Source organism: Bradyrhizobium barranii subsp. apii (genome assembly GCF_011516635.5).
In the GTDB taxonomy this organism is placed as follows: Bacteria; Pseudomonadota; Alphaproteobacteria; order Rhizobiales; family Xanthobacteraceae; genus Bradyrhizobium; species Bradyrhizobium barranii.
Window position 1 is genome coordinate 3,784,266 of the sequence record NZ_CP096255.1, and the last position, 229,175, is coordinate 4,013,440.

193 protein-coding genes, 18 pseudogenes and 1 riboswitch (2 of these 212 cut by a window edge) are annotated in these 229,175 nt (G+C 64.4%); of the genes and pseudogenes, 101 read left to right on the forward strand and 110 right to left on the reverse strand.

The window, feature by feature from the left end; translation table 11 throughout:
- The 3 genes from HAP41_RS17935 to HAP41_RS17945 all read left to right on the forward strand — a co-directional run.
- Positions 1-1,127, forward strand: the 3' portion of a protein-coding gene (locus HAP41_RS17935; protein ID WP_166098823.1) for a B12-binding domain-containing radical SAM protein. It extends 460 nt beyond the left edge of the window; only the last 1,127 of its 1,587 coding nucleotides appear in the window; the start codon falls outside the window, past its left edge; the stop codon is at positions 1,125-1,127.
- A 6-nt stretch (positions 1,128-1,133) separates the two neighbouring features.
- On the forward strand, positions 1,134-1,916 hold the full coding sequence (eutC, locus tag HAP41_RS17940) for an ethanolamine ammonia-lyase subunit EutC (RefSeq protein WP_166098818.1): 783 nt from the start codon (positions 1,134-1,136) through the stop codon (positions 1,914-1,916).
- 207 nt (positions 1,917-2,123) lie between these two features.
- Positions 2,124-4,490, forward strand: a complete 2,367-nt coding sequence (locus HAP41_RS17945; RefSeq protein ID WP_166098812.1) for an efflux RND transporter permease subunit — start codon at positions 2,124-2,126, stop codon at positions 4,488-4,490.
- 28 nt (positions 4,491-4,518) lie between these two features.
- Here HAP41_RS17945 and HAP41_RS17950 read toward each other — a convergent pair whose 3' ends face one another.
- Complete coding sequence (locus HAP41_RS17950; protein WP_166098806.1) at positions 4,519-5,352, reverse strand: hypothetical protein; 834 nt, start codon at positions 5,350-5,352, stop codon at positions 4,519-4,521.
- A gap of 75 nt (positions 5,353-5,427) precedes the next feature.
- On the reverse strand, positions 5,428-5,925 hold the full coding sequence (locus HAP41_RS17955; RefSeq protein WP_028146949.1) for a hypothetical protein: 498 nt from the start codon (positions 5,923-5,925) through the stop codon (positions 5,428-5,430).
- A 452-nt stretch (positions 5,926-6,377) separates the two neighbouring features.
- On the opposite strand from HAP41_RS17955, the gene HAP41_RS17960 reads away from it, so the two are divergent.
- The 6 genes from HAP41_RS17960 to HAP41_RS17985 all read left to right on the forward strand — a co-directional run bounded on the left by HAP41_RS17960 (position 6,378) and on the right by HAP41_RS17985 (position 12,567).
- Positions 6,378-6,611, forward strand: a complete 234-nt coding sequence (locus HAP41_RS17960; protein WP_028143219.1) for a hypothetical protein — start codon at positions 6,378-6,380, stop codon at positions 6,609-6,611.
- Positions 6,612-6,803: 192 nt separating this feature from the next.
- Complete coding sequence (gene hpnC / locus HAP41_RS17965) at positions 6,804-7,688, forward strand: squalene synthase HpnC (protein WP_166098796.1); 885 nt, start codon at positions 6,804-6,806, stop codon at positions 7,686-7,688.
- The gene (gene hpnD, locus HAP41_RS17970; protein ID WP_071915699.1) at positions 7,678-8,517 is read left to right on the forward strand and encodes a presqualene diphosphate synthase HpnD; all 840 of its coding nucleotides are present in this window, start codon (positions 7,678-7,680) and stop codon (positions 8,515-8,517) included. The genes hpnC and hpnD overlap by 11 nt, the downstream gene beginning before the upstream one ends.
- Positions 8,517-9,773, forward strand: coding sequence for a hydroxysqualene dehydroxylase HpnE (hpnE, locus tag HAP41_RS17975; protein WP_166098791.1), 1,257 nt, complete (start codon positions 8,517-8,519; stop codon positions 9,771-9,773). Before hpnD ends, hpnE begins: the two co-directional genes overlap by 1 nt.
- A gap of 50 nt (positions 9,774-9,823) precedes the next feature.
- The gene (gene shc / locus HAP41_RS17980) at positions 9,824-11,821 is read left to right on the forward strand and encodes a squalene--hopene cyclase (protein WP_166098783.1); all 1,998 of its coding nucleotides are present in this window, start codon (positions 9,824-9,826) and stop codon (positions 11,819-11,821) included.
- Positions 11,818-12,567 (forward strand): phosphorylase, encoded by a 750-nt coding sequence (locus tag HAP41_RS17985; RefSeq protein WP_166098779.1) that lies wholly within the window; start codon positions 11,818-11,820, stop codon positions 12,565-12,567. Before shc ends, HAP41_RS17985 begins: the two co-directional genes overlap by 4 nt.
- 166 nt (positions 12,568-12,733) lie before the next feature.
- Here the strand turns inward: HAP41_RS17985 and hpnH are convergent, their stop codons facing one another.
- Positions 12,734-13,894: an adenosyl-hopene transferase HpnH gene (hpnH, locus tag HAP41_RS17990; protein WP_063984632.1), complete on the reverse strand. Its 1,161-nt coding sequence runs from the start codon at positions 13,892-13,894 to the stop codon at positions 12,734-12,736.
- Between the two features lie 35 nt (positions 13,895-13,929).
- The gene (ispH, locus tag HAP41_RS17995) at positions 13,930-14,856 is read right to left on the reverse strand and encodes a 4-hydroxy-3-methylbut-2-enyl diphosphate reductase (protein WP_166098775.1); all 927 of its coding nucleotides are present in this window, start codon (positions 14,854-14,856) and stop codon (positions 13,930-13,932) included.
- A 462-nt stretch (positions 14,857-15,318) separates the two neighbouring features.
- On the opposite strand from ispH, the gene hpnN reads away from it, so the two are divergent.
- Positions 15,319-17,907, forward strand: coding sequence for a hopanoid transporter HpnN (gene hpnN, locus HAP41_RS18000; RefSeq protein WP_166098769.1), 2,589 nt, complete (start codon positions 15,319-15,321; stop codon positions 17,905-17,907).
- On the opposite strand, the gene HAP41_RS18005 is transcribed toward hpnN, so the two are convergent.
- Complete coding sequence (locus HAP41_RS18005) at positions 17,875-18,552, reverse strand: DUF2147 domain-containing protein (protein ID WP_166098766.1); 678 nt, start codon at positions 18,550-18,552, stop codon at positions 17,875-17,877. The two genes, hpnN and HAP41_RS18005, sit on opposite strands and share 33 nt — an antisense overlap.
- 141 nt (positions 18,553-18,693) lie before the next feature.
- On the opposite strand from HAP41_RS18005, the gene hpnO reads away from it, so the two are divergent.
- The gene (hpnO, locus tag HAP41_RS18010) at positions 18,694-20,085 is read left to right on the forward strand and encodes an aminobacteriohopanetriol synthase HpnO (protein ID WP_166098762.1); all 1,392 of its coding nucleotides are present in this window, start codon (positions 18,694-18,696) and stop codon (positions 20,083-20,085) included.
- A gap of 95 nt (positions 20,086-20,180) precedes the next feature.
- On the opposite strand, the gene HAP41_RS18015 is transcribed toward hpnO, so the two are convergent.
- The 6 genes from HAP41_RS18015 to HAP41_RS18040 form a co-directional block, all read right to left on the reverse strand.
- Positions 20,181-20,948, reverse strand: coding sequence for an anti-sigma factor family protein (locus tag HAP41_RS18015; protein WP_166098758.1), 768 nt, complete (start codon positions 20,946-20,948; stop codon positions 20,181-20,183).
- On the reverse strand, positions 20,945-21,493 hold the full coding sequence (locus HAP41_RS18020; protein ID WP_166098755.1) for a sigma-70 family RNA polymerase sigma factor: 549 nt from the start codon (positions 21,491-21,493) through the stop codon (positions 20,945-20,947). The genes HAP41_RS18015 and HAP41_RS18020 overlap by 4 nt, the downstream gene beginning before the upstream one ends.
- A 142-nt stretch (positions 21,494-21,635) precedes the next feature.
- Positions 21,636-21,959, reverse strand: coding sequence for a cupredoxin domain-containing protein (locus HAP41_RS18025; protein WP_028146964.1), 324 nt, complete (start codon positions 21,957-21,959; stop codon positions 21,636-21,638).
- A 39-nt stretch (positions 21,960-21,998) separates the two neighbouring features.
- Positions 21,999-22,940: a metallophosphoesterase family protein gene (locus HAP41_RS18030; protein ID WP_166098750.1), complete on the reverse strand. Its 942-nt coding sequence runs from the start codon at positions 22,938-22,940 to the stop codon at positions 21,999-22,001.
- Positions 22,941-23,202: 262 nt separating this feature from the next.
- Positions 23,203-24,084: an alpha/beta fold hydrolase gene (locus HAP41_RS18035; RefSeq protein ID WP_166098744.1), complete on the reverse strand. Its 882-nt coding sequence runs from the start codon at positions 24,082-24,084 to the stop codon at positions 23,203-23,205.
- Between the two features lie 12 nt (positions 24,085-24,096).
- Entirely contained in the window at positions 24,097-25,716 is a 1,620-nt protein-coding gene (locus tag HAP41_RS18040; protein WP_166098738.1) for a GMC family oxidoreductase, read from the reverse strand.
- Between the two features lie 211 nt (positions 25,717-25,927).
- On the opposite strand from HAP41_RS18040, the gene HAP41_RS18045 reads away from it, so the two are divergent.
- Positions 25,928-27,100 carry a M20 aminoacylase family protein gene (locus HAP41_RS18045; RefSeq protein ID WP_085403878.1) on the forward strand — a complete coding sequence of 391 codons (1,173 nt, stop codon included), beginning with the start codon at positions 25,928-25,930 and terminating at the stop codon, positions 27,098-27,100.
- Positions 27,101-27,171: 71 nt separating this feature from the next.
- Here the strand turns inward: HAP41_RS18045 and HAP41_RS18050 are convergent, their stop codons facing one another.
- From HAP41_RS18050 to HAP41_RS18060, 3 genes are all read right to left on the reverse strand, one after another.
- A complete protein-coding gene (locus tag HAP41_RS18050) occupies positions 27,172-28,806 on the reverse strand; it encodes an inorganic phosphate transporter (RefSeq protein ID WP_166098733.1) in 1,635 nt (544 codons plus the stop codon).
- Between the two features lie 107 nt (positions 28,807-28,913).
- Positions 28,914-30,356: a UdgX family uracil-DNA binding protein gene (locus HAP41_RS18055; RefSeq protein ID WP_166098728.1), complete on the reverse strand. Its 1,443-nt coding sequence runs from the start codon at positions 30,354-30,356 to the stop codon at positions 28,914-28,916.
- Complete coding sequence (locus HAP41_RS18060) at positions 30,356-31,591, reverse strand: putative DNA modification/repair radical SAM protein (protein WP_166098724.1); 1,236 nt, start codon at positions 31,589-31,591, stop codon at positions 30,356-30,358. The genes HAP41_RS18055 and HAP41_RS18060 overlap by 1 nt, the downstream gene beginning before the upstream one ends.
- 163 nt (positions 31,592-31,754) lie before the next feature.
- Here HAP41_RS18060 and HAP41_RS18065 point away from each other — a divergent pair, with 163 nt between their 5' ends.
- Genes HAP41_RS18065 through HAP41_RS18075 form a run of 3 tightly spaced genes read left to right on the forward strand, consistent with a single transcriptional unit; the run spans position 31,755 to position 37,397 of the window.
- The gene (locus tag HAP41_RS18065; protein WP_166098719.1) at positions 31,755-32,537 is read left to right on the forward strand and encodes an ImuA family protein; all 783 of its coding nucleotides are present in this window, start codon (positions 31,755-31,757) and stop codon (positions 32,535-32,537) included.
- Positions 32,440-34,026, forward strand: a complete 1,587-nt coding sequence (locus HAP41_RS18070) for a Y-family DNA polymerase (protein WP_166098710.1) — start codon at positions 32,440-32,442, stop codon at positions 34,024-34,026. The genes HAP41_RS18065 and HAP41_RS18070 overlap by 98 nt, the downstream gene beginning before the upstream one ends.
- A complete protein-coding gene (locus HAP41_RS18075) occupies positions 34,023-37,397 on the forward strand; it encodes an error-prone DNA polymerase (protein ID WP_166098704.1) in 3,375 nt (1,124 codons plus the stop codon). Before HAP41_RS18070 ends, HAP41_RS18075 begins: the two co-directional genes overlap by 4 nt.
- A gap of 320 nt (positions 37,398-37,717) precedes the next feature.
- Here the strand turns inward: HAP41_RS18075 and HAP41_RS18080 are convergent, their stop codons facing one another.
- Together HAP41_RS18080 and HAP41_RS18085 are read right to left on the reverse strand one after the other, a co-directional pair.
- A complete protein-coding gene (locus tag HAP41_RS18080) occupies positions 37,718-38,488 on the reverse strand; it encodes an SDR family NAD(P)-dependent oxidoreductase (RefSeq protein WP_166098701.1) in 771 nt (256 codons plus the stop codon).
- Between the two features lie 262 nt (positions 38,489-38,750).
- A complete protein-coding gene (locus HAP41_RS18085; protein WP_085403970.1) occupies positions 38,751-39,038 on the reverse strand; it encodes a hypothetical protein in 288 nt (95 codons plus the stop codon).
- Positions 39,039-39,151: 113 nt separating this feature from the next.
- Between HAP41_RS18085 and HAP41_RS18090 the strand changes: the two genes are divergently transcribed.
- From HAP41_RS18090 to HAP41_RS18100, 3 genes are all read left to right on the forward strand, one after another.
- Positions 39,152-40,558, forward strand: a complete 1,407-nt coding sequence (locus tag HAP41_RS18090) for a CoA transferase (RefSeq protein WP_166098696.1) — start codon at positions 39,152-39,154, stop codon at positions 40,556-40,558.
- 151 nt (positions 40,559-40,709) lie between these two features.
- The gene (locus tag HAP41_RS18095; RefSeq protein WP_166098692.1) at positions 40,710-41,954 is read left to right on the forward strand and encodes an efflux RND transporter periplasmic adaptor subunit; all 1,245 of its coding nucleotides are present in this window, start codon (positions 40,710-40,712) and stop codon (positions 41,952-41,954) included.
- A gap of 29 nt (positions 41,955-41,983) precedes the next feature.
- Positions 41,984-45,100 carry an efflux RND transporter permease subunit gene (locus tag HAP41_RS18100; protein ID WP_166098683.1) on the forward strand — a complete coding sequence of 1,039 codons (3,117 nt, stop codon included), beginning with the start codon at positions 41,984-41,986 and terminating at the stop codon, positions 45,098-45,100.
- A 20-nt stretch (positions 45,101-45,120) separates the two neighbouring features.
- Here HAP41_RS18100 and HAP41_RS18105 read toward each other — a convergent pair whose 3' ends face one another.
- From HAP41_RS18105 to HAP41_RS18130, 5 genes and pseudogenes are all read right to left on the reverse strand, one after another.
- Positions 45,121-46,083 (reverse strand): amidohydrolase family protein, encoded by a 963-nt coding sequence (locus HAP41_RS18105; protein ID WP_166098678.1) that lies wholly within the window; start codon positions 46,081-46,083, stop codon positions 45,121-45,123.
- 46 nt (positions 46,084-46,129) lie between these two features.
- Positions 46,130-46,691, reverse strand: a pseudogene (locus HAP41_RS50365) (P-loop NTPase family protein).
- Positions 46,692-46,716: 25 nt separating this feature from the next.
- Positions 46,717-48,147: a TolC family outer membrane protein gene (locus HAP41_RS18120; protein WP_175618107.1), complete on the reverse strand. Its 1,431-nt coding sequence runs from the start codon at positions 48,145-48,147 to the stop codon at positions 46,717-46,719.
- 188 nt (positions 48,148-48,335) lie between these two features.
- Complete coding sequence (locus HAP41_RS18125) at positions 48,336-49,115, reverse strand: enoyl-CoA hydratase (RefSeq protein WP_085403867.1); 780 nt, start codon at positions 49,113-49,115, stop codon at positions 48,336-48,338.
- A 162-nt stretch (positions 49,116-49,277) separates the two neighbouring features.
- Entirely contained in the window at positions 49,278-49,913 is a 636-nt protein-coding gene (locus tag HAP41_RS18130; RefSeq protein WP_166098669.1) for a hypothetical protein, read from the reverse strand.
- 289 nt (positions 49,914-50,202) lie between these two features.
- Between HAP41_RS18130 and HAP41_RS18135 the strand changes: the two genes are divergently transcribed.
- Together HAP41_RS18135 and HAP41_RS18140 are read left to right on the forward strand one after the other, a co-directional pair.
- The gene (locus HAP41_RS18135) at positions 50,203-50,748 is read left to right on the forward strand and encodes a sigma-70 family RNA polymerase sigma factor (RefSeq protein ID WP_028146986.1); all 546 of its coding nucleotides are present in this window, start codon (positions 50,203-50,205) and stop codon (positions 50,746-50,748) included.
- Between the two features lie 2 nt (positions 50,749-50,750).
- Complete coding sequence (locus tag HAP41_RS18140; RefSeq protein ID WP_014496784.1) at positions 50,751-51,389, forward strand: NrsF family protein; 639 nt, start codon at positions 50,751-50,753, stop codon at positions 51,387-51,389.
- A gap of 11 nt (positions 51,390-51,400) precedes the next feature.
- Here HAP41_RS18140 and HAP41_RS18145 read toward each other — a convergent pair whose 3' ends face one another.
- A complete protein-coding gene (locus tag HAP41_RS18145; RefSeq protein ID WP_166098664.1) occupies positions 51,401-52,504 on the reverse strand; it encodes a DUF2336 domain-containing protein in 1,104 nt (367 codons plus the stop codon).
- Positions 52,505-52,568: 64 nt separating this feature from the next.
- The gene (locus HAP41_RS18150; RefSeq protein WP_166098660.1) at positions 52,569-53,726 is read right to left on the reverse strand and encodes a GGDEF domain-containing protein; all 1,158 of its coding nucleotides are present in this window, start codon (positions 53,724-53,726) and stop codon (positions 52,569-52,571) included.
- A gap of 433 nt (positions 53,727-54,159) precedes the next feature.
- Between HAP41_RS18150 and HAP41_RS18155 the strand changes: the two genes are divergently transcribed.
- From HAP41_RS18155 to HAP41_RS18170, 4 genes are all read left to right on the forward strand, one after another.
- The gene (locus HAP41_RS18155; protein ID WP_008140099.1) at positions 54,160-54,729 is read left to right on the forward strand and encodes a sigma-70 family RNA polymerase sigma factor; all 570 of its coding nucleotides are present in this window, start codon (positions 54,160-54,162) and stop codon (positions 54,727-54,729) included.
- Entirely contained in the window at positions 54,726-55,415 is a 690-nt protein-coding gene (locus HAP41_RS18160; RefSeq protein ID WP_063984606.1) for a hypothetical protein, read from the forward strand. Before HAP41_RS18155 ends, HAP41_RS18160 begins: the two co-directional genes overlap by 4 nt.
- Before the next feature lie 15 nt (positions 55,416-55,430).
- Positions 55,431-57,146 (forward strand): S8 family serine peptidase, encoded by a 1,716-nt coding sequence (locus HAP41_RS18165; protein WP_166098657.1) that lies wholly within the window; start codon positions 55,431-55,433, stop codon positions 57,144-57,146.
- A gap of 481 nt (positions 57,147-57,627) precedes the next feature.
- Positions 57,628-58,353, forward strand: a complete 726-nt coding sequence (locus tag HAP41_RS18170) for a TIGR03809 family protein (protein ID WP_175618106.1) — start codon at positions 57,628-57,630, stop codon at positions 58,351-58,353.
- Between the two features lie 122 nt (positions 58,354-58,475).
- On the opposite strand, the gene HAP41_RS18175 is transcribed toward HAP41_RS18170, so the two are convergent.
- The 16 genes and pseudogenes from HAP41_RS18175 to HAP41_RS18250 form a co-directional block, all read right to left on the reverse strand.
- Positions 58,476-59,846: a TIGR03808 family TAT-translocated repetitive protein gene (locus HAP41_RS18175; RefSeq protein WP_166098649.1), complete on the reverse strand. Its 1,371-nt coding sequence runs from the start codon at positions 59,844-59,846 to the stop codon at positions 58,476-58,478.
- A gap of 199 nt (positions 59,847-60,045) precedes the next feature.
- Positions 60,046-60,702 (reverse strand): pyroglutamyl-peptidase I, encoded by a 657-nt coding sequence (locus tag HAP41_RS18180; protein ID WP_166098646.1) that lies wholly within the window; start codon positions 60,700-60,702, stop codon positions 60,046-60,048.
- Positions 60,699-61,688: a methylmalonyl Co-A mutase-associated GTPase MeaB gene (meaB, locus tag HAP41_RS18185; protein ID WP_166098641.1), complete on the reverse strand. Its 990-nt coding sequence runs from the start codon at positions 61,686-61,688 to the stop codon at positions 60,699-60,701. The genes HAP41_RS18180 and meaB overlap by 4 nt, the downstream gene beginning before the upstream one ends.
- 51 nt (positions 61,689-61,739) lie before the next feature.
- Positions 61,740-63,251: a tripartite tricarboxylate transporter permease gene (locus HAP41_RS18190; protein WP_166098638.1), complete on the reverse strand. Its 1,512-nt coding sequence runs from the start codon at positions 63,249-63,251 to the stop codon at positions 61,740-61,742.
- 4 nt (positions 63,252-63,255) lie between these two features.
- The gene (locus tag HAP41_RS18195; protein WP_041955719.1) at positions 63,256-63,750 is read right to left on the reverse strand and encodes a tripartite tricarboxylate transporter TctB family protein; all 495 of its coding nucleotides are present in this window, start codon (positions 63,748-63,750) and stop codon (positions 63,256-63,258) included.
- 191 nt (positions 63,751-63,941) lie between these two features.
- Complete coding sequence (locus HAP41_RS18200) at positions 63,942-64,934, reverse strand: tripartite tricarboxylate transporter substrate binding protein (protein ID WP_166098633.1); 993 nt, start codon at positions 64,932-64,934, stop codon at positions 63,942-63,944.
- Positions 64,935-65,065: 131 nt separating this feature from the next.
- Entirely contained in the window at positions 65,066-65,839 is a 774-nt protein-coding gene (locus tag HAP41_RS18205; protein ID WP_166105937.1) for an RsiV family protein, read from the reverse strand.
- Positions 65,840-65,871: 32 nt separating this feature from the next.
- Positions 65,872-66,168 carry a nucleotidyltransferase family protein gene (locus HAP41_RS18210; protein WP_085402698.1) on the reverse strand — a complete coding sequence of 99 codons (297 nt, stop codon included), beginning with the start codon at positions 66,166-66,168 and terminating at the stop codon, positions 65,872-65,874.
- Between the two features lie 37 nt (positions 66,169-66,205).
- Positions 66,206-68,362 carry a methylmalonyl-CoA mutase gene (gene scpA, locus HAP41_RS18215; RefSeq protein ID WP_166098629.1) on the reverse strand — a complete coding sequence of 719 codons (2,157 nt, stop codon included), beginning with the start codon at positions 68,360-68,362 and terminating at the stop codon, positions 66,206-66,208.
- 24 nt (positions 68,363-68,386) lie between these two features.
- Entirely contained in the window at positions 68,387-68,851 is a 465-nt protein-coding gene (locus HAP41_RS18220) for a GFA family protein (protein WP_063984598.1), read from the reverse strand.
- Positions 68,848-70,718, reverse strand: a pseudogene (locus tag HAP41_RS18225) (methylmalonyl-CoA mutase family protein). The gene HAP41_RS18220 and the pseudogene HAP41_RS18225 overlap by 4 nt, the downstream one beginning before the upstream one ends.
- Before the next feature lie 81 nt (positions 70,719-70,799).
- Positions 70,800-71,291: a 2-amino-4-hydroxy-6-hydroxymethyldihydropteridine diphosphokinase gene (gene folK / locus HAP41_RS18230; protein ID WP_166098617.1), complete on the reverse strand. Its 492-nt coding sequence runs from the start codon at positions 71,289-71,291 to the stop codon at positions 70,800-70,802.
- 1 nt (position 71,292) lies between these two features.
- The gene (folB, locus tag HAP41_RS18235) at positions 71,293-71,661 is read right to left on the reverse strand and encodes a dihydroneopterin aldolase (protein ID WP_166098614.1); all 369 of its coding nucleotides are present in this window, start codon (positions 71,659-71,661) and stop codon (positions 71,293-71,295) included.
- Positions 71,658-72,518 (reverse strand): dihydropteroate synthase, encoded by an 861-nt coding sequence (gene folP, locus HAP41_RS18240; protein WP_166098611.1) that lies wholly within the window; start codon positions 72,516-72,518, stop codon positions 71,658-71,660. Before folP ends, folB begins: the two co-directional genes overlap by 4 nt.
- Positions 72,519-72,747: 229 nt before the next feature.
- Positions 72,748-73,155, reverse strand: a complete 408-nt coding sequence (locus HAP41_RS18245; protein WP_071915663.1) for a DUF4332 domain-containing protein — start codon at positions 73,153-73,155, stop codon at positions 72,748-72,750.
- 24 nt (positions 73,156-73,179) lie between these two features.
- Entirely contained in the window at positions 73,180-73,545 is a 366-nt protein-coding gene (locus HAP41_RS18250) for a hypothetical protein (protein WP_063984593.1), read from the reverse strand.
- Positions 73,546-73,893: 348 nt separating this feature from the next.
- Between HAP41_RS18250 and HAP41_RS18255 the strand changes: the two genes are divergently transcribed.
- A complete protein-coding gene (locus HAP41_RS18255) occupies positions 73,894-75,516 on the forward strand; it encodes a helicase HerA-like domain-containing protein (protein WP_166098607.1) in 1,623 nt (540 codons plus the stop codon).
- Positions 75,517-75,609: 93 nt separating this feature from the next.
- On the opposite strand, the pseudogene HAP41_RS18260 reads toward HAP41_RS18255, so the two are convergent.
- Positions 75,610-76,445 (reverse strand): annotated as a pseudogene (locus HAP41_RS18260) (IS5 family transposase).
- Between the two features lie 298 nt (positions 76,446-76,743).
- Here HAP41_RS18260 and HAP41_RS18265 point away from each other — a divergent pair.
- Positions 76,744-78,087, forward strand: coding sequence for an IS1380 family transposase (locus tag HAP41_RS18265; protein ID WP_166091063.1), 1,344 nt, complete (start codon positions 76,744-76,746; stop codon positions 78,085-78,087).
- 1,418 nt (positions 78,088-79,505) lie between these two features.
- On the opposite strand, the gene HAP41_RS18270 is transcribed toward HAP41_RS18265, so the two are convergent.
- A complete protein-coding gene (locus HAP41_RS18270; protein WP_166098604.1) occupies positions 79,506-79,670 on the reverse strand; it encodes a hypothetical protein in 165 nt (54 codons plus the stop codon).
- Positions 79,671-79,729: 59 nt separating this feature from the next.
- On the opposite strand from HAP41_RS18270, the gene HAP41_RS18275 reads away from it, so the two are divergent.
- From HAP41_RS18275 to HAP41_RS18285, 3 genes are all read left to right on the forward strand, one after another.
- Entirely contained in the window at positions 79,730-79,936 is a 207-nt protein-coding gene (locus tag HAP41_RS18275) for a hypothetical protein (protein ID WP_166098600.1), read from the forward strand.
- A 210-nt stretch (positions 79,937-80,146) separates the two neighbouring features.
- Positions 80,147-81,232 carry an HlyD family secretion protein gene (locus HAP41_RS18280; RefSeq protein ID WP_166105935.1) on the forward strand — a complete coding sequence of 362 codons (1,086 nt, stop codon included), beginning with the start codon at positions 80,147-80,149 and terminating at the stop codon, positions 81,230-81,232.
- A gap of 30 nt (positions 81,233-81,262) precedes the next feature.
- A complete protein-coding gene (locus tag HAP41_RS18285; protein ID WP_166098597.1) occupies positions 81,263-83,419 on the forward strand; it encodes a peptidase domain-containing ABC transporter in 2,157 nt (718 codons plus the stop codon).
- Positions 83,420-84,093: 674 nt separating this feature from the next.
- Here HAP41_RS18285 and HAP41_RS18290 read toward each other — a convergent pair.
- Positions 84,094-84,617 (reverse strand): annotated as a pseudogene (locus HAP41_RS18290) (ATPase, T2SS/T4P/T4SS family); the annotation flags it as partial.
- Between the two features lie 36 nt (positions 84,618-84,653).
- On the opposite strand from HAP41_RS18290, the gene HAP41_RS18295 reads away from it, so the two are divergent.
- From HAP41_RS18295 to HAP41_RS18310, 4 genes and pseudogenes are all read left to right on the forward strand, one after another.
- A complete protein-coding gene (locus HAP41_RS18295) occupies positions 84,654-84,932 on the forward strand; it encodes a hypothetical protein (RefSeq protein ID WP_224580805.1) in 279 nt (92 codons plus the stop codon).
- 203 nt (positions 84,933-85,135) lie between these two features.
- A pseudogene (locus HAP41_RS18300) lies at positions 85,136-86,451 on the forward strand (IS701 family transposase).
- A 223-nt stretch (positions 86,452-86,674) separates the two neighbouring features.
- A pseudogene (locus HAP41_RS18305) lies at positions 86,675-88,003 on the forward strand (glycosyltransferase family 87 protein).
- A gap of 24 nt (positions 88,004-88,027) precedes the next feature.
- Positions 88,028-89,422 (forward strand): M20/M25/M40 family metallo-hydrolase, encoded by a 1,395-nt coding sequence (locus HAP41_RS18310; RefSeq protein ID WP_166098586.1) that lies wholly within the window; start codon positions 88,028-88,030, stop codon positions 89,420-89,422.
- Positions 89,423-89,752: 330 nt separating this feature from the next.
- Here HAP41_RS18310 and HAP41_RS18315 read toward each other — a convergent pair whose 3' ends face one another.
- The 3 genes and pseudogenes from HAP41_RS18315 to HAP41_RS18325 form a co-directional block, all read right to left on the reverse strand.
- Complete coding sequence (locus HAP41_RS18315; RefSeq protein ID WP_028153549.1) at positions 89,753-90,532, reverse strand: class II aldolase/adducin family protein; 780 nt, start codon at positions 90,530-90,532, stop codon at positions 89,753-89,755.
- A gap of 187 nt (positions 90,533-90,719) precedes the next feature.
- Positions 90,720-92,369 (reverse strand): glycosyltransferase family 39 protein, encoded by a 1,650-nt coding sequence (locus HAP41_RS18320; protein WP_085402706.1) that lies wholly within the window; start codon positions 92,367-92,369, stop codon positions 90,720-90,722.
- Between the two features lie 172 nt (positions 92,370-92,541).
- A pseudogene (locus HAP41_RS18325) lies at positions 92,542-93,377 on the reverse strand (IS5 family transposase).
- 242 nt (positions 93,378-93,619) lie between these two features.
- On the opposite strand from HAP41_RS18325, the gene HAP41_RS18330 reads away from it, so the two are divergent.
- Positions 93,620-94,483, forward strand: a complete 864-nt coding sequence (locus tag HAP41_RS18330; protein WP_166098581.1) for a DUF308 domain-containing protein — start codon at positions 93,620-93,622, stop codon at positions 94,481-94,483.
- Between the two features lie 128 nt (positions 94,484-94,611).
- Here HAP41_RS18330 and HAP41_RS18335 read toward each other — a convergent pair.
- Positions 94,612-95,447 (reverse strand): annotated as a pseudogene (locus HAP41_RS18335) (IS5 family transposase).
- A gap of 133 nt (positions 95,448-95,580) precedes the next feature.
- Between HAP41_RS18335 and HAP41_RS18340 the strand changes: the two are divergent.
- A complete protein-coding gene (locus HAP41_RS18340) occupies positions 95,581-95,997 on the forward strand; it encodes a Ros/MucR family transcriptional regulator (RefSeq protein ID WP_063984587.1) in 417 nt (138 codons plus the stop codon).
- Positions 95,998-96,148: 151 nt separating this feature from the next.
- Here HAP41_RS18340 and HAP41_RS18345 read toward each other — a convergent pair whose 3' ends face one another.
- Both HAP41_RS18345 and HAP41_RS18350 read right to left on the reverse strand, forming a co-directional pair.
- Positions 96,149-96,577: a SufE family protein gene (locus tag HAP41_RS18345; RefSeq protein ID WP_166098574.1), complete on the reverse strand. Its 429-nt coding sequence runs from the start codon at positions 96,575-96,577 to the stop codon at positions 96,149-96,151.
- Positions 96,578-96,645: 68 nt separating this feature from the next.
- Positions 96,646-97,071: a DUF5330 domain-containing protein gene (locus HAP41_RS18350; protein WP_166098569.1), complete on the reverse strand. Its 426-nt coding sequence runs from the start codon at positions 97,069-97,071 to the stop codon at positions 96,646-96,648.
- Between the two features lie 409 nt (positions 97,072-97,480).
- On the opposite strand from HAP41_RS18350, the gene HAP41_RS18355 reads away from it, so the two are divergent.
- Genes HAP41_RS18355 through HAP41_RS18365 form a run of 3 tightly spaced genes read left to right on the forward strand, consistent with a single transcriptional unit; the run spans position 97,481 to position 100,463 of the window.
- A complete protein-coding gene (locus HAP41_RS18355; RefSeq protein ID WP_166098565.1) occupies positions 97,481-99,352 on the forward strand; it encodes a PAS domain-containing sensor histidine kinase in 1,872 nt (623 codons plus the stop codon).
- Entirely contained in the window at positions 99,345-100,061 is a 717-nt protein-coding gene (locus HAP41_RS18360; RefSeq protein WP_166098558.1) for a peptidoglycan-binding domain-containing protein, read from the forward strand. The genes HAP41_RS18355 and HAP41_RS18360 overlap by 8 nt, the downstream gene beginning before the upstream one ends.
- Positions 100,062-100,118: 57 nt before the next feature.
- A complete protein-coding gene (locus tag HAP41_RS18365; RefSeq protein ID WP_166098553.1) occupies positions 100,119-100,463 on the forward strand; it encodes a DUF1491 family protein in 345 nt (114 codons plus the stop codon).
- Here HAP41_RS18365 and HAP41_RS18370 read toward each other — a convergent pair.
- On the reverse strand, positions 100,460-101,434 hold the full coding sequence (locus HAP41_RS18370; RefSeq protein WP_166098548.1) for a DUF2336 domain-containing protein: 975 nt from the start codon (positions 101,432-101,434) through the stop codon (positions 100,460-100,462). The genes HAP41_RS18365 and HAP41_RS18370 overlap by 4 nt on opposite strands.
- Before the next feature lie 256 nt (positions 101,435-101,690).
- Between HAP41_RS18370 and HAP41_RS18375 the strand changes: the two genes are divergently transcribed.
- Both HAP41_RS18375 and HAP41_RS18380 read left to right on the forward strand, forming a co-directional pair.
- Positions 101,691-101,879, forward strand: coding sequence for a hypothetical protein (locus tag HAP41_RS18375; protein ID WP_014496746.1), 189 nt, complete (start codon positions 101,691-101,693; stop codon positions 101,877-101,879).
- Positions 101,880-101,894: 15 nt separating this feature from the next.
- On the forward strand, positions 101,895-102,656 hold the full coding sequence (locus HAP41_RS18380) for a hypothetical protein (RefSeq protein ID WP_166098544.1): 762 nt from the start codon (positions 101,895-101,897) through the stop codon (positions 102,654-102,656).
- Here HAP41_RS18380 and HAP41_RS18385 read toward each other — a convergent pair.
- The gene (locus tag HAP41_RS18385) at positions 102,653-103,516 is read right to left on the reverse strand and encodes a LysR family transcriptional regulator (protein WP_166098541.1); all 864 of its coding nucleotides are present in this window, start codon (positions 103,514-103,516) and stop codon (positions 102,653-102,655) included. The two genes, HAP41_RS18380 and HAP41_RS18385, sit on opposite strands and share 4 nt — an antisense overlap.
- A 93-nt stretch (positions 103,517-103,609) precedes the next feature.
- Between HAP41_RS18385 and HAP41_RS18390 the strand changes: the two genes are divergently transcribed.
- The gene (locus HAP41_RS18390) at positions 103,610-104,437 is read left to right on the forward strand and encodes an MBL fold metallo-hydrolase (RefSeq protein ID WP_166098538.1); all 828 of its coding nucleotides are present in this window, start codon (positions 103,610-103,612) and stop codon (positions 104,435-104,437) included.
- Here the strand turns inward: HAP41_RS18390 and HAP41_RS18395 are convergent.
- Positions 104,434-105,330 carry a LysR substrate-binding domain-containing protein gene (locus HAP41_RS18395; RefSeq protein WP_071917605.1) on the reverse strand — a complete coding sequence of 299 codons (897 nt, stop codon included), beginning with the start codon at positions 105,328-105,330 and terminating at the stop codon, positions 104,434-104,436. The two genes, HAP41_RS18390 and HAP41_RS18395, sit on opposite strands and share 4 nt — an antisense overlap.
- Positions 105,331-105,466: 136 nt before the next feature.
- Between HAP41_RS18395 and HAP41_RS18400 the strand changes: the two genes are divergently transcribed.
- From HAP41_RS18400 to HAP41_RS18420, 5 genes are all read left to right on the forward strand, one after another.
- The gene (locus HAP41_RS18400; RefSeq protein ID WP_166098535.1) at positions 105,467-106,228 is read left to right on the forward strand and encodes an SDR family NAD(P)-dependent oxidoreductase; all 762 of its coding nucleotides are present in this window, start codon (positions 105,467-105,469) and stop codon (positions 106,226-106,228) included.
- Between the two features lie 22 nt (positions 106,229-106,250).
- Entirely contained in the window at positions 106,251-107,096 is an 846-nt protein-coding gene (locus tag HAP41_RS18405; RefSeq protein WP_166098527.1) for a transketolase, read from the forward strand.
- Entirely contained in the window at positions 107,093-108,103 is a 1,011-nt protein-coding gene (locus tag HAP41_RS18410; protein ID WP_166098524.1) for a transketolase family protein, read from the forward strand. Before HAP41_RS18405 ends, HAP41_RS18410 begins: the two co-directional genes overlap by 4 nt.
- A 169-nt stretch (positions 108,104-108,272) precedes the next feature.
- Positions 108,273-109,298, forward strand: coding sequence for a TRAP transporter substrate-binding protein (locus HAP41_RS18415; protein ID WP_166098520.1), 1,026 nt, complete (start codon positions 108,273-108,275; stop codon positions 109,296-109,298).
- Between the two features lie 41 nt (positions 109,299-109,339).
- Positions 109,340-111,187, forward strand: coding sequence for a TRAP transporter large permease (locus HAP41_RS18420; RefSeq protein WP_224581024.1), 1,848 nt, complete (start codon positions 109,340-109,342; stop codon positions 111,185-111,187).
- A gap of 139 nt (positions 111,188-111,326) precedes the next feature.
- Here HAP41_RS18420 and HAP41_RS18425 read toward each other — a convergent pair whose 3' ends face one another.
- The 3 genes from HAP41_RS18425 to HAP41_RS18435 form a co-directional block, all read right to left on the reverse strand.
- A complete protein-coding gene (locus HAP41_RS18425) occupies positions 111,327-112,406 on the reverse strand; it encodes a Cj0069 family protein (RefSeq protein ID WP_166098508.1) in 1,080 nt (359 codons plus the stop codon).
- A gap of 160 nt (positions 112,407-112,566) precedes the next feature.
- On the reverse strand, positions 112,567-112,974 hold the full coding sequence (locus HAP41_RS18430; RefSeq protein ID WP_166098503.1) for a GFA family protein: 408 nt from the start codon (positions 112,972-112,974) through the stop codon (positions 112,567-112,569).
- Positions 112,975-113,112: 138 nt separating this feature from the next.
- The gene (locus HAP41_RS18435; RefSeq protein ID WP_166098497.1) at positions 113,113-115,536 is read right to left on the reverse strand and encodes a TonB-dependent receptor; all 2,424 of its coding nucleotides are present in this window, start codon (positions 115,534-115,536) and stop codon (positions 113,113-113,115) included.
- Between the two features lie 125 nt (positions 115,537-115,661).
- A riboswitch (cobalamin riboswitch) is annotated at positions 115,662-115,869 on the reverse strand.
- Positions 115,870-116,100: 231 nt separating this feature from the next.
- Here HAP41_RS18435 and HAP41_RS18440 point away from each other — a divergent pair.
- The 4 genes and pseudogenes from HAP41_RS18440 (at position 116,101) to HAP41_RS18455 (ending at position 121,645) form a co-directional block, all read left to right on the forward strand.
- A complete protein-coding gene (locus HAP41_RS18440; RefSeq protein ID WP_166098490.1) occupies positions 116,101-116,466 on the forward strand; it encodes a hypothetical protein in 366 nt (121 codons plus the stop codon).
- 102 nt (positions 116,467-116,568) lie between these two features.
- Complete coding sequence (locus HAP41_RS18445) at positions 116,569-116,961, forward strand: FixH family protein (protein ID WP_166098485.1); 393 nt, start codon at positions 116,569-116,571, stop codon at positions 116,959-116,961.
- Between the two features lie 84 nt (positions 116,962-117,045).
- Complete coding sequence (locus HAP41_RS18450) at positions 117,046-118,479, forward strand: efflux RND transporter periplasmic adaptor subunit (RefSeq protein WP_166098482.1); 1,434 nt, start codon at positions 117,046-117,048, stop codon at positions 118,477-118,479.
- Positions 118,476-121,645: pseudogene (locus tag HAP41_RS18455) on the forward strand (efflux RND transporter permease subunit). The gene HAP41_RS18450 and the pseudogene HAP41_RS18455 overlap by 4 nt, the downstream one beginning before the upstream one ends.
- 76 nt (positions 121,646-121,721) lie before the next feature.
- On the opposite strand, the gene arsC reads toward HAP41_RS18455, so the two are convergent.
- The 7 genes and pseudogenes from arsC to HAP41_RS18490 all read right to left on the reverse strand — a co-directional run bounded on the left by arsC (position 121,722) and on the right by HAP41_RS18490 (position 125,617).
- Positions 121,722-122,141, reverse strand: coding sequence for an arsenate reductase (glutaredoxin) (arsC, locus tag HAP41_RS18460; protein ID WP_166098479.1), 420 nt, complete (start codon positions 122,139-122,141; stop codon positions 121,722-121,724).
- Positions 122,138-122,839, reverse strand: coding sequence for an aquaporin (locus HAP41_RS18465; RefSeq protein WP_166098476.1), 702 nt, complete (start codon positions 122,837-122,839; stop codon positions 122,138-122,140). Before HAP41_RS18465 ends, arsC begins: the two co-directional genes overlap by 4 nt.
- Before the next feature lie 20 nt (positions 122,840-122,859).
- Positions 122,860-122,997: pseudogene (locus tag HAP41_RS18470) on the reverse strand (arsenate reductase/protein-tyrosine-phosphatase family protein); the annotation flags it as partial.
- Complete coding sequence (locus tag HAP41_RS18475; RefSeq protein WP_063984569.1) at positions 122,990-123,352, reverse strand: ArsR/SmtB family transcription factor; 363 nt, start codon at positions 123,350-123,352, stop codon at positions 122,990-122,992. The gene HAP41_RS18475 and the pseudogene HAP41_RS18470, both read right to left, overlap by 8 nt.
- Positions 123,353-123,473: 121 nt before the next feature.
- A complete protein-coding gene (locus HAP41_RS18480; RefSeq protein ID WP_166098467.1) occupies positions 123,474-123,911 on the reverse strand; it encodes a hypothetical protein in 438 nt (145 codons plus the stop codon).
- A 100-nt stretch (positions 123,912-124,011) separates the two neighbouring features.
- Positions 124,012-125,280 carry an MFS transporter gene (locus HAP41_RS18485; protein WP_224581023.1) on the reverse strand — a complete coding sequence of 423 codons (1,269 nt, stop codon included), beginning with the start codon at positions 125,278-125,280 and terminating at the stop codon, positions 124,012-124,014.
- Between the two features lie 10 nt (positions 125,281-125,290).
- On the reverse strand, positions 125,291-125,617 hold the full coding sequence (locus tag HAP41_RS18490; RefSeq protein ID WP_166098457.1) for an ArsR/SmtB family transcription factor: 327 nt from the start codon (positions 125,615-125,617) through the stop codon (positions 125,291-125,293).
- A gap of 143 nt (positions 125,618-125,760) precedes the next feature.
- On the opposite strand from HAP41_RS18490, the gene HAP41_RS18495 reads away from it, so the two are divergent.
- The 3 genes and pseudogenes from HAP41_RS18495 to HAP41_RS18505 all read left to right on the forward strand — a co-directional run.
- Positions 125,761-125,961: a GDCCVxC domain-containing (seleno)protein gene (locus HAP41_RS18495; RefSeq protein ID WP_224580804.1), complete on the forward strand. Its 201-nt coding sequence runs from the start codon at positions 125,761-125,763 to the stop codon at positions 125,959-125,961.
- 89 nt (positions 125,962-126,050) lie between these two features.
- A complete protein-coding gene (locus tag HAP41_RS18500) occupies positions 126,051-126,368 on the forward strand; it encodes an ArsR/SmtB family transcription factor (protein WP_166105933.1) in 318 nt (105 codons plus the stop codon).
- A gap of 49 nt (positions 126,369-126,417) precedes the next feature.
- A pseudogene (locus tag HAP41_RS18505) lies at positions 126,418-127,017 on the forward strand (NAD(P)-binding domain-containing protein); the annotation flags it as partial.
- Here HAP41_RS18505 and HAP41_RS18510 read toward each other — a convergent pair.
- Positions 127,008-127,954, reverse strand: a protein-coding gene (locus HAP41_RS18510) for an IS630 family transposase (protein ID WP_166091987.1) whose coding sequence is annotated in 2 segments (ribosomal slippage) — positions 127,008-127,615 and positions 127,615-127,954 — 948 coding nt in all. Because the reading frame shifts where the segments join, the coding sequence is not laid out codon by codon here. The pseudogene HAP41_RS18505 and the gene HAP41_RS18510 sit on opposite strands and share 10 nt — an antisense overlap.
- 90 nt (positions 127,955-128,044) lie before the next feature.
- On the opposite strand from HAP41_RS18510, the pseudogene HAP41_RS18515 reads away from it, so the two are divergent.
- The 3 genes and pseudogenes from HAP41_RS18515 to HAP41_RS18525 form a co-directional block, all read left to right on the forward strand.
- Positions 128,045-128,842, forward strand: a pseudogene (locus tag HAP41_RS18515) (Rossmann-fold NAD(P)-binding domain-containing protein); the annotation flags it as partial.
- Positions 128,839-130,059: an MFS transporter gene (locus tag HAP41_RS18520; RefSeq protein WP_166105931.1), complete on the forward strand. Its 1,221-nt coding sequence runs from the start codon at positions 128,839-128,841 to the stop codon at positions 130,057-130,059. The pseudogene HAP41_RS18515 and the gene HAP41_RS18520, both read left to right, overlap by 4 nt.
- Positions 130,060-130,087: 28 nt before the next feature.
- A pseudogene (locus HAP41_RS18525) lies at positions 130,088-131,261 on the forward strand (MFS transporter).
- Between the two features lie 7 nt (positions 131,262-131,268).
- Here the strand turns inward: HAP41_RS18525 and HAP41_RS18530 are convergent.
- The 3 genes and pseudogenes from HAP41_RS18530 to HAP41_RS18540 form a co-directional block, all read right to left on the reverse strand.
- Positions 131,269-131,631 (reverse strand): annotated as a pseudogene (locus HAP41_RS18530) (TSUP family transporter); the annotation flags it as partial.
- Between the two features lie 278 nt (positions 131,632-131,909).
- On the reverse strand, positions 131,910-132,953 hold the full coding sequence (locus HAP41_RS18535) for an IS110 family RNA-guided transposase (RefSeq protein WP_166073103.1): 1,044 nt from the start codon (positions 132,951-132,953) through the stop codon (positions 131,910-131,912).
- A gap of 95 nt (positions 132,954-133,048) precedes the next feature.
- Positions 133,049-133,456, reverse strand: a pseudogene (locus HAP41_RS18540) (TSUP family transporter); the annotation flags it as partial.
- A 712-nt stretch (positions 133,457-134,168) separates the two neighbouring features.
- Between HAP41_RS18540 and HAP41_RS18545 the strand changes: the two are divergent.
- The 4 genes and pseudogenes from HAP41_RS18545 (at position 134,169) to HAP41_RS18555 (ending at position 136,532) form a co-directional block, all read left to right on the forward strand.
- Positions 134,169-135,065, forward strand: coding sequence for a DUF1259 domain-containing protein (locus tag HAP41_RS18545; RefSeq protein ID WP_166098444.1), 897 nt, complete (start codon positions 134,169-134,171; stop codon positions 135,063-135,065).
- Positions 135,066-135,093: 28 nt separating this feature from the next.
- Positions 135,094-135,690 carry a superoxide dismutase gene (locus HAP41_RS18550; protein ID WP_166098440.1) on the forward strand — a complete coding sequence of 199 codons (597 nt, stop codon included), beginning with the start codon at positions 135,094-135,096 and terminating at the stop codon, positions 135,688-135,690.
- Positions 135,691-135,910: 220 nt separating this feature from the next.
- Positions 135,911-136,057: pseudogene (locus HAP41_RS50550) on the forward strand (sulfite exporter TauE/SafE family protein); the annotation flags it as partial.
- A 91-nt stretch (positions 136,058-136,148) separates the two neighbouring features.
- Entirely contained in the window at positions 136,149-136,532 is a 384-nt protein-coding gene (locus HAP41_RS18555; protein WP_224580802.1) for a TSUP family transporter, read from the forward strand.
- Between the two features lie 72 nt (positions 136,533-136,604).
- Here the strand turns inward: HAP41_RS18555 and HAP41_RS18560 are convergent, their stop codons facing one another.
- Positions 136,605-137,543 carry a transcriptional regulator GcvA gene (locus HAP41_RS18560; RefSeq protein ID WP_028149917.1) on the reverse strand — a complete coding sequence of 313 codons (939 nt, stop codon included), beginning with the start codon at positions 137,541-137,543 and terminating at the stop codon, positions 136,605-136,607.
- A gap of 128 nt (positions 137,544-137,671) precedes the next feature.
- Between HAP41_RS18560 and HAP41_RS18565 the strand changes: the two genes are divergently transcribed.
- Complete coding sequence (locus HAP41_RS18565) at positions 137,672-137,908, forward strand: DUF1127 domain-containing protein (RefSeq protein ID WP_166050647.1); 237 nt, start codon at positions 137,672-137,674, stop codon at positions 137,906-137,908.
- Between the two features lie 40 nt (positions 137,909-137,948).
- Positions 137,949-138,641: a glutathione S-transferase family protein gene (locus HAP41_RS18570; protein ID WP_166098436.1), complete on the forward strand. Its 693-nt coding sequence runs from the start codon at positions 137,949-137,951 to the stop codon at positions 138,639-138,641.
- Between the two features lie 342 nt (positions 138,642-138,983).
- Here HAP41_RS18570 and HAP41_RS18575 read toward each other — a convergent pair whose 3' ends face one another.
- The 3 genes from HAP41_RS18575 to HAP41_RS18585 are packed head-to-tail and all read right to left on the reverse strand — an operon-like array spanning position 138,984 to position 142,438.
- Complete coding sequence (locus tag HAP41_RS18575) at positions 138,984-139,568, reverse strand: DUF1254 domain-containing protein (protein WP_063984559.1); 585 nt, start codon at positions 139,566-139,568, stop codon at positions 138,984-138,986.
- A complete protein-coding gene (locus HAP41_RS18580; protein ID WP_028149914.1) occupies positions 139,565-140,143 on the reverse strand; it encodes a DUF1214 domain-containing protein in 579 nt (192 codons plus the stop codon). The genes HAP41_RS18575 and HAP41_RS18580 overlap by 4 nt, the downstream gene beginning before the upstream one ends.
- 9 nt (positions 140,144-140,152) lie before the next feature.
- A complete protein-coding gene (locus tag HAP41_RS18585) occupies positions 140,153-142,438 on the reverse strand; it encodes a transglycosylase domain-containing protein (RefSeq protein ID WP_166098429.1) in 2,286 nt (761 codons plus the stop codon).
- Positions 142,439-142,731: 293 nt separating this feature from the next.
- Here HAP41_RS18585 and HAP41_RS18590 point away from each other — a divergent pair, with 293 nt between their 5' ends.
- Entirely contained in the window at positions 142,732-143,247 is a 516-nt protein-coding gene (locus HAP41_RS18590) for a YcgN family cysteine cluster protein (protein ID WP_014496718.1), read from the forward strand.
- Between the two features lie 155 nt (positions 143,248-143,402).
- On the forward strand, positions 143,403-144,989 hold the full coding sequence (locus HAP41_RS18595; protein WP_166098424.1) for an MDR family MFS transporter: 1,587 nt from the start codon (positions 143,403-143,405) through the stop codon (positions 144,987-144,989).
- 3 nt (positions 144,990-144,992) lie between these two features.
- Here HAP41_RS18595 and HAP41_RS18600 read toward each other — a convergent pair whose 3' ends face one another.
- The 8 genes from HAP41_RS18600 to ku form a co-directional block, all read right to left on the reverse strand.
- Positions 144,993-146,693 (reverse strand): alpha/beta hydrolase, encoded by a 1,701-nt coding sequence (locus HAP41_RS18600; RefSeq protein WP_166098421.1) that lies wholly within the window; start codon positions 146,691-146,693, stop codon positions 144,993-144,995.
- A 21-nt stretch (positions 146,694-146,714) separates the two neighbouring features.
- Positions 146,715-149,231 carry a GAF domain-containing protein gene (locus HAP41_RS18605; RefSeq protein WP_166098418.1) on the reverse strand — a complete coding sequence of 839 codons (2,517 nt, stop codon included), beginning with the start codon at positions 149,229-149,231 and terminating at the stop codon, positions 146,715-146,717.
- A 95-nt stretch (positions 149,232-149,326) separates the two neighbouring features.
- Positions 149,327-150,961, reverse strand: coding sequence for a thiamine pyrophosphate-requiring protein (locus HAP41_RS18610; RefSeq protein ID WP_166098409.1), 1,635 nt, complete (start codon positions 150,959-150,961; stop codon positions 149,327-149,329).
- Between the two features lie 200 nt (positions 150,962-151,161).
- Positions 151,162-151,596 carry a hypothetical protein gene (locus HAP41_RS18615; RefSeq protein ID WP_166098408.1) on the reverse strand — a complete coding sequence of 145 codons (435 nt, stop codon included), beginning with the start codon at positions 151,594-151,596 and terminating at the stop codon, positions 151,162-151,164.
- Positions 151,597-151,947: 351 nt separating this feature from the next.
- Positions 151,948-152,112: a Flp family type IVb pilin gene (locus tag HAP41_RS18620; RefSeq protein WP_014496710.1), complete on the reverse strand. Its 165-nt coding sequence runs from the start codon at positions 152,110-152,112 to the stop codon at positions 151,948-151,950.
- A gap of 217 nt (positions 152,113-152,329) precedes the next feature.
- Entirely contained in the window at positions 152,330-152,521 is a 192-nt protein-coding gene (locus HAP41_RS18625) for a hypothetical protein (RefSeq protein WP_175618105.1), read from the reverse strand.
- A 173-nt stretch (positions 152,522-152,694) separates the two neighbouring features.
- The gene (locus HAP41_RS18630) at positions 152,695-152,931 is read right to left on the reverse strand and encodes a hypothetical protein (RefSeq protein ID WP_166098405.1); all 237 of its coding nucleotides are present in this window, start codon (positions 152,929-152,931) and stop codon (positions 152,695-152,697) included.
- A 60-nt stretch (positions 152,932-152,991) separates the two neighbouring features.
- Positions 152,992-154,020: a non-homologous end joining protein Ku gene (gene ku / locus HAP41_RS18635; protein ID WP_176400486.1), complete on the reverse strand. Its 1,029-nt coding sequence runs from the start codon at positions 154,018-154,020 to the stop codon at positions 152,992-152,994.
- Between the two features lie 197 nt (positions 154,021-154,217).
- Here ku and HAP41_RS18640 point away from each other — a divergent pair, with 197 nt between their 5' ends.
- From HAP41_RS18640 to HAP41_RS18705, 14 genes are all read left to right on the forward strand, one after another.
- Positions 154,218-154,373: a hypothetical protein gene (locus tag HAP41_RS18640; protein WP_166098398.1), complete on the forward strand. Its 156-nt coding sequence runs from the start codon at positions 154,218-154,220 to the stop codon at positions 154,371-154,373.
- A gap of 233 nt (positions 154,374-154,606) precedes the next feature.
- Positions 154,607-155,281, forward strand: coding sequence for a response regulator transcription factor (locus tag HAP41_RS18645; protein ID WP_014496705.1), 675 nt, complete (start codon positions 154,607-154,609; stop codon positions 155,279-155,281).
- Between the two features lie 92 nt (positions 155,282-155,373).
- A complete protein-coding gene (locus HAP41_RS18650; RefSeq protein WP_063984549.1) occupies positions 155,374-156,750 on the forward strand; it encodes a sensor histidine kinase in 1,377 nt (458 codons plus the stop codon).
- A gap of 160 nt (positions 156,751-156,910) precedes the next feature.
- Positions 156,911-158,314 carry a hypothetical protein gene (locus tag HAP41_RS18655; RefSeq protein WP_166098394.1) on the forward strand — a complete coding sequence of 468 codons (1,404 nt, stop codon included), beginning with the start codon at positions 156,911-156,913 and terminating at the stop codon, positions 158,312-158,314.
- Between the two features lie 99 nt (positions 158,315-158,413).
- On the forward strand, positions 158,414-158,683 hold the full coding sequence (locus tag HAP41_RS18660) for a hypothetical protein (protein ID WP_166105927.1): 270 nt from the start codon (positions 158,414-158,416) through the stop codon (positions 158,681-158,683).
- 131 nt (positions 158,684-158,814) lie between these two features.
- Positions 158,815-159,924 (forward strand): c-type cytochrome biogenesis protein CcmI, encoded by a 1,110-nt coding sequence (gene ccmI / locus HAP41_RS18665; RefSeq protein WP_166098391.1) that lies wholly within the window; start codon positions 158,815-158,817, stop codon positions 159,922-159,924.
- A 37-nt stretch (positions 159,925-159,961) separates the two neighbouring features.
- Positions 159,962-160,471 (forward strand): cytochrome c maturation protein CcmE, encoded by a 510-nt coding sequence (gene ccmE, locus HAP41_RS18670; RefSeq protein WP_063984547.1) that lies wholly within the window; start codon positions 159,962-159,964, stop codon positions 160,469-160,471.
- A complete protein-coding gene (locus HAP41_RS18675; RefSeq protein ID WP_063984546.1) occupies positions 160,468-162,447 on the forward strand; it encodes a heme lyase CcmF/NrfE family subunit in 1,980 nt (659 codons plus the stop codon). Before ccmE ends, HAP41_RS18675 begins: the two co-directional genes overlap by 4 nt.
- Positions 162,448-162,451: 4 nt before the next feature.
- Complete coding sequence (locus HAP41_RS18680; protein ID WP_135214846.1) at positions 162,452-162,934, forward strand: cytochrome c-type biogenesis protein; 483 nt, start codon at positions 162,452-162,454, stop codon at positions 162,932-162,934.
- Between the two features lie 108 nt (positions 162,935-163,042).
- On the forward strand, positions 163,043-164,386 hold the full coding sequence (locus HAP41_RS18685; protein ID WP_085402744.1) for a methyl-accepting chemotaxis protein: 1,344 nt from the start codon (positions 163,043-163,045) through the stop codon (positions 164,384-164,386).
- A gap of 219 nt (positions 164,387-164,605) precedes the next feature.
- Positions 164,606-166,183 (forward strand): Do family serine endopeptidase, encoded by a 1,578-nt coding sequence (locus tag HAP41_RS18690; protein WP_028149896.1) that lies wholly within the window; start codon positions 164,606-164,608, stop codon positions 166,181-166,183.
- A gap of 274 nt (positions 166,184-166,457) precedes the next feature.
- Positions 166,458-167,138, forward strand: coding sequence for a response regulator transcription factor (locus HAP41_RS18695; RefSeq protein ID WP_166098382.1), 681 nt, complete (start codon positions 166,458-166,460; stop codon positions 167,136-167,138).
- Positions 167,122-168,576 (forward strand): sensor histidine kinase, encoded by a 1,455-nt coding sequence (locus tag HAP41_RS18700; RefSeq protein WP_166098379.1) that lies wholly within the window; start codon positions 167,122-167,124, stop codon positions 168,574-168,576. Before HAP41_RS18695 ends, HAP41_RS18700 begins: the two co-directional genes overlap by 17 nt.
- Positions 168,573-171,560 carry a bifunctional [glutamine synthetase] adenylyltransferase/[glutamine synthetase]-adenylyl-L-tyrosine phosphorylase gene (locus HAP41_RS18705; protein WP_166098374.1) on the forward strand — a complete coding sequence of 996 codons (2,988 nt, stop codon included), beginning with the start codon at positions 168,573-168,575 and terminating at the stop codon, positions 171,558-171,560. The genes HAP41_RS18700 and HAP41_RS18705 overlap by 4 nt, the downstream gene beginning before the upstream one ends.
- Here HAP41_RS18705 and HAP41_RS18710 read toward each other — a convergent pair.
- The 5 genes from HAP41_RS18710 to HAP41_RS18730 are packed head-to-tail and all read right to left on the reverse strand — an operon-like array spanning position 171,517 to position 177,500.
- Entirely contained in the window at positions 171,517-171,753 is a 237-nt protein-coding gene (locus tag HAP41_RS18710; protein WP_028151503.1) for a formate dehydrogenase subunit delta, read from the reverse strand. The genes HAP41_RS18705 and HAP41_RS18710 overlap by 44 nt on opposite strands.
- Positions 171,740-172,570, reverse strand: coding sequence for a formate dehydrogenase accessory sulfurtransferase FdhD (gene fdhD, locus HAP41_RS18715; RefSeq protein ID WP_071915565.1), 831 nt, complete (start codon positions 172,568-172,570; stop codon positions 171,740-171,742). Before fdhD ends, HAP41_RS18710 begins: the two co-directional genes overlap by 14 nt.
- Positions 172,571-172,574: 4 nt before the next feature.
- A complete protein-coding gene (gene fdhF, locus HAP41_RS18720; RefSeq protein ID WP_166098369.1) occupies positions 172,575-175,460 on the reverse strand; it encodes a formate dehydrogenase subunit alpha in 2,886 nt (961 codons plus the stop codon).
- Between the two features lie 10 nt (positions 175,461-175,470).
- Positions 175,471-177,027, reverse strand: a complete 1,557-nt coding sequence (locus tag HAP41_RS18725) for a formate dehydrogenase beta subunit (RefSeq protein WP_166098364.1) — start codon at positions 177,025-177,027, stop codon at positions 175,471-175,473.
- Positions 177,024-177,500: a formate dehydrogenase subunit gamma gene (locus tag HAP41_RS18730; protein WP_135215011.1), complete on the reverse strand. Its 477-nt coding sequence runs from the start codon at positions 177,498-177,500 to the stop codon at positions 177,024-177,026. The genes HAP41_RS18725 and HAP41_RS18730 overlap by 4 nt, the downstream gene beginning before the upstream one ends.
- 255 nt (positions 177,501-177,755) lie before the next feature.
- Here HAP41_RS18730 and HAP41_RS18735 point away from each other — a divergent pair, with 255 nt between their 5' ends.
- Positions 177,756-178,649, forward strand: a complete 894-nt coding sequence (locus HAP41_RS18735; protein ID WP_014496684.1) for a LysR family transcriptional regulator — start codon at positions 177,756-177,758, stop codon at positions 178,647-178,649.
- 106 nt (positions 178,650-178,755) lie between these two features.
- Here the strand turns inward: HAP41_RS18735 and HAP41_RS18740 are convergent, their stop codons facing one another.
- From HAP41_RS18740 to oxlT (HAP41_RS18795), 12 genes are all read right to left on the reverse strand, one after another.
- Positions 178,756-181,086, reverse strand: coding sequence for a PAS domain-containing sensor histidine kinase (locus HAP41_RS18740; protein WP_166098351.1), 2,331 nt, complete (start codon positions 181,084-181,086; stop codon positions 178,756-178,758).
- Between the two features lie 228 nt (positions 181,087-181,314).
- Positions 181,315-182,688: a cation-efflux pump gene (locus tag HAP41_RS18745; protein WP_166098345.1), complete on the reverse strand. Its 1,374-nt coding sequence runs from the start codon at positions 182,686-182,688 to the stop codon at positions 181,315-181,317.
- Positions 182,689-182,944: 256 nt separating this feature from the next.
- A complete protein-coding gene (locus HAP41_RS18750) occupies positions 182,945-183,913 on the reverse strand; it encodes a quinone oxidoreductase family protein (RefSeq protein WP_166098338.1) in 969 nt (322 codons plus the stop codon).
- A 25-nt stretch (positions 183,914-183,938) separates the two neighbouring features.
- Positions 183,939-184,934 carry an NAD(P)H-dependent flavin oxidoreductase gene (locus HAP41_RS18755; protein WP_166098333.1) on the reverse strand — a complete coding sequence of 332 codons (996 nt, stop codon included), beginning with the start codon at positions 184,932-184,934 and terminating at the stop codon, positions 183,939-183,941.
- A gap of 271 nt (positions 184,935-185,205) precedes the next feature.
- Entirely contained in the window at positions 185,206-185,766 is a 561-nt protein-coding gene (locus HAP41_RS18760) for a hypothetical protein (RefSeq protein WP_166098330.1), read from the reverse strand.
- Positions 185,767-185,950: 184 nt separating this feature from the next.
- Complete coding sequence (locus HAP41_RS18765; RefSeq protein WP_166098325.1) at positions 185,951-186,601, reverse strand: hypothetical protein; 651 nt, start codon at positions 186,599-186,601, stop codon at positions 185,951-185,953.
- Positions 186,602-186,661: 60 nt separating this feature from the next.
- Complete coding sequence (locus tag HAP41_RS18770) at positions 186,662-186,865, reverse strand: hypothetical protein (RefSeq protein ID WP_063984531.1); 204 nt, start codon at positions 186,863-186,865, stop codon at positions 186,662-186,664.
- A 257-nt stretch (positions 186,866-187,122) separates the two neighbouring features.
- Positions 187,123-188,529, reverse strand: coding sequence for a hypothetical protein (locus HAP41_RS18775; protein WP_166098316.1), 1,407 nt, complete (start codon positions 188,527-188,529; stop codon positions 187,123-187,125).
- A 616-nt stretch (positions 188,530-189,145) separates the two neighbouring features.
- Positions 189,146-189,919, reverse strand: a complete 774-nt coding sequence (locus tag HAP41_RS18780; protein ID WP_166098312.1) for a fumarylacetoacetate hydrolase family protein — start codon at positions 189,917-189,919, stop codon at positions 189,146-189,148.
- A gap of 11 nt (positions 189,920-189,930) precedes the next feature.
- Entirely contained in the window at positions 189,931-190,950 is a 1,020-nt protein-coding gene (locus tag HAP41_RS18785; RefSeq protein WP_166098309.1) for a 2-dehydropantoate 2-reductase, read from the reverse strand.
- A gap of 98 nt (positions 190,951-191,048) precedes the next feature.
- Positions 191,049-191,477: a CBS domain-containing protein gene (locus tag HAP41_RS18790; protein WP_063984529.1), complete on the reverse strand. Its 429-nt coding sequence runs from the start codon at positions 191,475-191,477 to the stop codon at positions 191,049-191,051.
- A 178-nt stretch (positions 191,478-191,655) separates the two neighbouring features.
- Positions 191,656-192,993 (reverse strand): oxalate/formate MFS antiporter, encoded by a 1,338-nt coding sequence (oxlT, locus tag HAP41_RS18795; RefSeq protein ID WP_166098305.1) that lies wholly within the window; start codon positions 192,991-192,993, stop codon positions 191,656-191,658.
- Between oxlT (HAP41_RS18795) and HAP41_RS18800 the strand changes: the two genes are divergently transcribed.
- Positions 192,980-193,177, forward strand: coding sequence for a hypothetical protein (locus tag HAP41_RS18800; RefSeq protein WP_176400457.1), 198 nt, complete (start codon positions 192,980-192,982; stop codon positions 193,175-193,177). The two genes, oxlT (HAP41_RS18795) and HAP41_RS18800, sit on opposite strands and share 14 nt — an antisense overlap.
- A 79-nt stretch (positions 193,178-193,256) precedes the next feature.
- On the opposite strand, the gene oxlT (HAP41_RS18805) is transcribed toward HAP41_RS18800, so the two are convergent.
- A complete protein-coding gene (gene oxlT, locus HAP41_RS18805; protein ID WP_071915554.1) occupies positions 193,257-194,549 on the reverse strand; it encodes an oxalate/formate MFS antiporter in 1,293 nt (430 codons plus the stop codon).
- Between the two features lie 245 nt (positions 194,550-194,794).
- Positions 194,795-194,932 carry a hypothetical protein gene (locus HAP41_RS18810; RefSeq protein WP_166098301.1) on the reverse strand — a complete coding sequence of 46 codons (138 nt, stop codon included), beginning with the start codon at positions 194,930-194,932 and terminating at the stop codon, positions 194,795-194,797.
- 347 nt (positions 194,933-195,279) lie between these two features.
- Between HAP41_RS18810 and HAP41_RS18815 the strand changes: the two genes are divergently transcribed.
- A complete protein-coding gene (locus HAP41_RS18815) occupies positions 195,280-196,611 on the forward strand; it encodes an Hsp70 family protein (protein WP_166098296.1) in 1,332 nt (443 codons plus the stop codon).
- Between the two features lie 169 nt (positions 196,612-196,780).
- Here HAP41_RS18815 and HAP41_RS18820 read toward each other — a convergent pair whose 3' ends face one another.
- Positions 196,781-197,224, reverse strand: a complete 444-nt coding sequence (locus HAP41_RS18820) for an SRPBCC family protein (protein WP_071915552.1) — start codon at positions 197,222-197,224, stop codon at positions 196,781-196,783.
- Positions 197,225-197,406: 182 nt separating this feature from the next.
- On the reverse strand, positions 197,407-197,844 hold the full coding sequence (locus tag HAP41_RS18825; RefSeq protein ID WP_166098292.1) for a DUF2147 domain-containing protein: 438 nt from the start codon (positions 197,842-197,844) through the stop codon (positions 197,407-197,409).
- A 138-nt stretch (positions 197,845-197,982) separates the two neighbouring features.
- On the opposite strand from HAP41_RS18825, the gene HAP41_RS18830 reads away from it, so the two are divergent.
- Positions 197,983-198,549 (forward strand): DUF2975 domain-containing protein, encoded by a 567-nt coding sequence (locus HAP41_RS18830; protein ID WP_166098288.1) that lies wholly within the window; start codon positions 197,983-197,985, stop codon positions 198,547-198,549.
- A gap of 11 nt (positions 198,550-198,560) precedes the next feature.
- Positions 198,561-198,803 carry a helix-turn-helix domain-containing protein gene (locus HAP41_RS18835; protein WP_071917595.1) on the forward strand — a complete coding sequence of 81 codons (243 nt, stop codon included), beginning with the start codon at positions 198,561-198,563 and terminating at the stop codon, positions 198,801-198,803.
- Positions 198,804-198,955: 152 nt separating this feature from the next.
- Here HAP41_RS18835 and HAP41_RS18840 read toward each other — a convergent pair whose 3' ends face one another.
- Positions 198,956-199,474, reverse strand: a complete 519-nt coding sequence (locus tag HAP41_RS18840) for a hypothetical protein (protein ID WP_248577212.1) — start codon at positions 199,472-199,474, stop codon at positions 198,956-198,958.
- Positions 199,475-200,198: 724 nt separating this feature from the next.
- Here HAP41_RS18840 and HAP41_RS18845 point away from each other — a divergent pair.
- Both HAP41_RS18845 and HAP41_RS18850 read left to right on the forward strand, forming a co-directional pair.
- Positions 200,199-200,408, forward strand: a complete 210-nt coding sequence (locus HAP41_RS18845; RefSeq protein ID WP_028151479.1) for a cold-shock protein — start codon at positions 200,199-200,201, stop codon at positions 200,406-200,408.
- Positions 200,409-200,498: 90 nt separating this feature from the next.
- Entirely contained in the window at positions 200,499-200,747 is a 249-nt protein-coding gene (locus HAP41_RS18850) for a transcriptional regulator (protein ID WP_248577213.1), read from the forward strand.
- 73 nt (positions 200,748-200,820) lie between these two features.
- On the opposite strand, the gene HAP41_RS18855 is transcribed toward HAP41_RS18850, so the two are convergent.
- Positions 200,821-202,257, reverse strand: coding sequence for an IS701 family transposase (locus HAP41_RS18855; protein WP_166105276.1), 1,437 nt, complete (start codon positions 202,255-202,257; stop codon positions 200,821-200,823).
- An 88-nt stretch (positions 202,258-202,345) separates the two neighbouring features.
- On the opposite strand from HAP41_RS18855, the gene HAP41_RS18860 reads away from it, so the two are divergent.
- Positions 202,346-202,552 (forward strand): hypothetical protein, encoded by a 207-nt coding sequence (locus tag HAP41_RS18860; protein WP_166105925.1) that lies wholly within the window; start codon positions 202,346-202,348, stop codon positions 202,550-202,552.
- A 206-nt stretch (positions 202,553-202,758) separates the two neighbouring features.
- On the opposite strand, the gene HAP41_RS18865 is transcribed toward HAP41_RS18860, so the two are convergent.
- Positions 202,759-202,941 (reverse strand): hypothetical protein, encoded by a 183-nt coding sequence (locus tag HAP41_RS18865; RefSeq protein ID WP_063984522.1) that lies wholly within the window; start codon positions 202,939-202,941, stop codon positions 202,759-202,761.
- A gap of 305 nt (positions 202,942-203,246) precedes the next feature.
- Here HAP41_RS18865 and bioB point away from each other — a divergent pair, with 305 nt between their 5' ends.
- Positions 203,247-204,233, forward strand: a complete 987-nt coding sequence (bioB, locus tag HAP41_RS18870; RefSeq protein ID WP_166105922.1) for a biotin synthase BioB — start codon at positions 203,247-203,249, stop codon at positions 204,231-204,233.
- A gap of 314 nt (positions 204,234-204,547) precedes the next feature.
- On the opposite strand, the gene frc is transcribed toward bioB, so the two are convergent.
- The 3 genes from frc to HAP41_RS18885 form a co-directional block, all read right to left on the reverse strand.
- Positions 204,548-205,825, reverse strand: coding sequence for a formyl-CoA transferase (gene frc, locus HAP41_RS18875; protein ID WP_063984521.1), 1,278 nt, complete (start codon positions 205,823-205,825; stop codon positions 204,548-204,550).
- Positions 205,826-205,891: 66 nt separating this feature from the next.
- The gene (gene oxc, locus HAP41_RS18880; protein WP_166098283.1) at positions 205,892-207,625 is read right to left on the reverse strand and encodes an oxalyl-CoA decarboxylase; all 1,734 of its coding nucleotides are present in this window, start codon (positions 207,623-207,625) and stop codon (positions 205,892-205,894) included.
- 74 nt (positions 207,626-207,699) lie between these two features.
- Positions 207,700-208,395, reverse strand: a complete 696-nt coding sequence (locus HAP41_RS18885) for a GntR family transcriptional regulator (RefSeq protein ID WP_166105920.1) — start codon at positions 208,393-208,395, stop codon at positions 207,700-207,702.
- A 346-nt stretch (positions 208,396-208,741) separates the two neighbouring features.
- Here HAP41_RS18885 and HAP41_RS18890 point away from each other — a divergent pair, with 346 nt between their 5' ends.
- The 11 genes and pseudogenes from HAP41_RS18890 (at position 208,742) to HAP41_RS18940 (ending at position 221,868) form a co-directional block, all read left to right on the forward strand.
- Positions 208,742-210,871, forward strand: a complete 2,130-nt coding sequence (locus tag HAP41_RS18890; protein ID WP_071915547.1) for an acetate--CoA ligase family protein — start codon at positions 208,742-208,744, stop codon at positions 210,869-210,871.
- A 216-nt stretch (positions 210,872-211,087) separates the two neighbouring features.
- Complete coding sequence (locus tag HAP41_RS18895) at positions 211,088-211,930, forward strand: IclR family transcriptional regulator (RefSeq protein WP_166098276.1); 843 nt, start codon at positions 211,088-211,090, stop codon at positions 211,928-211,930.
- 112 nt (positions 211,931-212,042) lie between these two features.
- Complete coding sequence (locus tag HAP41_RS18900) at positions 212,043-213,011, forward strand: Bug family tripartite tricarboxylate transporter substrate binding protein (protein WP_166098270.1); 969 nt, start codon at positions 212,043-212,045, stop codon at positions 213,009-213,011.
- Positions 213,008-213,490: a tripartite tricarboxylate transporter TctB family protein gene (locus HAP41_RS18905; protein ID WP_166098267.1), complete on the forward strand. Its 483-nt coding sequence runs from the start codon at positions 213,008-213,010 to the stop codon at positions 213,488-213,490. The genes HAP41_RS18900 and HAP41_RS18905 overlap by 4 nt, the downstream gene beginning before the upstream one ends.
- Positions 213,490-214,989, forward strand: a complete 1,500-nt coding sequence (locus HAP41_RS18910) for a tripartite tricarboxylate transporter permease (protein WP_028150271.1) — start codon at positions 213,490-213,492, stop codon at positions 214,987-214,989. The genes HAP41_RS18905 and HAP41_RS18910 overlap by 1 nt, the downstream gene beginning before the upstream one ends.
- A gap of 54 nt (positions 214,990-215,043) precedes the next feature.
- Entirely contained in the window at positions 215,044-215,844 is an 801-nt protein-coding gene (locus tag HAP41_RS18915) for an NYN domain-containing protein (protein ID WP_166098262.1), read from the forward strand.
- Between the two features lie 85 nt (positions 215,845-215,929).
- Positions 215,930-217,732 (forward strand): annotated as a pseudogene (locus tag HAP41_RS18920) (adenine deaminase C-terminal domain-containing protein).
- Positions 217,733-217,884: 152 nt separating this feature from the next.
- Complete coding sequence (gene gcl, locus HAP41_RS18925; protein WP_166098259.1) at positions 217,885-219,675, forward strand: glyoxylate carboligase; 1,791 nt, start codon at positions 217,885-217,887, stop codon at positions 219,673-219,675.
- Between the two features lie 11 nt (positions 219,676-219,686).
- Positions 219,687-220,472, forward strand: a complete 786-nt coding sequence (gene hyi, locus HAP41_RS18930; protein WP_085400639.1) for a hydroxypyruvate isomerase — start codon at positions 219,687-219,689, stop codon at positions 220,470-220,472.
- 12 nt (positions 220,473-220,484) lie between these two features.
- Positions 220,485-221,372 (forward strand): 2-hydroxy-3-oxopropionate reductase, encoded by an 888-nt coding sequence (locus tag HAP41_RS18935; protein WP_166098256.1) that lies wholly within the window; start codon positions 220,485-220,487, stop codon positions 221,370-221,372.
- A 112-nt stretch (positions 221,373-221,484) separates the two neighbouring features.
- Positions 221,485-221,868, forward strand: a complete 384-nt coding sequence (locus HAP41_RS18940; RefSeq protein WP_014496647.1) for a DUF1236 domain-containing protein — start codon at positions 221,485-221,487, stop codon at positions 221,866-221,868.
- A 60-nt stretch (positions 221,869-221,928) separates the two neighbouring features.
- Here HAP41_RS18940 and HAP41_RS18945 read toward each other — a convergent pair whose 3' ends face one another.
- The 3 genes from HAP41_RS18945 to HAP41_RS18955 all read right to left on the reverse strand — a co-directional run bounded on the left by HAP41_RS18945 (position 221,929) and on the right by HAP41_RS18955 (position 223,555).
- Entirely contained in the window at positions 221,929-222,291 is a 363-nt protein-coding gene (locus tag HAP41_RS18945; RefSeq protein ID WP_166098252.1) for a VanZ family protein, read from the reverse strand.
- 77 nt (positions 222,292-222,368) lie between these two features.
- Positions 222,369-222,977 (reverse strand): thiamine pyrophosphate-dependent enzyme, encoded by a 609-nt coding sequence (locus HAP41_RS18950; protein ID WP_166098247.1) that lies wholly within the window; start codon positions 222,975-222,977, stop codon positions 222,369-222,371.
- 11 nt (positions 222,978-222,988) lie between these two features.
- Complete coding sequence (locus tag HAP41_RS18955; protein ID WP_014496644.1) at positions 222,989-223,555, reverse strand: thiamine pyrophosphate-binding protein; 567 nt, start codon at positions 223,553-223,555, stop codon at positions 222,989-222,991.
- Positions 223,556-223,799: 244 nt separating this feature from the next.
- Here HAP41_RS18955 and HAP41_RS18960 point away from each other — a divergent pair, with 244 nt between their 5' ends.
- The 3 genes from HAP41_RS18960 to HAP41_RS18970 all read left to right on the forward strand — a co-directional run bounded on the left by HAP41_RS18960 (position 223,800) and on the right by HAP41_RS18970 (position 225,768).
- Positions 223,800-224,849: a hydroxyacid dehydrogenase gene (locus HAP41_RS18960; protein ID WP_166098243.1), complete on the forward strand. Its 1,050-nt coding sequence runs from the start codon at positions 223,800-223,802 to the stop codon at positions 224,847-224,849.
- 116 nt (positions 224,850-224,965) lie between these two features.
- Positions 224,966-225,415 carry a flagellar basal body rod protein FlgC gene (locus HAP41_RS18965; RefSeq protein WP_166105918.1) on the forward strand — a complete coding sequence of 150 codons (450 nt, stop codon included), beginning with the start codon at positions 224,966-224,968 and terminating at the stop codon, positions 225,413-225,415.
- A 140-nt stretch (positions 225,416-225,555) separates the two neighbouring features.
- Positions 225,556-225,768: a hypothetical protein gene (locus HAP41_RS18970; protein ID WP_028150282.1), complete on the forward strand. Its 213-nt coding sequence runs from the start codon at positions 225,556-225,558 to the stop codon at positions 225,766-225,768.
- A gap of 3 nt (positions 225,769-225,771) precedes the next feature.
- Here the strand turns inward: HAP41_RS18970 and HAP41_RS18975 are convergent, their stop codons facing one another.
- From HAP41_RS18975 to HAP41_RS18985, 3 genes and pseudogenes are all read right to left on the reverse strand, one after another.
- Positions 225,772-226,350 carry a GNAT family N-acetyltransferase gene (locus HAP41_RS18975; protein ID WP_166098240.1) on the reverse strand — a complete coding sequence of 193 codons (579 nt, stop codon included), beginning with the start codon at positions 226,348-226,350 and terminating at the stop codon, positions 225,772-225,774.
- A gap of 6 nt (positions 226,351-226,356) precedes the next feature.
- Positions 226,357-228,714, reverse strand: a complete 2,358-nt coding sequence (locus HAP41_RS18980; protein ID WP_166098235.1) for an Orn/Lys/Arg family decarboxylase — start codon at positions 228,712-228,714, stop codon at positions 226,357-226,359.
- Positions 228,715-228,811: 97 nt separating this feature from the next.
- A pseudogene (locus tag HAP41_RS18985) lies at positions 228,812-229,175 on the reverse strand (xanthine dehydrogenase family protein molybdopterin-binding subunit); it runs 1,842 nt beyond the window's last position.

Sequence of the window (229,175 nt, forward strand, 5' to 3'; positions counted from 1 at the left end):
TCACCACCAAGGACCGCGTGCCGATGACGGAGTTTCCGATCCCGGCCTACGAACTCGCCGACGTGAAGAAATACTTCCTCGGCAGCATCCAGTATTCCAGCGGCTGCCCCTATCAGTGCGAGTTCTGCGACATCCCCGGCCTCTACGGCCGCAATCCGCGCCTCAAATCGCCCGAGCAGATCATCGCCGAGCTCGACCGCCTGCGCGAATGCGGGATGACCGACACGGTCTATTTCGTCGACGACAATTTCATCGGCAACCGCAAGGCGGCAATGGACCTGCTGCCGCATCTGATCGAATGGCAGAAGCGGACCGGCTATGTGGTGCGGCTCGCCTGCGAGGCGACGCTCAACATCGCCAAGCGGCCCGAGATCCTCGAGAAGATGCGCGAGGCCTATTTCATCACCATCTTCTGCGGCATCGAGACGCCCGATCCCGACGCGCTGAAGGCGATGCACAAGGACCACAACATGATGGTCCCGATCCTCGAGGGCGTGCAAACGATCAACTCCTACGGCATGGAGGTCGTGTCCGGCATCATCATGGGGCTCGACACCGACAAGCCGAACACTTCGGAGGCGCTGCTGGCCTTCGTCGAGGAGTCCCGGATTCCGCTGCTCACCATCAACCTGCTCCAGGCGCTGCCGAAGACGCCGCTGTGGGACCGTCTGGAGCGCGAGGGACGCCTGATCGAGGATGACGGCCGCGATTCCAACGTCGACTTCCTGTTGCCCTATGACGAGGTCGTCGCATCTTGGAAGCACGCCATGGGCGTCGCCTACGAGCCCGAGAAGGTCTACGCGCGCTTCCAGTATCAATGCGACAACGTCTATGTGCACCGCCTGAAGATACCGACGCCGGACGAGATGAAGACCTGGCCCAACATCCGGCGCGGTCTCGTGATGCTGCGCAACATCTTCTGGAAGGTCGGTGTGCTCGGCGACTACAGGCGCGTGTTCTGGAAGTTTGCGCTCGGGCGCATCAAGTGCGGCGACCTCGAAGGGCTGATCGGCTGCACCTTGATCGCGCACCATCTGATTACGTTTGCGCGCGCGGCGTCCAGCGGCAGGCAAAACGCCTCGAACTATTCGATCCGCCTGCGCGAGGCCTCCGTTCCCGCCGAATGACGCGACATGTCTGATCCGGCCGTCCCGCGCCGCCCGACCCTCGATCTGCGGTCGCTGACGCCCGCGCGCGTCGCGCTCGGGCGCAGCGGTGCGAGCGTGCCGACGAGGGCCTTGCTGGATTTCACGCTGGACCATGCCCGCGCCCGCGATGCCGTGCATGCAGTGTTCGACGCGCCGCGTCTGGTCGCAGATCTCCGCGCGCTTGGCCTTATCGTCACCGAGGCGCGGAGCCAAGCGGTCGACCGCAGGGATTATTTGCGGCGGCCGGATCTGGGACGACAGCTCGATGCCGGCTCGGTCGAATTGTTGGCACGACATGCCTCGGAGCCGTGCCAGCTCGCGGTCGTGATCGGCGACGGCCTGTCGGCCGCGGCGGTCCACGCCCATGCGGTGGCGCTGGTGTCTCACCTGCTGCCGCTGCTTGCGGAAGGGAACGACGTCGCGATTGGACATGTCGTTGTCGCCTCAGGCGCGCGCGTCGCGCTCGGCGATGAGATCGGCGCCATTCTCGGTGCGCGCATGGTGGTGACGCTGATCGGCGAGCGGCCGGGCCTGTCCGCGCCCGACAGCCTCGGCGCCTATCTGACCTTCGCACCGAAGCCGGGCCGCACCGATGCCGAGCGCAATTGCGTCTCGAACGTCCACAAGGCCGGGTTGAGCCATGACGAGGCCGCCTTCAAAATCGCCTGGCTTGTTCGCGAGGGGCTGGCGCGGGAGGCCACCGGCGTGGCGCTGAAAGATGAGAGCGGCGATCCTCCCGCTCGAATCGGGACGATCCGGCCGGAATGACCGGTATCAAGGGTCGAAATCGCCGCATGTTGATCCAATTTGTGCGCTTGCGCGCGCTTGCGAGAGGGCGTTTGGACCTGCTAAACCCCTCGCGGCGATTTTCCGCGCATTTTCAAAGGGCAAGCCTCCCATCTGTATGGCATTTTCAAGCCGTTCGCGGGACGCAATAAGCTCACAGACCCGAGCCGATTAGGAACTGGACAAGGCATGCTCGAAAAGCACCGCGAGAATGAGGTTCATGTCGACAAGGTCGAGCAGGGACCGACGTCCTCGATCGCCTTCGGGCTCGAGCGCATCGGGCTGATCGCCGTCCGGGCGCCGATCGTCTCCTGCATCGTTCTGCTCGCCCTGATCGTCGGTGCCGTGTTCGGCATTCACCGGATCAAGATCGACGATTCGCTGTCGCAGCTGTTCCGGTCCAACACGCCGGAATTCCGCCAGTATGAAGCGGTGACAAAGAAGTTCCCGGCTGAGGAATTCGACGTCCTCGTCGTGGTCGAGGGCAAGACCCTCCTGGCACGGAATAACCTCGAGAAGCTGCGCGACTTCGTCACCGACATGCAGCTGGTCGAAGGCACGCGTGGCCTGGTCTCGCTGTTCTCGGCGCGCCAGGCGCCGGCGCCGGGCAGGCTGCCGGCGGCGCTGTTCCCGCCCGAACTGCCCGAGGGCGCGGCCTATGACAAGTTCATCGAGACCGTCAAGAACAACGAGATCATCCGCGGCAAGCTGTTGTCGGACGACGGCACGCTGGCGCTGATCGTGCTGTCGCTCGATCCGGAGGTGGTCGCCTCCAGCAAGCTGACCAAGACCGTCGGCGACATCCGGGCGCTGATGAAGGAAGACCTCGGCAATACCGGCCTCAACGTGCAGCTCTCCGGCGTGCCGGTGATGCAGCTCGAGATCCGCAACGCGGTCGAGCGTGACGGGCTGACCTACAACATCCTCGGCATCCTCGCCGGCTGCGTTATCGCCATCATCTTCTTCCGCAAGATCTCGTTCATGGTCGCGGCGGCGTTCCCGCCGATGATTGCGATCCTGCTGGCGCTCGGTGCGCTCGGCTGGGCCAATTTCAATCTCAACATGTTCCTAAACGTGATGACGCCGCTCATCATGGTGATCAGCTTCTCGGACTCGATGCAGTTGACGTTCGCTGCGCGCGACCGGCTGATCGCAGGCCAGGACAAGTTCACCGCGTTCAAGAACGCCGTGCTGGTGGTGGGCCCGGCCTGCGTGCTGACGCACGGCACCGCCGGCATTTCCTTCATCGCACTCCAGTTCTCCGACTCCGACCTGATCCGCAAGTTCGGCGAGGCGGGCTTGGCCGCCACCATAATCGCGCTGGTCGCGGTGCTGTCGCTGGTGCCGGTGTTCGGCGTGCTGTTGGTGCGCAACGAGAAAGTCTTTGCTTCCAAGTTCCAGAGCGCGGATGCCGGCGTCCAGGCGCTGCGCAATTTCTGCTACTGGATCGCGGTCCGCATGGTGGGTCGTCCCGGCCTGTTCAGCCTGATTGCAGTGTTGTTCGTCGCGGGCCTCGGCGTCATCTACGCCAATCTGGAGCCGCGCTACCGGCTCGCCGATCAGGTGCCGGACAAGCGCCAGGCCGTCGCCGCCAGCGACCGGCTCGATGCCAAGCTCACCGGTGCCAATCCGGTCAACGTGCTGGTCCAGTTCCCCAAGGGTGAGACGCTCTACTCGCCGGAGACGCTCCAGACCATCGCGGACGTGCATGCGACCGTCGAGAAAGCCGCCGGTGTCGGCAACGTCTGGTCGCTCGAGACCCTGCGCCGCTGGCTCGCGGACAAGGCCGGCAGCGCCGACGTCGCGACGCTGAAGGAATATGTCAACGTCATCCCCGAGCATCTGGTCCGACGCTTCATCGACGCCGAGCAGGATGCCGTCGTAATCGCAGGCCGCGTGCCGGACAAGGATTCCAGTCAGCTGCTACCGATCGTCGATAAGCTCGATTCCGAACTTGACGCCGTCCGCAAGAAGCATCCCGGCTACGAGATCGCGGTAACGGGTCTTGCCGCGATTGCCGCGCGCAACTCGGCCGGCATGATCGAGAAGCTCAACCGCGGGCTCACTGTCGAATTCGCGCTCGTCGCGATCTTCATCGGCCTTGCCTTCCGCTCCTGGGTCGTGATGTTCGCCTGTATCCTGCCGGGCATCTTCCCGGTGGTGATGTCGGGAACGGTGCTGTGGGCGATGGGCGAGGGGCTGCAATTCGCCAGTGTCGTGGCGCTGACCGTTTCGTTCGGCCTGGGCTTGAGCGCGACCATCCACTTCCTCAATCGCCTCAGGCTGGAGAGCAAGCCGGGCGTCGGTTCGGCGCTCGCGGTGGAGCGCGCGACGGTGCTGGTCGGCCCGGCGTTGATCCTGACCACGCTGGTGCTGGCCTGCGGTCTCGTCGTCACCGTGTTCTCCGATCTGCCGTCGCTGCGGCTGTTCGGCTGGCTCAGCGCCTTCTCAATGGTGATGGCGCTCGTCGCCGACCTCTTCATCCTGCGGCCGACGGCGATGTGGCTGATCAACCTGCACGCCAAGCTTCAGGGCCCCGACAAGCCGGCGATCTGAGCGGGCGGCGGCATACGCCGCCCCTTGCTCACGCCTCGGCGCGGACGATCCCGTACGGATTGAACTTGAAATCGTCCTCGGCGTAGTCCTGCTCCCGCGAGAGCGTAAGCTTGCGGTCGCGTAGCGTCGCTTCGATGCCACGCTCGGCCATGGCGTTGGCGATCTCCTCCATCAGCATCACCGCAGACCATTCGTTGCCGCGCGATTTCGCGACATAGATCTCCGGCAAGCCGACGAGGTGATAGCCGACGGTCTCGTAATAGCGATCGCCGCCGAGCGGACGCTTGGCGAAAGCAAGACGACACGCCTTGGCGACGGCGAGGGTCATGCCAAGGCCCTGACTGGTCTTTGCGCCCTTGCGTGCCTGATCGCCGAGACTGCGCCACCGCTCGAGGCCGTGGGCAACGCCGGCGCTTTCGCCCTTCGCGGCGGTGGCACCGGCTTCGATCATCTCCTCGACGATGCGCAAGGCCGCGGCCGAAAAGGCGACTGCCTTCTGCTGCTCCAGCGGCGGGCTCAGCAAATAGAGCACCGCTTTGTGGCTGGCCACGGCCGCTTCGTCCGCGGCAGACCAGGCTTTCGGGAAGACGCGGTCCCAGCATACGCCGAACGACCGCTCCATGTGCGGATCGGGCTTGGCTTGCGAATAGGTGCGGTCGATCTCGAAGTTGAAATCCGCGATCGTCTTGGCCACCGCCTTCGGCGGGTGCAGCAGGCTCTCGTCCTTGCCGAGGAAGCAGAGCACGTGATGTGGTTTCACCGACGAAGGCTGCATGCTCGTACCCTGCTGGTCATTGGCGAAGGCGCGACTGGCGACGAAGAGCCCGGCGGCCTTGAGCAGATGTCTGCGAATTGGGTCCATGTCCGCAACAATGTCAGCAAAAAGCCCCCGGCTCGCGAGAACCGGGGGCGTGTTCCTTATCCGCTGGGAAGGGCTTCAGCCCTTCGTCATCGTGATATTGACGCCGCGGATCTCGCCCTTCGAACTGATCTGCACCGTCTGCTTGGTGCCGTTGGTGCGCAGCGACAGGTTGGCGGCGAAGCCGTTGGCCTCGACGAACACCTCGATCTGGCCGCCGCCGGCGGTGCCCTGGAGATTGCCGAAGATGTTGCGGTTGGTCTCGCTCCAGTTGCCGGAGATTCGCTCGCCCTGGCTCGTCACGTCGCTGGTGAGGTCGAACTTGTAGCTGTCGGACGCGCAGTGAAGGGCCTGCTTGAGGCTGAGACCGGTGCCGGCGACCTTGTAGTCGGCCTTGCAGCGGATGCGCTCGGTGCTGCCATCGGACAGCGACACCGTGCCGGTGCCGCTCCACGCACCGTCGAAACCTGCAAACGGTCCGGACGACTGAGCATGGCTTGCCGAGACTGAGAAGAGCAGCGCAGCCCCGATGCCGGCCGCCTTGATTGCCTGTCCAGATCGCCCAAAGAATTGCATTTTGAATATCCCGTTTTCGAGCGACGTTCGCTTAGGATGAACGTCTCGCCACATCGAAAGTTTAGTGTTCCGAGCCTGTGTCTGGTTCAAAGCCTGACAGCCAGGGACGGCGGTTCACGACGCCGTCGCGCCAGGTCAGGCTGCGTGATTCTCTCTGTTTCGGTGTGTTTCTGGCGGCAAAAACAGGGCGGAGAGATGCAGCTCTGCAACAGGTACGCATCAAAACGCGGTGTGCCAAAATTATGACGTAGTATCAAACTCTTACATCTGCCAATGAAGAGTGAGGGAAGACCTGATTTGGTGGCTGTGGCGCCAATTTGGCCGCATTTGCCAGTGCTTGTGCCTTCTCCGAGGCCGCACGTTCCGCGGCGACTTGCCATCAGAACAATCCGTTCCGGTCGTTCGCCCTGTCCGGGATCGGTGCGGTTCTGCCGTCAGAATGAAGGAATACAATGCGTAAGCTTCTCGTCGCTCTCACCCTGCTGTCGGCATCCCTTTCGACGGCGGCATTCGCCCAGGCAGGACGCGGCACGGACGCCGAACAGAAGGCCTGCACGCGCGATGTGCAGAAGTTCTGCCGCCCAGTCATCGACCAGGGCGATTTCACCATCCTGGCCTGCCTCAAGGAGAACCGGGCCAAGATCTCGCAGGCCTGCGACCAGGTCCTGAAGACCCACAACCAGTAAGCTCGGCCACTGGCCCACCAAGGGCGGCCCCGGGGCCGCCTTTTCGGGCCGGATCCGGAAGGGCAGCCATCGAGAGACAGGATTGGTTTTGCGGCCGTATTCCCCTATATGGGGGCCGCGGCGGCATCGTCGGCATGAGCCCGCGCGAGCGAAAAAGCCCTTCCTGTCCAAACGATTGTAAACCAGCCCTCGATGACCTCTGCGAGCGAATTGCGATCCGGCAAGGGTGACCGCGACGAGAATTTTCCCGTCGCGTCCTGGATCATTCAGCCGCGCCATCGTGCGCTGATCCTGGCGTACTACAATTTCGTCCGCACCGCCGACGACATCGCGGATCACGCGACGCTGCCGCCCGACCAGAAACTCGCTTATCTCGACCTGCTCGAGGCGGAACTGCTCGGCGAGGGCGAGACCCAGGCCGAAGCTGTCATTCTGCGGCGGGCGTTGGCCGAGCGAGGCATGGCGCCGCGCCACGCGCTCGACGTGCTCATCGCGTTCCGCATGGACGTCACCAAGCTGCGCTACGAGAACTGGGACGAGGTCATCCACTATTGCCGCTACTCGGCGATGCCGGTCGGCCGTTTCATGCTCGACGTCCACGGCGAGAGCACGTCGACCTGGGCGGCCTCGGACGCGCTCTGTGCGGCGCTCCAGATCAACAACCACCTCCAGGATTGCGGCAAGGATTTTCGCGAGCTCAATCGCGTCTATCTGCCGCGCGACGCGCTGGCCGCGAGTGGCGCCTCGGTCGAGCAGTTGGGGCTGACGCAGTCGCCGCCGGCGATGCTGGCCTGCCTTCAGGCGCTCGCCGTGCGCAACGCAGCCCTGCTCGACGAGGGCAGGTCGCTGAGCGCGGAGATCCGCGATTTCCGCCTCGGCGTCGACGTCGCGGTGATCCAGGCCTATGCCGATCGCATCGTGCGCCTGTTGAAGGTGCGCGATCCCCTGCGCGAGCGCGTGCATCTGAACAAGTTCGAGCTTCTCACTTTCAGCCTCGCCGGCATGATCGGCGAAGTCGGCCGCCGCGCGATCGGGCGCAAGGCCATTTCCAGACCGGGGACTGCACATGACGCTTGAGGCGACCTCGCCCAGCGCCAATTACGGCTCGACCGCATCGAACAGCTCCTTCTACGCTGCGATGCGCATCCTGCCGCATGACCAGCGCGAAGCGATGTTCCAGATCTACAGCTTCTGCCGCCAGGTCGACGACATCGCCGATTCCGACGGCCCGCGCGACGAGCGGCTCGCCGCGCTTCAGGAGTGGCGCAACGACATCGACGCGCTCTATCAGGGCCATCCGCCGCCGCGGCTGAAGGACTACGTCGCCTCGGTGAAGACCTTCGGCCTCAAGCGCGAGGATTTCCTTGCGATCGTCGACGGCATGGAGATGGATGTGCCGCAGGACATCCGCGCGCCCGACATGACGACGCTAGATCTCTACTGCGATCGCGTCGCCAGCGCCGTGGGGCGGCTGTCGGTACGAGTGTTCGGCCTGCCCGAGGAAGACGGCATCCAGCTCGCCTACCATCTCGGCCGCGCGCTCCAGCTCACCAACATCCTGCGCGACATCGACGAGGACGCTGGCCTCGGCCGGCTCTATCTGCCGCGCGAGGCGCTGCTGCATGCCGGCATCACCTCCAACGACCCGAACCGCGTGATCACCGAGCGCGCGCTGCCGAAGGTCTGCCAGCCGCTGACGCAGCGTGCGAAGGCGCATTTCGAGAAGTCGGACGAGATCATGAACCGTAACAAGCGCCGCGCCGTGCGCGCGCCGCGGATCATGTCGAAATACTACCATTCCATCCTGGACCTCCTGATCGCGCGCGGCTTCAACGCGCCGCGCGAGCCGGTGCGTGTGTCGAAGGTCGCACGCATCCTGATCCTGCTCCGTTACGCTTTCATCTGATGCAAAAGACAGCTCACATCATCGGTGCTGGAATTTCCGGCCTCTCCGCCGCCGTGCGGCTCGCCAATGCCGGCTTCAAGGTCGCCGTGCACGAGGCGACGCACCAGGCCGGCGGCCGCTGCCGTTCCTATTTCGACGCCGCCACCAATCTCACCATCGACAACGGCAATCATCTGCTGCTGTCGGGCAACAGCCATGCGCGCGCCTATGCCCGCTCGATCGGCACCGAGGCGGGCCTCGTCGGCCCCGAGCGCGCGCAGTTTCCGTTCGTCGACATCAAGACCGGGCAGCGCTGGCAGATCGATCTCGGCGATGGCCGGCTGCCGACCTGGGTGCTCGACGAGAGCCGCCGCGTTCCCGACACCGGGCTCAGCGATTATCTCAAGCTGGCGCCGCTGATCTGGGCGTCGGAGGAGACGCTGGTCGGCAAGTCCATTCCCTGCGAAGGCATCCTGTATCAGCGGCTGGTGCAGCCGCTGCTGCTTGCGGCACTCAACGTCGATCCGCCCGAGGGCTCGGCCGGGCTTGCCGGCGCGATCGTGCGCGAGACGCTGCTTGCCGGCGGACAGGCGTGCCGGCCGCTGATCGCGCGCGACGGCTTGAGCGCCGTGCTGATCGAGCCTGCCGTGAAGTTCTTGCAGGAGCGCGGCCACATCGTTCAGCTCGGCCATGAGCTGCGTTCGTTTACGACCGGTGACGGCAAGGCCAGCGCGCTGAATTTCGGCGGCGAGGATGTGATCCAGCTCGGTGAGGGCGATGTCGTCGTGATGGCAGTGCCGCCGCGCGCCGCCGCGAGCCTGCTGCCCGGGCTGAAGACGCCGACCGAATTCCGCGCCATCGTGAACGCGCATTTCCGCTTTGAACCGCCGCCCGGTTCGGCGCCGATCCTCGGCGTGATCGGCGGCGTCGTGGAATGGCTGTTCGCGTTCCCGAACCGGCTGTCCGTGACCATCAGCAATGGCGACCGCCTGGTCGACATGCCGCGCGAGGAACTCGCGCAGGCGATCTGGAACGACGTCTGCAAGGCGGGCGGGGTGTCCGGCGAGCTGCCCCCCTGGCAGATCGTGCGCGAGCGCCGTGCCACATTTGCGGCGACGCCGGCCCAGAATGCCCTGCGTCCGGGGCCGGCCACTGCGCTGAAAAACCTGTTTCTTGCCGGCGACTGGACTGCTACGGGATTGCCTGCAACCATCGAGGGATCGGTGCGGTCCGGTGATCGCGCCGCCGATCTGGTTTTGGCCGCAAAGCGGCCCTGACGGGCAAAGTCCCGGTCAATTTCAATCGACTATCGGAGCAATCGAGCGACATGGATTCCGTGAACGCGACCAGCCGCGAAGCCCAAGAATCCAGGGCCTTGGAATCGAGGATCTTGGAATCGGGCGTCCTGGAATCGAGCATTGCGTCGGCGACGCAAGGCGTTCTCGGCTTCCAGCAATCCGACGGCCATTGGGTGTTCGAGCTCGAGGCCGACTGCACGATTCCGGCTGAATACGTCCTGCTGCGCCATTATCTCGCAGAGCCCGTGGACGCCGTGCTCGAGGCCAAGATCGGCAATTATCTCCGCCGCGTTCAGGGCGCCCATGGTGGCTGGCCGCTGGTGCATGACGGCGAGTTCGACATGAGCGCGAGCGTGAAGTCCTACTTCGCGCTCAAGATGATCGGCGATTCCGTCGACGCCCCGCACATGGTGCGTGCGCGCGAGGCGATCCATGCCCGCGGCGGCGCGATCAACAGCAACGTCTTCACGCGCTTCTTGCTTGCGATGTTCGGCGTGGTGACCTGGCGCGCGGTGCCGGTGCTGCCGATCGAGATCGTGCTGCTGCCGTTCTGGTCGCCGTTCCACATCAACAAGATTTCCTACTGGGCCCGCACCACCATGGTGCCGCTGATGGTTCTTGCCGCGCTGAAGCCGCTGGCGAAGAATCCCAAGGGCGTCGGGATCGACGAGCTGTTTCTCCAGGATCCGCGCTCGATCGGCATGACCGCGAAGGCGCCGCACCAGAGCATGGCCTGGTTCGTGCTGTTTCGTGCACTCGACGGCATTCTGCGCGTGATCGAACCGATGTTTCCGAAGAGCCTGCGCCAGCGCGCGATCGATGCAGCGCTCGCCTTCACCGAGGAGCGCCTCAACGGCGAGGACGGCATGGGCGCGATCTATCCGCCCATGGCCAACATCGTCATGATGTATGACGCGCTCGGCAAGGACGAGAATTATCCGCCGCGCGCGGTCACGCGCCGGGGCATCGACAAGCTGCTCGTGATCAAGGGCGACGAGGCCTATTGCCAGCCCTGCGTCTCCCCGGTGTGGGACACGACGCTGACCGCCCACGCGCTGCTGGAAGCCGGCGGTGACATAGCCGAGCCTGCGGCCAAGCAGGGCCTCGACTGGCTGATCCCGAAGCAGGAGCTCGAGGTGAAGGGCGACTGGGCGGTGAAGCGGCCCGACGTGCGCCCGGGCGGCTGGGCCTTCCAGTACAACAATGCCTATTATCCCGATCTCGACGACACCGCGGTGGTGGTGATGTCGATGGACCGCATGCGACGCGAGCACGGTGCGACCGGCTATGACGCCGCGATCGATCGCGGCCGGGAGTGGATCGAGGGCATGCAGAGCGACGACGGCGGCTGGGCCGCCTTCGACGTTAACAACCTCGAATACTATCTGAACAACATCCCGTTCTCGGATCATGGCGCGCTGCTCGATCCGCCGACCGAGGACGTCACCGCGCGCTGCATCTCCATGCTGGCCCAGCTCGGCGAGACCGAGAAGTCCAGCAAGCATGTGGCCGACGGGGTCGCCTACCTCAGGAAGACCCAGCACCCGGAGGGGTCCTGGTACGGCCGCTGGGGCATGAACTTCATCTACGGAACCTGGTCGGTGCTCTGTGCCCTCAACATGGCCGGCGTCCGCCATGACGACCCGATGATTCGGAAGGCCGCCGACTGGCTGGCCTCGATCCAGAACAAGGACGGCGGCTGGGGCGAGGACGCCGTCAGCTACCGTCTCGACTACAAGGGCTGGGAGGCCGCTCCCTCGACCGCCTCGCAAACGGCATGGGCCTTGCTTGCCCTGATGGCTGCTGGCGAGGTTGATCACCCGGCCGTCGCCCGCGGGGTGGAGTACCTGATTGCAACACAGAACAAAAAAGGACTGTGGGACGAGCAGCGGTACACCGCCACAGGCTTTCCTCGTGTATTCTATCTGCGTTATCACGGTTACCCGAAGTTCTTCCCGCTGTGGGCGTTGGCGCGGTATCGGAACTTGCGGAACACCAACAGCAGGGTGGTAGGGGTCGGGATGTGACTTTGGGGACGGGGGACTATCTGACCGTGGGTAATGCCATCGACCCGCGGCCGATATTGATCGTGACTGGACTGGTTCAGGAGGCCCGGATCGCGGCTGGGCCCGGAATGGCGGTGATTTGCTCGTCGAGCAGCCCGACCCAGTTGCGGGCGCTGCTGACGGTGGTGGATCCCGAGACGATTCGCGGCGTGATCTCGTTCGGCGTGGCCGGCGGGCTCGACCCGACGCTGCGCTCCGGCGACGTCGTGCTGGCGACCGAGGTGCTCTCCGGCGATACCCGCTGGGCCGCGGGCCTGTCGCTCGGCGACGACCTGATCGACCGCCTGACGTCGGGCCGCCGCCGCGTGGTGCGCGGCAGCCTTGCCGGCGCCGAGGAGGTGGTCACGAAGCGGTCCTGCAAGGCGGCGCTGCATTCGGAAACCGGCGCCTCTGCCGTCGACATGGAAAGCCACATCGCGGCCGCCTACGCCGCCGAGGCGGGGCTGCCCTTTGCCGCGGTCCGCGTCATCAGCGATCCCGCCCATCGCGCGCTGCCGGCGCTCGCCCGCGCCGCCATCAAGCCGAACGGCCAGATCGATCTCGCCGCCGTTCTGCGCGGCATCGTGCGCAATCCGACCACGCTGCATGCGCTGGTCTCGACCGGCATCGACTTCAACCGCGCGCTGCGTAGCTTGCGCGGCTGCCGCGACTATTTGATCGGCACCGAGCTCGTCGACAGCGAGGTCCTGGTCTCCAAGGCGGCCTGAGCGACTTCCTCGATTCAGTAAAAGACAAAGGCCCGGTCGCGCGACCGGGCCTTTTGTTTTTGTGTCCGTAGCCCGGATGGAGCGGAGCGCAATCCGGGGTTTTGCAATACGGAGGACCGTCCCGGATTTCGCTTCGCTCCATCCGGGCTACAGGACTGCGTTGTGACTACGCGGCAGTCGAAGCCTTCCGAGCGGCCTTCTCCTGCGCGGCGGCCGCCTCGTCCTTGCGGATCTCCGACAGGCGCTTCTGCACTTCCGCCGAGAAGATGTACTGCGCCGGACGCTGCTTGGTCATGTCGATCTCGGGCGCCATCGGGCCCGTGGTCCTGATGCCGCGCAGCGACACCCACATCGCCTTCAGCGGGTGGCTGATGGCAGCGGTCGCAGCCGTCGGCTCGTAGCCGCAATGGGCCATACAGTCGGCGCACTTCTCGTACTTGCCGGTGCCGTAGGTTTCCCAATCGGTGGTGTCCATCAGCTCCTTGAAGGTCTTGGCATAGCCTTCACCGAGCAGATAGCAGGGCTTCTGCCAGCCGAAGATGTTGCGCGCGGGCATGCCCCACGGCGTGCACTCGTATTCCTGGTTGCCGGCGAGGAAGTCCAGGAACAGGCCGGAATGCATGAAGTTCCACTTCTTGCCCTTGCCCATCGCGAAGACGTCGCGGAACAGCTTCTTGGTCTTGGTGCGGTTGAGGAAGTGCTCCTGGTCCGGCGCACGCTCATACGCATAGCCCGGCGACATCGAGACGCCGACACCGAGCTCGACGGTGAGGTCGAGGAATTTCGCGATCTCCTCGGCCGGATGGCCGTCGAAGATGGTGGCGTTGACGTTGACGGTGAAGCCGCGCGCCTTGGCCGCCTTGATCGCGGAGACGGCGCGGTCGAACACGCCCTTCTGCGACACGGCCTTGTCGTGATGGTCCTTCAGGCCGTCGAGATGCACGGAGAAGAACAGGTACGGGGAGGGCGTGAACAGGTCGAGCTTCTTCTCGAGCAGCAGCGCGTTGGTGCAGAGCGAGACGAACTTCTTGCGTTCGACCAGGCCGCGCACGATCTCGCCGATCTCCTTGTGGATCAGCGGCTCGCCGCCGGGAATGGCGACCATCGGCGCGCCGCACTCGTCGGCCGCGTCCCAGCACTCCTGGGCGGTCATGCGGCGGTTGAGGATCGCATCCGGATAATCGATCTTGCCGCAGCCGACGCAGGCGAGGTTGCAGCGGAACAGCGGCTCCAGCATCAGCACGAGCGGATAGCGCTTGCGGCCAAGCAGTTTCTGCTTGAGCAAATAGCCGCCGATACGCATTTCCTTGAAGAAGGGGATAGCCATTACAAGTTTCTTTCTGGGCTAGGAATTCGGGTGGGTCAGCTCGCAGCCAGTTCGGCCGGAAGCCGGAATTCGATGTTTTCCTCGCGGCCCGGCAGCACCGAGACCTTGACTGGTCCGATCCGCCGCATCGCTTCGATCACGTCATCCACGAGTACCTCAGGCGCCGAAGCGCCGGCCGTGACGCCGACGGTCTTGGCATCTTTCAACCACTCCGGATTGAGCGCGCTGCCGTCGGCAATCAAATAACTCGCGACGCCGGCCTCAGTGCCGATTTCGCGGAGGCGGTTCGAGTTCGAGCTATTGGCAGCGCCCACCACCAAGATCACGTCGACCAGCTTGCTCAAGTCCCTTACCGCAGATTGGCGGTTCTGTGTCGCATAGCAGATATCCCGGATATCCGGGCCTTGAATATCTGTAAAGCGGGCCTGGAGGGCCGCAATAATGTCCTTGGTGTCGTCGACCGACAGGGTGGTCTGGGTGATGTAGGCCACTGGCGTATCCGCCTGCAGCGTCAAGGCCTTAACCTCTTCAACGCTTTGGACAAGCAGCACCGGGGCGGGAACCTGGCCCATCGTGCCCTCGACCTCGGGGTGGCCGGCATGGCCGATCAGGATCAGGGTGCGGTCCCTGGAGATGTAGCGTTTCCCCTGATTGTGAACTTTCGTGACCAGGGGGCAGGTGGCATTGAGCATCGGAAGGTCGCGCGCGGCAGCCTCTTCCTCGACGCTGCGGGCGACGCCATGGGCACTGAAAACGGTCACGGCCTTCGGCGGAACCTCGGACAGTTCCTCGACGAAGATCGCGCCCTTGTTCTTCAGGCTCTCGACCACGTACTTGTTGTGCACGATCTCGTGGCGCACGTAGACGGGCGGGCCGTACTTCTCCAGCGCCCGTTCCACGATCTCGATCGCACGCACCACGCCCGCGCAAAAGCCGCGCGGCTGCGCTAGATAAACTTCCATCGGACGCCCATCACGCAATTTGCACCAATCCGCTTCTCAAGTCCCCGGCGGCACTTCGATACTGTCCAATGAGTTGCAATAACCGCACCATTGGTTTCGCGCACGCGGTAACCGCCCACCCTACCTGGGCCCCGGCGCATGGAGGCACAGCACTTTGTGTCAAAAAATCGGCAAAAAGGAAAGACCGGATGAAACCCTGGTTCCGTTACCGTGCGCATCCGCGGTATTATAATAGGGCATGCGCTCTGAGCAAGATGGCGACATTTGTGCTCACCGCTTCGCCACTTTCCCGCCTCAAGTCACCGGCTATACCGACCGCCCCGCATGATTTTGCCTAGGTCTGTCGCCGTTTACCTCGAACCTTCGTGCGGCGAGAACCACTCAAAACAGCAATAGGTTTCGCCGGGGAACTCCGATAAACAGCGGGCGTTTCCGGCAAGCTGTTAACCGCAGAAAGAAAAGATGCTGCAAAGCGTAGTCGTTGCCATCGTCAGGGCCTGCACCCGGTTTGCCTCCCTCGTCGTCGTTCTCGGGCTCCTGCTTTCGGTCGGGGCGGGCTATTACACGTCTAAGCATTTCGCCATCAACACCGACATCAATTCGCTGATTGCCCAGAATTTGGACTGGCGCCAGCGCGACCAGCAATTCGACCGTGCCTTCGACCGCGACGCGACGATTCTCGCGGTCGTCGAGGCCAGGACGCCGGAGATGGCGACCGCGGCAGCGGATGCGCTCTTCGCCAAGCTGAAGGACAACAAGACCGACTTCCAGTCGATGCAGCAGCTCGGCACCGGCGAGTTCTTTGAGAAGAACGGCTTGCTGTTCCTGCCGACCGAAGAGGTCGGCAAGATCACCAGCCAGTTCGAATCCGCAGCGCCCCTGGTCGAGATCATGGCCGGTGATCCCTCGATCCGCGGCCTGACCGGCGCGCTGGAGACGGGACTTGCCGGCGTCAAGCGCGGCCAGGTCAAGCTCGACAATACCGCGCGGCCCTTCAATCAGATCGCGCAAACGGTCGAGACCGTGCTCAACAAGGGCAAAGCGAGCTTCTCCTGGCGTGAGCTCGTCAGCGACGAGCCGCTGACGGATTCCGATAAGCGCGCCTTCATCGAGTTCAAGCCGATCCTGGATTACAACGCGCTGGAGCCCGGCAAGGGCGCCACCGACGCGATCCGCAAGGCGGCAGTTGATCTGGATTTTGCGAACAAGTACCAGGCACGAGTGCGACTGACCGGTCCGGTCCCGATCGCCAACGAGGAATACGCCACCGTCCAGGAAGGCGCCGTCGTCAACGGCGTCGGGACTGTGCTGGTCGTGCTGCTCATCCTGTGGATGGCGCTGCACTCGTCGAAGATCATTTTCGCGGTGTTCGTCAATCTCTTCGTCGGCCTTGCGCTGACGACCGCTGCCGGCCTGATGATGGTCGGCTCGTTCAATTTGCTGTCGATCGCGTTCGCCGTGCTGTTCGTGGGACTGGGCGTCGATTTTGGTATCCAGTACAGCGTCCGCTACCGCTCGGAGCGCTACAAGCACAACGATCTCTCCGGCGCGCTGGTGCTTGCCGCCAAGCGCTCCGCGGTGCCGCTGTCGCTGGCGGCAATGGCGACCGCCGCCGGCTTCCTCTGTTTCCTGCCCACCGATTACAAGGGTATCTCCGAGCTCGGCCAGATCGCCGGCGTCGGCATGCTGGTGGCGTTCCTCTCCAGCATCACCGTACTGCCCGCAATGCTGAAGCTGTTGAACCCGCCCGGTGAGCAGGAGCCCGTCGGTTATGCCTTCCTGGCGCCGCTCGATTACTTTCTGGAGAAGCACCGTGTGCTGGTCGTGGGCGGCACGTTGCTGCTGGCGCTCGCCGGCCTGCCGCTGCTCTACTTCCTGAAGTTCGACTTCAACCCGATGAACCTGCGCAACCCGAAGGCCGAGTCGATCGCGACCTTCCTCGATTTGCGCAAGGATCCGAACACCGGCGCCAATGCCATCAACGTGATGACCACGTCCGAGGAGCAGGCGAGGCAGGTCGAGGCGAAGCTGGAGAAGGTGCCGGAGGTGCTGCGCGTGATGTCGCTCGACAGCTTCCTGCCGACCGACCAGGCGCCAAAGCTGAAGCTGCTCGCTCAGGGCGCCAAGGTGCTCAACCCCGCGCTCAATCCTGACCAGGTCGACGCTGCGCCAACGGACAAGGAAAACGTCGAGGCGTTGAAATCCTCGGTCGACAATCTGCGCCGGACCGCCGGTGACACGAAGGGCCCGGGCGCCGTCGCCTCGCGCCGGCTGGCGGACGCGCTCGAAAAGCTCGCCAATGGCGACGAGGCCACGCGGAACAAGGCGCAGGACGTGTTCGTCACGCCGCTGAAGATCGCGTTCGGCCAGCTCAGGAACGCGATGCAGGCCGGGCCGGTCACCCTGGCCTCACTGCCCCCCGAGCTCGTCAGCGCCTGGAAGAGCAAGGACGGGATCATCCGCGTCGAGGCGCAGCCGAAGGGCGATCCCAACGACAACGACACGCTGCGCAAGTTTGCAGCCGCCGTGCTCGCTGCCGAGCCGACCGCGATCGGCGGGCCGGTCTCGATCCTGAAATCCGGTGACACCGTGGTGAAGGCGTTCATCCACGCCGGCATCTACGCGCTGCTGGTGATCGGCCTGTTGCTTTGGATCACGCTGCGGCGGTTCGTCGACGTGCTGATGACGCTCGTGCCGCTGCTGGTCGCCGGCGCGGTCACGCTCGAAATCTGCGTGTTGATCGGCCTGCCGCTCAACTTCGCCAACATCGTCGCGTTCCCGCTGCTGCTCGGCGTCGGCGTCGCCTTCAAGATCTATTATGTCGTGGCCTGGCGCTCGGGCAGGACAAACCTGCTCCAGACCAGCCTGACGCGCGCGATCTTTTTCAGTGCGCTGACGACGGCGACCGCGTTCGGCAGCCTGTGGCTGTCGAGCCACCCCGGAACGTCCAGCATGGGCAAGCTGCTCGCACTCTCGCTGGTGACGACGCTTGCCGCAGTGCTGCTGTTCCAGCCGGCCCTAATGGGCAAACCCCGCAATCTCAGGGAGTAGGCAGATGTCGCCGACCGGGTCGGCGGCGTTCTTCTGACCGGGCTTGGCGGTGGTAGCGGTCTTCTGGGCTGCGGGGGCAGGGGCCGGCGCTGGGGCGCTGGCGCCGGTCGTGCCGCCTGTTGTCGGGCCGCCCGTGGTGCCGCCGTTGTTGCCTTGGGCTTTCGGCGCCGCGCCGGTGGGCTTCGGCGCGCCCTTGGCCATGGCGTTGGCGGTGCTCAAAGGAATCGGCGGGGCGACGCGGGTCCAGGTCTCGCCGCCGCAGAGGAAGCCCATCACGCAGCCCTTGATTTCGAGCTGGTCGGTGCCGACGGTCGTGATGGTTGCGCTGTAGAGCTGGCCGTCCTTGGCGTTGTAGACCTGCCCTTCCCACTGATCGACGCCGGGCTTCTTCTTCATGTCGATCAGGGTCGCCATGCCCAGCGTCGGCCTGGTCTTTTTCGACGCATCCGGATTGTATTCATCGCGGCCGCCGGGCTGTTTTTCCCAGGAAACCGCGCCCCACATGCTGCCATTGCATTGGGCGACACGAATGTTGGCGACGGCGTCGGCGACCCGCCAGTCGCCGGTGGGATCGGCGGCGAGCGCGGGTGTCAGGCAGGTGTAACCACCAGCCAGTATTAGTCCGGTGTAAAGGGCTAAACGCATGATAGTTCCTTGGCAGTGCAACATGGTTTAAAGCTGTGCTTGCGAAGATGGTCCGAAAAAGGGCAAAAGGCCGCACAGACCGTTTTCGGTAACGGTCCCTTTTCAGTTGACGAGCCGACCCTCAAGCGAAGTATGTAGCGGATGCACAGCCCAAATCCAGACATGTCTCAGCTATTCGCGGACCGTCAGGCCCAGCGCAGCACCCTGCATAATCGGTATCTGAACGAGCAGTTCGTTCGGGTTCTCAAGACCATCGGCTACGATGTCGGCTTCCAGAGGGGGCAGGGGCAGTACCTCTACGATCGCGAGGGAGCGCGCTATCTCGACCTGCTGTCCGGCTTTGGCGTGTTCGCGATCGGGCGCAATCACCCTGTCATGCGCGAGGCGCTCAAGAGCGTGCTCGATGCCGACCTGCCCAATCTGGTCCAGTTCGACGTCTCGGTGCTTGCCGGCGTGCTCGCCGAGCGGCTGCTGAAATACGTCCCCTATCTCGACAAGGCGTTCTTCGCCAATTCCGGCGCCGAATGCGTCGAAGCCGCGATCAAATTCGCGCGCGGCGCCACCGGCCGTCCCGGCATCGTCTACTGCGCCCACGGCTATCATGGCCTGACCTACGGCGCGCTGTCGCTGACGGGTGATTCGAACTTCCGCACCGGCTTCGAGCCGCTGCTGCCCGGCTGCACCTCGATTCCGTTCAATGACCTTGCCGCGCTCGAAAAGGCGCTGGCCTCGCGCGAGGTCGCGGCCTTCGTCGTCGAGCCGATCCAGGGCAAGGGCGTCAACATGCCCACCGACGAGTTCCTGCCGGGCGCTGCCGCGCTCTGCAAGAAATACGGCACGCTGTTCGTCGCCGACGAGATCCAGACCGGTATGGGCCGCACCGGCCGCTTCCTGGCGGTCGAGCACTGGAACGTCGAGCCCGACATGGTGCTGCTGTCGAAGTCGCTGTCCGGCGGCCATGTGCCGGTCGGCGCCGTGCTGACGCGCAAGAGCATCTTCGACAAGATCTTCAACCAGATGGACCGCGCGGTGGTGCACGGCTCCACCTTCTCCAAGAACGATCTGGCGATGGCCGCGGGCATCGCGACGCTCGACGTCATGGAGTCCGAGAAGCTGATCGAGTCCGCCGCCAAGCGCGGCGCCGAGCTGCGCCTCGCGCTCACGCGCATGGTGCCCGGCTACGAGCTGATGAAGGAAGTGCGCGGCAAGGGCCTGATGATCGGCGTCGAGTTCGGCCCGCCGAAGTCGCTGCGGCTGCGGGCGTCCTGGAACGTGCTGGAAGCCGCCAACAAGGGCCTGTTCTGCCAGCTCATCACCGTGCCGCTGTTCAAGGACCACAAGATCCTCACCCAAGTCGCCGGTCACGGCAGCCACACCATCAAGCTGCTGCCGCCGCTCACCATCACCGAGGAAGATTGCGGCTGGATCGAGCGCGCCTTCGACGACGTCATCGCCGGCAGCCACAAGGTCCCCGGCGCGATCTGGTCGCTCGGCAAGACGCTGGTGGACAACGCGGTGCGGCGGTCGGCGTAAATTCGCCGATCTATCTCAGCGGTCGTCATTGCGAGCGAAGCGAAGCAATCCAGTATCCCTCTGCGGATGCGGGCTGGATTGCTTCGCTCCGACAGCTACCACTCCACATTCGCCTTCATCGCCGCCTCGAACTTGTCGACGAACTCGGCGAGCTCGTCGGCGCCGATATCGCTGACGGCCCAGAAGTTCAGGCCGCGATTGCCCCAGCGGCGGCAGTTGAAGCCCTGCATGGTCTCGGTCTTCGGCGCGCGATATTCCGCGTTCGATGTCTGCGATACGAACAGATTGATCACGTGCTGCCGGCGCTTGTAGACGACGGCGCCGATGGCGCGGGCGTCGATATAGTCGAGCCGGCCGCCGACCAGCGTGAAGCCTTGCGCGGTGAGATCGATCACGGGCGGGGCGACGTCGAGCTTGCCGTTGAACCACGGCTTCACGGTGTGCTGGTCGGTGGAGACCACGTCGATGAGATGGCCGGCCTGAAGCGAGCGCAGATGCGCGGAGACGACCTCCGACAGGATGCGCTGCTGGTCGTCCTGGCGCAGCACCACGGCGACGACGCCGGAGGCGGCGAGCGCGGAGACGGCCGAGCCCATCGCAAAGCCGCGCAGCACCGAGCGGCGGGTCGGTTGCCGGCGCTGCGGCTGTGGCAGCGACGCTTCGATCCGGGCGCGCAGGCTAGCCGGCGCGGCATAGCGCAAATCGGTGTCGGCGAGCACGCGCTGCATCTCGCGTTGTGCGGCAAACTCCGCGGCGCAGTCCGGGCAGCTGGCAATGTGGGCTTCGACCTCGCGCGCGTGGCCAGGATCGAGCTCGTTGTCGAGCAGCGCGTGAAGCAGGATTCTTGCTTCGTCGCAGGTCATCTCGAGTGCTCCTCTTCCGTCGTCCAGGCCGCGCGCAGCATGGCGCGGGCGCGGGCGAGGCGGGACATCACGGTGCCGACGGGGGCGCCGACGGCCTCGGCGATTTCACGATAGGACAGGTTGTTGATCTCCCGCAGCACGAATGTTTCCTTGAGCGGTTCGGCGAGCGTGTCGATCAGCTTGCGGATGGCGCCGGCATCGCGGCTGCGCAGCACTTCGGTCTCGGGGCTCGCCTCGCTCTCCTGCCAGATCGGCGTCTGCTCGGCGGCGCCGGGCGTGTCCTCGATCGCGCTGGGCCTGTGCGCGCGCCGAGCATACTCTGCGTTGCAGACGTTGCGCAGGATCGCGAACAGCCAGGGCTTCATCGCCGGCCCGCGATAGCTGTCAAAGTGCTTCAGCGCGCGCAGATAGCACTCCTGCACCGCGTCCTCGGCATCGGAGGCATCGCGTAGCAGATAGCGCGCGAGCGTATAGACGTCGTCGAGATAGGGCAGCGCGGCTTCGCGGAAGCGCTGCGCCTTCTGCAAATCGTCGTTGGCGGGCATCGCTCCTCGCTTTGCCTCTTGTTCTGCGCGTCGCGTTGTTTCGTCCCTGTTTGTTTCGTCCCCGTGTGTGACGGAAGGCACACGAGCCCGGCCGGCGTGGGACCACCGGCCGGGCAAGACGTTGATGCCTTGGTTTGAGACGTTACTCAACCTTGATCATCCCCGTCATGTGCGGGTGCAACGAACAAAAATATTTGTAGTCGCCCGCATTGGTGAAGGTGAACGAGAACTTGTCGTCGGTGTCCAGGGCCTTGGACCTGAACTTGCCGGCCGACACCACGGTGTGGGGGATGTCGTCCCGGTTGGTCCAGGTCACGGTGGTGCCGAGCTTGATCTTCAACTCGGCCGGCTGGAAAACGAAATTGTCGATATGCACTTCCATGTCGTCGGCACGGGCCGTCGTTGCGGGCAACAGGATGGCCGCGACCACGGCGACACCGAAGTCGCGGCGATTGAGTGTTTTCATTGTCAGCTTCCGTTCAGCCTTTTTCCGTTCAATCTTGGATCAACCCTGCAGTGGCGTGTCGATGATCGCGAGCCGCTGCTCGTTCTGCTTGAAGTTGATGCTGGTGACGCCGAGCATGCCGCGCAGCTTTGCGTCCTCGACCTTCATCGGTCCGGGCGAGGGCGCGGACCCCGGCGCCGGCTGCGGGAACGCAGTCGAGCGCGCGGTGTGGAAGGTGACGTTACCCTCGACCTTCTGCATCACCTGATGGATATGGCCGTTCAGCACGGTGACGGAGCCGAAGCCTTTCACGTGTTCCAGCGCGCGGCCGCCGTCCTCGGTGCCCCAGCCCCATTCGGGATAGACCGTCCAGAGCGGGATATGCGCGAACAGCACAATCGGTGTCGATTTCGACTTGCCGCGCAGATCGTCCTCGAGCCAGGCGAGTTGCTCGGCGCCGAGATTGCCGAGACCGCCGCCCTTGAGGTCGACAACGTTGACGAGGCCGATGAAGTGTACGCCGCCGGCGTCGAACGAATACCAGCCTGCACCCTTGGTGCCGCGGCCGTAACGCTCGCGATAGAATTTCACCTCCTCGTCGAGAAAGTCATGCTCGCCAGGCACGTAGTGCACGTCGAGCTTGCTCTGCGAGATGATGCGGTCGGCATTGTCGAACTCGGCGGCTTTCGACAGGTGCGTGATGTCGCCGGTGTGGATCATGAAGGAGGGTTTTGCCGGCATTGCGTTGATCTTGTTGATGGCCTCCTCCAGCGTGCCGAGCGCGTTGGGGTTCGCCGGCTTGTCGAAGCCGACATGGCTGTCGCTGATCTGGAGGAAGGTCATGCCGGGCGCGGCTGCCGTGGCGGCCTGCGCGGAATCGATGATGCCGAGCGAGCGCGGCACGCCGCCCGTGATGGTCCAGAGCACCCCGGTGCCGGCCCAGGTCATGCATTCCAGCACCTTGCGGCGGCTGACGCCGTCCCCGTGATCGTGTCCGCTCATCGCACGTCTCCACTTCGCCCGGAATTGGGCTTCGGGGAGGTGATTGGGGGAGGGGGAGACTTATTCCCGGATGCGATGACGTTTTCGTGAGGTGGCGGATCTCGTGTCCCGGACGCAGTGCAGCGCCCAAAAGCGCGTTCACGCGCGTCTTCGACGCGTTATGGCGGTGCGCCGCAGAGCCGGGACCCACGCGGCTCGGGTTGTCTGGGCCCCGGCTCTGCGCAGCAGCGTTGCACGCTGCAGCGCGTCCGGGGCGCGAGACTTACTTTGAAAAATCGCGCACGGCGGCTACCACGCGTTCCGGCACTTCCTGCGCCACGCAGTGCCCGGCGTCCTCAAAGACCATCGTGCTGACACGCGGAATCAGCGACACGGCGCGTCGCGCCATCTCCTTGTAGATCGGTCCCGACTTCTCGGAAGTGGTGACGCGCACCGGGCAGTCGATCTCGGTGAGCGAGACAAACGGATTGCCGCGGGCATCGCCGACATAGACCTGCTCCATCGCCTCGTAGATCGGACGCAGGATTGCGAATTCGATCTCGGGCGTGCAGCAAAGCCGAACCCGGCCATTCTCCAGCGGTACGAAGCCGTGTTGGACATAGGCCCGGAGCGAGGTCTCGGTCCAATCGGCAAACGCCGGCGCAGCGCGGTAGCGCTCGAACACGGTGTCGGCACTGTCGAACTCGGCCCGCCGGCGCAGCGTGCCCTGGACGCGGGCGAGGGACTCTTCGTTCAATCCCCCGGGCCGCGCCGCGCGCGGGTCCATCACGGTCGGCTCCATCACGAACAGGCGTGTGAAGCGTCCGGGCCGAAGTTTCGTCGCGAGCAGAAGATCGGTCGCGCCGGCGCTGTGGCCGATGCCATAGACGTCGCGCAGATCGAGCGCATCGATCAACCGGCAGACATCCTCGGCATAATCAAGGAAATGATAGGCATCGGGCTTGTGGCTCGCGCCGTGGCCGCGGCGGTCGAGCGCATAGACGGTGTAGCTCGATGCAAGCTCGCGCGCGACCTCGTCCCAGACGTCGGCGACGAAACCGGTGCCGTGCACGAGCAGCGCGGGCGGCCTCCCGCTCTCGCCCCATTGCAGCATCGCGATCTGCGCGTCAGTGGGGCCGATGGAGAAGCGATGTGGATTGATCATGGGGACAGGATGCTACTTCGCATCCTCCAAAATCATCGTCGCGCCCTTCTCGGCGATCATCGCGGTCGGCGTGTTGGTATTGCCTGACGTTATCGTCGGCATGATCGACGCGTCGATGATGCGCAGGCCGCTCAGGCCGTAGAAGCGCAAGCGCTCGTCCACCACCGCCATCGGATCATTCGCCGCGCCCATCTTCGCGGCGCCGACGGGATGGAAGATGGTGGTGCCGATGTCGCCGGCGGCCTTGGCGAGCGAGGCATCGTCGTCGCCGACGGTGGGACCGGGCAGATATTCGCTCGGGCGATATTTGGCCAGCGCCTTCTGCTGCATCAGGCGGCGCGTGGTGCGGATGGCGTCGGCGCCGACCTGGCGATCGTCGTCGGTCGACAGATAGTTCGGCGCGATGATCGGCTTCTCGTCCGGGCTCGCCGAGCGCAGCCGCACCGTGCCGCGCGAGGTCGGCTGCAGATTGCAGGCGCTCACCGTGATTGCGGGGAAGCGGTGCAGGGGATCGCCGAACTTGTCGAGCGACAGCGGCTGCACGTGGAACTGGATGTTGGCGCGGGCGCGCGTCGCGTCGGAGCGCGTGAAGATGCCGAGCTGCGACGGCGCCATGGTCAGCGGCCCGCGGCGGCGGAAGGCGTAGTCGAGCCCCATCAGGCCACGGCGGAACAGATTGTAGTAGGTCTCGTTCAGCGTGCGCACGCCCTCGACCTTGTAGATCGCGCGCTGCTGGAGATGGTCCTGGAGGTTGCGGCCGACGCCGGGCTTGTCCATCACGATGTCGATGCCGAGCGGCGACAGCCAGTCGGCGGGGCCAATGCCGGAACGATGCAGCACCTGCACCGAGCCGATGGAGCCTGCCGAGAGGATCACTTCGCGCTTGGCACGCGCCTCGATAACCTCGCCATTCTGGATGAAGCGCACGCCGACGGCGCGGCCCTGCTCGATGATGAGACGGTCGACCAGCACGTTCTTCTCGAGCCGCAGGTTGGGACGGTTCAGCGCCGGCTTGAGGAAGCCCCGTGCGGACGACCAGCGCCGACCACGCTTCTGGTTGACGTGGAAATAGCTGGTGCCTTCGTTGTCGCCGGTGTTGAAATCCGGAATGCGCTTGATGCCCATCTCCTCGGCGGCGTCGCCGACGGCGTCGAGAACGGCCCATGACAGCCGTGGCGCCTCGATGCGCCAGCCGCCGCCGGTGCCATGATGCTCGCTCGCGCCGAGGAAATGATCCTCGAGCCGCTTAAACAGCGGCAGCACGTCGTCATAGCCCCAGCCGGTCATGCCGAGCTGGCGCCAGTGGTCGTAATCGGCGGCCTGTCCGCGCATCGAGATCATGGCGTTGATCGCCGAAGAGCCGCCGATCACCTTGCCGCGGGGATAGGCCAGCGAGCGGCCGTTCAGGCCCGGCTCCGCCTCGGTCTTGAACATCCAGTCCGAGCGCGGATTGCCGATCGCGAAGAGATAGCCGACCGGAATGTGGAACCAGATCCAGTTGTCGTCGCCGCCGGCTTCGAGAATGAGGACGCGATTCCCCGATACGGCCGAGAGGCGGTTGGCGATGATACAGCCGGCGGTGCCGGCTCCGACGACAATGTAGTCAAACTCACCTTCGAGGCGCCTCGGCATTCTGCTTCCACCCAAACAGGCGTCATGCCCGGGCTTGTCCGGGGCATCCACGCGCTTTCCGTCCTAATAGTCAGACGTGGATGGCCAAGACAAGCTGGTGGCAAGCCCGGCCATGACGAGAGCACAGGGGACCCTCGATCCGCGGGAGTTAGGTGGACTGGTGCTTGCATGGTAGACAGTCCTGTATTCCCAACAAGGCTTGAGACCCTCCATGCCCATCGTGAACCGCGTCGCCGACCTCCAACCCGATATTCAGGCCTGGCGCCGGGACATCCACCAGCATCCGGAGCTGCTGTACGACGTCCACCGCACCGCAGCATTCGTTGCGGACCGGCTGCGCGAGTTCGGCTGCGACGAGGTCGTGACCGGCCTCGGGCAGACCGGCGTGGTTGGCGTGATCAAGGGCAGCAAGCCGGCCGGCGATGGGCTCAAGGTGATCGGCATGCGCGCCGACATGGACGCGCTGCCCGTCGACGAGCAGACCAACCTGCCTTACGCCTCCAAGACTCCGGGCAAGATGCACGCCTGTGGCCATGACGGCCACACCGCGATGCTGCTCGGTGCGGCGCGCTACCTCGCCGAGACCCGTAACTTCGCCGGCGATGCTGTGGTGATCTTTCAGCCTGCCGAGGAGGGCGGCGCCGGCGGCGCGGCCATGGTCAAGGACGGCCTGATGGAGCGGTTCGGCATCGAGCAGGTCTACGGTATGCACAACGGCCCGGGCATTCCGATCGGCTCGTTCGCGATCCGGCCGGGCCCGATCATGGCGGCGACCGACGAGGTCGACATCATGATCGAGGGCCTCGGCGGCCACGCCGCGCGTCCGCACAAATGCGTCGATTCCGTGCTGGTCGGCGCGCAGGTGATCACCGCGCTGCAGTCGATCGTCGCCCGCAGCGTCGATCCCCTGGAATCGGCCGTGATCTCGATCTGCGAATTTCACGCCGGCAACGCCCGCAACGTCATTCCGCAGACCGCAACGCTGAGGGGCACCATCCGCACGTTGTCGCCGGAGGTGCGCAAGCTGGTCGAGAAGCGCGTGCACGAGGTGGTGGCGGGCGTGGCGCAGATCACCGGCGCCAAGATCGACCTGCACTACAAGCGCAATTATCCCGTTGTGAACAACCACGCCGCGGAGACCGAGGTGGCGCGGCGTATCGCCAGGAACGTTGCCGGCGAGGCCAATGTGCACGAGATGCCGCCGCTGATGGGTGGCGAGGATTTCGCCTACATGCTGGAAGCGCGGCCCGGCGCCTTCATCTTCTGCGGCAACGGCGACAGCGCCGGCCTGCATCACCCCGCCTACAATTTCAACGACGAGGCGATCGTGTTCGGCACGTCCTATTGGGTCAAGCTGGTCGAGGAGTCGCTCGCGGCGTCTTAACGCCGAACCGAAGCACAAACGAAGAGGGCCCGTGCATCGCACGGGCCCTTTGTCTTTGCGGAATGATCGGCTCAGAAAATCCGCGAGAAGATCACATACAGCGTGGCCGACAGCGCGATCGCGCAGGGCAGCGTCAGCACCCAGGCCATCAGCAGGTTGCGGATGGTCGCCATCTGCAGGCCCGAGCCGTTCGCGGCCATGGTGCCGGCGACGCCGGACGACAGCACGTGGGTGGTCGAGACCGGCAGGCCGAACACGTCGGCGGCGCCGATCGTGGCGGCGGCGACCAGCTCGGCGGAGGCGCCCTGTGCGTAGGTGAGATGGGTCTTGCCGATCTTCTCACCGACGGTGACGACGATGCGCTTCCAGCCGACCATGGTGCCGAGGCCGAGCGCGATGGCGACGGCGACGGCGACCTTCACCCAGGTCGGGATGAACTTCGTGGCGCTATCGAGGCCGCCCTTGTAGGCGTTCAAGGTCGCGACCTCTTCCTTGTTGAGGTCGTTTTCCTTGTCCTTCATCAGGAAGCGGATCGCTTCCGAGGTCAGGTACATGTCGTTACGGGTGTTGCCGACCACTTCCGCCGGCACCTTGTTGAGCGAGCCGTACTTCGCGACCTGGTCGCCGACATCCTTCACCAACACCGACAGCGAGGGGTAGGTGCCTTCGCTGATGTGGTGCGAGGTGATGTACTGCGTCACCGCAGGACGGGGATCGCCGATGATCAAGTGACCGGCGCCCTTGGCCGCGATCACCTTGGAGGCTGCGTCCGAGACCTTCTGGAACTGGGCGACCTGGCTCTCCGGCAGCGCGCGGTTGAGCGCGTAAGCCGTCGGCACGGTGCCGATCAGGATCAGCATGATCAGGCCCATGCCCTTCTGGCCGTCGTTCGAGCCGTGGGCGAAGCTGACGCCGGTGCAGGTCGCGATCAGCAGGCCGCGGATCCACAGCGGCGGCGCCTTGTTGCCTTCGGGCGCGGCATAGAGCGCCGGGTTGCGCACGATGAACTTGAGCAACAGCAGCAGCACGGCGGCGCAGATGAAGCCGAACAGCGGCGACAGCAGGAGCGCGTAGCCGATCTCGGTGGCCTTGCTCCAGTCGACGCCCGAGGTGCCGTCGCGGCCGCGCATGACGGCATTGGCGATGCCGACGCCGATGATCGAGCCGATCAGCGTGTGGGAGGAGGAGGCGGGCAGGCCGAAATACCAGGTACCGAGGTTCCAGATGATCGCGGCGATCAAGAGTGCGAACACCATGGCGAAGCCGGCGCTGGAGCCGACCTGGAGGATCAGCTCGACCGGCAGCAGCGAGACGATGCCGAACGCGACCGCGCCGGAGGACAGCAGCACGCCGAGGAAGTTGAAGAAGCCCGACCACATCACCGCGAATTCAGCCGGCAGCGAATGGGTGTAGATCACGGTCGCCACCGCGTTGGCGGTGTCGTGGAAGCCGTTGACGAATTCGAAGCCGAGCGCGATCAGCAGCGCGACGAACAGGAGGATGTAGGGCAGGAAGGTCGTCACCTTCGTGCCGGTCGCGTTGACGTCGACATAGATGCTGTAGGCAACGAAGAGCAGGCCTGCGGCAAGGATGCCGAAGAACAGGATCATCGTGAGCGGGTTAAAACCCTTGTCGAGATTGGGCCTGGAAGCCGGCTGGACAGGCGTCGGATCGCCTACCGCACGGTCGAATGCAACATCTGTCATTTTTGGACGCCCCTTAACTAATTTGAAGGGCTATTGTCCGCGATGGATTTGAAGGCTGGATGACAACTGCGTCGTAAAGTCGCTTTCCCTCCAGTATTTGCCAGTATTTAGGCGGCGCGCGGGGCTTTCTTCTGCAAGCCGGCGGCAATCTTCAGGTCTTCGACAAAGCGCTGATATTCCAGCACTTTGGCTTCCGGATCGGGCAGTCGCAGCAGATAGGACGGGTGCACCGTCACGAGCGCCTTGCGGCCGTCGGGCAGGTCTATGAGCCGCCCACGGGTCTTGCCGATCGGGATGATCTTGCCGAACACGCTTTGCGCGGCGGTGGCGCCCATCGCCACGATGAGCTCGGGCTGGATTGCCGAAACTTCCCGCTCGTACCATTGCCGGCACGCCCGGATCTCCGGCGTCGCCGGCTTCTGGTGCAGACGGATCTTTCCGCGCGGCACGAATTTGAAGTGCTTGACCGCGTTGGTGACGTAGACCTTGTTGCGGTCGACGCCGGCTTCCTGAAGCGCACGGTCGAGCATCTGGCCGGCCGGGCCGACGAAGGGGTGGCCGGCGAGGTCTTCCTTGTCGCCGGGCTGCTCGCCGACCAGCATGATGGTCGCGTCTTTCGGGCCCTCGCCGAACACGGTCTGCGTCGCGTCCTTGTAGAGCGGGCAGGCGCGGCAATGGGCGGCCTCCTCGCGGAGCGCTTCGAGATCGTCGGCAGCCAGCTTGCGTGGCATCGGAGCCTCCGGCCGCCTCTGGGGCTTGTGCGGATCGGTTGCAGCATTGGCGATCATGGCGCCGGTCATGCGCTCGGCATCCTCGATCAAGGGCTTAATGATCGACGCCTCGGGCAGGTTCCTCCAATATTTCTTCGGCATCTCCGTCTGCATTGCCTTCACCTTCAGCCGCGCCGGATTGAAGATGCTGGCGTAGTAGCGCCGCCAGGTTTCCTCGAGCCGGTCTTCGCCGGGTGCTTCGTTCTTGCTCACGCCCGACGTGAACGAGAGCGCGTGGCCATCCCAATGCGCACACAGATCGGGTGTCAGGATCGACCAGGGCATGTCGGCGAAGCGCTTGGCGAAGAACGGTGCGGCGAGCTCGACGATGTAATGCTCCGGCTCGAACCAGGCGACGTAATGCGCCGCGCGTTCGCGGCCGATCTCGCGGAAGCGCACGAAGGCATGCATCTTGTGCTCGTCGCGATGAACCGCTCGTGCCATCGCCGTGACTTGCGCGACATCGGGATCGGTCGCGACCTCGATGAGATCGTGATTGTCTTTCAAGCGCCAGAGCAGGCGATAGAGGATCGCAAAGCGCTCGGGATCACGATGCAGGATCGCGGCCTTCGCGAGCTCGACGAATTTTGCCGAGACGTTGAAGGTGCCGTCGTTCACCTCAAATATCGGAGACGGCGAGGGCGGTGCAAACAACTCGGCTTCGCCGCCTTGTACGGTCCAGGTGACATCGGTTGGCTGCACATGATGCAGCACGAGCGACCGCGCGGCTTTGCGCCAGCCGTCGAAATCGGTTTCGGTGTCGAGGGTGATGTACTGCATCAGAAGCCAAACCCCAATTGTGTTGCCTTCGGCTTGAACCGCTCGATCAGCCGCGCCTCGTCGAGGCGATGCGGCGCGGGGCGGTGATCGCTGAGGACGATGAAAGGCAGCGCCTTGTTGCGGGGCACATGCAGCCGCGCGAGATCGGAGAGGCGGATCGTGGTGGTGCGCCGCGTCGCGATGATGCGTTCGACCGCCTTGGTGCCGAAGCCGGGCACGCGCAACAGCTCCTCGCGGCTGGCGCGGTTGACGTCGAGCGGGAAGCGGTCGCGATGGCGCAGCGCCCAGGCGAGCTTCGGATCGATGTCGAGCGGCAGCATCGCGCTGTCGTCGACGATCTCCGCAACGTCGAAACCGTAGCACCGCATCAGCCAGTCGGCCTGGTAAAGCCGGTGCTCGCGCAGCAGCGGCGGCTGTACCAGAGGCAAAGCGCGGCTGGCATCGGGGATCGGGCTGAAGGCGGAGTAATAGACGCGCCGCAGCCGGTATGAGCCGTAGAGATTGGCGCTGGTGTGGAGAATGGTGTGATCAGAGGCCGTGTCGGCGCCGACGATCATCTGCGTGCTCTGTCCGGCGGGCGCGAAGCGCTGCGGCCTCGCCTTCGTCTTTGTGCTGCGGTTTTCCTCGGCCTCGTCGAGCTTCAGCCGCAGCCGGCCCATGGTGCGGCGGATCGCGCGGACGTCCTTCTCCGGCGCGTATTGCTGCAGGCTCGTCTCCTCAGGCATCTCGATGTTGATGGAGAGACGGTCGGCATATTTGCCGGCTTCCGCGATCAGCGCGTCGTCGGCCTCGGGAATGGTCTTGAGATGGATGTAGCCGCGGAAGTGATGCTCCTCGCGCAGTTTGCGCGCGACGCTGACCACCTGCTCCATGGTGTAGTCGGGGCTGCGGATGATGCCGGAGGAGAGAAACAAGCCCTCGATGTAATTGCGCCGGTAGAAGTCGAGCGTGAGCTTGACCACTTCGTCGATGGTGAAGCGGGCACGCGGCACGTTGGAAGAGGCGCGGTTGACGCAATAAAGGCAGTCGTAATTGCAGGCGTTGGTCAGGAGCACTTTGAGCAGCGAGATGCAGCGTCCGTCCGGCGCGTAGGAATGGCAGATGCCCATGCCCGGTGCGGTCGAGCCCACGCCCTTGCCATCGCTGGAATCCCGCTTCTCAGTGCCGCTGAAGGCGCACGACGCGTCGTATTTGGCGGCATCAGCCAGAATCTCCAGCTTGCGTTGTACGTCCATCGTCGAATCCCTTTGATTCAGCTTACGAATCCGGATGAGCACCAATTCGATTGACTCCCCGGCCGCTGTTAGCTTTATATTAGAACATATCATGAACAAATGAGCCAGCCGCAGGTTCTTATTTTTGAGAACCTCGGCAATCACCTCTGAAGGAGCGGCGTATATGAGCGGCGCACGGATGAACGCGCTTGCGACCTTGCGCGGCCAGATCGAGCGCATCGAGACGGCGGAGGTCGTGCATCAGCACGATCGCGTCGCGCTCGGCCACGGCGAGGTCGACAGCGCGCTGAAGGGCGGGCTCGCGCGCGCGGTGATCCACGAGGTGTTTTGCGAGGGCCGGCAGGGAACCGCCGCGACGGGTTTTGTCATGGGGCTTGCGGGGCGTGTCTCGCGGCGCCGGCCGCTGCTGTGGGTGCGGCAGGATTTTTCGGAACTCGAGACCGGCGCGCTGTCGATGAGCGGGCTTACCGAGATCGGTCTCGATCCGCGCCGCGTGGTGATGGTGCGCGCCGCCGATGTCGAGAGCGCGCTGCGGACCTCGGCCGATGCGCTCGCCTGCGACGCACTCGGCGCCGTCGTGCTCGAGCTCTGGGGTGAGACGCGGCAGTTCGATCTCGTGGCGAGCCGCAAGCTGACGCTGGCCGCGCAATCGTCCGGTGTCACCGGCCTGATGTTGCGGATGGCCGCGCAGCCGCTGCCCTCGACCGCGGAGACGCGATGGATGCTGCGCGCGGCGCATTCGCTGCCGGGCCCGGCATGGAGTGCCTGGGGCTCGCCGCGCTTCGATGCCGAGCTGTTGCGCAATCGTCATGGCCCCTGCGGCCGGTGGATCATGGAATGGAAATGTGATGAGTGCCAGTTCAGTGAACCGTCGGCGTATCCTCAGCCTGTGGCTGCCACGCCTGCCCATCGATCGGATTCAGCGGTTCTTCGGCGCGCTGGGTAAGGCCAATGATCCGAGCATCGTTGTCATCAAGGACAACAATGCGCTGGTGATCCATGCGCTCAATGAAGCCGCCGAGCGCCTCGGCTTGCACATCGGCCAGCCCCTGGCCAATGCACGGGCGATGTGTCCGGACTTGAAAGTGTTCGACGCCGATGTCGTGGCCGATGCGAAGACGCTCAGCGACGTCGCCGACTGGTGCGACCGCTTCACGCCGCTGGTGGCGCTCGATCCGCCGCACGGGCTGTTTCTGGACATCACCGGCTGCGCGCATCTGTTCGGCGGCGAGGCTGCGTTGTTGCAGACCTTCGTCCGCGCGCTCGCCCGTCAGGGTTTTGCCGTCAGCGCGGCGATCGCCGGCACCTCAGTCTGCGCGCGCACGCTGACGCGGCAGGCCTCCGGCACCATCGTCGCCGATGGCGGGGAGGCGGCGGCGATCAGCCGGCTGCCGGTGTCCGCGCTCGGTGCGGGCGAGGCCATCACCACTGGTCTGCGCCGCGCCGGCCTGAAAACCATCGACGATGTCGCCTCGCGCGAGCCGCATGAGATCACGGCGCGGTTCGGCGCGCGGTTCTCCACGCTGCTCGCGCATGCGCAGGGGCATGGCGATGCCCCGATCAATCCGCGCAAACCGCTGCCGGATTACATCGTGGAGAAGCGCTTTGCCGAACCGATCGCCACCGACACCATGATCGCGATGACGCTGTCGCGGCTCGCCGATACGCTGATCGCGTCGATGGACAAACAGGGCAAAGGTGCGCGCCGGCTGGAAGCTGCGTTTTTCCGCACCGACGGCGTGGTGCGCGCGATCATGGTCGAGACCGGCCGGCCGGTGACGCAAAGCAAAGTCATCGACCGGCTGTTTCGCGAACGTCTCGATGCGCTCGCCGATCCGCTGGATCCCGGCTTCGGTTTCGACATGGTGCGGCTGTCGGCGAGCCGCACCGAGATCGTGGTGCAGGAGCAGCGCGATCTCGACGCCCATGTCCACGACAATGACGAGCTCGCCGCGCTGATCGACCGCATCGCCGCGCGCATCGGCGGAAAGCGCGTCGTCGTGCATTTGCCTGAGGATACCCATATCCCCGAATGTGCGGTGCTGGCCGCGCCTGCCCAGCACCATCTCGCCGTGGCCATGCAGGCCGAATGGCCGGCGCGCGCCGAGAGCGAGCCGCCGCTGCGCCCCCTGCGGCTGTTCGACAGACCGGAGCCGATCAAGGTGCCGTTCGCGACCGTGCCCGACGGCCCGCCGCATCAGTTCACCTGGCGCCGCGCGCTGCATGCGGTGGTGCGGGTGGAAGGGCCCGAGCGTATCGCGATGGAATGGTGGCGGCAGGACGGCAAGCAATTGACGCGGGATTATTTCCGCATCGAGGATGCCGAAGGCCTGCGCTTCTGGATATTTCGCGACGGTCTTTACGAAGGAGAGGTGTTCGACGACGAAGGCAAACCCATTCCCCCCAACTGGTATGTGCACGGTCTCTTCGCATGACCACGCCCGCTTATGCCGAGATCGGCATCACCACCAACTTCTCCTTCCTGCGCGGCGGCTCGGATCCGCGCGCCTATGTGCATCAGGCGAGCATCCTCGGCATTCCCGTGATCGGCATTGCCGACCACAACACGCTCGCCGGCGTGGTGCGCGCCTACAAGGAGCTCGACAATGACAAGGTGCTGCACAAGCCGAAATTGCTGATCGGCGCGCGCATCGTCTTCATCGACGGCACGCCCGACATTTTGGTCTATCCGCGTGACCGCGCCGCCTATGGCCGGCTGTGCCAGCTCCTCACCAGGGGCAAGCGCGGCGACGACATCACGCGGATCGAGAAGGGCGAATGCCATCTCACTTTTGCCGACCTTCTCGAGTTTTCCGAGGGCCAGCTCCTGGTCCTGACGCTGCCGCATCGCTTCGAGCCCGCGCAGGCGCTGGATGTTCTCGCCAAGCTTAAGGACAGCCGCGCCGAGGGCGTGTGGCTGGCGGCGAGCCTGGTCTATCGCGGCGACGACCGCCGCCGCCTGGCGCGGCTCGATGATCTCGCCGCCAAAGCAAACGTGCCGCTGCTCGCGACCAACGAGGTGCTCTATCACGATCCCGGCCGCCGTCCGCTTCAGGACGTGCTCACCTGCATCCGGGAAAAGACCACGATCGAGGCGGTCGGACGGAAGCTCGAAGCCAATGCCGAGCGCTTCCTGAAGACGCCACGCGAAATGTCGCGGCTGTTCCGAGATTTTCCCGAGGCGATCGCGGAGACCATGCGCTTTGCGGGCAAGATCGATTTCACGCTCGACCAGCTCAAATACCAGTATCCGGACGAGCCGGTGCCGCGAGGCAAGACCGCGCAAGGGCATCTGGAGGATCTGACCTGGGCCGGCGTCGACAAATATTTCGGCGGCAAGATCGATGACAAGCTGCGCGCGACCCTGAAGAAAGAGCTCGCGCTGATCGCCGAGCTGAAATACGCGCACTACTTCCTCACCGTGCACGACATCGTGCACTACGCGCGCAGCCAGAACATCCTGTGCCAAGGGCGGGGATCGGCGGCGAACTCAGCGGTCTGCTACGTGCTCGGCATCACCTCGGTCGATCCGACCAAGGTCGATCTGCTGTTCGAGCGCTTCATCTCCAAGGAGCGGCTGGAGCCGCCTGACATCGACGTCGATTTCGAGCATTCGCGGCGCGAGGAGGTGATGCAATATGTCTATCGCCGCTACGGCCGCCACCGCGCCGCGATCATCGCCACCATCATCCATTACCGCCCGCGCAGCGCCATTCGCGACGTCGGCAAGGCGCTGGGACTGACCGAGGACGTCACCGCCGCGCTCGCCGACACCGTCTGGGGAAGCTGGGGCAAGGGCCTCAACGACATGCAGGTCAGGCAGGCCGGGCTCGATCCCAACAATCCCATGATCAACCTCGCGGTCGAGCTTGCGACCGAGCTGATCGAATTCCCGCGCCATCTCTCCCAGCATGTCGGGGGCTATGTGCTGACGCAGGACCGGCTCGACACCTATGTGCCGATCGGCAACGCCGCGATGGACGACCGCACCTTCATCGAATGGGACAAGGACGACGTCGACGCGCTCAACATGATGAAGGTCGACGTGCTCGCGCTGGGCATGCTGACCTGCATCAGGAAGTGTTTTGATTTGATCGACCACCACAAGGGCAAGCGCTGGGTGCTGGCGAGTGTCCCTCAGGACGATCCCAAGGTTTACGACATGCTGTGTGCTGGGGAATCCCTCGGCGTGTTCCAGGTCGAGAGCCGCGCCCAGATGAACATGTTGCCGCGGTTGAAGCCGCGGACCTTCTACGACCTTGTCATCGAAGTCGCGATCGTGCGGCCCGGACCGATCCAGGGCGACATGGTGCATCCGTATCTGCGACGGCGGAACGGCCAGGAAAAGGTGAGTTATCCCTCGCCATCACCCGAACACGGTCCCGCGGACGAACTCTACAAGGTGCTGCACAAGACGAAAGGCGTGCCCTTGTTCCAGGAGCAAGCCATGCGCATCGCGATCGAGGCGGCAAAATTCACCTCCGAGGAGGCTAACGGCCTGCGTCGCTCGATGGCGACCTTCCGCAATGTCGGCACCATCGGCCAGTACGAGGAGAAGCTGATCGGCAACATGGTCGCGCGCGGCTACGATCCCAACTTCGCCAGAAGCTGCTTTGACCAGATCAAGGGCTTTGGCTCCTACGGTTTTCCAGAGAGCCATGCCGCGAGCTTTGCTCAGCTCGTCTACATCTCGTCATGGCTAAAATATCATCACCCCGATGCGTTCTGTTGCGGCCTGTTGAACTCGCAGCCCATGGGCTTTTACGCGCCGGCGCAGATCGTCGGCGACGCCCGCAAGAACGGCGTCGAGGTGCGCGACATCGACGTATCCCACAGCTTTGCGCAAAACACGCTGGAGAACACCGACGGCAAATACTGCGCCGTGCGCCTGGGCTTCCGTCAGATCGACGGCTTTCACTGGCTCGATCCCGATGAGGAGTTGCTCAAAGAGGCGCAGGCGAAACGGCAAGGCAAGGTATATGTCACTCAGAAAGACTGGGCCGACCTGATCATCGACGCCCGCAATAGCGGTCCCTTCACCTCGCTCGAAGACTTCGCCCGCGACACCGGTCTGCCCAAGCGTGCGCTGATCCTGCTCGCGGATGCCGACGCCTTCCGCTCGCTCGGCCTCGACCGCCGCGAGGCGCTGTGGCAGGTGCGGCGGCTGCCCGACGACGTGCCGCTGCCGCTGTTCGAGGCCGCGACCGCGCGCGAGCAGCCGGACGAGCACGCAAAACCATTGCCGGAGATGCCGCGGGCCGAGCAGGTGGTCGCGGACTACCAGACCATCCGGCTATCGCTGAAGGGCCATCCGATGGAATTTTTGCGCGAGATGTTCTCGCGCGAGCGTGTGGTGGCCTGCAGGGACATCAGCCATGAGAACGAGCGGCGCCGCGTCCGCTGCGCCGGCGTGGTGCTGGTGAGGCAGCGGCCGGGCAGCGCCAGCGGCGTCGTGTTCATGACGCTGGAGGACGAGACCGGCATCGCCAATGTCGTGGTGTGGCCCAAGATCATGGAGCAGTACCGCAAGGAGGTGATGGGCGCGCGCCTCATCCTGGTCGAGGGCTATATCCAGAGCAGCCCCGAAAAGGTGACGCATCTCATCGCCCAGCGCATGGTCGACCGCTCGCACGATCTGGTCGGCCTCGCCAACGACGCGCTGAGCCGCAAGCATCCGGTGCCGGCAGGCGCCGACCTGATCGAGCCCCTCAACGACGATCCCCGCGCCCACGCGGATATGCCGGCGCAAAAAATCCGCCACCCCCGCAACGTCCGCATCCTGCCGCCATCGCGGGATTTTCATTGAAGATGTGACGCAGAATGCCGCCACACCGTCATTGCGAGCGCAGCGAAGCAATCCAGACTGCCGCCCGTGGAAAGACTCTGGATTGCTTCGCTGCGCTCGCAATGACGAACTTGTTGAGCCGGGCCGTGTCACACTCTCGGTGTCATATCCCGCGACCCGGCTACGCCAAGGCTTCGCCGGGGCTGAGGTCCAGGGCCGCCGAAGCTTTAGCGTAGGCGGCAAGCGGGGTATCCAGTACGCTGCGGCTTCTCGGTTCTAGCCGCGCTGTCTCTGGAATACTGGATCGCCCGGTCAAGTCGGGCGATGACAGAGTGCCCGCTCTAAAAATTCACCCGGTTCGAGATCGCGCCGTCCACGACGAGATTGGAGCCCGTGGTGAACCCCGACACCGGGCTTGCCAGAAACACCGCCGCGCTTGCAATCTCCTGCGGCGTTGCCATGCGGCCCGTCGGGTTGCGCTTCATCGCGTCATTGTAGCGCTCCGGCATCTTCTGCTCGATCATGTTCCAGACGCCGCCCTTGAAATAGACCGTGCCGGGCGACACCACGTTGACGCGGATCTTCTTCTTTGCGTATTGCCGCGCCAATCCCTTGGCCATGTGGATCAGCGCCGCCTTGATCGGGCCGTAGGAGCTGGCGAGATCGGCCTGCGCCGCCGAGATCGAGGAGATGATGACGAAGGCGGCATCGCCGCTCTTTTCGCCGCTGGCCTCGAGGAACGGCCGCGCGGCGTCGAACGCATGCACGGCGCCGAGCACGTCGAGCCGGAAGTTCTGCTCCCAGGATGCTGCATCATGGCCCTGCGCCATCGCGCCGGCATTGGCGAACAGCAAGTCGACGCCGCCAAGCTCCTTTGCAGCGGTCTCGATCCAGGATTTCAGCGCCGCGCCGTCAGTGACGTCGACCGGTCCGCCGCTGGCGCGGATACCGCTTGCCCTGAGTTCAGTGACGGTCGCCGCAACCTGATCGGCGTTGCGCGCGCACACCGCGACATTGGCGCCTTCACCGGCCAGCGTCGCCGCGATCGCCCGCCCGATGCCGCGCGTGCCGCCGAGGACGATGGCGTTCTTGCCTTTGAGACCGAGATCCATTGTTTGGTTTTCCTTTTTGTTGATCGCAGGGAGTGTAACCGTTTCAGGAGATACGCAGAAGCCTCAACATCGTCATTGCGAGCGTAGCGAAGCAATCCAGAAATGAATCCGCGGAAACAGTCTGGATTGCTTCGTCGCAAAGGCTCCTCGCAATGACGAGGTCGTAGGATGGGCAAAGGCGCATAAGCGCCGTGCCCACCATTCCTCAGTTTGCACGCAAGCGGTGGGCACGCTTCGCTTTGCCCACCCTACGAATTCTGCTTCACTCCGGTGCCGCCCCCACCGGCGGGCCGCCGGGCGGGCGGTGCAGGAAGGTCAGCGACACGTAGGCGCCGGCCCAGGAGCCGATCGCCGCGAAAGCGACATAGAACGGGTTTTCGGTGTAGCTGATCACGGCGTAGGAGGAGAGCAGGTACCAGACCGCGCTCCAGTTCGCCGCCGGCACGCGCTTGCGCGCGATCACGGCCGAGGTGAACATGACATAGACTGCGTCGGTGGCCGCCGTTGCGATAAACACGGCGCCTGCGGTGAGGGGATCTACGGCGGCCATTGCATTCCTTTCTGCGATCATGACATGGTCGCGAAAACTACAGCATGATCCGGAAAATGCGCAGCGGATTTCCGAAAAGATCATGCTTAAATCTGAAAGGGAGAGAAGCGGTCATGCAAAGCCCCGCCGATATTCTTAGGGATCTCTGGACCTCCATCGGCGGCGACAAGGCCGCGCTCGAACGCGTGCGGCTGACCGGCGAGGAGCCGCAAATTCCGTCCTCGTTTCGCGTCGCCGTCGCCGGGCAGACGACGATTGCCGCCGCCGGTCTTGCCGCCGCCGAAATCTGGAGACTGCGCAACGGTGAGACGCAGGACGTCTCCGTCGACATGCGCCACGCCGTCGCCGAATGCCGTTCGGAGCGTTATTTGCGCCTCGACGACAAGCCGCCGCCGCCAGCCTGGGACGCCATCGCCGGCGTCTACAAAACTGGAGACAACCGCTTCGTCCGCTGCCACACCAATTTCCCGCATCACCGCGACGCCGTCTGCAACGTGCTCGGTTGCGAGCCCGAGCGCGACAAGGTTCAGGCCGCGTTGATGCAATGGAAGGGCGAGGATTTTGAAACTGCGGCCTATGCCGCGGGCGGCGTCGTCGCCCTGATGCGTTCCTACGACGAATGGTCCGCGCTGCCGGAGGCGCGCGCGCTCGCCGAACTGCCGCTGGTTTCGATCGAGAAGATCGGCGAGGCCCCGCCAAAGCCGTGGCCGCAGGGATTGTCGAACGGTGATCGTCCGCTTTCCGGGCTGCGCGTGCTCGATCTCTCGCGCGTCATCGCGGGCCCCGTTGCCGGTCGCACGCTCGCCGCGCACGGCGCGGATGTGCTGCTCGTCTCGGGGCCGGAGCTGCCGGCCATTCCCTGGCTCACCATCGATACCGGCCGCGGCAAGCTCACCACGTTGGTCGAGCTGAAGAGCGAGGCGGGCAGGGCGCAGCTGCGCGAGCTGTTGAAGGGCGCCGACATCTTCTCGCAAGGCTATCGTCCGCGCGCGCTTGCAGCCCTCGGGTTCGCGCCGGAGGATGCAGCGAACATCAATCCCGGCATCGTCTACGTCACGCTGTCGGCCTATGGCCATGCCGGCCCCTGGGCGGAGCGGCGCGGTTTCGATTCACTGGTGCAGACCACAACGGGCTTCAACCACGCCGAAGGGCAGGCCGCCGGCATCGACGGTCCCAAGGAATTGCCGGCGCAGATGCTCGACCATGCCACCGGCTATCTGATGGCGTTCGGCGCGATGATGGCCAAGGCACGCCAGGCCCGCGAGGGCGGGAGCTGGCAGGTGCGCGTGTCGCTGGCGCAGACCGGACGCTGGCTGTGGAATCTCGGCCGGCTCGATGGCGGCCTGGATACCCCGGATCTTACGGGCGAGGCCGTACATGCTGCATTCATCGAGTCCGTGCCATCTGGCTTCGGCACGTTGAAGGCGGTGCGCCATTCCGCGCTGCTGTCGACCACGCCGGCGCGATGGAGCCGCCCGGCGATGCCGCTCGGCAGTCATCCGTCACAATGGCCGGCTTGAAACTGACGTGAAGCTGACGCGATGCAATATTTTAACGCAAACGGAAAGGTGGCTGGCGTTTTTTAGGTTGTTTGAAATCCCAATTCAGCACTATTAGCGCGACCGATAAGGCAGGCGTCTGCCGAGATCGTCGCAGACTTGACCGGGCCCCATGGTAGTTGAAAATACCAAGCGATTGCAGGTGTTTACAAAACAACGGGTGATCACATCCGTAGTTTTACTGGCACTCGCCTGCGCCGGTGCCTATGGCTTCCTGCGTGCGGGGGCCAAGGAAAAGAGCCACTCCGAGGTCTCCAGCCAGTCGCGCAGGAATGCGCAGAATTTCACGCCGACGCCGTCCGAGTGGGCGACGCTGACGATCGAGCCGGTCAAGGCCAAGACCTTCCGGGCCGAATATGTCACCGAGGGCAAGGTCGCGGTCGATGAGGATCGCTCGACGCCGGTGTTCTCGCCCTATGCGGGCCGGGTGACCAAGCTGCTCGCCAAGCCGGGCGAGATGCTGAAGCAAGGTCAACCGCTGTTCACGATCGAGGCCGCCGACACCGTGCAGGCCCAGAACGATTTCATCGCTGCGATGACCTCGCAGAACAAGGCGAAGTCTGCGATCGATCTTGCCGACATCCAGTTCAGGCGCGCCAAGGACCTCTATGAGGGCCGCGCCATTCCGCTGAAGGACTATCAGCAGGCCGAAACGACCCAGGTCCAGGCGCAGAACGACGTGCGCTCCTCGGGGACGGCGCTGGAAGCCGCGCGCAACAAGCTGCGCATCCTCGGCTTCACCGACGAGACCATCAAGGCATTCCAGGACAAGGGCGTCATCGATCGGGAGATCACGATCTATTCGCCGATCTCCGGCACCGTCGTGCAGCGCAAGATCGGTCCGGGCCAATACGTCAATTCCGGCGCTAGCGATCCGGTCTTCGTGATCGGCGACCTCTCCACGGTCTGGCTCACCGCCTTCGTGCGCGAGAGCGATGCGGCCGCGGTGTGCATCGGCCAGGACATCAGCGTCAACGTGATGGCGCTGCCGGGCCACCCCCTGACCGCCAAGATCAACTACGTCGCCGCCGCCATCGATCCCAACACCCGCCGCCTGCTGGTTCGCGCGACCATCGACAACAAGGACGGCCTGCTCAAGCCGGAAATGTTCGCCAACGTCACGATCTATTCGGCCGGCGACCGTGCCGCGCCGGCGGTGCCGAAGCAGGCGCTGATCTATGAGGCCGACAAGGTCCGCATCTGGGTCGCGCGCGAGGACAAGTCGGTCGAGCTGCGCCAGATCAAGACCGGCCTCATCAATGGCAATTTCGTCGAGGTCACCAGCAATCTGAAGCCAGGCGAGCAGGTCGTCACGAAGGGCAGCCTGTTCATCGACCGCGCGGCGTCCGGTAGCTGATCGACGACCCAAGAAAATTGAAGACCTGAATGGATCGTCTCGTCGCCCTTGCCGTCAACCGGCGCTTCCTGATGGTCGGGATGTTCGTCGCCGTGCTGATCGGCGGCGTGATCGCGTTCAACCAGCTCAACATCGAGGCCTATCCCGACCCGACGCCGCCGATGGTCGACATCGTGACGCAGAGTCCGGGCCTGTCGGCGGAGGAGATCGAGCGCTACATCACGATTCCGATCGAGACCCAGGTCGCGGGTCTGAAGAACCTCACGACGATCCGTACCATCTCGCTCTACGGCCTCTCCGACATCAAACTGCAGTTCTCCTTCGCCTATACGTATGACGAGGCGCAGCAGCAGGTCTTGAACCGCCTGGCGCAGCTCGCGCCGCTGCCGGGCAATGTGCAGCCGCAGATCTCGCCGCTCAGCCCGATCGGCGAAATCTTCCGCTACCGCCTCGTCGGTCCGCCGAACTACAGCGTGCTCGACCTCAAGACCATCCAGGACTGGATCCTGCAGCGCCGCTTCCGCGCCGTGCCCGGCGTCATCGACGTCACCGGCTGGGGCGGCAAGAGCAAGACCTACGAGCTCCAGGTCGACTTCAACAAGCTCGTCGCCAACGGCCTGACGCTGCCGCAATTGCTCCAGGCGGTCAGCAATTCCAACGTCAATGTCGGCGGCAACACCGTCAATATCGGCCAGCAATCGGCCGTGGTACGCGGCGTCGGCCTGATCCGTTCCATCGACGACCTCGCCAACACCATGGTCTCGCAGACCAACGGCAATCCGGTGCTGGTCAAGGACGTCGCCACCGTCACCGTCGGTCAAAAACCCCGTCTCGGCATTGCCGGCCTCGACGATTCCGACGACATCGTGCAGGGCATCGTCCTGATGCGCCGCGGTGAGCAGAGCTCGCCAACCATCAAGCGCGTCCACCAGCTCGTTCAAACCATCAACGACTCCAGCATCCTGCCGCCCGGCGTGCGCATCGAGCGCATCTACGATCGCGGGGACCTGATCGACCTCACCACCCACACCGTGCTGCACAACATGGTGGTCGGCATCCTGCTCATCGTGCTGTTGCAGTGGATCTTCCTCGGCGATCTCCGCAGCGCGCTGATCGTCGGCGCCACCATTCCGTTCGCGCTGTTCTTCGCCGTGATCATCCTGGTGCTGCGCGGGGAATCCGCGAATTTGCTGTCGGTCGGCGCCATCGATTTCGGCCTCATCGTGGACGCCACCGTCATCATGGTGGAAGCGATCTTCCGCCGCCTGACGCAGACCACGCCGGTGTCGGAATCCGAGCAGATGTCGCCCGAGACGCTGTTCGGCATGAAGAGCCACGCCATCCTCAGCGCCGCCGCCGACGTGTCGCGCTCGATCTTCTTTGCCGCCGCCATCATCATCGCGGCGTTCCTGCCGTTGTTCACGCTGTCCGGCGTCGAGGGCAACATCTTCGGGCCGATGGCGCGCACCTATGCCTATGCGCTCGCCGGCGGGCTGCTCGCGACCTTTACGGTGACCCCGGCGCTGTCCGCGATCATTCTGCCTGCGCATCTCGAGGAGACCGAGACGAGGGTCATGCGGATCCTGCACCGGATCTACATGCCGGTGCTGAATTGGGCCGTCGCCAACCGCGGCATCATGCTCGGCGGCGCGGTCGGTCTCGTGCTGATGACGGTGGCGCTCAGCCGCCTGCTCGGCCTCGAATTCCTGCCCAAGCTGGAAGAGGGCAATCTCTGGATCCGCGCCACGCTGCCGCCGACCATCTCGCTCCAGGAAGGCAACACCTACGTCAACGAGATGCGCAAGCTGATCCGTGCCCGGCCCGAGGTGGAATCCGTGGTGTCGCAGCATGGCCGCCCCGATGACGGCACCGACGCTGCCGGCTTCTTCAACGCCGAGTTCTTCGCCCCCCTCAAGCCCGCAAGCCAATGGCCGGGAACGCACGACAAGGAAGAGTTGACCGCGCAGCTGTTGAAGCAGCTCGACGATCGCTTCCCCGGCGTCGAATTCAACTTCTCGCAATATCTCCAGGACAACGTCTCCGAAGCCGTCTCGGGCGTGAAAGGCGAGAACTCGATCAAGCTGTTCGGCAGCGATCTCCAGGCGCTCACCGACACCGCCAACAAGATCAAGTCGGTGCTGGCGACCGTGCAAGGCGTCACCGACCTTGCGGTGTTCACCTCACTCGGGCAGCCGACCATTCAGATTGACATCGACCGTGCCAAGGCCGCGCGCTATGGGCTCGCGCCCGGCGACATCAACGCCACCATCAAGGTCGCGATCGGCGGCGATACCGCGGGCGATCTCTACGAGCCAGGCTCCGATCGTCACTTCCCGATCATCGTCCGTCTCGCGCCGGAATATCGCAGGAGCGCCGAGGCGATCCAGAATTTGCGCATCGGCGCGCCAGGGCCGAACGGCACCGTCACGCAGATTCCCTTGAGCGAGGTCGCCACCATCAGCCTCGTCTCCGGTGCCGCCTACATCTATCGCGAGCAGCAGGAACGCTATCTGCCGATCAAGTTCTCGGTGCGCGAGCGCGACCTCGGCAGCGCGATCCGCGAGGCGCAACAGAAGGTCGCCGAGCAGGTGCAGCTGCCGCCCGGCTCGCACATGGACTGGGTCGGCGAGTTCGGCAATCTCCAGGACGCCATCCGCCGGCTGTCGATCGTGGTGCCGATCTCGCTGACGTTGATCGGCGTGCTGCTCTGGTTCAATTTCGGCTCGATGACCGACACGCTGCTTGCCATGAGCGTGATCCCGATGGCGATCTTCGGCGGCGTGCTCGGGCTGTTGATCACCGGCACTGCGTTCAGCGTCTCCGCCGCGATCGGATTCATCGCGCTGTTCGGCATCGCGGTCATGGACGGCATCATCATCCTGTCGCAGTTCAACCAGCTCATCGAAGAGGGCATGGACCGCGTGAGCGCGGTGATACGCACCGGCGAGTTGCAGCTCCGGCCGGTGCTGATGACCTGCGTCGTTGCCGGCGTCGGCCTGCTGCCGGCGGCGCTGTCGGAAGGCATCGGCTCGCAGGTGCAGAAGCCGCTCGCCGTCGTCGTCGTCACCGGCATGATGCTCGCGCCGGTCGTGATCCTGGTGACCTTGCCGGTCCTGATCTCCTTCTTCTCCCGCGGCGCGCGCTGATCGCGCGCCGTCGCCGCGCCTCAGAATCCGTAGAGACGCGCGGGATTGTCGACCAGGATCTTCTTGCGCACCTCCGCATCCGGCGCCCACACAGGAAGCTGGTTGAGGAGCCGGCCGTCTTCGATCTGATAGAAGGGCGCGATGTCGGTGGGCTTGCGTCCCTCGACGGGGCTGGAATCCGGATGCGGCCAGTCGGTGCCCCAGACGATGCGGTCCGGGTTCGCCGCGATCAGCGCCCGGGCATAGGGCACCATGTCCTGATAGTCGGGCGCGAGGTTCGACGAGCGATAGGCTCCCGAGATCTTCACATAGGCCTTGCCGGATTTGACGAGCGCGATCAGGTCGGAGAATCCCGGCTGCTCCAGTCCGAGCGACGCCTCGAGGCCGCCGAAATGGTCGAACACGGCCGGCACGGGCGAAGCCAGCACGAGCTCCTTGATCGCCGAGATCATCGGCAGCGTGGTGTAGAGCTGCACGTGCCAGCCGCGCGCCTTCATGCGCTCGACGGCGGCGGTGAAGCGCGCGCGGCCGACATTCGGATCGCTGACGCCGCCGGTGGCGAGATTGATGCGGCTGCCGCGAAAACCGTCCGCCTGCATCGCGTCGAGCTGTGCTTCGGTCGTCTTGTCGTCGATCACGGCCACTCCGCGCGCTGTCGCGCCGCGCGCCTTCATGCCGAACAAGGTGGAGGAATTGTCGGTGCCGTAGACGCTCGGCGTCACGATCACCACGCGCTCGATATGCAGCGCCTTGTGCAGCGCCGCCATTTCCTCGGGGCTTGCCGGTTCCGGCGTATAGACGCGCCCCGCGAAGAACGGAAACTTTTCGACATCACCATGGATGTGCGTGTGGCAGTCGCAGGCAAGGGCCGGAACGTCGAAATCGACCGGCGTCGCGGGCTGCGCCGCACGGGCGTGAGCTTTGTTGGTCATGACTACTCCGGCGGCAAGGGAGGCAAGCAGGACGCTGCGTCGGTTGAGCATGGTTCTCTCCCTGCTTCGTTATTTTTGAGGTGGGACCGGAACAATATCACATCAGCCCGGTAACCCGCTCCGCTTCGCTGCATAGCTGCTCGACAAGATCCGCAAGCGGGCGTGAGCCGTCGATGCGCACGACCGGGCAGGGCAGGCCCGCGAGCCAGGCCTCATCTTTTGTGAGACTGCGGCCCTCGCGATCGCCGGCTTCGTAGCGCGAGGCCCATTCGACGAACGACTCCGTCTCCTCATGACGCCAGCCGCCCTGTGCGACGGCATCAGCTCCGAAATGCGTAGCCTCGCGGCCACGCAGGCGCTGCAAGCGAAGCTCGCGCGGTCGTCACAAAGACGACAAGATCGAAGAACGGGACGAGCTCGTCGCCCCAGCCGGTGACGGTTCCGCTCAGCACCCAGTCGCGGCGCGGCAGAAACATCTCGCGCATCAGGCGCAGGCGCTCCGCGGCAGGGCGCGTCGTCTGGTAGGGTGGCACGGTCGGCAGCCAGAAATAGTCGTCGCTGTCGTGATGCGGCAGCGCAAGCCTGTCGGCGAGCGCGCGACCGAGCGTCGTCACGCCGGAGCCCGAAGCTCCCATCAGATGGATGCGGCGGCTCTTCATCGGCATCAGGCCAGACGATTTGAAACTACTGCCCCGACGGCGTGCGCAGGCCGTGCCAGGCGTCGCGGACCTGCTGGTAATGCACCTCGGGCAGATAGTCCGGCGTGTTGAGGCTGAGCGTCTTGACGTCGAGATGGCCGACGGCGCTGAGCAGCGTGTAGGAAGCGATGACGCGGTCGCGCAGTGCGCCGATCAGGCGGGCCTTGGCCTGGATCAAATCGGCCTGCGAGTTCAGCACGTCCACCGTTGTGCGCTGCCCGCCGGCGGCCTCGCGCTGCACGCCCTGGAGCGCGACGGTCGCCGCCTTCACCTCTGATTCGGAAGCGGAGACCGTGATCTTGGCGCCCTCATTGGCGACCCAGGCGCTGGTCGCCGCCGTGCGCGCCTGGTTGCGGACCTGGTCGAGCACGAGCCGGCTCTGCGCCGTGATCTCCTTGGCCTGTCGGGTCTGTGCGGCGGCCTGGCCGCCGTCGTAGATCGGCGCGGTGACGTTGGCGACGATCGAGGCCTGGTCTTCGGCGATGGTGCTCAGCGTCGGGTCGTTGCTGCGGCTGCGGCTGGCGCTGCCCTGAAGACTGGCGCTCGGCAGCAGCGCGCCCTCGGCGACGCGGATGTTGGTCGAGGCGACATCGACGTCGAAGCCTGCCGCCATCACCGCTGGATGCTGGCGGATCGCCGTCGTCAGAGCATCCTCGCGGCTCTTCGGCAGATAGCGGTCGACGACTTCGGCGGGCCGAAGCTGCGATGGCGCATTGCCGATCACCTGCGCGTAGACCGCCTGGCTCACCGCCAGCGCGACTTCCGCGGCGTTGAGATCGGCGAGCCCCCGGCTGAGCCGCGCCTCGGCCTGGGCGCTGTCGGTCGGCGTGACGTCGCCGGCGTTGAGGCGGCGCTGAGTGACGGCGAGCGTCTCGCGCAGGAACGCGACGTTGGAGCGTTGCGCCTCGACCAGTGACTGGTTGGCCAGCACGTTGGTGTAGGCGGTGACCGCGTCGAGCAGCACGCCTTGGCCGACATTGCGCAGAGCCTCGCGGCCGGACTGCACCTGAAGTTCCGCAGCGCGGACGCTGTTGGCGGTGCGGAACCCGTTGAACAGGGTCTGCGTCACGGTGACGCCGATGAGCCACGGCTTCAGATTGGCGGTCTGGATCGTGTTGTCGGGGAGCAAATTGCGCACCGATTGCAGGCCGGCGCTGAGGCTTGCCACGATCTGCGGCCGGTAGCCGGCGAGCGCCTGCGGCACGTTTTCATCTGTGGCGCGTTGCCGCGCGCGCTCGGCATTGAGCTGCGGGTTGGTCTGGTAGGCCTTGGCGAGCGCCTCAGGCAGGGCTTCCGCCCATGCGGCGGAGGGCAGGGCGCAACAGAGCGCCAGCGTGGTCCATGTCGCAAGCACAGGACCCACGCCCGATCGATGCCGCGTCATCACGCGACCAACTCTGGCGGCACGCCCAATCATGTAATCCTGCTAAACCCCGGCTGTCCGCCCCCGCCGACGGTGGCCTCTTAACTGTTTAACCAGCCGGGGTCCCGCAGGCAAACTGCCGCGGGGAAAACCCCCATCTATTCCGTGCTTGTTGCAGGTGCGTCACAGGGCTTCTGCACCAGGGCGGCGAAGCCTTACACCGGCCTGACCGCTCGCGGGCATTACCGGTTCTTGTTGACAGGCTTGCGCTTCTCGATGAACGCCGCCATGCCCTCGGAGCGGTCCTCTAGCGCGAAGGTCGCGTGAAACAGGTTGCGCTCGACGCTCATGCCTTCGGCGAGCGTGGTCTCGAAGGCGCGGTTGACCGCTTCCTTGGCCATGGCGACGGCGGGCCGCGACATCGATGCGATCTTCTCGGCGGCTTCCATGACCTCGTCCATGAGCTTGTCAGCGGGCACGATGCGGCTGACGAGGCCTGAGCGCTCCGCTTCCGCCGCATCCATCATGCGGCCGGTGAGGCAGAGGTCCATCGCCTTCGACTTGCCGATCGCGCGGGTCAGGCGCTGGGTGCCGCCGATGCCGGGAATGGTGCCGAGCGTGATTTCGGGTTGGCCGAACCTGGCGGTGTCGGCGGCGATGATGAAGTCGCACATCATGGCGAGCTCGCAGCCGCCGCCGAGCGCATAGCCCGCGACCGCGGCGATGGTCGGCTTGCGGCAGCGCGCGACGCGGTCGCCGCCGATCGCGGCGAAATCCTCGGAGAACATGTCGATGAAGCCTTTCGGCTGCATCTCCTTGATGTCGGCGCCGGCGGCAAAGGCCTTCTCGCTGCCGGTCACGACGATGCAGCCGATGGCGTCATCGGCCTCGAGATCGTCGACGGCCGCGGCGATCTCGCGGAACACGCCGAAGGAGAGCGCATTGAGCATCTTCGGCCGGTTCAGCTTGATGATGCCGACCGCGCCTTTGCTCTCGACGATGATGTGTTCGAACGTGCTCATGCTCCACCCACGCGTTTGATTGGGCGGGCAATGTGCCCGCTGGCGCGGTGGGCTTCAAGGGCCGAAAAGCTGTCGGAACGAGGCCGTCCGGAACGCGCGGCGAGACACGCGTTCCGGACGAGGTCCCTCACCCCAAAATCAGGCCAAAAATCAGGCCAAGCATCAAGCGAAGAACATGCGTGCGGCAGACGCCAGCGTCAGCAGCGTGCCGACGCCGATGAAGATCTTGCCGATCAGCGAGCTCTGGTCCCAGGCCGAGCTGTGGCTGCTCGCCATCACCGGCGCCGGCCGCGCGTCGGTTGCGGCGATCACCGCCTTCTGTGCCGGCGGGTCCTGTTGGAGGGCGCGGTCGATGTCGTTGAGCTGATCGGGCGCCACCACCTGAGCCTCGTCATTCGGCGCGGTGGTATTATCGGCTGCAGCCTGAACGTTGTCGTTGGCGCGGCCGGTCAACGCGGAGGCCGCGGCAGCCGTGGGCGTATCGGCTGCGGCGATCTGCGCGTTGGCGTTGGCGACTGCCGGCGGCATCTGGCTCAAGGCCGGCACGTCGTTTTCGGCCTTCGCCGCGCCGTCCTTCTTGTCGGCCTTGTCGTCGGATTTCTGCGCCGTCTTGCCGCTGTCGCGGTGGCGCGATGCATGGCGCCGCTGCGTGCTCGGCTTGACTGCGTCGGCCTGGTTGCCCGCGCTGTCCGATTTGCTGCTTGCGGCTGAACTCGGTGCCGCCTGTGCAGCGGCTCCGACCAGCACGAAAAGGCCGGCAAGAAGAATCAGTGCGGCGCGCCCGCTGGCTTTCATCATGTTGACGATCTCCCCAATTCCGCCTGTCCCGGGGACGAACAGAGACCCTGGGGCGTGACCACAGCGGGGCAAAAAATGGGAATCTTCGGGCTATCCCGGGCAAAAGCGGGGCAAGCCGCCGCCTCGCAACCGGTCGCCGGATGCGGACGGGACCGATCGGTGTTATGAGCCGTCGCGGGTTTCGACGGCCGCATCGCGTGGCGAGGCATGGCACAGATCACGAAGTCGTGATTGTTCTGGTGCCGGCGTAACAAACTGAAAGAGCTGCCGAATTGCATGGTGAGGGCGCGTGCGCGGACGTGAGGACGAGTGGACCGGCCTGATGCGGTCGGCCATGGCAGGCGATGATGCGGCGTATCATCGCCTGTTGAAGGCGGTCACGCCTGTGCTGCGCGCTGCCGCGAGGCGGGGTCTGGCGCGCGCCGGGCAGCCTCCCGACCAGGCCGAGGATATCGTGCAGGAGATTTTGTTGGCGGTGCATCTGAAGCGGCACACCTGGGACAGCGAAGCCCCCTTCGCCCCGTGGCTGTTTGCGATCGGGCGCAACAAGCTGATCGATGCGCTCCGGCGGCGGGGCCGGCGGGTCTTCGTCAACATCGACGATTTCGCCGAGACGCTGCCGGGCGAGGCACCGCAGGAGACGGCCTCGGCGGCCGAGGTCGCGACGCAGCTCGACACGCTGCCGCAGCGCCAGCGCGACGTGCTGCAGTCGATTGCCGTCGACAGCGCTTCGATCAAGGACACGGCGTCAAAGTTTTCGATGAGCGAAGGTGCGGTGCGGGTCGCGCTGCATCGCGGACTTGCGGCGCTGACTGCCAAACTGCGGGACCACTAGTCATGGATACCGATCAACTCATTCGCTCGCTCGCGGCCGACAACGCCCATCGCGCGCCGCGCGTCGGCGCCGTGCTGACGATGGCGCTGCTGGTGGCGGCACCGTTCTCGATCCTGATCTTCGCCAGCTTCCTTGGCGTGCGGCCCGACGTGATGACCGCGATGCATAATCCGTTCTTCGATACGAAGTTCGCGGTCACGCTGTCGCTTGCGATCCCCGCGATCATCGTCAGCCTGCATCTGTCGCGGCCCGAAGCCTTGATGCGCGGCTGGGGCTGGCTGCTGCTGCTTCCCGTCGGCCTGCTTGCGGTTGCGATCGGCAGCGAGACCATGATGGCCCCGGCGATGCCGATGACGATGCGGCTGGTGGGCAAGAACTCCCGGGTGTGCATGCTCGCGATCCCCGCGATGTCGCTGCCGCTGCTTGCGGGCGCGCTGTTCGGCCTGCGCCACGGCGCGCCGTCGCATCCTGCACTCGCCGGCGCGCTCGCCGGCCTGCTGTCGGCCGGCCTTGCCGCAACGCTCTACGCCTCGCACTGCACCGACGACTCGCCGCTGTTCGTTGCGACCTGGTACACGATCGCGACGGCACTCGTGACCGCGATCGGCGCCTACGCGGGTTCGAAGGTTTTGCGCTACTAGCGGTGGCGGCCTCACGCCACCGGCGTCGTGCCCTGCTGCATGCGGTGGAAGCGCAGCACCTGCTGCGCGGTCGATGAGCGCAGGGCCTCGTAGGCATCGCGCAGCGTCAGCATGTCGGTCTTCGAGCCGCCCGAGAGCTTTTCGCGCATGGCGATGATCGCGCGGACGCTTGACCATTGCATGCCTGCGACCTTGGCGAGGACCATCACGCCCTCGTTGCGGCTCTCGATCATCATGTTCTCGGCGGTCTCGACCGCGACGCCCGCGAGCGCCGCGAGCCCCGCATTGGTCTCGTCGAACTTGCCCTGCTCGGCGAAGCTGGTGACCTGGAACTCGTTGAGACGACCATCCTCGTGCAGCGATCTCACCAGCGCGCGCGCCATTTCGGTCTGCCTGGTCATGGCGGCGGCGCGGACCCGCTGGGTCGCTTCCTGGACCACGCTGGACACTTCGTCCGCGAGCTCCGGATGCGCGGTCTCGAGCTTCCTGCGCACGCTCAGGGACGCCTTGGCGATCAGCTTCAGGTAGTGATGGCGCGGCAGGTCGGGCCGCAGGCCGATGCAGGTGGCGAGGTCATCGTCGCGTTCGGCGCGCGTGACGAGGTCGGTGAAACTTCCCTCGGAGAGCTGCGCGCCCGGATTGCTGACGGTCGATTGCACGACGTCTTCGTTGCCGCGCGCCACCAGCACGTCGGTCAGTGCTTCCGACAGCACCCGCCGCAGCGAGATCGCCTTGAGATGCGCCTGGCTCCTGGTGCGCGCGATCTCGATCAGGGTCGCCTCGTCCAGCCGTTCCGATTTCGAGAGCACGGGTCCGGAGACCTCGATCACCTCGTCGAGCGCGAGGGTGCGGATGATCTTGGGCGGCGCAGCCGCGATCGGCGCGAGACGGTTGGCGAGCAGCGTTCTCGCCGAGGCCTCGATCTGCTCGATCAGGCACTGGAACACGTCGTCGAACACCCTGATGTGCTCGCCGGAATAATCCACCGCATTGTTAATGAAGAGATCAGTGACGCGGCGCAGGGCCTCGACCCGGCGCGCGACGGTGCCGTGCGAGCGCGCGGTCTGCAATTCCTCAAGCAGGTTCTCGGATGGTTTTTCGGATTTCGATCTCATGGCCCTGTCCTGGAGCGTTCGGTCCGGCTGCGGCTTCTGTGCAGCCAGGAAAAAAATGGATTAGTCAGCTCGTTGCAATACGGTTGCGCCCTTGCGCCTTGGCGGAATAAAGCGCGCTGTCGGCGCGTGCGAGAAACGTGTCGGCAGTATCGTTGTCGCGCAGCGTCACGACGCCCGCGGAAATCGTCACCCGCATGCCGGGGGAAAATGCGCTCCAGTCGAGATCGGCGACGATGCCGCGCAGCCGCTCGAGCATGCGCCCCGCCGCGCCGCCGTCGGTGCCCGGCAGCAGCAGCAGAAATTCCTCGCCGCCATAGCGGCCGAAAAAGTCGGCCGGGCGGATATTTGCAAAAATGGTGATGGCGAAGGTGCGCAGCACCTCGTCGCCGACGGGGTGGCCGTGGGCGTCGTTGATGCGCTTGAACCAGTCGAGGTCGATCAGCGCGATGGCGCAAGGTGCGGACGCCTGCTGCGACTTTTCGACCTCTGCATCGAGCAGCCGCATGATGCAGCGGCGGTTGTAGGAGCCGGTGAGCTCGTCGAGCTCGGCGAGCTCCTCGATGCGCTGATAGGCGGCCTTCAGCTCGATGCTGCGCCGGTACAGGACCTTTCGCAGTGTGGCGCCGAACAGGCCGAGGAAGGCGCACTGGCCGATCACCAGGACGAAGCACAGCATCGAGGCGGCCCGCTGGAGCTTCGTGGCGACTGGCATGCCGATCGGCAGGTCGGAGGCGAGGAAGACGGCCGCGAGGCAGGTCGTCGCGATCGCCCAGGTGAACATCGCCTGCGCCGAGGTCATGCGCAGCGTGCCGAAGGCGAAGATCAGGAACAGCACGCTGATGAAGGCGATGCCGAGGGTCGGCACCGACACCAGGAAGATGAACTGCAGCGCCATGTGCGCCGAGATCTGGAAGACGGTGAGATAATGGTCGCTGTGTCTGTCGCCGACGCCGGCTTCCGACATCACGACGAAGATGCCGATGATCATCAGGCCGCCGACCCAGAACAGCGACGGAACGTTCATCGGGACGACGCCGTCATGGGCATAGATCAGCAGCACGAAGGCGCCGAGCGAGTAGCTTGCGACCTGGCCGACATACATCTGCCGGCGTTGCCGGACCCGGCGTGCTCGTACCTCGGGCGCAGCCGCGTCGGGCATGAGAACGAGATCCGCGACCTCAGCGGCATTCCTCTCCGATAAGGTCGTCGCGGCCGTGCTCATTGTCCCGCCAAGGGTGAATGTCGCCCAAAAATCTACGCGGCAAGCCTTTAGGTTTGGTATCCTTCGAAATCGAATCCAAACGGTGCAGCGCGCAACAGGGTGACAGCGGCCGGCGGGGAAATTTGCCGGCGATTAGGTATCGTTGGCGACGGGGTCGAGCCAAAGCAGGGCTTGGTGAGACATACGTCGTGCAGGGCTGCTATGGTTCCATCATGTCGGGCCGTCCGCGCCGGACGGCATTGCGCAGGGAATGCTTCATTACTATGTTACCGTTATCGAGTGAGCCGGCCAACCGCCGCGGGTGGCAAAAGGAAAATTCGCGTATGTGGGGTAGATCACACAGACCCCCGTGTGACTGCGGTAGGCTGAAGAATTTCGTCCCGCCCGTCGAACCGTCCGCCGCGCCGACCCGACCAACTTTGCGAGACGGGCATTGAGCGTGACACAGGCGGCTTCGGACGAGGTCCTCATCGCCAGGATCGCTCAAGGTGACCGGCTCGCCATGCAGGTGCTGTACGGGCGGCACCATGTCAGGGTCTACAGGTTCGGGCTAAGGCTCGTGCGGGACGAGCAGGCGGCGGAAGACCTCATCAGCGAGGTGTTTCTCGACGTCTGGCGTCAAGCCGGCAAGTTCGAGGGTCGATCCGCCGTTTCCACCTGGCTGCTGGCAATCACCCGATTCAAGGCCCTGTCTGCGCTCCGGCGCAGGAAGGACGTTGGGTTGGACGACGAAGCTGCCAACGCGATCGAGGATTCGTCTGACGATCCGGAAATCGCGGTGCAGAAAAAGGATACCAGTGAAGCGTTGCGGGAGTGTCTGACGGGCCTCTCGCCGGACCACCGGGAAATCGTCGATCTCGTCTACTACCACGAGAAATCCGTGGAAGAAGTGGCCGAAATCGTCGGTATTCCGGAGAACACTGTGAAGACGCGCTTGTTCTATGCGCGCAAGAAACTGGCCGAACTGCTGAAGGCAGCCGGCGTTGAGCGAGGCTGGCCATGATGGCATTGAGCAAAAAGATGCTGGAGCAAGAGCCCAGTGAAATTGAACTGCTACTGCCCTGGCACGCCGCCGGTACGCTGAACGCGCGTGACGCTCGCCGCGTCGAGGAAGCGCTGGCGCGTGATCCGGCGCTTGCAAAGCAATATGCCGCGATCCGCGGCGAGTACGAAGAAACCATCCATCTGAACGAGAGCTTGGGGGCTCCGTCGGCGCGGGCGATGCAGAAGCTGTTCGCCGCGATCGATGCCGAGCCGGCGCGGCCGGTCGGTTCGCTGCCGCTCTCGGCGCGTATCGCGACCTTCTTCTCGAGCCTGTCGCCGCGTACGCTGGCCTGGTCGGCGAGCCTGGGTGCCATCGCGCTGCTGCTCCAGGCCGGCATCATCGGCGCCGTGCTGATGAAGACCCAGCCCGCGACCTTCGAGACCGCTTCGCTGTCGGTCGGCGCGCCGATCACGCGTGAGCTTGGAGCTCCACCTGCGCGCGCGCTGGTGCGCTTCACGCCCGAGGCGCGCGTCGCCGACATCACCGCGCTGCTCGACAGCTACCAGGCTTCGATCATCGGCGATGCCAAGGGCGGCATGTTCCGTCTCCAGTTCGACAAGGCGATGGGCCGGGACGAACTCGCCTCGCTGCTCGGCAGGATGTCGCGCGAGAAGTTCGTCAACCTCGCCGTCGCGGCGCCGTAAGGCGCCGCTGCACCGATGACGCGCAAGTCCGAGAGTAAGTCGCGAGCCGGGGCCTATGCTTCATCGGTCGGAGCTGCACTCCTGCTCGCCGCCGGTCTCGGCATCGAGGTTGCGCAGGCGCAGGCGATCATGCGCACGCCGACGATCAGCGTCCCCACGCGCACCCCGACCATCTCTCCCAGCATCGCCGCGCGCGTCAGCCCCGGTGTCGGTGCGCGGGCTGTCGGCGTCGGCCCCGGCCCGCGTTCTATCCCTGCTATCCCGCGTACCACCACCACGGCGCGGATGCGACCGGTCCCAGTGCTGCCCTATGCGCGCTATTCGCCGAACCTATACCCCGCCTGCACGGCCCCCTATCGCGACGCCGACGGCGAATGCCTGGCGCAGCCGGGCGCAGGCGGCGATGGCGCGGGCAAATCGGGCAAGAAGAGCGCCGGCAAGGGGCGGGGCAACAGCACGCCGGCCGCCGTCGACTTGCGCACCTTCGCCAACGAATTCGTGGCCGAGATCGACGGCGCGCTGTCGGCGACCGAAGCCGACGAGCTTGCGCGTCGCCACGGCCTGACGCGTGTGTCATCCGAGAATTTCCCGCTGATCGGGGCGACGTTCGGCCTGTTCCGCATCACGGACGGCCGGCCTTCCGAGACGGTGCGGCGTGAGTTCGCCGCTGACGGCAGCGTGCGCTCGATCCAGCCGAACTTCCGCTACGTGCTCCAGGATCAGAAATCGTCGGTGCCGACCGAGGGCGATCCCGCGCAATATGCGCTGGCCAGGCTTCGCCTGCCGCAAGCGCATACGCTGGCGCACGGCGCCAACGTGACGGTTGCCGTGATCGACTCCGGCATCGACGCCCAACATCCCGAGCTCGCCCATTCCATCGCCGACAACTTTGATGCGCTCGGGAGCGCCGAGGGCCCGCATGTCCATGGCACCGGCATTGCCGGCGCGATCGTGGCGCATGCCAAGCTGATGGGCAGCGCGCCCGAGGCGCGCATCATCGCCATCCGCGCCTTTGGCGGCTCGACGGGTGGAGCCCAGAGCTCGTCCTACATCGTCCTGCGCTCACTGAATTACGCCGCCGAGCACGGCGCGCAGATCGTCAATATGAGCTTTGCCGGTCCGAGGGACGCCGTGATCGAGCGCGCCATCGCGGCGACCGCCGCCCGCGGGCTGGTGCTGATCGCGGCCGCCGGCAATGCCGGCGCCAAATCGCCGCCGCTCTATCCGGCCGCCAATCCCAACGTGATCGCGGTCAGCGCGACCGACCAGCAGGACAAGCTGTTCTCGGCGTCCAACCGCGGCAATTACATCGCGCTGGCCGCGCCCGGCGTCGACATCTTCCTGCCGGCGCCCGACGGCAAGTACCAGATGACCTCGGGGACCTCGTTCTCGGCCGCCTATATCTCCGGCGTCGCCGCGCTGCTGCTCGAGCGCAATTACACGCTCAAGCCGGAGGCGCTGCGCATGACGCTGGCGAAGACCGCGCGCGACCTCGGCTCACCCGGCCGTGATGATCTCTTCGGCGACGGTGAGGCCGACGCGTTTGCCGCGGTGATGGCCGTTCCCGCCGACAGCGCGACGCCTGTTGCGGCTGCGTCCGGTACAACAAAACGTGAAGATGCCGAGAAGTGTCGCGACGAGCCTGGCATCCGCGCGATCGAACAACCCTCGCTGTCGAGTGTAGACGATAAATCCACGATTTCTCAGGTGGATAGGCCGGCGACGCGATAGCGGCTGCGACAACTTTGCGCGCCGTGCGAGGGCCAAGAAATCGAACGCCGCATTGAACGTTCAGCCGGCTGCCACGACCAAATTATGTGGGAGCGGTCATCCCTCCCCATAAGTCATATCAGGCGCGAGCGCCCATCCACCCCAAGCGCCCATATGGCTCGACCCGTCCGGTTGTCCCCCCGGACGGGTCTTTTCTTTTTAGGCGTCTGATTTCTTGAACCGCTCGGCGCGATCAGCTTCCGGTTGAACGAGCGCGGCGGTGCCCCTTGTCAGCGTCCGGGAGTCGCCCCGCAGGCCGGTTATGCTTGCGCGAAGCTTGACTCGAAAACACAGCAATTATCCGCACGACTACGGTGATTGACGACGACCGGCGTGTCGTTGCTGGACAAGTCAAAACTTTTCCACAAAATATTCATGTCGCGTCTAAATTGATTCGTGTGCGTTGCGTCGCGTCCGTATTTTTCTCCCAACGGGCTGGTTTATGACACATCGCCAAGAGGCTGTTCGCGACGTGGCGCGTGGCCGCGACATTGCGGCACGCTGGTGCGCTCTCGCCGAGCAGCGGCTGGAACATCTCTCCGAAATGTTCGAGACCGGACGCTGGCGCCGCTATCACTCCGAGATCGCATTCCTCGAAAACATCCAGGAAGCCAAGCGCGCCGTCCAGACCTGGCGCGCGCTCGCGACCGGTGCCGACGTGGCCGCGGCGGCCGCGAGTGTCTCGCCCGTATTCGGCTGGTCGCCGGCGACCATGCCCCGCGTGTTTCCGCGCGACCAACAGGCGCAGACCGTGCAGCCGAGGGCCGTCCACATCGCCGCGAAGACCGCCGTCCCGGTCAAGCTCGTGCCCAAGCCGGAGGTCCTTGCCGAAATCACCGAAGCCCCGCTCGCGCCGCGAGCGACGCCTGCTGCGGTGGCATTGTTCACTGCGCCCGCCGCTGTCGCTCCGCTCAAGGCTCCCGCTGCGCGGGCGCCGCTCACCGCACCCTCTGTGAGGTCGCCGGTCGCCGCGCCTGCCGCAATGGCGGCGTTCACCGCACCTGCCGTGAAGGCGCCCCCCGCCACGCCTGCTGCAATGGCAACGCTCCTGCCGCAGTTCGCCCCGCCCGCCGCCGAAATCGTCGCCGCTCCCGAGCGCGTCGTCGAATTCACCTTCAGCCTTGACGGCCTGCAAGCGAAGTACCCGCTGCTGAGGAACGCGTTTTAAGGCGTATATTCAAAACGGTAGCCGCGACTTCTTGCGCCGTCATCCTGAGGCGCGAGCCACGTGGCGCAATGCGCCGCGTGGGGAGCCTCGAAGGATGCGCGGCCCGTCTGCCAACGGCGCAACTACCGCCGCACCGCATTGCCGCCGACCATCAGCTGTGCGAAGCGCTGTGCGCCGTCGGCCGACAGATCCGACGTCACTGCACGGGCGTGATCGAGCCCAACCACGGCGCCGCGCGGGGTTTCCGAGATCATGTTGTTGTTGACGAGCGCGGTGCCTGCGCCGGACACCACCGAGACGCCGACGCCGGCCAGCGCCTTGCGGATCACATTGCCCGTGATCGCGACGTCGCGCAGATATTTGCCCCAGCCGGCGACGATGCCATAGGACGGTGCGTTCTCGATCACATTGCCGGTCACGGAGCTGTCAGCCTCGACGTAGATGCCGACACCGGCATCGTCGTCGGGGGCGGTGCCGATCGGCCGCTTCGGGATCAGATTGCGGATGATGTTGCCCTGGACCACCGCGATGCGGCCGCCTTCGTTGAAATTGCAGACCGAGACGCCGACGGCGGCACCATCGACCGTGTTGTTGGCGATAATCGCGGCCTCGAACGCGAACTCCGAATAGAGCGCGACCTCGCGCACGTCGCTGACGCTGTTGCCTGATATGTGGATGTTCGACGCCGAATTACCGCGCACCGCCGAGTAGTCGCAGTTCCTGATGCGGTTGCCGCGCACGATCACGTTGCCGGCGCGAAAGGCGTTGATGGCGTTGCCGTACTGGCCGGAGCCGCCGGGACCGGCCTTGATGTCCTCGATGCGGTTATCGGTGACCAGCGTGCCGTCGTCGCCGATTGCGGTGCGCAGGATCTCGATGCCGTTGTCGTTGGTGCCGATGATGGTGTTGCGCGAGACGCTGAGGCCCCTGGCATCGAACGAGACGACTGCCGTCACCGCAATGTTGGTGAAGATGTTGCCCGAGATGTCGCCGGACACCTGCTCGAGCCAGATGCCGCTGCCGCCGGAGCCGGTGATCTCGCAATCGGTGATGCGGACGTCACGCCCGCCGAGGACATGGATCAGTCCGCGCCGCGTCGGCAGCGGAATGCCGCCGCCGTCGAAGCCGAGGCCGGTCAGGCCGATCGAGTCCGACCCGTCGCTCTGGATCGCTGCGGCCCCGCCGGTGAAGATGATTTTTGTCGCGCCGCGCACGCCGATCAGCTGGGCGCCATTCGGCAACCGTAGCAATCCGCTGCGATAGATGCCGGGTGGCAGCGCGAGCGGCGCCTGTGCCCGCGCAGCTTCGTCGATGGCGCGCTGGAGCACGCGGGTCTGGTCCTCGCTGCTGCCGGGCCGTACGCCGTATTGCGTGGCATCGCGGCCGAGCAGGGATGTCAGCGGCGCCGCGCGCGCGGCGTCGGCCGGCATGGCGAGGGCGCCCGCGATGCCTGCGGTCGAAGCTCCGATGAGATGACGGCGATTGAGGTCCATGACGCATCCTTCGGCGGACGCGGGAGGTCCGCGACCGACTAGGTAGCGCAGGGTGGCTGGGGCGGTGAGGATTGTTCGCGGTAGGGTTAAATGTTTACGCAGACCAAGGTGCCGTAGGGTGGGCAAAGCGTAGCGTGCCCACCATTGTTACACGAATGCGGATGTATGGTGGGCACGGCGCTACGCGCCTTTGCCCACCCTACGAAATCTGAGTGTTCCGCTGCTTCCTTGCCAATCCCACCATCTCCATCAGCATGGCCTCGCCGGCGTCCACCAGCTCCTCTAGCGTGATCCGGGCTGCCCCCTTGCGCCGCACCGCGCCGCTGCGCGCGAGCAGGGGAATGTGGATGAACGCCGCAAGCTGCGGTCCGCCCGCCCTAACATTCTCGATCGCGCGCCAGCTCAGATAATTGCAGAGATAGGCGCCGGCATCGCGCGAGGCGCGCGCGTCGATGCCGGTGAGGCGCGCGGCGCGCAGCAGCCTTGCCGTGTGCGGACCGAACGTCATCGCGTCCGCATGGCCGGCGATGCCGCGCTTGCTGGAGCGGGTGTTGGCGGCATCGGGCCAGAGCATGGTGACCGCGTTGCGCGCGCGGGTCTCGATGCGGAGGTAAGGCGTGCGCGCGGCGAGGCCGAACATCAGCAGCGCGTCGGGCTTCTGCTTCGCGAGCACATCAGGCAATTGCCGGTCGACCGCAGCATAGGTGACCGGGAAGATGTGGCTCGTGATCGTGACATCGTCGAGCGCCGGACGGCGCAATTGCGCCAGCCGCGCGACGAGCGGCTGGGTCGGGTTATAGGGTGCGCCGGGAAACGGTCCGAAGCCGGTGAGGAGAATGCGGAGCTTTTCGCTCATTGCAGCAACTCCAGAATCTGCTCGGCGGCGAGTGCCGGCGTGAGATGGCCTTCGGCCACCTCAGCCTCGATCTTCCTGACCTTGGTCCGCACCGACGCCTCGCTGCGCAGCCGCGCCAGCATGCGCTGCTCCAGCATCGACCACATCCATTTCACCTGCTGCTCGCGCCGCCGTGCAGCGAAATCGCCGGATGCGTTCATCGCCTTGCGGTGATCCAGAACCTTCTGCCAAATTTTTGCGATGCCGTCGCCGGTCAGCGCCGAATAGGTCTCGACCGGCGGGTGCCAATGCTCGGACCGCGGCGCCAAAATATGCAGCGCGCCGCGATAGTCGGCGGCGGTGATGTTGGCGCGCTTGAGGTTGTCGCCGTCGGCCTTGTTGATCGCGATCATGTCGGCGAGCTCGACCAGGCCCTTCTTGATGCCTTGCAGCTCGTCGCCGCCGCCCGGCAGCATCAGTGCGAGGAAAAAATCGGTCATGTCACAGACTGCGGTCTCGGACTGGCCAATGCCGACGGTCTCGACCAGCACGACGTCGAAGCCGGCGGCCTCGCACAACAGCATGGCCTCGCGCGTCTTGGCGGCGACGCCGCCGAGCGTGCCTGACGATGGCGAGGGACGGATGAAGGCGTCGTCGGAGGCCGACAGCCGCGCCATCCGCGTCTTGTCGCCAAGGATCGATCCGCCGCTGCGTGCCGAGGACGGATCGACCGCGAGCACCGCGACCTTGTTGCCCTGCTCGATCAGATACGTCCCGAGCACATCGATGGTGGTGGACTTACCGACGCCGGGCGAGCCGGTGATGCCGACCCGAACCGCCTTGCCGGTGTCGGGCAGCAACTTCTGCACCAGTTCGCGCGCCAGCGCCTGATGGTCGCTGCGCCGGCTTTCCACCAGCGTGATGGCGCGGGCGAGGGCTGCGCGACTGCCGGCGCGCAAGTCGCGGGCGAGGGTTTTGATGTCCAGCGAGGCCTTCTTCTCAGTCATGCCCTGCTTTACAACGCCCCGGCGGGGCAGGCGAGGGCCGCTCGCCCGATATCACCGAGTCGTTGCCGCCGCTGTCTGCACCGGCTTCACCTTGCGCCAGACCCACACCAGCACCGGCCAGAGCAGCGCGCCGATCGCCATGGCGGCGAGGATCGCCGCGACCGGCCGCTCGAAGAACGGCAGGATGCTGCCGTCCGACTTGATCAGCGAGGTCACGAAAGCCTGCTCGACCATGGTGCCCATGACGATGCCGAGCACCATCGCGGCCACCGGATAGCCGTTCGCCTCCATCACGTAGCCGATCATGCCGAAGGCGGCGACGGTGACGACGCCGAACATGTTGTTGCCGATCGCGAACGAGCCGACCGCGCAGCACAGCATGATGATCGGCATGATGGCGGAGCGCGGCGCCAGCAGGATGTAGGCCGCGATCCGGATCATGGCGATGCCGAGCGGGATCATCAGGATGTTCGCGATGATGAACATCAGATAGATCGCGTACATGCTCGACGCCTTCTCGGTGAACAGCGTCGGGCCGGGATTGAGGCCCTTCATGTAGAGCACGCCGATCGCGATCGCCGCGATGGTGTCGCCGGGAATGCCGAACAGCAGCGAGGGCACCCAGCCCGAGGCGATGCTGGCATTGTTGCTGGCGCCGGCCTCGACCAGGCCCTCGACGTGGCCGGTGCCGAATTTCTCCGGCTCCTTCGAGAAGCGCTTCGACATCGCATAGGAGATCCAGGCGGCCATGTCGGCGCCGGCGCCGGGCAGCACGCCGATGATGATGCCGATGATGTTTCCACGCGTCATCTGCCAGTGATACTTCTTGGTCAGCTTCCACTGGCCGGCCATGATGCTTCCGAATTTTCGTCGTGGCAGCGGCGGCGGCTCGGGCGTCAGCATCGCGCGCATCACCTGCGCCACCGCGAACACGCCGACCAGCGCCGGGATCGGCTCGATGCCGCCGAACAAATCGGTGATGCCGAAGGTGAAGCGCGGCACCCCGCCGGGATTCTCGATGCCGATGCACGAGACCAGCAGGCCGAGGAACATGCCCGCGATCGCCTTCACCGGCGAGGAGCGCGCGACCAACGTGGCGCACATCAGGCCGAGCAGCGCCAGCCAGAAATATTCGAAGGTCGAGAACGACAGCGCGATCTCGGCGAGCGGCGGCGCCAGGATCATCAGCGACAGCACGCCGGCGATGCCGCCGACGGCGGAGAACCAGACGCCGGCCCCCAGCGCCAGCTCAGCTTGGCCCTTGCGCGTCATCGCGTAGGCCTCGTCGGCATAGGCGGCCGAGGCGGGGGTGCCGGGAATGCGCAGCAGCGCGCCGGGGATGTCGCCCGAGAAGATCGCCATCGAGGAGGCCGCGACGATGGTCGCGATTGCCGCGATCGGCGAGAGGTAGAAGGTGACGGGGACGAGCAGGGCGGTCGCCATCGTCGCCGAAAGGCCCGGCAGCGAGCCGATCACGAGGCCGTACACGGAGGCTGCGAACATCGCGATGATGACCTCCCAGGTGGAGATCAGCGCGAATGCTTCAATCAGGGTTTTCAGCATGGGATCACCAGGGCGTCGGCAGCAGGCCAGCGGGGAGCGGCACGCGCAGCAGCTTGCCGAAGATGAGGTGGATGCCGAACGGCGACAGCGCCGCGAGCGGCAGCGCCAGCTTCCACTTCGCCCCGAGCGCGGTCGAGGTGACGTAGACCATGATCGCCGCGGTGATGATGAAGCCGAGCCGGTCGGCGGCGGCGACGTAGAACAGCAGCAGCGCCGGCGGCAGCAGAGCGCGCAGACCATAGAGCTTGCCCTGCGGCGGCGGCGCAGCCGCCACCTGGCCGTCCTCGAGCGGTACCAGCTCTTCCTCCTCCTCGAAGGAATGGCCGATGCCGAACACGATCGCGAGCCCGCACAGCGCGAGCCCGATACCGATCACGAGCGGAAATACGTTGGGGCCGACCGGCTGCCCCGGCACCGGCGGCAGGATCCAGCCGCCATAGGCAGCCGCCGCGCCGAGCACGACGAGAAACGATCCCGTGACGGAGTCGGGAAGACGCATGTGAGAATCCTATGCGAGGTATTCTCCCTCTCCCCACGCGCGGGGAGAGGGTTGGGGTGAGGGGGGCTCTCCACGGGGGAGGTGAGAATTGGACTCGTGGAGAGTCCCCCTCACCCGGAACCCGCGCTTCGCGCGAATTCCGGCCTCTCCCCGCAAGCGGGGAGAGGCGATCAGAGCATCGCAGGTGCGGATCACGCCTTGCTCAGGCCGGCGGCCTTCATCGCCTCGCCCATCTGGGCGTCGCCCTTGTCCATGAAGCTTGCGAACTGACCGGCATCGCCCCACACCGTGCCGAAGCCGCGGTTGCTCATGAAGTCCTTGAACTCGGCGGAGTCGTAGACCTTCTTCAGCGCCGCGGTGAGCTTCGTTGCGATCTCCGGCGGCAGGTTCTTCGGCGCGCCGATGCCGCGCCAGGCGCCGGTCGCGTAATCGATCCCCATCGCCTCCTTCAGCGTCGGCACGTCCTTGAAGATCGGGTTGCGCGCCGGCGCCATGATGGCGAGGCTCCTTGCCTTGCCCGCCTCGATGATGGCGCGGGCCTCCGGCACCGAGCACGTCGTGAGGTCGAGGCCGCCGGCGGCGAGATCCTGCATCGCAGGCGCAGCGCCGTTCGACGGTACCCAGGCGACCTGGTTGGCGGGCAGGCCCATCGCCTGCATCCAGCCGACCAGCGCGAGATGCCTGATGCCGCCTTGGCCGGTGCCCGACGCCTTGAACTTGCCGGGGGGCGCCGCCTTGATGGCTTCGGCGAGCTCCTTGACGGTCTTGTAGGGCGAGGAGGAGGAGACCTGGATGCCCGGCGGGTCCTCGTTCATCAGCGCGAGCGGCGTGTAGCTCTTCGGCGTCAGCTCGGTGAGGCCCTGCCAGTGCATCATCGAGATCTCGACGGTGAGCATGCCGATCGTGTAGCCGTCCGGCTGCGCGGTCGCGATCGCGCTATGGCCGACCACGCCTGAACCGCCGGTGCGGTTGACGACGTTGAAGGGCTGGCCGAGATCCTTTTCCAGAAGGGCTGCGACAATGCGCGCAGTCGCGTCGGTGCCGCCACCGGCGCCCCAGGGCACGATCACGGTGACCGGGCGCGCCGGATACGCCTGTGCGCGCGCGGGTGTGAGACCGAATGCGGCGGATGCGGCAATCGCGGCGGAAGAGGCCGCAAAAGTGCGGCGCGAAATCTTGGACATCAATGCCTCCCAGCGGCGCCCGTGACACCGGGCGCTCTTCTCAATGAAGGCATTCTAGTCGGCTTTGCGGCGCCGCTGCAAGGTAGCGCTACCACAGCGTTGTGAGCAATGTGTCGCTGCTCAAAACATCATCACTGCGGCTCTTCCGCGTCGCCCTTCGGCCGCGCGCCACCGAAGATGCGCATGCCTTCCGCCGTGAGATAGGTCTTCAGCGTTTCCCACGGCACGAAGGCGACATATTCGCCCTCGGCGTAGGGGCCGACCGCGTAAGGCGGATAGTGGAAGGTGAGCCCGGAACTTTTGCCCGCCTCGGTTGAAGGCGCGAGCGTCACCGCGCCGATCTTGAGCAGGCTCGGCTCGACGCTCTTGAACCAATCGTCGGTCGCGGTCTCGCTGGTGTCGCGCTTCTTCTTCTCGACTCTCAGCGAAGCGATCACGGCCTTCACCATCGCCTTCATGGTCGCCCCGTTGTCGGCGGTCTCGGTGAAGAACGCGCGGATCGAGATGCGCTTGTGCTCGCTCTTGTCCCACAGGATCGTGTTCACGTCCGAATTGGGATGGGCGCCATGGGTGTCCATGTAGTCGTTGCGCAGGACGCTGACATAGCGATCGGCAACGACGGAGCGGATCGCATATTTGCGTTCGAAATCCCAGCCGCCGTCCTTGAAGAACTGCGGATCTTCCTTGTGCGCGGCGGCGGCCTCGGCCGCGTTCTTGTCGAGCCACTTCCTGCCTTCCGTAAGGCAATCCGCCGCCAGCGCCGCATCCGCCTTGACCCTGTCATCGAGGAAGACGCGGGCGTCGATGCTCTTGGTCTTGACGACGGCGTCGGGCTTGGGGTCCGCGGCGAGGGCGGAGATGACGCACGTTGCGCTAAGCGCCATGGCGACGCTCAAACCGATCATGAACTTCAAGGGGAGTGCTCCTTACGTGAGCGTCAGAATATTTCGAGGATGTGGTCTGCGATCTGCTGCGCAGAGTGGGGGGAGGCGGAGCGCCGGACAGTCGCCTGCGCCTGCAAGCCGGTCGCGTCCTCGATGATCTGCTCGACGTCAATCAGGTTGAGCAGCGAGAAAGAGGCCTCCGGTTCGACCTCGACCAGGACATCGATGTCGCTGTGCGGGTGATAATCGTCGCCGTCCCGCGTGCCGAGGATGGCGAGCTTCGAGACGCCCTTGGCTTTGATGGCATCAGCGTTCTGGCGTATCGCAGCGATGACCTCATCACGTGTCATGGAGACAATCCGGCCGGTGATGCGGCCAGCGTACCATCTACTCCGCCGCCTCGCTATGCCCGAGCCGGGCATTCAGCTTGCGGATCAGCTCCTCGGCGGCTTCCGCGATCACCGTGCCCGGCGGGAAGATCGCTTCGGCGCCGGCCGCATAGAGCGCGTCGTAATCCTGCGGCGGCACCACGCCGCCGATGATGATCATGATGTCGTCGCGGCCCTGTTTCTTCAGCGCGGCCTTGAGTTCAGGCACTGCGGTGAGATGGGCGGCGGCGAGCGAGGAGACGCCGAGGATGTGCACGTCGTTCTCGACCGCCTGCCGCGCAGCTTCATCCGCCGTTGCAAACAGCGGCCCGATATCGACGTCGAAGCCGATGTCGGCGAAGGCCGAGGCAATCACCTTCTGGCCGCGGTCGTGGCCGTCCTGGCCGATCTTGGCGACCAGGATGCGCGGCCGGCGGCCTTCCGCCTCCTCGAAGGCGTCGATCAGCGCCTGAACCTTCTCGACCTGGTTACCCATGCTGGACGCCTCCCGCTTGTAGACGCCGGTGATGGACTTGATCTCGGCGCGGTGCCGGCCGAACACCTTTTCCATCGCGTCCGAGATTTCGCCGACGGTGGCTTTCGCCCGTGCCGCGTCGATCGCGAGCGCGAGCAGATTGCCGTTGCCTTCGCCGGCCGAGCGCGTCAGCGCGGCAAGCGCCGCGTCGACGTCGGTCTGGTTGCGCTCGGATTTGAGCCGCGTCAGCTTGTCTATCTGGAGGCGGCGGACATTGGTGTTGTCGACCTTGAGGATGTCGATGGGAGCCTCATCCGTCGGCTTGTACTTGTTGACGCCGATCACCGCCTGCTTGCCGGCATCGATCCGGGCTTGCGTCTTGGCCGAGGCCTCCTCGATGCGCAGTTTTGGCACGCCGGCCTCGATGGCCTTGGCCATGCCGCCAAGCTCCTCGACCTCCTGGATGTGGCCCCACGCCTTCGCCGCGAGATCGCGCGTCAGCCGCTCGACGTAATACGAGCCGCCCCAGGGATCGATGATGCGGGTGGTGCCGCTCTCTTGCTGCAGGAACAGCTGGGTGTTGCGGGCGATGCGCGCCGAGAAGTCGGTCGGCAGCGCCAGCGCCTCGTCGAGCGCGTTGGTGTGCAGCGACTGGGTGTGGCCTTGGGTGGCCGCCATCGCCTCCACCGTCGTGCGCATCACGTTGTTGAAGACGTCCTGCGCGGTCAGGGACCAGCCCGAGGTCTGGCAATGCGTGCGCAGCGACAGCGAGCGCGGGTCTTTCGGGTTGAACGGCTTCAGCAGCTTCGCCCAGAGCAGGCGCGCGGCGCGCATCTTGGCGACTTCCATGAAGAAGTTCATGCCGATCGCCCAGAAGAACGACAGGCGCGGCGCGAAGCGGTCGACATCCAGGCCCGCGGCAAGTCCTGCGCGCAGATATTCGACGCCGTCGGCGAGCGTGTAGGCGAGCTCGAGGTCCTGCGTCGCGCCGGCCTCCTGCATGTGATAGCCGGAGATCGAGATCGAATTGTATTTCGGCATCTTCGTGGAGGTATAGGCGAAGATGTCCGAGATGATCCGCATCGAGGGCGCGGGCGGATAGATATAGGTGTTGCGCACCATGAACTCTTTCAGAATGTCGTTCTGAATGGTGCCTGAGAGCTTTTCCGGCGGCACGCCCTGTTCGCCGGCGGCGGCCACATAGAGCGCGAGGATCGGCAGCACCGCGCCGTTCATGGTCATGGACACGCTCATCTGGTCGAGCGGAATGCCTGCGAACAGCGTGCGCATGTCGTAGATGGAATCGATTGCAACACCGGCCATGCCGACGTCGCCGCCGACGCGCGGATGATCAGAGTCATAACCGCGATGGGTGGCGAGATCGAAGGCGACCGAGAGGCCCTTCTGTCCGGCCGCGAGGTTGCGGCGGTAGAATGCGTTGGAATCCTCCGCCGTGGAGAAGCCGGCATATTGCCGGACGGTCCAGGGCTGGTTGACATACATGGTCGGGTAGGGGCCGCGGAGGTAGGGCGCGATGCCGGGATAGGTCTCGAGGAAATCGAGCCCGGCGAGATCGGCCTCGCCGTAAGCGGGCTTCACCAGAATGCCCTCGGGCGTTAGCCACGGCTCGGCGCTGCCTGACGGCGCGGCGGTCGCGGCTCGCTCGAAGGCGACATCGGCGAAATTGGGAATGCGGCTCATGGTTTCAACCATATCATTAGGCGCTCAATCATGATCCGGATGCTGATGGCTGACGATGGTCGCCATCTTCTCCGGCCCGTAATTCTGTTGCGTGGTCTGGCTCGGAAGGTTCGAGATTCCGACCACCCAGCCGAGGCGGGATTCAGTTCCGTATTGGCGCGTCGGCACCAGCTGGTCGGGCCGGTCGAAGGCGCCGGTCATGATCTCGATCCGGTCGCCGTCGATGCGGCCAAAGCTCAGCGGCGTGCCGCAGGCGGCGCAATAGCCGCGATCAGCGATCGAGGAGGAGCGGAAGAACGCCGGCTGCCCCTTGCTCCAGGCGAAGTCCGTCCGGTTGATGTCGGCGAAGGACGCGAACGGCGCGCCGCTCGCCTTCTGGCACATCCGGCAATGGCAGATCGAAACCCTGTTGGGGGTTGCCGAAATCGCGAAGCGCACCGCGCCGCATTGGCAGCCGCCGGTGAAAACTGGTTTGCCCGCTTCGCTCATGCCTGCTCCATCCGTCGGTAGGCGTCTTGCAGTGTCGCAAGCGCATCGCCTCCGGCGAAGACAAAACCCGTGACGCCGGCCGCACGGAGTGCCGCCTCGGCATCGGTCGGACGGCCTGCCAGATAGATATGTCGCGCGCCTGCCGTTTGCAGGGCCTTCGCCGCGGCTTCGGCGTGTTCCGGATAGACCTTGTCGCTGGAACAAAGACAGGCAAGCTCGGCACCGGAGGCCTTGAATGCGGCGGCCAATTTGGCCGGATCGGCAAAGCCATCGCTGTCGACGGCCTGGATGCCGCCGGCCTCGAACAAGCTCTTGGCAAAGGTCGCCCGCGCCGTGAAATCGGCGGGCGTGCCGAGATTGGCCAGAAACACCTTTGGCCGCGCACCGCGCGCCTGAAGCGCCGCATCGGATTTGTCGCGCAGCGCCTCGAACGGTTCCACAAGCCGGATCGGCGGCAGCGCATCGAACTTGTATTTCTGCTCGCCGTAAGGCGCGAGCGCGACCGGCGTTGCCGTCAGCACGGCCGTCTCGCGCTCATGCAGGTTGGGAAACTCGCTGGCGCCTGTCAGCACGTCGCGGCGCTTTGCGATGTTGGCGTCGCGCGCCTTTCGCGCGGCCGCGACCTTGCTCTGGAACAGGCCTTGCTGAAGCGCGGCGAAGGCGCCGCCGGCTTTCTCGCTCTCCTGGAACAGCGCCCAGGCGGCGTCGCAAAGCTGCGCGGTCAATGTCTCGATGCCGCCCGCGCCGGCGGCGGGATCGCTGACCTTGGCGAGGTTGCTTTCTTCCAGCAGCAGGGCTTGCGTATTGCGCGCCACGCGTCGCGCGAATGGATCAGGCAGCCCGAGCGCCAGCGTATGCGGCAGCACGGTGATTGCATTGGCACCGGCGAGCCCGGCCGCGAATGTCGCGATGGTCGCGCGCAGCATGTTCACGTAAGGGTCACGCTGGGTCAGCATGCGCCAAGCCGTATCGGCGGCAATGAACAGCGGCTTCGGCGTCAGCCCGCACGCCGTCTCGATGCGCGCCCACAGCAGCCGCAGCGCGCGGAATTTTGCCATGGTCAAAAACTGGTCGGCATCCGCAGAGAGCCGCGCATAGATCATGTCCTGCGCCTGCTCCAGCGGAACGCCGGCGCCCTCGATCGCGCGCAGATAGGCGACGCCGCAGGCGAGTACGAACGCGAGCTCCTGCACCTCGGAGCCGCCGGCATCGTGGATCACGCGCCCGTCGGCGGACGCGAACGGTCCCTTGAAGCCGAGCGCGGCGAGCCCCTTGATGGCGCCGGTGACGGCCGGAACGATCTCGTCCCATGTGTAGGGGCTGTGCCCCCACACCGCGCCGGCCGCAAGCGGATCGAGCCCGAAGCGGATGTTGCGGCGGCGGGATCGAGGCCGTTGCTCTTCACATATTCCGCGACATGGATCGCCGCCATCCGCGATTGCGGACCGATCTGGAGCTCGATGCCGATGCCGGCATCGAGATGAATATCCTTGAAGACCTTTGCGACCGCATCGGCCGAAGGTTCCAGCCCGAACCCGTGAGCGCCACTGCCGCCGGCGAACACCAGCGCGAGACCCGTCGCGCCATTTTCGAGATCGGTCAGCGCCTGTGCATTCGCGGCCACCGCATCGGGATGGTCGATCCGCTGCATGATCTGCCACGGCGCGGCGGCAGGCCGTCCCACCACGGGCGCAACGCCCCGGGCGCGCGGATAGAGCGGGTCGATCTTGAGGCCGTCATAAGTCTTGCCGACCAGCTTCTCGAACGGCGCGCCCTTCAACACGCCGTCGACCAGCTTGCGCCAGTCGTCGACCGTGGCCTTGGGAAAATCGGCCGCGAGCGGCAGGTCGTCAGTCACGGAGGTCATACGGCGAAGGGCTCCCAAAAATCTTGTTGTTCGCAGGCGAAATTGCCACGGCCGGCCGTCGCTGCAAACGGTTGTTTTTGGTTAACCGGTATCCGGAAGCCGCTCAATGCCTTGCGTCGAGACGCTGGCAAGCCCGTCACGCACACGTATGCCTGAGATCACGCGGTCGGGCGCGATTTCGGCCAGCGGCACCAGCACGAAGGCGCGCTCGAACAGGCGTGGATGCGGCAAGGTCAGGTCGGGCTTCTGCAAGCTGACATCGTCATAGGCGATCATGTCGAGATCGATCGTGCGCGGGCCCCATTGCCGCTCCTTGTTCCGCGTGCGGCCGAATTTCTGCTCGACCTTCTGCATCACGAACAGGAGGGCATGCGGATCGAGGCTGGTCTCGATCTCGACGCAGGCATTGATGAAGGGATCCTGGTCCTCGTCGCCCCAGGGCGGCGTCGCATAGTCCGAGGAGCGCGCGATCAGCGCGGCTTGCGCCATGCCGCAGATGTGCGAAATCGCCTTCCGGAACGTCGCGCGGACATCGCCGACATTGCCGCCGAGTGCGATCAGCACGCTTGCCATGTCAGGGATGCCGCGAGCGCGTCAGCATGATGCCGACGTCGTCGAAGATTGCGGCGATCGGCGCATGCGGCTTGTGCACGGTGATCTTCACGGCGCGGATGCGCGGGAAGTGCGACAGGATGGCATCGGCGACCGCGCCGGCCGCCCGCTCCAGCAGCTTGTAATTTGTATTCTTGAACGCCGCCGTCGTGGTTGCCACGACTTCGGCGTAGGACACGGTATCGGCGAGCTTGTCAGAGCGCGAGGGCTCCGACAGGTCGGTATAGAGCTCGAGGTCGATGACGAAGCGCTGGCCGACTTCGGTCTCGTGATCCATCACGCCGTGGCGGGCGTGGATCGACAGGCCGGTGACAAAGATCGTATCGGTCATTGCTTGCTCTCGATTGCATTCGCGACCCGCAGGGCCTGCAAGGTCTCGGCGACGTCATGCGTGCGGATGATCTTGGCGCCGCGCTGTGCGGCGATCAGATGCGCGGCGATCGAGCCGGCGAGCCGTTCTTTCGGCTCCGAGGGCGACGCCGAGGCGATGAAGCGCTTGCGCGAAGCGCCGACCAGGACCGGCAGGCCGAACATGTCGAATTCGCGCAGCCGCGCCAGCGCAATCATGCTCTGCTCGGCCGTCTTGCCGAAGCCGATGCCGGGATCGAGCACGATTTTTTCGCGCGCAATGCCGGCCTTGGCGGCGATATCGAGCGAGCGCAGGAAGAACGCCTTCATGTCTGCGACGATGTCGATGGCGGAATCGACGGTCTCGCGGTTGTGCATGACGATGACGGGGACGCCGCGCGCGGCGATGAGCTGTGCCATGCCGGTGTCGCGCTGCAGGCCCCAGACGTCGTTGGCGATCGCAGCGCCCTGGTCGAGCGCAAAGGCCACGACTTCAGCCTTCATGCTGTCGATCGACACGGGCACGCCCAGCGCCACCACGCCTGACAACACCGGCTTCAGCCGCGCCAGCTCGTCCGCCGCCGTCACCGGCCGGGCGCCTGTGTAGGGCCGGGTGGACTCGGCACCGATGTCGATGATGTCGACGCCGGCCTCGATCATCGCCCGCGCCCGCGCAAGCGCCAGCTCGGGCGCGATAAACTCGCCGCCGTCGGAGAAGGAATCCGGGGTGACGTTGAGCACGCCCATCACTGCCGGAATCGGCCGCTCCAGCAGCGTCCGCAGCACGTCGGGCCCGGCCGAGCCGGCCGGCGGGACGGATGGGGAGGGCGAGGCATTCATGCGGCCCGCTTTAGCGGTCGGGGAGGGGGGATTCAAGGTGGGAGGTGGCGAATGTCGATGTGTTCGCGGAGCATCGATCGCCTCCACTGTGATTGCCCGCGAAAGCGGGCAATCCAGTATTCCGAGGCCGTGCGGTGATACGGAGGAGCCGCAGCGTACTGGATACCCCGCCTTCGCGGGGTATGACACCGAGAGCTCACGCGGCAGGTCGTATGCCGAGGGAGATGCCCTAATACGTAATCTTCGGCGGCAGCTTCTTCGCCTTGGCGATGATGTCGCCGACCGATTTTTCCGAGGGCAGGATGCGGACGAGCTTCTTCTTCACGTTGGCTTCCCGCATGCTCTGGGCGAGCCGTGCCGGATTCCGATAAGCGAGCTCGCGCACGGTGGTGACGCCGGCGGCGCGGACGAGGCCGACCTTGGCCCGGCCCATCCCGGGAATGCGCATGTAGTCGGAGACGTTGGCCCATTCCAGCAACTGCTGCTCGCTGATGCCGGTCTTGGCGGCGAGCGCCTTGCGACCCTTCACGGTCGAGGCCGCCTCGAGCAGCGCGTCGGTCGTGCGGATTCCTTGCGCCTTCAATTTGTTGGCGGCAAAGGCTGGCAGGCCCTCAATCTCGGAGATCGGATATGTCATGATGCTCGATATGAAAAGCGTCGCTCAGGCGAACTGGCTGAGGCCCGGCGTCCCCGCGATGATCTTGCCCATCTGATCCGCTCCGATTTTGTCTCGGCCGTAGCGGAAAAGTTCACGGGCAACGTTCTGAATCTCGGACATGCCAAGTCCCAGGCCCATCAGGCGCGTGCCGACGGCCATCAGGCCGCCGCCCATCAGCCGCGACAGTCCGCCGCCGCTCCTGGACGCTTCTATCGCCGCTTCTGCACCGGGAATCTGATCGATCAGCGCTTCGACGTTCTCGGAAGGACCTTCGCTGCGGAGGAAGCCCAGGATAATGCCGACGGTCTTTTCAGCCACAGCACCATCTATGCTGGCGTTCGACGCCAGCCGCCCGATCAGCTCGTCCATAAGGCCCGCCCCTCAGCCGGTTTGCATGCCCGAGTATTGCTTCCGAAATGATCTTGATCCGGAGCGATGTGAAATACAAGCGATGAACGTACGCAAGGTTCCGATTCACTCTCGAAGGCGCGAAAAGTGTTGCAACGATGCAAGAGCGGAGATGGATTCAGCGAAAAATTGCCGCGGTGCGAACGCGTCATTCCTACTTTCGGCTGATGTCGGCGGTATGTTTCCGACAATGTCGCATGCTCGGGGCGCGTTGAACGGTTTTAATCCGCACGCGACATGCGTTAAACTACGGAGCAGGTGCATTCGAGTTTCAATAGGCGAAACACGGCAGAGAGATCAGAGAGAAGCATGACCGCACAGGACAGCAAGCTCGGCGACACCGACGACAAGATCTTCGTCGGCAAGGGAGACGAGCAGGCATGGCTGACGCTGGCGCTTGCCAATCGCCACGGCCTCGTCACGGGTGCAACCGGGACCGGTAAGACGGTATCGCTGCAAGTCATGGCGGAAGGATTTGCGCGCGCCGGCGTTCCGGTCTTCGCATCCGACATCAAGGGCGACCTCTCCGGCATCTCCGAGGTCGGCGAGGCCAAGGATTTCATTGTCAAGCGTGCCACCGAGATGGGGCTGACGTTCCAGCCCGACCAGTTCTCGACGGTGTTCTGGGACGTGTTCGGCGAACAGGGCCATCCGGTGCGGGCGACCGTCACGGAGATGGGGCCGCTTCTGCTCGCGCGCATGCTCGACCTGAACGACGTGCAGGAAGGCGTGCTCAACGTCGCCTTCCGCGTCGCGGACGACAACGGGCTGACCCTCATCGACATGAAGGATCTGCGCGCGCTGCTCGATGCCATCGTGCCGGATGCCGGCAAGAAGGGGGCGGACGCCGAGGAAAGCCCGCTTGCCGACATCAAGAAGGAGGCCCAGGGTTTTGGCAACGTCACCAAGGCCACCGTCGGCACCATCCAGCGCCAGCTGCTGGTGCTCGAGAACCAGGGCGGCACCAAATTCTTCGGCGAGCCGGCGCTGACGCTGAAAGACTTCATGAAGACCGACCGCGACGGCCGCGGCATGGTCAACATCCTTGTTGCCGACAAGCTGCTGCAGAGTCCACGGCTTTACGCGACATTCCTGCTGTGGATGCTGTCAGAATTGTTCGAGGAGTTGCCCGAGGCCGGCGACCTGCCGAAGCCGAAGCTGGTGTTCTTCTTCGACGAGGCACATCTGTTGTTCAACGACGCGCCGAAGGCGTTGATGGACAAGATCGAGCAGGTGGTGCGTTTGATCCGGTCCAAGGGCGTCGGCGTCTATTTCGTGACGCAAAACCCCGTCGACGTGCCCGACCGCGTGCTCGGGCAATTGGGCAACCGTGTGCAGCATGCGCTGCGTGCCTTCACCCCGCGCGACCAGAAGGCGGTCGCCGCTGCGGCCCAGACCTTCCGGCCCAACCCGAAGCTCGACACCGCCAAGGTGATCATGGAGCTCGGCAAGGGCGAGGCGCTGGTGTCTTTCCTCGAAGGCAACGGCACGCCGACGATGGTCGAGCGTGTCATGATTCGGCCGCCATCGGCCCGCATCGGATCGATCACGCCGGAAGAGCGCAAGGCGATCATGGATGCGAGCCCGGTGAAGGGCAAATACGACACCGCTGTCGATGCCGAATCCGCCTACGAGATGATCCAGAAGCGGATTGCCGGCACGGCCGCGACTGCCGATGCCGGTGCGGCCGACGGAGGTGGCGGCATCCTCGGCCAGATCGGCTCGATGGTCGGCACCATCTTCGGCACCAACGTCAAGCGCGGCCGCCTGTCCGCGGGCCAGGTCATTGCGCGCGACGTGACGCGATCGGTCACCAACCAGGTGATCGGGGGGATGGCGGCCAATCTCGGCAAATCGGTCGCCGGCCAGCTCGGTGGCTCGATCGGCCGCACCCTGGTGCGAGGCGCGCTCGGCGGGTTGCTGCGAAGGTAGGCAGAGAAGCCGGATTTGAGGCACTAAAGCCTCCACTGCGTCATGGCCGGGCCTTGTCCCGGCCATCCACGCCTTAGAGTCTGTCCGGAAAGATTATCTTGGATTGCATAGCTTTCGCAGCATGAGTCGGATGGAGGCCAGCTTGAGAAAGGCGAGCGCCCTGTGATTGAAGCATTCCCAATCTTTGGACAGTCTTCGGCATCGCCCGAGCCAGGCAAAGGTACGCTCGACGATCCAGCGTTTGGGCAAGACGACGAAACGGTGAGCCTGATCGGAGCGTTTGACGATTTCGAGGTTCACGCGCTTCAGAGCGCTACGCAGCCCCTTCTGGAAATGTGGCCCTTGATATCCGCCGTCGGCGTAGAGCTTCAGAAGAAAGGGATAGAGGCCGAACAACGTTGCCATCAGGAGCACGCCGCCGTCGCGATCCTGGATGTCCGCCGCATGCACGATGGCGTGCATCAAGAGGCCTTGCGTGTCGACGAGAATGTGCCGCTTCTTGCCCTTGATCTTCTTGCCCGCGTCGTAGCCATGGAGATCATGAGGCCCCCTTTTTCAGCGCTTTTCACGCTCTGGCTATCGATGATGGCGGCGGTGGGAGAAGCCTCGCGCTCGGCCCTTTCGCGACATTCGACATAGAGGGCGTGATGAATTTTATCGAGCGTGCCGTTCCAGCTCCACAGATCGAAGTAGCCATACAGCGTCGAGCGCGGCGGCAGGTCCTTGGGGATCGCGCGCCACTGGCAACCTGTGCTCAGGATGTACATCAGCCCGTTGGCAATCTCGCGCAGGTCCACCGTACGCTTGTTGCCGCCGCGCTTGGCCGGCGGGATGCGAGGCGCGATCAGCGCCCACTCCTCGTCGGTCAAGTCGCTCGGATAGCGCAGGCGGCTGCGGTCGTAGCGTGCACGGTTCTCGGTAGTCCACATTGGCGGCGCGTCCCCATCGAATCAGGCCGCTCACCTTGAATCACAACCGATTCATTCGACTCAACATGTTTTGGAACAGACACTTACTGTCGGGCCTGGGACAGCGACGTCTTGGACCAGACACGGCCCAACACAAAGCACGCACCGTCAATGGCGAGGATCGCCGAGAAGACTAACCCGTCTTATTCGTCAGAGGGCGCCTGAGAGGCTGGCGAGCGTGGTGTAAAGCGCTGATGAAGCGTAGGATTCGGTTGCGAAGCCAACCCCATCACCTTCCACCGCGAGCGCCACGCCCGCCATGACCGATGATACGAGTCTACCCTTCTCGTTTCCAGCCGTTCACGCCAAGAAAGTCACAGCTGCCTTCGATGGCGGTCGGCTGACCTCGAACGGGGGCGTGATGCTTCTTGCGATGGCCGAGCGACGTCTCGGTTTGGCCAACAATTTGGCCCGGGTGTTCCCGGATCGGCGCGATCCGACGCGGGTCGTGCACAGCCTTGTCGATATGTTTCGCGCTCGCATGTTCGCGATCTGCTGCGGCTACGAGGACGCCGATGACCTCGATCATCTGCGGTCCGATCCCGCATTCAAGCTGGCCTGTGGACGGCTACCAGACAGCGGTCGCGATCTGTGTTCCCAACCGACGCTGTCGCGGCTGGAGAATGCTCCCCGCCTGCGCGACGTGATCCGCCTGACCTACACCCTGGTCGATGCATGGATGGATAGCTATCCGTGCGAGCCTGCATCCGTCACGCTCGACATTGACGACACCTGCGATGTCGTCCACGGCCATCAGCAACTCTCGCTGTTCAACGCTCATTATGACGAACGCTGCTTCCTGCCGATCCACGTCTACGACACGGAGAAGAGCCGGCCCGTGGCGGTCGTGCTGCGGCCCGGCAAGACGCCTGGCGGGGTCGAGGTGCGTGCCCATCTGCGCCGCCTGGTGCGGCACATCCGCACGCGATGGCACAAGACGCGAATTACGTTCCGTGGCGACGGGCACTATGCTCGGCCGGAGGCGATGACGTGGTGCGAGAACAACGGCATCGACTACATCTTCGGTCTGTCCGGTACCAGGCCGCTCGCCAGAAAAGTCGACGAGGTCGCCGACGATATCCGCACCCGACGCGCCATCGAGAACCTAGCTGTTCTGCGCGGCTATACCGAGACGCGCCACAAGGCAAAGTCCTGGGATCGCGAACGGCGCACCGTCGCCCGTATTGAGGCGACGATGCTCGGCCTCGACATCCGCTTCGTCGTCACCAGCCTCGATGTCGGCTCGGCCGAGTGGATCTACGACAGCCTGTATTGCGCGCGCGGCCAAGCCGAGAATCTGATCAAGCTGCATAAGACGCAGCTCGCCTCCGATCGCACCAGTTGCCGTTCGGCGCTCGCCAATCAAGTCCGCCTCGTTCTCCATACCGCCGCTTATTGGCTGATGCTGACCGTGCGCGACGCCATTCCCAAAGTCCGGGAATTGGCCACTGCCGAGTTCGCGACGCTGCGTCTTCGGCTCTTGAAAATCGCCGCCCGGGTTGTCGAGACCAAGAGCCGCATTCGCCTTGCGTTCGCCGCGGCATGTCCCGAAGCCGACCTGATCCGCAGCTTGCCCGGCGCGCTGCTGCCGCTCGGTCCTTGACCGGTGGGGCGTCCGCCCGCGTTCACCCAACCCATCCCTCAAGCGCGTTGCAAAGTACCGGTCGTCAGGCGGTGAAAAGCCGAAGGCAATCCTGTGCGCCTCGTCAGCGGAGGTGTGCGGATGCACCAGTCGGACCAAAATACCGCGCTCTCACGAATAGGGCGGGCTAATTGCTTGAGGATCACCCTTGCTGGTCAGAATGCCTCACAAGGATTTTCGTCATCGAGTGAGAACATCAAGAGATAGGCACCACGCTCGGTGCTGCCAATCCTACAAGGACGCGGAGAAAGCATGCTTTCCAGGTTCACGGGGCCGGATGCCGAAGGACCGCCAGTGTTCAAGCAGACGAGCGGCGCAGCGAAGTTCTGCTGGTGGAGATGGACGCATGCGGTAGCGCCCACTAGGCCGTGATCCGCGGTGACGGTGACCCATGTTCGCCGCTGAGGTGACGGGCCCGCCCACGGCAAGCGGGTTGTGCCAGATGGTCCGGCGCCGACCCTCAAGCATGGGGGCTCATTACGGGTGAGTTGGCACGGTCCTTGACTGTTGGTCCTTGCTGGCCGACAGCTGACGACCAGCACCACCGACTTGTCACTTCGATGGAGACAATAATGACTGACATGTCCGCGTACGGTGTAAGCAGCTTAGCTCCTCAAGAAGCAGCCGCAACGTCGGGAGGTTCGTTCTCTCGCGAACAGGCTGAGAAACTGCTTTTGCGTGGCCAGCATCCCCCCTTGGTGGAAGCCACTTTCGCCCGGGATTCGATTCTAAAACCAAAACGGTGAAGTGGACGAGCAGAGCGGAACACTTAGTTGGAAAGTGACGACTTCAGACGCCGGCACAGTGTTTGCTAAATTGCCGTAGGCATGATCAGCGCGTCGGCGTTGTCTATCATGTCCACGGCCCTGGCCGCCGGCATCCGTTCGCGTGCGCGAACCGTGCGCTTGGTCAAGGGCGGTCGTTGCTGGGTGATCCAACTCGCGACCCGCCCTTGGCGGCATTGTCCTTCAGCCTACGAAGTGTTGACGAGGCGCGACATAGTATCAGCCAAGCACTCGAGTTTTACAACGGCCGACGCCCTCATTCGAATGGTAGACGGGGTATGATGACGACCAAGACGAGACGCAGATCGACCCTACACTGAACGCAAAGATCGCGCTGGAGACGGCGCGGGAGGCAATGACGACCGAAGTGGCCCTGCGCCCGGAAGTAGCAACTGCTGAACCGGGGCCGTGCTTTTCACGCGGGCTTCGGCGAGAGATCGAGAGCGTCAACTCAACAACACTGTTGATTTAGATCGACTGCCTACCAAGTTCCGGCGGCGCATCGAGGACACATCTAGCTAGTACGGCGTTCAAAGCCGACGGTCACGCTATCTCGGATGCAGGATATCTCATGTCTCGTACTCCTCCATCATCCTAGAAGCTATTTAGGAACCGGTTCTCCAGGGTGAAGTCGGCCACGAACTCCTTCAGCGGCGAACAACCTACATTGTCGCGCGTCAGACATGGCGATGCTCCTTCGAGCAGCATGGAAAAGATTTCCGCTTTCTCAGAGCAGTTGGCACGATTCTTGATGTCCATCTGCTTGCGAGTCGGCGGCGCTGACGCGCATCGTTTATCGACAACAGAAAGGAGCAATCATGGAAAAACGAGCAACGATGAAAATCGACCTGCTAGCCTACGGCGTAACCGAATTATCCCCAGAAGAAGCAGCGGCAACTTTGGGAGGCTCGTTCTGGAAGATCTTCGATAGGGTCGTTCAAACAGTGGTTAACGTTGCGACACTGGCGCTCGGTGCAATAATTGGAGTTGGAATCATTCGCGGGCGCGGTGGTCGCCATCCTTAATGAGATGGCCAAAGCCTTATAACCGCAATCAGAGCGCGGCGCTGGTCGGTGCACCACTTAAGCAGCGACCAGCCCCACTCGATCAGAGTTTCAATGGAGGCAGCCAATCGTCGATAGGAATATACGTCTGCAATGACCAATATCCTGCTCCCTCCTGAAATGATCAACTTCACTGCAGAGAGCATCCTGTCGCGAGAAACAGGACGATCTTTGGCGATCTATAAGATCATCGTGTCTTCGGTCGCTGCGGCGTTGCTGTCGCTGCCAGTCATAACCGTCACGCTGTCAGTTCAAAGTGCTGGTGCGATTCGTCCTACCGTCGAGAAGACTCCTGTGATCGCGCCCACCTCCGGGCGCATCTCACGTGTACTCGCAGTTGAGAACGATATTGTTGCAGAAGGCGGAGAAATCCTCGCCCTTGACGATAAGGGCATTCAAGAGAAGATCAGTGTGCTCTCTGGCGAAATTCGTGCGAAGAACGATCGCACCACTGATCTTCAGACCATGATCTCTTTCGGTGCGCAGGCGGACGCGCCCATCCCCCTGCGGACCGAGTCCGCCAGGGCCGAGTGGCTGCATTTTCTCAACTTGTTGCGGGAGAACCGATATGCCCGCAGGAATGCCGCCGCAGAACTCGAGCGTGCTCAGCGTCTCGTCTCGGTTGCTGCCGCGCCCGCGAAGTCAATTGAGGAAAAGGCTTTCGCTCTCCAGAGCCTTGAGGCGAGAGGCGAGATCCTCGCCCGGAGCAAATCCGCCGAATGGAACCAGCAGCTCTTCGACACTAATCTGCGCCTGAGAGAACTAACAGCCAACTTGCATCAGCTTGAGAACGAACGTGATCTGACTATCATCCGTGCCCCCGTGTCAGGGGCTATCGAGCAATTCGCCGGCCTTATGCCCGGAAGCTACGTCCAGGCGGGGCAAACTGTCGGCTGGATCTCGCCCGACCGCGAACTGGTGGCAGAAATCTACGTTTCGTCCAAAGACATCGGTTTCGTAAGGCCGGGCCAGCCGGTGCGGCTCCAGGTCGATGCTTTCAACTACAATCAATGGGGTATGATCGACGCGACAGTGCTAGACGTGGCGCAGGACTTCACCCTGCGTGACAAGAACCCTGTGTTCAAGGTCCGCTGCGCGCTCTCCCGAAATTATCTTGAGCTCACAAACGGGATAATCGGTCATTTGAAGAAGGGCATGACCGTGCGCGGCCGCTTTCTCGTGGCGAAGCGCACACTCCTGCAACTACTCTACAACGAGATCGATGATTGGCTTAACCCGCTCCTGTCACCTCGTTAGTTAAATTTTCTAAGGGGCCAGTGGGCCGCCATGTCGAGTCGAATCCCCAAGTTCAAGCAGCGCGACATCACGGATTGCGGGGTTGCTAGTCTTGCTTCCGTGGGCGCCTTCTATGGCTGCAAGTTGCCACTGTCGCTGATCCGTCAGTTTGCCTCGGCCGACCGCTCCGGGACCAGCGTGTCGGGTCTCCTCCAAGCGGCTCAAAAGCTCGGTTTCATTGCGAAGGGCGTCAAAGGTGGCTTCGACAGCTTGCACAAGATTCCCAAGCCCGCCATCGCGCATGTGGTGGTAAAGGAGGTCCTGCACCACTTCGTAGTCGTTCAAGCGATCGACCGGAGGTGGGTCACCATCATGGACCCAGCGTATGGAGAGATCCGCAAGCTGTCTCACGAGGAATTCAAGACGCAATGGACTGGTGTCCTGTTGCTCATGGTCCCGGCAGACAACTTCAAGCGCCGCGACGAGACCACCTCCCCCCTTCTCCGCTTTGCCCGACTGGTTGCGCCCCACCAAGCCGCACTAACGCAGGCCCTCGTCGGCGCACTGATAACGACCCTCCTCGGCCTCTCGACGACCATCTACATCCAAAAGATTGTCGATCATGTTATCACAGCAGGAAACCGCAATTTGCTCAATCTCATGAGCGTCGTGATGCTGCTGATCCTTGTGCCGCAGACCCTGATCAATTTCCTGCGAAACCGGCTCGTCCTGCAAACGGGGCAAAAGATCGATCTCCACTTGATCCTAGGCTACTACAATCACGTCCTAAGCCTGCCCCAGAAGTTTTTTGATGGCATGCGTACAGGAGAAATCATCTCCCGCATGAACGACGCGGTCAAGATCCGAAGCTTTCTGAACGACGTCTCGATCACCTTATTTGTTGATGTGCTGGTGATCCTGTTCTCCTTTGGGCTGATGTTCGTCTACTCATGGAAAATCGCTTTGGTAGTGGCGGGCTCCGTCCCAGTATACCTCTTAGTTTATTGGACCATGAACCGGCTGAATAGCAAGCGCGAGCGCGCAATTATGGAGAATGCGGCAGATCTGGAGGCGCAGGTGGTAGAATCACTCGGAGCCATCTCCACGATCAAAGCTTTCGGAATAGAGAGCTATGCCGGCCTGAAGTTTGAGACTCGCTTTGTTAAGACCCTGCACTCCATCTACAGGTCCGGCCTCATCTCAATCGTCGGAGACAATGCATCGATCTTCCTCTCGACCCTTTTTACCATCGTGCTGATGTGGTTCGGTGCAACGCTCGCCCTCGATCAGACCATTACACCCGGCGAGTTACTGTCCTGCTATGCGCTGCTCGGCCATATCACCGGCCCGGTTACAAGCCTAATTCACGCCAACAGGATTGTTCAGGATGCCATTATCGCGGCGGATCGCCTGTTCGAGATATTCGACCTTGATCCAGCAGGCAGCGGCGGCATTAATGCCACCACGTCGGACGTTGGCGATATTCATCTGGAGAACGTCACGTTCCGCCATGGCGCCCAGCCGGAGCTTTTCAAGGATTTCAGCGTCAGCTTCCGGCGAGGGGAGATCACGGCTGTGGTCGGAGAAAGCGGCTCGGGCAAGAGTTCGCTTGCTGCCTTGCTGCAAAATGTGTACCCGCTTGAGGGTGGACGCATCCGCATCGGCTCCTATAACCTCCAAGACCTCTCGGCTGAATCCCTGCGCAAGATTGTTGCCGCGGTACCGCAATCCGTGGACGTGTTCTCGGCCTCAGTCATCGAGAACATCGCGCTTGGCGAGTTCGAACCGAACACCGGGAAGATAGTGCACATCTGCGAACAAATCGGTCTGCGTGACGTGATCGAGCGCTGGCCAGGTGGCTACCAGGCCTATCTGGGCGAGAACGGCGTACGCCCTTCGGGCGGAGAGAAGCAGCGCCTAGCGTTGGCTCGAGCTTTGTACCGCGATCCAGAGGTCTTAATCCTCGACGAGGCGACCGCCTCTCTCGACTCCGTCGCCGAGGCATTTGTCATACGGGCGATTGAGGAACTGCGTCTGGCCGGCAAGATCATCGTGGTTATCTCTCATCGACTCAACACGATTTGCGGAGCCGATAAGATCGTCGTGTTGGATAAGGGACGTGTTGTTGCGGAGGGAAGGCATGCTGATCTGCTGACGGCTGAAGGCGCTTACGCTCGCTTGTGGCGGGCGCAGACCGGATTCAGTTAAGCGCTCGTGGATTACCCTGGCGGCAGCAACGTCAGCAGCTAATCCTTGAACACGGGATCTCACGGATCGACTCCGCGCCGCCCTGCCATCGAATGAATTTTTGAGCTCGGCGACCGGCAGGTTGGTCTCCAGGTCGAAATCGCGCCCAGTATTGCCGGCGCCGAGCGATATTCGACCCAGTCGCCCGGTTCGAGGATGTGCGGAAGGCAAAGCAGGATGCCGAGCCATGGATGGTCCATTGATCTACCCGGCCAGGCGCTTCATCTCGGCCGCGGCCAAGGCTTCCTCCCACGCCTTCGAAAAAGCTTTCGCAATCCTTCGCCTCCACCCCGCGCATCGCGCTCTCGATTCGCGCAAGCGTCTGCGTTAGCGTCGGGGCCTGTGAACCGTAAGAGCAGGTCGCGAATATCCTCAGGATGCGTCATGCGCCCGCCTGAGGGGCGAAACGAAGGCGATCAATCCGATTGTAGTTGATCACCGCCGGGTCGGCGCCGATCACCGGAAGTCGGCTGACTACGTAATGCACGACCTTGTCCATTCCCAGCTCCTGTTTCAGCGGATGTTGTAGGTCGCGCCGATCAACCGTTGCGAAGTTTCGGCAGCCGAAAATATCTTCCTTCGATCTAGCGGCTCCATGGCGGGCATTCTGAACTGGTCGCCCCGCAGCTCGGCTATCACGTGGATTGATGCCCGCTCCGGTTCGAGAAAATAGTCAGTGAGGCGCGGCCGCGCAGCACCGCGACGAGATCGATGGTCTCGGCGATCAGCGCTTTGAGAACGGTGAGGAGGGCTTCCTGGATGAGCTGCTCGAGGCGGCGAAGCACGCCCAGCGCCGTGCCGGCGTGAATCATTCCGGTCCCGCCGGGATGCCCCGTGCCCCAGGCTTTGAGCAGCTCCAAGGCTTCGCTGCTGCGGACTTCGCCAATTTGAATTCGGTTGAGGCGCAGGGACGAGCGGACCAGATCAGACAGGGACGCGACGCAACGCCGTCCTTGGTGCGCAGCGCGACCGGGTTCCGCGCGCGGCATTGCAGCTCACACGTATCCTCGATTAGGACCACGCGATCGGCGGTGCCGGCGATCTCGGCCAGCAATGCGTTCGTCAGGGTGGTCTTGCCGGTCGAGGCGCCGCCGGCCACCAGGATGTTCCTGCGGGCGGCCACGGCTTCGCGGAGCACGCCTGCTTGTCCCGCCGTCAAGCAGCGGGAAAAAACCTGCCTCGACTGGATGCGGCCATGGACCTTCTCGCGCCAGCTCTGGTGGGGTCATCGCGTCCCGGCAGGAATCCAGAGCGGGGCATTCAAGCCTCGTCAAGCAACTTGATGATCAAGGTCGCACCGACGATCAGCAACCTCCGAAGTCGTCGATTCCCGCGCTTTGATATCGCCCCAAGCCGCTGCGTTTGGATATCCGCGCTCAATGGCCTGCCGAGTGGCCCTGACGACATCGGCGCAATTGCCGTAGCGGATCAGACTGGCATAGACCTCGACTTCGCTGGTGAATGCACCGCCTAGTACGACTGAGTCACAAAACCGCAGGCTTTATCCGGCCGGAATCAGCGATGGTTGAAGCATGGACCATCAGCCGAGGAGGCTACATGAGCGGGCGTGGCACCAAGACCAGTGAGATGCGATTTGCGACGTATTTGGAAGGGCTTGCCAGCGTCATCGGTCATGCTGATCGGAAGGCACCGCTGCGCGACTATTGCGTCGGCCTCATGGCCTGTGGCGGTCGTAAGAGCGTGGAGCCAATGGCGGCGATGACGGCTCCGGAACGGACGGCCGCCCAACATCAATCGCTGCTGCATTTCGTCGGCAGCGGCGCCTGGTCGGATGAGAAGGTGCTGGGCAAGGTACGAGAGATGGTCCTGCCGGCGATCGAACGCCAGGGCCCGATCGAAGCTTGGATCATCGATGACACCGGATTTCCCAAGCAGGGGCGACATTCGGTTGGAGTTGCACGGCAATATTGCGGGCAGCTCGGCAAGCAGGATAATTGCCAGGTGGCGGTGTCATTATCGATTGCCAATCACCACGCCAGCCTGCCTGTTGCCTACCGCCTTTATCTTCCGAAGGAATGGACTGAGGATTGCGATCGGCGGCGCAAGGTGGGCATTCCTGCCGAAGTCGGCTTCCGGACCAAGCCGGAGATCGCGCTGGAGCAGTTGCGGTGGGCCTGTGCGACCGGCCTTCCGCGTGGTGTCGTGCTGATGGACGCGGGCTATGCAACAACAGCGATCTGCGCACGGAGATCACGGCGCTGGGATTGACCTATGTGGCGGGTCTTCTGTCGAGCACAACGGTATGGGCGCCCGGCACCGGTCCCTTGCCGCCGAAGCCATGGTCGGGCCGCGGCCGTCCCCCGAAACTGATGCGCCGCAACCGTCAGCGTCGGCCGGCCGCCGTTAAAGCGCTCGCGATCGGCCTGCCGGCCAAAGCTTGGCGCACCATCACGTGGCGGCAAGGAACGAACGAAAAGCTGAGCTCGCGCTTTGCCCGCGTGCGGGTCCGTGCCGCGCACCGTGATTATTGGCAAACCACCCAGCGGTTGGAGGAATGGTTGCTGATCGAATGGCCGAAAGGCGAGGACCAGCCTACCAAATACTGGCTCTCGACATTGCCGGAGGATGTGGCATTCCGGACTCTCGTAGAGACGGCTAAATTGCGCTGGCGCATCGAACGCGACTATCAGGAACTCAAGCAGGAGGTCGGGCTTGGCCACTTCGAGGGACGCGGCTGGCGCGGCTTTCATCATCACGCAACGATGTGCATTGCAGCCTTCGGATTCCTGATCTCCGAGCGGGAGGCGTTTCCCCCCTCAGGCGCTCGGCGCGCCCGGCCGATCCCGCTCGCTCGCGTTTCCGCGGATTACAGACCCCGCGGTTCTGCCGCTACGGACCCAACGTCACATTCCAAATTCGATCACGACGATGCGACGGCGACTCGAACAAGGGCTGGTCCGAACGTTGTCGAGATGTCCTTGTTGTGCAATCAAGTTCGCCCATTTCACAGACCACCGTTTGTGACGCAGTAAGATTAGTTGCAGCTCGAAGAACGTGGATGCCCGGGCCTTCGCCTCGCCGAAGCGGCTTCGGCCGCGCAGGCGGGACAAGCCCGGGCATGACGAAATCTCGCGAGTATTTGGATGCGATTGCCCCGCACGCCGGGCGAGGCCGAACACCATAAATTCAGGTGAGGGGGGTTCTCCAAGCGTCCGTCGGTCTGCTACGTGCTATTTGTTGCCGACGGGACATAATGTGACATCACCGAATCTAACAGACAAACTTGGCCCGCACAGAGCCTTGTCGCTACGTGCGCCGCTCGATCTGCTCTTCCTGATCTGCTGCGTCCTCCTGACCGCCGACGTGCTCGTTCCCGAGATATTCGGCCACGGCAAGACCAAGGATTATGGGCTGTGGTACTGGGCCGGACAGCAGGTGCTGCACGGTGGATCGCTCTATCCCGACGAGATCGGCGAGTATTTCGAATTCATCTATCCACCGCTGCCGGCGATCCTGCTGGCGATCCCGAGCTGGTTCGGCAAGATCCCGCTCTATGTCGTGCTGTCGATCCTGAACGTGGCGGCATGGTGGTACACGGGCAACTTCTCCAATGCCATGACGGGATCGGGCCGCAGGCCCGGCCCGTGGCTCGAAGCGCTGCCGGCCATCGTCACCGTGACCTTCGTGTTCGACATGTTCGACCTCGGCCAGCCGAACCTCGTGCTGCTGGCGATGATGCTCTGGGGCTTCTGGTTGTTGCAGCGTCAACGGTCCTGGCTCGCGGGCTTCCTGTTCGCGCTCGCCACCGCCATCAAGGTGTTTCCGATCGCGGTGCTGCCCTATCTGATCTGGCGCAGGAAGTGGGCGGCCACCGTCGCGACGGTCGCTTTCACCGGCATCCTTCTCTATGTCGTGCCTGCACCGATCCGCGGCTTCGAGCGCAACGCGGCCGAGCTCAAGACCTGGTATCAGGGCATGGTCGGCACGAGCTCGGAAAAGGGCTTTGGCCAGCGCGATGAGCAGAACTGGTCGTGGGTCAACCAGTCCCTCATTGCCGTCACGCACCGTCTGGTCCGGCCGATCAACTACAATCAGGAAGATCCCAGCAAGCCACCGCGCACGATGAATGTCATCGACGTCGACTACAAGACGGCGAACTTGATCGTGATGGCGTTGTCGGCGTTGCTCGGGCTCGGCTTCCTCGCGGTGATGCCGCCGCAAGCGCGGCGAACGGCGCGCTCGGATGCCGAGGAGCTCGGCATCCTGTTCTGCCTGATGACGGTGGCATCGCCGCTGGCACGGCAATACTACTTCATGTGGCTGTTCTTCCCGATGACGGTGCTGATGCATCGCGCCGCCTTCGACGCGCGACCGAACGTGCGGCTGGGAACCTGGCTCGCGCTGGGCGCCGCCGGCATCCTCATGCTGCTGTCGCTGCCGTGGTTTCCCAATGTCATCCAGGCCTAGGGCAATAACCTTGTCGCGACCGCCATTCTTGCGGGTAGCCTCGCATGGCACATCCGGCATCCGCCGGTTGCGGCTGGCTCCGAGGCGGCGGCAGCGCTAAAACCCGGTACCTCTTGAGACTCAAAAGTCAGGAATACGACCATGGCCAATGCGCAGCTTCAATCGGTGCTCGATCACATCGACAAGGATTTCGACAACAGCCTGGAGCGTCTGTTCTCGCTATTGCGGATCAAGTCGATCTCTGCGGATCCGGCTTTTGCCGCCGACTGCAAGGCCGCGGCCGAGCATCTCGCCAAGGACATCGCGAGCCTCGGTGTCGCCACTGAAGTGCGCCCGACCGCCGGCCATCCCGCCATCGTCGGCAAGACCGGGGCCGGCGGACGGCCGCATGTGATTTTCTACGGACATTACGACGTGCAGCCGGTCGATCCGCTCGATCTCTGGCACCGTCCGCCGTTCGAGCCTGCCGTTACCGACCATGCCGACGGCCGCAAGATCATCGTCGCGCGCGGTGCCGAGGACGACAAGGGCCAGGTCATGACCTTCGTCGAGGCCTGCCGCGCCTGGAAGATAGTGACGGGCTCGCTGCCGATCGACATCACCTTCCTGATCGAAGGCGAGGAGGAGGTCGGCTCCAAGAATTTCGTGCCGTTCATCGAGGCCAACAAGGACGAATTCAAAGCGGACTACGTGCTGGTCTGCGACACCGGCATGTGGGATCGCAACACGCCCGCGATCACGACGTCGCTGCGCGGTCTGCTCTATGAGGAGCTGAAGATCACCGCCGCCAATCGTGATTTGCATTCCGGCGTGTTCGGCGGCAGCGCGATGAACCCGATCCGGGTGCTGACGAAAATCCTGGGCGGCCTGTTCGACGACGACAACCGCATCACCATCCCCGGCTTCTATGACGGCGTGAAGGATCTACCACCCGATATCCTGGAGCAGTGGAAGAAGCTCAATCTCACGCCGGAGATGTTCCTCAAGCCGATCGGCCTGTCGATCCCCGCCGGCGAGAAGGGCCGGCTGCTGATCGAGCAGGCCTCCTCGCGTCCGACCTGCGACGTCAACGGCATCTGGGGCGGCTATATCGGCGAAGGCTCCAAGACAGTGATCCCGTCGCACGCCTCGGCCAAGGTCTCGTTCCGCCTGGTCGAGGGGCAGGATCCCCAAAAAATCCGCAAGGCTTTTCGCGACTACGTGACGGCGCGTATCCCCGGCGACTGCAAGGTCGAGTTCGGCGATCATTCCGCCGCGCCCGCGGTGGCGCTCGACTGGAACATGAAACCGCTCGCGGCCGCCAGCAAGGCGCTGACCGAGGAGTGGGGCAAGGAGACCGTGCTGATGGGCTCGGGCGCCTCGATCCCGATCGTCGCCGATTTCAAGCGGACGCTTGGACTCGACTCGCTGCTGGTCGGCTTCGGATTGGACGACGACAACATCCATTCGCCGAACGAGAAATACGACCTCCGCAGTTTCCAGAAGGGCATCCGCTCCTGGGCGCGGATCCTCGCGGCGCTGGCGGACGTGAAATAGGCGCGGTGCCGTAGGGTGGGCAAAGGCGCTCTTGCGCCGTGCCCACCATCTCTCCGCGATCGCGATAGAAGAGGTGGGCACGCTTCCGCCTTCGGTCTTCGAGCTACGGCGGACAAGTCGCTTTGCCCACCCTACGAAGACCCTCTCCTCGTCATTGCGAGCGTAGCGAAGCAATCCAGAATCCCTCCACGGGCACAGTCTGGATTGCTTCGTCGCTTCGCTCCTCGAAATGACGGCGCAAATAAAAACGCCGCCCGGAATTGGGCGGCGTTTCATTCCAAAAGGCGTAGAGGTTCGTTGAACGCTACCCTACACCAAATCCGGAAAATCTCAAGACCGGTAGCCCGGAAGCTCGCGGTCGAGCTTGCGCAGCAGCGGCGGCCAGACCAGGTTGGTGGCGCGCAGCTCGGCGCGGTCGCGGTTGGCGAGCAGCTCGGTGTTCTTCTCGATCGCAATCTCCTCAACCGGGTAGACCGGCGTGCCCAGCGCGCGCGTGCGCACCTGCATCGAGCAGGCGCGCTCGAGATGGTACATGCGCTCGAACGCGGAGGCGACCGACCGGCCGACCGTCAGCGTGCCGTGGTTACGCAGCAGCATGTGGTTATGGTCGCCGAGGTCTTTCTGCAGCCGCGGCCGCTCGTCGTGGTCGAGTGCGATGCCCTCATAGTCGTGATAGGCGAGGTCGTGGGTGACGAGCTGGGCGGTCTGGTTCAGCGGCAGCAGCCCTTCCGCGCTGCTCGACACCGCGGTGCCGTCGAGCGTGTGGAGATGCAGCACGCAGATTGCGTCCTCGCGCACCTCGTGGATCGCCGAATGGATGGTGAAGCCGGCCGGGTTGATGCTGTACTCGCTCTCGGAGAGCTGGTTGCCGTGCAGGTCGACCTTGACGAGGCTCGATGCCGTGATCTCGTCGAACATCAGTCCGTAGGGGTTGATGAGGAAGTGATGGTCGGGGCCGGGCACGCGCGCCGAAATGTGGGTGTCGACCAGATCGTCCCAGCCGTACAGCGAGACGAGGCGGTAGCAGGCGGCGAGATTGACCCGTTGCTGCCACTCCGCCTCCGTCATGTTCGACGGCACTTCCTTCAGGCGCGCTTCCGCTGGCGACATGGCTTATCTCTCCGAACATCGTTGTTGCGGGGAGGGAGCGTAGTCGCGGGTGAGGCTGGCGGCAAGGCGGTCAAATCGCAGCAGCCACGCGTAGCCCGCATGGAGCCAACGGGTCGGCGCGAAGCGCCGCCCGATGACAGGCTCCGCGAAATGCGGGTGGCCTTCCGAAAGGTCCCGGAGAAAACTATTACGGCGCCGGGATCGACAGCAGGCTGGAAATGCTGCGGCCGCGGATGTCGTAGACGCGGGCGAACACCACGTCGTCGCGCTTGATCTCGACCATCACGGGCGCGGTGAGGCCCTTGCAGTAGAACTCGCCGAGCGTCATCGCGAAATCGGCCGCGTTGGAATCCCAGCCGATGGTGAAGTCGGGCCCGAGCGCGACCTGGGCCGGGCGCTGCGGACCGCACACCGCGACCTTCCATTTACGGTTGCCCGGCGCCACTTCCTGCCGCTCGACGATCTGCTCGCGCAGTTCGTCCGAGGCCTGCTTCAGCGCAAGGCCCCAATAGTCCAGCATGAAGCGGTCGTCGGCGCCGCGCACGGTGCCGGCGATGTGGTTGAAGTGCGTGTATTGATAGGGATGCAGCCGGATCATCTCGGCCAGCGACAGCGCGAGGCCGAAGCAGAAGGTCGCGAGCACGACGGGCTGCCAGGTGCGGTGGTTGGTGCGCAGGCGCTCCATGGCCCAGGCAAAGGCGACGCCGCCAAGCACCGCCATCGGCGGGATCACGAAGACGAAGTGGCGAATGCCGTTGTACAGCGCCGGCCGCTTCACCATCGCGATCGCGAGCGGCAGGGTCGCCGCCAGCGTCAGCATCAAGAGGATGGTCTTGCGGCGGGCCGGAACCTCGCGGCGCGGCAGCATCGCGAAGGTGCTGACCACGGCGCCGCCCATCAGCACCAGCATCACCTCGGGAAGCTGCAGCGCGAACAGCGTCGGCAGATAGGACCAGGGCATGTCGGGCACGGACACGATCGCGCCGTCGAACATCTCCTTCCAGGGCTTCTCGAAGAAGTGCGAGAAATAGGTCAGGGCCTCGAAGGGATTGCCGGGCTCCATGATCGACCACGGCCAGATCAGGCCCATCACGAGATAGCCGAACACGAGGCCGGGCAGCAGCACGTAGACGACATGGGCGAAGCGGCGGGCTGCTTCGCGGGCGCCTTCGGTGCGCAGTTCCTCCAGGAACAACGGCATGAAGCCGATCATGGCGTAGACCAGCGCGAGGCCGCCGAGGACGCGGCAGCCGAGCGAGAGGCCGGCACCCAGGCCGACGATCAGGATCGTGCGCGGCGACGGCTGCGGATATTCCTCGGCGAGACGGACGAGGCCCAGCATCAGGATGATCATGGCCACCGCGAAGGGCGCATCCTTCGGATTCATAAACATGTGGCCGTAGAAGATCGGGCAGAGCGCGAGCAGCAACAGCGCGGCAAGACCGGCAAGGGGCCCGCCGATGCGGCGGCCGAGCCGCCACGTCACCGCAAGCCCGATCACGCCGACCGTGGCGCCGAGCAGGCGTCGCGTCTCGAACAGCTCGAGCGGAATGACCTTGTGCAGGAGAGCCGCGACCATGTCGAAGCCGCCGCCATACATGTAGAGATTCGCGAAGGAGAGCGCCGCGGTGTCCCTGAAGCCGGAACCGAACATGCGCAGCAGCAGGTCGGCATATTCAGCGTGGGTGTAATCGTCCCAGCCGAGCCCGTAGTCGCGGAAGGTCAAGCCTGCAATGACGGCGACCGCAGCGAGCACCAGCATGGCGAGATCGTCGCAAGTCCGTTCAACCGAGCGCCGCAGAGGCGTGTCGATCGCCGAAGTCGTGATGGATGTCATGGCTATTGGTGACCCGGAATCCCCTCTTGGCCCTGCTGGTGCCCGCGGGCCACTTCCCCGGAATCCCTATAGCGCAGTTCCATTACCAAGTAATTGGGCATTATGGCTAAAATCCTGATGCGACGCAGCAAATCCAGACAGTTGAGAGCAGCTTAGAGTCTGTCCGGAAAGATTACCTTGGATTGCATAGCTTTCGCAGCATGAGTCGGATGGAGGCCAGCTTGAGAAAGGCGAGCGCCCTGTGATTGAAGCATTCCCAATCTTTGGACAGTCTTCGGCATCGCCCGAGCCAGGCAAAGGTACGCTCGACGATCCAGCGTTTGGGCAAGACGACGAAACGGTGAGCCTGATCGGAGCGTTTGACGATTTCGAGGTTCACGCGCTTCAGAGCGCTACGCAGCCCCTTCTGGAAATGTGGCCCTTGATATCCGCCGTCGGCGTAGAGCTTCAGAAGAAAGGGATAGAGGCCGAACAACGTTGCCATCAGGAGCACGCCGCCGTCGCGATCCTGGATGTCCGCCGCATGCACGATGGCGTGCATCAAGAGGCCTTGCGTGTCGACGAGAATGTGCCGCTTCTTGCCCTTGATCTTCTTGCCCGCGTCGTAGCCATGGAGATCATGAGGCCCCCTTTTTCAGCGCTTTTCACGCTCTGGCTATCGATGATGGCGGCGGTGGGAGAAGCCTCGCGCTCGGCCCTTTCGCGACATTCGACATAGAGGGCGTGATGAATTTTATCGAGCGTGCCGTTCCAGCTCCACAGATCGAAGTAGCCATACAGCGTCGAGCGCGGCGGCAGGTCCTTGGGGATCGCGCGCCACTGGCAACCTGTGCTCAGGATGTACATCAGCCCGTTGGCAATCTCGCGCAGGTCCACCGTACGCTTGTTGCCGCCGCGCTTGGCCGGCGGGATGCGAGGCGCGATCAGCGCCCACTCCTCGTCGGTCAAGTCGCTCGGATAGCGCAGGCGGCTGCGGTCGTAGCGTGCACGGTTCTCGGTAGTCCACATTGGCGGCGCGTCCCCATCGAATCAGGCCGCTCACCTTGAATCACAACCGATTCATTCGACTCAACATGTTTTGGAACAGACACTTAGAAGTAGCGGGCCGTAGCTGAAGGGAATGTGAATAAGTCCCTGATATCCTTCCCTTTAGGAACGCAGGCTCTAATTCGCCGTTGGCGTGGAACACCGTATGACGGTATCGTGGCGCAACGGGTGTCGCGCACGGCTGGCGACCAGGGGTGAGTTCGATGAGCTTGGCATTGTTGATTGTGGGGATTTTCGCCGTCCTGGCGGGCCTCCTTACGATCCTGTTCGGCTTCAGCGTTAGGGAGGCCAGCCTCGGCAGCACTCTCATAATCTCCGGCACCATTGGCGTCTGCTCCGGAATGTTACTGGCCGGCCTCTACGTCGTGGTCGTGGAACTGAAGGGCATCGCCCGCCGGTTGGCCGGATCGGCCGCGCCGGGCGAGGTTCGGGTCAGGCCCGTGCTGCCAGGCCTCGCGGTGCCTGGCGTGCCAGTGTCCGAGCCGTTCCCGGCATCGGCGACGAAAACCGAGCCACCACCGGCCGCGGGTCTGCCGCCGTGGCAGAGCGAGGCCGCCGCGCGCGAGCGTCCGCGCGCCGAACCGCCGCCGGAGCCGGAAGCTCCGACACCGCCTGCGGCTCCGGAAGCGCCGCGCCGCCGCAACCTGTTGTTCGCATCGTCCTCCCGCAAGGAGCGCGAGCGCGCGGAGGCGAAGGCGACAGAGAGCTTGCCGCCGCAGCCTCATGACGAGCCCACGGAACCGGCCGGCCCGGAGAGTCAGCCGGCGAGCTTCGACGATGCCTGGCCGAGGCCGGACCGTATGCGGCCACCGGAACCGCCGGCCGCCGGGCGTCGCCCGCCGCCGCGCTCGCCGTCGATCTTTACCGAGCCTGGCCCGCCGCCGCCTCCGCCCGAACCGGCGCCGGCGGTCGAGCAGGCGCCCGTGACCGTGCTCAAATCGGGTATCGTCGACGGCATGGCCTATTCGCTCTATTCCGACGGCTCGATCGAAGCGCAGATGCCGGAAGGCATGATGCGCTTCGCCTCGATCGACGAATTGCGCGCCCATCTCGACCAGCGGTCGTGAGACCGCCGCGTCCAAGTAGAGCGCCATCGTTCTTGTCACTTCGTCAGTAATCAGCTCATATTCGTCAGTCGTCTTATTTCGGCCGAATGTATTGTTGACATGGAATACTTAGAGTCTGTCCGGAAAGATTACCTTGGATTGCATAGCTTTCGCAGCATGAGTCGGATGGAGGCCAGCTTGAGAAAGGCGAGCGCCCTGTGATTGAAGCATTCCCAATCTTTGGACAGTCTTCGGCATCGCCCGAGCCAGGCAAAGGTACGCTCGACGATCCAGCGTTTGGGCAAGACGACGAAACGGTGAGCCTGATCGGAGCGTTTGACGATTTCGAGGTTCACGCGCTTCAGAGCGCTACGCAGCCCCTTCTGGAAATGTGGCCCTTGATATCCGCCGTCGGCGTAGAGCTTCAGAAGAAAGGGATAGAGGCCGAACAACGTTGCCATCAGGAGCACGCCGCCGTCGCGATCCTGGATGTCCGCCGCATGCACGATGGCGTGCATCAAGAGGCCTTGCGTGTCGACGAGAATGTGCCGCTTCTTGCCCTTGATCTTCTTGCCCGCGTCGTAGCCATGGAGATCATGAGGCCCCCTTTTTCAGCGCTTTTCACGCTCTGGCTATCGATGATGGCGGCGGTGGGAGAAGCCTCGCGCTCGGCCCTTTCGCGACATTCGACATAGAGGGCGTGATGAATTTTATCGAGCGTGCCGTTCCAGCTCCACAGATCGAAGTAGCCATACAGCGTCGAGCGCGGCGGCAGGTCCTTGGGGATCGCGCGCCACTGGCAACCTGTGCTCAGGATGTACATCAGCCCGTTGGCAATCTCGCGCAGGTCCACCGTACGCTTGTTGCCGCCGCGCTTGGCCGGCGGGATGCGAGGCGCGATCAGCGCCCACTCCTCGTCGGTCAAGTCGCTCGGATAGCGCAGGCGGCTGCGGTCGTAGCGTGCACGGTTCTCGGTAGTCCACATTGGCGGCGCGTCCCCATCGAATCAGGCCGCTCACCTTGAATCACAACCGATTCATTCGACTCAACATGTTTTGGAACAGACACTTAGGCGTCGTCAATCCGGCGAGACGCAAGGTCAGGGAGAGGTCGGGCCCATGTCGGATAACGGGGCTAAGAATTTCATCGAGCTGACGGCGAGCATCGTGTCCGCCTATGTCGGCAACAATCCGACGCCGGCGGCCGATATCCCGAACCTGATCAGCCAGGTGCATGGCGCCTTGGTGCGCGTCTCGTCAGGCCGCACCGAGACCGCGCCGCTCGAGCCGGCCAAGCCGGCGGTGTCGCTGAAGAAGTCGATCGCGCCGGACTACCTGGTCTGTCTGGAAGACGGCAAGCGCTTCAAGTCGCTGAAGCGCCATCTGCGCACCCAGTACAACATGACGCCCGAGCAATATCGCGAGAAATGGGGCCTGCCGGCCGACTATCCCATGGTCGCGCCGAACTACGCGGTGGCGCGCTCGCAACTGGCAAAGCAGATGGGACTGGGGCAGCAGCAGCGGAAGCGGAAGTAAAGCTACGCGCTGGATCCCGTAGGGTGGGCAAAGGCGCGAAGCACCGTGCCCACCATCTTTCTTCAATCGCGCTGGAAATGGTGGGCACGCTTCCGCCTTCGCTCTTCGAGCTACGGCGGACAAGTCGCTTTGCCCACGCTACGAAGCTTCTTCACGACGCTTCCGCGAGCGCCTCTTTCGCGTCGGTCTTGATGCGCTCGACCATCGAGCGCAGGCCGTTGGAACGCTGCGGCGTCAGATGATCGCGAAAGCCGAACTCGTTGAACACCGCGATCGCGTCGGTCGCAAGGATCTGCTGCGGCGTGCGGCCGGAGTAAAGCGAGAGCACGATCGCGACCAGCCCGCGCACGATGTGGGCGTCACTGTCGCCGCGATATTTCAGGATCGGGGCGCCGCCATCGCGATCGACCAGCTTCTGGAGCCAGACCTGGCTGACGCAGCCATTCACCTTGTTCTCGGCCGAATGCTCGGATTCGGGCATCGGTTCCAGGGTGCGGCCGAGCTCGATGACGTACCGGTAGCGGTCGTCCCACTCGTCCAGAAGCTCGAAATTGTCCCTGATTTCGTCGATCGTCGTCATGCTGGCCCAATGTTTCCGTTCAGGCCAATATAAGGATGCGAGGAGGCGAAATCGATAGGGTTTGGGCGCTAATTCGCCGGCGCCGCCACAGGGCCGCGCCATTCCAGCGCGAGGTCGTCCTGGCTCAGGGTGTCGCGCGGCGCCTCGCCCGAGGCGGCATCGCCTTCGCCGGCCAGCGCGATCGAGCCGGTATGATCGGGCGCCTTCTTGTCGGTCTTCTCGAGCTGCTCTTTCTTGTCGTTGATGATCTGGTAGATCTTCTTCGCGCCGTCCTGGGCGCGCTGGCCGATGATGGTCGCGGCCTGGCCGCCGACCTCGCAGGCCGCCGGCTGGCGCTTGCAGAACTGGGTCACGTCGGAGACGGCCGCGGTCGCAGCCTGCACCGCATCGGCGGCGCCGATCTGCGGCAGCTTCTCCGATTCGGGCGTCTTGTCCCGCGGCAGGAGCACCAGCACCAGCCCGAGCCAGAATGTGATGCGGAGCAGAAAGCGCATCTTATCGACCTGTATGTTAGATCCCGCCGCGGCGATGCCCGCGAGGCGCCGGACCTAGCAACTCTCGATAAATCGCAAGTGATTGCCTTCCGCTTAATTCGCGGAAAATCTGCGCAAGAATCTTCCCGAACCGCCACGTCGTAAATTTTCGATTGACGCCGGAGCCCCGTGATTCCGCCGGCGCCGCTTGTCCACCAATTCGAAACCATGCGGGGACTGGTGAAACCCTGTGTTCACCATCCCCGATGATGACGTGGTCAAATCGCTTAAAAATCTCCGCGATGACACAGTGTCCGGCGGCGGGCCGCATTGCCTTAGCACTCGTTTAAGGTCGCTCTGACACGGTGGCTCAACGATAAGGAGGCGTTCCGGCACGTCTTCTCGACGAGTGGGCCGAAGCGCGAGACCCGTGACAGTTTTGAGTATCATCCGCGATTGTCTCGATGCACTGCTGCATCCCTCCGCGCGTTACGACGCGCTGACGCGAGCGCGCCATCGTGCCTTCATGGCGCCGCGGCTGCTCGGCAGCCTGGCCGCGTTTGCCGCATTCCCGGTCTATCTCGCCACGCGCGGTGCGCCGAGCGCGATCGAGGTCGCCGCCTTCGCGTGGCTGATCGCCCCCATTCTCCTGTCATGGTTCCTGTCGCGCACCGGCCGCTATGAAGGCGCCCATGTGCTGTCGTCGCTGGCGCTCGCCGGCCTGATCATGGCGGTTGCCGGCACCACCGGCGGCATCGAATCATTCGCCGCGATCTGGCTGGTCGTGGTTCCCCTGGAAGCCGCGTTGTCGGCCTCGCGCCGCGTCGCGGCCTTCGCCTCCCTGCTTGCGCTGTCCTGCGCCGGCGTCCTGATCCTTGCCGGCCAGCTCGGCTGGCTGCCGGCCGGAGACGCCAGCTCCGCACAACGCGGCGTGCTGATGGCGTTCGGCGTCGCCTCGGCGACGCTCTATGCCGCGGGCCTCGCCTTCGGCGCGGAATCGCTCGCGCGCACCAGCGTTGCGCTGCTGTTGCGCGAGGAAGAGCGCTATCGCCTGCTGGCGCGCAACATGAGCGACGTCATCTCGCGGCATCGGCGCAACGGCGCGGTGCAGTTCATCTCGCCGGCGGTGGAAGCCATGCTCGGCATGCCTGTCGCGCAGCTGCTCGGCCACGGCCTGTTCGACCGCGTCCATGTCGCCGATCGTCCGGCCTATCTCACCGCGCTCTCCGATGCCGCGCGCGGCGACGTGCGCAGCGTCGAGTTCCGACTGCGGCGGGAGCCGGCCGGATCGGAGCGTGGCCAGGTCGATTTCATCTGGGTCGAGATGCGCTGCCGGCCGCTCGACCAGGATATCGGCCGCCAGGATATTGACGGTGACGCCACGCGCGAGGCGGAAGTCGTCGGCGTGATGCGCGACGTCACCGATCGCAAGCTCGCGGAGCAGGCGCTCGATCAGGCGCGCAGCGCCGCGGAAGCGGCCGATGCCGCCAAGACGCGATTCCTCGCCACCATGAGCCACGAGTTGCGCACGCCGCTCAACGCCATCATCGGTTTCTCCGAGATGATCGCGCAGGAACAGACCCTGATGCTGGGTGCGGCCCAGCGCAAGGAATACGCCCAGCTCATCAACGATTCCGGCCAGCATCTGCTGTCGGTCGTCAACGGCATCCTCGACATGTCGAAGATGGAATCGGGCAATTTCGAGATTGCGTCGGAACCGTTCGCGCCGCGCGCCTCTCTGATGCATTGCTGCAATCTGCTGGCGCTGAAGGCGCGGGAGAACGGCATCGACCTCATCACCGATGCGCCGCAGGACCTGCCTGTCATGACCGGCGATCCGCGCGCCTTCAAGCAGATCGTGCTCAATCTCGTCGCCAACGCCATCAAGTTCACCGAGCGCGGCGGTCAGGTCACCGTATCGGCCGCGGTGTCCGGATCGCAGCTCGCGCTGCGCATCAGCGACACCGGTGTCGGCATTGCGGCCGATGATCTCAAGCGCATCGGTGCGCCGTTCTTCCAGGCCGGAAAGACCTATCAGCGCCGTCACGAAGGCACGGGTCTCGGGCTTTCGATCGTGAAGAGTCTGGTGGCGTTGCATCTAGGCGAATTGACTGTACAAAGCAGGCTCGGCGAGGGCACCTCCGTCACCGTCAGATTGCCGCTCGTCTACACGCCGCCGCAGGCCAAGACGTCCGATAGAATGGCGGCCGAGAGCAAGATCGCGACGCTGACGCCGGTGCCGCGCCAGGAGCTTCAGGACCAATCTCACGACCAACCAGCTCTGGTGAAGAAAAGTGCCTAAGAAGTCTGCCAAGGACGAAGCCGCTCCGCGCCGCCGTGGCGCCAAGGCCGCGGTCATCGATGTCGAGACCGAGCGCAATCTTGCGATGCGCATCCTGCTGCACAGTCCCAAGGACACGCTGGCCGGTCTCGTCGCCGTCGCCGCAGTCAGCGCGATCGTTGCCAACGCGCTGTTCCTTCAGACTGGCCGGCATCCGGCGCCGATGTTCGGCACCGTGATCAATCTTCCCGCGCCGTCGTCCGTGCCGCTGTCGAACCCCTTGCCGCGTCCGCGCCCCGTCGGCGCGGATACCTCGCCGCTGGAGCCGAGAGCGACGGAATTCCGCGCCGAGCCCAAGCCTGTCGAGCGCGCCGCCGAGAAGGCCCCCGAGAAGCCGGTCGAGGCGACGGCATCGACGCCGCGCGCGGGCGATCCGATGACCAATCTGGTCAAGCAAACGACGTCGGCGCCGCCGCAATCCGTCGCCATCGCGCGTTCGCCGGCGCCGATTCCCGTGCAGCAGAGTCCGGCCGCGCGGCGTATCGCCGGCGTGCAGCGCGCGCTGTCCGAATACGGCTATGGCAATTTGAAGATCACGGGCACGATGGGCGCAGAGACGCAGTCGGCGATCCAGAAATTCGAGCGCGAGCACAAGATGCAGGTGACGGGTCAGGTCTCCGACCGCCTGCTGCGCGAGCTCGGAGCCGCGATCGGCCACCCCGTCGAATAAGCGTCATTGTTGTGCGAAGGCTGGTGCTGATTGCAGCACTGGCCTATCGTGCTCTTCATGCGTTTGAAATCAAACATTTGGGTTTCCGCCTACCTGCGCCGGTGCCAGACCGAAGGCGTGTTCGGGGCGGTGCGTCGTCGCGGTGCCGAGGAGGCGGGCGCGGTATTCGTGAAGGTGTCGCTGCTCGACGGCAACGCGATGCTGTACGTACCGGCGCCGCAGACCGTCTATGACGACGGCCGGCCGGTCGATCGCTTCTTCGTGCCACTTGCCGCGCAGCCGATGCCTGAGCCAGCGGTCGAGGAGCGCCTCACCAAGGAAATCCGCTTCGATCCGGACGCCTGGATCGTCGAGACCGAGGACCGCAATGGCCGTCACTTCCTCGAATTGGCGAAGACCTAGCGGTCCGATCCGTCGGTGCCCGTCCGCACCGCGGGCGCGGAGCCCGGCTGCACGCCCGGCCGGGTCTGATTGGCGCCCGCACGCGCGCGCTGGCGTTCGCTCTCGTGCAGCGACGACTGGTATTTTGCGCGCGTGACCGCGAGCGTCGAGCCGCGCCAGGCCGCCAGCATCACGAGCGCAGAGCGGTCGCTGAGCCGGTCGTAGAGCCGCGACAACCGGTACACCGCATCGACCGACGTGCCGATCTCCGGCTTGAAGAACAGGAGGATGCGCTGGAAGTTCGGGCTCGGCATGTCGAGCGCGCGCGCGGCGATTGCGAGCGCTTCGCCACCGGCATCGTCGACGATCTGGGCTGCGACGCGCGAGGGCAGGATCAGGCTGTCGCCGAGCTCGTAGGTGAAATTCTCGACATCGTTGGCGATTGCCGCCATCTCCAGGATCTGGATCGCACGCTTGGCGCGCACGGTCGGAATCCGCGGCGCGGCCTTCAGCGGGGTCTGCCCCAGATTGTGCAGGACCAGCGCGCGCTGGGTCGCATCGGCGCGGAAGAACATGTCGTGGATCTCGGCCGCTTCCTTCGGCTGCATCGCCATGTTGGCGGCCATGCGCAACTCGGCGTCGGTCGGCGTGCGAGCAGGCGAAGCCGCCTGCGGGGAGCTGCGAATTTCGCGCGCCAGCGGAACCCTGCGGCCTTCCTGGGTCGCAACCAGCCCGAGTTTCTGCAGGACCGGGACGGGCGTCTGCGGATAGATCGCAAGCTTCGCCTTGACGGCCGCGCGCGTCGCATCGTCGACCTGGTCGATCAGCCGCGTCGCAAGCTCGATGAACTGGCGCTGCTCGTCGTCGCTGTGGGTGGGCGCCTGGACATAGAGGTCCGTCAGCACGCGCAGCAGCGTCGGGCGAACATCGACGCCTTCGCGACGGGAGAGGCTCATCAGCCCGTCGAATCCGGGAAACAGCGACTTGGTCATGGAGAGATACGCGACCTGGAAAAGATACTCGTCCGCGAGCCTAACGCAGGTTCCTTTAAAGGCTCGTTAAGGAAAACGAGGCGTGAAGTCGACCCCATCATTTCAGGTGTTGTCGTCCCGCAACGGGACGCGGGAGGCCGGTCCGTGAAGTTACGGTCCGGAAGGCGCGTTTACACCCCGTTAACCATGAACTGATCTTAATGAACGCACGTTGCACCAGCGCGCTCGGTCGCGCGGCAATTGATAGAGAGCTGATATGGGGACCATTATCGAATTTCCGGCCGGTCGCCGGGCAGGCTCGTCGGGGGATGCCACGCCGCGTACGGAAACGGGAACGATTCTGATCCTCCCCGTGATCCGCATCGAGCGCCAGACGGAAGAAACCAGCGGCGATCGCGGGCCGGAGCAGGGCACAGCGCCGGGGCGCCGTCGTCGTCGCCGCTAGCATTCGGCTTTTGCAATGCCGGATGCCATCCGCCAGATCCGGCCTGTCGTAACGGCCGTCCTGCTCGCACTCGTCGGTGCGACGCTCGGCGCGTGCAGCGGCGGCGATTTCGGCCGCACCCGCGCTGACATGCGCAGCGACGACATGCATCGCTGGCTCGGGGCCGAGGCCACCGGCAGCGTCGGCCTGAAGTCGTCCCAATTCCAGCTCACCGACGCGGAGCGCCAGCTTCGCGATCTCGCTTATCCCATGATCGAGCCGCCGCTGTCGCGGCCCGCCTGGAAGAGCGTATTCGGCGACTACAGGGCGCTGCCGTCGCCCTGGCAGCAGAAGGTCGTGTTCGACCGCACCATGTATGGGCGCACGCTGATCGACGAGCCGCATCGCTCGCATTCATCGCGCTATGCGCAGCTGATCGAGGACGTGCGCAACGACATCACCCGTTTCGAGCCGTTCTTCGGCTCCGCGATCCGCGTCATCGATCTCGACAGGAAGCGCGATGCGAGCATGGCGCGCGTCTCCGAGCTCTCGCCAAGGGAGAGGGATGATGCGGTCGCGCGCATGCGGGAGAACTCGCTGATCATCCAGTGGGTGCAGCTGTGCCTCGAGCAGCGCGTCTCGTCCTACCGCTGGGCGCTGGAACGTCTGGTGATCCAGGCGCCCGACGGCATGGCCGCCGATGCCGACCGCCTGATCGGCGAACTCGCGGCCCAGACCGCCAATCCGCCGGTTGCGGCCCAGCCGCCCTATGGCCGCGCAGTCATCTCGAAGGGCTAGGACTTCCTGCGTTTGTTGCGCCGTGGGCTGGTCGGATCCGGCTTGCGCCGCTGCTTCTGAAGTTTCCCGACAAAATCCTTCAGCGCATCCGCCAGCGGCACTGATGCGCGATAGGCAAGCCCGACCTCGCGTTTGACCCTGACCTCGATCTCGCGCACCGCGACGTCGGGATTGCCGCGCGCCACGCCTTCCGGGACGATCGCAATGCCGACGCCGGCCGCGACCAGCGCCATCGCCCAATCCTCCGATTGCGCGATCGCCGCGGTCTGCCTTCGTTGTGAACTCCGGCCGAAGAATTCGCTTTGCTCGCAATGGCAGCGGTCGATCAGAGGGACGCCGGCGAGATCGGCAGCCCGCAGCTTCTCCTTCAGCGTCAGCGGATGCGAGGGCGGAAGTGCGGCGACATAGCGCTCGCTCCACAGCGCGACGAAATGCTCGTCGGCGCGGAGCATGCTCTTCGAGATGATGCGCGCATCGGCGCGCTCGTCGCTGCCGACGAGGCGGAGCGCGATGTCGGTGCGCGCCGTCAGCGGCTTCAGCAGCGCGATCGTGCGGGGCACGTCGAGCGTGCGCATCAGTCCCAGCGTGACGGTGGTCTTCGTATTCGGCTTCCTGAACAGGCTGCGTGCGGCGTCCGCCTCGTCGATGATGCGGCGGGCCAGCGCATGAAACTGCTCGGCTGAGGCGGTCGGCGCGACGCCCTTCTTGTGCCGGATGAACAGCGTGGTGCCGAGCTCGGCCTCCAGATGGGTGATCGCGGTCGAGATCGACGGCTGCGACACGAAGCAGGCGCGCGCCGCCGCGGTCAGATTGCGCTCGCGGTACACGGCGGCGAAGTATCGAAGCTCGCGGATGTCCATAGGAATAGCCTAGAGATAGTATTAATATTCAATATTTTACCTATAGATTGCCCGATGGCAAGAACGCCCTGCTCACAACAGCAGGAACGCGCCATGAAGATCCACCACCTCAACACCGGCACGATGTGCCCGATGGGCCGCCGCCTGGTGAACGGCACCGGCGGCCTGTTCCAGCGCGCGCGCCTGGTCTGCCATTGCCTGCTGGTCGAGACCGGGGACGGCCTCGCTCTGGTCGACACCGGCATCGGTCTCGGCGATATCGCTGCGCCCGGTCGGCTTGGCCGGCGATGGCTGCGGCAGACCGCGCCAAGGCTCGATCCGGCGGAGACAGCGGTCGAGCAGGTGAAGGCGCTCGGCTATTCACCCAGTGATGTCCGTCACGTGCTGCTGACGCATCTCGACCGCGACCACGCCGGCGGCGTGCCGGACTTTCCCCATGCCGCGATCCACGTCCACCGCGCCGAATACGACATGGCGGTGCTACGCAAGCCCGCGCCGCCCGAAGGGCGGTATGTCACGGGGCAGTGGAGCCATGGGCCGGGCTGGACATTCTATGGCGAGGCCGGCGAGGACTGGTTCGGCTTCAAGGGCGTGCGCGCGCTCGGCGACAAGGAAGCCGACATCCTGATGATCCCGCTCGCCGGTCACACGCTCGGCCATTGCGGCATCGCGGTGCGATCAGGTGACAAATGGCTGCTGCATGCCGGCGACAGCTATTTCCACCACGCCCAACTCGACCCGTCGCCGCGGGTGCCGTTGATGCTGGGTTATTTCCAGCGCCGCGGCGACATGGATCGCAAGATGCGGATCGCCAACCAGGCGCGGCTGCGCACGCTGAAGCTCAACCACGGCGACCGCGTGAGCATCGTCAACAGCCACGATCCCGTCGCCTATGAAAGCTGCCGCTGCGGTGCGCATTAGGGTGTCGAAGCCAGGCCGCCGGCCGCAAGCTCACGCGTGATCCAGTCGGCAAAAACCCGGATCGGCCGACGCTGCCGGCTTGCGCGTGGAAAAACGAGATGGTGGCCGACATAACGGATGTCGACCGAGCGTCCCGCAAGGGGCGCAACCAGCCGCTTTGTCGCGATTTCCCGTTCGGCCAGCCGTGTTGATTCCAGCGTCACGCCGAGGCCGCTCGACGCCATCGCGATCGCCAGGAAGCTGCGATCGAAGCGCATGCCGTGAATGGCCGGCGCTTCGAGCCCGTTTGCGGTGAACCATTGGTGCCACTGCACCTGCTTCACGTCCGAGCGGATCAACACCTGGTCGAGCAGGTCCTTCGGTTTGCGAATTTTTTTCGCGAGTTCCGGCGTGCATAAGGGCGTTACGGTCTCTTCGCCCAACGGAATGACCTCGACGCCCTCCGCCCTCGGCTGGCCGTACACGATGTCGATGTCGAAATCGTCGTTGCTGAACCGGGCATATTCCGTGTTGGCGGCGAGTCGGACCTCGAGCTTCGGCTCGGCGGCCATGAAGCGGGCGAGGCGCGGGGCGAGCCACTGGGCGGCAAAGCTCGGGGCGCAGTGCACCCTCAGCAATTGCGGTCCGCGGCCCGCGACCTCTTCGATGCCCCGGCGCAGATTGTCGAACGCGGCGCCGGCGTGACGCATCAGGTTCTCGCCCGCCGGTGTCAGGCGGACCGCGCGGGCGCTGCGCTCGAACAAGGTGGTGCTCATCGCGCTTTCGAGCTTGCGAATGGCGTGGCTCACCGCGCTCGGGGTGAGATGAAGCTCGTTCGCCGCATCCCGGAACGAGCCAGTGCGTGCGGCCGCCTCGAAGGCGCGGATGGACGATATCGGGATACTGGACAGCAGCATCCGACAAGTGAACCAAATTCACCCATGCAAGACAACAGCGCGTTTGTGGGAAATCAGGCGGGGCATAATCAACCGAGTCAAGAACAGCGGCGCCTTTTGGGGTGCCCGGCAACAGCCATTCAGGGAGGAGTAGATGCTGCTACGCGGCAAGACTGCAATCATTACCGGAGCGGCCTCTCCGCGGGGCATTGGACTTGCAACCGCCCGCCGCTTTGCGGCCGAAGGGGCCCGGGTCGCCATTCTCGATATCGACGGCCCTGCGGCGGAAGCAGCCGCGCGCAGCATCGAATCCAGCGCCGGCGAGCCGCATCTCGGACTCGCCTGCAACGTGGCCGACAAGGAAACCTGCATCAGGGCCGTCGAGGCGGTCATCGCGAAATTCGGCCAGATCGACATCCTCATCAACAACGCGGGCGTGACCCAGCCCGTGAAGCTCCTCGACATCAAGGCCGAGGATTGGGACCGCATCCAGGATGTCAATCTCAAGGGCATCCTGTTCCTGTCGCAGGCCGTGATCCCGCACATGCAGAAACGCAAGAGCGGTTCGATCGCATGCATGTCGTCGGTCTCCGCCCAGCGCGGCGGCGGCATCTTCGGCGGACCACACTATTCGGCGGCAAAGGCCGGCGTGCTCGGGCTCGCCAAGGCGATGGCGCGCGAGTTCGGTCCCGATGGCATCCGCGTCAACTGCGTGACGCCGGGCCTGATCGGGACCGACATCACCGCCGGCAAGCTCACCGACGAGATGCGGGCGAAGATCCTCGAGGGCATTCCGCTCGGCCGGCTCGGTGAGGCCGCTGACGTCGCCGGGATCTATACCTTCCTCGCCTCCGACCTCTCGGCCTACGTGACCGGTGCGGTCATCGACGTGAACGGCGGCATGCTGATCCACTGAGCGGAGGAGAGGAGAAACGATCATGACAACACCGACACTCGCAAACGCGCCGACGCTCGCACAGCGCGCCCGCAACATCCGCCGCAACGCCTTGCTGATGGGCGAAGTCCAGGGCCAGGGCTACATCGCACAGGCGCTCGACATCGCCGATGTGCTGGCGGTGGCCTATTTTCACGCGATGCGTTTTCGCGCCGAAGATCCCGCCTGGGAAGGCCGTGACCGCTTTCTGTTGTCCAACGGACATTATGCGATCGCGCTCTATGCGGCCCTGATCGAGGCCGGGATCATTCCCGAGGCCGAGCTGCAAACCTACGGCTTCGACGAGAGCCGGCTCCCGATGTCGGGCATGGCCTCCTATACGCCGGGCATGGAGATGTCCGGCGGCTCGCTGGGCCTTGGCCTTGGCATCGCCGTCGGCATGGCGCTCGGGCTGAAGCGCAAGAAATCGGCAGCGCGCATCTTCACGCTGTTTTCGGACGGCGAGCTGGACGAGGGCTCCAAATGGGAAGCCATCATGTCGGCCGCTCATCACAAGCTCGACAATCTGATCGGGGTCGTCGACGTCAACAATCAGCAGGCCGATGGTCCCTCCGGGCAGATGCTGGGGTTCGAGCCGCTGGTCGACAAGCTCAAGGCGTTCGGCTGGTTCGTGCAGCGGGTGGACGGCAACGATCTTGACGCGGTGGTGGGTGCCTTCGATGCCGCGATGGCGCATCCGGAAGCGAAGCCCCGCATGATCGTCGCCGACACGTTGATGGGCAAGGGCGTTCCCTTCCTGGAGCAGCGCGAAAAGAACCACTTCATTCGCGTCGAGCCGCACGAATGGCAGCTCGCGCTGTCTGCACTGAACGCGGGAGACCAGTCATGAAGTCCGCCGGATCGACACCGTCCGCAAAGCCGCGGCTGACCACGTCCGCCATGATCGCTTCGATTGCGGCGGAAGGGCAGCGCACCAAACCGGCGCCCTTCGGTCACGCGCTCGTCGAACTCGCTCGCAGCCGTGAAGACGTCGTCGGCATGACCGCCGATCTCGGCAAATACACCGATCTGCACATCTTCGCGCAGGCCTTTCCCGATCGCTATTACCAGATGGGCATGGCCGAGCAGCTGCTGTTCGGCGCCGCCTCGGGCCTCGCGGCGGAAGGCTTCATGCCGTTCGCGACGACCTACGCGGTGTTCGCCTCGCGGCGGGCCTATGACTTCATCCACCAGACCATCGCGGAAGAAGACCGCAACGTGAAGATCGCCTGCGCGTTGCCTGGCCTGACGTCGGGCTATGGACCGAGCCATCAGGCCGCGGAGGACCTCGCGCTGTTCCGCGCGATGCCCAACATGACGGTGATCGACCCCTGCGATGCGCACGAGATCGAGCAGATCGTGCCGGCCATCGCCGCGCATCGCGGACCGGTCTATATGCGGCTGTTGCGCGGCCAGGTGCCGCTGGTGCTCGACGAGTACAATTACCGTTTTGAGCTCGGCAAGGCCGCGCTTCTGCGCGACGGCGCCGACGTCTTGATCATCTCCTCGGGTATCATGACCATGCGCGCGCTAGAGGCTGCCCAGGCCCTGTCCGATGACCGCATCAACGTCGGCGTCCTGCACGTGCCGACGATCAAGCCGCTCGATACCGAGGCGATCCTGCGCGAGGCGGGCAAGCCGGGCCGCCTGGTCGTCGTCGCCGAAAACCACACCGTGATCGGCGGCCTCGGCGAAGCCGTCGCGGCGCTCCTGATGCGCTCGGGCGTCCATCCGGCGTTCCGGCAGATCGGGCTTCCCGACGAGTTTCTCGCCGCCGGCGCGCTGCCGACGCTGCACGACCGCTACGGCATCTCGACCGCGGAAGTGAAGCGGCAGATCAAGGAGTGGCTGCGCTAGCGGCGCACGTAGCCACCATTCACGATCGATCGGGCCAAAATGTTTCGCAGCGCTGCTGCGGAGAACGAGAGCTGCTGTCCAATGCCGGCGCATCGAGAGCCGGCCTGCAGCAACAGCTGGCGGCGAGAGCCGTCGCTACAGATCAATCCATGCTCAACAGGAGGAGACGATGCCCCCGCGGAAGCCAATCACCCTCAGCCGTCGCAAGCTGCTCATGGCCGGCGCAGCCGTGCCGCTATGCGGCATTCTCACGCGTCCCGCTTCGGCCGCGGAATTCACCTACAAGCTCGCGACCGGCCAGGATCCGCCCCATCCCGTCAACGTTCGCGCGAAAGAGGCGACCGACCGCATTCGCGAGGCGACGAGCGGGCGGCTCGAAATCAATCTCTTTCCGGCCAACCAGCTCGGCTCCGATACCGACCTGCTGACGCAGGTGCGCAACGGCGGCGTCGAGTTCTTCAATCTTTCCTCGCTGATCCTCGCGACGCTGGTTCCGGCGGCGGGTATCGTCAACCTCGGCTTTCTGTTCACGAGCTATGATGCCGTCTGGAAGGCGATGGACGGTGAGCTTGGCACCTACATTCGCGCGCAGATCGCCAAAACGCCGATCATGACGGTGTCGAGCGCCTGGGACAACGGCTTCCGCCACGTGACGTCCTCGGGCCGCGAGATCAGGACGCCGGAGGACCTCAAGAATTTCAAGCTGCGCGTGCCGGCGGCGCCCAATCTGACGTCGCTGTTCCAGGCACTCGGCGCTGGACCCGCGCCGATCAATTTCAACGAGGTCTATTCGGCGCTGCAGACCAAGGTGGTCGACGGCCAGGAGAACCCGTTGCCGATCATCGCGACGGCCCGGCTCTACGAGGTGCAGAAGACCTGCTCCCTGACCGGGCATGTGTGGGACAATTACTGGATCCTCGGCAACAAGCGGGCTTTCGAAAAACTGCCAAAGGACGTGCAGCAGATCGTGACACGCGAGTTCGACCGCTCGGCCAAGGACGAGCGCGCCGACATCGCGAAGTTGAGCGACACACTGCGCTCGGATCTGACCGCCAAGGGCATGCAGTTCATCGAGGTCGACCGCGGCGCGTTCAGGCAGGCGCTGGCGAAGACGAGCTTCTATGCCGACTGGAAGGCCAAGTTCGGTGAAGAGGCCTGGGCGCAGCTCGAGAAAGCGGCGGGCAAGCTGTCATGACCGCGATCAACCATATGCCGAATATCGATCAGGGTGCCGCAATGGCGGCACCTCAGTCAGGTGTGCACCTGTGGGCCGCCAGCGCCAACAAGGTGCTTGGTCATGTGGTTGCGATCCCGGCGGCACTGCTGGTGCTGGCCGAGATCGTCGTGTTGTCGGCCGGCATCGTCGGAAGATATGTTTTTCACGCTCCGATCATCTGGGCCGACGAGCTCGCCGGCATTCTGTTCCTGTGGCTCGCTATGCTGGGATCGGTAATTGCCTTCCAGCGTGGCGAGCACATGCGGATGACGGCTATCATCGGCATGCTTCGGCCCGACGCCCGCGCGTTCCTGGATGTCGTTGCCGCCGCGGCGTCGTTGGCGTTTCTCCTGCTGGTGATCCACCCGGCTTACGAGTTCGCGGCCGACGAGGTGTTCGTCACGACGCCGGCGCTCGAAATCGTCAACAGCTGGCGCGCTGCGGCGTTACCCGTCGGCATCGGATTGATGCTGGTCGCCGCAGTTCTGCGGCTGGCTCGCATCGCCGGCTTGCGGAGCCTGCTGGCCGCCGTAGCGCTCGTCGCCGGGATCATCGCCGCGCTTGTACTGGCGGGGCCGCTGCTCAAGCCTCTCGGCAATCTTAACCTGCTCATCTTCTTCGTTGTCATCGTCGGCGCCGTGGTCCTTGCGGCGGTGCCGATCGCGTTTGCCTTTGGCCTTGCAACCGTCGGCTATCTGGCGCTGACGACGGGCACGCCCGATGTGGTCATCATCGGGCGCATGGACGAAGGCATGAGCCATCTGATCCTGCTGGCGGTGCCTCTGTTCGTGTTCCTCGGCCTGCTGATCGAAATGACCGGCATGGCGCGTGCCATGGTGGGATTTCTCGCCAGCCTGCTTGGACATGTGCGTGGCGGTTTGCACTATGTGCTGGTCGGCGCGATGTACCTGGTGTCGGGAATCTCGGGTTCCAAGGCGGCCGATATGGCAGCGGTAGCGCCCGTGCTGTTTCCCGAGATGACCAAGCGGGGCGCCAAACCCGGCGATCTCGTCGCGCTGCTTGCTGCAACCGGCGCCCAGACCGAGACCATCCCGCCCTCGCTCGTGCTGATCACGATCGGCTCGGTGACGGGCGTGTCGATCGCGGCGCTGTTCACCGGCGGTCTGCTGCCCGGCATTGTGCTGGCGATCGGGCTCTGCTCCGTGGTCTGGTGGCGATACCGCGGCGAAGACCTGTCGCATGTGAAGCGCGCGAGCGGGCGCGAGATCGGCCGCGCCTTCGTCATCGCGATTCCGGCGATGGCTCTGCCCTTCGTCATCCGGGCCGCGGTGGTCGAGGGCGTTGCGACGGCTACCGAGGTGTCGACCATCGGCATCGTCTACTCGGTTCTCACCGGACTTCTGATCTATCGCCAGTTCTCCTGGCGCCGCCTTTATCCGATGCTGGTGGAGACCGCGTCGCTGTCCGGCGCGATTCTGCTGATCATCGGTGCCGCGACCGGGATGGCGTGGGCCCTGACCCAGTCGGGTTTCTCGGCATCGCTCGCCAAATTCATGACCGCGCTGCCGGGCGGAACACCGGTCTTCCTCGGCGTTACCATCGTGGCGTTTGTCATTCTGGGCAGCGTGCTCGAGGGCATCCCGGCCATCGTTCTGTTCGGGCCGCTGCTGTTTCCGATCGCGCGTCAGGTCGGGGTGCACGAGGTGCATTACGCGATGGTCGTCGTTCTCGCCATGAGCATCGGTCTGTTCGCCCCGCCGTTCGGCGTCGGCTACTATGCGGCCTGTGCCATCAGCCGCATCAGTCCCGACGAAGGCATCAAGCCGATCATCGGCTATATCGTGGCCTTGCTGATCGGCACGCTCGTGGTTGCCGCGATACCGTGGATATCGACCGGCTTCCTGTGACGTGAGGTGGCGCGGGCCCGTCAGCGCTGCCCGGTGCGGGGCGCGTTGATCGCGCCACCACGGGCCTCGACAACGCCGCCCGTTGTGCACGGAAATATCGGACGACGTCACAGCACGGCTGCCGGCCTACTGTTCCGCGCTATGCGCCCGAACGCACTGCTCGAGTCCGGAGCAAGCGGTACTTCACCGTTCGGGCGATTGCCGCCGGTGCGTCGTCGGGAATCGCGAAGCATGAGCTCGCGTTGATTTCGCACAGGACGTAGTTGTCGGTGCCGGCGGCGTCGCGGGGCCCGTACAGGAAGTCCGCGTCCCAGATCACTGGCAGCGACGGCTCGTCGATGCCGAGCATGTCCATCAGCTGCGGCGTCCATTCGTTCTCCATCGATCTTCGGAGCGCCTGGAATTGCGAAGCATCGGGTCCGTGCATGATCCGTGGGCCCGGCTGCGCCTCAGGTGCGTCGGGGCCTTCCGGCGGCGGCGGGATCAGGGCCTTGATCAATTGATGCCCGAAGCCCGCGACCTTGGCGCCGCTCATGTAGCAGCGGATCATGCCGTCGGGCAGACGGGGTTGGAACGCCTGGTCGATGATGCAGCCGCCCCATCCGAAATACGGTTCGCAGCGGGCGAGGAGGGCATCGAGCGGTACGTCTTCGGGTAGACTGCCGCGTTGGGCATGCAGTACGCGAACCATGGCGTCCGCGTTGGGCAGGGCCTCCACCTTCCACACCCCTCGGCCACCATTGCCGCGATTTTGCTTGAGCACGCGCGGACCGTTCGCCTGAAGGCGCGAAGGAAATTCGGCGCGGAAGCTTGCGGCGGTGTCATAGCGATGCGTGTCGGCTCCCCAGCCGAGATGACGCGTTCGGTAGAGCACGTCCTTGACGCCCATCTTCAGGATCACGTCGGGATGTGCGCTCACCCATGGCCCTTGCGCCGCAACGTCGCGAAGCAGCGGGTCGAGGGCCTCGCGCGTCTTGCCCTGATGGATCGGATCGACCCAGACGAGCACGCCATCGACGGCGAGCAGTTGATCGCGGACGGCGTCGGCGAAGATCTCGTCGTAGATCACCGGCCGGGCTTCGATGCCGACCGCGGCGAGTGCTTCGAAAACGCGGACGAAGCGGCTGTTTTGCGCCGTCGTGTCCCGGCGCGCGGCAGCGTCGCCGCGGGAGAGGATGGCAACGGTATGGCGGAGAGGAGGGTGGCGTTCGGTATCCATGCGCAAGCTCCACGAATGGCGTGCTGCGCAGAGCTTGGACCGAGGTCTCACGGGGAGTCTGCTTCGTCCCCACGCCGATCAATCTACGTGAGATCGTGCGGCCGTTGCAAGATGGTGTTTGTGCGGTTCCATCCAGATGGCGAACGCTTCGCGCGCGCCGCTACGGTGGCGGAGGATAGCGGTCGAATGTCGGCAGTTCGTGCGCGCGCTCCATCCATCGAAGGCGCTCTGCGACCTGGATGTGCATCGTCGCCGGTACGGCATCGGGATCGTCGTAGGTCGCGCTCTGGACGTCGATGACCCCGGGTAACATGTCGGCATTGACATAAAACAGGCCGGTTCCGCAGTCGCCGCAAAAGTGCCGCCGGGCATGTTCCGAGGAGTGATACACCTTGGGCTCGCCCTTGGTCACCTTGACGGCATCGTCCGCGTACATCGTCCAGCCGACGACGGGAGCGCCCGCGTGAAGCCTGCAATCGCGGCAGTGACACAGCGCATGCACGATCGCTTCGCCCTCGACCTGATAGCGGATCGCGCCGCAGTGACAACCGCCGGTGATGGTGCTCATGCGTTCCTCCCGATGGAAGACAGGTCTCGTTGATCGATAGCTCTCGAGACCTGCGGCTTCAACGGCGCAATCGATTTGCGATTGCGTCCTACTGTCGCGTGACAACTCCTGCCACGGCGCGGGCGAGGGGATCCGCGACTACCATTTGAACGAAGCCGCGATCTCGTAGCTGCGCGGCGCGCCGAGGATGATCTGGTCGGTGTAACCCGGATCGCCCCAGGCTGCATAAAGCTTGTTCGTCAGGTTCCTCACGCGAAAGCTGATCCGGGTCTGGTCGACGCCCGGGAAATAGGCTTTGGGGATGTCGACGAACGCGTATGCGTCGAAGATCGTGTAGGCGTCCATCGTGACCAGATTGTCCTGGAAGTTGAAGCGGTCGCCGACGTGACGCACGAGGCCGCCGATCTCGACCGGCAGCTTCGTATCGAAGCGGTAGGACGCTCCGGCGTTGGCGATGAAGTTGGGAACGTTGGGCGGCGTCTTGCCCGAATAGGACTGGAAGTCGCCATTGCCGTCGACATAGGTGAAGTCGATGAAGCGCGACTGCACGAAGGCGACGTTGCCCCACAGCTTCAGGCCGCCGACCGGATTGACCGCGGCGGCGATCTCGATGCCCTTGGAGGCCATCTTGCCGGCGACGTTGAAGAGGATGCCGCTTTCGGGGACGTAGACGTTCTTGCGCTCGATGTCGAAGGCCGAGAACGTGGCCTCCGCGCGCTTGTCGGCCGACAGCAGCTTCACGCCGGTCTCGTAGGTTCGCGACGTCGTGAGCAGCAGCGGCGTCGTGGGCCTGAGGATGAAGATGTTCGCCACCGTCGGGTCGGCTGCCGTCGCGTACTGGCTGTAAAGCATCACGCCGGGCGCGATGTCCCAGGTGTAGCCGATGCGTCCGGTGACCGGATTGAACGTCTTCGAGAAAGGATAGCTGGCTTTCAGGAGGCCATTCTCGTCGAAGCGGGTCCGCGACAGCTCGATATTCTCAAAACGGATGCCGCCGATCAGCGCGAAGGTCGAGGTCAGCTTGAGCCGGTCCTCGAACGACAGCGAGGCGGTGTCGAGATGGGTGTAGATCTTCTCGTCGCTGCGCGGGCCGTAGAGGCCGCGGTCCGGATTGAGGAGGTCGACGTAGTCATTGAAGAACAGCGTGTCCTGCGAGACGTTGAACTGGTTGCTGCTCGCCGCCACGGTGGCGACGAAGCGATTGTCCATTCCGCCGAGATTGGAATTGACGGTGAGGTCGGTGATGTTGCCGTAGAGTCGCTGTGCGTGATCGAGCGCCAGGCGCTCGCGGTAGATGCTCTGCGCGCCTGCGAAATTGCCTACGGTCTGGTCAAACGACGAGATCTCGTTGTTGAACCAGTGCCGGTGGGCGTCATAGCCATAGACCTGGCTCTTCAGCGAGATGTTGTTGGTGATGTCCCATTGAAAGCCGCTGCGCAGCCAGAGCTCGTTGGCGCCGCTGTGATTGTCGAGCACGTTGTAGTTCGTGGTCAGCGTGCGCGCGTCGATGGTGACCGGGACCGGCGTGCCGCCGCCAAGGTAATAGTTGCTCCAGAGGCCGGAGACGACGCCATACGTCGGCACGATGCCCGGCGCGTTCGCCGGCACCAGCGGCGTCCCCCAGTAGAAGCGGTCGTTGTCCTGCCTGTATTCGGTCGCGCCCCAGATCCTCAGGTTCTCGTTGACGCGATAGTTCAGCTGGCCCGAGACGTTGCTGAGCTTCGAATAGGTGTCGTCGATAAAGCCCTTGTTGTTGAAATGGCTGATGTCGAAGCGGTAGTCGAGGCCGTTGATCAGCGTGCTGCCGCCCGATCCGTAACCGGCGCGATAGCCGTTGAAGGAATCGTAGGAGGTGAAGGCGTCGTTGACGATTGGTCCGGTGTGCGGCGCCTTGTTCACGTAGTTGATGGCGCCGCCGGTCGCACCGAGGCCCGCCACCAGCGAGTCCGGTCCCTTGATGATCTCGACCTGCTGGAGGCCAGCCACGTCCATGGGACGGCCGGTCATGGTCGACGGCCCGATCGGGATGCCGTTGTAGAGCGTGGAGATCTGGTCGCCGGAAAAGCCACGCATCGAGAAGATGGCGGGCGCGCCGGGCGCATCGCCGCCGGTGACGCCGACTGCAGCCTTGGCGACGTCGGTCGTGGTCCGGATGCCCAGGTCCTGCATCGTCCGCTGACTGATGACCTCGACGGTCGCCGGCATCTCGCGCGCCGTGATGCCGAGCCGGGAGCCGACGTCGGTGACGGCTGCCGTGTTGAGCGGCGTCTGCACCGGGCCGCTCGGAGCTTGCGTGGCCGGAACGGCGACAGCAGGGGCGCCACGATTGCGTCCCGCGGCGCGCCGGGCCGCGCGCTGCTTCTGAGTGCCCGGGCTGACGGCAGGAGCCTGTCGCGGCGCAGGCGGCGACACGATCACCGGACCGACCTCCCGGGAGCGGTTGTCCTGCGCCGCGCTTTGCGCGAGCGCCGCGGACGACAAGGACACCGACGAGAGCAGAGTAATCAGGAAAGCAGGCGATAACGCCGGCCTCGCGCCAGCACGGAAATGAAGATTTTGCACGACAACGCTCTGCGGCGACGCAAACAAACCGTCACCGCGGTTGCCTTAGTCATCCACCTTCGCCCCAGGCGGCGGATGCACCGGCTACTTGTCCGACATCAGGGCACCCCGCCCAATGCGTTCGCGCGTGACCATGGCTGGCAGCAGGTTTCCTGGCTCGCGGGTCATCGCCTTCGACCACCTTCCCAGAGGCCCAAGCGGGGCTCCAGTGGCTTGTTTGGTCGTCGACTATCCGCCTACAGTTGCGGGGGCAGCCGCGGAATTGCCCACTGAGGTGGACGCACCGCATTCCCTTGAAGAGTCCTTGCGGACACTACCGATCACGAAACTGGCATCAGGGGATGAGCGCGTCAACATCCGCGCGGGCTGTTCGACGGGCCGGTCGGTCGATGGTGGCCTTGTGTTGCTGTTTTGCACGATAGTCCGAGGGGCTGCGTCGAAACGTCCAACCCGGCCTCCTTGCGAGCCTGGGTAACGAACGCTTGACCACGATCAATGACTGCCTTTGGTGTCCGAATATGCTACTGAGGCCGAGTTCCGGCCCGACAAGGCAAGTCGATATTGATGCAGTTCGTCCGTACCATCCTGGCAGTCGCCATCGCCATATCCTTGGCGATGCTGCCGGTTGGCGCGTCCGCGGCGAACCTCGCAATGTCGCCGGATGGCATGCAGACGGCCATGCACGTGAGCGGCGACGCCGAGATGTCGATGGACGATTGTTGTCCCGACATGAAGGGAACGGGCTCCCATAGCGGCGGCTACAAGTGCGGGATGGGCTTCTGCTGCGTTGGCGGAATCATCGCGCTCGGTGATGTCCGGCCCGTGGCGTTCGAACGTCTCGCCGTCATGGCCAGCACGATGGCTATCCCCCCGGATCAGGTCGTTTCCGTCCGCGGCGGCAGTCCTCCTTTCCGACCTCCTCGAATCTGATCTCGCAAAGCCCGAGACGCGAGCGGCAGGCCTGCTCGCGACGACGACTGACGTGCGCGCTTCACGCGCCACGGCGAAAGATCAATTCATGAGGACAGGACAATGCTTTCCAAGATCAGCACCGCGGCTCTCGCCGCCACCCTTTCGCTTGCCGCTTCCGCCGCGATGGCGGGCGCGGGCGACTACGCCTTCGAGCCCGTCACTCCGCAGATGAAGAACGGCGAAGACGTCACGCTCGCCGTTCGCCTGACGAACAAGCAGACCGGCAAGCCGATACCGGACGCGGTCATCTTCAAGACCCGCCTCGACATGGCCCCGGACGGGATGGCCGAGATGGAATCGGCGGTCGCGCCGCTGCCGTCCAGGGAGCCGGGTGTGTACGCCTTCAAGACGGACCTGCCGATGGCCGGCCGCTACCAGATGACGCTGTCCGTGAAGGTGCAGGGCGAACCGGAGACCGTCACCGGCAAGGTGATCGTCACGGCGGTCAAGTGAGCGTTCGGGCGCTGCCCGGCGGCGCCCGACATTCCCCTTTTTCATTCACACGGACGCGCGCTCCCGGGCGCGCGGATACACGACATGAAAACGCTGCGTCTCCTGACGGCACTTGCGCTGGGCGGTGGCCTGGTCCTGGCCGGCTACTACTGGCATTCGAACGGTGCGGGCTGGCTCGCTGAGGCCGACATATCATCGGCTGCGGCTGCCGCGGAGCCAACGCCGCTCTACTACCGCGATCCAAGCGGTGCGCCGCTCTGGTCCGCTGGTCCGAAGAACGACGACCGCGGGCGGGACTATCTGCCGGTCTACGACGAAGATGGAACGGCCGGCGCGCCGGCGCTACCGAAGGCGCAGGCGGCTTCGCCGCGAAAAATCCTCTACTACCGCAATCCCATGGGGCTGCCCGATACGTCGACCGTCCCAAAGAAGGATCCGATGGGGATGGACTATGTCGCCGTTTACGAAGGCGACGACACCGACGACGGCACGGTGAAGCTGTCGCCCGGCAAGATCCAGCGCGCGGGCGTGAAGTCCGAGCCCGTCGCGCGGCGCTCGATCCGGGTCTCGGTGAAGGCGCCCGGCACGATCCAGCTCGATGAACGTCGCGTGTCGGTGATCGCGATGCGCGCCGAAAGCTTCGTACAGAAGGTCGCCGACGTGACCACCGGCACGCGCGTGAAGGCCGGCCAGCCGCTGATGGAGATCTACAGTTCGGCGGTGGCGTCCGCAGCCGCGGAATATCTCGCGACGATCACCTCCAAGACGGTCGGCGGTGTCGAGATGTACGGCCGCGGCTCGCGACAGCGGCTGGCCAATCTCGACGTTCCCGAGTCCGTCATTGCGGAGATGGACAAGACGCACACCGCGCCCGTCGCCATACGCTGGTCTGCACCGCGCGACGGGGTCGTGCTCGAACGCAACGCGATCGAAGGTATGCGGGCCAATCCCGGCGACGTCCTGTTCCGGATCGCGGACACCTCGGTCGTCTGGGCGCTGGTCGACGTGGCCGAGCGCGATCTCGGCAACATCGCGGAGGGGCAGTCAGTCGCGGTGCGCGCGCGCAGTTTCCCCGGCCGAACCTTCACCGGGACAATCGCTGTCGTCTATCCGCAGGTGAACCGCGACACGCGAACCGTTCGCGTCAGGATCGAGCTTGCCAATCCGGACGCGGTGCTGCTGCCCGACATGTACGTCGATGCCGACATCGACACGGCCGATGCCGCGCCCGTCCTGGCGATACAGGACAGCGCGGTGCTCGACACCGGCAGCCGGCAGTCCGTCCTCGTCGACAAGGGGGAAGGGCGTTTCGAACCGCGGGAAGTCAAGCTCGGCCGTCGCGGCGGCGGCTATGTCGAGGTGCGCCATGGTCTCGCGGACGGCGAGGCGGTGGTGACCTCCGCCAACTTCCTGATCGATGCGGAAAGCAACCTGAAGGCGGCGCTGAAGGGGTTTGGCGAGGCGGCGTCCCAGGCCACCGACGCCGGCCCTGGCAATGCAACGGGAGATCACAAATGATCGCCCGCATCATCGCCTGGTCGGCGCGCAATCTGCTGCTCGTGCTGTTCGGGACCGGCTTCGCGGCCGCCGCCGGCCTCTACGCCCTGGTTCACCTTCCGCTGGATGCGATCCCGGATCTCTCGGATACGCAGGTCATCGTCTACACCGAGTATCCCGGCCAGGCGCCGCAAGTGATCGAGGATCAGGTCACCTATCCGCTGACGACGGCGATGCTCACCGTACCGAAATCGAAGGTCGTACGCGGCTTCTCGTTCTTCGGCGTCTCCTTCGTCTATGTGATCTTCGAGGACGGCACCGACATCTATTGGGCGCGGTCGCGCGTCATGGAATTCCTGAACGGCGCGGCGTCCAGGCTTCCCGCCGGCGTCACCCCGACCATCGGGCCCGACGCGACCGGCGTCGGCTGGGTCTACCAATACGCCGTCGTATCGAAGGAATTGAACCTGGCGGACACGCGTACGATCCAGGACTGGAATCTGAAGTTCGCGCTGGCCAAGGCCGAAGGCGTCGCCGAGGTCGCCAGCGTCGGTGGCTTCGTCAAGCAGTACAACGTGGTCCTCGACCCGCAGCGGATGCGCGACCGCGGCATCAGCATGCAGAAAATACGTGAGGCAATCCGCGCCAGCAACGCCGACGTCGGCGGCCGCACCGTCGAGCTCTCCGAGTTCGAATACGTCATTCGCGGCAAGGGCTACATCAAGAGCATCAACGATCTCGGTAACATCGTGCTGAAGACGAGCAACGGCACGCCGGTGCTGCTGCGGGACGTCGCCAGCGTCGAGCTCGGGCCGGACGAGCGGCGCGGCATCGCCGAATTGAACGGCGAGGGCGAGGTCGCAAGCGGCATCGTGCTGCAGCGGTTCGGCGTCAACGCCCTCGACGTCATCGAAAACGTCAAGAAGCGGTTCAGGAGATCGCGAGCAGCCTGCCGAAATCGGTCGAGATCGTGCCGGTCTACGACCGCTCGAACCTGATCTACGCGGCCATCGATACCCTCAAGCATACCCTGTTCGAGGAGAGCATCGTCGTCGGGCTCGTCTGCATCGTGTTCCTACTGCATGTCCGCAGCGCACTCGTCGCGATCCTGATGTTGCCGGTCGGCGTGTTGATGGCGTTTGGCGCCATGAAGCTGCTCGGGCTGGGATCGAACATCATGAGCCTCGGCGGCATCGCGATCGCGATCGGCGCCATGGTGGACGCTGCCATCGTCATGATCGAGAACGCACACAAGCACCTCGAACGGGCGGGGCCCGATCAGTCGCGCGTGCAGGTTCTGATCGACGCAGCATCCGAGGTCGGCCCCGCGCTCTTCTTCAGCCTGTTGATCATCACCGTGTCGTTCATGCCGATCTTCACGCTGGAATCGCAGGAGGGCCGATTGTTCAGCCCGCTGGCGTTCACGAAGACCTTCTCGATGGCTGCCGCGGCCTTGCTGTCGGTCACCCTGGTGCCGGCGCTGATGGTGATCTTCGTCCGCGGCAGGATCGTCCCGGAGAGCAGGAACGCCATCAATCGCGTCTTGATCTGGGTCTACCGTCCCGTGATCAAGGGGGTTCTGCGCGCCAAGACGCTGGTCATCCTGGCTTCGCTCGTCGTGCTTGCGGTGACGATCTGGCCGGCGCGCCAGCTCGGCACCGAGTTCATGCCGGCGCTGAACGAGGGAACGCTGCTCTACATGCCAACGACGCTGCCCGGCATTTCGGTCACCAAGGCGGCCGAGCTGATGCAGATGCAGGACCGCATCATCAAGTCGTTCCCGGAGGTCGCTTCGGTCTACGGCAAGGCGGGGCGAGCAGCCACTGCGACCGATCCCGCCCCGACCGAGATGTTTGAGACGATCGTCAACCTGAAGCCGAAGGAGCAGTGGCGTTCCGGCGTTACCGTCGACAGTCTCATCGCCGAGATGGACAAGGCGTTGCAGTTTCCGGGTGTCTCCAATGCCTGGACCATGCCGATCAAGGCACGTATCGACATGCTCTCGACCGGAATCCGCACGCCGGTCGGCGTCAAGGTCATGGGCAATGACCTCGCCGAGATCGACCGGCTCGCGAAGCAGATCGAACGCGTCATCAAGACCGTACCCGGCACCTCGTCGGCCTACGCCGAGCGCGGCATCGGCGGCTATTATCTCGAGATCGTTCCCGACCGTGAGGCGCTCGCCCGTTACGGCATCCTGATCCAGGACGTCCAGGACACCATCGCGGCCGCGCTCGGCGGTCAGACGGTCACGACGACCGTGGAGGGACGGCAGCGGTTCACGGTGAACATGCGCTATCCGCGCGACCTTCGTGACAACCCCAAGGCCATCGCCAGCGATATCCTGGTGCCGATGCCGTCGGGCGGCGCCGTGCCGCTCGGCGAGGTGGCGAAGGTCGAACCCGCGCGCGGGCCGACGTCGATCCGGACGGAGAACGGCCAGCTTGCGACCTACATCTATGTCGACATCCGGGATCGCGACATCGGAAGCTACGTCGCCGACGCGCAACGCGCCGTGACGGAGAGCATCCGGTTTCCCGCCGGCACCTACGTCGTGTGGAGCGGCCAGTACGAATATCTGCAGCGCGCCGCGGCCCGTCTGAAGATCGTCGTGCCCGTGACGCTCACGATCATCTTCCTGCTGCTGTACCTGAACTTCCGGGCGATGACCGAGACCCTGATCGTGATGCTGTCGCTGCCGTTTGCGCTGGTCGGCGGCATCTGGATGATGTGGTGGCTCGGCTTCAACCTGTCCGTTGCCGTCGCGGTCGGCTTCATCGCGCTCGCAGGCGTCGCCGCCGAGACGGGTGTCGTCATGCTGATCTACCTTGACCACGCACTGGCCGAGGTCAAGGCTAGGTGCAGCGCCGAGGGAAGGCCACTGACGCGCCGGGATCTCCACGACGCCATCATGGTGGGCGCGGTCGAGCGCGTGCGGCCCAAGATGATGACGGTGGTTGCCATCATGGCCGGTCTGCTGCCGATCATGTGGAGCACCGGGGCCGGATCGGAGATCATGCAGCGCATTGCGGTGCCGATGATCGGCGGCATGACGTCATCGACACTGCTGACGCTCGTCGTGATCCCCGCAATTTTCGGCTTGGTGAAGGGGCGGAGGCTTCCGCCGGGCGAACGATCGGCTCCTGCCGAAGAATGGACCGAGCGCACGTCGCAAGCCGCCGAATAGGCTGGGCAGCGGAGGTCTTCACGGCGACCTCCGCTCCGACCTGAAAAAAACCGCCGCGGATTCCGACCGAGGAGCGTTAGGGGCGGTGAGTTGCCTGGCGCGCTTCGACCACCTCGCCATCTTCCTTCGTGAACCGGCCGACCGGATTGTCGAGGAGATCGACGACGGCTTCGGAAGGGCGGCACAAGCGCGTGCCCTTCGAGGTCACGACGATCGGGCGGTTGATGAGAATGGGATGCGCGAGCATCTGATCGATCAACTGGTCGTCGGTCCATTTGGGGTCGGCGAGGCCGAGCTCCTTGTACGGCGTGCCCTTCTCGCGCAGCAATTCGCGAACCGGAATGCCAATCGCTGCAATCAGCTGCTTGAGCGTCTCGCGCGACGGCGGGGTCTTGAGATATTCGATGACAGTGGGCTCCGCGCCGCTCTGCCGGATCATCGCCAGCGTGTTCCGCGAGGTGCCGCAATCGGGGTTGTGGTAGATCGTCACGCTCATCGGGTCGTCTCCGCAATTTGTACGGGGCCGCGGGCCCCGGAGTGCCCGAGCAGCCAGTTCATCAACAGCATGCCGGCGAATGCTCCGCAGAGCTCCGCAAGAATGAATCCGGGCAGGTCGGTCGGACGAATGCCCGAGAACGTGTTTGTCAGCGACCGCGCGATGGCCACCGCCGGATTTGCAAACGACGTGGAGGCCGTGAACCAATAGGCTGCCGTGATGTAAAGGCCCACCAGCCAGGGAACCGCCGTCCGCTGAAATCGGATGCCGGCGAGGATCGTCGCGACCAGACCGAAGGCGGCGACCGCTTCGGCGAACCATTGCGGCCCTCCCGTTCGAACCTTCGTCGAGAAATCGAGCAGGGGAAGTCCGAACATCAGATGCGCGGCCATCGTTCCCGCGATGCCGCCGGCGATCTGCGCGATCACGTAGAGCACGGCTTCGTTGACCGGAAGCTCGCGCTTGCCGGTGAAGACGAGGGTCACCGCGGGATTGAAATGCGCGCCGGAGATCGGACCGAGCACGGTGATCAGGACAACCAGAATGGCTCCGGTCGGCAGGGTATTGCACAGAAGCGCAAGCGCCACGTCCTTGGTCAGCGTCTCGGCCATGATGCCGGAGCCAACGACGGTGGCGACGAGAAGCCCGGTGCCGAGCGCCTCGGCCGCGAGGCGCCGTGGAAGATCGAAATTGTCCATCAGCCGGCCTTCGGCGTTGAATGTGTTGCGCCCTCGGAGCGTCCGATCTCGGACTGAAAGCGGCCGGCTCCGTCCTTGCGAAGGATCGACTCGGCGAGGACCGAGCGCGCCGAATTGCCGGTGCACAGGAACAAAACATTGTACATCTGGTCAGGCACGGCTTCGCTCCTTTCGCTTTGGCGAGCAGCAGGCTTGGAGACTTTCGACGACCGGCTCGCAAACCTCCGGCCGGCCGCCGCAGCAATCCCGAAGCAGGAAAACCGCAACGTCCCTGAACTCCGCAAGGTTGGCGCGATAGACGATCGAACGGCTGTGTCGCTCGGAGGTGACGAGGCGGGCACGCGTCAGGATCGAGAGATGAGCCGAAAGGGTATTCGGGGGGACTTCCAGCAGACGTGCGAGGTCGCCGGCCGCAAGGCCATCGGGCTCGTGTCGGACCAGCGTCCGGAAGGCCTCCAGACGGGTCGATTGTGACAGGGCGGCGAGCGCGAGGACGGCTTCTTCAGTTTCCATATATCCAGATTTATGGAATTATAAGATGTTCGTCAATCCGAAATCCGGAGAGCCCGTCTCGCGTCGGAAGGAGTTATTCGGCAACATTGGCTTGAGCACATCAATTGGCGCGCATCGCAAGTTACCGCATCGAGTGAAAATTATGGCGGGCTGGCGCCAACGGCGGCCACAGAAGCGCGCGAACGATGAGCGGAATACCAACCGCAAAAGGTATCAGCCAGTACATGAAATGAGGCAGGTCCTTCCAAAGCGGAAGCTGCTTTCCATTGTCCACGTAGAAAGCAACCAGCATCAGTATGTACGACAGGCCCATCCCCGCGATATGGAGCCTGACCCAATACCACCAGCGGCGCCGGAGCGCGGTGCGCCCGATCCAGGCGCAAGTGAATGACAACGCACCGAGAACGAACAAGTGATAGTTTTCGGCCCAGCGCATGAGCGACAGTAGCGTCGCGGACGCGAAGAGCGCCAGCAGGACCAGAAATAGGTCGTTCCAAGCCTCGAATGACGCCCGCGACGCTTCTGACTCAACATCGCGATTGCGCCGATCGCAACGCACGCAAGGCCCAGGGGGATATGCACCCCCAGGACTACCGCCAGAAAGAAGGGGTCGGTCGAAGGAATTTCGATACCCGCCACGATCGTCGTTTCTCCGACCGTCATGGCGCTACTCCTAGCTTTTCATTCATCATCGACTCGGCCGACGAGGACGGTCGTCTGACGGCGAATGCTCCGGCGCCACAGACAATGCAGAGCATGCAGCAACCGATCAGGACGGCGGCATAGCTTCCCGTCCAATCGACACTTGCCGCGAAAGGCAGAGGACCGAACGCCGCGCCGGCAATGCCGAACACGAACGACGCGCCCCTGATTGCGCCGAGATGGTCGCGGCCGAAATACTGCGCATAGCCAGCGGCGTTGATAGCTTGCTGCGAACCGTACGCCCCTCCCAGGCTCAACGCATACAGCACACTGATGGCGACGCCGTTGCCAAACGCCGGAAGAGCCGTCGCCAGCGCAAGCATGAACATCGCAAGCGGAACCAGGTGCCGGGGTTCATAGCGATCCACCAGAAATCCGGTGCCGAGTGTCGCAACAGCCTGAACGCCGGCAAGAAGCGACAACAGTAGCAGTGCGTCGCTGTGTGCGATCCCGGCCGTCTGCATGATGGAGAAATGATTGAGCAAGAGCGCGGTGCCGATGGCATTGGTCAGAAAGCCTGCCGCACACAGCAGCCAAAATACGCCGGTACGGAGCGCCTGTTCGCGCGTGAACGAGGGCTCCTTCCGAGGATATTCTGCGGCCGTTAGCAGCCCGGCGTCCGTGCTGAGGCCGAATTTTTCCGGCCGATCGCGAAACAGCGCGGCAGCAACCGGCAGAATGGTGAGGGCGACAAGTCCGGCAAGCGCGAGATAGGCGCCTCGCCAACCGTAGAGCGAGATGAGAGCATCGATGAGTTTCGGAAAGATCATGGAACCAGTCGCGAGCCCGAGGCTGGCCGCCGCAGCGGCAATCCCGCGCCGACGCACAAACCACAGATTGACGACCTGCTGACTGACGAGGCTAAGGCCGCCGATCGCCGCGCCACGCAACAGTGCGAATCCGACGAGCAGCATTATTGCGGATTGAACTGTCGCCATGAGGGCGCAGGCCAAGGCGAGGCCACCGGCGATGATGGTCGCCGTCAGGCGGGGTCCACGCCGGTCGATCCAGCGACCGATCGCAGGTGCGGGCAGAATTCCCGCAAGCGTTCCCACTGCATAAGCGATCGAGGCCGATGTCCGCGAGATGCCAAGATCGGCAGTGATGGGATCGAAGAAAACTGAAACGCCTGCCGTTTGGCCGGGCAGGGTCATGAACGAGCCGAAGGTGCCCGCGCCCAGGACGATCCAGCCATAATGGAGAGCCGACGTTCGGGGGCTCACCATCCGCACGGGATCAACTCGCCCGGCGCGTCACCGCCGCCGGCACATCACTCGCAAATCCCTCGCAGCAATGCTCGCGCAAGAACGCGATGACTCCATCCATGCGATCATATTGAGCGCGGCAGATCACCGTGCGTCCATTTTTTTCCTGGGCGACGAGGCCTGCGGTGACCAACCCGCGCAGATGAAAGGCGAGCGTTGAGGCCGGTACATCGAGACGGGTCTGGATATCGGTGATGTTAAGGCCGGGCGGCCCGGCCCGAACCAGCAGCCGATAAATGTCCAGGCGCGTCAGATTGCCTAATTCGGCCAGGCAACGTGCAGCGATTTTGCGGTTCATGGGTTCCCGCATACCGCAAACTCCAGAGAATTACAACTATAATACTAGTTTTATAGTTTTAATCGCAATCCAATTTCCGAACTGGCCGCGGTTACGCTGAACGACTAGAATGGGCTTTGTCTCGCGATCGAGGAAAGCCGGCAATGCAAACCCAATCGGTCATTACGTGTCCGGTCTGTCATCACGCGTCAGCCGAAACCATGCCGACTGACGCCTGTCAGTTCTTCTACGATTGCAAGGGATGCGGGACCCGGCGCAAGCCGACGAGCGGCGATTGCTGCGTCTTCTGTTCGTACGGATCGGTCCCTTGTCCGCCGATCCAGCAGAACGGAAAGTGCTGCTGAAGCCGCTCCGCCGGGGGTGGTCTCTCCCATATTTCCAATATTCTGGAAATACGGTTGACGGCGAGGGTGGATCGGCGCATCTTGTGGTCATGAAGATCGACGACGCAGCAGCACGCTTGGAAGCCCTGGGCAACCGGACCCGGCTTCAGATCTATCGGGCCCTGGTCCGGGCTGGACAGCCGGGCATGCCCGTCGGTCGCTTGCAGGACAAATTGAAGATCCCGGCATCGACGCTATCTCATCACATCAAGTCTCTGGTTGCGGTCGGGCTCATTAGTCAGGTCCGCGAATCCACGACCCTGGTCTGCCATGCGAACTACGACGGGATGCGGGGCCTGGTGGATTTCCTGGTGTCGGAGTGCTGTGCCGACGAAATCGAATGCAAGGATACCAAAACGGCGGCCTGATTTTTTTGGCCGAGTTATTCGATAATTCTAGAAAGATGAGAGTAGCGAAATGAGCGGCGGAAAGACAGTTGCCATTGTCGGGGCAGGGCCGGTCGGCCTGGCTGCGGCCGCACACGTGCTGGAACGCGGCATGTCCCCTGTTGTGCTCGAGGCCGGACCCGAAGCCGGACACGCCGTCCGCCAGTGGCAGCAGGTCCAGCTGTTCTCGCCTTGGGAATACAATGTCGACAAGGCCGCCGCGCGCTTGCTTGCACCGACGGGATGGAATTCGCCGGACCCGCAATCCTATCCGACCGGCGGCGAACTGCTTGACCGATACCTGACGCCGCTCGCGACGCGAACGTCGCTACGCGATGTGATCCGGACCTCCAGCCGCGTCTCGGCCATCACCCGCGTCGGCTTCGACAAGGCGAAGACCAGGGGGCGCGAGCAGGCGCCTTTCGAAATCCGCTATCAGAACGGCAAGGGGCCCGAGGTTCTGCGTGCAGATGCCGTGATCGATACCTCAGGCACTTGGTTCTTCCCCAATCCGGCCGGCCGCAATGGCTTGCCGGCGATCGGCGAGCCCGAATACGGCGACCGTGTCGCCTATGGCATGCCGGATGTCCGGGGTGTCGCTCGTTCTAGAGCGTTTTCCGATCACGTTGCGTCGTAACCAGCCGCGACGAGATAATTTTGACATTCCTCGGGTGAGAAGCGTTTGAGAGCGTTGGCGATTGCTTGCCAGAGATCGGGCATGGTGCGGGCTGCGGCGGCCCGCAACAGCGCTTTCAGTTTGGAGAAGGCCATTTCAATCGGGTTGAAGTCTGGACTGTAGGGCGGAAGATAGAGCAGGCTAGCTCCGACCGCCTGGATGGCCTCTCGAACGCCATGGACCTTGTGAGCGGGCAAGTTGTCCATGATAACGGTATCGCCCGGCCGCAGCGATGGGGCGAGCAATTGCTCGACGTAGGCCAGGAAAGCGTCGCCATCCATTGGACCGTCCAGAACAAGCGGCGCGATCAGACCGTCGGAGCGCAATCCAGCGGTGAACGTCGTCGTCTTCCAATGTCCGTGTGGGATAGCTGCACGACATCGCTCGCCGCGTGGCGAGCGCCCGTAACGCCGCGCCATTTTGGTGTTGGCGCTGGTTTCGTCGATGAAGACGAGACGCTCAGGGTCAAGGTCGATTTGCCCTTCGAACCACTCCTCACGTGCGGCATTTATATCGCCGCGCCGTTGCTCGGCGGCGTGCGCTGTCTTTTTTTAAGTGTGATCTTTCTGCGCTGGAAAAAACGCCAGAGCGACGCGATGCCAGTCGATATTCCATGACGTTTCAACAGTTCTCGCAACTCGGCAAGCGTGATATCCGGCCTCGCTGTCACCGCCTCCAGAATCAATTGCGAATGCGCTTCGATGCGCTGCGATTTGCGGTCACCGCCCTGGCGTTTAGGAACGATGTCGCCAACTTTCTTGAGGCGACCGCGCCAGCGGATTGCACTGGCCGCGCTGACACCAAAGCGCTCAGCAGCCTGTCGACAGGACATGCCACCGTCAATCGCGGCTACCACCCTTTGGCGAAGATCAACCGAAAGCGCCCTGGCCATACATGCTGGCCTCCCTCGCCAGCATGCAGCTTGAATCTGACTCGCGCCGTTTTGGGAATCCCCACCCGATTCTTTCCGGTCGGAAAATGCTCTAGATATGCAGGCAAGACCGTTGCTGTCTTGGGCGCGGGCCACTCCGCGGTTGGTACTCTCATCGATCTCGTACATCTCGCCGACGAGGTACCGGGCACGCAACCTGTCTGGCTCCTGCGTGGCGCCGATCCCGCGAAGGCTTTTGGCGGCGGCCGTAACGATAAACTCGCGGCGCGCGGCGAACTTGGCAGTGCCTTCGCCGCGCTTGTTGCCTCCGGGAAGATCAAGGTCGAAACCGAATTCGGCGTCACGCACCTCTCGGATTCCGAAGGTCGCCTCAAGATCATGGCAGGGTCCTGTTGCGGTGGGCGAAGCGTGGTCGTGGACGAGCTGATCGTATCGACGGGCTTCCGTCCTGACTTCTCGTTCCTGTCTGAGTTGCGTTTGCGGCTCGATCCCGCCATCGAGGCACCGGTCGCCCTGGCACCGCTGATCGACCCCAACGAGCATAGCTGCGGGACGGTGCGTCCCCACGGCGCGCGCGAGCTCGCGCATGATGAAGCGGGCTTCTACATGGCTGGCATGAAGTCGTACGGCCGCGCTCCGACCTTCCTGATGATGACGGGTTATGAGCAGGTTCGCTCGATTGCGGCCGATCTCGCTGGCGACAAGGAGGCGGCGGCGAGGGTGGAGCTTGTGCTGCCGGAGACCGGCGTCTGCACACGTGGCGGTGTCGAGGCCGCCGGGACCGCATCGGGATGTTGCGGCGGGCCGGCGAAGCAGGATTTGTCCGTCTGCTGTGCTGCCGACGAAACCGCCAAGAAGGCCGGCGCTTCGGGGTGTGGTTGTTCATGAAGCAAGTTCTCGCGGGCCAAGCCCGAGGCCCGCTCGGCGTCGTCGCCGCGCTCGGCACCGCGCAAACGGTTGCATGGGCGTCGAGCTATTATCTCCCGGCCATCCTGGCTGCGCCGATTGCGCGCGATCTCGGTCTCGCGCCGACTTACGTGTTCGGAGCGCTGTCGGGAGCGCTCGTCATCTCTGGCCTGCTCGGCCCGCGCGTGGGGCATGCCATCGATACGTTTGGCGGGCGCAGCCTGCTTGCCATTTCGAACCTCGTGTTTGTGGCAGGCCTGCCCCTGCTGTCCGTGGCCCATGGCGTGACGGTGTTGATTGCGGCCTGGGCGTTGCTCGGGATCGGCATGGGCATGGGCCTCTATGAGGCGGCCTTTGCGACGCTTGCGCGCATCTACGGTACCAATGCACGACGAACCATCACCGGCATCACGCTGATCGCCGGTTTCGCCAGCACGCTCGGCTGGCCCCTCACGACCTGGCTCGCGTCGGAGTACGGCTGGCGCGTCGCCTGTCAGCTATGGGCGGCGATCCATATCGCTGTTGCGTTGCCGCTCAATCTCTCGCTGCCGCGCGCCGTCCCATTGGACCAGCAGGCTCGACCGGGGCCGGGTGCAATCCAGCAATCCGGACGCCAGAGCGAGACCTTCGCGATGGTGCTGCTGGCTTACATGTTCGCGGCAGCGAGCTTCGTCAGTTCGGGCATCTCGGCCATTCTGCCGACCATGCTGGTTGCGTTCGGCGCGACACCGGCTCAGGCCCTGCTCGCGGGCGCGCTAGTCGGGCCTGCACAAGTCGGCGCGCGTCTGTTGGAAGCAGGATGGCTCGCCCGGTTTCATCCGCTGCTCTCGGCGAGGCTGGCCATGCTGATGAATCCGATCGGCGTCGTTGCGCTGGTGATGGGCGGACCCTTGTTGGCGTCGACCTTCACGGTGTTGTACGGAGCGGGCAACGGCATCATCACCATTGCCCGTGGTACGCTTCCATTGGCGCTGTTTGGGCCGGCCGGATTCGGCAGGCGGGTCGGCATGATCTCGCTGCCTTCTAGACTGACGGGTGCCGCCGCGCCGCTCGCACTGGGGCTGATGGTGGAGCACATCGGCAGCAGTGCGCTGTGGATCAGTGCGCTCGTCTCGGTCTCGGCCTTCTTCGCGCTCTTGCTGCTTCGTACGGAGCGGGCAAACTCAACGCCTCTCCAGGTAGGAGAACAAAATTCGTAAGCTCGGCGGTCGGTCTCTGATTGCGGTGATGTGCATAGGGCAGGTCGGCAACCTGCTGCCGCATGTGACCTTGTCCGCAAATCTGGCGCAGCATTTGATGCCGGAGTGGGGACTGTCGGCGGCCGAAGGCGGCTTGATGGCAAGCGGTTATGCATTCGGCTACATGCTCGCGGTGCCCGTGCTGACGACGTTGACCGACCGGATCGACGCGCGGATTGTCCTGCTCTGGGGCTCGATCGTCAGCGGGCTCGCGACCGCAGCGTTCGGAATCTTCGCGCAAGGGTTCTGGTCGGCGACCGCGATCTGGTCCCTTGCAGGACTTGGTTTTGCCGGCGCCTACATGCCGGGCCTGAAGGCGCTGACGGACCGGCTTCCCGCCGGTGACACCTCGCGCGCCGTTACGCTGTACACCTCGAGCTTCTCGGTCGGCGTCGGCCTCTCGTTCCTGGTCGCCCAACTGATCGCCGACCGCTGGGGGGGGGCGCACCGCCTTCCTCGTCACCGGCCTCGGTCCCGTCGCCATGGTCGTCGCGTGCCTTCTGATGCGGGAGCAGCGGCCCGCGCCGAAGGCGGGGCGTCTGCTCAACTTCGCACCCGTCTTCGCCAACCGCGAGGCGCTCGGCTACATCCTCGGCTACGGCGCGCACTGCTTCGAGCTTTACGGCATCCGCACCTGGCTGGTTGGGTTCTGGACCTTCGTCGTTGCGCACCAGGGCGCGCCGTCTTGGTTGAGCCCCGTCGTGCTGAGCTTCTGCTTTGCGGTGATCTCGATGCCCGCAAGCATCCTCGGCAACGAGGCCGCGCTGAAATTCGGCCGCCATCGGGCGATCACGGTCGTCATGATCGCGTCGGCCTGCGTCGCACTTATCATCGGGCTCAACGCGACGGCGCCGGCATGGGTGCTCGCACTGCTGCTCCTCGCCTATGGCCTGACCGTGCCCGCCGATTCAGGTGCGTTGACTGCCGGCATGTCTGCCGCGGCGACTTCCGAACATCGCGGCGCGACCCTGGCCTTGCATTCGACGGTCGGCTTCGGTCTGTCGGCAGTTGGAGCCTGGGGAACCGGCGCCGCGCTCGACGCGGCCGGCGGTCCGCAGAGCGCGACCGGCTGGCTGCTGGCGTTCATCGTTCTTGCGGCGGGAATTGCGCTCGGTCCGTTCGCGCTGCTCTGGGCGCAGATGGATCGAACGCATCACGCCTGAGCCAGCTCTACTCGTGCCGCCATATCTCCACGGCTGAGATGACCAGGATCACAGCCAATGCCGGCAAAAGAATCGAATTCGGGACAATACCGAGCAGCAAGCCGCCGATGAATGTACCGACGATCGATCCGATCGCCATTGCAAGCATGAACTGCCAGTTGGCGCGGAGCACTGAAAAGCTTTGATCGCGGCTATAGCGCGCGAAGCCCACCAGCATCGTCGGAAGGCTTACCGCGAGTGAGAGGCTGCCTGCCAGCTTCACGTCCGCGCCGAACAGCAGGATCAGGGTGGGGATCAGGAATTCTCCACCGGCAACGCCGAGCAACGACGCCACGATGCCAATCACGAAGCCTGCCGCTACACCCGCGACATGTATGGAACGGCCCGCGGGCGCAAGAGCTTTCTCAGTCGACTTCACACATGGGAGCGGTGCGGTCATGTATACGGCCTGTAAAGCGCGGCGCATGACCGCTGGCCTCGATGAAGTCCGCGACACAAGGGGCTAAATCAATCAGACGCGCTTGAAGCGCATTGTCGCGCCAGCCTCACTCGTGTCGGGATTTCGTCCCGTGGGTTCATCGCCTGTTATTGCTCCTTGCCCTCTGCCGGCCCGCGCCGGTCAGATATCTTTGACAACTGCTGTATTCATCAAGCGGCAGCCGTAGTCGTCGCTAGCGTCTCCGGATGCCGATAAATCCCGCCCCTGTTCAAGAGCGCCCAGGCAATTCGCGCTGTCTTGTTGGCCAGTGCGACCGCTGCCACCTTGTACGGACGTCTGGCGAGCAACGACTTCAACCATGGCGGCGCCCGATCAGCCTTCCGGGCAATTCGCAGGACGGATGTCGCCCCAAGAACGAGGAGGCTCCGAAGTTCGGGGTTTCCCATCTTCGAGATTCGCCCCATCCGCTCCTTGCCCCCACTCGAATGCTGTCGCGGCGTCAGTCCCAGCCAGGCAGCAAAGTGACGAGCGGATTTGAAGCCGCCGGGATCTGGCACCAGCGCCTTGATGGTCGCCGCTGTAATGGCTCCAATGCCGGGGATGGTAGTCAGTCGGCGCATGTCCTTGTCGGTCCTTGCCGCGGCAACAATGGCTCGCTCGAGCTTGTCAATCTGGTCCGCCTGAGCCTCGATCTGATCGGCAATTGCCGTCAGCGCGAAGCGCGCTGCCGCAGGCAAGCGGATATCTGCTACATCCCGTACGATTGCAACCAACGCCTCGACCTTTGTCCGGCCGGCGGCGGCAATGATGCCCAACTCAGCCAGATGCGAGCGCAGGGCGTTGATCGTCTGCGTTTGCTGTTTCACCAGAAGTGCGCGACTCTTCAGGACCATCATTCCGGCTTGTTGCTCGGCCGTTTTGATCGGAACGAAGCGCATGGTCTTGCGAGTCACGGCTTCGCTGATGGCCTCGGCATCCGCCGCATCCGTTTTTCCACGCTTCACAAACGGCTTGACGTAAGCTGGTGGGATCAGCCGCACTTCATGGCCGAGAGTTGCAATCTCGCGTGCCCAATAGTGAGCGCTGCCACAGGCTTCTATTCCGACAAGGCAGGCCGGCTGCTTCGAGAAGAAATGCAGGACCTCGCTGCGCCGTAGTCTCCGGTTGAACACCGGCGAGCCATCGGCACCCGCGCCGTGAACTTGAAAAATGTGCTTCGCCAAATCCAACCCGATGGTGCTAACCTGCTTCATGGAACGGTCCCTCCTTGTGGCGTTCGAACAACGACCACGTTTTAGCACGATGATGCTGTCGGAGCGGGCCGTTCCACCACATCAATCAGGTACATGCCAGTCAGCGCCGGGGCGGTTGCTGCCGCAGTGTTGTGTGCGAACAGAAGCACACCTGCGATCAGCAGCAACAAGACCGCTATGATCTTGTAGAGCGTTTCGGACTTGAGGCGCGTCGCCCAGGATGCTCCGGCATAGGCGCCAACAAGGCTGCCAGCCAGCAGGTTCAGGATGACCGGCCAATGCGCATATATTTCGGCAAAGGGAACGGCGCGGGCACGAAATGGCAGCGCGCTGGCCACCACGATCAGGCTCGTCGCCTTGTTGAGGACCACGGCTTCAAGACCGCGAAACCTGAACAAGCTGATGAGTAGCGGCAGACGAAATTCGGCGCCCCCGAGGCCGATGAGGCCGCCCAAGGTACCGATGATTGCGCCCGAGCCGAACGCGGCGGAATTGTTTCGCATGGTCACGACGGAAAAAATGCGCTGGTGCGCAAAACTAGACCTGCCCGTAGTCCGTCGTGGCGGGGAGCTTCACACCTGCTTACGGCAGGGCGTGGGGCTGAGGGACAGGCTAGTCTAGAACCTCGGGCGTTGCAAACTTACGTCCACTCGGCTTCGAGCGGCGGGAGACGATGACGATCCTTCGATCATGGCTCGCTTTTCTCCGACATGAAGAAAACCGCGACGGATTGCTCCGCGCGGGTGTTACGAACTTTAGATGCTGCCTGTATGCGGGTCTTTTGCTCGACGTGCCAAAGGTTCCAAACCGTCGGCGCTATCCTCGTGACGTGCCTCCGATGACTTCTGAATTCCCCGACTTAAGCAGGTTGACAGTTCGGCCATCCGGGTTTTAATTCGCCGCTACGGGGATGTGCGATCTCCCCGTGAGGCGACATGCCCAAGTATCGCGTCCTTAATCACCAAGGGCGCAGCATGTCAGCATCATACATCCCCATTTCTTCCGGCAGATTATCTGGACTGATCGGCACGGCGAATGCGCCGGCGCTTATCGATGCACGCATTGACGGGGACGTCTCAGCCGACCCCCGCCTGATACCCGGCGCCGGGCGACGCTCGCGCGACGTCCAGGATTGGGCCTCCCGCTTGATGGGCCGATGCGATCGATCTCGGGGCGTGATTAGCCGCAGCTGCTTCAAGACTTAGGAGCACATCAATGAGATACACACTCTTCGCGTTCATCGGTCTCGGCGCCTGCGTCCTTGGCTCGATCTCGTCGGCTCAAGCGCAGAACATCGACTGGCAGAAGGTTGACGAGACGCTGGGCCGCAAGCCCGCCGTCTCGGACGACGTCCACCGCTACGGCTTTCCCCGCAGCGATCTCTCCGTGACGTTGGACGGGGTGACGATCAAGCCGGCGCTGGCGCTCGGCGGCTGGGTCGCGTTCAAGCCTGGGCACGGCGGCGCCATGGTCATGGGCGACCTCGTGCTGCTCGAAACCGAGATCAATCCCGTGATGGCGAAGATGATCGCGAACGGCCTTGAGATCACCGCCATCCACAATCATCTGCTGCGCGCGAGTCCGGCGACGTTCTACATGCATGTTGCCGGGCACGGGGACCCGGTCAAGCTCGCCGCTGCGATCCACGATGCACTTGCCGAAAGCAAGACTCCATTGACTGTCGCAGCGCCGGCGAGCCCGCCGCCGGCCGTGGACCTCGACACCGCGAAGCTCGACCAGATTATCGGCAGCAAGGGACAGGCCAACGGAGGCGTCTACCAATTCAATGTGAAGCGACGTGATCCGATCACGCAAGACGGCATGCCATTGACCCCCGTCGCTCCAATGGGCGTTGCGATCGGTATCAACTTCCAGCCGACCGGGGGCGGGAAGGCGGCCATCACGGGCGACTTCGTACTGACTGGCAACGAGGTCAACCCTGTCATTCTGGCGCTGCGCACGCACGGAATCGAGGTGACCGCGCTGCATAGCCACATGCTGGATGAGCAGCCGCGACTTTTCTTCATGCACTTCTGGGCGAACGACGACGCCGTCAAGCTCGCCGAAGGCTTGCGCGCGGCCTTGGACAAGACTGCCAGCACGAAGAGTTGAGCCAAAGATCGAGAGAAGGAGACGCCCGATGCGTTACGAAGCCAAACCGATGCCGTTCGATCCAAAGTCGATCAGCGGCATCTCCGAAAAGGTGCTCGTCAGCCACTACGAGAACAACTACGGCGGGGCCGTGAAGCGGCTCAACGCGATTGGCGCGCAGCTCGCAGAGCTCGATTTCGCCAAGGCGCCGAACTTTCTCATCAACGGCCTAAAGCGTGAGGAATTGATCGCAGCGAACTCGATGATCCTGCACGAGATCTACTTCGACGGTCTTGGTGGAGCCGAGAGGCCGAGCGGCGCTCTCGCCGATGCGATCGCGCGCGACTTTGGCAGCATCGAGCGCTGGCGGACGGAATTCGCGGCCATGGGCAAAGCGGAAGGCGGCGGCTCGGGGTGGGTGATCCTTGCCTATTCACCCCGTGACGAGCGGCTCATCAATCAATGGGCCGCAGATCATACGACAACGCTCGCCGGCGGTCGGCCGGTGCTGGTGCTCGACATGTATGAGCACGCCTATCACATGGATTTCGGCGCTGCCGCCGCCCGCTATGTCGACGTCTACATGGAGGCCATTCGCTGGGAGAACGCCGCCAAATTGTACGATCGATACGCCGGGGAATCCTGAAAGAGGCGCGGGCCCACATTTCGAGGCGATGGGGGATCGGACGCTGAGGTAATCGAGTGATCGATTGCGGGGACCCGCGACCTCCCCATCAGATGGATATCCATCCAAGTGCTCGCCTGCATTGTTCTTGGGGAGACGACCTATGGAAGGATCTGTCTTCGCTCTCTTCGCATTTGCCGCGCTCGCTGGCGGCTTCGTCAGCGGCTTTTCCGGATTCGCCATGGGCCTCGTGGTGTCGGGCGTATGGCTGCACATCATCACGCCGATGCAGACCGCTACCTTGATCGCAGGCTACGGCTTGCTCACGCAGGGCTACGGCATCTTCAAGCTGCGACATCTCCTCGACCTTCGGAAGGCTTGGCCGCTCGCGCTCGGAGCTGTCATCGGCATCCCGATCGGCGTCAGCATTCTCGCCTATCTGAACCCCCTACGGCCTGACGAAGCCTGTATTCGCTCCGGTGAAGATCGGAGTCGGAGCCGATATCGCCATTGGCGTCTCCAACGGCTTGCTTGGCGGCCTGACTGGGCTCGGCGGCGTGGTCTCGACGATTTCCTGCCAATGGCGCGGCTGGCCCAAGGACGTGCAGCGCGCGGTGTTTCAGCCGGTGTTGTTCGTGGCGTTCGTTGCCATCTCGAGCTCTCAGGCCGTAGCCGGTACCATCACCAGGGAGACGCTGGTGCTCTATGCGCTCGGCGTTCCCTTCATGGTCGCCGGCCTTTGGTCCGGTTTCAAATTGTTCGGCAAGATCAACGATGAGACCTTTCGCAGGACCGTGCTGGCGCTTCTGCTGCTCGCGGGATTGTCGCTGATCGCATCGGTGCTGTCGTTCGGACTGCGTTGATCTCAGCCGAATCCCCGGCGGCTTACCACCTCGGACTATTCTCCGCGGGTGAGAAAATCGCCGGAAAGAGGCCTATCGCCGCCTCGCTGCCTTTGGTGTCCCGGTGACGGATTTAAGCAGGCGCAGGTCGCTCGACGCCTCCGCGAGCAGCCAGTCACGAAATGTCGCAATCTTCGGAAGTGACGCGGTCGCCTTGGGGCAGACGATCCAATAGCTCTTCGACAATGGCACCGACTCCGGGAAGGGCAGCGCCAGCCGTCCATTGATCAGGTCCCAGGCGCCTAATGTCGTGCGGGCCAGGGCGATGCCCTGGCCGTTGATTGCGGCATCGATGACCATGCTGGCGCGATTGAGCACCGGACCATGCGTGACATCGGCGTCGTCAATGCCGACGCCACGTAGCCAATTTGCCCAGTCGGATCTGCTGTCGAGGTGGATCAGGGGAAATCTCAGGATATCCGCGACCCCGCCGATGCGGCGGCGTCCCGACAGCAGCTTGGGACTGCATACGGCGAAGAGCCGTTCCGTGCAGAGCCTTGTGGCATCGAGGCCCGGCCAGTTTCCATCGCCATGGCGGACCGCAAGATCGACCTCCTCACGCGCAAAATCGACGTGATGCATCGTTGCCGAGACGCGGAGATCGATTCCCGAATGCGCTTCCGCGAAATGGCCGAGGCGATGCACCAGCCATTTGGCGGCAAAATCCGGGGACGTGCTGACCGTGAGCACGCCTGCGTTTTGTCGCTGCAACAGCCGCTCCGTACCCGCGGCAATTCGGTCCAGCGCATCACGTATCACCGCGAGATAGTCGCGGCCCGCTTCCGTGATGATCAGGCGCTGGCGCTCGCGGCTGAACAGTTTGATGGCGAGCTCCGTTTCCAACGCCTTGACCTGATGGCTCACCGCACCTTGCGTGACGCACAGCTCTTCGGCGGCCCGCGTGAAGCTCTCGTGGCGGGCTGCGGCTTCGAAGGCCTTTAGTGCGTTCAGCGGTGGCAAACGCGGGCGCATGACGCACCTCCTGAGGGACTTCATGAGGAAAATTGGGGCTGGCCCGAGAAACGATGCTTTGCGGACTTTGCCCTGCCGGCCCTATGCAGGCGGCCACGACACGAAATCATGGGAGTTGGAGGCAATAAATGTCAATACCTATTGCCGATCGTGGTTTTCCGTCGCGAGTTCGACGCAGCGTGACGGCTGCGGATCATAAACAAAATTCATGGCAGGCGTTGATCGGCAGATGGCTTGCCCGCATCGAGCGGATAAATCAGCGCGACGATCTTCGCGCGATTGCCGACAATCCCCATCTCCTTGCCGATCTCGGGCTCACCCGGGAAGAGGCCTTGGAGCAAGCGAACAAGCCGTTCTGGCGCTGATCGAGCCCGATCGACAGCAAGCGAACCGGGAGGAGAAAAGATGTCCGAGACCATCGTTTACGGCTTTCCCCGCAGCACGTTCGTCAACATCGTGCGGCTCGTCCTCACCCACAAGGACGTGGCCTACCGCTTCGAGGACCTCGAGCCCGTGATGGGCAGGAGCGAGCATCTCGCGCTCCATCCGTTCAACCGCGTTCCGATCTTCCGGCACGGCGACTTCACCGTCTACGGGACGCGCGCCATCGTCGGCTACATCGACGAGGTGTTCGCGGGAGCACGGCTGACGCCGCAGAACCCGCACGCGCGGGCTCGCATGAATCAATGGATCGGTGTCGTCGATTCCTACGTCTATCCCTACATGATCCACCATGTGACCCACGAGCGGCTGGTGTTTCCCGAGCTCGGGATTGCATCCGACGAGAAGGTGGTGGCGCACGCACTGCCCAAGGTCGAGAACGCACTCGTGGCCATCGAGCGCGAGCTCGCCGATGGTCCGGACTACCTCCTCGGTCCAGAACTCTCGATCGCGGATTTCTACCTTTTGCCAAGCACCTTTGCCTTCAGCCTGACGGAGGAAGGCAAGGCCATGTACCCGAAATATCCGGCCTTCTGTCGATGGCGGGAGCGCATGGAGAGCCTGCCGACGACGCAGAAGCTGCGCGCGATCCTGCCGCCGCGCGCGCCCATTGCGCATGCCCGCGAGTGGGCGCACTCGCACCGCCCGAGATATTGAGCTAGGCTTGGACTGACACTGGGGGGCAGGGACTTTCCGCCAGGTACCCGACGCAGTGGATTGCGTTTTCGAGCGGCGGGGGACGACGGTGATCCTTAGATCACGGCAACCTGTGCTACGACAAAAAAACGCGGCGGATTGCTCCGCCGCGGGTGTTACGAACTTTCGATGTTGCCATCATGCCAGTGTTTTGCCCGACGTGTCAAAGGCGGCCAAAATGGTCTCGCCGCTGAGGTCGCGCTGCTGCTGATCGGTCGTTCAGATTAGCTAACAGCTCCCCCGCTACTGTGCATGGGGTTGTTTTTTCAGTTCTTGTTTTGAGGGCGCCGAAATGGCCGCGTTTCAGCGCCGCCCGCGCGGCGCTTCCGCCTTGGCCGGCGCTTCTGTCTGCGGCGCGCAGGTCGCAGCCTGAAGCGAGTTTTGCGCCTGCTGCATCAGGCCGGGCTCGGCGGCGAGCGCCTTCATCACGATCAGGCCGGTGGTAGCAGGGGAATCGATGATCAGGCGGTCGGCCGCGGTGATCTCTTCGTCCTCGGGCAGCTCGTTGTGCTGCGGCTCGGTCATGAGGTCGAGCTCGATCACCTTCTTGCCGGCGGAGCGGTCGTTGATGGCGTAATAGGCGATCTCGTTGCGGGTGTAGAACGACACCGAGGTGTAGGCCTGGCTCACCGGCACCGTGAGCTTGAGCGGCCCGCCCGTGAGGTCGTAGCGGCAGATCGCGATCGCGAAGGCCGGGTCCATGAACGGCATCGGCGAATTGTTGGGATCGGCGAGGGGAAGCTGCGTCACGGCGTTGAGCTTGGTCATCGGCGTCAGCCGCGAATAGGCGTCCTGTGTCGCGATCCGCGGCAGCGCCAGCACGCTGACGAGATGGACCACGAGGCCCAGCACCACGCCCGCGACGATGGTGAACATCAGGCGGATCATGAGCAGCCCACCGTCTTGATCGTGGGCATCGGCGCGTCGCGCTGGGTGCGCGTCGCGACCCCGACCGGCGTGTCGTAGAGGCGCAGCATCAGCGCGTAGCGCTCGATGCCGCCGGTCGGCAGCCAGTTGCCGGCGCGCGAGCGCGAGGCGATGCGGATCTCGAACGTTCCGTCGGACTGCCGCACGATCTCCTGGCTGGTGAAGCCGTAGCGCTGCAGCGAATTGGCGACGAGGTGGCCCTTGCGGTCGTACAGCGTCAGCGTCCAGAACCGCGCCGGCGGCGTCACGCCGGAGACGACGACGTCGCAGCGGCCGTCGAGCGCCTTCTTCTTCTCGTCGGCGGTCGCGGTGAAGGCGACGCCGTCACCGGTGCCGATCGGCAGCTCGCCGTTGCGCACGATGGTGGCGCGCGAATAGGGATCGACGTCGGCGGTGCCGGTGCGGGGGCGGGCGGTCCACGGGCCGATTGTCAGCGCGCCGATCTCGGTGCCGCGCGTCGTCGTCATCCAGGTCGCGCCGACGCCGACCACGCTCGCGAGCAGAAGGGCCGTCAATGTGATCAGGATCAGCCGCACGGGTTTCGATCAGTTCTTGCGCGGGACGGATGCATTCACATTCTCTTCCGCATAGTTCTGCGGGAAGGCGAGCGCGCTCGTCGACGAGGCCGGCTTGGCCAGCTTGTCGTCGTCGGCAGCCGCCTTGGTCGCGGTCCTGGCGGCGTCATCGAGCAGCTTCTCGACGCGCACCAGCACGTCGGCGCCGCGCTTGGTCAGCACGGGCGGCGGGCCGGGCTTGGTCTCCAGCACCTTCGGTGCCGCATTGGCCTGCGCTGCCATCGGCTGCGCCGGCAGCTTCTGGCCCATGCCGATGCCGGGGATTTCCCGGACCTCGACGCCCTGATGCGCGGTGACCATGATGTCGTGCCAGGTCTGCGCCGGCAGCGAGCCGCCGGTCATGCGGTTGGTCGGCGAATAGTCGTCATTGCCGTACCACACTGCGCAGGTGAAATTGCCGGTGTAGCCGACGAACCAGGCGTCGCGATACGCATTGGTCGTGCCGGTCTTGCCGGCGGTCGGAATGCCGTCGAGCGCGGCGCGGCGCGCGGTGCCTTCGCTGACGACGTGGCTCATCATGCCGGCCATGTCGGCGGCAACGGAGGCCGGGATCGCCTGCCGCGGCTTCGGACCGTCGCGGTCCCAGCGCCAGACCGGATCACCGGCACCGGTGCGCACTTCCAGCACCGAATGCGGCGTCACCGCCTTGCCGCGGTTGGGGAAGGTGGCGTAGGCGACGGCGTGCTCGATCACGGTGACTTCGTCCGAGCCGATCGGCAGCGACGGCGTGTCGGGCAGCGGCGCCTTGAGGCCGAAGCGGCGGGCGACCTCGACGATCTTGGCGCGGCCGAGCTTGGCCGGGTTCGGCGCCTTCGGCTGTTCCTTCTGGCCGATCGCGATCGACAGCTTGACCGGCACGACGTTGATCGAGCGCGTGATCGCCTGCGTCAGCGTCACCGAGCCGGAATAGGAATGGCCATAGTTCTGCGGACACCAATTGCCGATGCAGACCGGACCGTCGACCACGATCGAGTTTGGCGTGAAGCCGTTGAGGAGCGCGGTGGTGTAGACGTAAGGCTTGAACGACGAGCCGGGCTGGCGGTAGGCGTCGGTGGCGCGGTTGAACTGGCTGGCGCCGTAGTCGCGGCCGCCGACCATGGCGCGGATGCCGCCGTCGAGATCGGAGACGACGGTCGCGGCCTGGGTCGCGTGATAATCGCGGCCGAACTGGCGCAGCTGGTTCTCGATGGCGTCTTCCGCGGCCTTCTGCACGTTGGTGTCGATCGCGAGGCGCACCACGAAGACGCGCTCGGTGTAGGATTTCGGGAAGGTGTCGACCAGCTTGCGCATCTCGTCGAAGGCGTAGTCGAGATAGTAGTTCGGCGAGGCCTCGTCGCGGCGATCGACCGCGAAGGCCGGGTTGCGGCGGGCGCCGAACACCTGGCCCTCGGTCATGAAGCCGGCGTCGACGAGATTGTCGAGCACGACGTTGGCGCGGGCACGCGCCGCGGGCAGGTTGATGTGGGGTGCGTATTTGGTCGGCGCCTTGAACAGGCCGGCGAGCATCGCGGCTTCCGCCAGCGTCACGTCGCGCGCGGATTTGTTGAAGTAGAAATGGGCTGCGCCGTCGACGCCAAAAGTGCCGCCGCCCATATAGGCGCGGTCGAGGTACAGCTTGAGAATCTCGTTCTTGGTCAGGCGCCATTCCAGCCAGACCGCCAGGAAGGCCTCGTTGACCTTGCGCTCGATGGTGCGCTCGTTGCTCAAGAACAGGTTCTTGGCGAGCTGCTGGGTGATCGAGGAGCCGCCCTGGCGGACGCCGCCGGCCTGGGCGTTGGTGACGAGCGCACGCGCGGTGCCGGCGATGTCGATGCCGAAATGCTCGTAGAAGCGGCGGTCTTCGGTGGCGAGCGTCGCCTTGATCAGCACGTCCGGAAAGTCTTCCAGCGGGATCGAGTCGTTGTGCTTGATGCCGCGGCTGCCGATCGGGTTGCCGTAGCGGTCGAGGAAGGACACCGCCAGGTCGGACTTCTTCAGCCAGTCCTCGTCCGCGGTCTCGCGGAAGGCGGGGATGGCGAGGGTGAGCATCACGACCAGGCCCCCGAGGCCCAGCGTCGCGGCCTCCGACAGCGGCTCGATGAACACCCAGCGCTTCCAGCGGCCGACATAGAAGCGGTCCATGAAGGTCGAGTAGCGCTCGTAGAGCTCGCGGATGCCCTTGGCGGAGGAGAACAGCGAGGAATCGATGCGCGCGTCGAGGTCCAGAAAGAAATTCCGGACGCGGCTCTTCCAATTGGATGGTGTGTTCTGGACCACCTAGAACCCTTGAGGCTCGGTTCGACAGCGTTCAGGCACCCGGCCGGGGCGGCACCGAGACGTCTTGAGGGAATGTTACGGCAAACCCAAGGCGCCGGTTTCGCGTCCGAGGGGACTTGCTGTTCCTTCTAGCCGAGCAGGGCCCATAAACCAATGGTCAGGCTCGCGATTTTGAACAACAGGCCTAATTGACCCCGGTTCATTACGGGCCTCAATTGGGCGTTGCTTGCAGTGTCCCGGCCGCACGCCGTAGATGAACGAGCCGTAGCTCTTTCGAACACTTGTTGAGGCGCATGACCGCAGCTCCCAAACGACCTTCAGGCCAGGAAGGATTCTTCTGGAAAACCAAGACGTTGGAAGAGCTGTCGACGGCCGAATGGGAGAGCCTGTGCGACGGTTGCGGCCGCTGCTGCCTGAACAAGCTCGAGGACGAGGATACCGGCGACATCTATTTCACCCATGTCGGCTGCAAGCTGCTCGATGCCGGGACCTGCGGCTGCAAGGACTATCCGAATCGCTCCGCCAAGGTTCCCGACTGCGTCCGCCTGACCCCGGCCAATGTCCGCACCCTGAACTGGCTGCCGCCGAGCTGCGGCTACAAGCTGGTCGCGGAAGGCCGCGACCTCTATTGGTGGCATCCGCTGGTCTCGGGCGATCCCAACACCGTTCATGAAGCCGGCGTCTCCGTCCGCGGCCGGGTCGAGGGCAGCGAGGAGGAGATCCCGGACGAGGAGCTCGAGGACCACATCGTGCAATGGCCGGCGCAGCTGCCGAAACGGGCACGCCTGAAGCGACGTCCGAAGGACTGACCCGCCTGCGACGTCGAATCACGTCATCGCGATGACCTCGCGGCGGGATGCACCCATGCGCCGCGGTGCCTGCCTGAGAAGAACTTTCCTCTCTACATTGCCTGCATAGAACGAATCCTTCGCGGTGTTGCGCCGCCTCACGGCTTCCGATCGAGATGAACAAGTTCGACCGGCAGAGCAGTTCTGCCGACATTCAGGCGTTGCCTGACGACATTGCCGAAGAGCTGTCCCGCCTTCCCAGCGAGGTCTTGAGCGTCGACGACGCGCCTTCGCTCGCGCCGCCGGCACCGTTATCGCAGGACGAGGTCCGGACCATCGTGATCAGCCTGATGCTGACGATGTTTCTGGCTGCGCTCGACCAGACCATCGTCGCGACCGCGCTGCCGACCATCGGGCGCCAGTTTCACGACGTCTCCAATCTCTCCTGGGTCATCACCGCCTATCTGCTCGCCTCGACCGCGGTCGCACCGGTGTTCGGGACGCTGAGCGATATCTACGGCCGGCGCGTGATGATCATTATCTCGCTCAGCCTGTTCGTCGCCGGCTCCGTGCTGTGCGCGATCGCGCCGAACATGCCGATGCTGATACTGGCGCGCGGTCTTCAGGGCCTCGGCGGCGGCGGCATCATGCCGGTCGTGCAGACCGTGATCTCCGACATCGTCTCCCCGCGCGAGCGCGGCCAGTACCAGGCCTATTTCTCCAGCGTCTGGATGGTCGGCGGCATTTTGGGCCGGGTCATCGGCGGCGTGTTCGCCGAGCATCTGCACTGGTCGATGATCTTCTGGATCAATCTCCCGCTCGCGGCCGCCGCCATCGCGATGCTGCTGCCGAAGATGAAGAAGATCCCGGTGTTCCACCGCAAGCGCAAGGTCGACTGGCTCGGCGGCGTGCTGCTGATGGCCTCAGCGGTCGTCTTCATGCTGGTGCTGACCTGGGGCGGCACGCGCTATCCGTGGCTCTCGCCGACCGTGCTTGCGATGGTGGGCGGCGCAGTCGCGCTCGCGGTCACCTTCGTGTGGCACGCGCGGCGGGCCGACGAGCCGTTCCTGCCGTTGAAGCTATTGACGGGTTCGGTGGCGCCTTTCGCCATGACAGCCGGTGGCTGCGGGCTTGGTGCGATCACGGGCCTCACCGTGCAGCTGCCGCTCTATTACGAGTCGGTCTACCATCTCAACGCCAGCGAGGCGGGGCTCGCATTGATACCGCTCGCGGCGGTCTCGACCTGCGGCGCGGCGATTGCCGGCCGCACCATGGCGCGCGCAAAACACTACAAGCGCGTTGCCATCATCGGCACGTCCTGGGCCGCGCTGTGCGGCCTCGCCCTCACGGTCACCACCTTGCCGCTGTGGGGCTTGCTGATGCTGATGGCCGCCTTTGCGCTCGGCCTCGGCACGACCTTCCCGGTCTGCGTGGTCTCGCTGCAGAATTCGGTCGCGCGCCCGCAAGTCGGCACCATCACCGGCGCGATGAACTTCTTCCGCTCGCTGATGTCCTCGTTCACGGTCGCGGCGTTCGCGGCGATCCTGCTGATCGCGCTCGGCGCCGACGTTCCGCTGGCCGGTGAGCATCATGCCGTGGGCAACATCCCCGCGATTCCCGCCGAGGATATGAGGCACGCGTTCCGCTACGTCTTCGGTGCCGCCACCGCGCTGATGACCACCGCCTCGCTCTGCCTGATCATGATGGAGGAGCGGCCGCTCGCCGGCCCCTCCGTCACGCAGCAGGTGGAGATGGCGGAGTAGGGGTTAGCCGCCGCGATCGGGATCGTCGTCGGCATCACCTGCGCTCGTCTTTCGCGCCTTCGCCGCAAGCTGTTCCTTGAGCCGCGCGAGTGCTTCGGCGGACCAATCATTGACATCTGTCACCGCGACCCAGCCATCGACATAATGCTCGGGCGCGTAGACATGGCCAAAGCCCATCGGCGTCGCGGTCGCGACCGCCATGTCGAGGGCGAGCTGCAGCATCGTCACGACAGGATACCATCGCAGCTGCGGCGACACGTCCGGCCCGCGCGGCGCATTCATCCAGTCCGGCGCCCGATAGGCGTCGCGGTAGGCGAAGAAGGTGATCGCGTCGCTGGCATATTGCAGATAGACGACGCGCATCGGCCCCCAGGGCGTATCCGGCGGCACCGTCGGTCCATTCTGGTTCATGAAGCGGACGAGGCGGCCGTCGCGGAATTCCGGGAGCCAGGCCGGCGATCCCGGATTGCGGTTCGCGGTGACCGAGCGCCAGATGCGGCTCTCAAATGGCGCCCCGCTCCACAGCGCGCCGCCAATGGGATCCCCGATCGTCTCGAACAGCTCCGCGGATTTCTCCGAGTTCATGGCGCCGAGGCTCAGTCCGTGCAAATACAGCATCGGCCGCTTGTCCTTCGGCAGCGTCGTCCAGTAGCCGTAGATCTCCGCGAACAACGCGCGCGACGCCTCGGCGCCGTATTCGGGCTGAAACAGCAGCGACAGCGGGCTGTTGAGATAGGAGTACTGCATCGCGACGCTCGCGACATCGCCATGGTGGAGATATTCGACCGTATCCATCGCGGCCGGATCGATCCAGCCAGTGCCGGTCGGCGTGATGACGATCAGGATTTTGCGGTCGAAGCCGTGCTGGCGCTTGAGCTCCTCGAGCGCGAGCCTGGCGCGCGCTTGCGCGGTGTTGCGGCTGCCGAGCCCCACATAGACGCGCACGGGATTCTGCGCGGGCCTTTCCGTGACGGCGCTGATCTCGGCTGCGGTCGGGCTTGAGGCGATGAACCGGCGCCCCATGCGCCCGAGCTCCGTCCACTTCACCAGCGATGCTGGGCCTCCCGTCCGGTCGGCTGCGGTCGGCTGCGGCCGCTCCGGCTCGAACAGAACATCGAGTTCGCGGAAGGACGAATCGAGTGCGTTGAACGCCGTGCGGATCAGGACATTGCTGGCGATCGACCAGAACAGCAGGGCTGCGACGAGCACGCCGATCACGTTCGCGACCTTCCGCGGAACGAGGCGTCGTGTGCGCGCGGCGAGAAAGCGGGCGACAAACGTGAACAGCCGCCCCAGCGCCAGCAGCACGACGAACGTGATCAGGGCGATGGCGCAGACCTTGAGCGGATGGGCGGTCTCCACCGGCGCCATCTTCATCACGGTACGGATCGAGTTCTGCCATTCGGCGGTGCGCGCGAGGGCGAGGATGACGACGAGCAGGCAGCCGACTGCGACAAGCGCATTCGCAATTGATCTTGCGCGCGCCGAAGGCTCGGGCAGTTCGAGATAGTGCCACAGCCGGCGCCACAGGACGCCGGTGAAATAGCCGATCGCAAAGCAGCCGCCGGCGAGGGCACCTTGCGTGAGATAGCTGCGCGGGATCAGCGTCGGCGTCAGCGCGGCAGCGAAGAACAGCGCACCCAGCATGAGGCCGACGCCGGACAGCGACAGCAATTGTCGCCGAATGAACCGAGCTGGATTCATGAAAGCACCTCCCGAGCCACGCTATCCTCCGGTCGTGTCCGGAAAGCTGCTCTTTCGCGGCAACAGGATCGTGAACTCGGTGAACGCGCCGGGCTCTGTCGTGACGTCGATCGTGCCGCCGTGCTGCTTCACGATGATGTCGTGGCTCATCGACAGCCCGAGACCGGTACCTTCGCCGGCCGGCTTGGTGGTGAAGAACGGATTAAACATCTTCGCCTTCACGTCTTCCGGAATGCCGGTGCCGTTGTCGCGGATGCGGATCTCGATGCTGTCGCCGCGGTCGCGGGTCGCGGCGATCACCACCGGCTCGTAACCGGCGGCGCCGCTGCCCATCTGGCGCCTGGTCACCGCATAGAACCCGTTCGAGATCAGGTTCAAAAGCACCCGGGAAATCTCCTGCGGAAACACCTCCGCCGAACCTGCCGCCGGGTCGAGCTCGCTCTTCATCGTCACGTCGAAGAGCGGCTTCTCGGCACGCGCGCCGTGATAGGCGAGGTTGAGGCTCTCCTCGACCAGGGCGTTGATGTCGCTCAGCCGGTGCTCGCCGCCGCCCTCGCGCGAATGCAGCAGCATGTTCTTGACGATGGAATCGGCGCGCCTTCCGTGCTGCACGATCTTTCCAAGATTGTCTCTCAGCAGCCCCGTCAGCTCGTCGACCTCCGCGCGCAGATCGTCGGCGAGCGGGACGGGCGCAAGCACCTCGTTCAGCTCGTCGGTCAGCTCGGCCGAGAGCGAGGCAAAATTGTTGACGAAGTTGAGCGGGTTCTTGATCTCGTGCGCGATGCCGGCGGTGAGCTGGCCGAGCGAGGCCAGCTTTTCGGTCTGGACCAGACGGTCTTGCGCCGCGCGCAAATCGTCGAGCGATCTGGCGAGCTCCCGCGTGCGGTCCTGCACCTCGTTGAACAGGCGGGTGTTCTCGACCGCGATCACGGCCTGGTCGGCAAAGGTCTTGAGCAGGCTGATCGCCTTGTCCGGGAAAGGGCCGGCCTCGGGGCGTGTTACGCCGATGGTTCCGATTGCAATCCCATCGCGCAGCATCGGAATCACGAGAATGCTGCGATAGCCTCGCGTCCGCGCCAGCTCCCGCATCGCCTCCGTGAGGTCGGGCTCGTTCTGCATGTCGCTGCGGAATGCGTATTCACCACCTGTCGCCACCCGGCTGTGAATGCCCGATGCCGCAAGCGGCGCCGGGAACGAGCTGCGCAGCTCCGCGTTGCCGGCCTCGTTGTCGGTGGTGAAGGCAGCCAGATGCAGCATGCCGTTGATGACGCGGGTGACGGTGGAGGAATGTCCGCCGACCAGCGCCTTGGCACTGTCGGAGATGGCCTGGAACACCGGCGTGACGTCGGCCGGCGAGGCCGCGATCACCTTGAGGATGTCGGCGGTCGCGGTCTGCCGTTCCAGCGCTTCCCTGGTGGCGTTGAACAGGCTGACATTCTTGACCGCGATCACCGCCTGGTCGGCGAAGGTCTGCAGCAGCCGCACATGATGCTCGGCGAATGCGCCGGTCGTCCGCCGTGTGGCGATGATGACGCCTTTGGCCTCGCCCTCGCTCATCAGCGGCGTGAACAGCATGCTGCGAAAGCCGCGGGCGCGCGCGATGTCGCGTGCCGCCGGCTCGAGCTCGGTATCCGGCAGCTGCGCCGATTCACCATGGGCCGTGAGCTGGTACGCCGGGAACTGCGCGAACGGCACCGGAAACGAGGCCTGGAGCACGCGGTCGCCGGCCGGATCGCCCGGCGTGAATGCCACGAGGTGCGCGGCGCCGTCGACATAGCGCAGCACCGCGGTGGAGAAGCCGCCGATCAGCCGGTTGGCGTTGGCGGCGACGGCGTCGAACACCGGCTGCACGTCGGAAGGCGAACTCGCCAGCACTTTCAGAATGTCGGCGGTCGCGGTCTGCCGTTCCAGTGATTCCCGCGTCTCGTTGAACAGGCGCGCGTTCTCGATCGCGATCGCGGCCTGGTCGGCAAAGCTCTGTTGCAGCGCCATCTCGTCATCGGTGAAGGGCGCGAGGCGGTCGCGGTAGACGATCAACGCGCCGATCGCCTTGCCTTCAAGCCGCAGCGGCGAGCCGGACATCGAACGCGTGCCGGCGGCGCGAGCGTGAGGCATGCCGGGCCAGTCGGCGATGGCCGGATCGACATTGTCGAGATCGGGGACATGAACCTGCCGGTTCTCGGCCACGATGGTGCCGGGCATGTTGCGGCCGCCGATCTTGAGCTGGGCGAGCGGCACGCCGGCGCCGACGCGCATGGAACTGTCGCCGACCCGGATCACCCTGGACCACCCGTCGCCTTCCGCAATGTGAATGGTGGCGCTCGGCGCGCCGAACAGATGCATGGTCGCTTCCGCGATCTGTTGCAGCGAGCCCTCCGCATCGCCCGAGGAGTTAGCGATGGTGCGCAGGATCTCCATGCTGGCGTTCTGGCGGTCGCGCGCAATGGCAAGCTCGGCTTGCAGGCGGGCATTCTCGGCCGCTTGGGATCGCAATTGCCGTTCGAGCTCGGCGGCCTTGTCCTGGGGAGGCGCGGTCATTGATAATCCGGCTAAGCGCCGCGACGTACGCGGTACCAAGCCCGATTATCACATCTCCTGCGGCCGGAGCCAGCGCCCACAGCCTTGTGGCCGCCTCAAGTCCCTGGCCGCGACACCTCGGTCTCCTTGCTGGTGATGAACTCCAGCAGCACCGGCACGCCTTCCTTCGTCTTCTGGATGCCGCGCTTGATCGCGGGGATGATGTCCTCCGGCCTCGTCACCCGTTCGCCATGGCCGCCAAAGGCGCGCGCCATTGCGGCATAGTCGCCGGAGATGTCGGTCGAGCGGTATTTCTCGGTCGAGATCGGCATCACCTTCAACTCGATCGCCATCGAGAAATTGTTCAGCAGGATCGACATGATCGGGATGCGCTCGCGCACCGCGGTCTCGAAATCCATGCCGGTGAAACCGATGGCGGCGTCGCCCCAGACATTGATGCAGAGCTTGTCGGGCTTTGCGAGTTTTGCGCCCATCGCGAGCCCAAGGCCGTAGCCGAGCTGCGTCGTCTTGCCCCAGCCGAGATAGGTGAGGGGCTCGACCGCCTTCCAGAACGGCGAGAGCTGGTCGCGCGGACTGCCGGCATCATGGGTGATGATGGTGTTCTTGATGTCGACGGTGTGCTGGAGGTCCCAGAGCACGCGATAGGGGCTGAGCGGCGCGTCATTGCTGGTGAGTTTCGGCATCCATTTCGCCAGCCACTCCTTGTGCGAAGCGGCGATCTCGGCCGCGACCGCTGATGCGTCGCGATCCGCCGTGACGGTCTTGCCGATCTCCTCCAGCAGCGCATCGAGCACGAGGCCAGCATCGCCGACGAGGCCGACCTTGGCTTCCACATCCTTGTTGAGATGGTTCGGATCGAGCGTGGAGTGGATGATGGTCTTGCCCTTCGGCATCGCGACGCCGAAACTGGTCTCTGTGAAGGAACAGCCGATGCCGAAAATGACATCGGCCTCAGCGAGGAATTTTGGAACAGCGCGCGGTACCGCGAGGCCGCCCGAGCCGAGCGACAGCGGATGCGTTTCCGGGAACGATGATTTGCCCCCTAAGCTGGTGGTGACGGGAATGGCGAGCCGCTCGGCGAGCCGCTTCAGTTGCGGCCAGGCCTGCGCGTAGTGCACGCCCTGGCCGGCATAGATCACGGGGCGCTTCGCGTTGACGAGCAGGGCTGCCGCCTCCTTCACATGAACAGGATCGGCGCCGTAGCGCGTGCGCAGCACCGGCGTGTAGTTCAGCGGCTCCGGCACCTCCTCGTTCCACATGTCGGCGGGGATCTCGACAATGACGGGCCCACCGCGGCCGTTCTTGAGCTTGGTGAAGGCGCGGCGGAAGATGTTGGTGACCTCCGCAGCCAGGATGATCGGCTCGGACGATTTGGAAAACGCCTTCATTGCCTCGCTGGAATTGAAGTTCGGCTCGATATGCGCGAGCCGGCGCTGATAGCCCATCGGCAGCACGAGCACGGGCACGGATTCGCCATAGCATTGCGCAACGCCGCCCATCGCGTTCTCGGCGCTGGGCCCGTGCTGCATGCAGAACGCGCCGATCGAACGCCCCGACGTCACGCGCGAGATCGCATCCGCCATGTGCACCCCGACGCGCTCCTGCCGCACCATCACCGGCCGGATCTCGGCCTTGGCCGCGTGCTCGATCAGATGGTTGACCGGATAGCCGCAGAGGATCTCGATCCCCTCGCGCTTCATGATTTCCGCAATGGCGGTGCCGAGCTTCATGGCGTCTCTCTCCTCAGGCTTGGCCGGTTGCTCCGGCCGATTGGAGAGAGAGGATCAGGAAACGCCGGGACGGTAAAGCACGGGTGGGCGACGGTCGCGGTAGGTCAGCCATGCAGCGAGCTGCCGTAGCCCGGATAGGGCGACTTGTCCGCTGTAGCTCAAAGAGCGAAGGCGGAAGAGCAATCCGGGCTACAAACGTCCTACTTGCAGTTTTTGCAGATCGTCAGCTTTCGTTTCAGCGCCTCGTCTTCCTGATCGACCGATGACTGGCCGCCGAGGCCATTTGTATCGGGATTGGACGTGGAATTGGACTTGGAGCCCTTTGCTGCGCGTGACCTCACAGGCGGCGTCACCTGGCTTGAGGCGTCATTGTCGTCGACGGTGCCTACACTGAAGCCATCGTAGTCGGCGGCCGGATTAGGCATCGGCGGAGGCCCGCCGATCACAGGGGGCGAAGCCTCCCTGCCGGATGTCGCCGGCGGAATTCTGGAAGTTTTGGCGCTCGCGCGCGGCGGCGATGCATTGGGCGGAGCAAGCGAAACCGGAGGCGCGACCGAAGTCTGTCCTCTCGCGCTGTCGTGCGACCAGGCGCCGACAAACATGAGGCTGAGAGCCAAGATCGTCGCGCTTCTCATCCGCATCCTTCAAATCGCTCTGGTCCAATGATTGAGCATGGCCCGTCGAACCACGCCGGGCCGAAGACTATCAGGACTCAAAAGGCCGTCAAAGCGCGGGAGCGGCGAGGATGTGGTTGCTTGAAAGACGTTGTGTAGCGTCCGGGACATGATTTTGAGTGCGTTACGGGCCACGCACCACTATTGCGATCGCAGCGAGGTAATCCAGAATTCCTCCGCGGAAGGACTCTGGATTGCTTCGCTATCGCTCGCAATGACGAGATCGGGGAGGGAGCATGCGCCGACGGCCGCGCCGGGGTCGGCGCGTGCAGGACGTCGCCTCAGGCCAGGGCGGCCGTTACGAGGCGGCCGTCACTTCAGCGACGAGCTGATCGAGTTGAACTTGTTGTTGAGGAGCTGGCTGCCCGTGTTGTTCACGACGGTCACGATCGCCAGTGCAATGCCGGCGGCAATCAGGCCGTATTCGATGGCGGTTGCGCCAGTCTCATCGGCAAGGAAAGACCTAAGCAAAGTCATTGCCAACTCCTCTTCATCCGATCCAATGTGTGGCAGCGTCGTTTTCGGACTGGTAAATAGATCGAATAGATTTTTCTGCGCGACGGAAGAATGAAGCCCGGGCGGCCGCGCCTCCGTCACATACGATGGCATCCATTAAATTAAGGTTCCATCGATCCATCCAAATGGATTCAAATCGACAGCCTCCCGCAAGGACACGCGGAAGCCGGTGGGCCTGTCAGGGCGTGATGGTCGGGCCCGGTGCGGCGGGGAGGCGGCGCTTCAGCACGGTCGCGAGACGGCCGACGAAGTTCTTCATCGTGCCCGGCTGCGGCCGCGGCGTCGTGCTCGCCGCCTGCTCGCGATCAGGCGCGTCGTTCACGATGCTGATGTAGTTCTTTCTGACGTCCTGCTGCACGGGGGCACGCAAACCTTGGCTCGATCGGAGCCGGAACCATGCTGCGCATAAGGGGAACCAACGGTTAATTTTGTCGCCCGTAGGAATACCCTGTCGTGCTGGACACGAGGGCGCCGATTAACGGTTTGTTGAGCCTGTTCGTCACGGTCGGCACGGATGCCTGCCAGGGATGACAACCAAGGCGCTCATCGGCCGCGGCCGTCCGCATTCAGCGCCCGCAACATCGCGATGCGGGCGAACATCACCCAGCCGCCGCCCGTCTCGGCTGCGTTGATCAAGGTCTCGATGGCGGTCTGCCAGTGCACCTCGTGCTGTGCGTCCTCAGGCAGCTGCATGATGTAGTCCGCCGCGTCTTGCAGCGTCAGCAGCTTGCGCTTGTGACTTACGCGAACGGGATCGTCGAACGCGGTCGACCAGGGCATGTCAGGCCGGCCGATCGGCGAGGGGAGACATCACGGCGCGATTGCAGACGCGGATTGCGTCTAACCGGCCTTCTTCGCCCGCGCCGGCGCGCGGACCGGCTTGTCGGCCTTCTTGGGCGGCGCTTCCTTGGCTGCTGCAGTCTTGTCACCCTTGCCGGTGATCGGCAGCAGCATCTCGCGCTGGCCCTCGACGCGCTTCTTCGGCTTCTTGCCCTTGACGGTCTCCCTGACGGGCTCCTTGGCGGCCTTGGCCGCGGGCGCCATGTCCTTCTCGCTGGCGATGCTCTTCTTCAGCGCGTCCATCAGGTTGATGACGTTGCCGCCGGTCTTCGGCGCGGCCTTCGCCGCGATCGGTGCACCGCTGCGCTTCTTGTTGATGAGGTCGATCAACGCCGTCTCGTAGTGGTCTTCGAACAGCTCGGGCTCGAATGCGCCGGACTTCTTCTCGACGATGTGCTTGGCAAGGTCGAGCATGTCCCTGGTCAGCTTCACGTCCTGGATGTCGTCGAAATATTCCTTCTCGCTGCGGACCTCGTAGGGATAGCGCAGCAGCGTGCCCATCAGGCCGCTCTCGAGCGGCTCCAGCGCGATGATGTGCTCGCGGTTGGCCAGCACGACGCGGCCGATCGCGACCTTGTCCATGCTGCGGATGGTCTCGCGGATCACCGCGAAGGCGTCGTGGCCGACCTTGCCGTCAGGCACGAGATAATAGGGGCGGATCAGATAGCGGCTGTCGATATCGGTCTTCGGCACGAACTCGTCGATCTCGATCGTGTGCGTGGAGTCAAGCGCGATGTCGTCGAGCTCGTCCTTGGTGACCTCGATATAGGTGTCGGTGTCGACCTTGTAGCCCTTGACGATGTCCTCGGAGGTCACCTCGTCGCCGGTCTCGGCGTCGACCTTGAGGTACTTGATCCGGTGGCCGGTCTTGCGGTTGATCTGGTTGAACGAGACCTTCTCGGTATCCGAAGTGGCCGGATACAGCGCGACCGGGCAGGTCACGAGCGACAGACGCAGAAAACCCTTCCAATTGGCGCGGGGGGGGGGGCATGGGCTACTCCAAACGCAACGGGGACAGAGGACGAGGATACCATCGGGGAACAACGAATCATAGCAAGGCGGATTGCGGAATCTTGCAACTGCGTTAACCGGCCGCCCGGCGCGCGGTTGCAGCCTGATGCAGCGGCAAAAACCGGAACATCATATCCAATCACGCGTTGGCTTAAGACATCAGGCCGCGAGGGGGTTGCGAGCACCGCAGCCGACATCCAGAGATTGAGGGCGTTATGGCAACCACGCGAGAGCACGATCAGATCGTCGAAACCGCCACCGAGGCGCGTCAGGGCGAACCGGGGCCGTCAGTGGCGGCCCTGCTTACCATCTCGATCGGGCTCGCGATCCTGATCCTTGCCGTCATCTGGTTCGTGTTCTTCCGGACCTGACGGCCGATCGACGGGACGGTTCGGACCTTCCGACTCGCCGCGTAACGCGGCACATTGCGCCCGCCACGCCCGCCGGCTCGTCCGGTGGCTGCTTGGCGGGCGCCGTCGCGTCGGCGCTTGAGAAGCTCTATATGACCAAAAAGTAACGCGGCCGGTTCCCCGTGTTCATATTCAGTTCACGCCGGAATTGCTCATCTCTGGCGATCGATTGTGCAGTCTATTTCTGGAGAAGCGTGCGCCTGCTTGTTGTTGAGGACGACCCCGATCTCAATCGGCAGCTCACCAAGGCGCTGACCGACGCCGGCTACGTCGTCGATCGTGCCTTCGACGGCGAGGAGGGGCATTATCTCGGCGATAATGAGCCCTACGATGCCGTTGTGCTCGACATCGGCCTGCCGAAGAAGGACGGCATCTCGGTGCTGGAAGCCTGGCGCCGCAACGGCCGTACCATGCCGGTCCTGATCCTCACCGCGCGCGACCGCTGGAGCGACAAGGTCCAGGGGTTCGATGCCGGCGCCGACGATTACGTGCCGAAGCCGTTCCATCTCGAGGAGGTGCTGGCGCGCATCCGCGCGCTGCTGCGCCGCTCCACCGGCCATGCCCAGAGCGAATTGAGTTGCGGCCCCGTCACGCTCGACACCAGGACCGGGCGGGTCAGCGTCTCCGGCAATCCGGTCAAGATGACCTCGCACGAATATCGGCTTCTGGCCTACCTGATGCACCATTCGGGGCGCGTCGTGTCCCGCACCGAGCTGGTCGAACACCTGTACGACCAGGACTTCGACCGCGACTCCAACACCATCGAGGTCTTCGTCGGCCGCATCCGCAAGAAGCTCGACGTCGACATCATCCAGACCGTTCGCGGCCTCGGCTATCTCCTGACCCCGCCGCCTGCTCCCGGCGCTTGAGGCGTCAGGACTTGACGGCCGGCCGAACAGGGGCCTTGGTCCGGTCATGATGTCCGACGCCCCGCCCCCCTGCGCCTGCCGGGATCCTTCCGATGGCCGCTAGCTCGCTTGCCAATCGCCTGTTCCTGTCGGCGACGGCGTGGCTCGTGGTGATCCTGGCCATCACCGGGGTGGTGCTGTCGTCGGTCTACAAGAGCGCCACCGAGCGCGCCTTCGACCGCCGGCTCAATCTCTATCTGCGCACCCTCATCGCCGAGGTCGCGACGCCCGACGAGCCGCCGGACCGTCAGTTCCAGTCGCTCGGCGAGCCCCTGTTCGAGCTGCCGCTGTCAGGCTGGTACTGGCAGATCACGCGGACCGACACCGAAAAGCCGGAGGTGCGCTCCTCGCGCTCGCTCTGGGACAAGAAGCTGCCGAAGCTGGAGGAGCAGGGCACCGAGCTCACCGCTGCCGGCATCCGCCTCGCCTATGTCGACGGCCCCGAGGGACAGAACCTGCGCATGGTGGAGCGGCCGGTCGATCTCGGCGCGGACGGCAAATATCTGGTCAGCGTCGCCGGCGACGACACCGAGATTTTCGACGAGACGCGGAGCTTCGACTACTATCTCGGCGGCACCTTCACCGCGCTCGGCATCGTGCTGCTGCTGACCACGGTGTTCCAGGTGAGGTTCGGTCTCGCGCCCCTCAAGCGCATCTCGGAATCTATCGCCGACATCCGCTCCGGGCGGGCGGAGCGGCTCGAAGGTGAATTCCCGGTCGAGATCGCGCCGTTGGCGCGCGAGACCAACGCGCTGATCGATGCCAATCGCGAGATCGTCGAGCGCGCGCGCACCCATGTCGGCAATCTCGCCCATGCGATCAAGACGCCGCTCTCGGTGATCGTGAATGAGGCCGGCACGCACGCCACCGAGCCGTTCGCAGCCAAGGTGATGGAGCAGGCGGACGTGATGCGCGACCAGCTCGCCCATCATCTGGAGCGCGCGCGCATCGCGGCACGCGTCTCGGTGGTCGCGACCGTGACGGAGGTCGCACCCGTCATCGAGGCGCTGCGGCGGACCATGGAGAAGATCCATCGCGATCGCGGGATACTGGTCGAGGCCAAGGCCGATCCGTCCGCAAAGTTTCGCGGCGAGCGGCAAGATCTGGAGGAGATGGTCGGCAATCTCGTCGACAATGCCTGCAAATGGGCGGCCTCGCAGGTCTTCATCGAGGTTCTGGTGGAAGCGCCGCACCAGACGGGCGCCGGCCCGCGCCTGCGGATCATCGTCGACGACGATGGCCGCGGCCTGTCGGAGGCCGAGCGCGCCCAGGTCTCCCGGCGCGGCCAGCGGCTCGACGAGTCCAAGCCCGGCTCGGGGCTCGGCCTGTCCATCGTGACCGACCTCGCCGCGCTCTATGGCGGCAGCCTCTCGCTCGCGGGCGCCCCGACCGGTGGCCTGCGGGCGGAGCTGGTCCTCCCCGGAATATAATCCTTTGTTCCGGCACGACTATTTGGCTGGTCCGGTACCATCCGGACCAAACCGGAGCTATTTCGGAGCGACTTCCTAAACGGCTTCTTAAGTGGGCCCCATCTATGATCGCGCAGGACGCATCCCACGTCTGCCATTTTATCGTGCATCACCCGGGCGCATGAGCCAGACATCGATCGAGCGGCTGAGGGAATATCTCGCGCAGCTCCCGCCGCAGTCGCAGGCGCTGCTGATGCGGGAGTTCGAACGCGCGCTCGAGCGCGGCCAGGACACGGCGGTGGCGACCCTCGTGCTCGAGCAGCTGCGCAAGATCGTCCGCAAGACCGAAGTTGACGAGGCTGCGCCGCCGCGCACGGACGATCTGTCGCGGCTGTTGTTCCAGGTGCTGGAACCATTCCTGGTCGAGACGGGCGCCCCTGTCAGGGTCGGCCAGATCCGCCGCTCCTCGCTGCATCCGATCTGGCAATGGCTCGGCCGCGATGGCGCCCCCGACAAGGTCAACGAATTCGAGGCGGCGCTGGCGCGCATGCCGGCCTCAGACAGTGCAGGGCAGGTCGAAGCCCTCGCCGCGAAGCTCCAGGCCGTGGCCGCGGATGCCATCTTCGGGTTGACGGGTCCCAGCGGCGGCGACAAGTCGCGCGCGCTCGCCCGCGTCGGCCCGCCCAACGTGATCGAGGACCTCTATTCGATCGGAGCGGTGCTTCAGGTCCGGGAGGCCATCGCCACGCTGAACGAGAAGCTGCCGCGCTTCCTGCGTACCTTCGGCGAGGCCCAGATCGCATCTGTGACGTCCACACTCAACATCCCCGCGCTCCAGACGCCGCAGATGCTGGCCTTCGCGCTGTCGATGGTCGTGCAGCGGATGACCGCGCCGTGGCAGATCATCCGCCTCGCCATCAAGATTGCCGCGTCCGACGACGAGATCCGCGTCGCGGCGACGCCCTACGGCGTGGCCGTCACGATCGCCCTGCATGATTTGTCCTGCGTTGCCGCGATCCTGCGCATGGATATCAAGCGCGGCCATTTCGAGAACGTCGCCGACAATCTCAAGGCGCTGCATGACGGCGTGCGCGGTCTTCGCACGGAGCTCGATCTGCGCAACGATTCCGTCTGGGGCAAGCAGCTGACCTCGATCCGGGCCGACATCTCCAATGCGCTGCAATCGGAGATCGACAGCGTTCCCGGCCGGGTTCGCCGCATCCTGCGCCAGCGCGCCGAGAAGGACATTCCGCCGGGCGCGCGGATCGATAGCACCGAGGTCGAGGAAACCGCGGCGCTGATCGATTTCGTCGCGACCTGCCGCAACTATGCGAGCGAGCTTGCGATCAACGAAGTGACGCTGCGCACCTATTCCGATCTCCAGCAATATGTCGAACGCTCGACCGAGCAGTTGGTGCAGTCGCTGCGTGCGGCCGATCACAAGGTCCGCACCTATCGGCAGCAGCAGGTCCAGGCCGCGATCCGGTTCTGCCAGGTGCTGTTCGGCGATGATTATGCGTCGCTGATGAGCCGCGCCGCGGAGAACGCGGCCACGGGCGAGCGCAAATCGTCGCGGGCAAGCTGATCAAGCGCATTTTTTTGTGATCACAATTTGTGGTTGACGGTGCCGGTGGCGGGCCCTACGGTCGCCGTGCAAATTTTTGGAATTTCTATCTGTGGGCGCATGAAACCCCTTATCAGCTCCATCGAAATTGAAAACCGCGTCATCGTTGCCAAGTATCAGAGGCTGATGGTTGGCGCGAAGGTGGTGCTGATCGAGAAGGCAAGCGGCCGCCAACTGCCTGAGACCGTCACCAGGGTTGCATCGCCCGTTCCCGTCGGGGCGTTGCGCATCAAATTGCCTGAAGCAATCGAGCCGGGAACATACTTCCTGAGGGCCTTCAACGGGCACGGCGAGGACGCCGCTCAAAGCGCGGACTTCGAGATCGGTTAAGCCGTTGGATTTTCACAGTTTCGGGACTGTGTGCGGTCGCGCCGAATTGACAATTGTCAATTGCCGCATCGTCCGGCCGTGGTGTAAAGCCACCTATGGGCGCGGTTCGCGCGCCGCCGGAAGCTTGCCAGATGACGCTATGGTTCGTGTTCGCGCTGATGACGGTCGCGGCGATTTTCGCCGTGCTTCTGCCGCTCGGCCGCGGCGGACGCGCGCAAAATCAGGGGAGCGAGGTCGCGGTCTACAAGGACCAGTTGGCCGAGATCGAGCGTGATCTCGCCGCAGGACTGATCGCCGCGCCGGAAGCCGAGGCCGCACGTGTCGAGATCAGCCGCAGGCTGCTTGCCGCGGCCGGGAGCGAGCCGGTATCGGAACCGACATCGAGCCTCAAATGGCGCCGCGCGGCGGCTGTGCTGGCGCTTGCCGGCCTGCCGCTCATTGCGATCGGCGTCTACATGCCGCTCGGCTCGCCCAGGCTCCAGGACTTTCCCCTGGCGCAGCGGGAGCGCGGGGCAGGGTCCGGCATGGCGCTCGAGAATCTCGTCGTGCAGGTCGAGCAGCATCTGGAAAAGAATCCGACCGACGGGCGCGGCTGGAACGTGCTCGCGCCGGTGCTGGTGCGGCTTGGCCGCTTCGACGATGCGGTGCGCGCCTATCGCAACTCGCTCACCTACAATGGCGAGAGTTCGGAGCGCCGGGCCGATCTCGGCGAGGCGATCGCGGCTGCTGCCGGCGGTGTGGTGACCGCCGAGGCCAAGACCGAATTCGAGCGCGCGCGTGGCCTGAACGCGGACGATCCCAAGGCGAACTATTTCCTCGGGCTTGCCGCCGAGCAGGATGGCCGCAAGGACGACGCCGCCAACATCTGGCGCTCACTGCTGGCGAAAGCGCCGGCGGATGCGCCGTGGCGTCCTCTGGTGCAGACCTCGCTGGCGCGGGTCGGCGGCGGTGGTGCTACGATGCCGGCGCTGTCGGACGAGACGATCGCAGCCTCCAAGGACATGAACGAGGGCGATCGCAACGCAATGGTGCGCGGCATGGTCGAACGCCTGGCCACCCGGCTGAGGCAGAACGGCGATGATGTCGAGGGTTGGCTGCGCCTGGTGCGCGCCTATCTCGTGATGGGCGATCGTGACAAGGCAATGGGCGCTTCGACCGACGCGCGACAGGCCGTCGCCAACGACGTAGCGCGGCTGCGCCAGCTCAACGAAGGCCTCAAGACTCTCGGGCTCGACGGATGACGATGTCGGGACGAGGCGAGCGGAGAACGGATACGCGATGACGCGCAAGCAGCGACGTATGACCATCATCGGCGGCTCCCTCGCGGTGCTCGCGCTTGCGGCCGCGCTCGTGCTCAACGCTCTGCGCGACTCCATCGTGTTCTTCTCGACGCCGACGATGGTCGCCGAAAAGCACGTCGAGCCCGGCAAGCGGTTCCGTCTCGGCGGCCTGGTGCAGCCCGGCTCGCTCCAGCGCGGCGATAATCTCGCCGTGACCTTCGAGGTTGCCGACGGTGGCGCCAAGCTGCCGGTCGCCTACAAGGGCATCCTGCCCGACCTGTTCCGGGAAGGGCAGGGCGTGGTCGCCGAAGGCGCGCTCGACGCCAATGGCGTGTTCAAGGCCGACACCGTGCTCGCCAAGCACGATGAGACCTACATGCCCAAGGAAGTCGCCGATGCCCTGAAGAAGCAGGGGCACTGGAAGGACGATTACGGCGCCAAGGCTTCTGATAGCGTCAAGCCCGCGGCGACGACCGCGCAGGGCAACCCGCAGGGAGCAGTGCGTTGATCGCGGAATCCGGACACTACGCGCTGGTGCTGGCCCTCGGCCTGGCGCTGATCCAGTCCATCGTGCCGCTGATCGGTGCGCGCTTGCGCGATGACGCGCTGATGAACGTGGCGCGCTCCGCCGCGCTGGCGCAGCTGCTGTTCGTCGGTGCGTCGTTCATCGCGCTCGTGATGCTTCACGTGAACTCGGATTTCTCCGTCGCCAACGTCTACGAGAACTCCCATTCGATGAAGCCGCTGATCTACAAGATCACCGGCGTGTGGGGGAACCATGAAGGCTCGATGCTGCTGTGGGTGTCGATCCTGGCGCTGTTCGGCGGAATGGTCGCCGCCTTCGGCAACAATCTGCCGCTGTCGCTGCGCGCGCATGTGCTGGCCGTGCAGGCGTGGATCGCCAGCGCCTTCTATCTCTTCATCCTGGTGACATCGAACCCGTTCCTGCGCATCGCCAATCCGCCGATCGAGGGACGCGATCTCAATCCGGTGCTCCAGGACATCGGCCTCGCCGTGCATCCGCCGATGCTCTATCTCGGTTATGTCGGCTTCTCGATCTCGTTCTCCTTCGCCATCGCGGCGCTGATGGAGGGGCGGATCGACGCGGCCTGGGCGCGCTGGGTGCGGCCGTGGACGCTGGTGGCCTGGATCTTCCTGACGCTCGGCATCGCGATGGGCTCGTACTGGGCGTATTACGAGCTCGGCTGGGGCGGCTGGTGGTTCTGGGATCCGGTCGAAAACGCCTCGCTGATGCCGTGGCTCGCCGGCACGGCGCTGCTGCACTCGGCGCTGGTGATGGAGAAGCGCAACGCGCTGAAGGTCTGGACCATCCTGCTGTCGATCCTGACCTTCTCGCTGTCGCTGCTCGGCACCTTCCTGGTGCGTTCGGGCGTCATCACCTCCGTGCACGCTTTCGCCACCGATCCGACGCGCGGCGTGTTCATCCTGCTGATCCTCTGCCTGTTCATCGGCGGCAGCCTGTCGCTGTTCGCAGGGCGCGCGACCTCGTTGAAGCAGGGCGGCCTGTTCGCGCCGATCTCGCGCGAGGGCGCGCTGGTCTTGAACAATCTGCTGCTCAGCGTAGCCTGCGCGGTCGTGCTGTTCGGCACGCTCTATCCGCTGGCGATGGAAGCGCTCGACTTCAAGATGTCGGTCGGCGCGCCCTTCTACAATCTCACCTTCGTCCCGCTGTTCGCGCTGCTGCTGCTCGTGGTGCCGTTCGGGCCGATGCTGGCGTGGAAGCGCGGCGATCTGCTCGGCGTCACCCAGCGGCTGCTTGCGGCGGGCGTTGCCGCGCTCGTTGTGATCGCCATCGTCTGGGCCTGGACCCGTGGTGGCAGTGCGCTGGCACCATTGGCAATTGGGCTTGGAGTCTTCGTCATCGCCGGTGCCGTGACCGATCTGTCCGAACGGACCGGTTTGTTCCGCCTGCCGTTCGCAACGACGCTGCACCGGGCCCGCGGCCTGCCGCGTTCGGCCTGGGGTTCTGTGTTTGCCCATGCGGGCCTCGGCGTCGCGCTGATCGGGATCGTCTGCGAGACCACCTGGAACAGCGAGTATATCGCGACCATGAAGCAGAACGACGTTGCACACGTCGCCGGCTATGATCTCAAGCTCGACGGCCTGTCCCAGCGTCAGGGGCCGAACTTCCGCGAGATGATCGCCGAGTTCAACGTCAGCCGCGACGGTGAGAAGATCAGCGTCATGACGCCGTCCAAGCGCAACTTCACGACGCGCGGGTCCTCGACCACCGAGGCCGCATTGCTGACGCGCGGCGCGAGCCAGCTCTACGTTTCCCTCGGCGACGCGACTGCCGATGGCGCCATTGCGGTGCGCATCTATCACAAGCCGCTGGTGCTGCTGATCTGGTGGGGGCCGGTGCTCATGGCCTTTGGCGGCATGCTGTCGCTGTCCGACCGGCGCCTGCGGGTCGGCGCACCGAAGCCGGCGCGGGCCAAGCAGCGCCTTCAGCCGGCGGAGTGATCCGATGCGGCGGATGATGGTCACGATCGTTGCGCTCATGCTGCTGGCTTTGCCCGCCGCCCACGCCGTGCAGCCCGACGAGATCATGTCGGATCCCGTGAAGGAGGCACGCGCCCGCGACTTGTCGCGCGAGCTGCGCTGCATGGTCTGCCAGAACCAGTCGATCGACGATTCCGACGCGCCGCTGGCGCGCGATTTGCGGCTGCTGGTGCGCGAGCGGATCGCTGCCGGCGACAGCAATTCGCAGGTGCTCGACTTCCTGGTCGCGCGCTATGGCGAGTTCGTGCTGCTCAAGCCGCGCTTCGAGCGGCAGACCATGCTGTTGTGGCTGCTCGCGCCGCTGCTGCTGATCAGCGGCGGCCTGGCGCTCTGGCTGCAAATCCGCCGGCGCGCGCGAAGCGGTGCAGACCTACCAGCTCCGCCGCTCACTGCGGATGAAGAGTCGCAGCTCGCCGCCTTGATGTCGGACGAGACGAAGTCGTCCTAGGCTACGTAATGATACGTAGGCCGTCTGCCACAGCGTGTTTCATGCTCTGTTGACCTTTGTCTGGAAGCTTGTCGCGAAATTCAATTCCAGATTTTTGAGTCCTCAGCGATGTTCACGAACAGCAATCTGACGATCCGCTTCCTGATCGGCGCCGTCGTCGCTGCATTATTGTTCCTGCTGGGCATCGGCGGCGGCACCGGCTTCGTCGCGGTGCTCTACCTCAACAACGAGATCACCAGCCTGTCGTCGGATTTCGCCGCGCTGAGCGGCCCCGCGCGCGAGCATGCAATGCTGATCTACCAGCAGGCGCAGGCGGCATTCTCCTATTTCCTGATCGCCTGCGGCGTGATCACGGTGGTCGCTGTCGCGATCTGCCTCACTACCTGGTTCGCTGTGCGCAACGGCATCCTCAATCCGCTGGCGGCGATTGTGCACGCCATGCGTGAGGTCGCCGATCAGAAATTCGAGACGCCTGTTCCGGGCCTCGGCGTTACCAACGAGATCGGCCTGCTCGCCGGTGCACTGGAAGTGTTCAAGACAAACGGCCTGGAGCGGCGGCGCCTCACCGAGCAGCAATTACACGAAGCGCAGCATCAGGCCGAGCGGTCGAAATTCCTGGACGCCCGGATCAAGCGCTTCAACGATCTCGTTGCCAGCGTGGTCGACAGCGTGGCGTCCTCGGCCGCGCACCTGAAGAGCAATGCCGAAACGCTGTCACGGACGGCCAACGACACCAGCTCCAAGGCCAATGCAGTCGCGAGCGCGGCGAACCACGCCAGCGCCAGCGTGCAGATCGTCGCGGGCTCGGCCGAGGAGATGACGAACTCGATCGGCACGATCAGCCGCCGCGTCACCGACGCGACGCAGCGTGCCGAAGGCGCGGCGACGCAGGCCGAGAAGAGCCGCGACACCATCCACACGCTGTCGGATGCCGCCGACAAGATCGGCGAGGTCGTGCAGCTCGTGCAGGCGATCGCCTCGCAGACCAACCTGCTGGCGCTCAACGCCACCATCGAGGCGGCGCGGGCAGGGGACGCCGGCAAGGGTTTTGCCGTGGTTGCCTCCGAAGTGAAGAGCCTCGCGCACCAGACCAGCAAGGCGACGGAGGAGATCACCTCGCACGTCGCCAGCATCCAGGGCATCACCGCGGAGACGCGCGGCGCGATCGACGGCATCTCGAAGACGCTGTCGGAGATCTCGTCGATCATGTCGGGCATCGAGGTCGACACCGCCCAGCAGCGCAACGCCACGCAGGACATCACCCGCAGCGCGCAGGATGCCGCGCATGGAACGCTGGACGTCTCCAACCACATCGTCCAGATCACCTCGACGTCGGCGGAGACCGGCCGCATGGCGGCCGAAGCGCGCGATTCCGCCGTCGATCTGTCGCAGCAGGCCGAAACCCTGAAGCGTGAAGTCGACGAATTCATCGTCAGCGTGAGGGCGAGCTGATCTCGCCAAAGGCGTGTTCTGCGCTCGTCAGGGGAACTCGATTAAGTTCCTGTAAGGCCACGACTTTCGGCGTGCGATAAACTGCCGCAACGGCGCGACCCTTCATTACAAAAGTTTAACCCCGCCGCCAGCGCACGGTAAGGCGGGAGCCCCCATCTTCATGTCCGTAACGTGCTGCCATCCGGCACCGAAAGAATTCAAGGCCTTGGAGATTCCTGCATGACCGACCGTCCCGACCTCACGAACCTTCCGTCCTACCGGCCGCCCCGCCGGTCGGTTTTCTCCGCGCGCAGGATCGCGCTGATGGCTTCGGTCGTCGCTGGCCTCGGGATTGCCGTCCACGGCTTCAGCCCGTCGACCTCGCCGAGCGAGCTGTTCTCCAGCCCGGCGCATGCGCAGGTCAACAACGAGGTCCGGAAGGTTGAGCGTCCGGTCGGGTTCGCCGACATCGTCGAGCGCGTGAAACCGTCGGTGATCTCGGTGAAGGTCAACATCAAGGAGAAGACCGCAAGCAACGACGATGGCGACGATTCCTCCTCGCCGTTCCAGCCCGGCTCGCCGATGGAGCGCTTCTTCCGCCGCTTCGGCGGTCCGGATGGTTTCCCGGGCCAGAAGGGTGGCCGCGGCCGCGTCGTGCAGGGCCAGGGCTCCGGCTTCTTCATCTCCGCCGACGGTTTTGCCGTGACCAACAACCACGTGGTCGACGGCGCCGACAAGGTCGAGGTCACGACCGACGACGGCAAGACCTATACCGCCAAGGTGATCGGCACCGACCAGCGCACTGACCTCGCCCTCATCAAGGTCGAGGGCAGCTCGAACTTCCCGTTCGCCAAGCTCGCCGACAGCAAGCCGCGGATCGGCGACTGGGTGCTCGCGGTCGGCAATCCCTTCGGCCTCGGCGGCACCGTGACTGCGGGCATCGTCTCGGCCAGCGGCCGCGACATCGGCAACGGTCCCTATGACGATTTCATCCAGATCGATGCGCCCGTGAACAAGGGCAATTCCGGTGGTCCCGCTTTCGACACCAACGGCGAGGTGATGGGCGTCAATACCGCGATCTACTCGCCCTCCGGCGGCAGCGTCGGCATCGCGTTCTCGATTCCCGCGAGCACCGTGAAGAGCGTGGTGGCCCAGCTCAAGGACAAGGGCTCGGTCAGCCGCGGCTGGATCGGCGTCCAGATCCAGCCGGTGACGTCCGATATCGCCGACAGCCTCGGCATGAAGAAGGCTGAAGGTGCGCTGGTGGCGGAGCCGCAGGCGAACGGTCCGGCGGCGAAGGCCGGCATCGAGTCCGGCGACGTGATCACCTCGGTCAACGGTGAATCCGTCAAGGATGCCCGCGAGCTTGCACGCACCATCGGCGGCATGGCGCCCGGCGCGACCGTGAAGCTCAACGTGTTGCACAAGGGCCAGGACAAGGTCGTGAACCTCACCCTCGGCCAGCTGCCGAACACGATCGAGGCCAAGGCCGACACCGACAAGGATAGCGGCAAGGGTGCGAGCCGTGGCACCGACGTGCCCAAGCTCGGCATGACCGTCGCGCCCGCCGACTCCGTGGCTGGCGCCGGCAAGGAAGGTGTCGTGGTCACCGAAGTCGATCCGAAGAGCGCCGCGGCCGAACGCGGCTTCAAGGAAGGCGACGTTATTCTCGAAGTCGGCGGCAAGAGCGTGAGCACCGCCGGCGAAGTCCGCGACGCCATCAACACGGCGCGGACCGACAACAAGAACAGCGTCCTGATGCGCGTGAAGAGCGGCGGCCAGTCGCGCTTCGTCGCCGTGCCCATCGCCAAGGGCTAAGCCGTCAGGAGGTCTACGAGATGAGGGGTGTCGCCGGCATCAGTCGCCCCCGCCGCCGACGCCCTTCGGGGGAGCAGCATAAGGCCCGCTCCCCCAGCCTACCTTCCGGTGGAATTACGCCCCCCTCCGTCGGAAGGCCTAGGGCGGTGAGGTCCCCCCAGCTTCACCGCCCGCCTTTTTGCCTACCCAAGTCCCGTTTGCTTGGCTTGCATGCGATTGCCGCTCGCGCCATGTTCAGGAAAGGTTGACCCCCTTGACCGCCGCCGAACGCACGATGCGCCTCCTCATCATCGAAGACGACCGCGAATCCGCCGACTATCTCGTGAAGGCGTTTCGTGAAGTCGGACACATTGCCGACCACGCCGCCGACGGCGAGGAAGGCCTCGCCATGGCCGAGAGCGGCGATTACGACGTGCTGGTGGTCGACCGCATGCTGCCCAAGCGTGACGGCCTGTCCCTGATCGGCGCGTTGCGCGACAAGGGCGACTCGTCGCCGGTGCTGATTCTCTCCGCGCTCGGGCAGGTCGACGATCGCATTAAGGGTCTGCGCGCCGGCGGCGACGACTATCTGCCGAAGCCTTATTCCTTTGCCGAGTTGCTGGCCCGGGTCGAAGTGCTGTCGCGGCGCCGCGACGGTCCGGCCGAGGACACGCTCTACCGCGTCGGCGATCTCGAACTCGACCGGCTGTCCCATCGCGTCGCCCGCGGCAAGGACGAACTGACGCTCCAGCCGCGCGAATTCCGCCTGCTCGAATACCTCATGAAGCATGCCGGCCAGGTGGTGACGCGCACCATGCTGCTGGAGAACGTCTGGGACTACCATTTCGATCCGCAGACCAACGTGATCGACGTGCACATTTCGCGGCTGCGCTCCAAGATCGACAAGGGTTTTGAGCGGCCGCTGCTGCACACGATCCGCGGCGCCGGATACATGATCCGTGACGGGATTCGGTAAACTCGTCCGCACCACGGCATTCCGGCTGACGCTGGTCTACCTGTTCCTGTTTGCGATTTTCGCGGCCTCGCTGCTCGGCTATTTCGCCTGGAATACGCGGCGGCTGATCACCGAGGAAATCACGCAGACGGTCAATGCCGAGACCTCGGAGATCAACGAGATCTACGGCCGTCGCGGCCTGCGCGGCCTCGTGCTCGCGATCGAGTACCGGGCGCTGCGGCCGGGCGCCAACCTCTATCTCGTGACCACGCCGACCGGGCAGGCGATCGCCGGCAATGTCGGCTCGCTGGCGCCGGGCGTAATGGCGACGCGCGGCTGGTCGGAGACGGCCTACAAGCGGATCGAGGACGCCGACGAGCGCGACCATCGCGCGCTGGTGCGCGTCACCGAGCTCGAAAACGGTTTCCGCCTCCTGATCGGCCGCGACCTCGACGAGCGGCGGCGCCTGTTCGGGATCGTCGCCAAGGCCGCGCAATGGTCGATCCTGATCGTGGTCGTGCTGGGCCTCGGCGGCGGCATCTTCGTCGCGCGCCGCGTGCTCACGCGCATCGATGCGATGACCGGCACCGCGCAGCGCATCATGACCGGCGATCTCAGCGGGCGCCTGCCGGTGGGGCGCAGCGGCGACGAGCTCGATCGTCTTGCGGAAAACCTCAATGCGATGCTGGAGCGGATCGAGGCGCTGATGGCGGGGCTGAAGGAAGTCTCCGACAACATCGCCCACGACCTCAAGACGCCACTGACGCGTCTGCGCAACCGCGCCGAGGAGGCGCTGGCGAAATCGGGCAGCGAGACCGATTACCGAGCGGCGCTGGAGCGGACCATCGAGGAATCCGACGGCTTGATCCGCACCTTCAATGCGCTGTTGATGATCGCGCGCGCCGAGTCCGGCCAGGCGCGCGGCAACATGGATGATTTCGACGCCGCCGAAGTCGCGGGCGGCATCCACGAGCTCTACGAGCCGCTGGCCGAGGACGATGGCATGACCTTGAAGGTCAAGGCCGAGCCGACGCCGGTTCACGCCAACCGCGAATTGATCAGCCAGGCGCTCGCCAACCTGGTCGAGAACGCGATCAAGTACGGCAAGCCGGTCGCGCAGACCGGTGGAACCGTGGTCAGCATGGACTCCAGGCAGATCATCATCGAGGCGAAGCGCGAGGGCGACCAGGTGCTGCTCAGCGTCACCGATCGCGGCCCTGGTATCCCCGAAGCCGACCGCAAGCATGTCGTCGAGCGATTCGTGCGGCTTGAAGCCAGCCGCACGCTGCCGGGCTCCGGCCTCGGTCTCAGCCTTGCCGCCGCGGTTGCGACATTGCATGGCGGAGAATTGCGGCTGGGTGATGCCCAGCCCGGCCTCGTCGCCACGCTGGTGCTCCCGGCGCGCGCCGGCGACAGGGTTGCTCCGCCAATGCAGGATGTGCCACAGAAGGTGGCATGAACCACTCCGCGCCGGGAAACGCGGACAAGACTGGTGAGAGCCTCGCCGCGCGCTTTGCGGAGGCTCCCCATATTGCCGCTTCCACCACCGACGAACGACGTCTTGAAAGCTGGCTGGCCGAGCTCGAGCCGGCGCAATCGGCCCGTCTTGGCGTGTTGCTGGCTCATCCATTCGCGCGGGATATTCTGGCCGGCATCGCAGAATTCTCGCCCTATTTGTTCGATCTGGTGCGCACTGACCCGCTGCGGCTGATCCGGTTGCTGGAATGCGATCCGGATGCGCATCTCGCGCTGCTGATCGCGGAGGCGAGGGACGCGGTGCTCGCGGCAGGCGACGAAGCCGAGGTGATGCGGCGGCTTCGCAGGATGAAGGCCGAAGCGGCGCTTCTCACTGCGCTGTGCGATATCGGCGGCGTCTGGCCGGTGATGCGGGTGACGGCGGCGCTGACCGATGTCGCGGTATCCTCGGTGCAGGCGGCGCTCCAGTACCAGCTGCGGCAGGAAGCCGCACGTGGGAAGATCCTGCCGCCCAATCCCGAAGCTCCGGAAGAGGGCTGCGGCCTGATCGTGCTCGCGATGGGCAAGATGGGGGCGGGCGAGCTGAACTATTCCAGCGACATCGACCTCATTGTGTTCTTCGATCCCGATGCCACGACGCTCGCGCCCGACATCGAGCCGCAGCCGTTCTTCGTGCGGGTGACGCAGGGCGTGGCGCGCATTCTCCAGCAGCGTACCTATGACGGCTACGTCTTCCGCGTCGACCTGCGCCTGCGTCCCGATCCGTCCTCGACGCAAGTGGCGATTTCGCGAGACGCCGCGCTGAACTATTACGAGCGGGAAGGGCGCACCTGGGAGCGTGCTGCGATGATCAAGGCGCGTGCCTGCGCCGGCGATGCCAAAGCGGGCGAGGCGCTGCTCGCCGAAATCGCGCCCTTCGTCTGGCGCAAGCATCTCGACTTCGCCGCGCTTGCCGACGTCCACGACATGAAGCGTCAGATGCAGACCTATCGCGGCCAGAGCGAGATCGCAGTCGAGGGGCACAACGTCAAGGTCGGGCGTGGCGGCATTCGCGAGATCGAATTTTTCGCGCAAACGCAGCAGCTGATCGCCGGCGGTCGCCATCCGGAGTTGCGGGTGCGGCCGACGCTCGCCGCGCTCGATATTCTCGCCACCAGCAACTGGATCACCTTTGCCGCGCGTGACGAGCTGACGATTGCGTATGAATTCCTGCGCCGTGTCGAGCACCGCCTCCAGATGATCGCCGACGAGCAGACCCATGCGTTGCCCGACGACAAGGAGGCGGTCGAGCGCTTTGCACGCTTCTTCGGCTATCCGGATCGCGAAGCCTTTGCGCGCGACCTGTTGCGGCAGCTCCAGATCGTGCAGGGACACTACGAAAAACTGTTCGAGGGCGATGACCCGACCGGCACGGCAAAGCTGCCGGCGCTCGACTACAGTGCAGGTCCTGACGATCCGCGCCTGCTGCAATATTTGACGACGCTCGGCTTCAAGAAGCCGGCCGCACTCGCGCAGACCATACGTGACTGGATCACAGGCGACTACCGCGTGTTCCGCAACGACCAGACGCGAAGCGCTTTCGTCGAGTTCGTGCCGGCCCTGATCGACGGCCTCGCGCGGGCCGAGGAGCCGGATCGCGCCGTCGTGGCGTTCGATCAGTTCCTCCAGGCACTCCAGCTTGGCGGGCGGCTGATCACGCTACTCGGCCAGAACCGCGATCTCGTCGCGCTCGTGGCGCTGGTGCTCGGCGCGGCACCGCGGCTCGGCGAGATGCTGGCGCGGAAGCCGCAGCTCATGGATGGCCTGATCGATCCCAGATTCTTCGGCGCGATGCCGGACAAGCAGGAATTGTCGGCGCGATTGGCCGCGACGGTGCGCGACGCCGACTCCTATGAGGAGTTTCTCGACCGTCTCCGCCTGTTCGGGCAGGAGAGCCTGTTCCTGATCGGCACGCGCATTCTCTCCGGTACGGTCTCGGCGCAGCAGGCCAGCACGGCTTTCGCCGATGTCGCCGAAGGCATCGTCCACACCGTGCACGATCTTGTCGCCGAACGCTTCGCCGCCCAACACGGACGTATCAAGGATCAGGAGACCGCGATCATCGCGATGGGCCGGCTCGGCAGCCGCGAGATGACGGCATCGTCCGATCTCGACCTGATCCTGCTGTACGATTTCGACAGCGACAATCCGGACTCCGACGGGGCCAAATCGCTTCAGGGCGCCCACTACTTCGCGCGCTTCACCCAGCGCCTGATCAGTGCCTTCACCACACGCACCAATTACGGTGTGCTGTACGAGATCGACATGCGGCTGCGCCCGTCGGGACGCGCCGGTCCGGTGGCGTCGAGCCTCGTCTCATTCGCGGACTACCAGGCCAACGAGGCCTGGACCTGGGAGCACATGGCCCTGACCCGCGCCCGCGTGGTATCGGCCTCGGATGAATTCCGTGAGCGGATCGAGCGTATCATCCGCGATGTCCTGACCCGCCGCCGCGATCGGGCGACCATTGCCAACGACGTCGCCGACATGCGGCGCGCCATCGCGCAGGAGAAGGGCGAAAGCGACCATTGGGATATCAAATACGCTGCCGGCGGCATGGTCGATATCGACTTCATCGCGCAATATCTCCAGCTCGTTCACGCCCATGACAAGCCTGAAATTCTCGACGTCAGCACCCTTCAGGTTCTGGACAACGCCGCCAAGCTCGGCGTGCTCCCGCAATCGGAGGCGGAGATCCTGCGCGCGGCGGCGCGGCTCTATCACGACCTGACGCAGATCCTGCGGCTCTGCGTCAGCGACGGCTTCAAGCCCGAGACTGCCGGCACCGACCTTCAGCGCGTGATGGCGCGCGCCGGCGATGCGCCCGACTTCTCGTCACTGGAGGCGCGCGTGAAGGAAACGCAGAGCGAGGTGAGGCGCGTATTTACGGCGCTGCTGGAAGGGACGTCGTCTGCTTCAGCGAGGTAAGAGCCTCGCGCACGTTCGGCTCCAGGCCTGCGCCGCCCGCGTCGAGATGGGCGAAGATCGCGCGCTTCATCCGGGGATCCCAGAACTTCTTGATGTGGTCGGCGATTCCCGGCACGGCCTTGTCGTGACCTTGGCTCTTGAAGAAGGTACCGATCTGGTTGGCCATGTAGACGAGGCGGTCAGGCGACGACATCGATAATCTCCTGAGCACGATGAGCCGTAACGCGACTCTGGTGCGTGAATACTTCAAACCCATCGCTGCGGGCAATCGCGATCAACGTGATGCCGGCGGCCTCCGCGGTGCGAACCGCGAGCGCGGTGGGCGCCGAGACGGCGACCAGCACCGGGGCGCCGATTGCGGCCGTCTTCTGCACCATCTCGACCGAGACACGGCTCGTCAGCAGCACCATGCCCACGCTAGCGTCCGTCCGGCTGCGCGCCAGCGAACCTGCGAGCTTGTCTAGCGCGTTATGGCGGCCGACGTCCTCGCGCAGGGCGACAATGCCATTCGATGGCGACCAGAAGGCCGCGGCGTGGACTGCGCGCGTCTGCATGTTGATCGATTGCAGGGGCGCGATCGCCTGCATCGCCGCCATGATCTGTTGCGGCGTGAAGCTGGACCCTGGTGGGACGACGGCCGCAGGCCGCACGGCCTCGGCGATTGAATCGATGCCGCAAATGCCGCAGCCGGTCGGGCCGGCAATGTGCCGCCGCCGCTCGCTGATGCGCGCGGCATCTTCCGACGCCAGCCACATGCGCAGCTCGATGCCGTCGTCGAGGCGGACCACTTCGAGCGACTTGATGTCGTCGACCGACCTGATGATGCCTTCGTCCAGGCTGAAGCCGACCGCAAAATCCTCGAGGTTCTGCGGCGTCCCCATCATGACGGCATAGCTGCCGCCGTTATAGGTCAGCGCCAGCGGCGTCTCCTCCGGGATCAGTCGCGCCCCTTCGGACGCGACTCCGTCGCGCCAGATCTCGCGGTCGATGGCCTGGACCGGCACGTGCATGCCGTTACTCCGCGGCCTCGGCCGGCGCGATGCGGCGGGAGTGCTGCGCCTGCGCGTCGTAGGCCTTCTGCCAGTCGGACGGGCCGTTCGACGGCGAGATCTGCACCGCCGTGACCTTGTATTCGGGGCAGTTGGTGGCCCAATCCGAATAGTCGGTGGTGATGACGTTGGCCTGCGTGTCCGGGTGATGGAAGGTGGTGTAGACGACGCCCGGTGAGACGCGGTCGGTGATCTCCGCGCGCAGCGTGGTTTCGCCCGCACGGCTCGTGAGCCGCACCCAGTCGCCGTCGCGCACACCGCGCTGCTCGGCGTCGTGCGGATGAATCTCGAGCCGGTCCTCGGCATGCCAGACCACGTTCTCGGTGCGCCTTGTCTGCGCGCCGACATTGTACTGGCTGAGGATGCGGCCCGTGGTGAGCAGCAGCGGGAAGCGGGGGCCGGTGCGCTCGTCGGTCGCGACGTATTCCGTGACGATGAACTTGCCCTTGCCGCGGACGAAGCCGCCGATATGCATCACCGGGGTGCCCTCCGGCGCCTTCTCGTTGCAGGGCCACTGCACCGAGCCGAGTTCGTCGAGCTTGGCGTAGGAGACGCCGGTAAACGTCGGCGTCAGTGCCGCGATCTCGTCCATGATCTCGGACGGATGGCTGTAGTTCATCTCGAAGCCCATGGCCTTGGCGAGGGCGATGGTGACCTCCCAGTCGGCCATGCCGTTCTTCGGTGACATCACCTTGCGGACGCGCTGGATGCGGCGCTCGGCGTTGGTGAAGGTGCCGTCCTTCTCGAGGAAGCTCGAGCCGGGCAGGAAGACATGGGCGTAGTTTGCGGTCTCGTTCAGGAAGAGGTCGTGAACGATGACGCATTCCATCGACGACAGCGCCGCCACCACGTGCTTGGTGTTGGGATCGGACTGGAGGATGTCCTCGCCCTGCACGTAGATGCCCATGAACGTGCCTTCGATCGCGGCATCGAACATGTTGGGAATGCGCAGGCCCGGCTCCGGGTTGAGCTTGACGTTCCACAACGCTTCGAACTGGTCGCGCACGGCGTCGCCCGAGATGTGGCGATAGCCCGGCAGCTCGTGCGGGAACGAGCCCATGTCGCAGGAACCCTGCACGTTGTTCTGGCCGCGCAGCGGGTTCACGCCGACGCCGGGACGGCCGATATTGCCGGTCGCCATCGCGAGGTTGGCGATCGCGATCACCGTGGTCGAGCCCTGGCTGTGCTCGGTGACGCCGAGGCCGTAATAGATCGCGCCATTGCCGCCGGTGGCGTAGATGCGCGCGGCTTCACGCAGCACCTGCGGATCGACGCCGGTGAGGATCGCGGTGGCTTCCGGGCTGTGTTTCGGCTGGGCGACGAAGGCGGCCCATTCCTCGAACTCGGCCCAGTCGCAGCGCTCGCGCACGAAGGCCTCGTTGGCGAGGCCCTCGGTGACGATGACATGCGCCAGCGCGGTCACGACGGCAACGTTGGTACCGGGCATCAGCGGCAGGTGCAGCGCCTTTACATGCGGTGATTCCACCATCTCGGTGCGGCGCGGATCGATCACGATCAGCTTTGCGCCCTGGCGCAGCCGCTTCTTCAGGCGCGACGCGAACACCGGGTGAGCGGAGGCGGGATTTGCACCAATGATGACCGCGACGTCGGTATCTTCCACCGAGTCGAAGTCCTGCGTGCCGGCCGACGTGCCGAAGGTCTGCGACAGGCCGTAGCCGGTCGGCGAATGGCAGACGCGGGCGCAGGTGTCGACATTGTTGTTGCCGAAGCCGCCGCGGATCAGCTTCTGCACCAGATAGGTTTCTTCATTGGTGCAGCGGGACGAGGTGATGCCGCCGATGGCGTCACGGCCGTATTTCTTCTGGATGCCGCGCATCTTGGCAGCGGCAAACGAGAACGCCTCATCCCAGGAGACTTCGCGCCAGGGATCCTCGATCCGCTCGCGGATCATCGGGTTGAGGATACGCTCCTTGTGGTTGGTGTAGCCCCAGGCGAAGCGGCCCTTGACGCAGGAATGGCCGCGATTGGCCTTGCCGTCCTTGTACGGCACCATGCGCACGACTTCCTCGCCGCGCATCTCGGCCTTGAAGGCGCAGCCGACGCCGCAATAGGCGCAGGTGGTGACGACGGAGTGCTCGGGCTGGCCGATCTCGATCACCGACTTTTCCGTCAGCGTCGCGGTCGGGCAAGCCTGCACGCAGGCGCCGCAGGAGACGCATTCGGAACCGAGGAAGCTCTCGCTCATGCCGGGCGAAACGCGGCTGTCGAAGCCGCGGCCCGAGATGGTCAGTGCGAAGGTGCCTTGCACTTCCTCGCAGGCGCGGACGCAGCGCGAGCAGACGATGCACTTCGACGGATCGTAGGTGAAATAGGGGTTGGACTCATCCTTCGGCATCCATGCGGCGTTGACCTCGCCGTTGGATTTGCCAGGTGTCTTGGCGAAGACGTGGTTCTCGCCCTCATAGCCGTAACGCACGTCGCGGAGGCCTACGGCGCCTGCCATGTCCTGCAATTCGCAATCGCCGTTGGCGCCGCAGGTGAGACAGTCAAGCGGATGGTCGGAGATGTAGAGCTCCATCACGCCCTTGCGCAGCTTCTTCAGCCGTTCGCTCTGGGTGTGCACGACGAGGCCGCTCATGACCGGCGTGGTGCAGGAAGCCGGCGTGCCGGCGCGACCCTCGATCTCGACGACGCAGAGACGGCAGGAGCCGAACGCGTCGACCATGTCGGTCGCGCAGAGTTTCGGGATCTGGTGGCCTGCATCCATCGCGGCCCGCATGATCGAGGTGCCCTCGGGCACCGTGACCTGGTTGCCGTCGATGGTCAGCGTCACCATAGTCGTCGATTTGGAGCGCGGTGTGCCGTAGTCGATTTCTTCGATCAGAGACATCGTCGTTCTCCTATTCCGCGGCCTGAAGCGTGGTCGGGGCCGGGATGAAATCCTCCCGGAAATGCTTCAAAGCGCTGAGCACGGGGTAGGGCGTGAAGCCCCCGAGTGCGCAGAGCGAGCCGAATTTCATGGTGTTGCAGAGGTCTTCGACGAGTGCGAGATTTTCGCTCACGCGCTCGCCGCGGATGATCTTTTCGATGGTCTCGACGCCACGGGTCGAGCCGATCCGGCAGGGCGTGCACTTGCCGCAGGATTCGATGGCGCAGAATTCCATGGCGAAGCGCGCTTGGTTGCGCATGTCGACGCTGTCGTCGAACACGACGATGCCGCCATGGCCGATAAGGCCGTCGCGTGCGGCGAAGGCTTCGTAGTCGAACGGGGTGTCGAACAGCGCGCGCGGGAAATAGGCGCCGAGCGGGCCGCCGACCTGCACCGCGCGGACCGGGCGGCCCGTGAACGTGCCACCGCCGATGTCGTCGACGAGCTCGCCGAGCGTGACGCCGAACGCCGTTTCGAACAGCCCGCCATGGCGGATGTTGCCGGCGAGCTGGATCGGCATCGTGCCGCGCGAGCGGCCCATGCCGAAATCAGCATAGGCCTTGGCGCCCTCGGCGAGGATGAAGGGGATGGCGGCGAACGACAGCACGTTGTTGATGACGGTCGGCTTGCCGAACAGGCCGTGATGCGCGGGCAGCGGCGGCTTGGCGCGGACCAGGCCACGGCGGCCTTCGAGACTCTCCAGCAGCGAGGTCTCTTCGCCGCAAACGTAAGCGCCGGCGCCGACCCGCACTTCGAGATCGAAGCTGTAGGTGGAGCCGCCGATCTTGTCGCCGAGATAGCCGCCGCGCTTTGCTGCCTTGATGGCCGCGTTCATCGCTTCGACTGCGTGCGGGTATTCGCTGCGGATGTAGATGTAGCCCTTGGTCGCGCCGACGGTGATGCCGGCGGTCGTCATGCCCTCGATCACCAGGAAGGGGTCACCTTCCATGATCATGCGGTCGGCAAAGGTGCCGCTGTCGCCTTCGTCGGCGTTGCAGACGATGAATTTGCGGTCGGCCTTCGCCTGCGCAACGGTCTTCCACTTGATGCCGGTCGGGAAGCCCGCACCGCCGCGGCCACGCAGGCCGGATGCGGTGACCTCGGCGAGGATCGCATCCGAGCCGAGCGACAGCGCGCGCTCGAGGCCCTTATAGCCGCCATGCGCGCGGTAGTCGTCGAGCGAGCGCGGATCGATCACGCCGCAGCGGGCGAAGGTGAGGCGGGTCTGGCGCTTCAGCCAGGGGATCTCGTCGGTCGCCCCCAGCCGCAGCAGATGCGGCGTGTTGCTGGCGAGGGCGTCGAGCAGGGAGGGCACATCGGCCTCGGTCACCGGGCCGAAGGCGATCCGGCCCTGCGGCGTCGCAACCTCGACCAGCGGCTCCAGCCAGTACATGCCGCGCGAGCCAGTCCTGACGATCTCGACTGCAACGCCGCGCTTGGCCGCATCCTGCTCCAGCGCCAGCGCAACCTCGTCGGCGCCAACCGCAATCGCACCCGCGTCGCGTGAGACGAATAGACGCATGCTCATCGCTGGGCCTCCGCAACGAGTGCATCGAGGCGCTTCTCATCGAGCCGCCCAATGAGGCGGCCGTCGAGCATTGCGGACGGTGCGGTCGCGCACAGCCCGAGGCAGTAGATCGGCTCCAGCGTGACGCGATCATCGGCGGTCGTGTTGCCGAGGGGCACGCCAAGCTTCGCCTCGGCGCGTGCAGCGAGAGCATCGCCCCCCGCAGCCTGACACGCTTCCGCGCGACAAAGCTTCAGGACATGACGCCCGGCCGGCTTGTGGCGGAAATCATGGTAGAAGGTGAACACGCCATGCACCTCGGCGCGCGACAGATTCAGCGCCTGCGCCACCATGGGGATCGCCGCCTCCGGCACGTAGCCGAACGCCTCCTGAAGGGCGTGCAGGATGACCAGCGTCGCGCCCTCTTGCTTCGCATGTTCGGCGATGATCTCGGCGCCGCGCGTCTCGTCCCAAGGCTCGTAAACCGCTGTCATTCTTTGTTCTCAGATTGAGCGTCCCTTGATCGCAAAGTTCTCAGATTGAGCGTCCCTTGATCGCAAACTATTTGGAATCGTTCGAAGATCAATAAAGCTGTCTCATGCTGCGATTGCGAATTCAGATCGATCTGGAAGTGCAATCGGACGATACGGAAATGCAATTAATCGCGTTCCGCTTGCCGGTTTTTCCGTGTTGGTAATGACCTGCCGTGCTAGCTTGCATGCCTCGATGGCATCCGAGGGGACGACCGGTTGATCGACAAGCTTGAACTGCTGCTGGCGCTGGCGAAGGAGCGGCACTTTGGACGCGCGGCAGAAGTCTGCGGCGTGACGCAACCGACGATGTCGACCGGGCTCAAGCAGCTCGAGGAGATCCTCGGCGTGATGCTGGTCCAGCGCGGCTCCCGCTTCCAGGGTTTTACCCCCGAGGGCGAGCGGGCACTGGATTGGGCGCGGCGGATCGTGGGCGATGCCCGCGCCATGCGTGACGAGATCAACGGGCTGAAGCATCAGCTCTCCGGCGAAATCCGCATCGCGGCGATCCCGACCGTGCTCGGCATGGTCGCCCAGCTGACGACGCCGTTCCGTGCCAAGCATCCCGAGGTGCGCTTCCGCATCCAGTCCACGACCTCATCCGAGGTGCTGGGGCTGCTCGAAAATCTCGAGGTCGATGCAGGGCTGACCTATATCGAGAACGAGCCGATCGGCAAGGTGCGCACCATTCCGCTCTACAACGAGAGCTATCGCCTGCTGACCGCGCCGGATGGAATGTTCGGCGATCGCGAGACGGTGACGTGGAAGGAGGTCGGGCAGGTGCCGCTGTGCCTGCTGACGCCCGACATGCAGAACCGCCGCATCATCGACCGCGCGCTCCGCTCGGTCGGCGCGGAGGCGACGCCGACCCTGACCTCGAACTCGCTGCTCGTGCTGTTCACGCATGTGAAGACGGGGCGCTGGGCGAGCGTGATGCCGGCCAAGCTCGCCGAGACGCTCGGCCTGTCCGATACGGTGCGCTCGATCCCGATCACCGATCCTGATGTCAATTACAGCATCGGCATGGTGATCCCGCAGCGCGATCCGATGACGCCACTGATCGCGGCGCTGGTCAACGTCGCGCGCGAAGTGGCGCCGTCACTGCAATTGTAGGGTCTACAGCGTTTTCGAGCGAAGTGGATACCGGTTCGCGTGAAGAAAACGCGTCAGAACAAGAATCTAGAGCTTCGGTTCTGATTCAATCAGAACCGATAATGCTCTAGGCCGCAGCCGACATCCCGGACGCCGCCTTGATCGCATCGCGCGGCAGGGTCACGCGGACGACGGTGCCCACCTCGATCTTCGAGCGCAGCCGCATCGAGCCGCCGTGGAGCTGCGCCAGCGAGCGCGCGATCGCAAGTCCAAGTCCGGAACCATGATAGGTCTTGGTGAGCTGGCTTTCGACCTGCTCGAAGGGGCGGCCGAGCCGTGCCAGCGAATGCGGCGCGATCCCGATGCCGGTGTCGGCGATCAACAGCACGATCTTGTCGTCGAGCTGCCGGCTGCGCACCACGATGCGTCCGCCGTCGGGCGTGAACTTCACCGCATTGGAGAGCAGGTTGACGATGATCTGCTTGGTCGCGCGGCGGTCGGCAACGACCGAGATCGATTTCTCGATCCCGGCGTCGAGCGTCAGATGCTTGTCTTGTGCGCGGCCGGAGACGACACGGAGGGACTCCGCGAGCGTCTGTCCGAGGTCGAGCTCTTCCATGTCGAGCTTCATGCGGCCGGCTTCGATCTTGGACATGTCGAGGATGTCGTTGATGACTTCGAGCAGGTAATGGCCGCTGGTCAGGATGTCCTGGCAGTATTCCTGGTACTTCTCCGAGCCGAGCTCGCCGAACATGCCCGAGCCCATGATCTCGGAGAAGCAGATGATGGCGTTGAGCGGCGTGCGCAGCTCGTGGCTCATATTGGCGAGGAATTTCGACTTGGTCTGGTTGGCTTCCTCGGCGCGGGTCTTCTCGCGCTGATACTTCTCGGCGAGGTCGGCGAACTCGTTGGTCTGGCGCTCCAGCGCCGCCTGGGAGCGCTTCAGGTCGATGACGGTGGCGCGCAGGCGCAGATCGTTGTCGACCAGCTTCTGCTCGTGCTCCTTGATGCGGGTGATGTCGGTGCCGACCGAGACGTAGCCGCCGTCCTTGGTGCGGCGCTCGCTGATATGCAGCCAGCTGCCGTCGTCGAGTTGCGCCTCGAAGGTGCGCGCGCCCGGACCCTGGCTGGCCGTCTCGTTGTGGCGGGTGCGCACCTCCGGCATGCGGCCGACTTCGAGCACGGTCTCGTAGGAGGTGCCGGGGATGACGGCGCTGTCGGGCAGCTTGTGCAGGCGCTGGAAGTGCGAGTTGCAGAGCACGAGGCGGTCACTCGCGTCCCATAGCACGAAGGCCTCCGGAATGGTCTCGATGGCGTCGCGCAGGCGGAGGTCGGCTTCGACGGTGCGTTCGGCGAGGCTCTTCTGCTCGGTGATGTCGACGGCGATCCCGATCAGGTGCACGCTGGAATCGGTCGCCCCGTGGGTCTTCTCGCAGCGGACGCGGAGCCAGATCCAGTGACCGTCGACGTGCTGCATGCGGAAGGTCTGGTCGATATGGTCGATCTTCCCGGAGATGAGCTGGTCGGCGATCTCGAACAGGTCGATGTCGTCGGACTTCACCAGCGCGTTGACCTCGCCGAAGGTGAGGAGCTCGTTACGACCGTCGAGGCCGAGCATCGAAAACATCGACTGCGACCAGAAGATCCGGCCGCGCGACAGATCCCAGTCCCACAGGCCGCAGCGGCCGCGGTTGAGCGCGGTGTCGATGCGGCCGCGCACGGCGTCGTTGATGAGGTCGCCCTCGCGGGCGCGGGTCGACTGCCAGTGGAAGGCGAAGCCGAGGATCAGGACCACGAAGCCGGTGGTAGCCGAGAGCGTCACCGAGAGCGCGGCGTCCGAGCCCCAGATCGGCTCGTTGCGCTCCTGGATCACGGTGACGAGGCCCGGCAGCGACTTGATCTGCCGCGAGGTCACCATCGCGGCGTTGCCGTTCGGCAGCGTCATGTCGGAGACGTTGCTGTCGCGCGGCGGCGCCGCGAGCAGTTGCGCCGTGGTGATGGCATCGAGCAGGCGGTCATTGCCTGAGGGGTCACGGTCGATCGGAATACGGGCGAGGATGCGGCGGTCGACGCCGGCCGAGGTGACGACGACGTGGCGGCCGGAGGCCGTGCCCCAGGACGGGATGAGATCGGGCAGCAGCGTCGGCAGGTTCTCGATGTTCTTGAGCCGCTCCTGCCGCGACGAGGTCAGGCGATCGATCCGCTCTGCGAGCAGGTCGGCCAGCGCCGAGATGTCGTGGCGGAGCACCTGCCGCTTCTGGCGCGTCTGATCGACGACCTGCACGAACGCGCCGAGACAGATCGTGACCAGGAACGCGATGATCAGCGTCGGCACGGCGCGGCGCAGCGCCGGCTCCGCGATCAGGAGCCGATGATAGGCAGGTTTCGCGATCGATTGCGCCAATCCCTTGATCGAATCGGATTGGACGCGCACGTTCGCGGCGTCTGCACGCGACATGCCTTCTGCCCCCTGGAAAACCTGCTTGCAACTTGAGTTCGGAAGCAGCCCCACATCGCTTCCGAATCAAGCCTGATTTGAATCCAGTTTTCGCGGGCTGTCGAGAGTCAACGAATCGTTAACGCGAATTTATTCTTATCCAACGCGCAGTTTGCGCATTTTGCGTCCGCAAACTTACGTGCGTGGTGAGTCCGAAACGAGAACGTGTGACTCCCCGCACATTTCGCGTCACGCCCGCGGCGGCTCGGCGTGGCTGATCACGCGCTTCACGCCCGGGAACGCGCGGCGGAGCGCGCGCTCGATCGCGTCGACATGCTCGTGCACCTTGATCACGCTCATCGAGGGCGTGGCGCGGCAGTGGAAATTGACGATCTCGCCGGCGTCGGTGTTGCGGACACGCACATTGTGGATGTCGTAGATCTCGCCGCCGGCGGCATATTCGGTCAGAGCGGAGGCGATGGCCCGCACTCGTTCCGGCACGGCATCGACCCCGAACGGCAGTTCCGGTTCCAATGGCTCGATATGGACGTCGACCTCGACGTCCGCGCCGAACTCCTCCTGGATGCTGCGCTCCAGCGTGTTGGCGATGTCATGGGCGGCGTCGAGCTGCATCCCGGCGTCGACCTCGAGGTCGATGCCGACGATGAGCTTGGCGCCTAGGTCGTGCACCGTGACGTGGTGGATGGCGAGGCCGGAATTGTGGGCGATGACCATGATCCGGTCGCGCACGGTCTCGTTGTCGCGCGCGACGGGGACGGCGGTGAAGGTAAGGTCGGCGTCGCCGAATGCCTTGTCGACCGCCGCCTGCGCCTTGCGCTTGATCTCCTCGACGCGGTCGATCGGATAGGTTCGCGGCACCTTCGCGATGGTGTCGATGAACATGGTCGCGCCCACCATGCGCAGCCGCAGCCGCTCGACGTCGATCACGCCGGGCACGCCAAGGATCGCGGCCGTGGCCTTCTCCTGCGCGCCCTCGGGGGCGCGATCGACCAGCGTCTGCACGGTCGAGCCGGCCATGCGCAGGCCGAGCAGGGCGATCATCACGGCGACGGCGGCGGCCGCCGCGGCGTCGCCCCACCAGAAGCCGAGGGCGGCCAGGATCAGGCCGATGATCACGGCGAACGAGCCGAGTACGTCGGAGGCGAAATGCAGCGCGTCCGCAGCGAGCGCCTGGCTGCGCGTCTCCCGCGCGGCACGATGCAGGGCGCGGGCACGCCACAGGTTCACGACGATGTCGATCACCAGCACCACGAACGGTACGGCCGAGATGGTCGGCGGCGGGGTTCCCTCGCGCAGGCGGCTGTAGGATTCGACCAGGATGCCCCCGGCCAGCACGTAGAGCAGGGCGGTGACGCCGAGCGCGGAGATGCTCTCCAGCTTGCCGTGGCCGTAATGGTGCTCTTCGTCGGCCGGCTTGTCGGACACTCGCACCACCGCCCAGGTGATGATGGTCGCGACCAGGTCGATCGAGGAATGCAGGGCCTCCGAAATCAGCGCCAGCGAGCCGATCGCGATCCCGACCGCAAACTTGGCCGCTGCCATGCCGCCGCTGGCGAAGATCGAGATTGCGGCGACCGAGGTCTTGTTGTGCTGTGCGCTCATGGCCCGGGATTTAGCAGCCTAGGGCTGAACATCAAGCGACGATCCACAGCTGTAGTCGCGAGTGAGTTGCAGGAGCGAAACTATTGCGAATGCTTCCGAATTGAATGCTCGCTTATGCCACCGGCTCAGTCTCGTAGGATGGGCAAAGGCGCGTAGGGCCGTGCCCACCAACAAGTGTCTCCTGATCAACCGCTGTGGTGGGCACGCTCCGCTTTGCCCACCCTACGAGACCGGGCGCTCGTCGCCCGGCCAGGGATCACAGCGTCACGACGATCTTCCCCAGATGCTTGTTCGCCTCCATGTGCTCGAACGCCTTGTCGATGTCGTCGAACGCGTAGACCTTGTCGATCGGCAGCTGCAGCTTGCGTGACTCGACCGCGCCCCAGATGTCCTTGCGAACCTCGTCGAAGATCTCGCGGACCTCCTCGATGGTGCGGGTGCGGAAGGTGACGCCGACATAGTCGATCCGGCGCGCGGCATGCAGGTCGAAGTTGAAATCGGCATGGGTGCCGCCGAGCCGGCCGACATTGACGATGCGGCCCTTGACCTTGGTGGCGGCGAGGTTCTGGCTCGCGACCTTGCCCGAGACCTGGTCGACGATGAGGTCGACGCCTTCGCCGTTCGTCGCCTTCAGCACCTCGTCCACCCATTTGGGGTCGGAGGAGTCGACGGCGAGGTCGGCGCCATACTCCCTAAGCCGGCCGCGGCGATAGGCATCGGTCGACGAGCCGATCACGAGCTTGGCGCCCTTGAGCCGCGCAATCTGCATCGCCATCAGGCCGACGCCGGAGCTCGCCCCCTGGATCAGCACGGCTTGCCCGGGCTGAACGCCGCCAACGGTGACGACCGCATTGTGCATGGTCGCGAGCGCGACGGGCAGGGTGGCGGCTTCCTCGAAGTTCATGTTCGATGGCGCGCGGAACAGCCGGCCGTGATCGGCCAGGGTGTATTCGGCGAACGCCGCGCCGCCCGAGCCCATGATGCGGTCGCCGACCTTCACGCCCTTGGCATCCGGTCCGAGCTCGGCGACCTCGCCGGCCCATTCCATGCCGAGCACGGTGCCGGCACCGCCGGCGGCGCCATGGGCGTGGCCCTTGCGCATGCCGGTGTCGGCGCGGTTCAGCCCGCAGGCGCGGACGCGGACCAGCACCTGCGTGCCCTTAGGCTTTGGTTGAGCGACGTCGGAAATCTGAGCGCCGTCAGGGCCGTAGACATAAGCCTTCATGAATTACTCTCGCTTCTTGCAGTGATTATTCAGCGGCTTGTGCGCTCGGATGAGCGATCATGCCTTCGAGCCGGCTGCGAATGATGGCTTCGGCCTCGCGCACGATGCGGGAGATCAGCTCGGCGCAGCTCGGGATGTCCTGGATCAGGCCCTGCACCTGGCCCGCCGACCAGATGCCTTCGTCCGAATTGCCGGTCGCATAGACCATCTTACCACGGGCGCCCGCAACCAGCTCGCGGATGTCCTCGAACTTCGCGCCTTCCTTCTCCATGGCGACGACCTTGGTCGAGATGTCGTTTTTGGCAACGCGCGAGGTGTTGCGCATGGTGCGGAAGATCAGCTCGGTCTCGCGCTCGTCATTGGCGACGATCTTCTCCTTGATGAGCTGGTGGATCGGGCTTTCCTTGGTGGCCATGAAGCGGGTGCCCATGTTGATGCCCTCGGCGCCGAGCGCCAGGGCGGCGACGAGGCCGCGGGCATCGGCAAAGCCGCCCGAGGCGATCATCGGGATCTTGATCTTGTTGGCGGCGGCCGGGATCAGGATCAGGCCGGGGGTGTCGTCCTCGCCGGGGTGGCCGGCGCATTCGAACCCGTCGATCGAGATGGCGTCGACGCCCATGCGCTCGGCCGAAAGCGCGTGGCGGACGCTGGTGCATTTGTGCACGATCTTGACGCCATGCCTCCTGAACTCGTCGACATGCTCCTGCGGCTTGTTGCCGGCGGTCTCGACCACGGTGATGCCGGCCTCGATGATGGCGGCGCGGTATTTGGCGTAGGGCGGCGGCTTGATCGCGGGCAGGATGGTGAGGTTGACGCCAAAGGGCTTGTCGGTGAGGTCGCGGCAGCGCGCGATCTCCTTGGTCAGGTCTTCCGGGGTCGGCTGGGTCAGCGCCGTGATGAAGCCGAGCGCGCCGGCGTTCGCGACCGCGGCGACCAGCTCGGCGCGTCCGACCCATTGCATGCCGCCCTGGACGATCGGGTGCTCGACGCCGACGAGCTTTGTGAACCGTGTCTGCAGCATGATCTGTTTCCCCCGCCTCGCGTGGCGCTCTGTTATCGGTTGATGGCGGCAGGATGCCGCCGGGGTCGGGAAATGTCTATTGCGCCGCCGTGCGGTGGGGGCGGGGCGATCATGCGAGGCGTGAGGGGATTCCGTGGGGCGGATAATTTTGGTGCGGGGCGCTTGGCGTATTCTCCTGCCGTCGTCCTGGCGAAAAGGGGCGACGGCGGAGAGGTAGCAAAGGTGCTGCTCCAAGGGTGCCCGGAAGGCCGAGCGCCAACTGGATCCCGCGTCAACCTTGGCCACGAAGCCGCAGGAGTCGCGATGGAATATACTCGACGTCGATGCTGATGCCGTCTCCGCTCAGAGGGTTCGCGGTGTAGACGACGGAGACAGACAGTTCGAATTGGCTGACAATCGTCAAGATAGCGATGGTGAGCGCGGTGTCTCCGCTCGGGGCCGCGCCCAGCAGCATCTCTGCGATACGGCAGCAATCATCCATCGTCGCCCCCAACGGAGGAAGCTTGATGACCTCTACCTGACGTGCAGCGAACGTGGTCGGGTCGGCGACGTCGGGTTCACGCGCAACAACAGCGCCCGAGTTGATCAAGGGCACGACGAACTTCAGAACCGGTGCCGTCACCAGGTTGAGATTTTGAATGTTGACCTCGGTCGCATACACGCCCGGCCGGGCGCCGGCGACACAACAGCAGCTTGCCTCGGATTGCTTGCCGCATACGATCTTCGCGCTGTATGCGAAGAGGCCCTCGGCTGCGGCCGGTATCGCGCCGAGCTTTTCGAGAAATGGATGCTTCAACCGGTCAGCACTTGAGCCCGTCTGATTGTTAGCCATCTCGACCTCCGTGAAGGTTTGTGGAACGGATGAGCGGCACCTGGGCGCGTTGCTTATAGTCCTCGGTCTTGCCTCGATTGAGTTTTGATTGCGCTACGCCAGACGCTTTCCCGCAGCGCCTGCTCACCACCTACAATAGCACTGTCGAGGAATGCTCGCCAATCATGTCAAAGGCGAATAACGGCTACTCCGCCGACAGCCGCACCATCTGGCGGCCGCCGTTCATTTCCTTGAGGCTGTTGACGAATTTTTCCGGGCGCTGCCAGCGGTAGGGGACCTGCAGGCCCATGAACTCGGCGATGTCGCCGATGAAGCCGGTGCAGTTGGTGGTCTCAGCGTTCCAGACCGGCGAGCTCGCCTGCAATTTCTTGATATAGGCGAAGACACGCTTGGCGTCGGCTTCGCTCAGATAGACGCGATAGTTCGCGGTCAGATAGTCCGGATCGAGGTCGCCGTAGCTCGCGCCGGTTTCGGCTGGCACCCAGGTGAGGTGACCGAGCACATAGGCCCAAGTGTCGCCGGCGGGCGTGAGGCCCGCGACTTCGACGGCGCGCTCGCTGGTCTTGCCGTACCAGACGAACGCATGGCCCCAGCTCGCCGCCGTCCGCGCGCGGAAGTCGACGTAGTAGGGACCCTTCTCCGCGCGCGCGACGGAGCGCCGCGTCGATTGCGGCGCCGGTCGTGATGCGGTGTCGGTCGTAGCAAGCGCATTGGCGTCGGCAACGCGCTTGTTCGCTTCGTGGGCCGAGGCCGAGGGGGTGGTGCAGGCGAGCATCGCCGCGAGAGCGAATCCCGCGAGGATGCAGGATCCCGATCGATCAGATGTGTTCGTCACGTTGTGCCCCTCGACTACCGGCCGCTTACGCAGATTTCTTGCGCGTATTTCCGTTGCGCGTCAGTAGCGCGCAGCGACCGGGCCGGGCGCCTTGCCGATCGGGGCCTTTCCAATCGGGCTCTTGCCAATCGGCATCTTGCCGATCGGCGCCTGCTCCGCAGGATAGACGGGAACGGGCTGGCGACGCGGCAGATCCGCAGCGTTCGCAGCCGTCACCAGAGCAAGCGTCGCACCCAGAGCAATTACAATTTTCTTCACAGTCATACCCCTAGAAGGTTTGGTCCAAACACGGCACGGCCGTGCCCCCAGACACGCCTCATAGAAGGCGGCCGAATGCGTCCAAGTTGCGGCACCCGCGGGACATGTTGGCGGCATTGATCGGGTGTACAGGGATGTGATGTGTCTGGATGTTTCGGAGTGCGGGGGTCTGTAGGATGGGTAGAGCGCAGCGAAACCCATCGGCCATCTGCGCGGGGGCGATATGATGGGTTTCGCTGCGCTCTACCCATCCTACACACCCTTCACCCGATCCGGTTCAGGCTGTTGCGGATCGTCGAGAAGATGCCGCCGATGTCCTTGCGCAAGGCATCGAGCGCGTTGAAATTGTCAAAGATGCGGGCGAGGCGGTCTTCGACCTCGCGCTTGCTCCTGGCGAGGGCATCGACGCGCGAGGCGAGGGTGACGTCGCCGTTCGCCTCGATCTCGCCGACGGTTTTCGCGAGAAGATCGCGGGTGGTGCCGACCTCCGCGATCAGGGCCTCGATGCCGAACACCGGCGCCTTCAGCGGAACGAGGTCGGCCTGCGACTTCGACAGCTCCATCTTGAAGGTGTTCAGCGTCGCCAGCGTCTCCTGCAACACGCCGAGGCGCTGGCGCGACTGGAGGACGAAATCATTCAGCGCGTTCTGGCGGTCGACGAGGGTCTTGCCGTCGGGGTCGGTTTCGACGTCGGCGAGCGCGCGTTCGAGCTGGGCCTGGCGCTGGCCGAGCTCCTCGAAATCGAGCCGGATCGCTTTCAGGATGTTGAAGCTGTCGTCGATGCGGGCGAGGCGCTGCGCGATCTCGATCTTGTTCTTCGATAGCGTCTCGACGCGAGTGTCGAGCGGCGCCTCGCCGCCGGTCTCGAGCTCGTCGATACTCTTGGCCAGGCGGTCATGGCTGAGGCCGAGCTCGCCGATCAGGGCATTGATGCCGGCGTCCGACGAGCGCAGCGGGATCAGCTCGGCATGGGATTTCGCCAGATCTTCCTTGTACTGGCTGAGGGTCACGAAAGTGTCCTGGACCGCGTTCACCCGTGACAGCAGCGCCGATACGTCGCGGGCAACATCTTTCAGGCGGTCGGCGAGGTTGTTCTTGCGGTCGTCGGTCTCGAGGTCGAGCAGGGAGCGTTCGAGCTGGTTCTGGCGGTCGCGGATCTCGGTGAAAACAGGCTCGACCGCGCGCCGCTGATCGGCGACCTTGCCCACCATCTCTCGCACCCCCTGCTGGCGTCGGCGGATCTCGGCGAGCTGGTCGTGCATGTCGGTGGATTCGTTGCGGCCCTGCTGGAGCAGGGCGCGCTGCTCAGTCTCGCCCAGCTTGTCATGGAGGGCGGAGACGGCCTCGCGGGGATCGCTTTCGATCAGGTGCTGGACGGTGGCGTCGAGGTGGTTTTGCAGGGCGTGGGCGACGACGACATCCTCGCGGGTCTTCTTGAGGCGGTCGCGCAGAGTATTGAGGCGGCGATCCTGACGCGAGAGCCGCCAGGCGGGGGCGCCGATCAGCGCCAGCCCGAGCGTCACGATCGCGCCGGTTGCGATGCGCTGCGGCATCGGCAGGCCCGCAAACAGGGCGGGCAAGTGCGCGACGTCATAACCAAACGCCTGCTGGGCGAGGATCGCGATGGCGGCTAGCAGGACAAACCAGGCAACCACGAAAAACAGCCACATCGTGACTTCCCCACCCGGGACACATTCTCGCCATAGTTGCTATTGGAGAGCGGAACCGAGATCAAGGGGCGGGCGGGGTTGCCAGATGTTTCCGGTCGCGCGATCCACTGCTGGTTGTGTCAGTCGATTGGCGGAGAGCAGGGTGCCAGGTTTTCCCGGGGAGCGGGGCAAGGCCTGTAAGCCCGGATGGAGCAAAGCGCAATCCGGGGTCTGCGCGCGCAGAAACGCCCGTCCCGGATTAGGCTTCGCTCCATCCGGGCTACGGCACTGCGTGGGCCCCTTTCGGGGAGGCTAGCAGCAGGCGTCGGCGCGAGCCGGCGAGCCTCGGGCTATCATTTCCCGAGGAAGTTCGTGCGCATCTTGTCGGCGAACCAGACCACGAAGATCGCCGCGAACGAGAGAGCGAAGTACAGAGCCGCCCAGAGAAGTGCATTACTGGCATTCGACATGACATCCTCCCTTGCATCAGAAATCGATCTGTTGCCGGGAAGGATAGCGGCAGCCGCGGACCGCCGATTTGCGCAGGATCAATTTTTGCCGGGCTGCGGCGCAAATGGCCGGCGAGCCTTCATTCCGGGCCCACGATGGATTTGCGGCCTGGGAATGACGCAGCGAGTTACAGCCGAAACTCGTTCGTCAGCTCGCCGATACCCTCGATCGCAACGGTGACCGTATTCACCGGCTCCTTCATCACCCCGACGCCGACCGAGGTGCCGACGGCGATGAGGTCGCCGGGAAGCAGGGTCATGTCGTGGGAGATTTTGCTGACCAGCTCCTGCGCGGTGAAGATCATGTCCGAGATCGGATAGTTCTGTCGCTCCGCGCCGTTGAGGATGGTGCGCACGGTGAGCTTGGCCGGATCGAGGCCGGTTGCGATGACGGGGCCGAACGGGCCGTAATCATCGATGCCCTTGGCGCGGGCCCATTGCGGGAAAGTGGGATCGCTGGTCAGGATGTCGTTGGCGGTGATGTCGTTGACGCAGGTGTAGCCGAAGATGAAGCTGTCGGCTTCCGCCGGCGAAACGCGGGCGCAGGTCTTGCCGATGACGATGCCGAGCTCGCCCTCATAGGTGGTCTTGCCGTCGTAATAAGAGGGGCGGCGGATCACGGCGCCCGGCGTCGTGATCGTGGTGGTCGCCTTCAATAGATAGAGCGGCTCCGGCGGCTCGGGCTGGTTCAGCTTGGCGGCGAGCGCGTGGAAATTATTCCAGAGCGCGACGATCTTGCTGGGCGCGCAGGGCGCGAGCAACTCGACCTCCGACAGCGCCAGCATCTTGCCGGTGGCTGCATGGCGGCCGAACATCTCGCCCTCATGCACGCTGATGCCTGATTGCGTCAGGGTGCCGAAGCCGGTCGCACCGGCATGGCGGAAGCGCATCCACTGTTTCATCTCGCCCGCCATCACGCCACCGCCAGTGCACGGGGATCGGTAGGCGCTGAGACGCCGTCATAGAGGCCGGCGATGCGCGCGCGCTGGGTCACCATCGCCAGCACCGAGTCGAGCGCGGGCGTGGCGATGCCGGTGAGGCGGCCCATCTCCTGCACCACGGTGACGAGCGGGTCGATCTCCATCGGACGGCCGCGCTCGAGATCCTGGAGCATCGAGGTCTTGTGCGCGCCGACCTTGCGGGCGCCCTCGATGCGGCGCTCGACGTCGACGCGGAATTTGACGCCAAACGTCTCGGCGATGCCTTGCGTCTCCACCATGATCGCGCGCGACAGCGCACGCGTGGAGGGATCGGTGCAGATCACGTCGAGCGTTGCATGGGTCAGCGCGCTGATCGGGTTGAAGCAGACATTGCCCCAGAGTTTCAGCCAGATCTCGTCGCGGATGCGGTCGAGCACCGGCGCTTTCAGCCCCGCGGCGACGAAGAGATCGGCGAGGCGCTGCACGTCCGAGGTGATTTCGCCGGAGGGCTCGCCGAGCGGAAAATTGTTGCCGTAGACGTGGCGGATCACGCCGGGCGCTTCGATCTCGGTGGCGGGATAGACGATGCAGCCGATGGCGCGCTCGGCGCCGATCTCGCGCCACTGCCGTCCGTCGGGGTCGATGCTCTCCAGCGTCGAATTCTCGTATTGGCCGCCGTGCTTGTAGAAATACCAATAGGGAATGCCGTTGACGGCGGTGACGATGCGGGTGTGCGGCCCGAGCAGCGGCTGCATCTTCTCGATCACGCCGGTGATCGAATGCGCCTTCAGCGTGATGATGATGTAGTCCTGCACGCCGAGTTCGGCGGGATCGTCGGTGCAGCGCGGATGCACGGTGTGCTTCTCCTCGCCCGCGAGCAGGGTCAGCCCGCGCTCGCGCATCGCGGCAAGGTGGGCGCCGCGCGCGACCAGGCTGACGTCGGCGCCAGCGCGTGCGAGCTGAACCCCGAGATATCCGCCGATCGCGCCGGCGCCGTAGATGCAGATCTTCATGAAATCCTCGCGGGTGTCCGGAATTTTGGGACGAAAGATCCGGTCCGGCTCGGAGAGGTCCGAGCCGGGGCCGGTAGTCGCAGGGGAAGTGTGACGCTTTAAGCTGCTGCTTGCGGCGAGCCGTTGATCGCTTCGTCAACGGCAGCAGCAATGTCGCGCATGCTGATGACGGAGACGAGGCTGTAATCGTCGATGACCGGCAGGTGACGGATGTGATTGCGGTTCATCAGATGCCGGACGTGCTCGATCGTGTCCGAGGAGCTGCAGGACACCAGCTGCTGCACCGACACGAGCTGCGAGACCTTGACGTTGATGGCGTTGGCACCATGCTCGGCGACGGCGCGCACCACGTCGCGCTCGGTGAACATGCCGACCGCGGTGTTGCCTTCGGAGCGGACCACGTCCTTGACCACCAGCGCGCTGATATTGTTGGCGCGCATCAGCTTGGCGGCGATACCCACCGTTTCGTTCATTCGCACCGTGACAACGCGCGGTGTCTTCTTGCGCAGAATGTCTCCGACCAGCATTGCAACCTCCCTAGGTGAATGACAGGGGAAATGTGGTATACATAATGCCAACCGTCAAGCATTCGATTTGGCTGATCCGAAAATTCTTGCGGCAGCAATACTGACGTTTGTCATCGTGCCAAAAAGAAAAGGGGCGCATCGCTGCGCCCCTTTCGACCGATTGAAAGGCGTGTGGTCGCTACGCTGTCTCGGTCTTGGCGTTGCCGGTCTTGGCGGTGTCGGTCGCGGCGTTGGCGCTCTCGGCTTCCTTGCCGAGGATGAAGGAGCGGCGCAGCGGCTTGATCACGAACAGCGCCGTGAGCGCCGCCGTCGCGTTCAGCGCCACGGCGACCACGAACACGGCCTTCCAGCCGTACGTTGCCGAGATCACGCTGGCGAGCGGGACGAGCAGGGATGCCGTGCCTTTCGCGGTGTAGAGCATGCCGTTGTTGGTGGTTGCGTATTTCGAACCGAAGGTGTCGCCGCAGGTCGCAGGGAACAGCGAGTAGATCTCGCCGAACACGCCGAAGTAAACCGCGGTCGCGAGCACGAACACGATCGGTATGTTTCCATAGGCCGACAGCGTCAGCAGCATTACCGCCGCGGTGCCGAACGCGATGAACATGGTGTGCTCGCGGCCGATCGTGTCGGAGACCCAGCCGAAGAAGGGACGTCCGAAACCGTCGAAGATGCGGTCGAGCGAGATCGCGAACGTCAATGCCGCCATCTGGAAGCCCGCGAGCGTCACCGGCGTGTCGGCGATCTTGAAGTCGTGCGCGATCGGGCCGATCTGCGCCGCGGTCATCAGGCCGCCGGAGGCGACCATGACGAAAACGAGATACATCACCCAGAAAATAGGGGTGCGCAGCACCTGCGGCGGGGTGAAGTCGATCTTGGTCTGCGGCAGATTGAGCTGCTTCTTCTTCGGCGGGATCGAGATCCGCGGCGGCTGGATGAAGAAGGCGAGCACGAACACGATCAGGCCCTGGCCGATGCCGAAGGTGAGGAACGCGTGCTGGTAGCCGCTCGTTACGATCATGGTCGCGATCGGCACAATGGTGAGCGCGGCGCCCGCGCCGAAGCCGGCAGCGGTCGCACCGGCGGCGAGACCGCGGCGATCGGGGAACCATTTCAGCGCGTTGCCGACGCAGGTGCCGTACACCGCGCCGGCGCCCATGCCGCCGACGACCGCGGCGGCGTAGAGCAGGGTGAGCGAGTCAGCGTAGGAGTTGAGCACCCAGGACAGAGCGATCATGACGCCGCCGAACATGATGACGATGCGCGGACCGTATTTGTCGACGAACCAGGCCTCGATCGGCACCAGCCAGGTCTCGGTGACGACGAAGATGGTGAAAGCGAGCTGGATCGCCGCGCGGCCCCAATGATACTTGGCGTCAATCGGATCGACGAACAACGTCCAGCCGTATTGCAGATTGGCGATCATCGCCATGCAGACGATGCCCATGGCGAGCTGGAACCAACGGAAACCGGTGCGAAGAGGCGCAGCTGTGACGGCGCCGTCCGTGCTGGAAATCATCAATAACCTCCCAACGCGCCTGATTGAATGCGACCTGGGATTGCAAGATGACCCAGTGTCGCAAATATTGTGGCTTATCGTCGCAAGCGCGGCGGGGACATTGGTATACCATATTCCAGAAGGCAAGCCGAATCTTGTGACGCAGCGCAAGAAAAGCGCGCGGTTCCCTTCAGGTCAGCGGTAGCCAATGCGGGTTCTGCAAAAACGAAAACGCCCGGCCGTGAGGCCGGGCGTCGTACTTGAAGCAGTTGTGGTGAAGCGCGTCAGGCGGCGGCGGTCGATTTCGCGACCACGACCTTGCGCCAGGGCTTGAGCACCATGATCGCCAGCAGCGAAGCCAGGATGTTGGCGCCGGCCGCGATGATGAACACGCTGTCCCAGGTGCCCGACGATTGCTGCATGTAGTTGGCGATCGGGACAAGCAGCGCGGCGGTGCCCTTTGCGGTGTAGAGCAGGCCCGCATTGGTGGTCGCGAACTTGGCGCCGAACGTGTCGGTGCAGGTCGAGGGGAACAGCGAGTAGATCTCACCCCAGGCGAAGAACACGAAGCCCGACAGCAACACGAACCAGAGCGGGTCGTGTCCCCAGAGGTAGAGCATCCAGATGCCGAACCCTTCCATGCCGAAGGCGATGAACATCGTGTTCTCGCGGCCGATCATGTCGGAGATCCAGCCGAAGAACGGACGCGTCAGGCCGTTGAGCACGCGGTCAATCGTGGCTGCGAACGTCACCGCGGTCATCGTCACCGCCATCAACGTCACCGGAACGCTGTCGACCTTCCAGTCGACTGCGATCGGCTTCAGGTTCGCCGTCACCATCAGGCCGCCGGCGCCGACGATCACGAACATGAAGTACATCAGCCAGAAGATCGGCTGGCGCAGCACTTCGGTTGGCTGATAGTTGCGGCGGGTCTGTTGCAACGCAGCGTTCTGCACAACGGGAGGCACCTGTCCGGCCTTCGGCGCGTAGAGGAAGAAGGCGAGGATGCAGATGATGATGCCCTGGCCGAGCCCGAAATACAGGAAGGTGGTCTGGAATCCGCTGTCCTTGATCATGGCCTGAATCGGCGCAACCGTGAGCGCGGAGCCCGCGCCGAAACCGGCCGCCGTGATGCCGGCAGCAAGACCGCGCTTGTCGGGAAACCATTTCAGCGCATTGCCGACGCAGGTGCCGTAGACGCCGCCGGCGCCGATGCCCGCGATGATCATGCCGAGATAGAAGCCGTTGAGCGTGGTGGCTTGCGCGTTGATCGCCCAACCGATGGCGCAGAGCACGCCGCCGACGAGCACGACTATGCGCGGGCCGTATTTGTCGACGAACCATCCTTCGACCGGCACCAGCCATGTCTCGAACAGCACGAAGAGCGTAAAGGCCCATTGGATCGAGGCGCGATCCCAGCCGAACTTTTTCTGGATGTCGGGGACGAAGAACGTCCAGCCGTATTGATAATTGGCGATCATCACCATCGCCGCTACACCGACCGCCAATTGCGTCCAGCGATACGTGTCGCTAACCCGCGCGGCGGTTGGAACCGTTGCCTGCACCATGTCCGTCATAAAGCCTCCCGTGGCGCCTCTAATTTTTCTGCGAGCGCTGGAGGGGCATTCTTGTATTCATTATGCCAAGGTTCAAGCGCTGGTCCGATCACCGTGCGCAAATGCCGCAGGACCTTCATCGGTTGCGGCTGTGACTCGGGACAACGCAAATAGAAATGGCCCCGTCCTGCGGGGCCATTCATCAAAAGTAGTATGTGGACGGTTCTGAAACCGGCGCGTCGCGCTTGCCGCGCGGGAGGCGCTGCTTACAGGCCGAAGCGGGGCAGGTCGCCGTTGTGATTCGAAATCTCGGCGCTCGCCATCAGGAAGCGATCGACCGCGGCCAGGAAGCGGGTGAACAGCGAGGCGGAGGGGGCGAGCGCGACGGAAGCGGTCTTGGACATCTGAATTCCCTTTCTCGAGACGGTCAGTGATGCTGTCTCATTTCGAAGGGCAATCTACGTATACCAGATGCCAGTGTCCATGCATGCCATTGCATAGCAGCATGCATGCTCCCGCATTGCAGCATAATGATCCGTTAAAGGGACCGAACCGAGCTCAAAATTGCCAGCCGGGCTGCTGGAGCTGCGAGATCGGCCCCAAAAGGCCCCCATTGCGGAGGCAAAAGAGCGCGGACAGAGCGGCGCGCGGGTTCCAAATCCAACCGCACCGCAACATTCAAGGTCTTGGCAGGCCCAGCCAAAGCCGTTAGTGGTCTGCCCCCTTTTCCAATCAACTGTCAGAGTGGTTCATGTCGAGCGCCTCGCCCGCCGTCTCGATCGGCATCGATTTTGGGACCAGCAACACGGTCGTCGCGATCGCGGCGGACGATCGCCGGGTCGAGGCCATCCGCTTCGATCACGGCGGCCAGCGCCACAGCGTCTACGTCTCGGCGCTGTGCTTCTGGGAGGATCGGCCGGGCGCCGGCGCCCAGGCCGAAGGCGGTCCATGGGCCATCGAGACGTTCCTCGAAGGCCGCCACGTCTACCGCTTCCTGCAGTCGTTCAAGACGTTTGCGGCGAGCTCCAGCTTCAACACCACGCAAGTGTTTCGGCAGCGCTTCAAGTTCGAGGACATTCTGGCGGCGTTCCTGCGCACGCTGGCGCGCCATGGCGGCGAAAAGTTCGGCTTCGAGACGTCCAACATCACGGTCGGCCGCCCGGTGCGGTTCGCCGGCGGCAATCCCGACGAAGCGCTGGCGATGCAGCGCTATCGGGCCGCGTTCGAACGCCTCGGCGCCGGCCACGCGCGCTATGTCTACGAGCCCGTGGGCGCGGCGTTCTCCTTCGCCCGACGGCTGGAGCGTGATGCCACCGTGCTGGTTGCGGATTTCGGCGGCGGCACCAGCGATTTCTCGGTGATGCGCTTTTCGCGCGCGGGAGGAGCCTTGCGCGCCGAGCCGCTTGGACACGCCGGCATCGGCATTGCCGGCGACACCTTCGATTACCGCATCGTCGACCACGTCGTCTCGCCGCGGCTGGGAAAAGGCTCCAGCTTCCGCTCGTTCGACAAGGTGCTGCCGGTCCCCACCGGCCACTACACCAACCTCGCGCGCTGGCATCAGCTCGCGATGATGAAGAGCAATGGCGATCTGCGCGAGCTTCGGGAGCTTGCGCGCAGCGCGCTGAAGCCGAAGCTCCTTGAAGATTTCATCACCATCGTCGATCTCGACCTCGGCTTTTCGCTCTACCGCGCGGTATCCGACGCCAAGGTCGCGCTGTCGGCGCGGGACGAGGTGGACTTCCGCTTCAAGGGGGGCGGCGTCGACATCGGTGCGACCATCACACGGAAGAATTTTGAATCCTGGATTGCCGACGACATCGCCCGGCTGGGTGCCACCGTCGACAAGGTGCTAAGCGAAGCGGGCATCACCGCGCGCGAGGTGGAGAAGGTGTTCTTGACCGGCGGGACTTCCTTCGTTCCGGCCGTCAGAAAGCTGTTCGCCGAGCGGTTCGGTAACGAACGGCTGATGTCGGGCGACCAGTTCGAGTCGATCGCCTACGGCCTTGCGCTGATCGGACACAGCCTCGACCCCGATCGATGGACCGCAAGCGGTGGGATTACGCCGAAGGCGGGCGCGTAGCCCAGCAACAGCCGCCATTGCTTGGCTGCTCGCAATGACGACGGAGAGCTGTCATCAGTGCCGTAGGGTGGGCAATGGCGCGGAGCGCCGTGCCCACCATCTTTCCGAGGTTGAGAGAGCATCGGTGGGCACGCTGCGCTTTGCCCACCCTACGATACTGATTTCGCCGCTACTGATTGATCTCCGGCTCCACGAGCCTTGCGAGGCTTCGCAGCGATTCCTGCCAGCCGAGATAGCAGGCCTCCGGCGGGATGACGTCAGGGATGCCGGCCTGGGTGATGTCGACCTCGGTGCCGACCGAGACCTTCTTCAGCGTCACGGTCACCTGGATTTCGCCGGGTAGATTGGGGTCGTCGAACTTGTCGGTGTAGCGGAGACGTTCGCCGGGGACGAGCTCGAGATATTCGCCGCCGAAGGCGTGGCTGTTGCCCGTCGTGAAATTCCGGAACGACATCTTGAACGTGCCCCCGACCTTGGGCTCGAGGTGATGGACGGTGCAGGTAAAGCCGTTCGGCGGAAGCCATTTCGCCAGCGCATCCGCCTCGAGGAAGGCGCGATAGACTTTCTCCGGACTGGTCGAGAGAACGCGGTGCAGACGTACAGTGCTGGGCATGTTCTTTCATCCTCTTGCATCGATGGGCCCGACCTTGGCGTCTACGGCCCATTCATGTCTCAAGGACGACCGGGATGCCGCCGATCCGACATGGCGTTGCAGATAAACGGGGGCCGCCGAAACCGGCGGCCTTTGATGTTGCCTTTGAAGTTGTTGGAAGTTGTTTTGGATCGGGTTGCCGCTCACCGCGTCCAGTCTTCACCCGCGCACAACGTTCCCATGCAGCCCCGGTCGTTGAGACTGCCGGATGGCAGCAAGGTGACGGTGCTCGCATAGGTCTTTCCGTCGTCGGCGTTGTAGATCCTGCCCGACCATTGATTGGCGCCGGCCGCCTGCATATCGATGAACAGGGAGATGCCGACGATCTTCCGGGCGCGCAATGCAGGATCGGCGTTATGGTCGTCGAGCTGCGCCTTGCCCGTCTTCTTATCGATCGGCTCCTTCAGCCAGACGACCCGACCGCATAGCGCATTGCCGCAACGGCTCACCTTGATCCTCGCGTCGCCCGACTGTGTCAGCCAGACGCCGGCGGGACCGCTGGCCGTTGCGGCTTCGGCGTTTCCAAGCGGGGAGATGGACAACAGCGCTGCGAGCAGGTGCCGGACGAGGGTGGAACGCATGGGGGCTCCATATTGGATCAATTGTCATGAAATATTTCATGATAAACGATCAATATATCGCGCTTAAGGTTGAGTCAATCGCGCGGAACATGCATATTGGGGGTGGGTGGTTGCCTGGAAATTGCGGAGTGCTTGTAGATGGGTGTGGTGGAGATATCGGTACGTGAGGCCCGGCAGAGCTGGTTCCGGCGTCTCGATCTTGCGTTCTGGGCGATCTGGGCGGCACTGCCGGTGGTGGTGTGGCTCGCCTATCTCCGGAGCACGACCGCCTCCGCCTCGATCGCGGCGAGCCTTGGGCCCGGCCAGGTGAAATGCGCAGGCCTTGTCGCCAATCCGCTCGAGATGTCGCGCCCGGGACAGCTGTTGTTCTGGACGCTATTTGCGCTTCAGCTCTCGTTCTTCGCCGTGTTGATCGGCATCCTGCACCGTATGGTGCACCGATTCGCACGCGGCCGGATCTTCGCGTCCGAGACGCTTCAGGGCGTGTGGTGGATGGGGATCATTCTGGTGATCTGGCCGTTCATCGACCTGATCACCAGCAACGCGGTGGCTTATGCCTTGCACGAGATCGGCGACGTCAAGTTCTTCCTGCCGTCCTACAACGTCGACATCGGCACGATCGCGGGCGGGATGTTCCTGATGGCGCTGAAATTCGTCATCGAGCACGCCATCCTGCTGCAGTCCGAAAACGAGCTGACGATCTGAGGTGAATGCTTGTGCCGATCGTCGTGAACCTCGATGTCATGCTTGCGAAGCGGAAGCGCCGCCTCGGGGACCTCGCCGACGCAATCGGCATTTCCATCCAGAACCTGTCGGTCCTGAAAACGGGCAAGGCGAGGGCGATGCGCTTCTCGACCCTGGCCGCGATCTGCCGCGAGCTCGATTGTCAGCCCGGAGACATCCTCGAATATGTCGCAGGCGAGGAGGGCAGCGATGAGGATGCAGGCGAGGGGAGCTGAGCTCACACCTGGCGAGCCTTGTCCGCCTTCGTGCTGCACGCGAGAACCTGAAACACATCCCCCATGTGCAACGGTTGGCCGTTTGCGCGCTCAATTGAATCGAGCTCGCCTGGTGCGAGATCTACCTCGCGGCCGGCCGGACGACCGATCCGTCAGATCGTTGCCATATCCTGCGGCGTCATCGTGAAGGCGAGCCGGTAGCGGCCGATCGTCGGATTGTCCTGCGCGCCCAGAGTGCCAAGCGCCGCCGGCGAAAGTCGGTCGGCGGCCACCTGCTCGATCGCCTCGGCATCGTAACCCGACAGCAGCATGATCCAGTCGGCGGCGCCGTCCTTGCCGCGGATCTGCTGCTCGGTGGTGGGCGAGCTGGTGCGGGGCGTGTCGGTCAGGAGGAGGTGCGCGCCCGTCAGTCCCGGCATGTGCGCCAACGTGCCGAGCGTCTCCGAGAGATGTGCTTGCAACTCCGCCTCGCGCCCGGCCTCCGGCGAAAGCCGGATGGTGGCGAGCGAGGTCGCGACGCCGCCGCCAAAGCTGGCGGCGACGCGGCACTGGCTGCGGACCATGCCGAGATGGTGCGGCATCATCTTGGTCGACCACGGCGTCGGCGCGTTGAGCCGGTCGAGATATCCCTTCGACGTGAGCACCTCGTACCGCTCCAGCTCGTACAGCACGAAGAAGCCGTCGGTGTCCGTCGTGCTGGTCCAGCGCGATCCGCGCGGAAGCCGGGAATGCTCATCCGCTCGGGAAAATGTTCGTGGGAATGCCAGTCGCCGAACTCCGCGCGCTGCTCGTGGCGGACGCTCCACCACATCGCGACGGCGGCCTTGCCAAGCAGTGACATGCTGACCTCCCTGTTTTCCAGCACTTTGCCTTGACGCCAACGGAGGAAGCAAGTCGTTCACGCTTCCAATCCGACCCCGTACTGTCAGGTGTGATCTGCTATCCCTTCGCGGCGGAGCCGGCACGTGTGGAGCTTGGCAGTCTTTCGGTGCACACAGTCGATTGGCTGGAGGGAGAGTGGTGCGGGTCTTCCGCGAGCAACTTGCCGGTGGCGTACGGTGTGCGCTCGATAGCGCGGCATCGCATCGACGCTCTCGGGCCAGCACAGTTAGCCGACACCAAATCGCGGCTGCGAACGCGCAACTCACCTTGCCTCAGGCGCCTTTCGGGCCTGAATTCGTAAAGTCCGAATTGTTCCGCCGGAGCCCATGAGGCATTAAATCCCGCCAAGCCTTGCAACTGGCGCCGACGAGGTATACGTTGGTGCTGTTCGTTCAGCCGCTGTGCCTTGTTGAATGCGCCCGCGGGCTCCTTTTCCAGAGACATCGACGAATTGAATCTGGTTCTGCGTGAGTGTCACGCGGAATGTGCGCGTATGCGCTTTGGAGAAGAATAATGACGACAGGTACCGTGAAGTGGTTCAACGGCCAAAAGGGCTTTGGATTCATTCAGCCCGACGACGGCGGCAACGATGTGTTCGTTCACATCAGCGCAGTCGAGCGGGCTGGTCTCTCAGGTCTCGCCGAGGGCCAGAAGGTCAACTTCGAGGCCAAGACCGACAAGATGCGAGGCAAGGTCAGCGCAGAGAATCTATCGCTGGCCTAAGATCCTGCGCCGTTTCACGGATGTACTGAAACGGCCACGCTGCCCGCTCGATCCCAGGGATTGAGCGGGTTTTGTCCGTTGCGGGAGTGGGTGAAGCATGAGCGGCAGAAGTCGGCTGAACCGTCACCCCAAAGTATTGCGCGTACCAACCGTCAGCGTTTGGCTGCCGAGGAGGGAACGCGGGCAATGGCGGACGTCGAGAGACAGGCCGTCGATGTTCGCAAGAACATGGCGCGGCTTCGCGAACTGCGCGAAGCCAAGGAAGCGGCTGACGCAACTCTTCAAGCATCGCTGCCGGCACCAACCCTGACGAAGCGCAAGAGAAAGCTGACGCGATAGTCGAATTCAACTGCGTCGACGAAAATCTGGAGAGGGCCGGTCACATGCCAAAGAGTGCGGATCGTGCCTAGTCTTACTGCGTCACAAACGGTGGTCTGTGAAATGGGCGAACTTGATTGCACAACAAGGACATCTCGACAACGTTCGGACCAGCCCTTGTTCGAGTCGCCGTCGCATCGTCGTGATCGAATTTGGAATGTGACGTTGGGTCCGTAGCGGCAGAACCGCGGGGTCTGTAATCCGCGGAAACGCGAGCGAGCGGGATCGGCCGGGCGCGCCGAGCGCCTGAGGGGGGAAACGCCTCCCGCTCGGAGATCAGGAATCCGAAGGCTGCAATGCACATCGTTGCGTGATGATGAAAGCCGCGCCAGCCGCGTCCCTCGAAGTGGCCAAGCCCGACCTCCTGCTTGAGTTCCTGATAGTCGCGTTCGATGCGCCAGCGCAATTTAGCCGTCTCTACGAGAGTCCGGAATGCCACATCCTCCGGCAATGTCGAGAGCCAGTATTTGGTAGGCTGGTCCTCGCCTTTCGGCCATTCGATCAGCAACCATTCCTCCAACCGCTGGGTGGTTTGCCAATAATCACGGTGCGCGGCACGGACCCGCACGCGGGCAAAGCGCGAGCTCAGCTTTTCGTTCGTTCCTTGCCGCCACGTGATGGTGCGCCAAGCTTTGGCCGGCAGGCCGATCGCGAGCGCTTTAACGGCGGCCGGCCGACGCTGACGGTTGCGGCGCATCAGTTTCGGGGGACGGCCGCGGCCCGACCATGGCTTCGGCGGCAAGGGACCGGTGCCGGGCGCCCATACCGTTGTGCTCGACAGAAGACCCGCCACATAGGTCAATCCCAGCGCCGTGATCTCCGTGCGCAGATCGCTGTTGTTGCCATAGCCCGCGTCCATCAGCACGACACCACGCGGAAGGCCGGTCGCACAGGCCCACCGCAACTGCTCCAGCGCGATCTCCGGCTTGGTCCGGAAGCCGACTTCGGCAGGAATGCCCACCTTGCGCCGCCGATCGCAATCCTCAGTCCATTCCTTCGGAAGATAAAGGCGGTAGGCAACAGGCAGGCTGGCGTGGTGATTGGCAATCGATAATGACACCGCCACCTGGCAATTATCCTGCTTGCCGAGCTGCCCGCAATATTGCCGTGCAACTCCAACCGAATGTCGCCCCTGCTTGGGAAATCCGGTGTCATCGATGATCCAAGCTTCGATCGGGCCCTGGCGTTCGATCGCCGGCAGGACCATCTCTCGTACCTTGCCCAGCACCTTCTCATCCGACCAGGCGCCGCTGCCGACGAAATGCAGCAGCGATTGATGTTGGGCGGCCGTCCGTTCCGGAGCCGTCATCGCCGCCATTGGCTCCACGCTCTTACGACCGCCACAGGCCATGAGGCCGACGCAATAGTCGCGCAGCGGTGCCTTCCGATCAGCATGACCGATGACGCTGGCAAGCCCTTCCAAATACGTCGCAAATCGCATCTCACTGGTCTTGGTGCCACGCCCGCTCATGTAGCCTCCTCGGCTGATGGTCCATGCTTCAACCATCGCTGATTCCGGCCGGATAAAGCCTGCGGTTTTGTGACTCAGTCGTACTAGGATCAAGTCGGACAGCGGTGGTACAATCACCTTCTTTCTCGCGCTTGGCGCAGGCCGGCAGATGTGCCGCCTTGCGACCACGTTTCAGACGCAGAAGCAGGCCTTCAGCTATCTTCAGAAATACCGGACGGAATTCGAGCGCATCGCGCGGAGCCGATTGGCCTCCGGGGAGCTCGAAGACGGGATCGTCGTGCTTTCGATGCTCTAAAGCATGATCCGGACCCGAAGGGCCGCGTTAGCGCAAAGTGCGAAGCGGTTTTCCGAAAAGATCATGCTCAAACAATAACCTAAAGCGCGTTGACGATTCATTCCGATCTCATCGCGCTTTCGGTCAGGCGTCGATTTCGACGCGACGCGCTCAGCGCCAGCCTCCATCGCGCGGATGCAACATCGTGACCCGGCAGGGAACGCGTCCTATTCAGAGCGGTCCTTCGGCTCGGCCTCGCGGGCCAGTCGCTCCGCTTTCAGCCGCTCGCGATTCTCGTTGAAGGAGTGCTGGTCCTTCGCATAGTCATTGATCGGCTTCTGCGTTTTGACAGGCTTGAACGCCTTGTTGGCTTCACGCTTGGCCCGATCCGAGGATTGATCTCTCAACATTTCGACCTCGTTTTGATCAACAAGCTGTGACAGGACAGGTGCTGGCCGACGCCTCCCACCCGCAAACGCTGTGCGTAGGCTTGCTACCTTTCGGGGCGAGAAGAAGGCCAATTCTGCAGCGTTGCGCAGATGCTTTTGCGATGTGTTTCAGTCACTCGCCTTGGCGGCTGCGTTGCTCGTACGTCGGGATAGCACGCCGGCTTAGACAACAATGGCACGCCGCCGCTTTTGTTCCAAGGACCCTGCGGACTGGCGCCAGGTTTGCGATAGTGCGATTGCCCCGCCGCAATGTCAGGAGATGTGTAATGCTCGGTGTGAACGACGGGGAGACAATCCCCGCGAAGGAAAGGCCGCAAAGGCCTCAAAGATGGACCGGTGAAGATGCATGGGCGGCTTACCAGCTTCCCTTCAACGATCTGCTCTTCCGTTCACAATCCGTACATCGGGAGCATTTTGACCCAAATCGCGTGCAGTTGAGCCGGCTGCTGAACATCAAGACAGGTGGTTGTCCGGAAGACTGCGGTTACTGCAGCCAGTCGTCGCATCATGCGACCGCTCTTGCAGCCTCCAAGTTGATGGAGGTCGGGAAGATCGTTGCCGAGGCACGCAAGGCAAAAGACAGCGGCGCGACGCGTTATTGCATGGGGGCGGCCTGGCGCAATCCGAAGCCGCGCGACATGGATGCCATTGTCGAGGTCGTCGGAGCCGTGAAGGAGCTCGGGCTCGAGACCTGCATGACGCTCGGCATGCTCGACCGGGATCAGGCCGACCGGCTGAGTGCTGCCGGGCTTGATTACTACAATCACAATATCGATACCTCGGAGCGCTTCTATCCGAGTGTTACCTCCACCCGCACATTCGCCGATCGTCTCGATACGCTGGAGCATGTCCGCGATGCCGGCATGAAAGTGTGCTGCGGCGGAATTCTCGGCATGGGTGAGAGCGAACAGGACCGCGTCGACATGCTGGTCACGCTCGCCAACCTTCCGGAAGCGCCGGAGAGCGTGCCGATCAACATGCTGATCCCGATTCCGGGAACGCCGATGGCGAAGGCGACGCCGATAGGTCCGGTCGAGTTCGTGCGCATTGTCGCGCTGGCGCGTATCATGATGCCGGCCTCTTTCGTGCGACTCTCGGCGGGGCGGTCGGCGATGAGCGACGAGATGCAGGCGCTGTGCTTCTTTGCCGGCGCAAACTCGATCTTTGTCGGCGACACGCTGCTGACGGCGGGCAATCCGCAGGACGAAGCCGATCGAAAGTTGTTCCGCCGGCTCGGACTGGAAGCGCTCTGACCTTTTTGCAAGCCGCTGAGCCTCTTTCCCGATCATGCCCTGGCCGTTAGGTCGTTTGTCCGACGAACAACCCCTCGGCCGCTCTTCGCCGGGCAGGATATTGGCTTTGTCGGATCATGGCATAATGCCTCTGTTTTGCCCGACGTGTCAAAAGGCATTTCGTGAAATACGAAATCATTTATGACCAACAGGTTAGCTACTGTGCATGGGGTTGTTTTTCCATTTTTTAGTCACAGCCGCGACCGCACGGTCTTCTGAAGCAAAAAGGGCCGCCCCTTCGGGCGGCCCTTTCGTCTCGTTCAACGTGGTGCGGCTTACTCAGCGGCCTGCTTCTGCGGCGGCTCGAGCGCGCCGGACTTGTGGATGTCGGCGACCTGGTGATCGCTGAAGCCGAGCACGCTGCGCAGGATCTCGTCGGTGTGCTCGCCGAGCAGCGGGGAGCGCTCCACCTCGCTCGGGCTATCCGACAGCTTGATCGGATTGCCGACCGAGATGTACTTGCCACGGGTCGGGTGATCGACCTCGACCACGGTGCCGGTCGCGCGCAGCGACTGGTCCTCGGCGATCTCCTTCATCGACAGGATCGGGCCGCAGGGGATGTCGTCCTTGTTGAGGATCTCCATCGCCTCGAACTTGGTCTTGGTCATCGTCCACTGTTCGATGCGGGCGAAGATCTCGTTGAGGCGCGGCAGGCGGACGGCCGGCTTGGCGTAGTTCGGATCGGTCTTCCAGGTGGGCTCGCCGATCACGTCGCAGATCTTCTCCCAGACCGGGGCCTGGGTGATGAAGTAGATGTAGGCGTTGGGATCGGTCTCCCAGCCCTTGCACTTCAGGATGCGGCCGGGCTGGCCGCCGCCGGAATCGTTGCCGGCGCGCGGCACGGCGTCGCCGAACGGAATGCCTTCGCCGAACTGGCTGTATTCCTTGAGCGGACCATGCGCGAGGCGCTGCTGGTCGCGCAGCTTGACGCGGGCGAGGTTGAGCACGCCGTCCTGCATCGCGGCGGTGACCTTCTGGCCCTTGCCCGAATGTGTGCGCTGATAGAGCGCGGTGACGATGCCGAGCGCCAGGTGCAGGCCGGTGCCGCTGTCGCCGATCTGCGCGCCGGTGACGAGCGGCAGGCCGTCGCGGAAGCCGGTGGTCGAGGCGGCGCCGCCGGTGCACTGCGCGACGTTCTCATAGACCTTGCAGTCTTCGTAGGGGCCAGGGCCAAAGCCCTTGATCGAGGCGACGATCATCTTCGGGTTGATCGCCTGGATCTTCTCCCAGGGGAAGCCCATGCGGTCGAGCACGCCGGGGCCGAAGTTCTCGACCAGCACGTCGCACTTCTTGATCAGCTCGGTGAGGACTTCCTTGCCCTTGGGGTTCTTGGTGTCGAGCGTGATCGAGCGCTTGTTGTGGTTGAGCATGGTGAAATACAGGCTGTCCACGTTCGGGATGTCCTGCAGCTGGCCGCGGGTAATGTCGCCCACGCCCGGACGTTCCACCTTGATCACGTCGGCGCCGAACCATGCCAGCAGCTGCGTGCAGGTCGGTCCGGACTGGACGTGGGTGAAGTCAAGAATGCGAACGCCCTTGAGCGCTTTGGTCATCGTGTTGCTCCGTATATTCTGTCTGCCCCCGCAAACCGCAGGGAATTAAGGGTTGAAGGGGAGGACTTACTTTTTCTTCTGCAGAACGCTCTGCGGATTGAGGTTGCCGATGCGGCCGCTCTCCGAGCCCGCCGCCGGATCGATCACCGCGTTGATGAGCGTCGGCTTGCCCGAGGCCATCGCCTCGTTGACGGCGCGCTTGAGTTCGTCGGGCGAGGTGGCATTCACGCCGACGCCGCCGAAGGCTTCCATCATCTTGTCGTAGCGCGCGCCCTTGACGAACACCGTGGTCGCCGGATCGGCGCTGACGCTGTTGACGTCGGTGCCGCGATAGATGCCGTCATTGTTGAAGATGACGATGCAGATCGGAAGGTTGTAGCGGCAGATGGTCTCGACCTCCATGCCGGAGAAGCCGAAGGCCGAGTCGCCTTCCACCGCCAGCACGGGGTGACCGGTCTCGAGCGCAGCTGCGATCGCCTGGCCCATGCCGATGCCCATCACGCCCCAGGTGCCGACGTCGAGGCGCTTGCGCGGCCTGTACATGTCGATGACGCCGCGGGCGAGGTCGAGCGTGTTGGCGCCCTCGTTGACGAGGATCGCCTCGGGATGGTCCTTGATCACGTTCTTCAGCACGCCGAGCGCGCCGTGATAGTCCATCGGCGACTTGTTGTTCATGAGCTTCGGCGCCATCTTGGCGACGTTCTCGTCACGCTTGGACACGATGGCCTTGGTCCATTCGGCCGGCGGCGCGGTCCAGCCCGTGCTGATCGCCTGATTGAAGGCCGATACGACCGAGCCGATGTCGCCGACCACGGGCGCGACGATCTCGACGTTGGAGTCCATCTCGCGCGGCTCGATGTCAACCTGGATGAACTTCTTCGGGGTCTCGCCCCAGCTCTTGCCCTTGCCGTGCGAGAGCAGCCAGTTCAGCCGGGCGCCGATCAGCAGCACGACGTCGGATTCTTTCAGCGCCGTGGAGCGCGCGGCGCCAGCGCATTGCGGATGCGTGTCGGGGAGGAGGCCCTTGGCCATGCTCATCGGCAGGAACGGCACGCCGCTCTTCTCGACGAACGACTTGATCTCTTCATCGGCCTGCGCGTAGGCCGCGCCCTTGCCGAGGATGATGAGCGGACGCTTCGCCGCCTTGAGCACGTCGAGCGCGCGCTTGATCGAAGCGGGCGAGGGGATCTGCGCGGGCGCGGCGTCGATCACCTTGACCAGCGACTTCTGGCCGGCATCGGCGTTCATCACCTGGCCGAACAGCTTTGCCGGCAGGTCAAGATAGACGCCGCCCGGACGGCCCGAGACCGCAGCGCGGATGGCGCGGGCGAGACCGATGCCGATGTCCTGGGCGTGCAGCACGCGATAGGCCGCCTTGCACAGCGGCTTGGCGATCGCGAGCTGGTCCATCTCTTCGTAGTCGCCCTGCTGGAGGTCGACGATCTCGCGCTCGGAGGAGCCCGAGATCAGGATCATCGGGTAGCAGTTGGTGGTGGCGTGCGCGAGCGCGGTGAGACCGTTGAGGAAGCCGGGCGCCGATACCGTGAGGCAGATGCCCGGCTTCTTGGTGAGGTAACCGGCGATGCCTGCGGCGTAACCGGCGTTCTGCTCGTGGCGGAAGGAGATCATACGAATGCCTTCGGCCTGCGCCATGCGGCCCAAATCCGTGATCGGGATGCCCGGCACATTATAGATGGTGTTGATGCCGTTCAGCTTGAGCGCGTCGATGACGAGATGAAAGCCATCCGTCAATTCCTGCTCGGTGCCCGGTGCTTCGGACTTGGTCGCGGTATTCAGCATGGGCCTTGTCTCCCTGGTCTCATATGCCGTTTTAGGCTTTGTGGGCGAATGGCTCGCCCTTCTGGTGAACGTTGCTAGGTGAACAGTTCTTGACCGTGCGCTTCGACGTAAGCGGCAAGGCCAAGGGTGTGGTCGCGGGCGCGCTTCTCGGCGAGCTCGGTGTCGCGCGCTTCCAGTGCTTCGATCATGCTGAGATGCTCGGGCAGCGAAGTGGCGGTGCGATCCTTGCGTCCGATGGTGAGCTGGCGGTAGCCGCGCACGTGCAGCAGCAGGTCGTTGGTGAGATCGACCAGCACCGGCGATTCCGACAGCGAGATCAGCGCCTGATGAAAGGCGATGTTGGCGCGCGAATATTCCTCGACGTGATCCTCGGGCAGGCGGTCCTTGCCGAAGTCCTTGAAGTAGTCGCGCAGCGCCGTGATGTCTTTCTTGCGTGCGGTGGTGGTGATCAGGCGGGCCGCCATGCTCTCCAGCGCCGCCCAGGCGCGGATCATGTCGACGATCTCGCTCTTGGTTCTGCGCACCACCATGATGCCGCGGCGCGGAACGGTCTTCACGAAGCCGTCCTGCTCGAGCATCGCGATGGCTTCGCGGATCGGGGTGCGGCTGACACCCAGGCGTTCGGACAGCGCGCGCTCGTCGAGCATCACCGGCTCGGGCGTCGAGTAGATGTCCATCTTGAGGATGGCTTCCTTCAAGGCGTCATACGCCTTGTTCTTGAAGCTGCTCTCCGGGGCAATACGAACGATTGCGATATCTGCCTCGGTCATGTTCGGCAACGCCTTGGTTGGTTTCCGCAGTGACACGACGAATCTCCTCCAGTGGGAGTCGTCTTTTACAGGATTATTAACGGGAAAGTTTTTGGCATACCACATGCCAGAATGTCAAGCTGGCTATTTTTGCGGCGTTCCAAGTCATGCAGCAGCTTGACAAGTTGGCTTCTGGCATACCAAATGCCATCGCTAGCCATTTTTGATCCAAAGCGGCGGAGTAATGTGGGCTTTATGCCACTCCGTTCCGCGACATGGAACAGAGCGCGGCGAATGGCAAGCATCACGGGCAGCCGCTACACGCGCGCGCTTTGAAAGAACGAACTGAGGTCAAGGGAGAAGCCATATGTCCAATTCCAAAGATGCCGTCCGCAAAGTGCTCGACCAGGTCAAGGCGGACAACCGCACCAGCCTGACCGCGCCGGAAGGCAAGCTGGTCTGCGACGCCTACGGCATTCCGGTGCCGAAGGAGGGCGTGGCCAGGTCGGCGGGTGAGGCCGGCAAAATGGCCTCCTCGATGGGCTTCCCGGTGGTGATGAAGATCGTCTCGCCGGACATTCTCCACAAGACCGAAGCTGGCGGCGTCATCGTCGGCCTCAAGACGGCCGAGGATGCCGAGAAGGCCTACGAGACCATTCTCTCCAACGCCAAGAAGTACAAGTCCGATGCCAAGATCGAGGGCGTCCAGGTGCAGCAGATGCTGGCCGGCGGCACCGAAGTCATCGTCGGCTCGATCACCGACGGCTCGTTCGGCAAGCTGGTCGCCTTCGGCCTCGGCGGCGTGCTGGTCGAAGTCTTGAAGGACATCACCTTCCGCCTCGCACCCGCGACTAAGGAAGACGCGCTCTCGATGCTCGACGGCATCCAGGCGCATGAGATTTTGAAGGGCGTTCGCGGCGGCGAGCCGGTGAACCGTACGGCGCTCGCCGACGTCATCGTCAAGGTTTCGCAGCTCGTCACCGATTTCCCCGAGATCGTCGAGCTCGATCTCAACCCGGTGTTCGCGACGGCCAAGGACGCGATCGCCGCCGACGTGCGTATCGTCGTCGACTTCGCCTATGTGCCCAAGCCGAAGCCGCGCCCGACCGAAGAGATCGTCGCGGCCATGAGCCGCATCATGCAGCCGAAGGCGGTCGCCGTGGTCGGCGCCTCCGCCGAGGACGGCAAGATCGGCAACTCCGTGATGAAGAACCTCATCAACGGCGGCTACAAGGGCGACATCTATCCGATCCATCCCAAGGCCGCCGAGATCCTCGGCTACAAGGCCTACAAGAGCGTGAAGGACGTGCCGGGCGTGATCGACACGGCCGTGTTCGCGATCCCCGCGAAGTTCGTGGCGGCGGCGCTCACCGAATGCGGCGAGAAGAAAATCCCGGGTGCGGTGCTGATTCCGTCGGGCTTCGCTGAAGCCGGCGCGCCGGAGCTTCAGGCCGAGATCGTCGAGGTCGGCAAGAAGTACGACATCCGCCTGATGGGGCCGAACATCTACGGCTTCTACTACACGCCGGCCAATCTCTGCGCGACCTTCTGTACGGCCTATGACGTCAAGGGCCACGCCGCGCTGTCGTCGCAGTCGGGCGGCATCGGCATGGCCATCATCGGCTTCTCGCGCTCGGCCAAGATGGGCGTCTCGGCGATCGTCGGCCTCGGCAACAAGTCCGATATCGACGAGGACGATCTGCTCGCCTTCTTCGAGCAGGACCCGAACACCAACCTGATCGCGCAGCACTGCGAAGACCTCAAGGACGGCCGCGCCTTCGCGGAAGCCGCCAAGCGTGTCTCCAAGAAGAAGCCGGTCATCGTGCTCAAGGCCGGCCGCACCTCGGCCGGCGCAAAGGCGGCCTCGTCGCATACCGGCGCGCTCGCCGGTAACGACAAGATCTACGAGGACGTTCTGGCGCAGTCCGGCGTGATCCGGGCCCGCTCGCTGCGGCAGCTGCTCGAATTCGCCCGTGGCGTGCCGGTGCTGCCGACGCCGAAGGGCGAGAACGTGCTGATCATCACCGGTGCGGGCGGCTCGGGCGTGCTGCTGTCGGACTCCTGCGTCGACAACGGCCTGTCGCTGATGTCGATGCCGCCGGATCTGGATGCGGCCTTCCGCAAGTTCATCCCGCCGTTCGGTGCGGCCGGAAATCCTGTGGATATCACCGGCGGCGAGCCGCCGATCACCTACGTCAACACGGTGAAGCTCGGCCTGTCGGACGAGCGGATCCATTCGCTGATCCTCGGCTACTGGCACACCATCGTCACACCCCCGATGGTGTTCGCCCGCAACATGGTCGAGGTGAAGAAGGAGATGGAGGCCAAGGGCTTCGTGAAGCCGATCGTCGCCTCGCTCGCCGGCGACGTCGAGGTCGAGGAAGCCGCCGAATATCTCTATCAGAACGGCATCCCGGCCTACGCCTATTCCACTGAGCTGCCGGTCGAGGTGCTCGGCGCCAAGTACAAGTGGGCGCGCGGGGCAGGGCTGCTCTGAGACGACGAAGACGCTTCGGTATGATCCGGAGCGGGTGGTTATTCACCTCTCCCCGCGCGCGGGGAGAGGTCGAATTGCGAAGCAATTCGGGTGAGGGGGACTCTCCACGAGTCTAACTGTCACCGTCCTTGCGGAGACTCCCCCTCACCCTGGCCCTCTCCCCGCAAGCGGGGAGAGGGAAATAAGAATAGGGCGAGGGAGAACGGTCAGGTCGCGATGAGCAAGAACGTGATCCGGCGCAAATCGCTCGAGCCTCGATCGCCATCGGAGGCCGACCACGACGCGCGCGATGGCGGCGTGCAGTCCGTCGACCGCGCGCTGTCGATCCTCGAAACGCTGGCCGAAGACGACGAAGGCTATCGCCTCAGCGACCTCGCCGTGCGCACCGGCCTGTCGGCCTCGACCGTGCACCGCCTGCTGGCGACGCTGGAGAGCCGCCGCTTCGTGCAGTTCGACCGCGCCCAGTCCAAATGGCATGTCGGCGTGCGCAGCTTCACGGTCGGCGCGAGCTTTGCCCGGCGGCGTAATTTCTCCACGCAGGCGATTCCTTACTTGCGCAAGCTGCGCGATCTCACCCGCGAGACCGCCAACCTCGCCGTCGTCGACGACGAGTTCATCATCGTGCTGACCCGCATGGAGAGCCGCGAGATCATGCGCTCGCTGACCCAGGTCGGCGGTCGCGTCGCCATGGTGACGTCAGGCGTCGGCAAGGCAGTGCTCGCGACTTATTCGGACGAGGACGTCGGCGCGGTCATCCGCCATCACGGCATGCCCCGCCTGACCGAGAAGTCGATCGTGCGGCCGGGCGATCTGTTCAAGGAGCTCGAGAAGATCCGCAAGCAGGGTTTTGCGCTCGACGATGAAGAAGCCTGTATGGGCCTGCGCTGTATTGCCGCAGTGGTCTACAACGACTGCGCCGAGCCGCTCGCGGCGATTTCCGTCTCGGGCATGACCAGCCGCCTGACCGACGACAGATTGACGGAAATCGGCCAAATCGTGCGCGAAGTCGCCGGCGAGCTGACCGTCGCTCTCGGCGGGGTGATGCCGAAGTCTGGCTAACAGGAACCGGGCCTGTCGCTGGACAGCATCGGCCGTTTTGGCTGATATGCGACCAAACGACACAATGCGGCAACCGATCAACGACGTCCGCACGAGCCCGGAGAATACCCTCATGTTGCAATTTCCCGCGCGCCTTGTCGGCGCAGCCGTCGCGTTGACCCTTGCGGCAGCCACGCCGGCCTTCGCCCAGCCGCTGGAGCTCAAGCTGATGGCGCCGGCGGCTCCGGGCGGTGGCTGGGACCAAACCGCGCGCTCGATGCAGCAGGCGCTGGTCGCTTCGGGTGTCGCGCGCAGCGTGCAGGTCGTCAACGTCCCCGGCGCCGGCGGCAGCGTCGGCATCGCGCAGTTCGTCAACGGCGCCAAGGGCGACGGCAACCAGTTGATGGTCAACGGCTTCGTCATGGTGGGCGCGCTCGCCATGAACAAATCGCCTGTCACGCTCGAGCAGGTGACGCCGATCGCGCGCCTCACCGAGGAAATCCAGGTGATCGTTGTGCCGGCGAATTCGCCTATCAAGACCGCGCAGGATCTCGCCGCCGCGGTGAAAGCCGACATCGCCAAGGTGACCTTCGCCGGCGGCTCGGCCGGCGGCGTCGACCATGTCATGGCCGCGTTATTCGCGGGCGCAGTCGGCGCCGATGCGAAGAAGATCAACTACATCCCGTTCTCCGGCGGTGGCGAATCGCTGGCGGCAATCCTCGGCGGCAAGGTCACCGCGGGCATTTCGGGGCTGAGCGAATATGAAGGGCAGATCAAATCCGGCAAGCTGCGCGCGATCGGCGTGACCTCGGAGAAGCGCATCGCCGGCAGCGACATCCCGACCTTTAGGGAGCAAGGCATCGACCTCGTGATCGCCAACTGGCGTTCGGTGGTCGCGCCTCCCGGCATCACGCCGGAGCAGCGCAAGACGCTGAGCAATGCGGTCGAGAAGATGGTGAAGTCGGACGCCTGGAAGGAGATCCTCAAGCAGAAGGGCTGGGAGGATGCCTATCTCGGCGGCGACGCCTTCGTCGACTTCCTGAAGAAGGAAACCGTGCGCGTCACCGACGTGCTGAAATCGGTCGGCCTGGTCAAGTCATGACCTCAGGCGATCCCGCCCAGCCACGGCGCGTCGATCGCGCCGGCATCGTCATCGCTGTATTGCTCGCAGGTCTCGCCGCGGTGCTGGTCTGGGACGCGCGCGGGCTGCAATCCACTGCGATGTACGGGATGGGACCGGAGGCGATGCCGGTCGTGGTCGCCACCGGCCTTGGGCTGCTCGCGATCGGTAATTTCATCGACGCGCTGCGCGGCAATCTGCCGGTGCGCGAGAGCGCCGATCCCGTGCCTGTGGTTCTGATCCTGATTGGCCTTGCACTCCTCATTGCCATCATCGGCTTCGGCGGCGGCTTCATCCTGGCGACGTCGGCGCTGTTCGTGACGACGTCGGCAGCTTTCGGGCGCCGTGCCATCCTCGTCGACAGCATCATCGCCCTCGTGATGTCCACCCTCATTTATCTCGCGTTCGACCGGCTGTTGACGCTGAGCCTTCCGACCGGTCCGCTGGAGCGACTGCTGTGATGGACACCTTTGCCGCGCTGGCCCACGGCATGGCGGTCGCCGTCCAGCCGATGAACCTCCTCTATGCGCTGATCGGCGTGTTCCTCGGCACGGCCGTGGGCGTGCTGCCCGGCATCGGCCCGGCCCTGACGGTCGCGCTGCTGCTGCCGGTGACCTACAAGCTCGATCCCGGCGGCTCGCTGATCATGTTCGCCGGCATCTACTACGGCGGCATGTATGGCGGATCGACCACCGCGATCCTGATCAACACGCCCGGCGAGAGTGCCTCGATGGCGACCGCGCTCGAAGGCAACAAGATGGCCAAGGCCGGCCGCGGCGGGCCGGCGCTTGCGACATCCGCCATCGGTTCCTTCGTCGCCGGCACCATCGCCACCATTGGTCTCGCGTTCCTCGCGCCGTGGCTGGTCGATTTCGCGGTGCGCTTCGGCCCCGAGGACTATTTCGCGCTGATGTGCGTCGCCTTCGTCACGGTGTCGGCGACCTTCGGCGATTCTCCGATCCGCGGTCTGACCAGCTTGTTCATCGGCCTGACGCTCGGCCTCGTCGGCATCGACAAGCTGACGGGGCAGGCGCGGCTTGCCTTCGGCGTCCCTGAATTGCTCGACGGCGTCGAGGTGACCACGCTTGCGGTCGGTCTGTTCGCGGTGGGCGAGGCGCTCTACGTCGCATCGCGGCGGCACCACACCGAGGAGAAGCTCGAGCCGGTGCGCGGCTCGCTGTGGATGACGAAAGAAGACTGGAAGCGCTCGTGGAAGCCGTGGCTGCGCGGCACCATGTTCGGCTTTCCGATCGGCGCGCTGCCCGCAGGCGGCGCGGAGATTCCGACCTTCCTGTCGTATTCCACTGAGAAGCGGCTCACAAAACATCCGGAAGAATTCGGCAAGGGCGCGATCGAAGGCGTCGCGGGACCGGAGGCCGCCAACAACGCCTCCGCCGCCGGCACGCTGGTGCCGCTGCTGACGCTGGGATTGCCGACCTCGGCAACGGCCGCGATGATGCTGGCGGGGTTCCAGCAGTACGGCCTCAACCCGGGGCCGCTGCTGTTTGCCGAGCGGCCTGACCTCGTGTGGGGCCTGATCGCCAGTCTCTTCATCGCCAATTGCATGTTGCTGGTGCTCAATCTGCCGCTGGTCGGCCTGTGGGTGCGGCTGCTCGCGATCCCGCAGCCCTGGCTCTATGCCGGCATTCTCGTGTTCGCGACCATGGGCACCATCGCCGCAAAGCCCTCGGTGGTCGAATTGTCGATGCTGGCCGGCTTCGGCGTGCTCGGTTTCCTGATGCGCCGGTTCGACTTTCCAATCGCGCCCGTCGTCGTCGGCCTGATCCTCGGTCCGATCGCCGAGAGCCAGCTGCGCCGCGCGCTCGCGATCAGCCTCGGCGATCCCATGACGCTGCTCCAGAGCCCGATCTCGGCGACGCTGCTCGGCATTGCGCTGGTTGCGCTGCTGGCCCCGTTCGTGCTGAAGGGGATGGGGCGCTTCAAGGCGAACGAGGACTAGCCGTCCCGGCGCGCGCGTCCTCTAATGCTGCGTCCAGCTCGTTGAGGAAACGCCATGCCGTCGGAACTTCGCTCGCCCCGTCTCGCCGTCCTGATCGATGCCGACAATGCCTCCGCGAAGATCGCGGATGGGCTGTTCGAGGAGATTGCCAAGATCGGCGAGGCCAGCGTCCGCCGCATCTACGGCGACTTCTCCAATGCGCGATCGAGGGGCTGGGCCGACATCCTGTCCAAACACGCCATCATCCCGCAGCAGCAGTTCGCCTATACGACTGGAAAGAATGCCTCCGACATAACCCTGGTCATCGACGCCATGGACCTGCTTCACAGCGGCCGGTTCGACGGCTTCTGCCTGGTCTCGTCCGACAGCGACTTTACCCGTCTGGCCGCCCGCATCCGTGAGCAGGGCGTCGACGTGTTCGGGTTCGGCGAGCAGAAGACGCCGGAAAGCTTCAGGCAGGCCTGCCGAAGGTTCGTCTACACCGAGAACCTGCTCTCAGTCCCGGCGACCACCCAGGATTCCGCCTCAAGATCGACGTCGCTTCAGCCGCCCGATGCCGCCACGCCCATCATCAAGAAGGTCATCACCCAGATGGAGAGTGAGGACGGCTGGGTCGCGCTCGGCGAAGTCGGCCGGCAGCTCGCCAATCTGGCCTCGGATTTCGATCCGAGAACGTTCGGTTTCCGCAAGCTGAGTGACCTCGTGCGGAAGACGAATTCGTTCGAGATCGATGAGCCAAAGGGCCGGTCGATGCGAATTCGGGTCAAGCCCGCTGCCGCAGCACCGCCGAGAAGGCGGAACCCGCGCAGGCCCGCAAGGGCGGGGGCGACGGGCAGTTCGGCGCCTAAGGCGTAAGCAGGGCCTGCCGTTATATTTGCGCTTGCCCGCTATAGCGCAGGGCGTAACCATCGCTGGGCCGTAACGCCACGCGAGGGTCCCGATGACCAGACTTACCCGCTTCGCCGTCGCACCGCTGCATTCGATGACCCGGCGTCTGGCCGATGTCGCCTCCGCGCGCGTCGCACCGGATCTCGTGGTCACGGGGGCCCGGGTGCTTTCGACTTATTCGGAGCGCATCCATCCCGGTCGGGAGGTCTGGATCACCGGTGGCCGCGTCGCAGCGGTGAAACCGGCCGGGGCGGCAAAGAAGGTCTGGGGCGGGGTGCCGCTTTACGACGCCGCCGGCGGCATCATCGCGCCGGGGCTGGTCGATCCGCACATCCACATCGAATCCTCGATGGTGACGGCCTGCGCCTATGCCGAGGCTGCGCTCCTCAACGGCACCACCACGATCTTCTGCGACAGCCACGAGATCGGCAACGTCATGGATGTCGCCGGTGTCGAGGCGATGCTGGAGGACGCGCGCGAGGCGCCGCTCTCGATCTTTTTGACGGTGCCGAGCACGGTGCCGGCCACGTCGGCGGAACTGGAGACCGCGGGCGGCGACCTCACGCCGGACAAGATCGCGGGCCTGTTCGACCGCTGGCCCGAAGCGGTCGCCCTCGGCGAGAAGATGGATTTTGTGCCTGTCACGATGGGCGACGAGCGCAGTCATGCCATCCTTGCCGCTGCCTTGAAGCGGGGACGGCCAGTGTCAGGCCATGTCTATGGCCGTGAATTCGTCGCGGCCTATGCGGCGAGCGGCGTCACCGACACCCATGAGGCGATCGATCGCGACATCGCCGACGATCTGCTCGACGCCGGCGTCTGGGTGTTCCTGCGCGGCGGTCCGCCGACCACGCCCTGGCATTCGCTGCCGCAGGCGATCCGCACCATCACCGAACTTGGGGCGTCGCACAAACGTACGGCGGTGTGCACCGACGACCGTGATGCCGACGATCTTCTGCTGTTCGGTCTCGACTGGGTGGTGCGCGAGGCCGTAAAGGCCGGCATGTCGCCCGAACAGGCCTGGTCGATGGGCTCGCTGCATGGCGCCACACGCTTCGGCATGGAGGGCGATATCGGCGGGCTCGGCGGCGGCCGCCGCGCCGATCTCGTGCTGATGGACGATCAGCTCAGGCCGCAATGCACCTGGTATGGCGGCGAGCTGGTGGTCGAGCACGGCAAGATTACGCCGCGGCTCGATCAGGCGCTGTCGCAACGCTATTAATATCCGAAGGCGGCCTATGCGACGGTGAAGCTCCCGCAGAAGGTCAAGCTGACGCCGGAGCTGCCGGCCAAGGCCTGCACCGTCAACGCCATCAAAACCGCGCTGCCGGGCATTACCCTGATCCATGAGAAGGTCGCGATCGAGCCGGCCAAGGATTGGCCGTCGCTGTTTGAGCGCTACGGCCTGTGCTTCGTCACGGTGGTCGAGCGCCACGGCAAGTCGGCCGGCAATGTTGCCTACGGCCTGCTGAAGGATTTCGGCCTGAAGCGCGGGGCGGTCGCCTCCAGCGTTGGGCACGACAGCCATAACATCATCGTCGCCGGCACCAACGAGGGCGACATGCAGGCGGCGATCTCGGTCATCAAGGCGGAGCAGGGCGGCGTTTGTGTCGTCGCCGACGGCAAGGTGAGGGCGCTGGTTCCGCTGCCGATCGCAGGCCTGCTCTCCGACAAACGGGTCACCGAGGTCGCCGAAGCGGTCAAGGTACTGAAGAAGGAATGGGCCGAAGCCGGCTGCACCATCCCTTACATGGGCTTCAATTTGATTCCGCTATCGGTCATTCCGGAAATTCGCATCACCGACAAGGGCCTCGTGCTGGTGCCGCAGATGGAGCTCGCGCCGCTGTTCGAGTGAGCGGCTTTCACGCCGATGTCGATCTAACCGTTTGAGACCGCCACGGTTTTTCCGCGGCTGCCGCATCGTGGAAAATAAAATCGATCTCGTTGAGATCGCATCTTGCACGCCCGATGATCGCGCTCGCTGACGCAACTCAAGCGAGGTCCGATATGGCGAAGATGCGAGCCGTCGATGCTGCCGTGCGAATTCTGGAAAAGGAAGGCATCTCGACTGCCTTCGGCGTTCCCGGGGCCGCGATCAATCCGCTGTACTCGGCGCTGAAGAAGCGCGGGTCGATCCGCCACATTCTCGCGCGCCATGTCGAGGGCGCCTCGCATATGGCCGAGGGCTATACGCGGGCGAAGGCCGGCAATATCGGCGTCTGCATCGGCACGTCGGGGCCGGCCGGCACCGACATGATCACCGGGCTCTATTCGGCGATCGCCGATTCCATTCCGATCCTCTGCATCACCGGCCAGGCGCCGCGCGCACGGCTCTACAAGGAGGACTTCCAGGCCGTCGACATCGAGTCGATCGCAAAGCCCGTGACCAAATGGGCTGTGACCGTGCGCGAGCCGGCGCTGGTGCCGCGTGTGTTCAGCCAGGCCTTTCACATCATGCGCTCCGGCCGGCCGGGTCCGGTGCTGATCGACATGCCGCTCGACGTGCAACTCGCCGAGATCGAGTTCGACGACGAGACCTATGAGCCGCTGTCGGTCTACAAGCCCACCGCGACGCGCAAGCAGGTCGAGAAGGCGCTGGAGATGCTCAATGCCGCCGAGCGGCCGCTGATCGTCGCCGGTGGCGGCATCATCAACGCCGACGCCTCGGACCTGCTGGTGGAATTCGCCGAGATCACCAACGTGCCGGTCGTGCCGACGCTGATGGCGTGGGGTGCGATCCCCGACGACCACGTGCTGATGGCCGGCATGGTCGGCCTTCAGACCAGCCACCGCTATGGCAATGCGACGATGCTGGAATCCGACTTCGTGCTCGGCATCGGCAACCGCTGGGCCAACCGTCACACCGGCTCGGTCGAGACCTACACCAAGGGCCGCACCTTCGTGCATGTCGACATCGAGCCGACCCAGATCGGGCGCGTGTTCAATCCGGATCTCGGCATCGTCTCGGACGCCAAGGCCGCGCTCGAGCTCTTCGTCACCGTCGCCAGGGAGTGGCGCCGGTCAGGCAGGTTGCGCGAGCGCCAGGCGTGGCCCGCGGCCTGCCGCGATCGCAAGAAGACGATGCTGCGCAAGAGCCATTTCGACAACGTCCCGATCAAGCCGCAGCGGGTCTATGAGGAGATGAACAAGGCCTTCGGCCGCGACACCACCTATGTCACCGTGATCGGCTTGTCGCAGATCGCCGGCGCGCAGTTCTTGGGCGTCTACAAGCCGCGCAACTGGATCAATGCCGGGCAAGCCGGCCCGCTCGGCTGGACGCTGCCTGCTGCGCTCGGAGTGCGTGCGGCATGCCCGGATCGCGAGATCGTCGCGCTATCAGGCGATTACGACTTCCAGTTCCTGATCGAGGAGCTCGCGGTCGGCGCGCAGTTCAATCTGCCCTACATCCACGTCGTCGTGAACAATTCCTATCTCGGCCTGATCCGCCAGGCCCAGCGCGGCTTCGACATGGATTACCACGTCCAGCTCTCCTTCGAGAACGTCAACGCACCGGAGCTCGGTGGCTACGGCGTCGACCATGTCGCGGTCGCCGAAGGCCTGGGCTGCAAGGCGATCCGCGTCACCGATCCCAAGGATACGCAGGCGGCGTTTGCGACCGCCCGTGAATTGATGGCGAAGCACCGCGTGCCCGTCGTGGTCGAGTTCATTCTCGAACGCGTCACCAACATCGCGATGGGCACGGAGATCGACAACATCGTCGAGTTCGAGGAGGTGCTGGACCTGCCGCTGGACGAGGTCGAGGCCAAGCGGCCCGGCGTGCTGCAGCCGGCGGAATAGGGGAGAGCATCATGCCGAAATTTGCCGCCAACCTCACCATGCTCTTCAACGAGATGCCGTTCATCGACCGTTTCGCCGCGGCGAAAGCGGCGGGCTTCTCCGGGGTCGAGTATCTCTTCCCGTATGATTTCGACAAGGCGTTGCTGCGCGAGCAGCTCGAGGCTCACGGGCTGACGCAGGTGCTGCACAATCTTCCGGCGGGCAACTGGGCAGCGGGTGAGCGTGGCATCGCGATCCTGCCCGATCGCGTCAGTGAATTTCGCGACGGCGTGTTCCGGGCCATCGACTACGCCAAGGCGCTCGATTGCGAGCAGCTCAATTGCCTCGTCGGCATCGCGCCTGCCGATGCCGACCCGCGCGAGCTCAACGAAACGCTGGTTGGCAACCTTCGCTTTGCTGCCTCGACGCTGGCGCGCGAGAACATCAAGCTCCTGGTCGAGCCGATCAACACGCTCGACATTCCCGGCTTCTACCTCAACGGCACCGAGCAGGCGGTGCAGCTGATCTCCGAGGTGCGGTCGAACAATCTGTTCATCCAGTACGACATCTACCACATGCAGATCATGGAGGGCGATCTCGCCCGGACCATGCAGGAATATCTTCCCCAGATCGCCCATATCCAGCTCGCCGACAATCCCGGTCGCCACGAGCCCGGCACCGGCGAGATCAACTACCCCTTCCTGTTCCGCCACCTCGACGCGATCGGCTATCGCGGCTGGATCGGCTGCGAATACAAGCCGCGCACCACGACGCTGGAAGGCCTGTCCTGGCACGCCGCGCAGACATTTGAGACCTGAGGAAACGTAGACATGATCGATATCGGCTTCATCGGACTTGGCACCATGGGACGGCCGATGGCCGGCCACCTTCTGGCCGCAGGCCATCGCGTGCTCCTGCATGACGTCGCGCCGGTCGCGCCTGAGCTGATTTCCGCGGGCGGCATCGCCTGCAAGTCAGCCAAGGAGGTCGCGGAGGAGGCGGATGCGGTCATCATCATGGTGCCTGACACCCCGCATGTGGAGGCGGTGCTGTTCGGCAAGGACGGCGTCGCGAGCGGCATCTCCAAGGGCAAGATCGTCGTCGACATGAGCTCGATCTCGCCGCTGGCGACCAAGGAGTTTGCGAAGAAGATCGAGGCGCAGGGGGCGGACTATCTCGACGCGCCGGTGTCGGGCGGCGAGGTCGGGGCCAAGGCCGCGACCCTCACCATCATGGTCGGCGGCCCGGAGCGGGCCTTTGGCACGATGAAGCCGATCTTCGACAAGATGGGCAAGAACGTCACGCATGTCGGCGCCAATGGCGATGGCCAGACGACGAAGGTCGCCAACCAGATCATCGTCGCGCTGACGATCGAGGCGGTGAGCGAAGCGCTGCTGTTCGCATCCAAGGCGGGGGCCAATCCGGCTCTCGTACGCAAGGCGCTGATGGGCGGTTTTGCATCGTCGCGGATACTCGAAGTGCATGGCGAGCGCATGGTGAAGCGCAATTTCGAGCCGGGTTTCCGCATCGAGCTGCACCAGAAGGACCTCAACCTCGCGCTCGAAGGTGCGCGCGCGCTCGGCCTGTCGCTGCCGAGCACAGCATTGGCGCAGCAATTGTTCTCGTCCTGCGCCGCGCATGGCGGCAAGGCCTGGGATCATTCCGCGATGGTGCGGGCACTGGAACTGATGGCGGGACACGAGATCGCCGCAGCGTAAGTGTTACGCAGTAACACTCTCCAGATTTGGCCTGTCTTTCGTCGTGCGGGAACCGGAACAATGGTCCGCCCCCGCGGTTGAAGGCGCAGAACAATCACTGGAGAGTGTGGACATGAAGACCCGTCTTGCGATTTCGCTGGCTGCCGTGTCGCTGCTGGCGTCGAGTGCAGCCTTTGCCCAGTCGACGACCGAACAGGGCGCCAGGGACGGCGCACGTGCGGGTGGCGACATCGGCGGACCGATCGGCGCGATGGTCGGCGGCACCGTCGGTGCGGCCGTCGGTGCGGGCCTCGAAATTCCGAATGCCGTGCTCGGCGGAATCCCGCGCGACGATTCCGTCGTGATCCACGAGCGCGTCGTCGTCGGCGAGCCGCTGCCCCCGACCGTGGTGCTGCGCCCCGTGCCGAACTACACCGAGTATCGCTACGCGGTCGTGAACGATCGCCGCGTAATCGTCGAACCGCGCACGCGCCGCGTCGTCAAGATCATCGACTGATCGGTCAGAGCGTGAAGGCTTTGAAGAGCCGGGCCTCGCGGAGCATCGCTCCGCGGGGCCCTAGTTCGTCACGGCCGAACTGGCGCGGAAGCGCGCCATGATCCAATCGGTGACGGCGGCGAGTGCAAAGCCGATGCAGGCGGTGCCGGCATCGACCAAAAAATCGTCCAGCCGTGCATGCCGTCCCGGTGCCCAGAACTGCATCAGCTCGAGCACGCCGATCAGGACCACCGCGAAGGCTGCGACGGCCCAGCGGCGATTCCGGTAGGCGAGGCCGAAGGCCAGTCCCACCAGGATGAAGGCGAGGGCGTGCTCGCCGTCCTGGCCGAGATCGGAATGGGGCCGCAGGCCGGGCGGGCCCAGGGTTGCGAAAGTGACGGCGGCCGCGAGCAGCCAGGCAAAAAAACGAATAAAAATGGGCATCCGGTGCCGATAGCACGGATTTGCAACGGCCTGTTACGGGGCAGGGATCAGATCGCCGTGTAGTTAATGACGAAACGTTAAAGTGGCTCGCGCACGCCGAGGCCGTGCATGAAGCGTTCCCGGATCTGAACGGGATCCCTGCGGGTAGTACCCACGCCCGGCTTGTCGTCGATGCGGACCGCGATCAGGCTCGGCTCGGAGGCGGACATGGCCTCGTCGACCAGCCGCTCGAAATCCTCCTCGTCCGCGGCCCAGACGCTGTTGGCAAGTCCCGAGCCTGTGGCTATGGCGACGATGTCGGCGACGCCAGCGGCCGGTGTCGGCTGCGCACCGGTGATCTGGTAGATGCCGTTGTCCATCACGATCATGATGAGGTTCTTCGGCTTCAACGCCGCAATCGTCGCGAGCGCGCCGAGTTGCATCAGCAGCGAGCCGTCGCCTTCGAGCGCGAAGACGCGGCGATCGGGCTGGGCCAGCGCGACGCCCAATGCAATCGGGAAAGCCAGCCCCATGCTGCCAAGCATGTAGAAATTCTGCGGGCGATGGCCGGCGGCCCAGAGATCGAAATTGGTGTTGCCGATGCCGCCGATCACCGCTTCCTCGTGCTTGAGCCTGGCGATCAGGCGCGAGGTGACATCGAAGCGGTTCATGACCTTGGTGTTGCGGTTGTCCAAATCTGTGCTCATTCTGGCCGGCCTCATTTGTCGAAAACCTTGCCGCCGGTGAGCAGCGGGTTGAGGATCAGCGCCACCGGCGCCTGCGTGGTGACGGCCTGCTTGATCGAGCGGTCGGCGATGAACTCGAGCTCGTCGAGCCGGGTGATGGTGTGGTGCTCCAGCGCGAGTGAGTCCAGCACCGGGCGCATGGTTCGGCAGACCAGCGATTGCCCGTAATTGAACTCGCCAAGCGTGCCGCGCTCGGAGACGAACATGATCAGCGGGATCTGGTAGGGCACCGCGAGCGAGGCCAGCACGTTGGCGAGCGTGGCGAAGCCGGAGGTCTGCATCAGCACCGCGCCGCGACGTCCGCCCATCCAGGCGCCGGAGACGATGCCGACGGCCTCTTCCTCGCGAGCGGTGGCAAAGGTGGTGAAGAAGGGGTCGGCGTGCAGGTTCTTGATCAGCGGCGTCAGCACGCGGTCGGGCACGTAAGGGATCAGGCTGATCTCGTTCCGCTTCAGGGTCTGCAGGACGATGCCGTGCCAGCTCCTGTCGCTGGCGCCTTGTGCCGCCTGGGGCGAGGTCTGCTGTTCCGCAAGCGCCATTACGTTCTCCCTTGAGCCGCGCATGCTTCTTGGTTCTGGCCGTCGCGGCGGTCTGCCGAACTTGACGCGGCGGGCGGGATTGTCAACATGTCCGGGCCAGCACCGTGATCTGCGCCAGACGGCCTGCCGTGGCCGGCACCGCCATGTCATAAGCGGCGATAATGCAAAAACGGGAGGAACGCATGGACGGAGCGCGGGGTGCGCTGGCCTTGCGGGTCTCCTTGAGAGAGCCGGAAGGGTCCTGATGTCCGTCAATAGCAAGCGCGTCTTCTACGTCAAATACCTGGCCAATCCGATCTATATCGACATCCTGAAGGCGCGGTCCGACGTCCGGCTCGATCGCATCGAGAACGAGAGCCCCGAAGATTTCTACGCCCCGATCCTGAACGCGGCGCATGTTTACCAGATCGGCGCCGCCCGCGACGAACTTGCCCCGCATTTCCATGTCGATGCCGCCTTCCTGAAGCGCACGCCAAATCTGTTGCTGGTCTCCAGCAATGGCGCGGGCTTCGACCCTGTCGACGTCGAGGCCTGCACCGATGCGGGCGTGCTGGTCGTCAACCAGTCCGGCGGCAATGCCCATTCCGTCGCCGAGCATGCGCTGGCGATGATGCTGACGCTGTCCAAGCGCATCATCCAGTCCGACCGCCGCCTGCGCCGCGAGCGCGACGTCAACCGCAACGAGCTCGTCGGCAACGAGGTCGAGCACAAGACCGTCGGCATCATCGGCCTCGGCAATGTCGGCCGCCGCATTGCCGCGCTGTGCAAGGGCCTGCTCGGCATGACGGTGCTGGCCTATGACCCGTATTTGTCGGCCGAGGTGATGGCCGAGCGGGGCGGGGAGAAGGTCGAGCTCGACGAGCTGCTGCGCCGCGCCGATTTCGTCTCGATCTCCTGCCCGCTGAACAAGGGCAGCCGCAACATGATCAGCACGCGCGAATTCGCGCTGATGCAGCCGCATGCGTACTTCATCACCACGGCGCGCGGCTTCATCCACGACGAGGACGCGCTGCTCCAGGCGTTGCGTGACAAGCGCATCGCCGGCGCCGGCCTCGACGTCTGGTCGAAGGAGCCGCCGCCGCCCGAGCATCCGCTGCTCCAGTTCGACAACGTGCTGGCGAGCCCGCACACCGCAGGCGTGACGATCGAGGCGCGCCAGAACATGGTCCGCATCGCCGCCGAGCAGGTGCTGGACACGCTCGACGGCAGACGCCCGCCGCGCATCATCAATCCCGAGGTCTGGCCGCGCTACGCCGAGCGCTTCAAGCAGGCGTTCGGCGTGACGCCGGGGTAGGGGCGTGCGAAGCCTGATCGCGCTCCGATCGTTGGTTACGCGGATGAAAACAGAAAGCGGCGGATTTTACTGATGGCGTGAATGAACGCGTATCACTTGTCCTGTAGTTGAAGTCCATGAGCATATTTTCGATTGCGACATCCGGACTTTCCGCGGCGAGTTTGCGTGTGAACGTGGCCGCGAGCAACATCGCCAATGTCCGCACGACCGGCCCGCTACCCGCCTCAAGCGGATCGAGCACATCGGCCGGTACGGGCAGCTCGAGCATTGGCCCGACATTTCCAGCGGCCTATGTGCCGTTGCGTGTCGATCAGGTCTCCCAATCGAGCGGCTCGACGCCAGGTGGTACTGTCGCGACCGTGTCGGCGGTTTCGCCGAGCTATACCGCACAATCCGACCCCAGCGCTGCCTTCGCAAACGAGGACGGCCTGGTCGCCGCGCCGAACGTCGATCTCGCCAGCGAGTTCGTTCAAATGGCGGCCGCCAAGTACAGCTTCATTGCCAATGCGAAGGTCATTCAAGCCTACGCCGAGACAGAACAGACCCTCCTCGATATCAAGACGTAATCGCTGACGGATTGTATCGACGCCTGCATTGGCGGCGGGAACCGTCACCGATCTTGATCCGCGTCAAAATCTCCTTTCCCGGTTCAGGCTAAATGGGATTAGAGTGCCGCCGGGGCACGCTGGCGCAGGCAGGAGGTCCCATGTCAACTTATGTCGTCAGGTTCATGAAGGACGTGCTCGGCCAGTACGGCCGGCAGATCGAGGTATGCCAGGGCACGCTCGAAATCGACGCCACCGACGAGGACGAAGCAAGGGAGCGGGCGAAGGCGAGGTTTTGCAAGGACCAGGCGCTGCATCACTGGTCGCTGCATGCCGACCGGATCCAGGTCAAGCCGGCTGACTTTCCCTCGTAAGGTTTAACGGCCCGGTGCCGGTAGCGTCGGCGGAGCGGTGACGCCCGCGCCGAGCGATCGCTGCACCATGACGGTGTCCGACCAGCGGCCGTGGCGATAGGCGACGCCGCAGAGCAGGCCGGCGCGCGCGAAGCCGAATGTTTCGTGCAGCGCCAGCGAGGGCGCGTTGTCGGCATCGATATAGCCGATCATCTGGCGGAAGCCAGCCGCCGCACACGCATCGATCATTCCCTGGAGCAGCAGCCGTCCGACGCCGCGACCGAGATGCTCGTGATGGACGTAGATCGAATGCTTGGCGGTGTAGCGGTAGGCCGGACGCTTGCGGAACAGCACCGCATAGGCATAGCCGACCACCTCGCCGCGATAGGTCGCGACCAGATGCGGCAGGCGGGTCTGCTTCAGGTTCTTGCGGCGGTCGCGCAGATCGTCCGGTTCGGGCGCGCCGGTTCCCTCGACATCGCGCGGCACGCCATTGCGGACGTGATGGCGGTAGATCGCCAGCATCGCCTCGACATCGCTCTCCCGTGAGGGGCGGACCTGAACCGGCTCGTCATCTGTACGCGCAATCGCTGTTTCGTTCATCGGCACCTACTCGGCAACGACGTAAGTATAGAGGCCGATGCGGCCCTGTGCATCGATCTCCTTGTAGACGCCCTGGATTTCCACATCGAACCCCGGGAACGTGTTGAAGCAGGTTTCGAACATTTTGAGATAATCCACCATGGGCTTGGCCCGCTCCGTCAGCCGCTCGCCAGGCACGATGGTGGCGATGCCAGGCGGGTAGACCACGAAGGGCGTGGTGGCGATGCGGCCCGCGATCGCCTCGATCGGCAAATAGTCGACGTCGTTCTTGAACAGATAGCGCGCGGCATCGCGGGGCGACATCGCGATCTCGGGCATGTGCTCGGGCATGAACTGACGGGACTGGAGGGCGCTGACATCGGCGGCGCGGAAGAAGCGGTGCATGTCGCCGCAGAGATCGCGCAGCCGCACGCCGGCATAGCGCGCCTGACGCCGCTGGTAGAATTCAGGGATGACGTCGGCCAGCAACGCGTTGTCGTCATGCAACCTTTTGAATGCGACAAGCCCGGAGATCAGCGTGCCGGCCTTGCTCGCCTCGACGCCGGGGGTCAGCAGGAAGAGCAGGGAGTTGAGGTCGTTCTTCTCAGGGACGATGCGGTCTTCGCGCAAATACTGCGCGACCACAGGCGCGGGAATGCCGTGCTCGGCATAGGCGCCGGTGGTGCGATCGAAGCCGGGCGTCAGCAGCGTCAGCTTGTTCGGGTCGGTCATGGCAAAGCCCTCCGCGAGATCGGGAAAGCCGTGCCAGTTGGTATCTGGCGAGAGCTGCCACAGCGCCGGATTGGTGGCGAGCTCGTCGGTGGAGAGGGTCTCCCAGGCGACGTTGTGCGCGGCGCCCGGGCGGCTGACGTCGGGAATCGCGACGCGATCGGGAACGAAGGGCTCGAAGAACCAGCGGCGATCCGGATTTTGCTCCTTCTCCTCGAACTCCCGGCGCATCGCGCGGATCTTCTTGCGCAGCTCGATGCCGAGCCGGATCGTGTCGTCCCAAAGGACCTCGCCCGAGCGGCCCTTCATCATCTGCGCGCCGACGTCAAGGGAGGCGAACAGCGGGTAGAACGGCGAGGTCGAGGCGTGCTGCATGAAGCTCTCGTTGAAGCGGCGGTGTTCGACGCGCCGCTTCTGGCCGCGGATATGGCGGTCCTTGATGTGGATCTGGGAGTCCTGCGAGAAGCTCGCGAGCTGCTTGTGGGTGGATTGCGTCGCGATGATGCCGGGCGCTTCGGGAGGAAGGTTCGCCAGCCCCATGGCAAAGCGGCCGGCATAGAGCGGGTGGAACTTCATGAAGCCGGCCCAGGCCTCGTCGAACAGGATGTATTCGCAGAGATGGCCGATGCGCTTCAGGATCATCTCGGCGCTGTGGATCGAGCCGTCATAGGTGCACTGCTCGACCACGGCAACGCGGAACGGCCGCTCCTTGCGCCAGGCGTCCTTGTCCGTCACCAGCGGATGGTTCCGGATCGCCTCGCGCAGGGCCTTTTCGTCGAGCATGTCCCAGCGCATCGGGCCGATCAGGCCCCAGGCGTTGCGGATGGTCGGGACGTAGACCGGGACGCCGCCATTGATCATCAGCGCGCCGTGATGGGCGGCCTTGTGGTTGTTGCGGTCGAACAGAACGAGGTCGCCGTCGGTGACGAGGGCGCCGAGCGCGACCTTGTTCGAGGTCGAGGTGCCGTTGAGCACGAAATAGGTCTTCTCCGCGCCGAAGATCTGCGCGGCTTCCTTCTGCGCCCTCAGCGCGGGACCCTCGTGGGTGAGGAGGTCGCCGAGGTCGAGCACGGAATTGTCGAGGTCGTCGCGGAACACGGATTCGCCGAGATGCTCGACGAAGACCCGGCCGATCGGACTGCGGTTGTAGAACACGCCGCCATTGTGACCCGGACAGGTCCAGAGCTGGTTGCCTTCCTCGGCATAATCGACCAGTGCGCCGAAGAACGGCGTCTTCAGCGTCTCGGCATATTGCTTGAGCCGGCTGATCAAATTCTTGGCGATGAAGGTCGGCGTCTCCTCGGACAGGAAGACATAGCCGTCGATGAAGTCGAGCACCTCGACCGGCAAATCCTCGAAGCGCTTGCGCCGGATCAGGAGGATGATTGGGAAGTCGAGGCCGCGGCGCCGCATCAGGTTGATCAGCGCCGAGGTCTTCCCCTCGAGGCCCTTCTTTCCCCAGTCCACCACCATGCAGCCGATCGCGGCGTCGGTCTGCACCGCGATCTCGGCGTCCTCCAACCTGCGGGCCCTCACGACCTCGAAGCCGGAGCGCTGGATCTCCTCGATAATCTGGTTGAAGCGGATGCCTTCCAGATCGTCGGCGTCGAACACAGGTGCGGCGAACAGGAAGTTGAAGCGCTTGAAATAATCCATGGTGTGTCCCGAATCTACAGAGACTGGCAGGTCTCTGCACTTTCGATGACAGTTCTATGACAATCGCCCGATCCAGCGGGGATCGTGTGACGGGCGATTAGTCCAGCAACTTGTCCAGCGTGATCGGGAAGCGCCGGATGCGCTTGCCGGTGGCGTGATAGACTGCGTTCGCGATCGCCGCAGGTACGCCGACGATGCCGATTTCGCCAATGCCCTTGACGCCCAGCTTGTTGATCCGGTCGTCGGGTTCGTCGACGAAGATGACGTCGATGTCGTGAACGTCGGCATTCACGGGAATGTGGTACTCGGCGATGTTCGCGTTCATGATCCTGCCGAAGCGGTGATCCATCACCGTCTCCTCGTGCAGCGCCATTTCCGATGCCCCAGACCACGCCGCCCATGATCTGGCTGCGGCCGGTCTTGGTATTGAGGATCCGTCCGGCTGCGACCGCGCTCACGAC

Bases quoted from the DNA above. Each gene is read 5' to 3' on its own strand.
- HAP41_RS18085 (WP_085403970.1), bottom strand. From the start codon at position 39,038: ATGGCCGCCGTAGATCCCCTCACCGCAGGCGCCGTGTTTATCGCAACG.
- HAP41_RS18560 (WP_028149917.1), bottom strand. From the start codon at position 137,543: ATGCGCCCGCGTTTGCCACCGCTGAACGCACTAAAGGCCTTCGAAGCC.
- HAP41_RS18200 (WP_166098633.1), bottom strand. From the start codon at position 64,934: ATGTCCAAGATTTCGCGCCGCACTTTTGCGGCCTCTTCCGCCGCGATT.
- HAP41_RS18050 (WP_166098733.1), bottom strand. From the start codon at position 28,806: ATGACAGATGTTGCATTCGACCGTGCGGTAGGCGATCCGACGCCTGTC.
- shc (WP_166098783.1), top strand. From the start codon at position 9,824: ATGGATTCCGTGAACGCGACCAGCCGCGAAGCCCAAGAATCCAGGGCC.
- HAP41_RS18025 (WP_028146964.1), bottom strand. From the start codon at position 21,959: ATGAAAACACTCAATCGCCGCGACTTCGGTGTCGCCGTGGTCGCGGCC.
- HAP41_RS18885 (WP_166105920.1), bottom strand. From the start codon at position 208,395: ATGACCGAGGCAGATATCGCAATCGTTCGTATTGCCCCGGAGAGCAGC.
- HAP41_RS18250 (WP_063984593.1), bottom strand. From the start codon at position 73,545: ATGGACGAGCTGATCGGGCGGCTGGCGTCGAACGCCAGCATAGATGGT.
- HAP41_RS18915 (WP_166098262.1), top strand. From the start codon at position 215,044: ATGCCGTCGGAACTTCGCTCGCCCCGTCTCGCCGTCCTGATCGATGCC.
- HAP41_RS18245 (WP_071915663.1), bottom strand. From the start codon at position 73,155: ATGACATATCCGATCTCCGAGATTGAGGGCCTGCCAGCCTTTGCCGCC.
- HAP41_RS18980 (WP_166098235.1), bottom strand. From the start codon at position 228,714: ATGGATTATTTCAAGCGCTTCAACTTCCTGTTCGCCGCACCTGTGTTC.
- HAP41_RS18575 (WP_063984559.1), bottom strand. From the start codon at position 139,568: ATGATCCGCCTGATGTTCACCATCGTCGCGGGCGTGGTGCTGGGCCTC.
- HAP41_RS18810 (WP_166098301.1), bottom strand. From the start codon at position 194,932: ATGTCCAAGACCGCTTCCGTCGCGCTCGCCCCCTCCGCCTCGCTGTTC.
- HAP41_RS18650 (WP_063984549.1), top strand. From the start codon at position 155,374: ATGGCCGCTAGCTCGCTTGCCAATCGCCTGTTCCTGTCGGCGACGGCG.
- HAP41_RS18610 (WP_166098409.1), bottom strand. From the start codon at position 150,961: ATGAAGCTCGGCACCGCCATTGCGGAAATCATGAAGCGCGAGGGGATC.
- HAP41_RS18785 (WP_166098309.1), bottom strand. From the start codon at position 190,950: ATGAAGATCTGCATCTACGGCGCCGGCGCGATCGGCGGATATCTCGGG.
- HAP41_RS18535 (WP_166073103.1), bottom strand. From the start codon at position 132,953: ATGAAGCAGGTTAGCACCATCGGGTTGGATTTGGCGAAGCACATTTTT.
- HAP41_RS18905 (WP_166098267.1), top strand. From the start codon at position 213,008: ATGACCTCAGGCGATCCCGCCCAGCCACGGCGCGTCGATCGCGCCGGC.
- hpnD (WP_071915699.1), top strand. From the start codon at position 7,678: ATGACGCTTGAGGCGACCTCGCCCAGCGCCAATTACGGCTCGACCGCA.
- HAP41_RS18965 (WP_166105918.1), top strand. From the start codon at position 224,966: ATGAGCATATTTTCGATTGCGACATCCGGACTTTCCGCGGCGAGTTTG.
- HAP41_RS18760 (WP_166098330.1), bottom strand. From the start codon at position 185,766: ATGGCTAACAATCAGACGGGCTCAAGTGCTGACCGGTTGAAGCATCCA.
- HAP41_RS18935 (WP_166098256.1), top strand. From the start codon at position 220,485: ATGATCGATATCGGCTTCATCGGACTTGGCACCATGGGACGGCCGATG.
- HAP41_RS18705 (WP_166098374.1), top strand. From the start codon at position 168,573: ATGAACCACTCCGCGCCGGGAAACGCGGACAAGACTGGTGAGAGCCTC.
- HAP41_RS18100 (WP_166098683.1), top strand. From the start codon at position 41,984: ATGGATCGTCTCGTCGCCCTTGCCGTCAACCGGCGCTTCCTGATGGTC.
- oxc (WP_166098283.1), bottom strand. From the start codon at position 207,625: ATGCTGAATACCGCGACCAAGTCCGAAGCACCGGGCACCGAGCAGGAA.
- HAP41_RS17955 (WP_028146949.1), bottom strand. From the start codon at position 5,925: ATGCAATTCTTTGGGCGATCTGGACAGGCAATCAAGGCGGCCGGCATC.
- HAP41_RS18490 (WP_166098457.1), bottom strand. From the start codon at position 125,617: ATGAACCGCAAAATCGCTGCACGTTGCCTGGCCGAATTAGGCAATCTG.
- HAP41_RS18570 (WP_166098436.1), top strand. From the start codon at position 137,949: ATGTCCGAGACCATCGTTTACGGCTTTCCCCGCAGCACGTTCGTCAAC.
- HAP41_RS18020 (WP_166098755.1), bottom strand. From the start codon at position 21,493: ATGCCCGCCAACGACGATTTGCAGAAGGCGCAGCGCTTCCGCGAAGCC.
- HAP41_RS18375 (WP_014496746.1), top strand. From the start codon at position 101,691: ATGGGGACCATTATCGAATTTCCGGCCGGTCGCCGGGCAGGCTCGTCG.
- folB (WP_166098614.1), bottom strand. From the start codon at position 71,661: ATGACCGATACGATCTTTGTCACCGGCCTGTCGATCCACGCCCGCCAC.
- HAP41_RS18120 (WP_175618107.1), bottom strand. From the start codon at position 48,147: ATGATTGGGCGTGCCGCCAGAGTTGGTCGCGTGATGACGCGGCATCGA.
- HAP41_RS18400 (WP_166098535.1), top strand. From the start codon at position 105,467: ATGCTGCTACGCGGCAAGACTGCAATCATTACCGGAGCGGCCTCTCCG.
- HAP41_RS18075 (WP_166098704.1), top strand. From the start codon at position 34,023: ATGACCACGCCCGCTTATGCCGAGATCGGCATCACCACCAACTTCTCC.
- HAP41_RS17950 (WP_166098806.1), bottom strand. From the start codon at position 5,352: ATGGACCCAATTCGCAGACATCTGCTCAAGGCCGCCGGGCTCTTCGTC.
- HAP41_RS18550 (WP_166098440.1), top strand. From the start codon at position 135,094: ATGCGTTACGAAGCCAAACCGATGCCGTTCGATCCAAAGTCGATCAGC.
- HAP41_RS18495 (WP_224580804.1), top strand. From the start codon at position 125,761: ATGCAAACCCAATCGGTCATTACGTGTCCGGTCTGTCATCACGCGTCA.
- HAP41_RS18420 (WP_224581024.1), top strand. From the start codon at position 109,340: ATGGCGGCACCTCAGTCAGGTGTGCACCTGTGGGCCGCCAGCGCCAAC.
- HAP41_RS18175 (WP_166098649.1), bottom strand. From the start codon at position 59,846: ATGGACCTCAATCGCCGTCATCTCATCGGAGCTTCGACCGCAGGCATC.
- HAP41_RS18790 (WP_063984529.1), bottom strand. From the start codon at position 191,477: ATGCTGGTCGGAGACATTCTGCGCAAGAAGACACCGCGCGTTGTCACG.
- HAP41_RS18955 (WP_014496644.1), bottom strand. From the start codon at position 223,555: ATGGCGCTTGCGGAACAGCAGACCTCGCCCCAGGCGGCACAAGGCGCC.
- hpnE (WP_166098791.1), top strand. From the start codon at position 8,517: ATGCAAAAGACAGCTCACATCATCGGTGCTGGAATTTCCGGCCTCTCC.
- ispH (WP_166098775.1), bottom strand. From the start codon at position 14,856: ATGGAAGTTTATCTAGCGCAGCCGCGCGGCTTTTGCGCGGGCGTGGTG.
- HAP41_RS18040 (WP_166098738.1), bottom strand. From the start codon at position 25,716: ATGCCGAGGCGCCTCGAAGGTGAGTTTGACTACATTGTCGTCGGAGCC.
- HAP41_RS18690 (WP_028149896.1), top strand. From the start codon at position 164,606: ATGACCGACCGTCCCGACCTCACGAACCTTCCGTCCTACCGGCCGCCC.
- eutC (WP_166098818.1), top strand. From the start codon at position 1,134: ATGTCTGATCCGGCCGTCCCGCGCCGCCCGACCCTCGATCTGCGGTCG.
- HAP41_RS18655 (WP_166098394.1), top strand. From the start codon at position 156,911: ATGAGCCAGACATCGATCGAGCGGCTGAGGGAATATCTCGCGCAGCTC.
- HAP41_RS18940 (WP_014496647.1), top strand. From the start codon at position 221,485: ATGAAGACCCGTCTTGCGATTTCGCTGGCTGCCGTGTCGCTGCTGGCG.
- HAP41_RS18745 (WP_166098345.1), bottom strand. From the start codon at position 182,688: ATGAGCGCACAGCACAACAAGACCTCGGTCGCCGCAATCTCGATCTTC.
- HAP41_RS18730 (WP_135215011.1), bottom strand. From the start codon at position 177,500: ATGACAGCGGTTTACGAGCCTTGGGACGAGACGCGCGGCGCCGAGATC.
- HAP41_RS18780 (WP_166098312.1), bottom strand. From the start codon at position 189,919: ATGAAACAGTGGATGCGCTTCCGCCATGCCGGTGCGACCGGCTTCGGC.
- HAP41_RS18030 (WP_166098750.1), bottom strand. From the start codon at position 22,940: ATGAGCGGACACGATCACGGGGACGGCGTCAGCCGCCGCAAGGTGCTG.
- HAP41_RS18500 (WP_166105933.1), top strand. From the start codon at position 126,051: ATGAAGATCGACGACGCAGCAGCACGCTTGGAAGCCCTGGGCAACCGG.
- HAP41_RS18380 (WP_166098544.1), top strand. From the start codon at position 101,895: ATGCCGGATGCCATCCGCCAGATCCGGCCTGTCGTAACGGCCGTCCTG.
- HAP41_RS18830 (WP_166098288.1), top strand. From the start codon at position 197,983: ATGGGTGTGGTGGAGATATCGGTACGTGAGGCCCGGCAGAGCTGGTTC.
- HAP41_RS18775 (WP_166098316.1), bottom strand. From the start codon at position 188,529: ATGTGGCTGTTTTTCGTGGTTGCCTGGTTTGTCCTGCTAGCCGCCATC.
- HAP41_RS18320 (WP_085402706.1), bottom strand. From the start codon at position 92,369: ATGACATCCATCACGACTTCGGCGATCGACACGCCTCTGCGGCGCTCG.
- ccmI (WP_166098391.1), top strand. From the start codon at position 158,815: ATGACGCTATGGTTCGTGTTCGCGCTGATGACGGTCGCGGCGATTTTC.
- arsC (WP_166098479.1), bottom strand. From the start codon at position 122,141: ATGAGCGTGACGATCTACCACAACCCCGATTGCGGCACCTCGCGGAAC.
- hpnO (WP_166098762.1), top strand. From the start codon at position 18,694: ATGCACAGCCCAAATCCAGACATGTCTCAGCTATTCGCGGACCGTCAG.
- oxlT (WP_071915554.1), bottom strand. From the start codon at position 194,549: ATGACGGACATGGTGCAGGCAACGGTTCCAACCGCCGCGCGGGTTAGC.
- HAP41_RS18975 (WP_166098240.1), bottom strand. From the start codon at position 226,350: ATGAACGAAACAGCGATTGCGCGTACAGATGACGAGCCGGTTCAGGTC.
- HAP41_RS18855 (WP_166105276.1), bottom strand. From the start codon at position 202,257: ATGAGCGGGCGTGGCACCAAGACCAGTGAGATGCGATTTGCGACGTAT.
- HAP41_RS18415 (WP_166098520.1), top strand. From the start codon at position 108,273: ATGCCCCCGCGGAAGCCAATCACCCTCAGCCGTCGCAAGCTGCTCATG.
- HAP41_RS18265 (WP_166091063.1), top strand. From the start codon at position 76,744: ATGACCGATGATACGAGTCTACCCTTCTCGTTTCCAGCCGTTCACGCC.
- HAP41_RS18370 (WP_166098548.1), bottom strand. From the start codon at position 101,434: ATGACCAAGTCGCTGTTTCCCGGATTCGACGGGCTGATGAGCCTCTCC.
- HAP41_RS18520 (WP_166105931.1), top strand. From the start codon at position 128,839: ATGAAGCAAGTTCTCGCGGGCCAAGCCCGAGGCCCGCTCGGCGTCGTC.
- HAP41_RS18035 (WP_166098744.1), bottom strand. From the start codon at position 24,084: ATGATCAATCCACATCGCTTCTCCATCGGCCCCACTGACGCGCAGATC.
- folK (WP_166098617.1), bottom strand. From the start codon at position 71,291: ATGGCAAGCGTGCTGATCGCACTCGGCGGCAATGTCGGCGATGTCCGC.
- HAP41_RS18285 (WP_166098597.1), top strand. From the start codon at position 81,263: ATGTCGAGTCGAATCCCCAAGTTCAAGCAGCGCGACATCACGGATTGC.
- HAP41_RS18270 (WP_166098604.1), bottom strand. From the start codon at position 79,670: ATGGACATCAAGAATCGTGCCAACTGCTCTGAGAAAGCGGAAATCTTT.
- folP (WP_166098611.1), bottom strand. From the start codon at position 72,518: ATGAATGCCTCGCCCTCCCCATCCGTCCCGCCGGCCGGCTCGGCCGGG.
- ccmE (WP_063984547.1), top strand. From the start codon at position 159,962: ATGACGCGCAAGCAGCGACGTATGACCATCATCGGCGGCTCCCTCGCG.
- HAP41_RS18015 (WP_166098758.1), bottom strand. From the start codon at position 20,948: ATGACCTGCGACGAAGCAAGAATCCTGCTTCACGCGCTGCTCGACAAC.
- HAP41_RS18815 (WP_166098296.1), top strand. From the start codon at position 195,280: ATGTCGAGCGCCTCGCCCGCCGTCTCGATCGGCATCGATTTTGGGACC.
- HAP41_RS18445 (WP_166098485.1), top strand. From the start codon at position 116,569: ATGCTTTCCAAGATCAGCACCGCGGCTCTCGCCGCCACCCTTTCGCTT.
- HAP41_RS18205 (WP_166105937.1), bottom strand. From the start codon at position 65,839: ATGATCGGTTTGAGCGTCGCCATGGCGCTTAGCGCAACGTGCGTCATC.
- HAP41_RS18910 (WP_028150271.1), top strand. From the start codon at position 213,490: ATGGACACCTTTGCCGCGCTGGCCCACGGCATGGCGGTCGCCGTCCAG.
- HAP41_RS18845 (WP_028151479.1), top strand. From the start codon at position 200,199: ATGACGACAGGTACCGTGAAGTGGTTCAACGGCCAAAAGGGCTTTGGA.
- HAP41_RS18640 (WP_166098398.1), top strand. From the start codon at position 154,218: ATGGCAACCACGCGAGAGCACGATCAGATCGTCGAAACCGCCACCGAG.
- HAP41_RS18410 (WP_166098524.1), top strand. From the start codon at position 107,093: ATGAAGTCCGCCGGATCGACACCGTCCGCAAAGCCGCGGCTGACCACG.
- HAP41_RS18680 (WP_135214846.1), top strand. From the start codon at position 162,452: ATGCGGCGGATGATGGTCACGATCGTTGCGCTCATGCTGCTGGCTTTG.
- HAP41_RS18150 (WP_166098660.1), bottom strand. From the start codon at position 53,726: ATGAGCACGGCCGCGACGACCTTATCGGAGAGGAATGCCGCTGAGGTC.
- HAP41_RS18825 (WP_166098292.1), bottom strand. From the start codon at position 197,844: ATGCGTTCCACCCTCGTCCGGCACCTGCTCGCAGCGCTGTTGTCCATC.
- HAP41_RS18350 (WP_166098569.1), bottom strand. From the start codon at position 97,071: ATGCGCTTTCTGCTCCGCATCACATTCTGGCTCGGGCTGGTGCTGGTG.
- HAP41_RS18170 (WP_175618106.1), top strand. From the start codon at position 57,628: ATGACACATCGCCAAGAGGCTGTTCGCGACGTGGCGCGTGGCCGCGAC.
- HAP41_RS17945 (WP_166098812.1), top strand. From the start codon at position 2,124: ATGCTCGAAAAGCACCGCGAGAATGAGGTTCATGTCGACAAGGTCGAG.
- HAP41_RS18330 (WP_166098581.1), top strand. From the start codon at position 93,620: ATGAGCTTGGCATTGTTGATTGTGGGGATTTTCGCCGTCCTGGCGGGC.
- HAP41_RS18165 (WP_166098657.1), top strand. From the start codon at position 55,431: ATGACGCGCAAGTCCGAGAGTAAGTCGCGAGCCGGGGCCTATGCTTCA.
- HAP41_RS18545 (WP_166098444.1), top strand. From the start codon at position 134,169: ATGAGATACACACTCTTCGCGTTCATCGGTCTCGGCGCCTGCGTCCTT.
- hpnH (WP_063984632.1), bottom strand. From the start codon at position 13,894: ATGGCTATCCCCTTCTTCAAGGAAATGCGTATCGGCGGCTATTTGCTC.
- HAP41_RS18145 (WP_166098664.1), bottom strand. From the start codon at position 52,504: ATGAGATCGAAATCCGAAAAACCATCCGAGAACCTGCTTGAGGAATTG.
- HAP41_RS17960 (WP_028143219.1), top strand. From the start codon at position 6,378: ATGCGTAAGCTTCTCGTCGCTCTCACCCTGCTGTCGGCATCCCTTTCG.
- HAP41_RS18950 (WP_166098247.1), bottom strand. From the start codon at position 222,977: ATGAGCACAGATTTGGACAACCGCAACACCAAGGTCATGAACCGCTTC.
- HAP41_RS18865 (WP_063984522.1), bottom strand. From the start codon at position 202,941: ATGTTGAGAGATCAATCCTCGGATCGGGCCAAGCGTGAAGCCAACAAG.
- HAP41_RS18430 (WP_166098503.1), bottom strand. From the start codon at position 112,974: ATGAGCACCATCACCGGCGGTTGTCACTGCGGCGCGATCCGCTATCAG.
- hpnC (WP_166098796.1), top strand. From the start codon at position 6,804: ATGACCTCTGCGAGCGAATTGCGATCCGGCAAGGGTGACCGCGACGAG.
- HAP41_RS18740 (WP_166098351.1), bottom strand. From the start codon at position 181,086: ATGTCGCGTGCAGACGCCGCGAACGTGCGCGTCCAATCCGATTCGATC.
- scpA (WP_166098629.1), bottom strand. From the start codon at position 68,362: ATGAGCCGCATTCCCAATTTCGCCGATGTCGCCTTCGAGCGAGCCGCG.
- HAP41_RS18065 (WP_166098719.1), top strand. From the start codon at position 31,755: ATGAGCGGCGCACGGATGAACGCGCTTGCGACCTTGCGCGGCCAGATC.
- HAP41_RS18095 (WP_166098692.1), top strand. From the start codon at position 40,710: ATGGTAGTTGAAAATACCAAGCGATTGCAGGTGTTTACAAAACAACGG.
- HAP41_RS18485 (WP_224581023.1), bottom strand. From the start codon at position 125,280: ATGGTGAGCCCCCGAACGTCGGCTCTCCATTATGGCTGGATCGTCCTG.
- HAP41_RS18750 (WP_166098338.1), bottom strand. From the start codon at position 183,913: ATGAAGGCTTATGTCTACGGCCCTGACGGCGCTCAGATTTCCGACGTC.
- fdhF (WP_166098369.1), bottom strand. From the start codon at position 175,460: ATGTCTCTGATCGAAGAAATCGACTACGGCACACCGCGCTCCAAATCG.
- HAP41_RS18970 (WP_028150282.1), top strand. From the start codon at position 225,556: ATGTCAACTTATGTCGTCAGGTTCATGAAGGACGTGCTCGGCCAGTAC.
- HAP41_RS18630 (WP_166098405.1), bottom strand. From the start codon at position 152,931: ATGCCCTGGTCGACCGCGTTCGACGATCCCGTTCGCGTAAGTCACAAG.
- HAP41_RS18060 (WP_166098724.1), bottom strand. From the start codon at position 31,591: ATGGACGTACAACGCAAGCTGGAGATTCTGGCTGATGCCGCCAAATAC.
- hyi (WP_085400639.1), top strand. From the start codon at position 219,687: ATGCCGAAATTTGCCGCCAACCTCACCATGCTCTTCAACGAGATGCCG.
- gcl (WP_166098259.1), top strand. From the start codon at position 217,885: ATGGCGAAGATGCGAGCCGTCGATGCTGCCGTGCGAATTCTGGAAAAG.
- HAP41_RS18615 (WP_166098408.1), bottom strand. From the start codon at position 151,596: ATGAGAAGCGCGACGATCTTGGCTCTCAGCCTCATGTTTGTCGGCGCC.
- HAP41_RS18660 (WP_166105927.1), top strand. From the start codon at position 158,414: ATGAAACCCCTTATCAGCTCCATCGAAATTGAAAACCGCGTCATCGTT.
- HAP41_RS18190 (WP_166098638.1), bottom strand. From the start codon at position 63,251: ATGCTGAAAACCCTGATTGAAGCATTCGCGCTGATCTCCACCTGGGAG.
- hpnN (WP_166098769.1), top strand. From the start codon at position 15,319: ATGCTGCAAAGCGTAGTCGTTGCCATCGTCAGGGCCTGCACCCGGTTT.
- HAP41_RS18070 (WP_166098710.1), top strand. From the start codon at position 32,440: ATGAGTGCCAGTTCAGTGAACCGTCGGCGTATCCTCAGCCTGTGGCTG.
- HAP41_RS18140 (WP_014496784.1), top strand. From the start codon at position 50,751: ATGGATACCGATCAACTCATTCGCTCGCTCGCGGCCGACAACGCCCAT.
- HAP41_RS18475 (WP_063984569.1), bottom strand. From the start codon at position 123,352: ATGGAAACTGAAGAAGCCGTCCTCGCGCTCGCCGCCCTGTCACAATCG.
- HAP41_RS18180 (WP_166098646.1), bottom strand. From the start codon at position 60,702: ATGAGCGAAAAGCTCCGCATTCTCCTCACCGGCTTCGGACCGTTTCCC.
- fdhD (WP_071915565.1), bottom strand. From the start codon at position 172,570: ATGCACGTGCCGGTCCAGGCCATCGACCGCGAGATCTGGCGCGACGGA.
- HAP41_RS18770 (WP_063984531.1), bottom strand. From the start codon at position 186,865: ATGACTGTGAAGAAAATTGTAATTGCTCTGGGTGCGACGCTTGCTCTG.
- HAP41_RS18590 (WP_014496718.1), top strand. From the start codon at position 142,732: ATGACCGCAGCTCCCAAACGACCTTCAGGCCAGGAAGGATTCTTCTGG.
- HAP41_RS18365 (WP_166098553.1), top strand. From the start codon at position 100,119: ATGCGTTTGAAATCAAACATTTGGGTTTCCGCCTACCTGCGCCGGTGC.
- HAP41_RS18105 (WP_166098678.1), bottom strand. From the start codon at position 46,083: ATGCTCAACCGACGCAGCGTCCTGCTTGCCTCCCTTGCCGCCGGAGTA.
- HAP41_RS18600 (WP_166098421.1), bottom strand. From the start codon at position 146,693: ATGAATCCAGCTCGGTTCATTCGGCGACAATTGCTGTCGCTGTCCGGC.
- HAP41_RS18725 (WP_166098364.1), bottom strand. From the start codon at position 177,027: ATGAGCATGCGTCTATTCGTCTCACGCGACGCGGGTGCGATTGCGGTT.
- HAP41_RS18820 (WP_071915552.1), bottom strand. From the start codon at position 197,224: ATGCCCAGCACTGTACGTCTGCACCGCGTTCTCTCGACCAGTCCGGAG.
- HAP41_RS18385 (WP_166098541.1), bottom strand. From the start codon at position 103,516: ATGGACATCCGCGAGCTTCGATACTTCGCCGCCGTGTACCGCGAGCGC.
- HAP41_RS18960 (WP_166098243.1), top strand. From the start codon at position 223,800: ATGTCCGTCAATAGCAAGCGCGTCTTCTACGTCAAATACCTGGCCAAT.
- HAP41_RS18425 (WP_166098508.1), bottom strand. From the start codon at position 112,406: ATGGATACCGAACGCCACCCTCCTCTCCGCCATACCGTTGCCATCCTC.
- HAP41_RS18005 (WP_166098766.1), bottom strand. From the start codon at position 18,552: ATGCGTTTAGCCCTTTACACCGGACTAATACTGGCTGGTGGTTACACC.
- HAP41_RS18605 (WP_166098418.1), bottom strand. From the start codon at position 149,231: ATGACCGCGCCTCCCCAGGACAAGGCCGCCGAGCTCGAACGGCAATTG.
- HAP41_RS18945 (WP_166098252.1), bottom strand. From the start codon at position 222,291: ATGCCCATTTTTATTCGTTTTTTTGCCTGGCTGCTCGCGGCCGCCGTC.
- HAP41_RS18340 (WP_063984587.1), top strand. From the start codon at position 95,581: ATGTCGGATAACGGGGCTAAGAATTTCATCGAGCTGACGGCGAGCATC.
- HAP41_RS18275 (WP_166098600.1), top strand. From the start codon at position 79,730: ATGGAAAAACGAGCAACGATGAAAATCGACCTGCTAGCCTACGGCGTA.
- HAP41_RS18450 (WP_166098482.1), top strand. From the start codon at position 117,046: ATGAAAACGCTGCGTCTCCTGACGGCACTTGCGCTGGGCGGTGGCCTG.
- HAP41_RS18080 (WP_166098701.1), bottom strand. From the start codon at position 38,488: ATGGATCTCGGTCTCAAAGGCAAGAACGCCATCGTCCTCGGCGGCACG.
- HAP41_RS18465 (WP_166098476.1), bottom strand. From the start codon at position 122,839: ATGGACAATTTCGATCTTCCACGGCGCCTCGCGGCCGAGGCGCTCGGC.
- HAP41_RS18220 (WP_063984598.1), bottom strand. From the start codon at position 68,851: ATGAGCGAAGCGGGCAAACCAGTTTTCACCGGCGGCTGCCAATGCGGC.
- HAP41_RS18090 (WP_166098696.1), top strand. From the start codon at position 39,152: ATGCAAAGCCCCGCCGATATTCTTAGGGATCTCTGGACCTCCATCGGC.
- HAP41_RS18595 (WP_166098424.1), top strand. From the start codon at position 143,403: ATGAACAAGTTCGACCGGCAGAGCAGTTCTGCCGACATTCAGGCGTTG.
- HAP41_RS18685 (WP_085402744.1), top strand. From the start codon at position 163,043: ATGTTCACGAACAGCAATCTGACGATCCGCTTCCTGATCGGCGCCGTC.
- HAP41_RS18315 (WP_028153549.1), bottom strand. From the start codon at position 90,532: ATGTCGCCAGCGGAAGCGCGCCTGAAGGAAGTGCCGTCGAACATGACG.
- HAP41_RS18710 (WP_028151503.1), bottom strand. From the start codon at position 171,753: ATGTCGTCGCCTGACCGCCTCGTCTACATGGCCAACCAGATCGGTACC.
- HAP41_RS18695 (WP_166098382.1), top strand. From the start codon at position 166,458: ATGCGCCTCCTCATCATCGAAGACGACCGCGAATCCGCCGACTATCTC.
- HAP41_RS18210 (WP_085402698.1), bottom strand. From the start codon at position 66,168: ATGACACGTGATGAGGTCATCGCTGCGATACGCCAGAACGCTGATGCC.
- bioB (WP_166105922.1), top strand. From the start codon at position 203,247: ATGCTCGGTGTGAACGACGGGGAGACAATCCCCGCGAAGGAAAGGCCG.
- HAP41_RS18055 (WP_166098728.1), bottom strand. From the start codon at position 30,356: ATGCAGTACATCACCCTCGACACCGAAACCGATTTCGACGGCTGGCGC.
- oxlT (WP_166098305.1), bottom strand. From the start codon at position 192,993: ATGATTTCCAGCACGGACGGCGCCGTCACAGCTGCGCCTCTTCGCACC.
- HAP41_RS18345 (WP_166098574.1), bottom strand. From the start codon at position 96,577: ATGACGACGATCGACGAAATCAGGGACAATTTCGAGCTTCTGGACGAG.
- HAP41_RS18620 (WP_014496710.1), bottom strand. From the start codon at position 152,112: ATGACTTTGCTTAGGTCTTTCCTTGCCGATGAGACTGGCGCAACCGCC.
- HAP41_RS18890 (WP_071915547.1), top strand. From the start codon at position 208,742: ATGTCCAATTCCAAAGATGCCGTCCGCAAAGTGCTCGACCAGGTCAAG.
- HAP41_RS18255 (WP_166098607.1), top strand. From the start codon at position 73,894: ATGACCGCACAGGACAGCAAGCTCGGCGACACCGACGACAAGATCTTC.
- HAP41_RS18310 (WP_166098586.1), top strand. From the start codon at position 88,028: ATGGCCAATGCGCAGCTTCAATCGGTGCTCGATCACATCGACAAGGAT.
- HAP41_RS18125 (WP_085403867.1), bottom strand. From the start codon at position 49,115: ATGAGCACGTTCGAACACATCATCGTCGAGAGCAAAGGCGCGGTCGGC.
- HAP41_RS18160 (WP_063984606.1), top strand. From the start codon at position 54,726: ATGATGGCATTGAGCAAAAAGATGCTGGAGCAAGAGCCCAGTGAAATT.
- HAP41_RS18440 (WP_166098490.1), top strand. From the start codon at position 116,101: ATGCAGTTCGTCCGTACCATCCTGGCAGTCGCCATCGCCATATCCTTG.
- HAP41_RS18045 (WP_085403878.1), top strand. From the start codon at position 25,928: ATGCCCATCGTGAACCGCGTCGCCGACCTCCAACCCGATATTCAGGCC.
- HAP41_RS18195 (WP_041955719.1), bottom strand. From the start codon at position 63,750: ATGCGTCTTCCCGACTCCGTCACGGGATCGTTTCTCGTCGTGCTCGGC.
- HAP41_RS18130 (WP_166098669.1), bottom strand. From the start codon at position 49,913: ATGATGAAAGCCAGCGGGCGCGCCGCACTGATTCTTCTTGCCGGCCTT.
- HAP41_RS18900 (WP_166098270.1), top strand. From the start codon at position 212,043: ATGTTGCAATTTCCCGCGCGCCTTGTCGGCGCAGCCGTCGCGTTGACC.
- HAP41_RS18895 (WP_166098276.1), top strand. From the start codon at position 211,088: ATGAGCAAGAACGTGATCCGGCGCAAATCGCTCGAGCCTCGATCGCCA.
- HAP41_RS18405 (WP_166098527.1), top strand. From the start codon at position 106,251: ATGACAACACCGACACTCGCAAACGCGCCGACGCTCGCACAGCGCGCC.
- HAP41_RS18390 (WP_166098538.1), top strand. From the start codon at position 103,610: ATGAAGATCCACCACCTCAACACCGGCACGATGTGCCCGATGGGCCGC.
- meaB (WP_166098641.1), bottom strand. From the start codon at position 61,688: ATGACTGAGAAGAAGGCCTCGCTGGACATCAAAACCCTCGCCCGCGAC.
- HAP41_RS18565 (WP_166050647.1), top strand. From the start codon at position 137,672: ATGTCAATACCTATTGCCGATCGTGGTTTTCCGTCGCGAGTTCGACGC.
- frc (WP_063984521.1), bottom strand. From the start codon at position 205,825: ATGACCAAAGCGCTCAAGGGCGTTCGCATTCTTGACTTCACCCACGTC.
- HAP41_RS18295 (WP_224580805.1), top strand. From the start codon at position 84,654: ATGGACCTTCTCGCGCCAGCTCTGGTGGGGTCATCGCGTCCCGGCAGG.
- HAP41_RS18755 (WP_166098333.1), bottom strand. From the start codon at position 184,934: ATGCTGCAGACACGGTTCACAAAGCTCGTCGGCGTCGAGCACCCGATC.